Source organism: Amycolatopsis nivea, assembly GCF_004522235.1.
GTDB lineage: Bacteria > Actinomycetota > Actinomycetes > Mycobacteriales > Pseudonocardiaceae > Amycolatopsis > Amycolatopsis nivea.
The window spans coordinates 57,111-281,896 of the sequence record NZ_SDLT01000002.1; the positions used below are offsets into that span (position 1 = coordinate 57,111).

Genomic DNA, 224,786 nt, shown 5'->3' on the forward strand with positions numbered 1-224,786 from the left:
GTAGCCGCCGAGCGAATGGCCCACCAGAACCGCGCGGCCGCCGACCTCGTCGATGGCCTCGGCGACCGCGTCGACCGCACCGTCGAGAGTGAACCTCTCCCCGCGCCGCGTGCCGTGCCCAGGCAGGTCCGGCGCGGCGACTCGACCGCGGGCCAGGCGTTTCTGCTGCTGCCAGCACGCCCCGGACAACCGGATGCCGTGCACGAAAACCACCGGGAGCACGTCGCTCATGTCTCCGCCTTCCACCCAGGAATGCAACGGACCGTTGCATGGCACCGGTCTACCAAATGCAACGCACCGTTGCAAACCTGGCTAGGATTGAGCCATGGATCGGACCGCCACCCGCCCGCGCAAGGCGGACGCCATCTTCTCCGCGACCCTCGCGCTGCTGGCCGAACGCGGTTACGACGCACTGACGATCGAAGCGGTCGCCGCGCGGGCCGGGGTGCACAAAACGACGATCTACCGCACGTGGGCGACCAAGGACGAGGTCCTCGCGGACGCACTCGTGCAGGCCCCGGAACTCGCCTTCGCGATTCCCGACACCGGTTCCCTGCGCGGCGATCTCCTCGAACTGGCGAAGCAGATCCACCGCCTGCTGTCCGATCCGGCGAACCGGCGCGTCATCACGGCCGTCGTCTCCGCGCTGCCGGACCGGCCCGCCACCGCCGAGGCCGCCGGACGGTTCTTCGCCGACCGCCTCGGCCGCGAGCAGGCCGTCTTCGACCGGGCGCACGACCGAGGCGAACTCGCCGACGCCGCGGATTCGGAGATGATCATGGATCTGCTGGGCGGAAACCTCTGGTTCCACACCCTGATCCGCGCGAAATCCGCCGACGCCGCCTATCTCGAGCGACTTGTCGACACCGTGCTCACCGGGGTGTCGTGAGCGGTCAGTACGGCCGGTCCCCGACGATCGCGACGCGCTCGGCGATCCGGACGTGCGGGTGGTAGTCGTTGACCGCGTAGTGCTGGGTCGCGCGGTTGTCCCAGAACGCCACCGAATCCGGCTGCCAGCGGAACCGCACCTGGAACTCCGGCGTGTGCGCCTGGAGGAACAGATACCGCAGCAGCCGGTCGCTTTCGGCGCGGTCGAGGCCGGTGATGTGCGTGGTGAACGCCTGGTTCACGAACAACGTCCGCCGTCCGGTCTCCGGATGGGTCCGCACCACCGGGTGCTCGACCGGCGGGTACGCGTCCTGCCACTGGGCCAGCAGGTCCGGGTCGGTGAACCGGTCGAAACCGGGGACGAAATCGTGCACCGCGGTGAGGCCGTCGATCCGCTCGCGGACGTCGGCGGGCAGGTTGTCGTAGGCGGCGGCCATGTCGGCCCACATCGTGTCGCCGCCGATCGGCGGGACCTCGACCAGCCGCAACACCGAACCGAGCGCCGGATTCGGCCGCCAGGTGACGTCGGTGTGCCAGATGTTTTCGTACCCAGGCATCCCGGCGGTGCGGGTGAACCGCACGACCTGATCGGAATCTCCGCGGGCGATGAACGGGTTGGTCTCCAGTTCGCCCCAGTTCGCGGCGAACGCGCGCTGCTGCTGCGACGTGATGCGCTGGTCGCGGAAGAACAGCACCTTCCACTCCAGCAACGCGCGGTTCAGCTCGGCACGCAACCGCGGCGACACGGGTGCGCCGAGGTCCACTCCGGAGATTTCCGCGCCGATCACCCGTCCGAGCGGACGCAGGGCGAAAAGCTCGTAGGGACGTTCTTCGACACCGTCCGGAAGGCGGCGCAGCACGCGCGGCCCTTCGAGGATCCCGTCGTCCGGGGTGACGGACGAGCGCAGGCGGGCAGGCAGGTCTACAGACATGGGGGTACTCCCGGAAGAATAGGTGAATTCGGCTACAGCAGCGGAAAATCGCCTACGCGGGAGGAGAGCCGAGACGACCGCGACGCCTCAGGAGAGCGGCCACGCCCTCGCCGTCCGACCGCGCCGGGGCACGGCCGGCTTGCGGCACTACCCGGTTCTCTGGCATGACTCCAATTCTGGCCGGGTTCGGTTGCGTGGGTCAAGGATCTCCACGATGTGGAATCGTCGCACGCCCGGCCGAGTGACCCGGGCGGCCTCGATGGGGTTAGATCTCTGGAGAGGGTGACGGGCCGCGGTTCGCGCTCTCCCGGAAGCGGAGGTCCCGATGGCAGGTTCGACGAGCGAGCGGCTCAACGCCGCCGCGGACGCGCTCGATCGAGCGGCTGCCGACGCGGACCGTGCCGCGGGCCGGTTCGCCGAAGCCCGTCTCGAATCGACGCCGTGGGGCATTTCCGCGCCCGCGCGGGAAATCGCCGCCCGGTGGGAGGCCGCGCTCGCCGCGCGGGACGTCGACGCGCGCATGCTCGGCGACGCGACGTCCGACCTCGCCGGCCAGCTGCGGATGGCCGCCCGCGGCCACCACCACCGCCCGACGATCGCGACGGCGCTGCTGAGTTGATGCCGTTCCTCCACCCGGCACTGGAAAACGCGGCCGCCGGACTGGCTTCCTTGAGTGCCGCGGCCGCCGCGATCGGCGCACCGGACCCGGTCGCCGCGCTGCGCCAGATCGACTGTTCCCCGCAGACGATCCGCGAATCCGCGCGCACGCTGTCGGGCGGCCGCGACGTGCTGGTGATGGCCCGGCTGGAGTTCGAACGCGGGGCGCACAGCGCGGAACGCAAATGGGGCGGCGAACCGGCCGCGCAGTTCCGGGGCAGCGCCGACGAACTGGACGCGCACTACCGGCAGGCCGCCGAAGCCGCCGCGCGGACAGCGTCGGTCGGCCTGGATCTGGCGGATTTGCTTGACCGGCTGGCAGATCAGACGGCGGCGCGGGTCATGCTGATCGCCGAAGGAGTGACCCCAGCGGCCGTCGCGCTGCTGGCGGGCGACCGATCCGCGGAGCCAGCGGTGCGGGAGGCATGCGGGACCATCGCGGAAGCGGTCGCGCGCGGCGTCGCAACCATAGGAGAGGCAACGACTTTCCTCGACGCGTTCGGCACACCGGTGTTGCAGGAAGAGAATTAACGGGTCGCAGTCACGAATCCGCCGCGCGTGTGGTGCAGCGGCTCGCGTCCATAGTGGACGGAAAGTTCCGCGACCGTAACGGTTTCCGGCCGCCAGCCGTGCTCGGCGAGCCACTTCGGAGCGTCCCCCGCGAGACCGCCGCGCCAAAGCGCCGTCACCTCGCTGCCGAATTGACGCGCCCGTTCCAGCAGCCCGTCCTGATCACCGTCCGGCCGATGTTCGAACGAAACCCGGCTGCCCGGCGCGGACAACTCGGTGACCGCCGTGAGCATCCGCTCCGCCTCGTCCCGGCTGAGGTAGACGAGCAGCCCCTCAGCGAGCCAGACGGTCGGCTGATCCGGGTCGAATCCGTTGTTTTTCAAGGCAGTGACCCAGTCGCCGCGCAGATCCACCGGAACCGTCGTGCGCTCGCACCGAGGCCGCGCACCTTTTTCGGACAGTACGGTTTCCTTGAACGCGAGCACGTCCGGCAGATCGACCTCGAACACGCGCGCCCCGTCAGGCCAGTCGAGCCGGAACGCGCGAGCGTCGAGACCAGCCGCGAGAAGCACCGTCTGGGTCCCGCCGGAAACGAAGTCATCGAAGAACCTGGTGCGGATCGCGACCTGGTGCGCGAAGACCATCCCCAGCTCGTGGTGACGTTCCCGGCCCTCGAAGATCGCGCGGCCGGCGTGGAAGAACGCGCCCGCGTACGGATCATCGAACAGCCGGTCCGGCCGCCCGCTCTCCAACGCCCGAAGCCCAGCAACCCCAACCGCGGTCTTGCCGACCGGCGGAAGCTCCTCGCTCATGCGTCCACGCTACTTCGCCATCGCCGCTTTGACGGCCGCGACCAGCTCCCGCACCTTCTTCCGGTCGGAGGAGCTGTAGTAGAACGTGCACAGATCGGCCTTGTCGCCGCCGGAAGCCGGGTTCTCGATCACCGCCGTCGACGCGCCGGTCACCTTGAACTTGAGACACCCCGGGCTGAACGCGCCGGGTTCGGTGTTGCTGACCCCGCTGATCCGGCTGACGGTGAAGCTGTGCTTCTTGTCCGCGCCGAACAGGCCGTCTTTGATCGCGGCCTTGATCGTCACCTGCTTGCCGCTGAACGTGAGCGAACGACGCCGGGCATAGATGTACAAAGCGCCACCTCCGGTACGGGGACCAGCTACCGGAGGGTCAAACGAACGAACCCCGGCCGGAGTGCCCGGTCGGGGTTCGTTCGTGAAGAGCGGTGGCGGTGGGATTTGAACCCACGGACGGGATTAACCGTCACACGATTTCGAGTCGTGCTCCTTCGGCCGCTCGGACACGCCACCGCCGAGAACAATACCGGACCCTCTTCGCGGCTTGCGGCGGGGTCTACTCGGCCCCCAGCCGCCGGTCCGCGAAGTACGCCTCGAGCAGGGCGGCGCAGTCGCTTTCGAGCACTCCGCCGTGAACTTCCGGCCGGTGGTTGAGGCGGCGGTCGCGCACGACGTCCCACAGCGACGACACCGCGCCCGTCTTGGGCTCCCAAGCCCCGAACACCAACCGCTCGACGCGGGCGAGCACGAGCGCGCCGGCGCACATCGTGCAGGGCTCCAGCGTGACCGCGAGCGTGCAGCCCTCCAGCCGCCAGCCGTCGCCGAACTCGCGGGCCGCCGCGCGCAGCGCGAGGATCTCCGCGTGCGCGGTGGGGTCAGCCAGCTCGACCCGCGCGTTGCGAGCCGCGGCCAGGGGGCGCCCGTCGGGGTCGAAGACGACCGCGCCGATGGGCACGTCGGCACCGGGGGCGCGAGCCGCGTCCAGCGCGGCCCGCACGGCTTCGGTGTCGTCCGGCCGTCTCAGAGCTGGTCCAGCAGTTTCGAGAACTCGGCCTCGAACCCGCACCGCTGGGCGATCATCTGGAGCTGTTCGTCCGGGTAGAGGTCGACCTCCCCGACGATCACCTCCAGCTCGCCGCCGGGCAGGCCGAGGTCGGCCAGGATCTCGAGGTCGCCCTCGGGCCAGACGGCGTCGTCGTCCTCGTCGGGCGGGTCGACGCGCAGGACGTCGAGGACGTCCGCCGCGATGTCGTAGTCGAGCGCCGCGGCGGCGTCCGACAGCAGCAGCGACGGACCCCTCGGGCTCGGCCGGACGATCACGAAGAACTCGTCGTCGACGGCCAGCAGGCCGAACGCCGCCCCGGTCGACCGGAGCTTGCCCAGCTCGGTGATCGCCGCATCCAGTTCTGTGAGCGCCGAGGAATCGAGCGCACTGCACCGCCACCGACCGTCTTCACGGACCACAGCTATCGCGAAGCCCGTGACCGGCTCTTGCACCGCCATGCGCACACCGTATTCCGCCTCGCTGGCGAACGCACGCACGGTGCGCCCGAAGCGTGCGAGGTGCCACTATCGAGCCATGACCGGACCCACCGACCTCCCCACCCTGCCCGGCAACCGGCACGCCGGGCTGCTCGACGCCGCGCGGCAGCTCCAGGACCGCACTGTCGAGCTTCGCCGCGCCGTGCACCGGCATCCCGAACAGGGCTTGCAGCTGCCACGCACCCAGGCGGCGATCCGCACCGCACTGGCCGACCTGCCGATCGAACTCACCGACGGCCGCTCCACGACGTCGCTCACCGGCGTCCTGCGCGGCGCCCGTCCCGGCCCGGCCGTGCTGCTGCGGGCGGACATGGACGCGCTGCCGCTCACCGAGGACACCGGCCTGGAGTTCTCGTCCGAGATCGACGGTTCGATGCACGCCTGCGGCCACGACACGCACGTCGCGATGCTCGCCTCCGCGGCACGGCTGCTGTCTGAGCGGGTCGACGACCTGGCCGGCTCGGTCGTGTTCATGTTCCAGCCCGGCGAGGAAGGCCTCCACGGCGCGCGGCACATGATCCACGAGGGAGTGCTGGACGCGGCGGGCACGCGCGTCACGCGAGCCTTCGGCCTGCACACGATCGCCAACAGCCCGAGCGGCGTCCTGCAGGTCCGCGGCGGGCCGATGATGGCGTCGGCCGACACGTTCAGCGTCGAGGTCAACGGCCGCGGCGGCCACGGTTCCGCCCCGCACGACGCGATCGACCCCGTCCCCGCCGCGGCGGCGATGGTCAGCGCGATCCAGACGATGGTCACGCGCCGGATCAGCGTCTTCGACCCGGCGGTGGTCTCGGTGACCCGCATCCAGGCCGGGACGACGACGAACATCATCCCCGAGACGGCGGTGCTCGAGGGGACCATTCGCACCCTGTCGGAGTCGACGCGGTCCTTCATCCGCGAGGAACTGCCGAAGGTGTGCGAGGCGGTCGGAGCGGCCCACGGCTGCCGCGTGTCGGCCGGCGTTGACCCGGGCTACCCGACGACGGTCAACGACCCGGCAGTGGCGGCCGAGGTGTTGTCGCTGGGTGCGGAGGTGCTGGGCGAGGACAACGTCGAGGAGCTGACCACGCCGATCATGGGCGCGGAAGACTTCTCGTATGTCCTGCAACGGATTCCGGGCGCGTTCGCGTTCATCGGCGCCCGCGAGCCGGGAGCGGACCCGGCGACCACCGAGGACAACCACTCGAACCGGGTGAAGTTCCACGAACCGGCGATGGCCGCCGGGGTGGCCATGTACACGGCGTTCGCCTTGGACGCTCTGCGCTGAGGGTTTCGGCACGCCCCTTTCGCTGGGGCGTGCCGACTCAGGCTGCTTGCGCGAGGAAGACGAACTCGCGTTCTGTCGGGGCTTGCCGGAACGTGTACGTGATGCGAAATGAGGCGAGCGGCAGCCGCACGTCAGTGACCTCGACTCGTTGCTCCGCCGACCCGACTCCCGCACCTCGCGGGTGCGCAGCGGCACGTTCCAGGTCCCCACGCGAGGTAATCCGGTCGTCGGCCAGCGGTACCTAGTTTTGCCAGGCCAGGCCGCCCTTCAGCACCGATCTAGGACGCATATCCCAAAGATCAGGACGATCGTCCTGGCCACCTCGTGTTACCCTCCGACTGTCGAGACATCATATATCAGATCGGATCTGCTCGTGGCGTTCGAGAAACAGCGACAGCGGCTCGCCGGCGTGGTGGCGATCCCGGTGACTCCCTTCACCGCGGCCGGGGACGTGGACGCCGAGACGTACGAGCGGCTAGTCGAACGGCTCGTGCTGAGCGGCATCGAGGTCGTCACGCCGAACGGCAACACCGGCGAGTTCTACGCACTCGAAGAGCAAGAAACGCGACAGTGTCTCGAAGTCACCACGAAGGCCGCGCGCGAGGCGAGCGTCCTCGCAGGCGTCGGCCATGACGTGCGTACAGCCGTGAAGGCCGCGAAGCACGCGCGCGCATCCGGAGCGGACATGGTGATGATCCATCAGCCCGTGCACCCGTACGTATCGCGCGCGGGCTGGATCGACTACCACCGCGCTATCGCGAACGAAGTGCCCGAACTCGGGGTTGTCCTGTACGTGCGCAACCCCGCCATCGAGGGTGCGGACCTGGCACAGCTCGCCGACGTCGCGCCGAACGTAATCGGCGTGAAGTACGCGGTGCCGGATCCGGTGCGCTTCCGCACCGTCGCGCGCGACGCGGGGTACGAGCGCTTCGTGTGGATCGCCGGTCTCGCCGAACTGTCCGCCCCTGGGTACTTCGCAGTCGGCGCGACGGGCTTCACCTCCGGCTTGGTGAACGTCGCGCCGCAGATCTCGCTCGACCTGTTCCGCCGTCTCCGCAACCACGACTTCGACGGCGCGATGGAAATCTGGGACCGCATCCGCCCGTTCGAGGAGATGCGCGCCGCGCACGGGAACGCCAACAACGTCAGCGTGGTCAAGGACGCCCTTTCGCAACTCAGCCTGTGCCGCCCCGACGTACGACCGCCGAGCAGGCTGCTGACCGCCGGGGAACGGGACCAGCTGTTCGGGATCCTGTCCGCGTGGGGGCTTTCGTAACGCCTCAGGCGAGCGCGGGCGGGAGGTCGAAAGTCGGGAAGACTTCCGGACCGAAGGTGGTCACCTCCGCGACACGGCCGCCGTCGAGCCGCAGCGTCACCAGGCCGAAGGCCCGGAACTCGCCGACTGTGCGCGCGTACGTGGCGAGCGCGGGCAGACCGTTCGCACGGGTCTCGACAACACGGAATTCCGCAGCGTCGCCACCATGCAACGCCGGTGCCCAGCCCGCGAGCACGGTGTCCCGCCCCGCGTACCAAGTCGGTTCCGGCCCCATGTGCCCGCCAGCGCCGGGAGCGTGACTGCAACGCACGTCTTCGCGCAGCAGTTCAGCGAAGGCCGCTTCGTCGTGCTCTACGAGCGCTTTGACGTACTTCGCGACAACAGCGCGTTCCTCATCGCTCCCGGACGCAGACGCCCACTCCGTACGTCGCGTAGACAGGTGCTCCTGCAACTCGGCCCGCGCGCGCAGCACATTGCTGTTCACCGACGCAGGCGTCGTACCGAGCGCTGAAGCCGTCTCACGCGCGGACCAGCCGAGTACGTCGCGAAGCACCAACGCAGCACGCTGTCGCGGCGAAAGATGCTGAATGGCGGCGAGGAACGCCAACTCCACCGTCTCAAGCGCGACGACGACAGTGTCCGGCTGAAGCGCACTGTCGGGCGCAGGCTGCAGCCAGGGAACCGCGACGTCGGGACGCGGCGCGAGGTCGGAGTCGTGCGCAACTGGCAGATCGAGCATCGGCAGCTCGCGCGGGTGCGCTTCGAGGTGATCGAGACACGCGTTGGTCGCGATCCGGTACAGCCACGCCCGCAGGCTCGCGCGGCCCGCGTACGTCGAACGGCCGCGCCACGCGCGCAGCAGAGTCTCCTGGACCAGGTCTTCCGCCTCGTCGAACGAGCCCAGCATCCGGTAGCAGTGCACCCGCAGCTCGTGCCGGTACGCCTCGGTCTCGCTCGCGAAGTCCGTCATCTGTTCAACCATGTCCGATAAGACGGCGGATCCCCGGATAACTCAGCAAAGCCCAGCTCAACCGGGGTGTGGCGGAAGTTACTCGTGCGTTAAGAACCCGTCAGCACGGCCGCCCGGACCGTCAGGGGCCCGTTTCCGGGACGTTCCGGTCCGGGCTCGGCGCAGTGTGCTGGCGATGTTCGCCGCGATCGACATCGACCGGAGGTAACCGTGACGCTCAGCGAGCTGCTCCCGAGTCTCGGCTGCGAGGCCGCCGACCATCTGGAACCGGGGCTCTGGCCGCAAGGCACGAAGCTCGGCGAAGGCGGTGAACTGCTCTTCGCCGGCGCGCCGGTCAGCCACCTCGCCGCGCGCTTCGGTACGCCCGCCTACCTCCTCGACGAGGAACAGGTGCGCGAAACAGCCCGCGCGTACCGCCGTGCGCTGCCGGAGGCCGACGTCGCCTTCGCGAGCAAGGCGCTCTGTACGCGAGCAGTGTTGCGTTGGGTCGCCGAAGAAGGACTGTCGCTCGACACGTGCTCCGCTGGAGAGATCGCCGTCGCACGCGCTGTCGGTTTTCCCGCGGAGCGCATTCTGTTGCACGGCAACGCGAAGACCCCGGAAGACTTGAAAGCCGCGCTGCAGTACGGCGTCGGTCGCATCGTCCTCGACTCTCTCGACGAAGTCGAACAGCTCGGCGCGCTCGCCCATGGCGCACAGCGCGTCCTTATCCGCGTCACGCCCGGCGTCAGCGGCGACACGCACGCCGCGATCACGACCGGCACCGAAGGGCAGAAGTTCGGCTTCTCGCTACGCCCCGACGTACGCGACAACGTCGACCGCGCTGTCGCAGCAGTGCTTTCACAGCCAAGCCTGCAACTAACCGGACTGCACTGCCACATCGGCTCGCAAGTGTCCCGTGTAGACCGTTACGAGGAAGCCGCGCGACGGATGGTCGAAGTACTCGTCCGTATCCGCGACCAGTACGGAATCACGTTGCGCGACTTGGATCTCGGCGGCGGCCACGCAGTGCCGTACGCCGACCGCGAAGCGTCCTTCGACCTCGACGGGTACGCACGCCGCCTCCGCGTCGCACTGAGCTACGAATGCTCGTCACACGACTTTCCCTTGCCACGCCTGACAATCGAGCCCGGCCGCGCGATCGTCGGACCGGCCGGAATCACCGTCTACCGCGTGTGCGCCGTGAAGCGCGGCGCGCGCACCTTCGTCGCTGTCGACGGCGGCATGAGCGACAACCCGCGCCCTGCGCTGTACGGCGCGCGCTACACCGCACGTCTCGTCGGCCGTCGCACGAAGGCCGCGCGTACGCCGATGACAGTGGTCGGACGACACTGCGAGTCCGGCGACGTACTGGCGGACGTCTGTCTGCCCGACGACATCCACGTCGGCGATCTGTTGGCCGTGCCGTGCACCGGCGCGTATCACCACTCGCTGGCGTCGAACTACAACCTCGTCGGCCGCCCACCGCTCGTCGGCGTCCGCGACGGGCACGCGACGCTCCTCGTACGCCGCGAAACCGAAGAAGACCTGCTTCGCCGCTGCTAGCTTTCGATGGTCTGACCGCCACGAGCAACGGCGCCGCGCGTCAGACGCCGCCCGGCGAAGAAGTCACGGCAGGCGCGTTGCACGGCGAACATCAACGGAAAGCCCACGAGGATCGCCACGACACCGATCACCGCGACGCCGCCGATGCCGAACACAGTGGTCTCTCCGGCGTCAGGCTTCGCGTACGCGATCGCCGCGAGCACCAGTACCGCCAGGAAGAACACGCCGCCTACGAAGGGCAGTAAGCCGCGAAGCAGGAAATTGCGCACGCTCGACCACAGCGTCCGGCGAAACACCCACACGCACGCGAGCGCCGTCACCGTGAACTCGATCGCGATCGTGAGCCCGACCGCGTCGACCGAATCCGCGAGCACGTTCCGGCTCCACAACGCCAGCAGCACGTACAAGGCGAGCGACACCAGCCCGAACGCCCAGGTGGTCACCGACGGCGTCTGGTACTTCGGATGCACGCGGCCGAACACCTTGGGCAGCGCGCCGTGGCTGGCCATCGACAGCGTGGTGCGCGCGGCGGGCATGATCGTCGCCTGGCTCGTGGCCGCGCCGCTGGTCAGCACCGACACGATCAGCAGCACCCCCATGACCTTGCCGAACCCGGACGTCCCGAACACCGCGCCGCCCAGGCCGGCGAGCACGTCCTCGGCGTTCGCCTCGTTGGCCAGCCCGATCCCGTGCTCGCCGACGCCCGCGAAAGCCAGCGCAGCGACGGTCACCAGCAGGTAGTTGAGCACCAGCAGCACTGTCGACAGAATCGCCGCCCGGCCCGGCGCGTGCCGCGGATCAGCCGATTCCTCGTTCACCGAAAGCGAACTCTCCCAGCCCCAGTAGATGAAGACCGCGAGCAGCACCGCCGACACCGCCGTCCCGACGCTCACTCCGCTCGGCCACAGCCAGTCCCACCGCGGCGTGGTCGCTTGCGGGCCCGCAGTGCCGCTGTAGACGCGCGTGAGCGCTACGACGGAAAAGATCACCAGGACGGCGAGTTCGATGCCGAGGAGGATCCATTGCGCCCGCGCGGACACCTCGATGCCGCGGTAGCAGAGCCAGCAGAGCGCGAGCAGCCACGCACACCCGATAGCGGTCGTCACCGCACGGTTGTTCGCGAAGTCGTCTAGACCAAACAGCAGCAGCGTGTACCGGCCGGTCAGCGCGGATTGACTGGACATCACCAGCAACTGCTCCACCAGGACGACCCAGCCGGTCATCCAGCCCACGCGGCTGCCGAACGCGCGAGTGGCCCAGGTGAAGTTGGTGCCGCAATCGGGTTCGGCCGCATTCAGTTCCCGGAAGGCAAAAGCGACGAACAGCACCGGCACGAACGACAGGAGCACGAACGCGGCGGCTTTGAACCCCGTTCCGGCGAGCACGATGAACCCGAGCGTCGCGGCGATCGAGTAGGCCGGGGCGGTCGAAGACATCCCGATCACCGTCGAGGACACCATGCCCAGCGCGTTCGAACGGAGCCCCTTGGCCGGCACCACAGGCGCGGCGACGGCTTCGGTCATTGGAATATTCCTCCTCAAGATCGGCGGTTCGCGACCGTACCCGCTGTTTGCCGGAGCCAGAACGGGGCCCGCATGTCCGCCATCTGGAGAAGAAAACGGGAAAGGGTCTCCTGCTCTCCGGCTCCTGCCGATACGCTGCGCGTCTGACGAATCACATGCCGAAACACAGGGAGGGACGGCATGGGTGACGAAAACCGTACGAAAATCGAGGAACCGCGTGCTCCGAGAGCGCTAGACGGGACCGACCGGACGCTCATCACGCTGTTACAGGAAGACGGCAGGGCGTCCTTCACCGCACTGGCCAAGGCGGTGGGTCTTTCGGAGGGCGCGGTGCGGCAGCGAGTACAACGGCTGCTGCGAGAGGAAATGGTGCAGATAGTCGCCGTGACCTCACCAGAACACGTCGACCTGACCCGAAGGGCGATGGTCGGCATCACGGTGGACGGAGACGCCCGCGAAGTGGCCCAGCAACTGGCCAAGGTCGCCGACGTACACCAGGTGGCCCTCTGCTCAGGCCGCTTCGACCTGCTGGCAGAACTGCTCTGCCGCGACGACGACCACCTCCTGTCCGTACTCGGCGACGAGGTGCGGCCCATCGCGGGCGTCGTCTCGACGGAGCTGTTCGTGTACCTGAAGCTCGCGAAACAGGACTATTCGTGGGGACGGCTCACCGCCTGATCCACGGTTTCGCGACTGGGTGCTGGCTGGGTCCGCGGCTGGGTGCTGGCTAGGTTCATGGGCTGGCGTGCTCAGGCTGAGTTCTCGGTGGGGTTCTCGGTCTGAGGTGCCGCTCACGCCTCCGGCGCGGCGGCGACTGGACCAGGCACCTGACTGGGCCCTTGAGCTGGGCCTTTGGCCTTGACTCGCGGGTTGGCGCACCCGGACCGGGTTCCTCGGGCGATGCCCTTGGGCTCCTTGGAGCCCTTGGGTCAGCGCGGTCGCCCCGGTACTCGAGCCACGCCTTTGCCCCGTCGGACCGGTTCAGGCTGACCCCTGGACTGGACCGGCTGCCCCTTGGACTGGACCACCTCGGTTCCGCGGCACGCTCTCCGTGTCCCGGCCCCGTTTGGCCGATTCCGAGACTGACCATGGCGGAACGTCCAGGCGTTGGGCACCGGCTCCGGAGTCCCGGTGCCAGCATCAGCGCTGGCCCCGGTTTCGGAATCCCGGCACGAACGCCAGTCCCGGCAACGAGCTCCACCCGAGCCATCCGCCCTGGCACCCGGCTACGGCCGAAACGCCAGTCCAGCACGGCTCCACTGCTGGCCCAGCAACGGCGCTGGCCAGCACGGGCTTCCCCCGTTCCAGCAACGACGCTGCCCAACGGGCGAAGCGGGCCTAACCAGTTCCGGCAACGCAGCCGGTCCCGACAACAGTCCGGCTCGACCACCGGTTCCAGCACCCGCGCTGATCCCGGCAACGAACTCCAACCACGCCACCAGCACCTGGCAACGAGTTCCGAACCACCGATCAGCACGCCGAACCCGCCAACGGGCACAAGCCACCGGCATCCGTGCCAACCAGGCAACGGAACTCCAACCCCAGCACCGCCGCTGGTCCAGGAGTCCCAGCCCAGGCAACGGCCCAGCGCTGCCGCTGACCCGCCCACCGACGTTCCCTGCCCCAGTCCCCGGCAAGGGAACGCTCGCCCGCGGCAAGCCTCGTCCCGCTCACCGGCACACCACGACCCTCGGCGAAATTCCCGGATCCAGCACCCACCCTGAACGAATTCCGACCGTTCCGATACTACTTCAAGATGACTATTACCCCGTTCCCCGATTAGACCGACTGGCCGAAGCCGTCAGTTTCGCCAATACCCCCGAACGGCCGCACTGGCAGAATGTGCCCACCGCGCAATCGGAATAACGTGTCGGGGATTCCCGATCGACACACCGCCAGCAAGCCGGTCGCGGATCCAATCCCCGGCCCGCACCCTCCGCAATTGCCGAGCAGCCAATCGGCACCGCTTATCAGCCCAGCAGAAATTCCCGCGGCGCCAGCGCCCGGTCGACCACGCGGGCCTCGCCGATCTCGCCGTAGAAGCTGCGCTCCACCTTGCCCCGGTACGACGACGCGCCGACCAGCCAGCTGCCGCCCGGGTTGGCCAGGCCGATCGCCGGAGTCTTGGGGTTGCGCAGCAGCGGGCAGCCGTCGACGTAGAGCGTGCTGCGCCGTCCGTCGTTGACGACCGCGACGTGCCACCACTTCGCCAACGGCAGTTCGTGGCCCCAGTTAGTCGAAATCCCGTTCTGGTTCAACGGGAACACCGCCCACTGCAGTTCCGCACCGTCCGAGACACTGAACGTCGCGGCCGATTCGTTGGGGTCGTCGCCGGACTTCCCGGCCGCGCCGCCGTTGCCGAGGCGCGCGAAGATGCCGCACCAGCCGTGGGTGCCGTCGCGGAAGTCTTCGGGCAGCCGGATGAACGCTTCGACGGTGTAGCCGCGCTGGAAGGTCAGGTTGTTCATCGGCGCGCTGTCGACGGTCTGGAGGTACGCGCCGCGGCCAGGGTTGCGCGCGCCGTCGAAGCGAAGGCTCGCCCGCGACGGTTGGCGGGGCGAGAAATCCGCCGAGTAAGTCAACGCGCCAGGCCCGCTGCCTGGCACGGTCGCGCGGCGCAGGTCGTTGCCGCGGCCGGTGAGGTCCTTGATCAGCGCGTTGTCCGGAACCGGAGCCCCCGCGCGGCCGCCCTCGAACCGCCAGTACGCAACTGTCCCCGGCACGAGCTGAGGCTTCACTGGACGGGCCGGCGGCACCGGAACGGGCGCGAAACCGGCGAACCGCTTGTCGAAGTCGATGTCGATGCTGAAGTAGTCGACGTCGGTGCTGCGTTCGGCCTCGATGCGCTCGAGTTCGGTGAGGTCGCGCCGGCCGTCGAGCCACGGCGAGAAGGTGCGGACGTCGATCACGCCGCGGGCGACGTCGAACTGGTACAGGCGGATCATGCCGCTGCCGCCGTAGTAGCGGTCCTGGTAGTTCGTGAGGTGCAGGTGCACGTCGTGGCCGGCGGCGTTGCGCTTCACCAGACGACTCGGCGGCCAGTAGTGACCGTTGAGGGTCAGGAAGATCTGATCGCTTTCGTTGACGAACTCGTCCCAGACCTGCTTGCCGAAGTCCGACAGGAACGCCTTGCCCTGCTCGTCGGAGTTGACGAGTTCGTGGATCGTCAGGATCGCAGGCATCTTCGGATGCTGCGCGAGAACCTGCTTAGCCCACGCGAACCCGCCCGCCGACGGACGCCAGTCCATCGCGAGCACCAGCCATTCCCGGCCGGCGGCCCGGAACACGTGGTAGGTGTTGTAGCCGTCCTTCGAAGAACCGCGGAACGTCGGCGAATTCCGCTGCCGCTGCGGCCCGAACGCGTCGATGTAGGGCGTCCGCCCGCGCTGGTCGTCGGTGGAGCCGTCGATGTCGTGGTTGCCCGCGAGCGTGCTGTACGGGAACCGGAACCGGTCGAGCACCTGGAACGACCTGCTGATGCCATCGAACTCCCGGGCCTGCCCGTTCTGCGTGAGGTCGCCGAGGTGCGCGAGGAAGACAACGTTGTCGTCGTGTCCGTGACGCAGCAGGTACGACAACGAGGCGTCCACCGGCGTCGAGTCGCCCCGGTCCTCGTCGAACAGGTACTGGGTGTCCGGCATGACCGCGATAGTGAACCGCGAGCTGTCACCGTCCGGCCGCCGAGCGACGCCGGGATCAGCCGCGGCGATCCCGTTCAGACCAGGAAGCGCGGACACCGCCGCACCAGCGCCGAGGATTCCGGCACCGCGCAGGAAGTTCCGCCGTGAAGAGTCAGTCACGAGCGGGAAGCTACGGGCCGGTCCCGACCGCTACGGCAACAATTGCCGACGGCTCGATGAACAGCTCCATGTCCCCGGCGTTTCTGTCCTGCGCAGGACAAACGGAAGGCTGCGCTGGTTCCGCTCAGTGACCGTCGCGTCGCCTTTGGTCGCCGACGAGCATGCCCGGCACCGCGAACCACAGCAGCCCGAACAGCAAGATCGCCATCCCGCCGACGAGCCCCATCGCAACCGGTCCGAAAGAGACCTTCGCGATCAGCGCGACAGTCACCGTGATCGCCGCGGCAAGACACCCGAACCCAACAAGCACGACCCGGTTGCCGACCCGCAGGATCTGCTCACGCCGCCCAGTCCGGAACAGCATCCGGTGCCACGCCGCAGGCGCGATCAGCAACGCCGTCGCCGCGACGGTGAGCAGCACCGCGAGCAGATGCAGCGTCTTCTCGAACCCGCTGGCATCGTGAAACCGGCCCGTGAAGACCACCGACAGCAGGAACCCGAACAGGATCTGCACGCCCGCCTGCGCGACCCGCAGCTCCTGCAGCAGCTCGCCTACGTTCCGCTGCAACATCTGGTTCCGCGTCTCGCCGGTGTGCTCGACGTCGTCACCGACGTCCGCCGATCCCTCGACGTCCACTGGCCCGGTGGTCTGCACCGGACCGGTCGCCTTCGCCAGCCCTCCGGGTTGCGCCGACTCACGGGGCTGCGGCGATCCGGCGACCTGCGCCGATTCACCAGCCCGAGCTCGCCCGCTCGATTGCACCGGTCCGCCGCTCCCCGCCAGCCCGCCGCCGGTCAGTCCGCCGCCGTCCGATCCACTGCCAGCCAGTCCACCGTCGCCTGATCCGCCGCCAGTTGACCCGCCGCTGCCAGCCTGCCCGCTGGCGTCCGCCGGTCGACCGCTTTCCGACGCCCCACTGGTCTCGGCCGGTCCGCTGGCACCCGCCGACTCGTGGTCGTCCGGGCGACGGCCGTCAAACCCCATGGCGCTGTTCGGGTCGTCAGGCATGTCAGGCTCCACCGGTGCTCGCCAAAGCACCGCCGGGCAAGTCCGACGCTGCCACGCTGCCAAGTACCCACCGCGTCAAGGCCCGAAAACTCACCACGCCAGCCGGACGACCTTCACGTCCGCCGCAACGACCTCCCAACTCCACCGGCTCGCTAGCCGCTCTCGTACACGGAGCGGTCCTCGAACCGACCCAGCGCGCCTCAGAGCCTCTCCGCGACGAGCATCAAACCAGGCTTGACCTCACTGCGGTGCATCCAGACAGCACTCCGCACCCGGCCTGACCTGCACCTCGTCCGGTCCGGACAGAGTCTGAATCCGGCTGATCCCGACGCTGTCCCACCCGGCAACCCCACGCACCTCACGCACCTCACGCCCGAGGAAAGCCGTCCCGAGATCCGGGCGACCTCCACACGTTCGAGTGGAGAACATGGCACGGCACGCACCGACTGGTTAGAGAAGTTTCATGCGTTTCGTCCCTAAACTCCTTTCCGCGGCCCTCGCCGCCGGTCTCTCCGTCACAAGCCTCTCGGCCACCTCCGCCGCAGCCACTCCAGCGACGGACTCTCCTCTGCACTTCACTGCTGCCCACGGCACATTCGCGGCGTACGTACCGGGCAGCCATGCCGTCACCTACCGTCCGGATCTCGTGCCCGTCGGTGCCAAGGCGCACGTCTCCGCCCTGTCCGCCGGCCGCGTCGGCACCACCACCGTGCTGGTGATCAGCGGCCTCCTGCCGCAGCACGAATACGGTGCACACGCGCACGTCAACTCCTGCGGCGCCACCGGTGACGCCGCGGGCGGACACTTCCAGCACGTGCCGGACCCGGTGAAGCCTTCGGTGGATCCGGCCTACGCCAACCCGCGCAACGAGATCTGGCTCGACTTCACCACCAACCGCTCAGGCATCGGTCATGCAACCTCCGTTGTGGACTGGACATTCGACGGACGACGGGCGAAGTCCGTGGTGATCCACGAAACCCACACCCACACCAACCCCGGGCACGCCGGCACCGCGGGTGGACGGCTGGCCTGCCTCGACGTCGGCTTCTAAAACAGGAGCTGCCCTCAGAACCCCCAGGACTTCTCCGGAACGATCCGGATCCGCACGGAGTAGTCGGCGTCGAAGGCAGCTGGATCGGCGAACCCGATGCCGGCGTAATGCCGCTGGTACTTCGCCAGGTAGCCAGGTGCTTCGGAGGCCTTGGCCTCGTCGACCTGCGCACGTCCGTTGACGACGATGATGCTCCCGCCGTGTTCGTCGCTGTTCAGGTGAAAACTCACCTCCGGATTGGCGGCGAGATGCCGGAGTTTGGCCGTGCCCGGCCGACTGAAGACCACGATGTCCTCGCCGTCGAGCACGAACCAAACCGGCCGCGGCGCGGGGCGTCCGCTGGGAGTCACCGTGGTGAGCCAGGCGACGGATTCGCCCGCGCGTTCAATGAGTTTCGGGTCGTGGGTGTAGGTCATGGTCGGATACCTCCTCGGTAGGTTTCCCAGGTAACCACGAGCCACCGACAGTTCTGCCCCGCCGACCTTCGCGAGCCGTCTCAAGCCGCTTCCCGACACGGCTCAGTTTTGTTGCCGCACAAGGAAAACCCCCGATCCGAGGTCAATCTCGTTTCCCCGGATCGGGGGACTTCTCGCAAGTTCAGCGCGACGCGACAACCCGCGCGTACCGGGCACCCGCCACAAGCAGGATCACACCGGCACCGAGGAACGCGCCCACGCGAGCCAACCCGTCCAGAGTGGCAAGGTCGAACAACACGAGCTTCGCGACGGCAGCGGCCACCAGCACCAGTCCGGTGATCCGCAACGCGACCACCTTGATCCCGCGCAGGAGAAGGACGAACGCCACCACCGTCCAGGAAACCGTGACGAGCGTGTGGCCAACCAGGAATCCACCACGACCAGGGGCTACGAGCATGGACGCGGTGAGCACCAGCCCAGCAGCGCCGTAGAGCGCGCACAATCCGGCAGGCAGCCAAGGCGCGAGACTGGCCGACTTCACCACGTTGAGCTGAATTGCCGCCCACGGCAACGCAATCGCGGCAGCGAGCAGAAGGACAGCCGAGACCAGCGCGGTCAGGAGAAGATCTCGCGGATGCCAATTCGGGAGGATCAGCAGCGCCGGTGTCACGTCCGACCCGAGCGTGAACAGTCCGCCGATCACCGCGAAGACGAGAGAACCGCCTAGCGCGAAACGGTTTCGAGTGAACTTCGCCGCGAACGCGAGCGCAACTGCCTCGCCAAGCAGGACAGCTCCGCCATCGAACTGCGTGACGGTCGCCTGCATCGCGGCGACAAGACCAGCGATCCCTGCGACAGTACCGGAATTCCCTCGAACGATGATCCAGGTCGCGATGAGCACGACCGCCGTTCCGCCCGCGAGAAGCACAGATTCCGGCCGGTGCAGCATCAGCGCGGCGACCAGGATCGGCAGCGGGGAAACAGCCAGGACGGACAGCGAGTAAGGCTCATTGTCATTGCGCCGCAACGAAACCAGTGCTGCCGCCGCGCTGACCACGCCAGCGGCGATAACTGCCCACACCGGCAACGTGCGCAGTCCGGTACCGATCAACGCCGTTGTCAAGGGAGGAATGGCCGCAGTAAACGAAAGGGGCCACCATGACCGTCGAAGCTGGACAGGGACGGTCGCGATCTGGATCATAAGAAGGAACGTCACGAGTTCATCGGTGAAGCCCCGGGTGATCAGGGGCGCACACACTCCGCATCCTCCCACCACGGCAATCGCCAGGAGAGAGGAATCCCATTTGACCGCAAGCACAAGTCCGCCCACCGCGATCGCCAAGCCGACCGCGAGTCCGGCGGGAACCGGCAGGAAATCGTACAAGGAGGTGGCAGCGACAGTGTCGAGATAGAGCGTCGCGATCCCAGTGGCGACAAGGGCGAATGCTCCCGTGCGCGCCGCCGGCTTGCGGTGCAGGCAAGCACCCGCGCCGACCAGGATCCCACCGAACGCAGCGCCGACCACCACCCGCGGCAACGGAGCGAGCCAGCCGCGCTGGATGGCCAAGATCAGCAGCAGAACGACCCCGAGCAACGTCACGGCACCGCCGACCCACGCCAGAAGGCGCGAACCCGCGCCTTCGCGGCCGAGTCGCTCACGAAGCGTCGGAGGCGGGATGTAGGGCGGCTGTCCGTATGGCAGCTGGCCATACGGCGGCTGTTGGGCGGTTGCCTGCGGATGTCCTTGGGCGGACTGGTCGGCGGTGGGCTGTCCGTGGCCCGGGTGGGCGGCGGGGTGTCCGGCTCCGGCATCGCCAGCGGCGGGTTGCCCGGTCCCCGGGTGCGGCGGCGACGGGTGGGTCGCGCCGGACATCGGCTGGGCGGAATACGGGGCTGCGTAAGGGTTGTACGGGTAGTAGCCCGGGCGCGGGTAGTACGGCACCCCGTGCGCGGCCGAGTAGGCCGGGTACGTGTACTGGCCCTGCGCAGCTTGGTAGCCCGGGGCGGGCGAGTGGCCGGGAGCAGCCGGATTGCTGTGGCCAGACGCGGGAGGTTGGCCAGGTCCGGCGGGATGGCCCGACACGGCAGCATCGCCAGGTTCGGCAAACGGGCTCGACTCGGCAGGGCGACCTGACGCGGACGGCTCGCCCGGCGCAGCAGTCTGGCCCGGCGCAGCAGTCTGGCCCGGCGAGGCAGTCTGGTCCGACGCGGCGGCGGCCTGATCCGGTGTGGCGGCGGTCTGGTCCGGCTCAGTAGCGGTTTGGCGCGGCCCGGCGGGTTGCCCCGGCGCAGTGGCGGCCTGATCAGGCGCAGTGGCGGTCTGGTCCGGCGCGGCGGAAGAGACTGCCTTGTCGGCATGGCCCGGCGCGGCCGCCTGGTCAGAGCCGACGGCTGCTGCGGCCGCGTGGTCGGAGCCGACGGCTGGCATGGCCGGAGAGTCGGAGCTGACCGGCTGAGTACCGCCAGGCGGGTAGTCCGCCGTTGACGCCTCCTCGGTCCGCGCTGTCGGCTCGGCGTGGCCGCCCGGTTGGCCCGTCGTCGGCTGGGAGTCCGCGGGCGCGTCCAGAGCGGGCGCCTCGTCGGGCTCGTCGGTGGCCGGCTCGGGCTGGGAGCGTACCGCGCGGAGTTCCGCGCCTACGTGGGTCAAGCGGCGGCCGAGGTCGTCCAGTTCGCCGGCCAGGCGGTGGAGCGTTGCAGCTTCCGTGGTCATACCGGACAGCCTGGGCGAAACGGCACGATGATCGGATCCGTAGCACTACTCAAAGGCTGGACACGAGATGGTCTCGCGGCCACCGACCTGCCCGGATGCGTGTGCCGTACGTCACGGGCGACAATGGAAGAGTGACTGCCACGTTGAGCGCGCCCACGTTGAAGATCGGCCCCTACCAGGTCGATCCTCCCGTCGTGCTCGCTCCGATGGCGGGGATCACCAACGTGGCGTTCCGGCAGCTCTGCCAGGAGTACGGCGCTGGCATCTACGTGTGCGAGATGATCACCGCCCGCGCGGTCGTCGAGCGGCACCCCGGCACGATGCACATGATGACCTTCGGCGAGAACGAAAAGCCGAGGTCCATGCAGCTGTACGGGGTCGACCCGAAGACGATGGCCGAAGCGGTTCGGATCATCGTCGGCGAGGGGCTCGCGGACCACGTGGATTCGAACTTCGGCTGCCCGGTCGCGAAGGTGACGCGGAAGGGCGGCGGCGCGGCGTTGCCGTTCAAGCGGCGACTGTTCGCGGACATCGTGCGCGAGTCGGCGAAGGCGGCGGCTGAGGGCGGCGTTCCGTTCACCGTGAAGTTCCGCGTCGGCATCGACGACGACCATCAAACCTTCCTCGACGCCGGGCGCATCGCCGAGGCCGAGGGCGCGGCTGCCGTCAGCTTGCACGCGCGCACGGCCGCGCAGCGCTACTCCGGTCAGGCCGACTGGTCGAAGATCGCGGCGCTGAAAGAGGCGGTCACCAGCATCCCGGTGCTGGGCAACGGCGACATCTTCAGCGCGGACGACGCACTCCGCATGGTCGCCGAGACCGGCTGCGACGGGGTGGTCGTCGGGCGCGGCTGCCTAGGCCGGCCGTGGCTGTTCGGCGAGCTGGAAGCTGCCTTCCAAGGTCGGGAGATTCCGGAGGGGCCGAACCTCGGAGAAGTCGCGCGCGTCCTGCGGCGGCACACAGAGCTGCTGATCGAGCACGACGGTCCGGACAAGGCCATGCGCGACATCCGCAAGCACATGGCCTGGTACCTGATGGGCTTCCCGGTCGGCTCCGAACTCCGCCGCGGCTTCGCGATGGTGACGAGCCTGAACCAGCTCGACGACCTGATCGCGCAGCTGGACCACGACGCCCCGTTCCCGAGCGCCGCGACCGGACCGCGCGGGCGGCAGGGCTCGCCGGGCAAGGTGACGCTCCCGCACGGCTGGCTCGACGACCCGGACGACGATTGCGTCCCCGAGGCCGAAGACATGCACTCCGGCGGCTGATCACAGCCTGGCCAGAACGACGCTGAGCTTTGCCGACATCTACCCGACGAGCGCTTGGGGCTCGACCACGGGTGTGCGCGCTCAGCGCGGAGTACTTCGTGCACGCAAACGGCAGCCAGCCGAGCCGAAAACCCACAGCTGGCCTGCATAGATAGCAACTGTCCCCAGGTTATCCACAACCCACTGTGGACAACCTGGGGACAACTTGGGTACAGCCGACTCAGGCGTCGATCTCCTGCGGCGCACCGCCGACAGTGATCTTGCGCGGCTGAGCCTTCTCGGCGACCGGAATGCGCAGCGTCAGCACGCCGTCGACGTAGTCCGCGGCGATGCGGGTGGTGTCGAGCGTGTCGCCGAGGAACAGCTGGCGCGAGAACTTGCCGCGCGGCCGCTCGGACACCTGGACCTGCGCGTCCTCGACCGCGACCGGCGTGCGCTCGGCGCGGACGGTGAGCACGTTGCGCTCGACGCTCACGTCGATGGAGTCGCGGGCGATCCCCGGGAGGTCGAACTGGATGACGTACTCGTCGCCGGCGCGGTAGGCGTCCATCGGGACGGAGCGCGGCGCGGTGCCCTGACCGCCGAAGAACTGCTGGGTCAGACGGTCGAACTGGGCGAACGGGTCGGTGCGGATCAGCATTGTCGAATCCCCTTTCGGACAACTGCGGCCAGCTGCTGGGGCGCTGACCAAGCCTTGCAAAGTTGCCAACGTGCGACTCAACTTATTTGTTCCCGTGTAGCTCACATCACAGAGCTGGCGCGAGACCGGCCAAAACTGTCGGTGCCGGTCCGTAGAGTGCGTCTCGTGATCGACCAGCTGACCATCCCGACCGACGCGGGATCCTTCGACGCCATCGCCGCCGGCCCTGAAGACGGCCGCCCGGTACTGCTGCTGCACGGCTTTCCCCAGGCCGCCGTGGAGTGGGAGCACCAGGTGGCGACACTCGGCGTGCTCGGCTACCGCGCGATCGCGCCGGATCAGCGCGGGTATTCGCCGGACGTGCGACCCGAACGCCCGGAGGAATACGGCATCACGACGCTGGTGTCCGATGTCGTCGCCATGGCCGACACGCTCGGCTGGGGCAAGTTCGACCTGGTCGGCCACGACTGGGGCGGCGCGGTCGCTTGGTGGACGGCCGACGAGCACCCAGAGCGCCTGCGCAGCGTCACCGTGGTGTCCACGCCACACCCGGGCGCGCTCGCCGAGGCGATGCGGACGGACGAGGACCAGCACCTGCGGTCGGCCTACATGACGGAATGGCGCCAGACGCCCGCGACCGAGCGCCGCATGCTGGCCGACAACGCCAAGGCGCTGCGCGACATCTTCGACCGGCGCATCCCGCCGAGCAAGATCGACGAGTACGTGCAGCGACTGTCCGAGCCAGGCGCGCTCACCGCGGCGCTGAACTGGTATCGAGCGGGCCGTCCAGGCGGGAAGATCGGCAAGGTCTCGGTGCCGGCGATGTACGTGTGGTCCACAGAGGACGTCGCCTTCGGTTCCACTGCCGCGCTCGACACGGCGAATTGGTGCACCGGGCCGTACCGGTTCGAGATGCTGGAGGAGGTGTCGCACTGGGTAGCGGAGGAAGCGCCGGAGGCATTGACCTCGCTGATCGTCGAGCATCTCGGCAGCCGGTGACACCGGGTTTCGCCTGCGTCGCCGTTCGGTTGGGTGTCCGATGGGCGGGAGATTCGAGCGGTCCGTGAAGGCCTGACACTCGAATCGGGCGAAACGGCCACCCGGCTCGCGGTATCGGCCGGTTCGTGCGTGGTGTTCAGTATCCGGAGTGGACACCAGCACTGAAGCCGAAACCGAACGCGTCGTCTTCGTGACCGAGGACGGCGTGCCGACCGGGGAGACCGGGCCGAAGCTCGCCAGTCACCACGCGGAGACGCGGCTGCACCTTGCGTTCTCCTGCTACGTCCTGCGCCGTTCGGACAACGCACTGCTGATCACCCAGCGAGCGCTGCACAAGAAGGTGTGGCCTGGCGTGTGGACCAACAGCGTGTGCGGTCACCCGGCTCCCGCCGAAGCGCTGGAGAGCGCCGTCCGCCGGCGGGCTTCGTACGAGCTCGGACTCACCGAACTCGACGACCTCGAGTGCGTGCTGCCCACGTACCGCTACCGCACGCCGCCCTTCCAGGGGATCGTGGAGAACGAGTTCTGTCCGGTGTTCGCCGCCTGGACGGACGTCGATCCGCGGCCGAATCCGGAAGAAGTGGGCGGTTGGCGGTGGATTTCCTGGCCCGATTACACACAGTGGATAGCGGATCCGACGACTGACGCGAGTTACTGGGCACGTGATCAATTCGCGCAGCTCAAGGACAAAAAGCCCTTCTCCGCACTCTGAGCGAAGAACTGCGCTGCGTGACATCAGCGGAAGTCCGTCGTCCACTTGAGCGAAATTCACCTTCGAACGTACCGATGACTCAAGCCACCGCTCCTTTACGACGAAAACGATGGAGTGGCGGAGGTCAGAGTGTCGGCGGACGACGAGCTCGGAACGGGGGAGACCGCGCCCGACTTGCTCACGTTGCACGAGTCCATCGCGGACCTGTTCGCGACGCGCGGCGACTGGCGGCGGGCCTACCGGCACCTGCGCTCCGCGCTCGACATCGCGCGGGCGGGCAGCCTGCGCGATCCGCTCACCTCGAGCTACAACCGCCGGTACCTCGACCAGCGGCTGCCTGAACTGCCCGCGGCGGTGGCCGTCGCCCTGGTCGACCTCGACCGGTTCAAGTCCGTGAACGATACGTACGGTCACCTTCTCGGCGACCGCGTCCTCTGCCGGGTCGCCGATCTCCTGCAAGAGGGACTGCCCGCCGATGCGTTCTGCGCACGGTACGGGGGCGAGGAATTCGCGCTTGTCCTGCCGGGAATCGATCACCGGGGCGCCGTCCGGGTCGCCGACGCCGCACGCCGTCGGGTCGCCCGTCACCCCTGGTCAGAACTCCGGCCAGGCCTGCGGGTTACGATCAGCGTCGGCCTCGCACACGGCACCGAATCCGGGCCGCGTCAGCTCCATCGAGCCGACAATCTCCTTTACGCCGCGAAGCGGGCCGGACGCAACAAGGTCGCTTTCCACGACCGCGAGACGGCGCAGGTAATTACGCACTCTGAGTAACGCACGTCTGCGATTACTCCATTCACTGAACCCGATCTTCACCTGTTCGTCCGCTTCAGTGCGCCTTAGGGCGACGCATGGTGAAGAAATTCGCGGGAGGGTGTCGTCACGAACGGCGGGTATCCGTACGATAACGAAAAGCTCCCCCGGTACGACGAGTCCTGGGAGACCCGGCGAAGCCGCCGGGTGTTCAAAGGTAAGCCGCCCCAGCCTGGCGCCTGACGTGCGAGAGGAGACCGAGTGCCCGACGAGCGCAACACCCCCGGCACCGGTCGCCATTCCGACACCACGGCTCGCCCCCGCGGCGGACGCCGCCGTTCGATGGACACTCACGGCGGCATCAGCGTGTCCGACGTGGTCGCGCGGCACACCGGCGAACGACCCGCCTTCACCGAGGACCCCGGAACACGGCATGCGGAGCCGGTAAGTCGGCTCGCGGAACCGGGCACCCGCCGTGCAGAGCCCGGCCGTCGCCGAGCGGATGCCGAGCGCCCTGAGCCGGGACGTCGCCGAGCGGAGCCGGACGCCGGTTTTCCGGGGACGAACGGCCGCGCTGGGTTGCCCGCCGAGCCGGGTCGACGGCGGGCGAATGGGCACGCCAATGGGGTCGGCAGCAGGCACGCTGGGCCGGGAGACGACTCGGATCTGGGTGGCCTGGCGAATGGGCAGGTCAACGGGGCTGGCGGGCGGCACGGCGACCCCGCGGACGGCGACGCTGCGTCAGCCGGTGGACTAGCGAACGGGCATGTCAACGGGGGCGGCAACCGCCACGGTGAGGCGGCCGGCGGAGAAACCGGCTCGATCGGCAGACGGGCCAAGCGGCACAGCGAGCCCGCGGACGACGCGCCAGTTGACGGACGCGCGAACGGGCACGTCAACGGAATCGGTGGGCGGCACGGTGAGCCTGCCGACGACGTCGCATCAGCTGGTGGATGGGTCAACGGGGTCGGCAATCGGCATAGCGAACCGGCGGATGGCGACGTCGCATCAACTGGCGGGCGGAGGAACGGGCACGCCAACGGAGCAGGCAGTCGGCACGGCGAACCGGCGGACGGCGACATCCCATCAACTGGCGGGCGGAGGAACGGGCACGCCAACGGAGCAGGCAGTCGGCACGGCGAACCGGCGGACGGCGACATCCCATCAACTGGCGGGCGGAGGAACGGGCACGCCAACGGAGCAGGACCTGCGGACGGCGACATCCCATCAACTGGCGGGCGGGCGAACGGGCACGCCAACGGAGCAGGACCTGCGGACGGCGACATCCCATCAACTGGCGGGCGGGCGAACGGGCACGCCAACGGAGCAGGACCTGCGGACGGCGACATCCCATCAACTGGCGGATGGGCGAACGAACACGCCAGCGAAGTCGGCAGCAGACACGGCGAGCCTGTCGGGAACGACGTCGATTCGGTCGGCAGGCGCGCGAACGGGCGCGGCAGCCGTCGTGGCGGGGCGGCAGAAGACGATGCCGGATCGGCTGGCGGAAATGGGCGGGTCAACGGTCTCGGCGGTGTCGGCAATCGGCACAGCCGAGAGGTAGCTGACGGTCCCGAGCGCAGCGGAGTTGGCGGACCGGCAGATGACGTACCCGCGCTGGGGAGCCCGAACGGGGGCGGTGACCGGCGCAGTGGCGACGCTGGTCTTTCTGGCGGACGTCGAGGCGGTTCGGACGTCGACAGCGGTGCCGGGCCTGCGCGAGTGGGTGGGCGGGCGCTTTTTGGCGGAGCGGTGCCGGACGGCGTCGGCGACCCGGATGGTTCTGGCAGGCGGCGGGAGCAGGTCGAGTCGGAGGAAGGGCTTGGCGAAAGCGGCTACCCGGCACCGGGTGGTCGGCGGGTTCGGCCAGTCGACGGCCGCGGGGAGACGCGGCATGCCGCGCCGGATTCTGAGCTTGGTGATTCTCGGACTGGTCGTCGCGGTGGCCAGGAGGCCGAGGACGTAGCTGGCCGTCGCGGGGGGCCCGGCGGGTCTCCGGCGATGGGGGCTGGTGGGCCTGAAGCTTCGGCGGTGGAATCGCACGGTTGGGCGGGCGAACCGCGGGTGCGTCGTGCGGTCGAGTTTGGGCAGGGGCCGGTAGGCGGGCAGCCTGGGAGTGCCGAGGGTGTCTCTCCGGAGCTGGAGGCGCGGCCGCGGCGTCGGCGGGCGGATGGGCTTCCGCCTCGGCCTCGGCAAGGGGGCGGGGTTCCGGTTTCGCCGGAGCCGCCTGGGCCTCGGCGTCCGCACGGTGCGGAGAGCGCTCCTGGGCGGGCTGAAGCGGACGGGCTGCGCGGGCCGGACTCGCCTGGGCTGGAATTGGACGGGCCTGATTCCGCTGGGCCTGCAGCGCAGCGGAGGTCCGTCGAGCAAGGGCGGCGGATAACTGATTCGGCGGCGCTTCCGATCGAACCCGACGGGCAGCGAGCGCCGGGGCAGGACTCTGGCGGGCATCGGGTGCCTGGGCCGGAATCGGGCGGGCCGCGAAGGCCTGGTCCGCCGAGGCGACGGGCGGCTGGGCCTGAAGCCGCCGGACTGCCGATGGCTGGGCCTGAGGCGGCGCTGCCGATCGAGCCTGACGGGCCGCGCGCGACTGGGCAGGATTCCGGTGGGCACCGCGTGCCGGGGCCGAACACGCCTCGTCGACGGGTGGCGGGTCCTGGACCGGCTGGGCGGCGACCCGACCTCGACGGAGTGCCTGGCGGGGCGGAACCCGAGGACGAACTTGAGCGGACGCAGCTAAGTCCGGCGCTTGAGCCGGATCGGGTGCGGGGCAAGCAGGCTGAGCCTGGGCGCAACGGACAGGCTCCGCGGCGTGGGCGAGGTGGCGCGCCCGACGGGCCGGGGTTGGTTGCGGCTCAGGGGCTTGAGCAGACCCAGCTCAGCCCTGCGCTGGACGGTGACGACGCCGGTTCCGGACGTTCGCGTCGGCCGGAACGTCCGCGGCGCGGGCCTGCGCCGGATGGTGGCCGGAGCGCGGCACAGGGGCCCGAACGAACACAGCTCGGCCCGGTGCCGGATGGTGGCCGAAGCGCGGCACAAGGTCTTGAGCGGACTCAGCTCAGCCCCGCGCTGGACGGCGGCCGCGGTGCAACGCTGGACGGCCGCCGGAACGCGGCTCAGGGGCCCGAACAGACCCCGATCGGCCCCGGGCCGGATGGCATCCGGAACGCAGCGCAGGGTCTTGAGCGGACTCAGCTCAGCCCCGCGCTGGACGGTGCCCGCGGTGCAGCGCAAGGCCCGGAACGAACCCAGCTCACCCCCGCCCGCGACGGCTGGGGCGCAGCAACACAAGGCCCTCAGCAAGAGGGCGTCCGAAACAGAACCCAAGACCCCGAACGAACCCAACTCAGCCCAGCCCTCGACGGTGACCTGGACAGCGACCGCCCGCAGCGCGGCCGCCCCCGTCGCCGACCCGTGCCGAATGGTCGGCCGCAGGGTGGTCCGGAGGTCGAGCGGACCCAGCTCAGCCCAGCCGTAGACGGAAAGCAGCCGCTCGCGGCGGATCGGACGCAGTTCACTCCGGTAAAGGGGATCGGGCTCGGCACCGTAGCGGCCGAGGGCGCCGAGCAGACGCAGCTCAGTCCGGCGGCGAAACCCGCCGTTGATCCGGAGCGTACTCAGCTGAGCCAGGCCGTCGAGGGGCCGAATGGCAAGCGGCCTCGGCGGACCCTGGCTCGGCCGGCCGCGGCGGTTCGGGCCGAGATGGATCCGCTCACCATGACCGACGAGATGGAGGCGATCGACGAGGCGACTCAGTACCGTCGCAAGATCGATCACAGTCTCGCTCGGTTCTCCGCCGCGCATGATGACGCTGCCGCTGAAGAAGCGAAGCGTCGGGAGCGGCGGGAGCGGCTCACTACCCGGTCGATGGCTTTGTTCGAGCAGACTCGGACTGCGTTGCAGCGGGTGGTATTGCTCGACAAGGAAGAGGAAGAAGAGCAGCCTGCTGAAAAGCCGGAGCAAACTCGGCTTCAGGAGAAGAAGCAGCGGCATACCGCGCGCAACGTCCGGATCGGGCGGATTGCGTTGATCGTGGTTGTCGCGCTCATCTTCATCGGCACAGGCGTCGCGTGGGGTGCGGTTACCTGGTTTGACGCCAAATTCGCTCAGGTGTCCGCGCTGGACGAAAACTCCTCAGACATCCAGAACGCCGACGCGCAGGCCAACGACGAGAACTTCCTCATGGTCGGCTCCGATTCCCGCGACGGCGCATCGTCTGAAGAAAATGTCGGGGACGCGTCCAATATCCCGGGCGCGCGGTCGGACACGGTGATGGTGGCGCACGTTCCCGCGGACCGGAAGCGGGTCGTGGTCGTTTCGTTCCCGCGAGACCTGGAAATCGACCGGCCGGATTGCAACCGGTGGGATCCGGCGAAATCGCAGACTACCGACGAGGTCGTGCGCGAGCAGAAGATCGCCAAGCTCAACACTGCCTACGCGGTCGGCGGCCCGCAATGCATGACGAAGGTGATCCAGAAAATCACCGGGCTGCGGATCAACCACTTCGTCGGCATCGATTTCAACGGGTTCAAGGAAATGGTCGACGCGGTGCACGGGGTGACCGTGCACAACGAGAAACCGATCGTCGACACCACGCTCGGCAAGGTGCTGCTCGAAACCGGCGACGTGACCATTACCGGCGACCAGGCGCTGAGTTACGTGCGTGCCCGGCACGTCGTCGGCGACCCGACGTCCGACTATGGCCGGATCAAGCGGCAGCAGGCGTTCATCGGGGCGCTGCTGAAGAAGGTCATGTCTTCGGATGTCGTGCTGGATCCCGGGAAACTGTCCGGATTCATCACCGCGTTCGCGCACGCCACGTTCGGTGACAACCTCGGCGTGCAGCAGATGATGACGCTCGCGCAATCGATGCGCGGGCTCGATCCGGCCAACATCAACTTCCTGACCGTGCCGACCGTCGGCCTGCCGAACAAGCGCGGCAACGAAGTTCTGGTGCAGGAAAAGACCAAGAGCCTCTTCGACGCGTTGCGCGACAACACCCCGCTGCCGGGCAACCAGCCCGCCGGAACAGCGGCCAGCGCGCCGCCCGCGAACGCCGGTTCCGGCAAAACCGCCAACACCGGCTGAGCACTCCGGATTCGTTAGACGGGGTTCATACGCGGTTCACCCAGCGATGCGGTATTCGGACAGTCCACGTCGTAGGGTGTGGTCATGCGTGAGGCCTACCATGTCGAACTCGATCAGCTCGCCGAAAACCTGGCCGCGATGTCGGTCCAGGTTGCCGACGCCATGGAGCGGGCCACCAAAGCACTGCTGGAGGTCGACCTCGGCCTCGCCGAGCAGGTGATCAGCGACGACGCGAAGGTCGACGACGCGCGCGCCGAATGCGAGGAGCAGGCGTACGCGCTGCTGGCGCTGCAGGCCCCGGTCGCGACCGATCTGCGCACCGTGCTCGCCGCCATCCACGCGGCGGAAAGCCTGGAGCGCATGGGAGATCTCGCCCTGCACGTCGCCAAGGCCGCCCGCCGCCGCCACCCGGATCCGGTGCTGCCGGAGGCGGTCAAGCCCTACTTCGCCGAGATGGGCCGGGCCGCGGTGAAGCTCGCCCGCCAGGTCGAGGCGATCATCAAGACCAAGGACGTGTCCGCGGCCAAGGACCTCGAGGCCGAGGACGACCAGGTCGACGACCTGCACCGGCACCTGTTCACCGTGCTGATGGACCGCGAATGGCCGCACGGCGTCGCCTCCGCGGTCGACGTCACGCTGCTCGGCCGCTTCTACGAGCGCTACGCCGACCACGCGGTGTCCGTCGCCAAGCGGATGATTTTCGTGGTCACCGGCCGGATGCCCGGCTACGGCACCGACGACGAAGACCTGACCATCTGAGACAGCACAACGAAACCGCCGCCCGGCCGTACAAGCGGGGCGGCGGTTTTTTAGTGCGCGGAAAACAAAACGGCCGCCCTGGCCGGAAAACCAGGGCGGCCGTCCACAGTGGAATCAGCCGAAGCGGCCCGAGATGTAGTCCTCGGTGGCCTTCTCGTCCGGGTTGGAGAAGATCTTCTCCGTGTCGTTCAGCTCGATCAGCCGGCCGGGCTGGCCGACACCGGCCAGGTTGAAGAACGCGGTCTGGTCCGAAACCCGCGCCGCCTGCTGCATGTTGTGCGTCACGATGACGATCGTGTAGTCCTTCTTCAGTTCGCCGATCAGATCCTCGATCGCGAGCGTCGAGATCGGGTCCAGCGCCGAACAGGGCTCGTCCATCAGCAGCACGTCCGGCTGCACCGCGATCGCCCGCGCGATGCAGAGCCGCTGCTGCTGACCGCCGGAAAGGCCGCCGCCCGGCTTGTTCAGCCGGTCCTTGACCTCGTTCCACAGGTTCGCGCCGCGCAGCGCGCGCTCGGCGACCTCGTCGAGCTGCTTGCGGCTCTTCACCCCGCCGAGGCGGAGCCCGGCCACCACATTGTCCTTAATGGACATCGTGGGGAACGGGTTCGGCCGCTGGAACACCATGCCGATGGTGCGGCGCACCTGCACCGGGTCCACCGCCGACGCGTAGATGTCCTCCCCGTCCAGCAGCACCTGGCCGTCGACGCGCGCGCCGGGAATGACCTCGTGCATCCGGTTCAGCGTGCGCAGCACGGTCGACTTGCCGCAACCCGACGGTCCGATGAACGCGGTCACGTTCCGCGGCGGGACGTTCAGCGTGACGCTGTCCACCGCGTGGAACTTGCCGTAGTAGATGTCCAGGTCTTTGACGTCGATTCGCTTGGCCATGACTCACTTCTTCTTCGGGGCGACGATGCGGGAAAGGACCGTGGCGAGCAGGTTGATCACGGCGATGATGAGCACCAGGGTGAGCGCGGCTCCCCAGATCCGGTCGAAGCCGACGCTGCCGGGGTCCATCGAGTTGGTGGCGCGTTCGTTGTTCATCACCAACGGAAGCGACGCCTGCTCCCCGCTGAAGATGTTCCAGTTGACGTAGGACGTGTACCCGACGAGCACCAGCAGCGGCGCGGTTTCGCCCATCACGCGGGCGAGCGCCATCATGATGCCGCCGAGAATGCCCGACAGCGCGGTCGGAAGCACGATCTTCATGATCGTCTTCCACTTCGGAACGCCCAGCGCGTAAGAGGCTTCGCGCAGGTCGTCCGGCACGATCCGCAGCATTTCCTCCGCGGAGCGCACCACCACCGGGATCATCAGCAGCACCAAGGCGAGCGACACCGCGAACCCGCTGCGCGGCAGGCCGAGCGTGGTGACCCACAGCGCGTAAATGAACAGCGCGGCCACAATGGACGGAACACCGGAGAGGATGTCCACCATGAACGTGGTGGCCTTGGCCAGCTTGCCGCGGCCGTACTCGACGAGGTAAATCGCGACCAGCAGGCCGATCGGCACCGAGATGACCGCGCACACCAGACCCTGCAGCAGGGTGCCGATGATCGCGTGCAGCACGCCGCCGCCGACCTCGTCGCCGAGCACCGAACCGAAGTCCTGGCCCCACCAGTTGGTGTACGGGATCCGCTTGATCCCGTTGGCGATCACCGTGTACAGCACCCACACCAGCGGGATCACGGCGATCAGGAACGACAGCCACACCAGCACGGTGGCCACGCCGTTCTTGACCTTGCGGACCGCGCTCACCTGCTGGAAAGCCGGTGTCGTCGCGGGTCGTTCGAGGGTGGTCGACACGGTCACTCCCCCTTCTTGCCGACGATCGAGCGGGCGGCGAAGTTGACCAGGAACGTCAGCACGAACAGCACCAGGCCGGCCGCGATGTAGGCGCCGGCCGAGGTCGGGTTGTTGAACTCGCTGTAGTTCTGGGCGATCTTCGACGCGAACGTCGCGCCGCCGTCGAAGAGGCTCCAGTCGAAGTTGCGCCCCTGCGGGATCAGCAGAATCACCGCCAGCGCAATGGTTTCACCGAGCGCGCGGCCGAGACCGAGCATCGACGCGCCGACGAAACCGGCCTTGCCGAACGGCAGCACCGTGGTGCGGATGACCTCCCAGCGCGTGGCCCCGAGCGCGAGCGCGCCCTCGACCTGCGCGGTCGGCGTGCGCTCGAAAACCTCGCGGGTCAGCGACGTGATGATCGGCAGGATCATCACCGCCAGCACGATTCCGGCGGTGAAAATGGTGCCGCGCACGTTCGGCGCGATGTTGCCCGGCGCGAAAATCGGAATCCACGAGAAGGTGCTGTTGACCCACTCGGAAAACGGTTCGATCGCGGGCGCGAACACGAGAATGCCCCACAGGCCGAAAATGATCGACGGCACCGCGGCGAGCAGATCCACGACGTAGGCGAACGGCCGGGCCAGCTTCGCGGGCGCGTACTGGGTGAGGAACAGCGCGATGCCCAGCGAGATCGGCATCGCGATGATCAGCGCCACCAGCGAGGTCGCCACGGTGACCTCGGCGAGGTCGGCGATGCCGAACGCCATGTTCGCCGGGTCGTTCGTCGACCACCCGTGGTTGAACAGGAAGTTGACCTTGTCCGCCTTCAGCGCCGGAATCGCCTGGACGACCAGGAAAATCCCGATCAAGGCGATCAGGGCGACGACGAAGATCCCGGCCCCGGTGGTCAGGTTCTGGAAGATGCGGTCACCGGCTCGCACCTTCGTCGGCTTCTTCCGCGCGGGCGGCGCTTCCGGCGCCGGCGCGGGTGGCTTGTCCGAAATCGGATCCTCCGGGAACGCTCGGGCGGACGACGAACGCCCACCGGGGTCGCCGGTGGGCGTTCGCGTCGAGGATTGGTCGCTCATCGACAGTCTCTAGTCAGCCTTCATACCAGCTAGGTAGTCGCTCAGGAAATTTCCTTGACGGCCTTCAGCACCTTGTCCTGGAGGCTCTGCGGGATCGGCACGTAGCCCTTCGCCGACAGCGGCTGCTGGCCCTCGGTGGCGGCCACCGTCAGGAACGCCTTGACGGCCTTCGCGACGTCCGGGTTCGAGTACTTGGAGCACACGATCTCGTACGTGGTCAGCAGCAGCGGGTAGGCGCCCGGCACGTTGCTGGAGTAGATGCCGTTGAGGTCCATCGCCAGGTCGTTGGTGCCCGGGTGGTAGAACTTCGCGGCGTCCAGCGACTTGGCCACGTTCTGCGCGTTCAGCTCGACGCCGCCGGAGCCGCTGTCGATCTTGGCCGGGGTGACGCCGTCCTTGGCGAACGCGCTCTCCACGTAGGTGATCGAGCCGTCGGCGCCCTTGACGGTGCTCGCGACACCGTTCGAGCCCTGCGCACCGTTGCCGACGCCGCCGTTGAACTTCTTGCCCGCACCCTGGGTCCAGACGTCCTTGGCAGCCGCGCCGAGGTACTTCTGGAAGTTGTCGGTGGTGCCCGACTCCTCCGAGCGGGAGACGACCTGGATCGGCTTGTCCGGCAGGTTCAGGCTCTCGTTGCCCTTGACCGCCTTGATGGCCGGGTCGTTCCAGTTCTTGATGCCGCCGTTGAAGATCTTGGCGATGACCTGCGGGGTCAGCGTCAGGTTGTCCACGCCGGACAGGTGGTAGCCGACCGCGATCGGGCCGACGACCAGCGGGATGTTCAGCGCGGGCGAACCGCAGCGCTTGGTGGCGGCCTCGAGGTCGGCGTCCTTGATCGGCGAGTCCGAACCGCCGAAGTCGACCTGGTTGGCGTTGAACTGCTTGACGCCCGCGCCGGAGCCGGTGCCGTTGTAGTTCACCTTCTGGCCGTTGCACTTCTTGTTGTAGGCCTGGTTGAACACCTCGATGGCGTTCTTCTGGGCCGTCGAGCCCTCAGCGGAAAGCGGGCTCTTGCCCCCGCAGTCGACCTGGGCGGTTCCGGTGGCGGCGGGAGCGGCGGAGTTCGAGCCCGAGCCGCTGCTCGACGCCGAGGGGTCGGAGCCACAAGCGGCGAGGACGAGCGCGGCGCTCGCCACGATGCCGACGGCACCCAGGGGCCGCATGATCTTCACTGCATTTCCTCCACTCGGAGATGTGCCTTTTTGAATCCGGTCGGGATTGGCGGCGAGTGAGCCGCACCGGAACCGGACACTAGGCAGCCTCGGTGGACGGGCGTCCTTGGTTGCATGAACGGCAGGTGAACAAGTCACCGTTTGTGAGCAGGACTACTACCCCGAACGGGTGCCGTGGCCTGCTCGTGACCTGCCAGTACGCAGAAAGTAACACGGGTCACCGGTCGGGTCGACCGTGATCACTCACCGTACTGAACGTCGGTCTCGAAACGCTGGAACCCCAGCTTGTTGTACACAGCCAATGCCGCGGCGTTGTCGCCCTCGACGTAGAGGATCACCCTCGGTAGTCCCCGAGAGCGCAGGTAGCGGAGTCCGGCCAAGGTCAGCGCCTTGCCGAGCCCACTACCCTGAGTAGCAGGATCGACGCCGACCACGTAGACCTCCCCGACCGGGCCTCCGTCGAACCGGCCGGGAACCGGGTCGTGCACCTTCGTCCAGTGGAAGCCGGCGACCTCGCCGTTCTCGTTCTCCGCGAGGAAGAAGCCCGCCGGGTCGAACCAGGCCTGGAGTTCCTCGGCGCGCACCTCGGCGGCGGTCAGCGCGCCCTGTTCCGGGTGCCAGTCGAACGCGCGCGCGTTGACCGCGACCATCGCGTCCTCGTCCTGCCCGGGAACGAAGGTGCGCAGCCGGAAACCGTTGCGCAGCACCGGTTCCGGCCAATCCGCATCGGCAACGTCGACGTGCAGGATCAACAGTTCGCGCTGCCTGCCGAGGCCGAGTTTCGCCGCGATCGCCGCCGCACCGGGGTGATCGCCGTGTGCCCACACGCGCAAACCCTTGTCGGCGCGCTCGACTACCGCCTGCGCGAGCGCGGTGCCGACGCCACGACGCCGGAAATCCGGGTGCACGAAAAGCTCCGCGACCTGATGGCCGTGGGAATCGCCTTCGGTGTCAAGGTGGACGTATCCCGCGGGCGCGCCGTCGAAGCGGGCGAGAAGATGCAGTCCGCCTTCGAATTCGCGCGGCAACGGTCCGGCCGGGTCGACCTCGGGGCGTCCGTCAGTCGCTTTGACCGCGAGCAGCACTTCGCGCACCGCGTCGTCGGGATCGGTCGTCCAGTCGCCAAGGTCGATAGCCACAAACCGACCTTACCGGCGAATGTCAGCGGGAGGTCAGCTCCGAAGCGTCGGCCGGAACGGCGACAACCGGCTTCGCACCCTTCGCCGGTCGCTCGAACTTGTAGCCGACGTTTCGCACGGTGCCGATCATCTGCTCGTGCTCGGGACCGAGCTTCGCGCGAAGCCGCCGTACGTGGACATCGACCGTGCGCGTGCCGCCGAAGAAGTCGTAACCCCACACTTCCTGCAGCAGCTGCGCGCGAGTGAACACGCGACCAGCGTGCTGGGCGAGGTACTTGAGGAGCTCGAACTCCTTGTACGTCAGCTCAAGCGTGCGACGGCGCAGCTTCGCCGTGTACGTCGCTTCGTCGATGACAAGGTCGCCTACGCGCAGTTCGGCGTCTGCCTGCAGGCCGATGCCGTCGCGAGTGGTAGCCAGCCGCAGCCGTGCATCGACCTCCGCGGGACCAGCGGTGGGCAGCAGGATGTCGTCCGTGCGCCATTCGGCGTTGACCGCGACCAGACCGCCTTCGCCGACCACCGCGATGACCGGCGTGCCCGATTCGTCCTCCGCGCCCTTCAACAGACGACACAGGCTCTTCGCGGACGCGAGGTCGCTGCGCGCGTCGAGAAGGATGACGTCCCGGTGACCCGCGTCGAGAAGGGCCGTCACTTCCGGCTCGCGTACGCGTACGGTGTGCGGCAGCAGGTCCAGCGCAGGTAGTACGGAGGTAGCGTCGAGTTCCCCCGTCAGCACCAGCAGGTCCAAGCTCATGATCCGCACCGCCTTCAGATTCGTCGCCTCGAACGTGGCGTCGGTCGGTGCTAAGTGAGAATAGCGGGTGAACACCCCGGCACCTAGCTCGTGCTGGATCGATCACACCTGGTCTAACGGCCGGAGCGTGACCCGCACCACGACGAAATCCACCCGAACAGGAGAACCGAGGCGATGGCGAGCAGGCCCGTGACCCGGGACGACCGACCGGCCCCTAACCCCGGCGGCGGCCGCCGCGGCAGGCGCGTGCGGCGGTGGCTCATCGTGCTGGGAGTGCTGGTGCTCCTGCTGGTCGGTGCGGATTTCGGAGCGGCGGCCTACGCCGAGCACACGATCTCGCAGAAGGCCCGCGCACAGCTCGGGCTGAGCGACGATCCGTCGGTCACCATCCACGGCTTCCCGTTCACCGTGCAGGCGCTCTCCGGTGACTACAGTCACATCACCGTTTCCGCGGACGGCGTGCCGGTCGGCAGCGAACTGCGCGACCTGCGCGTGAGCGCCGAACTCGAGGACGTCATCGCGCCGCTGTCGGACCTCACGTCCGGCAACACCAAGGCGGTGAAGATCGGCAAGCTCACCGGTGCGGTGACGATCAAGGCGTCCGACCTCGCCCGGGTCTCGCCGCTGAACAAGATCCAGAACCTGAAGATCGAGCAGTCGACCCAGGCGTACGTGAAGTACGGCGACACCGAGCAGGGCAAGCAGCCGGACCCGACGCCGACCAACGCCGACGGCGAACCGGCCGACGGCACCAGCGCGGGCGTGCGGATCTCCGGCGACGTGCAGGTGGCCGGGCAGAAGGTGGAGATCTTCTGCTTCGCGCTCATCCAGCTCAAGGAGAAGACGATCTCGATCGTGCCTTACCGGTTGCAGTTCGGGAATGACCAGAGCACCACGATCGTTCCGGAAGCTGTGCAGAAAGCTCTGCTGCCGAACTTCCGGGCCAGCATTTCGACGACCCGGCTGCCGCTGTCGGTCACCCCGACCGCGGTCCGCGTGGACAGCGGTTCGGTGACCATCAAGGGCGAAGCGCACGACGTGAACTTCGCCGACCTGTCCACCAACCACGGAGGCTGATCCCGGTGACCGGAGTGTGGGTGCTGCTGGCGACGCTGGTCGTCGCGACGGCCGCTGGCCTGGTCCTGCGCGCCCGCAACGGCCGGATCCGCGCGGCCAAACCGGCGGCGCAGACCCGGACGCTCCCCGCTCCGGTCTCCGAGGCCCTTGATCCGCAATCCGCCGTCACCCTGGTGCAGATCTCCACCACGTTCTGCACCCCGTGCCGGCACACGCGGGCGATTCTCTCGTCGCTCGCGGAGAAGACCGACGGCCTGCACCACGTCGACCTGGACGTCACCGAACGTCCCGAGGTCGCGCAGGCATTGTCGGTGCTCAGCACGCCGACCACGCTCGCGCTGGACCCGGAAGGCCGGGAACTGCTGCGCGTGGGCGGCGTGCCCAAGGGCCCGGAGCTGCTGGAAGCGCTCCGCCCGCACCTCGCCGCCGCTACGCGCTGACCTCCGCCTGGCTGCCGCGCCGCGCCCCCGCATCGCTGAATCGCCCCCAATGTGGCATTGGGTGCTCCATCCATGCCCCCGCCGCCGCCCTCAACGGAGACGCTGCGCGCCGCTGGCTCATTCAACGCACCCAATGTGGCGTTCGGTGCGTCCCACGCACCCAAAGTGGCGTTCGGCCCGTCCAGCGCAACCAATGCGGCGTTCGGTGCGTCCAGCGCACCCAATGCGGCGTTCGGTGCATCTGACGCACCCAATGCCACATTGGGGAAGCGCCCGGCCCCGCGGTCCGCGGCGGTTGATTCTCAGGATCCGGACCTCGTCCCAAGGAATGAACATGGTTCCGGGAGCGAGCGAGCCTGGGTACCCTCCCCCTGTGGACGAGCTGCCCATCACCCTCCTGACGCAGCGCCGCGCGGTCGATTTCTGCCGCGTGCGCAGCAGCTTGTGTCTGCCGTTTTCCGGTCGGCGCTGAAGCACGTCTCGCGCCGTCTCGCAGCTCTGCCCGTCTTCGCCGCGTGCGCTCGCACGCCCTTCCCCTCGCACTGAGCAGGAGGAACCCATGTCCGCCGGACCGGCCGTAGACCCGCGAGGTCCCAGGTTCGCCGCGATCGTGACCACGGTGGTGCTCGCCGTCGTGCTGGTCACGCAGTGGTGGCCGTTGCTCGCACTGCAGACCGTGGTCTTCGCGATCGGTGCGTTCGTCGGGCTCAAGCCCGCGCCGTACTCGGTGCTGTACCGGCTCGCGATCGCGCCGCGGCTCGGGCCGCCGACCGAACGCGAGGACGCCGCCCCGCTGCGGTTCGCGCAGGCGATCGGGTTCGTGTTCGCGCTCGTCGGCACGATCGGCTTCGCGGCCGGAGTGACGCCGCTCGGCGTCGTCGCGACCGCGTTCGCGCTCTTTGCCGCGTTCCTCAACGCGGCGTTCAACTACTGCCTCGGGTGCCAGATGTACCTGCTGATCAAGCGTTTCAGCCCCGCGCGGGCGTCCTCGTAAACCCCAACCAAGAAAGAGAGCCAGCTTCCATGAGCCGAGAAGACGTCCTGGTCACCACCCAGTGGGCCGAGGAAAACCTGGACACCCCGGGCGTGGTGTTCGCCGAGGTCGACGAGGACACGACCGCCTACGACAACGGGCACATCCGCGGCGCGGTGAAGCTCGACTGGCGCAACGACCTCCAGGACGGCGTCCGCCGCGACTTCGTCGACAAGGAGGGCTTCGAGAAGCTCCTGTCGGAGAAGGGCATCTCGAACGACGACCGCGTGATCCTCTACGGCGGCAACAACAACTGGTTCGCGGCCTACGCGTACTGGTACTTCAAGCTCTACGGCCACGAGAACGTGCAGCTGCTCGACGGCGGCCGCAAGAAGTGGGAGCTCGACGGCCGCGAGCTGAACTCCGACGAGGTCAAGCGCGAGGCCACCAACTACAAGGCCAAGGAGCAGGACCTGTCGCTGCGCGCGTTCCGCGACGAGGTCGTCCAGTCGATCGGCTCGAAGAACTACATCGACGTGCGCTCGCCGGACGAGTTCTCCGGCAAGCTGCTCGCCCCGGCGCACCTGCCGCAGGAGCAGTCGCAGGTGCCGGGTCACATCCCGGGCGCGCTGAACGTGCCGTGGGCGAAGGTCGCCAACGAGGACGGCACCTTCAAGTCCGAGCAGGAGATCAAGGACCTCTACGCCGAGGCGGGCTACGACGAGGGCAAGCCGACCATCGCGTACTGCCGCATCGGCGAGCGTTCGTCGATCGCCTGGTTCGCCCTGCACGAGCTGCTCGGCCAGGAAGACGTGAAGAACTACGACGGTTCGTGGACGGAATACGGGTCGCTGGTCGGCGTTCCGGTCGAGTTGGGAGCTAAGTGATGGCAGACGGCTGCAGCGCACCGGCACAGGTCGCGACCCCGGCGGACTTCGACACCAACGGCCAGGTTGTCCTGGCGGGCAAGGTCACCGGCACCGAGGGACCGGTCGGCGGCGCGTTCGTCCGGCTGCTCGACGGCGGCGGCGACTTCGCCGGCGAGGTCGTGTCCTCGGCGGACGGCGACTTCCGGTTTTACGCGGCCGAGGGTTCCTGGACGGTGCGCGCACTGCACCGCACGGGCAACGGCGAGGCCAACGTCACCGCGGAAGGCCCTGGCCTGCACCAGCTGGCCATTTCGGTTGCCTGACAACGCTTTTCCGCAGGAGGGCCCCTCGGTTTCCGAGGGGCCCTTCCTCGTGTCCGGGACGCTTGACCTCAAGTCGGCTTGAGGACCCAAGCTCGCGAGTGTGTCCGAAACGAAAACCATTACGCGGAGCCCGCTGCTGGCCGCCGCCGTGTTCCTCGGCAGCTTCATGGCGTTGCTCGACGCGAGCGTCGTGAGTGTCGCGCTGCCGACCATTCAGCGCGAACTGCACGCTGAATTCACTGACCTGCAATGGATTGTGGACGGGTACACCGTCGCGCTCGCCGCGTTGATGCTCACCGGCGGCACGCTCGGCGACCGGTACGGCCGCAAGCGGATCTACCTCGGCGGACTGGCCGTGTTCACGCTCGCTTCGCTGGGCTGCGGCCTCGCCCCGACGCTCACGCTTCTCATCGCCGCGCGCGTCGTGCAAGGCGCAGCGGCCGCGGCGGTCATCCCGGGCGGCATCGCGCTCCTGGCGCACGCGTATCCAGAGCCGCGCGAACGGGCCCGGATGCTGGGGGCGTGGGGCGGAGTGGCCGGATGCGCGCTGGTCATCGGCCCGCTTATCGGCGGACCGATCACCGACGCGCTCGGTTGGCCCACGATCTTCCTGATCAACCTGCCGATCGGGATCGTCGCAGTGCTCGCCGGTCGCCGGGGTCTCGACGAATCGTCCGATCCGGCGCACGGCGCGCTGGATCTGCTCGGACAACTGCTGGGCGCGTTGTGGATCGGGGCGTTCACCTACGCCGTGATCGCGTCCGACGCGGTGGTCGCCATGGTCGGCGCGCTGGGCCTGGTCGCGTTCATCGTCGTGGAGCTGCGCGCCCCGCATCCGATGCTGCCGATCCGGCTGTTCGGCAAATTCCGGTTCGCCGCTTCGATCTTCACCTCGTTCGTCCTCGGTTTTGCCTGCTACCCGCTGCCGGTGCTGATCGCTGTGTACCTGCAGCAGGCGTGGGGCAGCACCGCCTCGACGACAGGGGTGCAGATGCTGCCGTACGTCGTCGCCAACGCTGTTCTCGCGTTCTTCTCCGGACGGTTCGCCGGCCGGTTCACCGCGGAACGCGTGCTGCCGATCGGTCTCGCCATCACCGCGGCGGGAAGTTTCGCCTTCCTGCTGGCTGCCCCGACGAGTCCGTATTGGCTGCTCAGCGTGCCGCTGACGCTGTCCGGCGTCGGGCTCGGCCTGAGCATCACCCCGACGAACGTCGTCGGTCTCGCCGGGCTTCCGGTGCAGCGCACGGGCACCGCGGCCGGCACGGTGAACGCCGCGCGACAGGTCGGGATGGCGCTCGGCGTGGCCGCGCTCGGGGCGCTTCTCGATCACGGGAGCACGCTCACGACCGGGCTGCGGACCGCGATGGCGGTGGCTGGCTCGGCGCTGCTGGCGGTGACCGTCCTCACCGCCGCGACCCTGCGCAGCGCTAGATGAGCCGGGGCGGACTATTGTCCTCGCTGTGGAGACCTTGTTTACGACCCTGTTGATCATCGCGGGCATCGCCACCGTGTGGTTCGCGGTCTACGTCGTCTACCGGCTGTACGCCGACCAGCGCTGATCAGCATGACGAGTGGCGACGAAGCCATCGCAGCAGCCGAGGAGCGGGCCGCCAGCACGCGCGACCGCAACCTGCCGTTGTGGGACGACCTGCCGATCCCGAACGACACGGCGAACCTGCGCGAGGGCCCGAACCTGAACGACGCGTGCCTCGCTCTGCTGCCGCTCGTCGGCGTCTGGCGCGGCGAGGGCGAGATCGACTACCCGACGATCGACGGGCCGATCAAGTTCGCCCAGCAGCTGACCGTCTCCCACGACGGCCGCCCGTTCCTGTTCCACGAGGCGCGCTCGTGGCTGCTGAACGAGGACGGCAGCGTGCTGCGGCCCGCCGCCCGCGAAACCGGGTTCTGGCGGCCGCAGGAGGACGACACCATCGAGCTGCTGCTCACGCACAGCTCCGGCATCGTCGAGCTGTACTACGGCAAGCCGCGCAGCCAGACGTCCTGGGAGCTCGGCACCGACGCGGTCATCCGCACCGCGACGGCCAAGGAGGTCACCGGTGCGCAGCGGCTGTACGGCCTGGTGAACGGCGACCTCGGGTACGTCGAGGAGCGCGCGATGGTCGGCCAGGAAATGCAGCCGCACGCCTCCGCGCTGCTGCGCCGCGTGGTGGGCTGAGGCTCCGGGAGACGCCGTGCGCTGGCGGCGGTACGGCGAACACGCCGCCCTGCTCGACTGCGCCTCGCTCGAGGAGATGAGCGCGGCCCGGGCGACCCTCACCGAAGCCGCGCTCGACGGCGTCGAGGAGATCGTGCCCGGGGCCCGCACCCTGCTCGTGGTCGCGTCCACGGGGGCGCTGGAAGCCGCGCGTTCCTTGCTGGCTTCGGCCGATCTGGACCATCCGCCTGCCGGGGACGGCCGCGAAGTCGTTTTGGACGTGCAGTACTCCGGCGAGGACCTCGCGCTGGTCGCTGAGGACGCAGGGCTCAGCGTGGACGAGGCCATCGCTCTCCACACCAGCGCGGTCTACACGGTCGCGTTCACGGGTTTCGCGCCCGGTTTCGGTTATCTCGCCGGGCTTCCCGCTGAACTCCAGCAGCCGCGGCTCAGCTCGCCGCGCACCCGCGTCCCCGCTGGCTCGGTGGCTATCGCCGACGAGTACACCGGCGTCTATCCCCGGGAATCCCCTGGTGGCTGGCGGTTGATCGGGCACACCGAGGCGACGCTTTTCGATCCTTCCGCCGAGCAACCGGCGCTGTTCACGCCCGGTCTCCGGGTGCGGTTCCGGAGCGTGTGATGCGCGCGCTGGAGATCGTCTCGCCCGGTTCGCTGGCTTTGGTGCAAGACCTCGGCCGTCCTGGTTACGCACATCTGGGCGTCCCACCGTCGGGTGCTCTTGACGTCGCCGCGCTACGGCTCGGCAACCGACTGGTCGGCAATCCCGAGGACGCCGCCGGGATCGAAACCCTGCTGGGCGGGTTCACCGTCCGGGCGACCGCTTCGTGCACCGCCGCAGTGACCGGACCGCCGGTCGAGGTGTCCGTGGACGGACGGGAAACCGGCTCGCACACGCCGATTCCGTTGCGGCCAGGCCAAGAACTGACGATCGGCCGACCTGCTACCGGTCTGCGCTGCTACCTGACGGTGTCCGGCGGCATCGCGGTGGCGCCGGTGTTGGGAAGCCGGTCGACTGATGTCCTATCTGGACTCGGCCCGTCGCCGCTGGAAGCTGGCACTACGGTCCCGCTCGGCCCTGTCACCGGTGTCCCGTCCGGTGCGGACGTGGTCGCCGCCTCGCCCGCGCCGCCCGACTTGACGGTGCGAGTTTTGCTTGGCCCGCGCGACGACTGGTTCGCCGACGCGGCGAGCGCACTCAACGCACAGTGGACGGTTACTGAGGAATCCAACCGAGTGGGGGTCCGCCTGGACGGGCCGCCGCTACGTCGAGTGTCCACTTCGGAGTTGCCGAGCGAGGGCGTGCTGACCGGCGCGATTCAGGTCCCGCCGAACGGATTGCCGCTGGTCTTCCTCGCCGATCACCCGACCACGGGCGGTTATCCGGTGATCGCGGTCGTGAGACGGGAGTCACTCGGAGCACTCGCTCAAGCACGCCCCGGAACCTCGGTGCGGTTCCAAGCGTCCTTGTGAGCGTGGAACGGGTAACGATCACCGGCGGCGCGGGTTTCCTGGAGCTGAACACCGGAGGACGGGCGGAGCTGCCGCAGTCGCTGCGCATCGCGCTCGCGACCGGTCAGGTGCGCCTCCCGCTGGCGGAAACCCTCCGCGAACTGCTGGCGTTGCTTGTCGACGGCCAGTACCGGGTCAGCGGCCCGCAACGCTTCGAGGCGGTGGATCTGATCCCGGCAAGCGACTGGCCGGCCGACGACGATGCCCGGGTCACGTACTACCGCACGGCAATCCGCTCGGGACACCGGCCGGTGGCGGTGGTTTTGTCCGGTACGCGGCCATTGCTGGTGGACGGGCACCACAAGATCAGCGCATATCGAGCGGAGGGGGTCACACCGTCGGTGGTGCTGATCAGCGGGTCGTGAATGGCTGCGCCGGTTAGCACCGGCACAGCCGCTCACCAGGCTCTCAGTACTCGCTCTCGTAAGCCGCCACCAGCTCCCCGTGCAACCCCGTCGAATCCGGCAATACCGTCCCGTTCAGGGTGTGCACCCGGGTCACCTTCCGCACCGACGACGTGAGGAACACGCCGTCCCCTCGCAGCAAGTCCTCCACCGACAGCGGCTCCACCTTCACCGACCAGCCCGCCTTCTCCGCGCCGCGGAACAATGCGTACTGCGTCGTTCCTGGCAGGATGCCAACAGTGGACGGCGGGGTGTAGAGCGTCCGCTCCTTCGCCAGGACGACCGTCGACGTCGGGCCTTCGAGCACCGAATCATCGGTAGCGGTGAAGATCACATCTTGGGCTCCGCGACGGGTCGCCTCGCGCAGGGCGGCCATGTTCATCGCGTAGGAAACCGTTTTCGCGCCGAGCAAAAGCCACGGGGCGCGCTCGGCTAGTTCGGGGCCGAAACCGCGTTCCAGGGTCACCACCGAAACGCCTTCGGTGCGCGCCCGCAGGACCTTCTCCTCGACCTCCAGGCCCATCGCGAACGCTGTCGGCTTGCCTTCCGGATCGCCGTCGACACCCCGCGTGTACACGAGTTTCAGTGCGATCTCCGGGCCGCCCTGCCACGCGTCGACGACTGCCTGCGCGGCTCGGGCGAAGCCCTCGAGGTCCGGGGCAGGCAGGTCCAGCATCGCCGCGGAACGGGCGAGCCGGTCGAGGTGCGGACGCATTTCCCGCGGCTTTTTCACTGCCACGAGGATCGTTTCGAACACCCCGTCTCCGCGCAGCAGGCCGAGGTCGTCCACCCGGAGGTGAGCGGCTTCGGGGTCGGCCAGTGAACCGTCGAGGAAGGCGAGAACGCGCATCCCCTCAAGGTACTCACTTACGCTTAGGGTTATGCCGTACAGCTCGCCGCTGCTCGAAATCCCCCGCGCGGTCGCCGCGCCCGAGGGCCACCCGGAAGCCGGAGTTCCGTGGCACTGGGGCGATCCGTTCGCCGAGCAGCGCACCGCCGCCCGAGGAGTGGTCGTCATCGACCGCTCGCACCGAGAAATCCTCGCCGTCACCGGCGAGGAACGCTTGTCCTGGCTGCATTTGGTGATCTCGCAACACGTCACCGAACTCGCCGCGAACACCGGCACCGAAGCGCTCGTCCTCGACAGCCAGGGCCACGTCGACACCCATTTCGTGCTCGCGCACGCCGGCGAGACGGTGTACCTCGACAGCGACCCCGGCCCGCTCGTCACGAGCGCGTTGCCCAAGGGCGGCAAGCAAACCCTGCGCGAGTACCTCGAAGCGATGAAGTTCTGGTCCAAGGTCGAGATTCGCGACGTGACCGAAGAACTCGCCGTTCTTTCCGTGCTCGGCCCGGAGACCGACAGCGTGCTCGGCGTCGAGCTCGGCACTGAGCCGTATTCGGTGGCCGCGTTGCCCGAAGGCGGTTTCGCCCGCCGGATGCCGTGGCCGACGCGAGCGGGCGCGGATCTCGTGGTGCCGCGCGCTCAGCTCACTCAATGGTGGCAACGGCTCACCGACGCGGGCGCGCGTCCGGCTGGCTCGTGGACGTTCGACGCGCTGCGCGTGGAATCGCGGCATCCGCGGCTCGGCGTCGACACCGACGAGCGGACGATCCCGCACGAGGTCGGCTGGATCGGCTCGGCCGCGCACGTCGCGAAGGGCTGCTATCGCGGCCAGGAAACCGTCTCGAAGGTGCACAACGTCGGCCGCCCGCCGCGGTATCTCGCGCTGCTGCACCTCGACGGTTCGCCGGAGATCACGCCGGAGACCGGCGACCCGGTGAAGCTCGGCGAGCGCGTCGTCGGCCGGATCGGCACGGTCGCGCAGCACCACGAACTCGGGCCGATCGCGCTGGCGCTGGTCAAACGCTCGGTGCCGGGCGGGGCGGAGCTGCTGGCAGGCGACGAGGACCGAGTGGTCCAGGCCACTGTCGATCCGGACTCGGTGCCGGGCGAGCACGCGGCGCCCGGACGGGAAGCAGCGCAGAGACTGCGGGGCTGAAGTGAACTCGACGGTAGCGTCGTCGCCGAATGTGGAGCAGGATGTGCCCGTGATCGAAGTGCGTCCCGGCGGGCGGCGACGGATCGACCGCGTCCTCGGCCCGGGATATCTCACCGGATTAGGCGACTTGCCGCTCCCGGTGCTGCGCGAGCGGCGCGACGAGGCCGCGCAGGAAGAGACAGACCTGTCCTACCTGCGCCGGCTCCTGCACGCCCGCATCGACATCGTGCGCGCCGAACAGGAGCGTCGCTCGTCCGGCGGGGAAAGCATCGTCGACCGGCTCGCGTCCATCCTCGCCGACAACGCGCTCGGCCCGGCCGCCGGTTCCGGCAGGCACCAGCAGCTCGAACCGTCCCGCGCGGGCGAGCACCGCAGGCACGCGGAGGCGCTGATCGGCGACACCGGGCTCACCGACGTCGGCTCGCTGTCGGACGACAAGCTCGCCGCCGCGCTGGACACGTACGCGGCCGAGGAAGCCTCCGTGTCCTCCTTCCGCCGCCAGGTCCAGGGCGTGATGGACACGCTCAACGCCGAGATCGCCGGGCGCTACAGCAGCGGAGCGGCCACTGTGGACCAGTTGCTGGACAGCGAACTGGGGCGCGTCGAGGAATGACCGGCCAGCCGATTCTCGTCGAGGTCGTCCGGAACGGTTTCGTCGAGAGCGTTCACCACGGATGTCTCGTCGTCACCGCGCCCGACGGCACCGTCCGGTTCTCCGCGGGCGACGTGACCAGCCCGTTCTTCCCCCGGTCGGCGAACAAGCCACTGCAGGGCGTCGGGATGCTCCGCGCCGGTCTCGGCTACGACGGCGCGGACCTGGCGCTGGGCTGCGCCTCGCATTCCGGCGAAACCGGACATGTCGAGCGCGTCGCCGCGATGCTGTCCGGCGCCGGGCTCGATCCGGCGGCGCTGGCCTGCCCGGCCGAGCTGCCGATCGGCGAGGACGCCCGGCGCGCGGCCGACGAGCCGCGGAAGATCACCATGAACTGCTCCGGCAAGCACGCCGCGATGCTCGCCACCTGCGTCGCGAACGGCTGGCCGACCGAGGGCTACCAGCTGCCGGACCATCCGTTGCAGGTCCAGCTCGCGAAGACGGTCGAGGAGCTGACCGGCGAAGCCATCGCCGCGGTCGGCGTCGACGGCTGCAGCGCGCCGCTGTTCGCGTTCTCGCCGACCGGCCTCGCGCGGTCGTTCGGCCGGCTCGCGCAGGCCGAACCGGGTACCGACGAACGCCGAGTCGCGGACGCGATGCGTGCGCACCCGTGGCTGGTCGCGGGCACCGGGCGGGAGGACACCCGGCTGATGCAGGCCGTGCCTGGGCTGCTGTCGAAGAGCGGCGCGGAAGGTGTCCTGGCGTTCACGCTGGGCGACGGCACCGCGTGCGCGATCAAGATCGCGGACGGCAACAAGCGGGCGTTGGCGCCGCTGGCCATGGCCGTGCTCGCGCGCCTGGGCATCGAGACTCCGGACGAGCTGTCCGATCTGGCTCACCCGCCGGTGCTCGGCGGCGGCACACCTCAGGGCGAGCTGCGGGTCAGTTGGAGTGTTCCTTAGCCGCGAGGTCGCCCCAGAACTCGCGCAGCTGCGAAAACAGCTCGGCCAGCTCCTCGACGTTCCCGGTGCGCAGCGCGTCGAGGATGTCGTGGACCTCCTCCGCGGTGGAGTCGGCGTCGAGCAGCGAGTCGGCGAACAGTTGCACGAGACCGCCGTAGTCCAGTTCGACGACCGAGTCCGGGTCGAAGCTCTCCAGCCACTGCCGGGTCTGCGACAGCACCCGGCCGGGGCCGGAGTCGCCGAAGGTCGTCTCGATCAGCTCGCCCGCCTCGGACGCCCGGCGGAGCGCGGCGGACATCGGGGTGCGCCAGGACGCCTCCCGCACCGGGTCGTCCGGGCCGCTGCCGAGCACGAGCTTGCGTTCGTCCGGATCGACCAGCGAGAACCAGGGCAGCGGGACGGTCCAGGTGGTGGTGAGGGTGTGCGCGGCGGTGGCGGTGAGGTCGGTCATCGCGGCCTTGGTCTGCGCGCGGGCCTTGTCCGCGGTGACGCAGCCCGCGTCGAGGACCGCGATCCGCAACGCGGGCTCGGCGTCGGCGAGGAAGGTGCTCAACGCCGCGGCGGAGCGGGCGCGCAGTTCGAGCGGGCACGCGAACGGGCCCTCGGCGGTGTGGCCGGCGGGGACGTCGGCCGGGTCGAGCACGAGCACGTCGGTGACGAGGCTCGGCGCGGGCCGTCCGTCGCGCAGCTGCGCGGGCAGCAGCCGAACCGGCGCGGCCGCCTGTGACTTGAGCCACATCCGCTGTTCGCGTTCGCCGATCCCGATCCGGCTGAGCCCGCCTGCGGAAACGGCCTCGACCAGCTGTTGCGCGGGGGGATCGCCCAGCGCGCGCAGAGGTTCGTACACCCGCAGATAGGCCACGAAGGGTCGGAGCACCCGAGCATCGTGGCACGCCGACCAGCACCGATCGGCATCGACGTGCCGGTAACCGGCGTCCGGCGGACACTGTCGCGACGAGCACACCGTGCCACGTCGCATCCAACCCCCGGGACACGGTACGGTGTCAGCAGGAAAGAACTGTCGAGACGATGCGGGGCCGCCGATTCCCCCGGCCGCCCCGCCCCTGTGCGAGGGGGTCGAGCCATGGGGCGCGGCCGGGCTAAGGCCAAGCAGACGAAGGTGGCGCGCGAGCTCAAATACAGCTCCCACGAAACCGACTTCGATGCTTTGCAGCGCGAGCTGTCGAGTAGTTCCTCGGACAACCACGAGGACGACAAGCGGTACGAGGACCCGTACGACGACGGGTACGACGAGTACCGCCGTTGACGCAGGCACACGACACGCGAGGGCGGAATCGGACCAAGGTCCGAGACGCCCTCGTGCGTTGTGTGCTGCCCGTTTTCTCGGCACGCCGATGAGGTGAAGGAGTGGGACGGGTGAGCGACATCGCACGAGTAGGTGTGGTCGGGGCCGGGCTCATGGGCTCCGGCATCGCCGAGGTGCACGCCAGGTCCGGGTTGGACGTGCTGGTCACCGAGGTGAACCAGCCGGCCCTCGACGCGGGCAAGGCGCGCATCGAGAAGTCGCTGCAGCGCGGCGTCCGCAACGGCAAGCTGGCCGCCGAGGACGCCGAGGCGGCGCTCGGGCGGCTGCGCTTCACCACGGACATCGCCGAGTTCGCCGACCGCGATCTCGTCGTCGAGGCCATCCTGGAACAGGAGCAGGCCAAGGTCGACGTGTTCCGGGCACTGGACAAGATCGTCAAGCGCGAGGACGCGGTGTTCGCGTCCAACACGTCGTCGATCCCGATCATGAAGCTCGGCATGGCCACCGGCCGTCCGCAGCAGGTCGTCGGCATCCACTTCTTCAACCCGGTGCCGGTGCTGCCGCTGGTCGAACTGGTCCCGTCGCTGCTGACCAGTGAGGAGACCGCTCGCCGGGCCGAGGAGCACGCCACCGGCGCGCTGGGCAAGACGGTGATCCGGTCGCAGGACCGGGCCGGGTTCATCGTGAACTCGCTGCTCGTGCCGTATCTGCTGTCGGCGATCCGGATGATCGAATCGGGCTTCGCCTCGGCCGAGGACATCGACCGCGGCATGGAGCTGGGCACGGCGCACCCGATGGGTCCGCTGCGGCTGTCCGACCTGATCGGCCTCGACACCATCAAGGCCATTGCGGACTCGATGTACGCGGAGTTCAAGGAGCCGCTGTACTCGTCGCCGCCGCTGCTGCTGCGCATGGTCGACGCCGGGCTGCTCGGCAAGAAAACCGGCCGCGGGTTCTACTCGTACTCCTGACTTTAGTTGCGGGCCTGATCACCTTTTCCCCGCTGTGCGCGGCCGGGCGGATCGCTTGACTGTGCGGCATGACTTCGACGTTCGTCTTCGCCGCCGGTGCCAACGGCGTGTCCGCCGCGCCGCCGGAACTCGTGCTGCGCGGGTATCGCGGGGTGGGGGTGCCGCAGCCCGAACAGCAGTTCCGGCTGTCGTACCAGGCACCGCAGGATCTCGGCGCGTTCGCCACCGAACCGTCGGCGCTGGTCGGCCTGACCGTGGCCGACCAGGTCGCGACCACTGTGGACGTCGTCCGCCGGGCCGCGAAGCTGGGTCCGGTCGTGCTGGTCGGGTCGAGCATCGGTGGTGCGCTGGTCACGCTCGTCGCCGAAGAGGTTCCGGAGCTGGTGTCGGCGCTGGTCTACGACGCCGCGTTCTGCTGCGTCGAACTGCCGACGCCGGAGGAATACCTGGCCACGCCTGAAGCCGCGACGTCGCAGATCGGGGCGATGCTCGGGTTCATCGCAGCCGACCCGGCGGTGATCGGCGCGATGCGCTTCAACTGGCGGTCTTCCGCGGCGGAGGCATTGACGGCGGCGAAGGCAGCGCTCTGCGCGGACGCCACCGACGGTGAGTTCTACGCCCTGCTCAACGCGATGGCTCCGGACGACATCATCGGCCGCGGCGCCACCGACTCGCGCGGCACGCCGGAGCGGTGGGGGCGCGTTCCGCGGCTTTACGTCCGGCACCTCCAAGACCACCTGGTGCCGCTCGCCCTCCAGGACCGGATGATCACCGAGGCCGACGCGCGCACTCCCGGCAATCAGTTCGAGGTCCACGACATCGACACCTCGCACTTCCCGAACGCGGCCGGGATGGCTCAGCTCGTCGAGGTCCTGGACAAGGTCGGCCAGCGGCTCAGCTGAACGCCGCTCGTCGTGCGGCCCGGCGCAGCACGGTCAGGATCGCCGGGCCCAGCACGAGGATCGCGACCAGGTTCGTGAGCGCGCGGCCGGTGTCCCAGCCCAACGTGGACGTCAGCACGGTGAACACCAGGAACCGGTGCAGGTTCTCGCCGAGCGGTCCGCCCGGGACGAAGTCCAGCGCGGTGTGGCTCGCCAGGAACGGCCAGGTGAACAGGCTCATCGCGAGGCCGTAGAAGTACGCGGCGACCACTCCGTAGAGCGCCAGCAGCGCGATCTCCCACCGGCCCTTCACCCGGCGCGGCAGCAGCCCCGCACCCAGCCCGACCAGCGACGACGCCAGCATCTGGAACGGCAGCCACGGCCCGACGCCGCCGGTGAGCAGCGCGGACGCGAACAGCGACGTCGAACCGAGGACGAATCCGAAGCCCGGCCCGAAGACTCGCCCGGCCAGCACGAGCAGGAAGAAGACCAGCTCGATTCCGCCGGTGCCCGCGCCGAGCGGACGCAGCGCGGCGTTCACCGCGGACAGCACGCCGAGCAGCGCGAGCGCCTTCGCGTCGAGTCCGCCGCTGGACAGTTCCGCCAGCACGATCAGGATCAGCACTGGCAGCGTCACGAGGAAGACGAACGGCGCGTCGGTCACGTGCGCGGAGGTGCCGACGGTGCTGCGGGCCAGCAGCGGCCAGCAGAACATCGCCAGTCCGACCACGACGGCCGCCGTCAGCACCAGCGCCGTGCGGTGCCGGATGCGGACGGCTGGGCCCAGGAAATCGGTCACGCCAGCGCCTTCGCCACCGCGTCCACGGTCAGCCACGGCTCCGGCGCGAGGATCTTCGCCACCTGTGGAGCGAAGGCGGGCGAGGCCACGACGACGTCCGCGGTAGGGCCGTCGGCGACCACTTCGCCCTCGGCGAGGACAACGACGCGGTGCGCGGCGGAGGCGACGAACTCGACGTCGTGGGTGGCCAGCAGCACCGCGTGCCCCTCGGCGGCCAGGTCGGCGAGGATGGTCGCGAAGTGGCGTTTCGCCGGGTAGTCCAGGCCGCGGGTCGGCTCGTCCAGCAGCACGACCGGCGGGGCGGCGGCGAGCTGGACGGCCAGGACCAGGGCGAGTCGCTGCCCCTCGGAGAGGTCGCGCGGGTTGGTGTCGTCTTCGATGCCCGGAACGAGACGGTCGAGGAGCTTCCGGGCGGTGCCCGCGGTGACCTCCGATTCGACGTCAGCCTGGCGGCATTCCGCTTCGACCGAATCGAGATACAACAGGTCAGACGGGGTTTGCGGGACCAGCCCGACGCGTGTGCGGGCGGCCCGCGACCGCAGCGTCTTCGGGTCCGCGCCGAGGACGTCGACCGTGCCGTCGGAGCGGGGTCCGCTGCCCTGCAACGCCCACAGCAGCGAGGACTTGCCGGAGCCGTTCCGGCCCATCAGCGCGACGACCTCGCCGCGGTCCAGCCGCAGGTCAACGCCCCGCACCGCGTTCACGTTGCCGTACCGAACCCGCACGCCCCGCGCGGTGAGGATCGCTTCGCCAGAGCTTTGTGCCGCCGCAGCAGGGCGACGCTCGGCCAGGCGTTCCCTCAGCGGGCGGGCGAGCCGTCGGGCGTCGCGGACCGAAAGCGGCAGCGGCGACCAGCCCGCGAGCCGGCCCAGTTCGACGATCGGCGGCGCGACATCGGTCTCGGCGAACACCTCCGCGGGCTGACCGGACACGACGGTGCCGTCGCCGGGCAGGTAGAGCAGACGGTCGGCGTACTGCGCGACGCGTTCCATCCGGTGCTCGGCGACGACGACCGTCGTGCCCAGGTCGTGCACCAGACGCGTGATCGCGGCCAGGACTTCCTCGGCCGCGGTCGGGTCGAGCGCTGACGTCGGTTCGTCCAGCACCAGCACGCTCGGATGCGCCGTGAGCACCGCGCCGATCGCGACGCGTTGTTGCTGCCCGCCGGAGAGCGTCCGAAGTGGACGGTCGCGGAGTTCGGCGATGCCCAGCAGATCAAGGGTTTCCTCGACGCGTTTGCGCATCACGTCCGGCGCGACGGCGAGCTGCTCCATCGCGTACGCGAGTTCTTCCTCGACGGTGTCGGTGACGAAGCCGGCCAGCGGATCCTGTCCGACCACGCCGACGACCGACGCCAGTTCGCGCGGCGGATGCGTCGCGGTGTCGAGCCCGCCGACCTTGACCCGGCCGGCCAGCGTGCCGCCGGTGAAATGCGGGACCAAGCCGTTGATCGCACCGAGCAAGGTCGACTTGCCGACCCCGGTACGGCCGGCGACGAGGCAGAGTTCGCCCTCCTCGATCGTGAGGTCGACGTCCCGGAGCACCGGCCGGTCCGCCCCGTCGTACGTGACGCTGACGTGCGAAAACTCGATCATCGGGCGACCTCCGACACCAGCGCCGGACGCGGCGCGAACCAAGCGGGCAGCACACTGATCAGCACCGCGACGGCCGGCAGCAGCGGCAGCTCCGGCCAGGTCAGCGGGCTGGCCGGGGTGGTGAGCGAAACCGGGTCGGCGAGCAGCACGAGCACCGCGGTCGCGACGCCGCACAGCGCGACCAGCGTTTCCGGCAGCCGCCACGGATCGGGCCGGTAGGTCGTGCGGCGGATCTGCCGTCCGCCGAGGACGAATCCGGCGGCGGCCAGCACCAGCCCGGCGATGAGCATCGGCACGCCAAGCCACGACGCGGACCCGTCGAGCACGCCGTAAACCCCGACCGCGACGCCGACCAAACCGGCCAGCACGCAGGTCGCGATCAGCATCCGGACGCGCGGGGAGAGGTAGCCGCGCCGCCCGTAGCCGCGGGAATCCATGGCCGCCGCGAGTTGCAGCGACCGGTCCATGGCGTCGGCGAGCACCGGCACGAAAATCCCCTTCACGAACCGGAAGCCACGCGTCTTCCCGGAGCGCAGCCGCCGCGCCCGACGCACCCGCTGCACGCTCTCGACCAGCTGCGGGGCCACCGACAGCGCGACGGTCACCGCCGTCCCCACCTCATACAGCGCCCCGGGTACCGCCTTGAGCAGGCGTTTCGGGTTCGCCAGCGCGTTCGCGGCTCCGACGCAGAGCACGATCGTCGCCAGCCGGAGCCCGTCGTAAAGCCCGCCGAGCAGCTCCTCGGCCGAGGTGGGGCCGAGGAGCTGAATGCCGGCCGCGGCGCTCGGCAACGGGATGGTCGGCAGCGTGAACAGGATGTGGCCGCCGTCCTCGCCGCCGATCAGGATCCGGAACAGCACGCGCGATGCCAGGATCACCGCGGCGATCCAGGCGTACATCCGGAACGCCAGCGCCCACGGCGCGTCGCCGCGGCGGAGCACCACGACGAACCCGGCCACCGCGATCACCAGAGCGAGCAGCACCGGGTTCGTGGTCCGGCTCGCGGCGACGGCGAGCGCGAGCGCCCACACCCACCACGCGCCGGGATGGAGCGCTCGCGGACTACTGCCCAGCACGCCTGCGGCGCACCGCGACGACCGTCCCGGCGGCCACGAGCAGCACGACGACCACGATGCCGATCACCAGTCCCCACGGGAACCCGCTGTCCGAAGTGGACGCCGGAGCCTGCGCGGGCGCATTGGACTTGCGCACCGGTTCGGTGCGCGGCGGCGGATACTCGGTGTAGGACTTGCCGATCGCGAACGACCAGCCCTCGAATGCTCCGGCGGGCGGCTTCCAGCTCTGCGCGCCGACCTGCGCCGACTGCCATTTGCCGCCGTTGGTAGCGGTCCAGAAGCTCCACGACGCCTTCTCCGGCGGCATGCCGGTGCAGGTCTGATCCGCGGGCTTGCTCTCGATCTTGCACATCACGGCCAGGCCGTACTTGCCCGCGCCGGTGAGTTCGAAGCCGGCGTTTTGCAGTGCGGTGACGCCGTTTTCCTGCTTGCCCGGCGCGCACCGGATGAGGGTTTCCCCGCCAAGCCCCTGGAAATCGACGATCACCGTGACGCCGTTGTCGTCCTGGCAGTAGCCGTCGGTGCCCTTGCCGGGTGTGGTGGCCGAGGCGGAAGAAGCACCGCCGAGACCGGTAGCGACGAGAAGAGCGCAGCCGGCGAGGACTCGCCCCCAGTGCCGCGCGTGCACGAACCGCATGTCAGATGTACCTCGCATCGATCGGACCACGACGGGCGATCCGGCTCGCGGTCCCTCGCGGGGCCGCTCACGGTTGCGGGCCAGCGCCGGATTCTCACCGGCTTCCCCCGTTCGTGGCGAAGAACTTGTCGACGTTAACGCACCGCAGGCCGCGCTGGAAGCGACCGCGGACACACCTACACTTCCGGGCGTGGGACAGGACCAGCTGCGCGTCGGCCTCGTAGGAACCGGACCGTGGGCCACCACGGTGCACGCCCCCGGGCTCGCGGACCATCCGGGGACCGTGCTCAGTGCTGTGTGGAGCCGAAGGCCGGAGGCCGCCACCGCGCTGGCGCAGGCCTACGACGCCGTGCCCACCAGCGATCTGGACGAGCTGTTCGAGCAGGTCGACGCGCTCGCGTTCGCCGTGCCGCCGACCGTGCAGGCCGAACTGGCGACCCGGGCCGCGGAGGCGGGCAAGCACCTGATCCTGGAGAAACCGATCGCCCCCGACCTGGCCACGGCGCAGCGTCTCGCGGACGCCGTGACGTCCGCTGGCGTCGCTTCGCTGGTGATGCTAACGCTGCGGTTCGCCCAGCAAACGCGCGATTGGCTGGACGGCGTCACCGCCGCCGGCGGCTGGCGAGGCGGCAGCGTGCGCTGGCTGTCCGGTGCACTGCTCAGCGGCAAGTACGCGACCTCGGCCTGGCGACAGGATCCGGCTGGCGGCGCGCTCGCCGACATCGGCCCGCACGCGTTCGACCTGCTCGATGCCGCCCTCGGCCCGATCACCAACGTCCTTGCCGCCCACCGCGGTCCCGAAGACCTGTGGCAGCTGCTGCTCGAACACGAGGGCGGCATCACGAGCACCGCGACGCTCAGCCTCCGCCTGCCGGTCCAGCCGACGGTGGTCGAGTATTCGGTTTTCGGCGAACACGGCCTCCGCACGCTGGGCCGCACCGGCACGGCGAACGACGCGTACACCGCGCTGCTCGACGATTTCGCCGCGATGGTGTCCTGCGGAACGACCACGCATCCCTGCGATGTCCGCCGAGGCGTGCACCTGGCCCGGATCGTGGACCAGGCCCGCGCCGCGCTGAACCGTTAATTCGCTTGCCGGGTCTGAGACGATGAACGGGAAGTTCGTTTCGGACGAAGGAATGCCTATGTGCTCCGCCACGGCCCGCACCGGCCGCCTGGCCTGAGCTGTTCGGCCTGCGCGCCCGGCGTGGGGTTGCCAGTTGTTGTGCTGCCCGCGCATTCCTTCTTCGCGAAAGGCTTCCACCAGAGATGTCCGCCCTTCAGGCATACGTCCGCGCGACCGCACCGATCGGCCGCGAAACCGAGCGAATCGGCCCGTTCCTGGCGACTTTCGCCAAGGACAGCTCTCATCCGATGGCGAACTACGCCATCCCCGACGACGGCGCGAACCCTTCGTCCGCCGAGATCGCTCTCCTGATTTCCGCTTACCGGCAACGAAATCTCCTGCCCCGGCTGGAGTTCTTCACCGACGCCGCTCCCAACGCCGAGACAGCGCTCGTCGCCGCCGGATTCACGCTGGAACGACGCGTGCCGGTGATGACCTGCGCCACCGAAGATCTCGTCGATTGCGTTGCGCCAGAACACATTCAGCTGCGCGAACCGTCGTCCGACGACGAATTCCGCCGCCTGCGGTCCGTGCAGAACGTCGCCTTCGGCGAGTCGCCCGACGTGTCGGACGCCGATGTCGAACGCAACCGCGACTACCTGACCGTCCTGGCCGAACACGGCGAAACCATTGTGGGCGGCGGAATCGCGTTGGACATCGTCTCCGGCGCAACGGAAATCGTCGGCATCGCCGTAGCCGCAGAACACCGAGGCCAAGGCATCGCGGCGGCGATCACCGCGCACCTCACCCGCTTAACCCACGAACGCGGTGCGCGGACAGCATTCCTCACGCCGGGCGATGTGGGGATCGGGACGGTGTACCGGCGCGCTGGGTACCAGGTCGCCGGTGAGTGCGTGCACCTGTCGCTGAGCTAGTCGTCGTACCGCCCGCCGCGGCCGCGTTTTACGTCGCTGCGGCGTTTCTTCGCAGCCAGGCGGCGTTCCTTCGAGCCTCGCGACGGCTTGGTGGGACGTCGTTTGGCCGGCGGCGGCGCGGATGCCTTCGCCAGCACCTCGGCGAGCCGCTCCCGGGCCGCGTCGCGGTTCATCAGCTGGGAGCGGTATTCGCTGGCCGCGATGGTGAGCACTCCGCCGACCAGGCGCGTGCCGAGGCGGGCGGTGATGCGTTCCTTCAGCGCGGGCGGGATCACGGCGGAGCCCGCGACGTCGAACGACAGCTCGACGCGCGAGTCCGTCGTGTTCACGCCTTGTCCGCCCGGTCCCGAGGATCGGGAGAAGCGCTCTCGCAGTTCGGCACCCGGGATCACGAACCGGGCGCCGACGCGTACGTCCTCCGCCATGTCCTCAGTGTCTCAAGACGAGGCAAGCGGCTTTCAGAACCGCGGGTGGTCGCCGGACAGCACCGCGCGCGGGCCGTCCGGGTCTTCGGCGGGCTGGATGTCGCCGAGGATCCACGCGGGCACGTGCCGCGCGGTGAGCACCGCCAGCGCCCGGTCGACGTCCTCGGCGGACACGATCGCGACCATGCCGACGCCCATGTTGAACGTCTTCTCCAGCTCCGCGCGCTCGACCTTGCCGCGCTGCCCGATCAGCGCGAACACCGGAGCGGGCGTCCACGTGCCGCGTTCGAGCTTGGCAACGAGGCCGCGCGGCATCACGCGCGCGAGGTTGGCCTCGAGACCGCCGCCGGTGATGTGCGCGAACGTGCGCACCTCGGTCTCGGCGACCAGCGCGAGGCAGTCCTTCGCGTAGATCTTGGTGGGCTCGAGCAGCTCCTCGCCGAGCGTGCGGCCGAACTCCTCGACGTGCCCGTCCAGCGGCATCCGCGCGATGTCCAGCAGCACGTGCCGGGCCAGCGAGTAGCCGTTGGAGTGCAGGCCGGACGAGCCCATCGCGATGACGACGTCGCCAGGGCGGACCTTCTCCGGCGACAGCAGCGCGGACGCCTCGACCGCGCCGACGCCGGTGGCCGACAGGTCGTAGTCGTGCTCGCCCATCAGCCCGGGGTGCTCGGCCGTCTCGCCGCCGAGCAGCGCGCAGCCCGCCTGGACACAGCCCTCGGCGATGCCGCCGACCAGCGCCGCGATCTTCTCCGGCACGACCTTGCCGACCGCGATGTAGTCCTGGAGGAACAGCGGCTCGGCCCCGGTGACGACCAGGTCGTCGACGACCATCGCGACCAGGTCGATGCCGACCGTGTCGTGCTTGTCGAGCGCCTGCGCGACCGCGATCTTGGTGCCGACGCCGTCGGTCGACGACGCGAGGATCGGCTCTTTCCACTTGTCGAGCTTGAGCGAGAAGAGCCCGGCGAAACCGCCGACCCCGCCGCGCACCTCGGGCCTCGTCGCCCGCTCAGCGTGTGGCTTGAGCAGCTCGACGGCCTGGTCACCGGCGTCGATGCTGACCCCGGCGGCTGCGTACGTGGCGCTCGTGGACTCGCTCACGGAAGCGGACTCCCTACTGGACATGCTTGGTTCACGGACGCCGGACGGCGTCTTCGGCACCGTACCCGGCGGCGCTGACGGGAGTCGCCGCGCCACCGGCGGCGTCCATGCTCTCGAGCAGGTGCTTGCCGATGAGCGCGTCCTCGGGCAGCGGAATCGGGTACTCGCCGGAGAAGCAGGCCGTGCACAGCCGCGACTTCGGCTGCTCCGACGCCGCGACCAGGCCGTCCAGCGAAATGTAGCCGAGCGAATCGGCTCCGATCGAACGGCGGATGCCGTCGAGGTCGACGCCGTTGGCGACGAGTTCGGCCCGCGACGCGAAGTCGATGCCGTAGAAGCACGGCCACCGCACCGGCGGCGACGCGATCCGCACGTGCACCTCGAGCGCGCCCGCCTCGCGCAGCATCCGCACGAGCGCGCGCTGAGTGTTGCCGCGGACGATCGAGTCGTCCACCACGACCAGGCGCTTGCCGCGGATGACGTCGCGCAGCGGGTTCAGCTTCAGCCGGATGCCAAGCTGCCGGATGGTCTGCGACGGCTGGATGAAGGTGCGCCCGACGTAGGCGTTCTTGACCAGACCGGTGCCGTACGGCAGGCCGGAGCCCTGCGCGTACCCGATCGCGGCCGGGGTGCCGGACTCCGGCACCGGCATCACGAGGTCGGCGTCGACCGGATGCTCGGCGGCCAGCTTGCGGCCGATCTCGACGCGCGTGGCGTGCACGCTGCGGCCGGCGATCGACGTGTCCGGACGGGCGAGGTAGACGTACTCGAAGACGCAGCCCTTGGGCTCCGGGTTCGCGAACCGCGACGAACGCAGCCCCTCGGCGTCGATGGCGATCAGCTCGCCCGGCTCGACCTCGCGCACGAACGACGCGCCGCAGATGTCGAGCGCGGCGGTCTCGCTCGCCACGACCCAGCCGCGCTCCAGCCGACCGAGCACCAGCGGGTGCACGCCGTGCGGGTCGCGGGCCGCGTACAGGGTGTTCTCGTCGGCGAAGACCAGGCAGAACGCGCCCTTGAGGGTCGGCAGCAGGTCCAGCGCGGCGGCCTCGATGCCCTTGTCCGCGGCGTTCGCGGCGAGCAGCCCGCAGACGAGGTCGGAGTCGCTGGAGGACCCGGTGAGCCCGGCGTGCGGCTTCAGCCCCGCGGCGACCGTGCGATCGCGCAGTTCGGCGGTGTTGACCAGGTTGCCGTTGTGCGCGAAGGACAGGCCGCTGCCGGTGTCGGTGGTGCGGAAGATCGGCTGGGCGTTCTCCCAGATCGTGGCCCCGGTCGTGGAGTACCGGCAGTGCCCGACGGCGATGTGTCCCTGCAGGGACTGCAGGACCTGCTCGTCGAAGACCTGGCTGACGAGCCCGAGGTCCTTGAAGACGACGATCTGCGAGCCGTCCGAGACGGAGATGCCCGCTGCCTCCTGCCCGCGGTGCTGCAGGGCGTAGAGACCGTAGTAGGTGAGCTTGGCGACTTCTTCCCCGGGAGCCCAGACGCCGAAGACGCCGCACTCCTCACGGGGTTCCGGTTCGGGTTGATCTTCGGGTCGATCAGTACTGGCGGAGGGGTCGGAAACCACCGGGAAGCTCCCAGGAAGACGTGGGCGGGCCGAGTCCAAGTGTAAGGGGTGGATGAGGTGGGGGGCCGGTCCACGGCGTGGTTCTGCCCACTACGGGGGAGGATTTCCGGAGCGGTGCTCTCAGTTCAGGCCAGTGGTCTTGGACTGGAGTGGGCGCTTCGCCCCTTCTCGACTCCGGCTCTCGAGCTCTGCCAGGTGCGCCAGCGCCGGAAGCGCCGCCGCCAGGGCCTCGACCTCGTCGTCGGCGAGTTCGTCGATCAACCGCGCGTACGCGTCGACGCCCGCCTGACGGCGCGTTTGGACGTACGCCTCGCCAGCCTTGGTCAGCGACACCAGCGTGACCCGCTTGTCGGACGCGTCGCGCCTCCGCTCGACCAGCCCGGACTCCTCCATCGCGCGGACCAGGACGGTCATCGCGGGCTGGGTGACGCCCTCGGCCACGGCCAGATCGGTGATCCGTCGCGGGCCGCACCGGTGCAGGGTGGCCAGGGTGGCGGCGGACGTGACGCTGAGGTCGCGCGGAAGGCGTCTCGCGGCCCTGGTGGCCAGCTCGTAGAGGGCCGACCCGATCGCAGCGCCGCGAGTCGCGTCTTGACGGCTCATGCGGGAAGCATAGACTATTTATATTAATCCTTTATGCATCCCCGCCGGCCGGACGCGTCCGGCCGAACACAGGAGGTTTCCGTGGCCAAGGGCTACTGGGTCAGCGTCTACCGCGTCATTTCCGACCCGGAGAGGCTGGCCGCTTACAACAAGCTGGCCGCCGCCGCGGTCCAGGCCGCGGGCGGTCGGGTCCTCTCCCGCGGCGGCAGCCGAGTCGTCGTCCACGAGTCCGGAATCCCGGAGCGCGTCGTGCTGATCGAGTTCGACAGCTTCGAAGAAGCCGTGGCGGCCTATGAGAGCGAGGCGTACCGGGAAGCGCTGGCAACCCTCGGCGACGCCGTCGAGCGCGACTTCCGGATCATCGAAGGCGTCTGACCGACCAGCACGGGCCAGAAATGAGCCAGGCCCCGCACGAAGTGGATTGGGCCACTTCGTACGGGGCCTGAAATCAGGGGCACCGATGGGGACAGCGCGGAGGGTGGATCAGCGGGCGGCCAGCCACTTCGAGCGGCCGCCTCGGCCCGGGACCCAGCAGCCGTTCGCGGAGGCTGCCGCGGCGGGGGCCGGCTGGCGCTCGGGGAGGGCCAGTACTTCGCCCAGCACCTGGCTTGCTTCGCCGCGCGAGCGCCACAGGGTGGACGCCGGGGCGAAGATGTTCTGCTCGCTGCCAGGGAGGCGCGTGGCCTCGACGTCGTCTTCGGCGTTCAGCCGGACGACGTCCACCACGTTGTCGTGCACTCGCACTCCGACCACGGCCTGCACTTCGCCCGCTCCGTCCGTCGGGTGGACGAACTGGTAACCGCGGGCGATGAGTCGCTGCAGGCCCTGCTCGATGTCGAAGGCGGAGCCCACGACGGCGGCCTCAGCCGAGGACATCGTCGAATTCGCCGTCCTTCGCGCCGGCGAGGAAGGCGGCCATCTCCGCGCGCGTGTAGACGAGCGCCGGGCCCTCCGGGAAACGGGAGTTCCGCATCGCGATCTCGCCCGAGGTCAGCGGGGCTACTTCGACGCAGTTGCCCACCGCACCGCTGTAGCTCGCCTTGCGCCACTGGGCGCCGGTCAGACGGTCGGCCGGAATACCGTTCTCGAACCGCTCAGCCATGATGCCACCTTCCGGGAAGGACGATGAAAAGCTCAGGAATCTGCATGTGCATCTGCCTGTGACTTCGACGCTAGCACGCGCGCATGCAGCGGTAAATGCACGTGCAGAATTTTCTGCAAATTTCTCACTGCGTGACGACACGGTTCAGTAGAAGTTCCCAGACAGGTGATTCGAGCACTACCCGAACGGGCTAATTATTACCCCGGGTCACGATATTGGCGGCCTGATAACGCACCGCGTTCGTGACTCGCCGCCGCCGGGTGCAGCGGGTGAATACGGAACACTTACCGTGACGGCCGGAGCAGCGATAGGAAGCGTGCGACCGGGTCAGTGGAAGGCAGTTTCCGGACTTATGCACGCTCGGTGAGGAGAATGGGGCGGGGGCGTTCTCTATTCGACTACCCCTGCCTCGGATGGGCGGGACGAATTCTCGGCAGAGAGAATTTCGCCGAGGCGATCCCCCGGCGCGAGGAAGAGCGGAGAGCTTAGATCTCGGCCTTGCGCTTGGCGATGCGGGCCCGGCTGCGTTCCGGGGTCTCCGCGTCGACGGCCAGCAGGTCCAGCGCGCGGCCGTACTTCTCGATCTCGTCGCGCTTGTCGAGGTAGTGCGCGCCGGTCAGGTACTCGACGTAGACGATGTTCGGCAGTTCCGCCTCGGCGAAGCGCAGCAGCGAGAACGCGTGCTCGGCTGACAAACCGCTTCGGCAGTACGGCAGGATCTGCACCGACACGTGCGGCAGCGTGGTGACCTCGAGCAGGTACTCCAGCTGCTGCCGGAACACCTTCGGTCCGCCGATCGGCCGGTACAGCACCGATTCGTCGAGCACCGCCCAGATGCGCGGCGCGTCCGGGCGGGCCAGCATCTTCTGCCGCCGCATGCACAGGGCCACCAGCTGGTCGACGCGTTCGTCGGCCATTTCCGGACGGCCGTGGCTGAAGATCGCTCGCGCGTAGGGCTCGATCTGCAGCAGGCCCGACACGAACAGCGGCTCCCAGATCTGGATCCGGGACGCCGCTTCCTCAAGGCCGACGAGATCGGTGAACCAGCCGGGCACCGTCTCCCCGAACTTGCGCCACCAGCCCGCTTCGTTCGACTGCTTGACCATGTCGAGGAACGCTTTGCGCTCCTCCTCGTCGGAGACGCCGTACATGGTGAGCAGGTCGGCGACGTCGCGTTCCTTGAAGCCGACGCGGCCGAGTTCCAGCCGGGAGATCTTGGATTCCGAACCGCGGATGTTGTAGCCCGCCTGCTGGCGCGTGATCCCGGCTTCCTCGCGCAACCGGCGAAGCTGCGAGCCGAGGATCATCCGGCGCGCTGTCGGGCCGAGGCTCTGCTCGCCGGCGGACACGCCTACCGCGTTCATGACCAGGGCCCTTCCATCGCCGCTCGTTCGTCACGGGAATCGAAATCCGACTACCCAAAGTACACGCAAGGCACTGCCCCGGACAGCGTGGCACAGGCCTCGGCTCAGGGGATTCTACGGAGTGTGTGCCTCAGAAGACACTCCGGAGAGAACAATTGCCGCGGAAAATCAGATTCGCACGACCGGGAGCCAGTGCGCGAGGTCCGCGCGGCTGCCCGAGGCGGACACCCGGGCGGCGCCGAGCGCGTCGTCCCAGTCCAGGAGGCCGGTGGCCAGTTCGAGCCACGTCCGCGGGTCGGTCTCGACGACGTTGGGCGGCGTGCCGCGGGTGTGCCTCGGGCCCTCGATGCACTGCACCGCGGCGTATGGCGGCACCCGGACCTCGACCGTGTGCCCCGGCGCGTCCTGCGCGAGCGTCCGCAGGGTCGCGCGCACCGCGGCGGCGAGCTCGGCGCGGGCCGGATCCGGTCCGGAACCACGCAACCAGTCCGAAACGGCCAGCACCGCCGCTCGTAACTGAGCGGGATCGACCGAACGCGAAGAGGCCATGCGACAACAGTAGAGTGGCCGCGGACGGACTTTCAGGCACCCGGCACCGAGGGACGGCGATGGCGCAGCGGGACGAGGCAGATCGGATGGTTTCCCGGACCCCGGCGGGCAAACGCGCGCGCCGGAACGCGTACCCCCGCCGCGGGCCGCAGGGAAAACCCGAGATCACTCCCGAGATGCGGGCCAACGCGCGGACGAACCCGAACAGCTGGCTGTATGTCATCGACGAGGCCTTCGACGCCCGCGGTCCGGTGCCGTCGTGGGCGGTCGTCGGCGCGTATCCGGTGAACGGGACGGGCGAGGTCGTCGAGGACTTCCACCCCAACGACCGGTACCGGCCCTCGCCGAAGGCGCTCGGTTTTCCCGAGCCGCGCAACGAACTCGAGCGGCTGCTGCAAATGGTCCGGACCGAACACCGGCCCGCCGAGGACCTGCCGCGCGTCATCCTCGATTCGACGCTGCTGGTCTACGCCCTGTCCCCGGTGCAGCGCACGGTGATCGGCTTCCACAACGCCGACGGACGGGTCATGGTCCCGGCGTACACGTCGAAGTCGCTGGTGCCGCGCGAATGGCCGCACGCCCGCGCGGTGCTCGGCCGCGACATCGTCGGGCTGCTCGCCGGACATCCGCTCGCGGTCAACCCGCACGACCTGATCACCGCCGTCGTGCCGGCCGAGCACCTGATGAAGGCGCTGGCCGAAGAACGGCGCTGACCTGGGCAGACCACACTGCCGAGTGATCATGATTCGCCGAAACCCGCTCGCCCGGGCATCGTGACGCAGTAGGAGTACACGCGTCCGGTGAGGAGCCCTGGGTGAAGCGTCATCTGCTGCTGCGCTGGAGCGCGGTTCTCTTCGCCGGGATCACCGGCACGTCCCTGTGCGAAACGGCGCAGGCGGCGCCGAGCTACGCCGGGGCCGCGGACAACTACGCCGGTTCGCAAATCGCGAAGCACGAAGGCGTTCTGGGAGCGCCGAACATCTCGTACACGACACAGGACCAGTACCTCGGCCACGACGTCAGCGGACACCAGGGCCCGGTCGACTGGCCCGCCGCGGCGGGAGCGGGCGCGAAGTTCGTGTACGTGAAAGCGACCGAGGGCACCGGGTTCGTCAGCGGGCAGTTCGCCCAGCAGTACAACGGTTCCTACCAAGCCGGGATCGTCCGCGGCGCCTACCACTTCGCGCGCCCGGACGTGTCCGACGGCGCCGCGCAGGCCAACTACTTCCTCGCGCACGGCGGCGGCTGGTCGGCCGACGGCAAGACGCTGCCCGGCGCACTCGACATGGAATACAACCCCTACGGCGAAACGTGTTACGGCAAGGACGCGAACGGGATGGTCGCGTGGGTCCGCGCGTTCTCCGACACCTATCGCGCCCGCACCGGACGGCTGCCGACGATCTATACGTCGACCAGCTGGTGGAAACGCTGCACCGGAAACAACCCTTCTTTCGGAGGGAATCCGCTCTGGATCGCGCGCTACAACTCCTTCATCGGCGAACTCCCCGCGGGCTGGGGACAGCACGCCATCTGGCAGTTCTCGAACAGCGGCGCCCTGCCCGGCGACCAGAACTGGCTCAACGGAACCCAGTCAGCCCTGCGCAATCTGGCATTCGGGTGAACGTTCGTGACGCGGTCACGAATTAGTCATCACCGCTCGATGAAAATCACCCACTCGCCCATTCATCTTCACGGAACTTGATGACAAACGACGATTCGTCCTCAAGAATCTCCCCCGTGGCGGCTACCTGCACATAGCCGCCCTCCGCGAGGGTATCTGTGAAGGGATCGACGATGTCCACTTCCCGAAGAGGGCGGCGCGGCGCGCTGCTTTCCGCTCTGACCGTCCCGGTTGTCGCGCTCCTGCTCGGCGCTTCGACCGAGGCGACGGCCGCCCCGGCGGCTTCCCCGCTTTCGGCGCGGGAGATCAACTCCGTCAACGCCGACATCCAGGCGAACAACCACACCATGGGGTCGCAGATCCGGCGCGTCGAGGGGGATCACTCCACTCCCGAGACGAAAGCCGCCGCACAGCAACCGCAACCCGCCGCCGCTCTGCCGAACCAGGTGGCGGCCACCGTCGCGGGCATGGACGTCGCCAGCTATCAGGGCAACGTCAACTGGGCCAACTGGTGGGGCCAGGGCAAGCGATTCGTCTGGACCAAGGCGACCGAGAGCACGAGCTACACGAACCCGTACTTCGCCCAGCAGTACAACGGTTCCTACAACCAGGGCTTCATCCGCGGCGCCTACCACTTCGCCACCCCGAACACCTCGAGCGGCGCGGCGCAGGCGACCTACTTCGTCGCGCACGGCGGCGGCTGGTCAGGGGACGGCAAGACGCTGCCCGGCGCGCTGGACATGGAGTACAACCCCTACGGCGCGACCTGTTACGGGCTGAGCAAGGCGTCGATGACGGCGTGGATCAAGGACTTCCACGACACCTATCACGCGAAAACGGGCCGCTGGCCGGTGATCTACACGTCGACGAACTGGTGGAACCAGTGCGTCAGCGGCGATTTCTCCAGCACCGCGCCGCTGTGGGTCGCGCGGTACGCGTCCTCGGCCGGAACGCTTCCGTACAACTGGGGCTACTACACCGTGTGGCAATACACCTCGAGCCCGCTGGACCAGGACACGTTCAACGGCGCCTACGACCGGCTGCAGGCACTCGCCAACGGCTGACCTGAGGGCGCGCACGGACGCGGCTCCCGGTTCTCCCCTCCTCCTGCCGGGCGGGGCGGCCGGGAGCCGCTTTTGTGCGAGCTTTGCCCGCCTTGCACAATGCAGACCTGGGGCGGAGACGGAACCGCCTGGGCCGGCGGGGCGTCAGACCGCGGCGCGAGTCGGTGCAGCAGGAAGGCGGAACCGGACATGACTTACCCACCGCAGCCCGGACAGGGCGGGGACCCCTACGGCCAGGGCTGGCAGCAGCCCGGCTCGGGCGGGGTGCCGCAGCAGCCGGGGTGGGACCCCAACCAGGCCCAGCAGCCGGGCGGATACCCGAACCCCCAGCAGCAGCAGCCCGCCTGGGATCCGAACGCCCAGCAGCAGCAGGGTTGGGACCCGAACGCTCAGCAGCAGTACCCGGGGTACCAGCAGCAGCCGTACGGCGGCACCCAGCAGTTCCCGCAGCAGGGCTGGGACCAGGGGCAATACCCGGGCGGACCGGGCGGCGAGCCGCCGAAGAACAACAAGACCGGCCTGTGGATCGGCATCGCCGTCGCGGTCGTCGTGGTGGTCGCGCTCGGCATCACCGGGTTCGTCGCGCCGGGGTTCTTCCTCAGCAAGGACGACAAGGGCACCACGCAGGCGCAGCCGCCCGCCCCGGCCCCGTCGCAGTCGTCGGAGGCTCCGCTGCCGAGCGACTCGTCGTCGCCGTCCACGGATTCGAGCGACGACCCCGATTCGGGCGGCGCGTCGGGCGAGGCGAAGCAGGTCATCGACGACTTCCTCGCGAAGCTCAACGCCAAGGACGCGGCGGGCGCGACCGCGATGGCCTGCCAGGGCACCGAGAGCATGTCGAAGCGCAGCATCGACGAGACCACCAGCGGCGACCCGCAGCTCACGCTGAGCAAGGTCACCCCGGGCAGCGCCACGACGAGCGCCCGGATCACGGGCAAGCTGTCGGGCAAGGACGCCAGCGGCACGATGGTCATCATGAACCGCAGCGGCGGCTACTGCGTGGGGCTGTACCTGATCCTCGCGTTCTGACCCGGTGCGCTCGCCGCTGCTGTGGACGTTGATCGCGTCCGTGGCACTGCTGTGCGGGGTCGGCGGCTGGTTGCTCGCCGACCCCGCGACAAGCCGTAGTGAAGCGTTGAAAACGGCCGGTCTCGCCGGTGGCGCGGTCGTGGCGCTGTACGCATTGTGGCTCAACGATCGCCGCCGCCGCGTCGAGGAGGCGCGGCAGGTGATCGAGCAGCAGCGGCACGACGTCGACCGCGAGCGGATCTCCGACGAGCGGTTCGCCAAGTCGGTCGAATTGCTGGGCCACGAGGCCGATCAGGTGCGGGTCGGCGCGTTGCACGCGCTGGCCGGGCTGGCGCGGACGCGGCCGGAGTATCGGCAGACCGTGCTGGACGTGCTGTGTTCTTATCTGCGGCGGCCGTTCATGCACGGCCGTTACGAGGGCGCGGAAGGCACCGCCGAAGAGGAACGCGAGCTGCAGGTGCGGCTCACCGCGCAACGGCTGATCCGGGATCTGCTGCCACCGTCCGATGTGGACGGACCGGGTCCGGACCTCGATCTGACCGGCGCGGTGCTGGAGTATTTCGACCTTTCCCGCCGTCGAATCGGCGGCCTGCTGTTGCGGCACGCTTCGCTGTACAGCAGCACGAACCTCAGCGGCTCTGTCTTCACCGGGCAGGCTTATTTCACCGCCGCAGGTACGGGCCCTGGCCGCCTGGTGGGCGTTTTCCGTTGCCGCAACGCGACTTTTCTCGACCGGGCCTGGTTCTCCGGTACCGAATTCTCGGAACGGGCCAATTTCTCGCACACCACGTTCGCCGGTCCGACCACCTTCAAGGGCGCGACCTTCGCGAAGGAAGTCCTTTTCGACGGGACAGCGTTCTCCGGTCCGGTGGAGGCAGCGCTGCCGGACGGCTGGAAGCTGGATCCGCAGAATGGCGGCTATGTCGCGGTGCCGATCTGAGTAGCATCAAGAAACCGTGGACGTCTACGAAGCGGTGCGTTCCCGGCGGTCGGTCCGCGGCTTCCTCGGCAAGCCAGTACCCGGCGAAGTCCTGACCCGAGTCCTCGCCACGGCCTTGCGCGCCCCTTCTGGGGAAATCTGCAGCCGTGGCGGGTTTACGTCTTGACCGGCGCGAAGCTGGCCGAGCTGAAATACCTGGTCGGGCAGCGCATCGCGGACGGCGACACCGGCGATCCGCCCCAGGTGCTGCCCTATCCGCAAGTGTTGCCCGAGCAGTACGCGCGGCGGATCGAGGAGCTGGGCGCGCTGCGCTACGGCGCGGTCGGGGTCGCGCGGGAGGATTACGCGGGCCGGGAGCGGGTCCGGGTCCGGAATTGGGACTGCTTCGGTGCTCCGGTCGCGCTTTTCTGCTACTTGAACGAGCAGATGCTTCCGCCGCAATGGCTGGACGCGGGGATGTTCCTGCAGACCGTGATGCTGCTGCTGCGCAAGGAAGGGCTCGACAGCTGCGCGCAGATCGCGTGGGGCCGGTACCACCGGAGCGTCACGGAGATCGCGGAGCCGCCGCCCGGATATGTCCTCGGCTGCGGCATGTCGATCGGGTACGCGGATCCCGATGAGCCCCGGCCGGCGATTCCCCGGGCAGAGCTGGCGGAGGTGGTCACCTTCCGCTCGTGAGTGCCGGCGCCGGTCCGCGCCGGCACTCACGAGGGCTCAGTCGAACAGCGCCGGCAGGGTCTTCTCCCAGGTCTCGCGCAGTTCCTCAAGGGAGAACTCGGTGACGCCCTGGATCTCCAGCGTCCCGGAATCCGGGTCGACGACGCCGGTCTTGCGCCACGGCAGACCGCGCGCGGTGCACATTTCGGTGAACCGCAGCTCTTCCGTGCGCGGGACCGCCACCAGCACGCGACCGGACGACTCGGAGAACAGCTGCACGAACGGGTCCTGGTCGCGGTCGAGGAACACCCGGGCCCCGCACTGTCCAATGAGGACAGTCTCGGTGAGCGCCTGTGCCAGACCGCCGTCGGCGAGGTCGTGCGCGGCGGAGATCATGCCGTCGCGCGAACCGGCGACCAGGACGTCGGCCAGCAGCTTCTCGCGGGCCAGGTCCACGCGGGGCGGGACGCCGCCGAGGTGCCCGTGCAGTTCGCGGGCCCAGGCCGAACCGTCCAGCTCGTCGTGGGTGTCGCCGAGCAGCAGCAGCGTCTCGCCTGCTTCCGCGCCGATGCCGGTGGGGATGCGGCGGGTGACGTCGTCGATCACGCCGAGCACCGCGATCACCGGGGTCGGCAGGATCGCCGTGTCGCCGGTCTGGTTGAAGAAGCTGACGTTGCCGCCGGTGACCGGGATGCCCAGCTCGACGCACGCGTCGGCGAGACCGTGCACGGCCTGCTCGAACTGCCACATCACGCCCGGGTCGGTCGGGGCGCCGAAGTTGAGGCAGTCGGACACCGCGACCGGGGTCGCGCCGCCGGTGGCGACGTTCCGGTACGCCTCGGCCAGCGCGAGCTGCGCGCCGCGGTACGGGTCGAGGTAGACGAACTTCGCGTTGCAGTCGGTGGCCACCGAGACGCCGCGGTTGCTCTCCTCGTCGATCCGGATCATGCCGGAGTCGGACGGCTGGGACAGCACCGAATTGCCGCGCACGTAGCGGTCGTACTGCGCGGTCACCCATTCCTTCGACGCCTGGTTCGGCGACGCGATGAGCTTCAGGAAGTCCGCGCGCAGTTCCTCGGGCGTCGACGGACGCGGGAGCTTCGCGGAGGTGTCGGCGATGAGGCCGTCCTGGAACGCCGGGCGCTCGATCGGGCGGTCGTACACCGGGCCCTGGTGCGCGACGGTGTGCGCGGGCACGTCGACCACGATCTCGTCGTTCCAGGTGATGACGAGGTGCTCGCCGTCGGTGACCTCGCCGATGTCGGTGGCGATGACGTCCCACTTGGCGCAGACCGCCATGAACGCCTCGACGTTCTCCGGCGCGACGACCGCGCACATGCGCTCCTGCGATTCGCTGGAGAGCACCTCGGCGGGCGTCATCCCGGTGGCGCGCAACGGAACCCGGTCGAGGTAGATGTGCATGCCGCCGTCACCGGCCGCGGCCAGCTCGGACGTCGCGCACGACAGCCCGGCCCCGCCGAGGTCCTGGATGCCGACGACCAGCTTCTCGCGGAACAGGTCGAGACAGCACTCGATGAGCACCTTCTCGGTGAACGGGTCGCCAACCTGCACGCTGGGCAGCTTCCGCCGGCCGGACGCGGATTCGTCGCCGGAGAAGGTGTCGCTGGCGAGCACGGACACGCCGCCGATGCCGTCGAGACCGGTGCGCGCGCCGAACAGGATGATCTTGTTGCCCGAACCGGAGGCGAACGCCAGGTGCAGGTCCTCGGTGCGCATCGCCCCGACGCACAGCGCGTTGACCAGCGGGTTCCCCGCGTAGGAGGGGTCGAAGACCAGCTCGCCGCCGATGTTCGGCAGGCCGAGGCAGTTGCCGTAGCCGCCGACGCCCGCGACCACGCCGGGGAGCACGCGCTTGGTGTCCGGCGCGTCGGCCGGGCCGAAGCGCAGCGCGTCCTGCACCGCGAGCGGCCGCGCGCCCATCGCCATGATGTCGCGCACGATGCCGCCGACGCCGGTGGCCGCGCCCTGGTACGGCTCCACATAGGACGGATGGTTGTGGCTTTCCACCTTGAAGGTGACCGCCCAGCCGTCGCCGATGTCGACCACGCCCGCGTTCTCGCCGATGCCGGCCAGCATCTTGGCCTTCATCTCGTCGGTGGCGGTTTCGCCGAAGTAGCGCAGATGCTTCTTCGAGGACTTGTAGGAGCAGTGCTCGCTCCACATCACCGAGTACATCGCGAGCTCGGCGTCGGTGGGCCGGCGGCCGAGGATTTCCCGGATCCGCGCGTACTCGTCTTCGGCGAGGCCGAGTTCGACGTACGGCTGGCTCGTTTCCGGGGTCGCCGCGGCCACTGCGGTGGTGTCAACTGTGCTGGTCACGGTATCCGTGTCAGGGTTCGCCACGGCCTTAAGACTACGTGTCGGCCGGGTCACACCCACAGCCGCCCGGCCTGCTCGCGCGGGGCATAAATGAGTCGCGCCGGAGCCTCCCGGCGGCTTAGCGTCAATGATCGTGCTTTCCGCCACGTACCGCTTCCCCGACATCCGGCTCCCGGAACGTCCGACGCCGGTCCGGTATCTGCTGGCGGTCCTGCGCGCACGGCCGGGGCTCGTCCTCGCCGCGATCGTCACCGGGGCCGGCTGGTCGCTGCCGAGCGCCCTGCTGCCGCTGGTGATCGGCCGGGGCGTCGGGGCGATCGCCGACGGCGACTCGTCCGCGCTGTGGCGCTGGGCGCTGCTCGCGGGCGTGCTCGGCGTGACGCAGGCGCTGCTCGGCACCGGGCTGCACTTCGCGTCGTACGGCATGTGGATCCACGGGGCGGGCTCCACCCAGCGCCTGGTCACCGACCACACGACCCGGCTCGGCGCGTCCCTGCGCGACGCCACCACCACCGGCAACGTCGTCGCGGTCACGTCGTCGGACATGAACTGGGTCGGCAACGCGTTCGAGGTCATCGGCCGCACGTTCGGTTCGATCGTGGCGTTCGTGGTCATCGGGATCGCGATGCTCGGCACCTCGCCGGTGCTGGGCACGGTCGCGCTGGTCGGCGTCCCGCTCGCGGTGCTCGGCATCGGTCCGCTGCTCGCGCCGCTGCAGAAGCGGAAAACCGCGCAGCGGGAGAACCTGAGCGAGGTGAACGCACTCGGCGCGGACATCGTGTCCGGGCTGCGGATCCTGCGCGGTGTTGGCGGCGAACGGCGATTCCTCGCCCGGTTCCGCGACGCGAGCCAGCTGGTGCGGCGCTCCGGCGTCGAGGTCGGGCGCAGCGAATCCTGGCTGGCGGGCGCGGAGGTCTTGCTGCCGGGGCTGGTCACGGTGGCGATCACCTGGCTGGGCGCACGGCTCGCGCTCGACGGCACGATCAGCGTCGGCGAACTGGTGGCGTTCTACGGCCTTTCGGCGTTCCTGGTGGTGCCGGTCGCCACGGCGACCGAACAGGTCAGCTCGCTCAGCTCGGGTCTGGTCGCGGCGCGCAAGGTGTGCGGGTTGCTGGCCCTGCGGCCGAAGCTCGCCGAGCCGGTGTCGCCGCTGCCGCTGCCGGACGGTCCGCTGGAGCTGGTGGACACCGCCAGCGGCATCCGGATCGCGCCGGGCAAGCTGACCGTCGTCGATCTTGGTGCCGAGGCGGAGGCGATCGCCGCGCGGATGAGCCGGTTCGCCGACGCGGACGAGGGCGAACAGGTGCTGGTCGGCGGAGTGCCCGCGGATCGCGTCGCGCTCGCCGAACTGCGCAGGCGCGTGGTGTACGCGCACAACCAGGACCTGTGGTTTTCCGGGGTGCTGCGCGATCAGCTGACTCCGGAGCACCCGCGCGGGGTCGACATCTTCGCGGCGCTGCACGCGGCGGACGCCGAGGACATCATCGAGGCCTTGCCGCGCGGCGTCGACGAGCTGATCGGCGAACGCGGCCGCGAGGTGTCCGGCGGGCAACGACAGCGGCTGAGCCTGGCCCGCGCGCTGGCGATCGACCCCGACGTGCTGCTGCTCGACGAGCCGACGTCGGCGGTCGACGCGCACACCGAAGCCCGGATCACCCAGCGCGCCAAGGAATTGCGGACCGGCAGGACCACGGTGGTGTTCAGCCAGAGTCCACTGTGGAGGAACGTGGCCGACGAGGTCGTGCACGGAAAGGCAGTGACGGTATGACGACGCGGCTCCCGCTGGCGTCGAAACGCGAAGTGCGGCGCTGGGCGAAACGCGTAGCGGTCGAGCACCGGCGCGAGTTTTCCGTGATGCTCGGGCTGTTCTGCCTGGCCACCGTGGTCGGGCTGGCCGGGCCGCAACTGCTCGGCAGGCTCGTGGACGGCGTGGTCGAGCACGGCACGACGCTGCGGGTCGACCTGCTGGCCGTGGCGTTCGTGGCGGTGCTCGTGCTGCAGGCGTGGGCGAGGAAGGCGGCGCGGCTGCGCGGCCGGATGTTCGGCGAACGGGTGCTCGCGCAGACCCGCGAACGGTTCGTCACGAACGCGCTCGGCCTGCCGCTGAGCACCGTCGAGGCGGCCGGCACCGGCGACCTGCTCAGCCGGGCGACCAGCGACATCAACCGGCTGGACGTCGCGGTGCGGTTCGCCGCGCCGGAAATCCTGATCGCCGCGGTGACGGTGCTGTTCACCACCATCGCGATGATCGTGACGTCGCCGCTGCTCGCGCTGGCCCTGCTGGTGGCGATTCCGATCCTGGTGCCGGTGAACATCTGGTACCAGCGGAAGATCCCGAGCGCGTTCGCGTGGATGCTCGACCGCTGGGGCGACCTGCAGTCGACCACCCACGAGACCGTGGAGGGCGCGCGGACCTCGGAGGCGCTCAGCCTCACCGAACGGCGGGTCCGCGCCGGGTACCACGCACTCGACCAGGCGACGCTCGGCGAACGCCGGATGCGGGCGCTGCAGATGCGCTGGCTGCCGTCGCTCGAGATCAGCTACGTGCTGCCGATCGCGGCGCTCCTGCTGCTGGGCTTGTTCGCCTACAGCCAGGGCTGGGCCGGGCTCGGCACGATCACGACGATGCTGGCGTACGCGCAGGCGATGACCGCGCCGCTCAGCGAGGCGCTGTTCTGGCTGGAGGACTTGCAGGTCGCGATAGCCGCGACGCGCCGGATCATCGGCGTGCAGCCGGCCGAATCGGCGGACAAGATCACCGACGTGCCGCGCGGACGCGACATCGAGGTGCGCGACGTCCGGTTCGGCTACACCTCAGACCGCGAGGTGCTGCACGGCATCAGCCTGAGCGTGCCGCGAGGGGAACGGCTGGCGATCGTCGGACCGTCCGGTGCGGGCAAGTCGACGCTGGGCAGGCTGCTGGCCGGGATCTCGGCCCCGACGGCGGGTTCGATCCGGGTCGGCGGCACCGAGGTGTCGACGCTCGCGGACGACGTGCTGCGCGGCGAGGTGCTGCTGCTGACGCAGGAACACCACACGTTTTCCGGGACGCTGCGGGAAAACCTGGCCCTGCCTGCCCGGCGCGGCGGCGGGGACTGGACCGACGAGGAACTGCTGGACGCGCTCGCGTCCGCCGGCGCCGCGGAGTGGGCGGCCGGACTGCCGGACGGGCTGGACACCAAGCTCGGCTCGGGCGCGTACGCGGTTCCGGCCGGTCTCGCGCAGCAACTGGCGCTGGCCAGGGTCGTCCTGGCCGACCCGCACACGCTGGTGCTGGACGAGGCGACGTCGCTGCTGGACACCGGTTCGGCGCGCGAGCTGGAACGGTCGCTGAACGCGGTGCTCGAAGGCCGCACGGTGATCGCGATCGCGCACCGGCTGCACACGGCCACGGCGGCGGACCGGGTCGCGGTGGTCGAGGGCGGCACCATCACCGAACTCGGCCCGCACCAGGACCTGATCGCGGCGGGCGGCCCGTACTCGCGACTGGTCGCGGCGGCGAGCTGAAGGGCGATTCCCGGTCGACAAATCCGAAGCGGTGAAAACCGTGGCGGAACTTTGGGGGAATCAGATTTCCCCAAATACACTACCCGCATCTAAGGGGGGAGCGGGTAGTGACTGACAAAAAGGGTGGCCGGTGGGCCGTCCTCGGAATCTCGGCATTTCTGGCAGCTGTGGTGATCGCGGCGATCGCGGTACCGCTCGCGCTCAACAGCGGCACGGTGTCCGGTCACGCGATCGCGGTGTCCCAGCCAGGTCCGTGGCAGCTGGGATCGGACCGGGTCCCGCCGTACGACAACGGCATCGATTCCTGGGTCGTGGGCGACGATCTGGTGCTGGTGAACGACACCTATGCGGTCGCGTACGCACGGAGCGACGGAAAGGAACGTTGGCGGATCCCCTCCCCCGCCGGCCATTTCTGCGGGGCGAGCACCTCTGTCGTCGACAATCACATCGCCGTCGGTTATGGGGATCTCTGTTCGAGCGCGGCTGTACTGGATGTCAACGCGGGAAAGCTGCTGTGGCAGCGAGCGATGCCCATCACCTCGTCGGGGAGCCCGTCGCAGGCGAAACTCGACGAGCACGCAGTGCTGGAGATCGTCGGCGGTTCGGTCGTGGTCGTGCACTACCAGCAACTGCTCGGGCTGGACGCGGCCACCGGCGCCGTCCGCTGGTCCGAGGTCACGCCACCGACCGACGAGAAGGTGTACTCGAACTGCATCCCGTCGGACGGGCTGCCGCGGAGCGCGGACTTCGTGCTGCTGTCCCACTGCAGCGCCAAGGACGCCGGCGACAGCTTGTACGTCGCCGTTGCCGTCGATCCCGCGACCGGGAAAACCAAGCAGCACAACGAGTTCGTGAAGAGCAAGTCCTACCTCACGATGGCGTGGGTGAGCGCGTCGCCGCTGGTCGCCTACGTCAGCGACGCATCGAAAGGGATGTACGCAACTCTCGACGACTCGCTCGAACCGGTTTCCACCATCGATGCCGGAGACGCGTTGAACGGCTTCATGGGCGACGACGGATTCGGCTACAGCCTGAGCGGGGCCTCCAATGGCACGTCACATCGACGTTCGCGAGCACTCGTCACGGGCACCACGATGATCGCGCTGACCAGCCCGCAGAAGCCCAACCGCCTCGCCGCGTTCGACCTCCGCACCGGCGCCAAACGCTGGGAAGTCCCGGCACCCGGCGGCGGCATTGTCGCGGCGCCGCTCGCGGTGGACAACGGGCAGGTGATCGCCGCGGTCTCCGCCGGCCAGGACGGTCCTGAGCAGCACATCGTCAAGTTCTCCCTGGACACCGGAGCTGTGACACCCGTGCGCACGGTCTCGCTCACGGGTCCCGGCAATCGCAGCTTGGCACCGTGGTTCTGCCGCTTGTTCTGGGCAGACGGGGTCGTTTACGGAGTCCGCGCGATCTACACCGCACAGTCCACGGCACTGGTCTTCCGGCTCGGCTGAGCACGGCCGTCCCGGCCCGAGCCCCGAGACCGGAATGTCCGCCGGGCGTCCGGCGTTGGCCTCAAGCGGATCCTGATCTTCCTAGCCTGGGGGTGACGCCGGATGGCGGTCATGACGGTGGACGAACGAGAGAAGTTCCTCGCGGAGCAGCGAGTGGGCGTGCTGTCGATCGGCCGGGAAGGCGCGGCCCCGCTCGCCGTGCCGGTTTGGTACGACTACGAGCCCGGCGGCGAACTGCTGATCTGGATGGACCGCGGATCGGCGAAGGACCGGGCGATCGAGGCGGCGGGCAAGCTGAGCCTCACGGTGCAGCAGGAAACCCAGCCGTACAAGTACGTGACGGTGTCCGGTCCGGTCGTGGACCGGTCCTCGGCTCCGACGGAGGAGCAGGCGCTCGCCATCGCCTCGCGGTACGCGCCCGAGGCCGAGGCGCGGAAGTTCGTCGAGGGCTCGCTGACGGAGAACTCGGTGCTGGTGCGGGTGCGCACCGAGCGCTGGCTCTCCAGCGACCACAGCAAGTAACGCGAAAGGGGCCCCGGGAAGTTTTCCCGGGGCCCCTTTCGCGGTGCTTGGCTCAGGCCTTCACGAGCGCGTCGACCGCGCTGTAGAACATGCCGAGACCGTCGTCGGACGGACCGGTGAGCGCGTCGATCGCGTGCTCCGGGTGCGGCATGAGACCGACCACGCGGCCGTTCTCGCTGGTGACGCCCGCGATGTCGTTGCGGGAGCCGTTCGGGTTGCCGCCGACGTAGCGGAACGCGACCCGGCCCTCCGCCTCCAGCATGTCCACAGTGGACTGGTCGGCGACGTAGCAGCCGTCGTTGTTCTTGAGCGGGATCAGGATCTCCGCGCCCGCCTCGTAGCGCGTGGTCCACGCGGTGGCGTTGTTGTCCACGCGAAGCCACTGGTCGCGGCACACGAAGTGCAGGCCGACGTTGCGGATCATCGCCCCGGGAAGCAGACCGGCCTCGCACAGGATCTGGAAGCCGTTGCAGATGCCGAGCACCGGCATGCCCTTGTGCGCGGCGTCGATGACCGAGGACATCACCGGCGCGTAGCGGGCGATCACGCCGGCGCGCAGGTAGTCGCCGTAGGAGAAGCCGCCGGGGACGACGACCGCGTCGACGCCCTTGAGGTCGTCGTCGGCGTGCCAGAGCGAAACCGCCTCGGCGTCGGCGTAGCGGACCGCGCGGGCGGCGTCGCCGTCGTCGAGCGTGCCGGGGAAGGTGATGACGCCGATGCGGGCGCTCACGCCTCCACCCGCCGGATGGTCCACTGCTCGATCACCGGGTTGGCGAGGAAGCCCTCGGCCATCTTGGCCAGCGTCTCGTCATCGACGTCGTCGTCGACCTCGAGTTCGAAGTGCCGCCCCTGGCGCACGTCGGCGACCCCGGAGAAGCCGAGCCGCGGCAGCGCGCGCGCCACCGCCTGGCCCTGCGGGTCGAGGATCTCGGGTTTGGGCATGACGTCGACAACGACTCGAGCCACGGCTGGCTGCTCCTTATTTCTGCAGGTCGTGGGTGCACGGGAAGCGTACTTCACCAGCCTGCTCGGCAGACAGACCGGTATCGAGGGGGAGACGTGAACCACCCGCCGCAAGGCCCGTATCCGCAGCAGGGCCCTTATCCGCCGCGCGGACCGCAGCAGGGGCCGCCGCCTGGGCAGTTTCAGCAGCTGGGTGACGCCGGGCTTCTTCAAGGAGAAGCTGGACACGACGTCGCAGGGAACGCCGGAGCAGCTGGCCCAGTCGGTCGCCAACTCGATCACCGAGCAGACCGGGCTGAATGAGCTGTGGTGCAGGATCCGGTCGAAGCGGTCCTACACCGCCGAGCAGACCTTCCGGAGCGCGAAGGGCGACGCGAAGATCAGCAACGCGGTGCATCTGACCGGCCAGCAGGAGCGCGCGGCGACGATCACCGCCGGCGACCTCACCTACGGGATCGCGATCATCCCCAGCGACAAAGGCTGGTGTGTGCGCGACACCAAATCGGGTGGCGAACCGGCTCCGCTGGCCAGCCTGTCGACGGATCCGAAGCCGCGGCCCCCGGTGAAGAACGGCACGGACGCCGCGACCAGGTTCATCGACGCGGTCAACGCGCGAGACATCCCGGCGGCGCTGTCGGTCATGTGCCAGGACACCACTCGCAACGGCACCCAGCAGTGGATCTACGGCGAAACCAAGCTCACCCCGCGCAAGACGGACGTGCTGACCTCCGCGGGCCGGACCATCGTGCACCTCGACACCAAGGTGGACGACGTGACCGGAGAGGGCCGGGTGGAGACCGACGACGATGCGGCGGACGGCGTGTGCGTCACCGTCTTCGATGCCACTTCTGACTGATCGGTTTTCCGGCGACTTGCGCGTAGCGTGACCTGCGCCATGATGTGTCGTTGACAGGGTGTCAACACCACCGGGAGGCAGCGTGCCAGAGCAGGACTCCTTCGACTACGTGATCGTCGGCGCGGGCAGCGCGGGCTGCGTGCTGGCGAACCGGCTGAGCGAGGACCCGTCCGCGCGGGTGCTGCTGCTCGAGGCCGGCGGCGAGGACACCGCGGACGAGGTCCGGATCCCGGCGGCGTTCGCGTCGCTGTTCAAGACGAAGTGGGACTGGAACTACGAGACCGTCGAGCAGAAGCACACCGGCAAGAAGGAGTACTGGCCGCGCGGCCGGATGCTCGGCGGCTGCTCGTCGATCAACGCGATGATCTACATCCGCGGCAACCGCGCCGACTACGACGGCTGGCGCGATGCGCACGGAGCCACCGGCTGGGGCTGGGACGACGTGCTGCCGTACTTCAAGCGCGCCGAGGGCAACCAGCGCCTCGGCGGGCCGCTGCACGGCACGGACGGCCCGCTGCACGTCGAGGACCGGCGGTTCACCCACGAGCTGTCGCACGCGTGGGTGGACAGCGCGGTCGCGTGGGGGCTCAAGCACACCGACGACTTCAACGGCGAGTCGCAGGAGGGGGCCGGGCTCTACCAGGTCACCTGCAAGCGCGGCCGCCGCTGGTCCACCGCGGACGCTTACCTGCGGCCCGCGTTGTCGCGGCCGAATCTGACCGTGCGGACGAACGCGCAGGTCACGCGGGTGGTTTTCGAGGGCACCCGAGCGGTCGGGGTGTCCTATCTCGACAAGGGCGTGCCGACGACGGTCCGGGCGGACGCCGAGGTGCTGCTGTCCGGCGGGGCGATCAACTCGCCGCAGTTGCTGATGCTGTCCGGCGTCGGTCCGGCCGAACATCTGCGCGAACTGGGCATCGACGTGGTCGCCGCGCTGCCCGGCGTCGGCGACAACCTGCACGACCACCCGGCGGTCGGCGTGATCTGGTCGACGAAGGGCACGACCGACATCGCGGACTCCGCGACGCCCGCCGGACTGGTGCGCTACCAGCTGACCAAACGCGGCCCGCTCGCGTCGAACATCGGCGAGGCGGGCGCGTTCTACTCGACCCGCGACGGGCTGGCCGCGCCGGACATGCAGATCCACGTGGCCCCGACGTTGTTCTACGACAACGGAATGCGCGAGCCCACGTGTCCGGGCTTCACGTCGGCGGCCACGCTGGTCGACGTCGCGAGCCGCGGGCGGCTGCGGCTGAAGTCGGCGAATCCGATGTGGAAGCCGGAAATCGACCCGGCTTACTACGCGGAGTCGATCGATCTGGAGTCGGTGAAGTCCGCTTTGCGGTCGCTGATCGAGATCGGACGGTCGGGTCCGCTGGCGAAGTTCCTGGACCGGCCGTTCCTGCCGGCGACGCATGAGCTGTCGGACGAGGCGTTGACCGAGCACGTCCGGCAGAACACGCAGACGCTGTACCACCCGGTCGGCACGTGCGCGATGGGCAGCGGCGAGCACGCGGTGGTCGACCCGGATCTGAAGGTGCGCGGGGTTACGGGGCTGCGGGTGGTGGACGCTTCGGTGATGCCCGTGGTGCCGCGCGGAAACACGAACGCACCGACGATCATGGTGGCGGAAAAGGCGGCTGATCTGATTCGGGCTCGATGACCGCTCTGTCAACCTGGCGGGATCTGCTTGCCGCCTGGGCGATTCCGGATACCGTGCACCCTCCGGAATCGCCGTGGGTCCTGCCGCGCGAGGTGTTCCTGCGGCGAGCCGATCAGCAGATCGCGGCACCGATCGGGGCGACCTATCAACTGGCCGCCGAAGCGTTGCAGGAACCAGGCACGGTGCTCGACATCGGCGCGGCGGCCGGGGCGGCGAGCCTGTCCCTGGTCGGCCGGTCGAACGTCACCGCGGTGACGGCGTTGGACACCGACGACGAGTTGCTCGCGGCGTTCGCCGAGCGGGCCGCGGGCGTGGAGCATCGGCTGTTGTCCGGCCGGTGGCCCGATCTTGCCGACGAAGCCGGCGTGGCGGACGTTGTCGTGTGCGGGAACGTGGTTTACAACGTCCCCGACCTGGCTCCGTTCGTCGCGGCGCTCACCGCGGCGGCGCGGCGGCGGGTGGTGGTCGAGACGGCCGCGCGGCATCCGTTGACTGAGCTTAATCCGCTGTGGCACCGGTTTCACGGCATCGAGCGACCGGCTGGACCGACTGCTGGGGACTGTCTCGCGGCGCTCGCGGAAGTGGGGATCGAGCCGGAAGTCGTGGAATGGCGGCGGCCGCCGGAGCCGGAGTACGCGGAGTTCGCGTCCACAGTGGACGTCGTACGGCGGCGGTTGTGCCTGCCTGCCGACGCGGCCGGCGAGGTCGAGCGGGCCTTGCTGGAGATGGGGATCGATCCGGAGATGCCACCAGATCTCGGGTCGTCCGGCCGGGATCTGGTGACGCTGGTTTGGCCCGGTTCCGCCTAACGGACCCGTTCGAGTTCGGGGACCCGGGCGAACTGCACCGCGAACAGTTGCCAGGCAAGGAAACCCAAGCCGAGAAGGACATAGGCGTCGCCGACGAGGTGCTGCCACGGTTCCCACGCGAGTTCCCGCATCCCGCTGGAGGGCACAAAAGTGTGCGGCGCGGCGATGAAAACCGACGCGCCCGCGGCCAACGCGGCGGCGGCGCGAAGCGTGCGGACGCGCGCGGCGAGGATGAGCGTCGCGGGCACCACCCAAACCCAGTGGTGCGACCAGGAAATCGGGGACAGGACGAGCACCGCGGCCGCGTTGACGACGAAGCCGAGCGAACTGTCGACGCGCCGCATGACAAGTACGGCGGCGACCAGGACGAACGCGGACAACGCCAGCCACAGCAGGTCGTGGGCCGGCGGCAGCAGGGCGAGGCGGTTGAGGGCGCCTTGGATGGTCTGGTTGGTCGCGTAGGGCGAGCCGCTGAAGCCGTCGGCACCGGTGAGGCCGCCGCCGAAGAAGTACTCGGCGGACGCGCGCGGGGCGATCAGGAAGCCGAGCAAGGTCGCTCCGGCACCGGTGAGCAGGGCGTTGCGGACGGCGCGGAAATCCTTGGCGAGCAGGAAGAAAAGGAGGAAACCAGCGGGCGTCACCTTGATCGCGGCGGCCAGGCCGACGAGGATTCCGCGCGGCCAGCGAGGGTTGGGCGCCAGGCAATCCACGGCGACCAGTGCCATCAGGACGAGGTTGATCTGTCCAAAGCCGATGGTGGAGCGCACGGGCTCGAAGGCAAGCGCCGCAACGGTGAGCGCGGACGCGGCGACGGCCGTGGACTGGCGATTCCAGTTGCGCCACAGGTGGCGGACCGTGGTGTACAAGACCACCCAGAGCGACGCGGCGGAGAGGACGTCGAGCAGAACCGACGCGATCGAGAGCGGCGGGAGCGCCAGGGCCGAGAAGAGCATCGCGGCGAACGGCGGGTAGATGAACGGCAGCATCGACCCGGCTGTGGTGGTCGGGAGCGGGCCGTAAAGGTCGCCGCCTTGGACGGCCGCGTCCGCACCGAAGCGGTAGACCTGCAGGTCAACCGGGTTGAAGCTGCTGATGACGGCCGCGATGCCCGCGACGACGGCTACCGCGCCGAGTGCGGACAACCAGGCGAGGATCCGCCCGGACTTTCCTTGAAACCACATACGGGCGGCGATTGTAGCTGCCTGCTCGACGGGCGGGTGGGCTGTTCCGGATGACTGTTTTCCCGGAATTGTCGGACCCCGTCGTTACAGTCGGGCCCATGAGCACTTCCCTCTACTACACCGCGAGCCGGGCGACCGCGCTCACCGCTTCCGAGACCGCCGCTGTCGAACGCGTCGTCACCACACGCCAGTCGTCTTTTCCTTACCCAGACGAGGAATCTCTCTTCCTGTACTCGGAAGTCGAGCCGGACGCGATCGTGGCTGGGTCCACCAAGATGCCGCTCGATCTCGACCGGGTCATGCCGATCCTCGAACACGTGCTGGGCTCAGTGACCGAGTTGCGCCGCACCCTTCCGGACGCGCAGTGGCACGTACACCTCGACGATTTCGACATCCCGTGGGACGAGAGCGAGGGGTACTTCCTGCCCGCGTAAGCGTCTAGCCGACTCGCCGCAGCGCTTCGCGGGTGAGGTCGGCCAGGGTCGGATAGCCGTCCACAGCCATGATCAAGTCAGCTTCAGCGAGCAAGGTACGCAGCACATGGACAACGCCGTCCTCACCAGCCAACGACAACCCCCAGGCGTACGGGCGGCCGACGCCTACCGCCGTCGCGCCCAAGGCCAGCGCCTTGACCACGTCGGCTCCGGAGCGCACGCCGGAGTCGAACAGCACCGGTGTGCCGCCGGAGGCATCGACCACTTCGGCAAGGCAGTCCAACGCGGGGAGACCGCCGTTGGCCTGCCGTCCGCCGTGGTTGGAGCAGTAGATCCCGTCGACCCCGCCGTCGATGGCGCGGCGGGCGTCGTCGGGATGCTGGATGCCTTTCACCAGCAGCGGAAGCTTGGTCAGCGAGCGCAGCCAGGGCAGGTCCTCCCAGGTCAACGGGTTACCGAACAGCTGGGCCCACAGTCCGACGGCGGCCGCCGGGTCGTCCTCCGGAGCCTTGCCGAGCCGTTTCCGGAACACCGGGTCGGTGAAGTAGTTGGCCAGGCAATGCCCGCGCAGCTGCGGGAAGTTCGCCGTCGACAGGTCGCGCGGCCGCCAGCCGGTCACCCAGGTGTCGAGCGTGACCACGATGCCGCGGAAGCCCGCCGCCTCGGCGCGTTGCACGAGCGAGGCGGCGACGTCACGGTCAGTCGGCGTGTACAGCTGGAAGAAGCCCGGAGTGTCGCCCAGTTCCGGGACGAGCGTTTCCATCGGGTCGACGCTCAGTGTCGAAGCGACCATCGGCACGCCCGTTCGGGCGCTGGCCCGCGCGGTCGCGAGGTCGCCGTGGCCGTCCTGCGCGCACAGGCCGATCACCCCGACCGGCGCGAGGAACAGTGGCGACGGCAGCTTCATCCCGTACAGGTCCACCGACAGGTCGCGTTCCTTCGCGCCCACGAACATCCGCGGGACCAGGCCCCAGCGCTCGAATGCCTCGACGTTCCCGCGCTGGGTCCGCTCGTCGCCGGCCCCACCGGCCACATAGGACAGTACGGACGGCGGAAGCGCCTGAGCCGCACGCGTTTCCAGTTCCGCGTACGACATCGGCAGGTCCGGAACGCGGCCGGACAATCCGGCGAAGTAGATCTCGTGCTGGAAATCGCCGAAGCCGGGCAACAGTGCTCCTTAACGCTTGCCGTGCAGGACGGTCACCAGCTTGGCGACCAGCGCGTCGGTGGATTCCTTGCGGGAGAAGGACGTGAGCGTGAGCGGCGCGGTGAACCGCTGCCGGGCCACTGCCTTCGGGCGGGCGAACTCGCGCAGCCCTTCCGGGCCGTGGATCCGGCCGAACCCGGAGTCGCCGACGCCGCCGAAGGGCAGCGACGCGATCCCGGCGAACGACAGCGGCGCGTTCACCGCGGTCATCCCCGCACGCAGCCGCGACGCCAGCTCGGCGCCGCGCGCCCGCGAGAACACCGTGGAACCGAGGCCGTACTTGGTCGCGTTGGCCTTCTCCACCGCTTCGTCCATGTCGCGGACCCTGGCGATGGTGACCGTCGGGCCGAACGTCTCCTCGCGCACCGCCTCGGAGTCCTCCGGGACGTCGACCAGCACGGTCGGCTGCACGTAGCGGTCGCCGACGCTCTCCACGCCGCCGACCAGCGCCTTCCCGCCGCGCTTCAGCGCGTCCTCGATGTGCCCGCGGATCACCGACAGCTGCGAGGGCATGGTGATCGGGCCGTACTGCGCGTCCTCGTCCGAGCCGGCGCGCACGTTCTTCGCCTTCTCCACCACCTTGGCGACGAACTCGTCGGCCACGCGTTCGTGCACGTAGACGCGCTCGACGCCGATGCAGGTCTGGCCGGAGTTGGAGAACGCGCCCCAGACGGTGGCATCAGCCGCCGCTTCGAGGTCCGCGTCCGTGTCCACCAGCAGCGCGTCCTTGCCGCCCGCCTCGATCACCACCGGGGTCAGCGTGTTCGCGGCCCCGGCCATGATCTTCTTCCCGGTGGCCGCGGAACCGGTGAACGCGATCTTGTCCACGCCGGAGCCGACCAGCGCGGCCCCGGTCTCGCCGAAGCCGGTGATCAGCTGCAGCACCGGCTGCTCGGGCACGATCTCGGCGAACGCGTCCACCAGCCATTTCCCGACGCCAGGGGTGTACTCGCTCGGCTTGAAAACCACCGCGTTGCCCGCGGCCAGCGCGTACGCGATGGAGCCGAGCGGGGTGAACACCGGGTAGTTCCAGGGCCCGATCACGCCGACGACGCCGAGCGGGAGGTACTCGACGGTCGCGGCCTGGTTGGCCATCAGGAGGCCGGACGAGCGGCGGTGCTTGCCGAGCACCTTGCGGGCGTTCTTCGCCGCCCACGCGATGTGCTCGATCGCCAGCACGCTCTCGAGCTGGGCGTCCGCGATCGGCTTGCCGGTCTCGTCGCGCACGACCTGGCACAGCTGCGGCAGGCGCCGGGTGAGCACGCCCTTCCAGCGCTGCAGCCGCTCCGCGCGCCCGGCGAAGCCGAGGCCGTCCCACCAGCGCGCGGCCGCCCTCGCCCGCTCGACGGCGGCGCTGACCTCGTCGGCCGTGTGCACCGGGTAGGTGCCGACGACCTCGTCGGTGGCCGGGCTGAGCGAATCGAACGTCTCGCCGACGGGCGTCGGCTTCGGCTGGACCGCGGTCATCGGCGTCTCCCCGTCTCGGTGAACCCCCAGGCTACGAGGTTGCTGACACTCTGCCAACAGTTGCCCGGGCTTCCCGCCAGCATGGCATCCCGGAACTGGCGCGGAAAGTCCTCCGACCGGGAGTCCTCGCTGGACGCCCTCGCGGACCAGGCCACGAGCGTAGGGTTGAACCGACCGATCTTGGTAAGGAGAAAACCTGATGCGGATCGTCCATTTCGGACATTCCTGCGTACTGCTCGAGACCGCCGCGGAGCGGATTCTGCTCGATCCTGGCACGTTCTCCACCGGCTTCGAGAACGAGCGCGAACTGTCCGCGGTGCTGATCACCCACCAGCACTTCGACCACCTCGACGTCGAACGGCTGCCCGGCCTGCTCAAGGCGAACCCGGGCGCGAAGCTGATCGTCGACCCGGGCTCGGCCGAAGCCATCGAGAAGCTGCACCTGGAGTTCGAGGTCGCCAAGCCCGGCGACGCGTTCGAGATCGGCGGCACCTCGGTGTCGGTCACCGGCGGCGAGCACGCGGTGATCCACGCCGACATCCCGGTGATCCCGAACATCGGCTACCTGGTCGACCACGGCGCGTTCTACCACCCGGGCGACTCGCTCTTCGTGCCCGAGCAGAAGGTCGACGTGCTCGGCCTGCCCACCGGGGCCCCGTGGCTGAAGGCCGGCGAAGCCGTGGACTTCCTGCGCGCGGTCGCGCCGCGCCGTTCGGTGCCGATCCACGAGGCGGTGCTGGCCAACGCGGCGGCGAACATGCACTACGGGCTGTTCCAGAACCTCGCCCCGGAAGGTACCGAGGTGAAGGCGCTGGAACGAGGCGTCGCGACGGAGGTCTAGGGCTACGCGGGCGCGGTGTGGCGCAAGGAGCCGTAGGTGGTCCCGAAGGCCCGATTTTCGAGGGCCACGTCCACCGCGTCCAGCAACGCCTGCCGCAAGCCGGGGCGGCTGAGGTCAGCGGCGTCAATGCCAAGCCGCACGAGCCCGCCTCGGCGCGCGGCCCGCGCGGAGGCGAGTACGAGCGCGAAGCAGCGGACAGTCTCCGTACGGTGCGACTGACTCGTGAAGTCCTGCACCCGCGCGCGCCGGATTTCGCCGGTCACCAGGTCCCGTACGGCGTTCTGGTCAGCGCACAGCGTGAAGCCGTGCTCCCGCAATGCCTGCACAGTGCCAGCCGACGCCAGCCAACGCGGCGGCGCGAAGCCGTCAACAGTCACGCCGGTCGCGTCGAGGGCGGCCTTCGCAGCGATGAGCCGAAGCCGCGCTTCGTGCGCGGGAAGCACGGCGAACTCGGCCTTACGCCCCAGGTGCACGGCGCGATGCGTCGGCGGGATGCGGTGGTCGTAGCCGTTGAGCAACACCGAGTCACCCGCTGCGGCGCGCGTACGGACCCAGGCTGTCACGGGCCCGTCCTCGGTGCGCGCGACATGCAGGATCGACAGCGGAACATGCCGACGTTCGAGTTCGGCCGCCAGATGCGCACAACGGTGCAGCGTGCGCGTGGTGACCCCGGACAGCGAGACCAGCAGGCGAGCATCCACGCCACCATTGCGCCGCAGCCGTGTGGCGACCGCCTGACCGCTCCGTGAACTACGAGTGAGACTTACGCGGCGGACAGTCACCGCTGGGTTTATGCAGCCTTGCGGCAGTGCCAGATGAGCATCGACGGCACGTCCTTCGCCGCCGCGGCCAACGCGTCCGGCACCAGGCCGTTCAACGACCACGGCCAGAGATCCCACGGCCCACCACCAGGGACGTGGCGCGGTTCGGTTAGTGCGGGCGTCGGCTCCGCACAGCTCACCGGCGCGAGACCGGCCGCGAAGAATGCACGCAAGTAATCACCGACGCGATGATGACTCGTCAGCACCCGAGCCGGGTCGCCGTCGGCCGTACGCACGGACGGGATCGATCCGCGCTGGACCTGCTCGGGATGTACGTCGGATAGGACGAGATGCCCACCCGGGGCGAGGACACGAGCGAACTCCGCGATCACTGGTGCCAGGTCCGGTACGTGCGACAGCGCGAGGCCGCAGAGCACGACGTCCTGCGAACCGTCATCGACCGGAAGTTCATGCAGGTCAGCAACGAAAGTCGAGTCGGCCTTGGCATGGCTGAGCATCTCCGGAGAACCGTCGACGGCGACCACGTGGTGACCGCGTTCGACCAACAGCCGGGTGAGCCGCCCAGTGCCGCAGGCAGCATCAAGCGCCCGACCCGGCGGGATGGCGTCAAGGACCGCCGCGACGTGGGGCTCGTCAGCGAACGCAGCGTTTTCGCCGGAGTCATACGCGGCCGCCCAGCGAGCGTAACCATCTCTAGGCGCGAGCTGGGTTACCTCGACGCCGTGGGCCAGGTCCTCGTCAGCCAGCAGCGCGCGAATCTCGGCCAGCCGCGCTTCGACAAACTCGCGATCGTGCTCGCCGGTGAACGCGCGGAGCAACGCCGCTCCTTCGATCCCGATGAGGTAAGCGAGAGGATGCTCGTAACTCACGCCTGCGGACGCTAACCGGGCAAATGCCGCAGTGCCACCGATTTTCGCGTTAGCCTGCACGCCATGGCCATGTGGCGACGAAGACTTGTGGTTCCAGCAACCCCCTGGAACGGCAGCGAATTACGCGCCGAACCAGGCACCCTCCCAGGAAAACCGCGGCCCGCAATCCTCCTGTCCGCAGGTTCCCTACAGGCCTCTGTCCTACCCGGGGAACTACGCGATTTCGGCCGCGGCCGCGTCGAAATCGTGGAGTCTTTAGGCCCCGGCCCACTGGCCTTCCTGTTCCGCGCTTCAGCGGCGGCACCGACATCCCTTGCCGAAGAACAGGTCCGCGACCTGCCGAAAGACGCCGTAGTACTAGCCCTCCCGAACACCCCGCCCGCCGCAGTACTGACCGGTGCCGAACGGGACAGCTTCCTCGACTGGGCTCAGCGACTCACGGATTGACCGGTTTGGCCGCCTCCACGAGCCGCCGCACCGCGACCGCGACCCGCCCTCGCAGGTCGGGATCGATGAGGGATCCGTTCTCGACAGCTTGGCGGGGAATCGGAATCCGAGCACAAGCGTCGTCGACGATGCGAGTGCCCGCGTAGGTGAGGGTTTTGCGGAGAGAGTCATGCGCGTCCGCACCCCCAGTCGGCGCGGCGACCGAGGATGCGTTGATCCACGCGACGGGTTTGCCGTACATCTCCCCGCCGCCGATCGTCCAGTCGAGCAAATTCTTGAAGGAACCCGGCAGGCCACCGGCGTATTCCGGGGTGCAAAACAGGACACCGTCCGCCGCCCCGATCGCCTCCCGCAACGCGACAACCTCGCCAGGCAACGGATCCCGGTCAAAATCCGGATTGAAATGCGGCAGCCCAGCGAGCCCACCGTACACAGTGGACGCCGCAAACCCAGCCGCGGTAGCGATGACAGCCGCATTGACCGAACCGGCCCGCAGGCTGCCGCTGATGAGCAGAAGCACAAGCCCAGTGTGCCAGGGCGTGGGTGCTCGCGGGGCTGGCTTTTTGGAACGTGCCTGACTTTCATCCACTGCTACCGCGCGAACGCAATCACCACCCTGCTGCCTGGGCCCGCCTCCAGGGCGCGCCGAGCTTGGCGGTGAACGATTGATGGCGAATCGGGCCACCCTCGTGGAGCGCTAGCTCCGGAGTGGGCTGGAGCCGACGAATCTGCTTCGCACTGGCAGGGCTCGACGAGAGTCAGCCGAATGGGGCCTCCGCGCCGACCTGGAACTGGCTACGACCAGCCGGGGTCGGACTGGGCCGCTCGCAGGCAACCCGCCGACCTGTAACCGCAGCAGCCAGCCCGCACCGAACTGGCAACCCGCGGCAGAGCCCGCCCAGCACAGGCTCCGCGCCCGCCTCAAACGCGCCGCAAACCAACCTGCACCGGCAACCCGCCGAATGCCAGCCCGGCTCAGGCCCCGCCGCCCGCAAACGCGCGGCCAACCAACCCGCGCCAAAACCGGCGGACCGCCGAGAGCCAGCGCAGCTCAGGCTCCGCCCCATCTCCCAACCGGCAGCAATCGGCCTGGGCCGGGAAGCGGCTCGCCGAGGTCAGCAGCCAGCTGTCGCGTGGCCGGGCGTCCTCACTCCCACACCACCCCTCCTCGTTGTCCCTGTGCCAACCCGGCCGCCGCGGCTGCGGATCGGGTTGCCGGGTCCAGTGGGTTCGGGCCGATCGCCGCGACCGAGGCCTCGTCTGGTTCCAAGACCGCTACCTTCGCGCCTGCTGAGCGCAGGTCCGCCAGTACCTGGTCGAACGGCCGCTCCGTCGGGAACGGCTCCGCCGCGCCCATCGGGACGACCACTGTCACCTGGGCGAAACCTGTTGCATAGTCGGCATTCGAGGCAGAGCGGACGCCACCGTCGACGTACCAGCCGCCGTTGATCGGTACTGCTGGCCAGATTCCGGGCACTGCGCAGCTTGCCGCCACCGCGGCGACCAGCGAGACGCGGGACGAGCTGTCGAACACCGCGGGCTCACCGGTTTCCGCCTCCACCGCAACGATTTTCACCGCGCGCTCGGGCCACTCGTGGGACGGCAGGCGGGATTCGATCACCGCGCGGCGTCGCGGTTCCTGGACGGTTTCTGCGGCCAGCGCATACTTTCCCATCGCCCGGCGGGTTTCCGCCGCGGTGCCGCCGTCGGCCAGCACCGCGGCGAATTCCTCGCCGAACTTTTCCGGGTCGAACTCGGCCGCGATCTCCGCCGCTTGCAAGGCCGGATCGGTTTGCCGCGCGTACAACTGCGGCAGCGGCAATCCGCTGCCCAGCTGTGCCGCCACCGCCGCGCCTGCTGACGTGCCGATCAGCACGTCGGCATCGGTTACGTCCTGGCCCGCTTCCGCCAGCCCGGTCAGCAATCCGGTCGCCCACGCGATCCCGGCGACGCCACCGCCGCCCAACACCAAAGCTCGGCTCATGCCACTCCTTTCACCGGCACCCACTCTGCCCTACGGCACCGACAATTTCCGCAGCGCCGACTCCAGCAGGGCGTCCGTCTCGGGTTTCGGCAGGGCCAGCTCCAGCAGCGTTTCCGCCACCTCGCGGTATTTCGCCACCCGCGCCGGACTCGAGCTGCTGGCGCTTTCCCGCAGCAACCGCTCGTGGACGATCGAGGGCAGGTCCGCGAAATCGAAAATCGTGAACGCCCTGCCCAGATCGGGACGGCGGTCCGCCGGGACCACTCGCACCTCGGCCTTGCCTTCCGCCAACTGCTCGCGCAGATGCCACAGCTGCTCCGCCATCGCGTCCGCGTCGCCGATCCTCTTGTGCAGCGCCCTTTCCCCCAGCACCAGCACACACCGCGCGCCCGAATCGAGCACCGCGCGCCGCGACAGTCTCTCGGCTACGCGCGCGTCCACTTCGTCCGCGACAACGCCCGCAGTGCTCGACAACAGCGCTCGTGCGTACCCGCTCGTCTGCAACAGCGGCGGCACCACTTCCGGCTCCCAGCCGAACACTGCCTCCGCCGTGCGTTCCCACTCCAGGTACGGCTCTTCTCCGCCGCCGTCTATCCAGTCCTGCTCTCGCGCTCCTCGCGCCATCTCCACTATTCGCCTGCGATCCGGCCCGATCACCCTGCAGTGCGCCAGTACCGCTCCGATGTCCTCCGGCTTCGGCAGCCGCAGTCCTCTTTCCCAGTTCGTCACGAAACCAGGCGTCATCCCCAGCAACCGGGCCAACTCTCTTACACCCAGTCTTCTTCTCTCCCGCGCCGCGCGTAACTCCAGGCCCAATGCCCTCGCGCGCGGTGTTGCGTACGGTGTGGTCATGGTTGCAGTGTGTCAGGGGGTGCCGACAGTTTTCGGGGTTCTCTCCCTGGGCCCTCTGCTGCTTCCTCGGCCTACAGCCAGTCCTCCAGCGACAACCCCGTCAGCCTCTCGTACGCCTCCACGTACCTTCCCCTCGTCGCCTCCACCACTTCACTCGGCAACGGCGGCGGCTGTACGTTCGACGCCCTCTCCCAACCCGACTCCGGCCCCGTCAGCCAATTGCGCACGTACTGCTTGTCGAACGACGGCTGCACCCTTCCCGGCTCGTACCCCTCCGCCGGCCAGTACCGCGACGAATCCGGCGTCAGCACTTCGTCCGCCAGCACCAGCGCGCCCGTCTCGTCCACTCCGAACTCGAACTTCGTGTCCGCCAGCAGGATTCCGCGCTTCGCCGCCACTTCCGCGCCACGGCGGTACACGGCGAGCGTCGCTTCGCGTAGCTCCTCCGCGCGCTTCGCGCCGATAGTCGCGACCACTGCGTCGAACGAAACGTTCTCGTCGTGCTCGCCGAACGCCGCCTTCGTCGCGGGCGTGAAGATCGGCGACGGCAGCTTCGATGCCTCCACGAGCCCTTCAGGCAGCTCTACGCCGCACACTGCGCCCGTACGCTGATAGTCCGAGTAGCCGGACCCCGTGAGGTACCCGCGCGCGACAGCTTCGACCGGAAGCATGTCGAGACGGCGTACGAGCAGCGCGCGCCCGCGTACCTCGGCGGGGATGCGCGGGTCGTCGTACGCGACAAGGTGGTTCGGGATCAGGTCCGACAGCTGCTCGAACCAGAACACGCTCATCGCCGTGAGCACGCGGCCCTTGTCGGGGATGGGCGTGTCCAGGATGAAGTCGTAAGCGGAGATGCGGTCCGAGGTGACCAGCAGCAGGTGGTCGTCCCCGACCGCGTACAGGTCCCGGACTTTTCCGGCGGCGATCTTCGGGTAATCGGCGAGCGTCGTCACTGCTGCACCCTAACCCGAGCACCGCTACAGCGAGGATGATGCAGGTCATGGCCTACCGCTGGATTTCGTTCACCTCCGACTACGGGCTGCACGACGGCTTCGTGGCCGCCTGCCACGGGGTCATCGCGGGCATCGCGCCCGACGTACGCGTTCTCGACGTGACGCACCTCGTCCCGCCGCAGCAGGTGCGCTCAGGCGCGGCAGTGCTCGCGCAGACCGTGCCGTCGCTGCCTAAGGCCGTACACCTCGCTGTCGTCGACCCAGGCGTCGGCACTGAGCGCCGCGGCATCGTGGTGGTCGCGACGCACGGCATCCTCGTCGGCCCGGACAACGGTCTGCTTCTACCTGCCGCAGAGGCGCTAGGCGGCGTGTACGCGGCGTACGTGATCGACGTGCGCACGCCGACGTCCGCGACCTTTCACGGCCGAGACATCTTCGCCCCTGTCGCGGCGAAGCTCGCTCTCGGTGCACACCCGGGTTCTTTCGGGCCCGCCATCCGCGACGTGGTGCGCCTGCCAGAGCCGCTGATCGCGGCGTTTCCGGGCAAGCTCGTGTCGGACGTGCTGACCGTCGACCACTTCGGCAACGTCCAGCTCGCCGCCGCCCCCGCCGACCTCGAACTAACCGGCTTGACCGGTGAGGTGACCGTGCACAGCGAGCACGTCGCGGTGTCCGCCACGATCGGCCGGACCTTCGCCGACGTGCCGCGCGGCGCGAACCTCGTCTACACCGACTCGGCGGGCAAGCTGGCCGTCGCGGTCAACGGCGGTTCGGCGGCTTCGGTGCTGCGGATCGGGCCGACCGAGGAATGCACCATCACCGCGTCGCCGACCGCCAGCTGACCGGGCCGGGTCACCGCCGCCTTCATGCCGAAGAGGACGCCGCCGTGCGGGTCGCGGTGGTACGCCGCCAGCGAGCGGATCGGCTCCGGACCGGAGCGCTTGCCGGTTTCCTGATCGACCATCGGCACCGCGCAGCGCACGCACAGTTTCGCGTAGGCGAACTCGGCCCCGCCGGCTTCCATCCGGCGCACCGAATCCTCAGCGTGCGGTTCCGCCCAGCCGCGGATCACGAGGTTGGGCCGGAACCGGTCCATCGGCACCGGTTCGCCGCCGCGCTCGGCGATCCGTTCGTTCAGGTGGTCCAAAGAGGACTCGGAGATCACGAGGATCGCGTGCCCGTCGGCGAACCGCGCGGTGCCGGGAGTCTCACCGCTCGTGACGCGGTCATGCTCCGGGGTGACGCCGAGCAGCACGGACGGCTGACACACCACGGTGGAGATCCACTCCGCGGCGTCGGCACCCTGGTGGACGCCCTCGCCGGTCCAGTTGAAGGTGGACGCGGGGTGCCGTCGGCCGTCCTTCTGGACCTCGATGGTCAGGTCTTCGACGCCGGGCGCGGACAGGGCGAGGCGGGCGCCGCCGTCCAGGAGGCGCGGCCGGATGGCGGCCATGACGGGGAAGCGGCGCTGGCTGCGGAAGTCGCCGTCGGCCGCGGTGACGATGAACTCGCGGTCGTGCGCGAGACCGGCCGGGGTCACGTCGGCGGACTGGACGGTCGTGCCGGCACAGCCTTTGACCGGGTAATACGTGAGCCGCGAGATCGTCCCCATGGGGTTCACGGTACCTGGTGGTCAGGAGGGGATTGGGGCGCACGATCCCGCACGGACCGCCGCCGCGCCGGTACGCGGATGTCGGCTGGCACCCTGCTCCGCGACGAAACCGGACGCGTCCTGCTCGTCGAGCCCGCTGCTGGTTCTCGACTACGCGCCGGACGACGGCCGGATGCCGGAAGGGCTCGCGTTCATCTTCGACGGCGGGCGGATCTCCACCTCGGAAGCCGCCCGGCTGACCCTCACCGATCCGGAGATCCGGGCCGTCCATCTGCTGCCGATCGACCAGGCAGTGCAGCGAGTGGCACCGTCGCTGGCCCGGCGGCTCCAGGACTCCCGGGAAGCCACGCGGACCAGCGACAGCGTCTGCGAGGACGGCCGTCCCGTCACAAAACCTGCGACAAGAACTGCTGCAACCGAGGACTAGCCGGTGCCTCGAACATCTGCTGCGGCGTCCCCTGCTCCACGATCCGCCCAGCGTCCATGAACGCGACCTCGTCGGCCACGCTGCGGGCGAAGCCCATCTCGTGCGTCACCACGATCAACGTGAGGCCCCGCGAAGCCAGCCCAGCCATCAGGTCCAGGACGCCCTTCACCAACTCCGGGTCCAGCGCACTCGTGGCCTCGTCGAAGAGCATCACTTCCGGTTCCATCGCCAGCGCACGGGCGATCGCCACCCGCTGTTGCTGGCCTCCGGACAACGCGGCCGGGCGGTACAGGGCTTTGTCCGCGAGTCCGACTTCCGCCAGTCGCGCCCGGGCGACCTCCACGGCGTCCTCTTTGGACAGACCGCGCACGCTGCGCAGGGGGAGCACGATGTTGTCCAGCACCGAACGATGTCCGAACAGGTTGAAGTGCTGGAACACCATCCCGACCCGCTGGCGCAGCGCGTCCGGATCCGAGGAGATGACGCTTTCCCCGTCCAGCAGCAGGTCGCCGCTGTCCGGCTCCTGCAAGCGGTTCACGCAGCGCAGCAGAGTCGACTTACCAGAACCGGACGGGCCGATGACGCATGTGGTGCTGCCGCTCGGCACCTTCAGGTTCACCCCGCGCAGGACCTCCAGCGTCCCGAATCGGACGTGGATGTCCTTCAGTTCCACTGAGGACGAACGAATCGCTGTACTCATATCGTCCCGCCCGCGAGCATCTCGTTGTTCTCCGCGGTCACCTTTCGACCGGTCTGCAGCCGCTTGTCGATGTAGTTCACCAGGTGCGTCAACGGAACCGTGATCACCAGGTAGACCACGCCCGCCGCGACCAGGGGCGACAGGTTGCCGGTGTTGGCCGCGAGGTCCTGGCCAATCCTGAACAGTTCCCGTTGCGAGGTAAGGAAACCGAGGAAGTACACCAGGGTCGAGTCCTTCACCAGCGCGATGAACTGGTTCACCAGTGCGGGCAGCACTCGCCGCACGCCCTGCGGGATCACCACCAGCAGCATCGCCTTGGTGTAGCTCATGCCGAGCGCGCGGCTCGCCTCCAGCTGTCCCTTGTCGACGCTCTGGATGCCCGCCCGAAAGATCTCGCCGATGTACGCGGCGGCGATCAGGCTCAGCGCGGCGATGCCCAGCGGGTACGGGTTATTGCCCACCAGGCCGCGAGCGAGCAGGCCGACGCCCTGACCGATCACGAGGATCGTCAGGATCGCGGGCAGGCCACGGAAAATGTCCGTGTACACCCGCGCGGGCCAGCGCAGCCAGCGTTTGGTGGACAGGCCCATCACCGCGAGCACCATGCCGAGCAGGGTCCCGATAATAGCCGCCGCCACCGACAGGATCAGGGTGTTCAGCAGGCCGGTCTTGAGCAGGTCCGGGAAAACTTCCCAGATGTACTGCCAGTTGAGGAAAGTGTCGAAAAACTGATCCATCAGGCTACTTCATCTTGAAATCCGCGGGAACCGGAATGCTCGGCTCGAACTGCTGGTGCACCTTCGCCCAGGTGCCGTCCGCGACGGCCTTCTTGATGCCGTCGTTCAGCTTGCCCAGCAGCTCGGTGTTGCCCTTCCGCACCGCGTATCCGTGCGGGATGCTGGTCGTGATCGCCTTCGTGACCTTCAGCTCGGGGTTCTTGCTCGCGTAATCCTCCGCGGACACCTGGTCGAACACCGCGCCGTCGATCGCCGCCGACTTCAGTGCGCTCAGCGCCGCCGCGTCGTTCGGGAACCGGACCGCCTCTGCCTTCGGCGCGTTCGCGGCGAGCCAGGTGTCCGACACCGTGCCCTGCACCACGCCGATCCGCTTGCCGGTCAACGAGTTCTCGTCGGAGATGCCCGCCGTTGCTTTCGCCTCGATGCCGAGCGACTGGTAGTTGTACGGATCGCTGAACGCCACCGTCTTCTTGCGCTCGTCGGTCTGCGCGATCGCCGAACTGCCGATGTCGAACCGGCCGTTCGCGACGCTGCCGAGCAGTGCCGAGAAATCGGTCGCTACGAATTCCAGCTTCAGGCCTTCTTTCGCGGCGATATCCTTCAGCAGCTCGTTGTCGAAGCCGGTGAATTGGCCGTTCTCCTGGTAGGCGTTGGGCCGGGAATCGCTCAGCGTGCCGACTCGCAGGGTCTCGCCCGCGTCGCCACCGCACGCGGTGAGACCGGCGACCAGTGCCGCCGCGAAGGCGGTGACGATCAGTTTCTTCATGCCACCAGTGTGCCCGGGCATCAGGAGTTCGCCACCGGGAGGCCGGGGCCGCCCTTCTCCAGCTCCTTCGCGACCGGAGCCTGCTTGAAGAACTGCGCGTGCAGCCGGGCCGCGGTGCCGTCGGCGATCGCCTTGGCGAGACCGTCGTTGATCTTCTTCAGCAGCTCCGGGTTCGACTTGGCGACCGCGAAGGCGGACGGGGTGTCCTTGTCCGCGACGGTGTAGCCGAATTCGAGCGGAATCGCCGGGTTCTGGTCGAGGTACTTCTGGCCGATGTCCTTCGGCACGACCCAGCCGTCGAGACCGCCGGTCTTCAGCTGCGCGAAACCGGCGTTGTAGTCCGGGAACCGGACAACCTGCGCACCGGCGAGCTTGCCCGCGAACTCGTCCTGCACCGAACCCTGCACGACGCCGACCCGCTTGCCCGCGAACGAGTTCGCGGCGGGCAGCGCGGCGCCCTTCTTGCTGACGACGGTGGTGTAGCTGGTGTCGTAGCCGTTGCTGAACGCCACGGTCTTCTTGCGCGCGGCGGTCGCGGAGATCGTCGAGCTGCCGATGTCGAGCTGGCCGCCGGCGACCTTGGCGAGCAGGCCGGAGAACTCGGTGCCGACGAACTCGACCTGGAAGCCCTCGCGCTTGGCGATGTCCCGCAGCAGTTCGTTGTCGTACCCGGTGAACTGGCCGTTTTCGAGGTAGATGCTGGGCGGGGCGTCGGTGAGGGTGCCGACGCGCAGGGTTTCCCCGGAAGCGTCCGAGGATCCGCACGCCGTGAGGCCCGCGGTGGCGGCGACTACGACGGCGAGCGTGCTGAGGATCTTTCTCATGACTTCTTCCTGAATATCCGGCGTGCGCAGACAAGAAGCGCCAGGCCGCGGGGTGGCGGCCTGGCGCTTCCGGGTTCGGCACGAAGACTAAAAGCTTCGCCCGATCGAGTAATGCCGTCTCAGCACGTGGACGACGTGCGCGCACTCACAGAATCGGCTGCGGCGCGTACGCCGCGGCCTCCGGGAACCGCTTGAGCACGTCCTCGACGCGCGCCGCGACTTCCTCGACCTGACGCGGGGCCACGCCGGTGAACGAGATCCGGTCGGCGAGGAGTTCGTCCAGGTCAGCGCGGTCGAGCGGGAGGCGTTCGTCGGCCGCGAGCCGGTCGAGGAGGTCGTTCTCCGCCCCGCGTTCGCGCATCGCGAGGGCGACCCCGACGGCGTTCTCCTTGATGGCCTCGTGAGCCGTCTCACGCCCGACGCCCCGGCGCACCGACGCCATGAGCACCTTCGTGGTCGCGAGGAACGGGAGATAGCGATCAAGCTCACGCTCGAGCACGGCCGGGAACGCGCCGAACTCGCCGAGCACGGTGAGGAAGGTTTCGAGCAGGCCGTCGAGCGCGAAGAACGCGTCCGGCAGCGCGACGCGGCGCACCACGGAATCCGAGACGTCGCCCTCGTTCCACTGGTCGCCTGCCAGTTCGCCGATCATCGACAAGTACCCGCGCAGCACCACCGCGAGCCCGTTCACGCGCTCGCACGAGCGGGTGTTCATCTTGTGCGGCATGGCCGACGACCCGACCTGGCCCGGCTTGAAGCCCTCGGTGACCAGCTCGTGCCCGGCCATCAGCCGGATCGTCTTGGCGAGGCTGGACGGCGCGGCGGCGAGCTGGACCACAGTGGAAAGCACGTCGAAGTCGAGCGAACGCGGGTACACCTGGCCGACGCTGACGAACCGGTTGCCGAAGCCGAGGTGCTCGGCGATCCGGGATTCCAGCTGGTCCAAAGTGGACTCGTCGCCGAGCAGGTCGAGCATGTCCTGCGCGGTGCCGACCGGGCCCTTGATGCCGCGCAGCGGGTAGCGCTCGATCAGGTTGTCCAGCCGGGAGAACGCGACGAGCAGCTCGTCAGCGGCGGTCGCGAAGCGCTTGCCGAGGGTGGTCGCCTGCGCGGCGACGTTGTGCGAGCGGCCGGCCATCACCAGGTCGGAGTGCTCGACCGCCAGCGCGGCCAGCCGCGACAGCACCGCGGCGACGCGGCCGCGGACCAGTTCCAGCGACCGCAGCTGCTGCAGCTGCTCGACGTTCTCGGTGAGGTCGCGCGAGGTCATGCCCTTGTGCACGTGCTCGTGCCCGGCGAGGGCGTTGAACTCCTCGATCCGGGCCTTCACGTCATGCCGGGTGACGCGTTCGCGCGCGGCGATCGAGTCGAGGTCGACCTGCTCGACCACGCGCTCGTAGTCGTCGAGGACGCCGTCGGGCACCTCGACGCCCAGTTCGGCCTGGGCCCGCAGCACGGCGAGCCACAGCCGCCGCTCGAGCACGACCTTGCGTTCGGGCGACCAGAGCGCCACCAGCTCAGGCGAGGCGTAGCGGGCGGCGAGCACGTTCGGAATGCGGGGCTTGTCCGTCACGCGGCCACGATACCTGCGCAGGTCAGCGGGGCGGTCACCACTCCGTGAAGCTGCCGTCGGGCAGCCGCCACACCGGGGACCGCCAGGCGTGTCCGGTCTCGTCGGCGCGGCGGACGGCGGCCTCATCCACCTCGATGCCGAGCCCGGAGGCGTGGCGCAACCGTCGACGCGGGTCTTGCACCGGCATCGCCAACCCGGCCTGCTCGTCACCGCTCGCGTATCGCGGAGGTCTCAGCCACCACGCCGACCGGCCGGTGTCGGCGACTTCCTGAACGCGCACGCGATCGGAAGCGACACCGCCGACACCTCACCACTCCGTGAAGCTGCCGTCGGGCAGCCGCCACACCGGCGACCGCCAGGCGTGTCCGGTCTCGTCGGCGCGGCGGACCGCCTCCTCGTCCACCTCGATGCCGAGCCCGGGCGCGGTCGGGCGTGCGGCGTAGCCGTCGACGAAGCGGAACAGCGCGTCGTCGGCGAGATAGGCGACCGGCTCGCGGCCGTCGTGGTAGTGCATGCCGAGGCTTTGCTCCTGGATGAGGAAGTTCGGCGTCGCGAACGCGACCTGCATCGCGGCGGCCAGCGAGATCGGGCCGAGCGGGCAGTGCGGGGCCAGGTTCGCGCCGTACACCTCGGCGAGCGCGGCGATCCGGCGCAGCTCCGAGATGCCGCCCGCGTGCGACGGGTCCGGCTGCACCACGGCGACGCCCGCGTCCAGCACCGGCTTGAACTCCCAGCGCGAGAACAGCCGTTCCCCGAGCGCGATCGGCACCGTCGAGGCCTCGACCACCGACGCCACCACGTCAGCGGGCAGTTCCGGCAGCACCGGCTCCTCGACGAACATCGGCTGTACTTCTTCGAGCATCTTCACCAGCCGGCGCGCCATCGCGGGCGAGACGCGGCCGTGGAAGTCGATCGCTAGGTCCCGGTCGGGTCCGAGCGCTTCCCTGGCCTCCCTGGCGCGGGCCAGTGCCGCCTGAGCCTCGGCGGGCGTGGCGATCGGCGAGAGAGGTCCGGCGACGTTCATCTTCACCGCGGTGAAACCCCGCTCGACCTGCGCGGACACCGCGTCGAAGATCCCCGCCGGACGGTCGCCGCCGACCCACGAATACACCCGCACGCGGTCGCGCACCGGACCGCCGAGCAGCTCGTGCACCGGCGCGTTCCGGGCCTTGCCCGCGATGTCCCACAGCGCCTGGTCGAACCCGGCGAGCGCGCTGGAGAGCACTGGACCGCCCCGGTAGAAGCCGCCTCGGCGCAGCACCTGCCAGTGGTCCTCGATGCGCAGCGGATCCTTCCCGACGAGCAGCTCGGCCAGCTCGTGCACGGCAGCGCGAACAGTCCCGGCGCGACCTTCGACGACCGGTTCGCCCCAGCCCGCGATGCCCTCGTCGGTGCTGATCTTGAGGAACAACCAGCGCGGCGCGACGAGGAACGTTTCGATCCCGGTGATCTGCACCTTGTCTCCTAAGCAGAGTCTTTCGCGGCCGACCAGCCGCCGTCGACGGTCAGGTCCGCCCCCGTCACGAACGAAGCCGCGGGCGAGAGCAGGAACGCGATCACCGCGGCGACTTCGGCCGGGTCGCCCAGCCGTCCGGCCGGTGTCGCGCGGGTGCTGCGTTCGCGGTCTTCCGCGCTGATCCGGTCCCAGGCCTCGGTCTCGACCGGACCGGGAAGCACCGAATTCACCCGGACCTCCGGCGCGTACTCCACGGCCAATTGCCGCGCCAGAGACACCAATGCGCCTTTGCTGGCCGCGTACGCCGGATGTCCGGGAAGCCCGAATCGGGCGTGTACCGAGGAAACCAGCACCACCGAGCCGCTCCGAGAGCGCAGCGAGGGCAGGCAGGTCCGGACGGCCAGGTACGACGCGGTGAGGTTCACGTCGAGCTGCCGTTGCCATTGCGCACGGCCGGTTTCGTGCAGTGGACCCAAAGTCGGCAGGTACGCGTTGCTGACCACGGCGTCGACTTCGCCCGCAAGATCAAGAACTCGTTGCCACGTCTCGTCATCCGTCACGTCGCCTTGCACGCCGCCGGGCACGGGAGCGAGGTCGACGCCGATCACCCGGTAGCCGTCGGCTTCGAGCTGACGGGCGGTCGCGGCTCCGATTCCGGACGCCGCGCCGGTCACCACGGCAGTGCGCATGGTTCGCAAGCATGCCGGGGCGCTCGAGCCACAGTCAAGAATAATTAGTAATTTATAATTTGCCTGCTAGGCTGGCCGCCATGGGATACCGGTGGGAGATCACGCGCGAAGCGGTGCGTCAGGGCGTCGTCGGAATCGTGCGGACGGCGGACGCCGCCTCGGCCGTCGCCGCCGCGCGGACAGTGCTCGACGCCGGGTTGAAGTCGGTCGAAGTCCCGCTCACCAACGCGGGCGCGCTCGTCGCGATCGAGGAGCTGAGCGCCGCGTATCCGGACGCCACGATCGGAGCCGGCACGGTGCTCGACGAATCGTCCGCGACGGCCGCGATCCGGGCAGGGGCCCAGTTTCTAGTGTCCCCGTCGCTGCACACCGAGGTCTTGCGTACCGCTCATCGGTACGGCGTCGCGGCGCTGCCCGGCACCGGTTCGGTCACCGAAATCGTGCGCGCGATGGAGGAAGGTGCTGATGCCGTAAAGGTTTTCCCCGCGTCCGCGCTCGGCCCGCAGTGGATCAAGGACGTGCGCGCCGCGCTTCCGCAAGCCCCGCTCGTGCCGACGGGTGGAATCGCTCCCGAGGACGTGCCACGCTGGCTCGACGCGGGCGCCGTCGCCTGCGGGATCGGGTCGGCGCTGACCCGTGGATCCGCTGAGGACATCCGGGCCCGAGTGGCCGCATTGGTGAGGGAGAGCTCGTGAGCGACGTCGTACTCGTCGGCTGCCGTACCGCCGAAACCGGCGGGAACGGCACGGGAATCGCGGTTTTCCGGCGCTCCGGCGACGAACTGACCGCGGATTCGACGTTGCCGATGGTGTCGCCGACCTGGCTGACCCAGCATCCCGCGCTGCCGATGGTGTACGCGACCAACGAGACGAGCTACGGCGAGATCACCTCCGTTTCGGTCGCCGACGGCCTGGTCGCGCTCGACGTCGTCGAATCCGGCGGGGCCAGCCCGTGCCATCTCGCGGTGACGCCGGACGGCCGGTTTCTGTTGTGCGCCAACTACGGCGGCGGCAGCCTCGCGGTGTTCGCCCTGCGCGAGGACGGCCGGATCGACGGACGCACGGACCTGGTGCAGCACACCGGAAGCGGGCTGCGCGCCGACCGGCAGGAAGGTCCGCACGTCCACATGGCCGTGTCGTCGGCGGACAGTTCGGTGGTGAGCGGCGTCGATCTGGGCACCGACGAAATCCGCAGCTACACGTTGTCTCCCGAAGGAAAACTGACTCCGCTGGCCGTCTCGTCGCTCCCTCCGGGCACGGGACCGCGACAGCTCGTGCGCGGCGAGGACGGAATCGCTTACGTGGCCGGTGAATTGTCCGGCGAGCTGATCACGATGCGCGAGACTTCGCCGGGAGCGTTCGAGTTCGTCGCGGCGACCCCGGCGACGGCGGCCGGCGGCGAATCCCTGGTGGCGCACCTGGAAGTGCTCGACTCCGGGATCTACCTGTCGAATCGCGGACCGGAATGCATCACGTCGTTCGCCGGGACCCCGCTGCGCGCGACGGCCGATCAGCCGTGCGGTTCGTTCCCATGGAACTTCGCGGTAGCGGACGGAACCTGCTACACCGCCGCCTTCAAGGACGATGTCGTTTCCGTTTTCCCGTTGAAGGAATTGGGAAACGCGAACGTCCGGAAGTATCCGACCGGTTCCCCGACGTGCGTACTCCCGCTCCGGTGACCGACCAACGCCCTCGCGGCCTGCACGGACAGACCGTGGAAACGCTCGCCGCGCGCATTCTGTCCGGCGAATGGCCCGAGGGCATGGTGCTGGACCTTCCCGCGCTGCGCGAGGAGCTCGACATCAGCCTCACCGCACTGCGGGAAGCGTTGAAGGTATTGACAGCAAAGGGAATGATCGGCGCGCGGCAGAAGCACGGCACTTACGTGCAACCGCGCGAGAGTTGGCAACTGCTCGACGCCGACGTCATGCGCTGGCAAACTACCGCACGCGGAAACGCTGGCCTGCTGGACGAATTGGCCGAGGTCCGCGCCGTGGTCGAGCCCGCGGCGGCGCGGATGGCTGCCGAACGCGCGACCGCCGAAGACGTTGCCGCGCTTGAATCCGCCCTCGACGCGATGGTCGAAGCACCGGATCCGGAAGCGAGCGTCGAGGCGGATCTCGCGTTCCACCGCAGCCTGTTGACCGCCGCGCACAACAACTTCCTGCTCCAGATCGAACGCGTCATCGCGATCGGCTTGGCGGAGCGGGACAAACTCGTCCACAGCGCCGGTCCCACCGACGATCCGGTACCGAGTCACCGCCGGGTGCTCGACGCCATCGCCGCGCACGACCCGGTCGGCGCGGAGACCGCGATGCTGGAGCTGCTGGTGAAATCCGCCGCCGACGCGAAGCGGTCGGGTCAGGAAGTGAACGCGCGGCGGTAGGCCGTCGGCGTGGTCCCGAGGGTCCGCCGGAAATGCAGCCGCAGGTTGGCCGGAGTGCCGAGACCGCAGTCCCGCGCGACCCGGTCCACCGAATAGTCCGTGGTTTCCAGCAGTTCCCGCGCTTTGCCGAGCCGGGCGTTGAGCAGCCACTGCAACGGCGTGGTCCCGGTTTCCTCGGCGAACCTGCGCAGGAACGTCCGCTGCGACATCTCCGCGTGCCGGGCCAGCAGACGGATGCTGAGCGATTCGTCCAGCCGCTGCAACGCCCATTCGCGCGTGGCGGACAGCGAAGCGTCGCCAGCGTCCGCGAGCGGCGCGGGCACGTACTGCGCCTGCCCGCCTTCGCGATGCGGAGCGGCGACGAGACCGCGCGCGATCCGATTGGCGACCGCGGCACCCAAGTCGCGGCGCACGATGTGCAGACACAGATCGATGCCACAGCACACGCCCGCCGAGGTGAGCACGTCGCCCTCGTCGACGTAAAGCACATCCCGGTCGACCTGGACCGAAGGGTACGCCCGCTCAAATTCGTCGATATATTCCCAATGCGTCGTGGCGTGCAGGCCGTCCAGCACTCCCGCGGCGGCCAATGCGAACGCACCCGTGCAGATGGACACCACCCGCCGTCCCCGATCGCGCGCCTCGGCCAGCAGCTCGACCGCCGCTTCCGGCGTGTCGCGGACCGGGTCGTACCCCGGCACGATCACCGTGTCCGCCGCGCGCAGTTCCTCGATCCCGCCTTCCGCGGCCAGCTCGAACCCGGCGCTGGTCGCGACCGTCGGACCGAGCGCGCACAGCGACATCTCGTAGTGCGTTTGCGGCCGGACCTGGAACACCTGCGCCGGAATCGCCAGGTCCAGGGGGAGGACCCCGTCGAGCGCCAGCACCGCGACCCGATGCACCGTCATGGCAAGATTCTATCGAAGTACGGCAAACTTGCCACTCGCCAGGTCAGAGCGGTGCGGGCCAGCCTTGAAGGCATGACCGAACTCCTTTCGGACCCGGTGGTCGCGCTGCCCGCGACTCCGCTGGCGGACGCCGTCCTCGAGGTCGTCCGCCCGATGGAATCGCAGTCAGTGTTCAACCACAGCGTCCGCTCCTACCTGTTCGCGCGGCTGGTCGCCGACCGGCTGGCCGTGTCCGGCTATGCCGACGACCTGCTGTTCGCCGCATGCGTGATGCACGACATCGGCGTCGCTCCGGACGGTCCGCACGTGGAGCGCTTCGAGGTCGAAGGTGCCGACCGAGCGGCTGGTTTCCTGGCAAAGCAAGGGATTTCCACCGCGGACGCCGACGAGGTCTGGCAAGCCATCGCCTTGCACACCACCGCGGGCATCGCGGAACGCCGTGGTCCGCTGTGCGTGCTCGTCCGCGCCGGGGTCTCCGTCGACTTCGGCGGCCCGGTCGGCGCCGAGTACCTCTCGGCCGTCACCGACGAGGAGGGCGTGGCGATCCACGCCGCTTACCCGCGGCTCGAGATGGTCCGCTCGCTCACCGACGCGATCGTCGCGCAGGCCGCGAAGAATCCGAAGAACGCGCCAGTCCCGTCCGTCCCCGCTGATTTCTTGCGGGAACGCGAGGCCGATGGCGAAACCCGGCTGGAACGCGCCTCGCATACGTCGCGCTGGGGCATCTGAGAAAGGGATCCACCATGTACGCCGTCAAAATCCCCGAGGACTCCGAGGTTTTCGGCCCGTCCGGGGCCTCAGCCTTCACCCGCTTCGGCTACTCAGCCGCCGTCCGCGCGGGCAACCATCTCTTCATCGCGGGGACAATCGGTCGCCGCCCGGACGGAGAGATCGCGGAAACCATCGAGGAACAGACCGAGATCGCGGTCCGCCGGATCGAGGAAATCCTTCGCCTGGAAGGACTCGACCTCTCCGCGCTGGTCGACATCACGAGCTACCACGTGGACATCCACCAGCACCTGCCCGGTTTCCTGGAAGCCAAGAAGCGCCTCGTGACCGCCGAGCCCTACCCGGCGTGGTCGATGATCGGCGTCAGCGGACTCGCCAGCCCGGGACTGCTGATCGAAATCCGCGCCACGGCGGCCTATCCGGAGTAACTGTCCTCAGTGGACAGTCTCAGCGAGCGCGGTCCGGAGCATCCGCCCGGCCGCGGCGCGCGGAGCCGGGTCGACCGCGATCAGCGCGTTGACCACGGTCCCGTCGACCAGCGCGACCAGCCGGTCCAGTTCGTCCTTGGCCACCGGCGTCCCGGAGCGGGCCAAGATCTCCGTCAGCAGTTCGTTGAGCTGCTGGGACAGCGTCCGCATCAACGGGCGCAGATACGGCCGCCGCCCGGTCGCGACCAGGCGTTCGTAGCGCAGCAGGACCGCCTCGGCATCGGCTTCCGGATCGCCGCTCTGCGGGCCGAGCAGCATGTCCAGCACGAGTTCCACGGTCGCCTGCACGCCCCGGTTCCGGGTCGTCAGGTCCTCGAGCTGCCGTCGCCCGTTCGCCAGCTCGGTCTGCCCGTGGTGCTCTACCGCGGCGGTGACGAGCTCTTCCAGCGAGTCGAAGTAGTACGTCGTGGACGCCAGCGGCAGGCCCGCCCGCTCGGCGACCGCGCGGTGCCGGACCGCGTCGAAACCACCCTCGACCAGCAGCTCAGCGGCGGCTTCGACGAGCGCGGCCCGTCGTCGCTCGCCCTTGGGAGTGGTGGCTGCTGCCGTCATGTCCGGTTATTCTGCCAGCCGCTCCGGCGACCGCCGATCAGAACCGGGCGGCCAGCGAAGCAGCGAAGCGCGCGAGGTCGGTTGCGTACGGTGCCGGATGCCCGGAAGTCCCCGGCACGCTGACCAGCACGAGAGTTCCGCCGCTGCCGGTTTGCTGACGCACGGTGACGGCTCCGGCGGGTTGCGTGGGCACGTTCACCGCGGTGCCGCGAGCGAACACCGCCGCGCCGATCATCCCGTCCGGAAGCGGGAACCCGGCGCCGCGCGACGACGTCGTACAAACGCTGCCTGGGGAAGCCTGCGCGGCATTCAAGTGGCCTGGGAGCTCGCCAGCGAGGGCAGTGGCGAGCTCCCAGTCCACCCGTCCGCACCCGGAGGTGCCTTCGACCCGAGGGTCGGTCCTCCCGGTTTCGCCGGCTCCCTGCCGAGACGGCTGACCCGGGAAGTCATCCCCATTGCTGAAAGGACGCGCCGCCGACCCGCCGGGTTGCACCGGCGCGGCGACGGAATTCGCGGCGGAATCGGACTTCTCGCTCGAAATACCCACAATTCCCCAGGCGCCGAACCCGGCGGCCACGACCACGGCCGCCGCGCCGACGGTGATCCGGTTGCGCCGGCGCAGCGTCTCGCGCTTCGAACGGCGCACCACGTCGTCCACCGAGAACGTCGGAGGCGGCACCTCGCCGGTACCGGCGGAGAACAACGTCTCGGCTTCCCGCTCATCCATTGGTCTCCACCTCCCGTTCCAGCACCTGGCGCAGATTCGCCAGCCCGCGCGCCGTCTGGCTCTTCACGTTGCCTTCGCTGCAGCCCAGCGCCGTGGCCGCGGCCCCGACGTCCAGTCCGTCGAAGAACCGCAGCACCAGCACCGCCCGTTGCTTCGGCGGCACTTCCTTCAGCGCCGCGAGCAGGTCCTCGCGAGTCGCGACGCGTTCGGCCAGCCCGGGACTGTCGTCGACAGGTTCGGGCAGCACCTCGGTCTGCCGCTCCCGCCGCCACGGACGGCGGGATTCGTCGATGACCGCGCGCACGAGCGTCTTGCGCACGTACGCGTCGGTCGCCGCGCGGTCTCTGATCTTCTTCCACCTCCGGTGCAACGCGACGAACGCCGTCTGCGCGAGGTCGTCGGCTTTGTGCCAATCCCCGCACATCAAATAGGCAGTCCGGCGCACGGCGTCCCTCCTCGCGGCGAAGTACTCCGCGAACTCCTGTTCGTCGCGCTGGTCCACGCGCTTTGCAGCTCCGCTCTGGCCATGTCCGGTGAAGGGACGGATCCGGGGGCGTCCACGGTTGCACGTCCGGCCGGAAACGTTCCACCCCCCGCCGCATTGATGCCGCGCCCACCTGTGTGATGTGATCGGACTGTGACCATGACTGGGCAGCTGATCGACTTCCGTTCCGACACCGTCACCCGCCCGGACGCGATCATGCGCGCGGCCATGGCCGAGGCCGAGGTCGACGACAACGTCATCGGCACCGACCCGACCATCGCCGAACTCGAACGCCGGGCCGCGCAGACGCTCGGGATGCCCGCGGCGCTGTGGACGCCGAGCGGGACGATGGCGAACCTCATCGCGCTGAGCGTTCACCTGCGACGAGGCGACCGATTCCTCGCCACCCGCGGCGCGCACGTGCTCGTCAACGAACTCGGCTCGGCCGCCTGGCTGGCCGGCGGCATGCCGGACATCCTCGAACACGACGCGGGCCCCGGCCGGTGCCTGCCGGAAACGCTCGAAGCGGCGATCGGCAACCCCGGCCCGTACTTCACGCTCCGCACCACGCTGTTGTGCCTGGAGAACACGCACAACGCGGCCGGCGGCGCGGTCACTCCGCCCGACGAGCACGCGCAACTGCTGTCGGTCGCGAAGCAGGCCGGGCTCACCGTGCACCTCGACGGCGCGCGGATCTGGCACGCGGCGGTCGCGTTGCAGGTGCCGCCCGCCGCCCTGACGGTCGGCGTGGACTCGGTGTCGGCGTGCTTCAGCAAGGGCCTCGGCGCGCCGGTCGGCTCGGTCGTCGCGGGCAGCGTCGAGTTCGTCGAGCAGGCCCGCCGGATGCGGCAGATGCTCGGCGGCGGCGTGCGTCAGGGCGGGGTGCTCGCCGCGGCGTGCCTGGTCGCGCTGGACCGCGTCGACGAGCTGGCCGAGACGCACGAGTTCGCGAAACGGCTGGCCGACGGCCTCTCCGAACACGGCTGGGACGTGCCGGCGCCGGACACCAATATCGTTCTGGCCGGGGTGCCGGACGTGCCGACCGCGCTGAACTGGCTCGGCTCGCTCGGCATCCAGGCCCTGCCCATGGCGGGCAAGGTCCGGTTCGTGACGCACCGCGACCTTTCGTCCGCCGACATCGACGAAGCACTGCGCCGGATCAAAGCCGGTGCCTGAACCCTGGGGGACTCGGGTGACCAACTGGATCGTGTTCGACTACGGCGAGGTGCTCAGCCTCCGCACCGCCGCGGTGCCGAAGCTGGCCGCCGCGATGGGCGTCTCGCTCGAGACGTTCGAGCCGGTGTACTGGAGCGTGCGCGATCCGTACGACCGCGGCTGCCCTGACCTGGAGTACTGGACGTCGATCGGCGACCAGGTGGGCGCGAAGGTGGACGACGCGCTGTCGGCCGAGCTGACCGCGCTCGACGTGGCGGGCTGGGGACAGCTCGCGCCGGGATCGCTCGACCTGCTGCAGTCGCTGTCCGACGCCGGCGCCTCGCTCGCGCTGCTCTCGAACGCGCCGTCGGCGTTCGGCGTCTGGGTGCGCGAGCAGGAGTGGTCGAAGCTGTTCAAGCACACGCTGTTCTCCGGCGACGTGAAGGTCGCCAAGCCGGACGCCGAGATTTTCCAGCTGCTGCTGGACAAACTGGGTGCCAAACCGGACGAGTGCCTGTTCTTCGACGACCGCCAGGTCAACATCGACGGCGCGCGTGCGGTCGGAATCCGCGCACACCTGTGGGACGGCGCCGAGGCCGCCCGCGCCGCACTGGCCTGAACGGCGAACGGCTCCCGCACCTTCTCGGCGCGGGAGCCGTCTCGTCCGCCCAGTATGGTTCGGCGCCGGTCAGCGGCTGATGCGCTTCGACTGCTTCTTCCCGGTGATCGCCCCGTAGGCCGCGGTACCCAGGAACAGCACCCCGCCGATGATGCCGATCCACAGCACGGCCTTGAACAGGAAGCCGATCACGGACCCGATCACCATGAAGGCGATCCAAGCCACGACGAGCGCTCCGACGATCTTCCAGAACATGGCTCCTCCGATGCCGTTTCCGCGCCACGTCGGCCCGGTGCCCTCCAGCGTGCCATCCGTGCGACGGAAACTCTCTACGCTGGGCCAACGTTCAGGGACATCTCCGGGTTCCCCTGACCGGATTCACCCCAGCCAGCCGCCGAGCCGGCGCAGCCCCTCGGTCACGTCCTCGGTCGCGCCCGCGAAGGAAAACCGCACGTAGCGGCCGCCGTCGACCGGGTCGAAGTCGATTCCCGGGGTGATCGCGAGGCCGGTGTCGGCGAGCAAGCGCTGGCACCAGCTCAGGCTGTCGGTGGTGTGGTCGGAGACGTCGGCGTAGGCGTAGAACGCGCCGTCAGCCGGGACGAGCTTGTCGAGACCGATCTCGCGCAGCCCGGCGAACAGCAGGTCGCGGTTGCGCCGGTAGTGCTCGACGTGTGCGTCCGCTTCGGCGTACGACTCTCGCGTGAACGCCGCGACGGCCGCGTACTGCGAAACCGCGGGCGGGCAGATGGTGAAGTTGCCGGTGAGGACGTCGACCGCGCGGTGCAGGCGCTGCGGCACCAGCATCCAGCCGAGCCGCCAGCCGGTCATCGCGAAATACTTCGAGAACGAGCCGAGGACCAGCGCTTCCCGGCCGTACTGCCAGGCGCAATCGAGCTGCTTGCCGTACGAGATGCCGTGGTAGATCTCGTCGCTGATCAACTGCACGCCGTGCGAGGCGCACCAGCCGGAGATCGCGGCAAGCTCGCCCGGCGGCAGCACGGTCCCGGTGGGATTGCTGGGACTCGCGACGATGAGCCCGTCGATCGGCCCGAGCCGATCGAGCTGCTCGACGGTCGGCTGGAAATTCGTCTCGGCCGTGGTGGCGAACTCGACGACCTCGCAGCCGAGGACGTTCAGCAGATTCCGGTACGCCGGGTAGCCAGGACGGGCCATCGCGACCCGCGCGCCGGGATCGAACGCGCTGAGGAACGACAGCAGGAACCCGCCGGACGAACCGGTGGTCATGACGACGTCGGAGGCGGACACGTCGATGTCGTAGGTGCGCCGGTAATGCCCGGCGACGGCTTCGCGCAGCTCAGGAATGCCGAGCTGTTCGGTGTAGCCGAGGGTGTGCTTGCCGAGCGCTTCCTGTGCCGCCCGCAGCACCGCCGCCGGAGCGGGCACGGACGGCTGCCCGGCAGCCAGCGAAATCAGGTCGCCGTGGCTGCGCTGCCGGGCCTGCGCCGCGGACAGCACGTCCATCACGTGGAAAGGAGGCACGCCTGCCCGCAACGCGGGCCCGCCGAAAGCACCGATGTCGACCATGCGGCCAGGCTAACCGGCGGAACCGCGTGCGGGGTGTGGCCGTGCGGGTGCGCCGTCAGTAACCGCGGTACGCGCCGCCGTGCGCCATCGCCTGGATGCCCGGCACGTTGCCGATCGAGCCGTACCGGTCGATCGAGTACCGCACGCCGGCGATGATGTTGTCGACCGGGTTGTAGATGTTGTCGTGCCCCGGCAGCTTGTGCGCGTTGAACGTCGAGTCGATGCACTGCATCAGCCCCTTGGACGGATGCCCGGCCGCGGCATTCGAATCCCAGTTATTTATAGCATTCGGATTGCCGCCGGACTCGTGCTGGATGATCGCCCAGATGTTCTTGATGTCCGCGTCGGTCACGTTCACGCCCGCGGCCTGCAGTGCCTTGATCGCTTCCTGGATCCACTGCTGAACGTTGCCGGGCGGAGGCGAGGACGGCGGACCGCCGCTCGGGCCGAGACCGCCGCCGCTGGCACCACCGCCACCGCCGCCGTGGTGACCGCCCCCGCCGCCACCGCCACCGCCGTGTCCGGTGTGCAGACCGCCGGTGCTCTGTGGGACGGTGCCGTCCGAGTTGGGGAGCGGGACCTTCGAGTAGCCACCCTCGATCTGGGTCTTCATCAGGTCTTGGGACTTCTTGACCATGTCGTCGGCCTGCTTCAGCAGCGGGTCGATGGTCTGCTCGGCCGCAGTCGCGTCCTTCTGGTTCGCCTCGTTCGCGTCGGAGATGATCTTCGCCGACGTCGGGCTGGGCGGCGGGCCCTTCTTGTCCGACTTGTCGTTGGCGTACGCCGCCTCGGCAGCCTGCGCCTTCTGCGCCTTGTCCGACTCTTCCTTGATGCGTTTGTCGATGTTCGACTTGGCGGTGTTGAAGGCCTCGGTGACCTTGCTCTTGATCCCGCCGAGGTCGCTCGACAGCTGGGTGAGGTCCTTGCCGACCTCGTCAAGATGCCCCTGCACCTTGTCGCCCGCTTTGGTGATCTGCGTGACGTACTCGACGAAAGAGTCCGCAGCCGGACCTTCCCACACCCCGCCTGCCAACGACTTCGTGGAATTGTTCAGCGCGGCACTGTGGTCGCCCGCCTGCTTCGCGGCGTCGCTGAACTGCTGCCCGGCTTTGCTGATCGCGTCCGGGTTGATCTTGTCGACCTTCTGTGCTTTTTCGACCACGCCGTTCCAGTTCGGCGGGTAGTCGATCAGCGCCATGCTCTTGCCCCCTCGTGCCTGCTCAGCGGTCTTCGTGGACGGTCAGGTCGGTCTTGTGGACCTGATCGGTCTCCTGGATCAGCCCCGCGGCCTTCTTGATGATGAAGCTGGTCGCCTCCATCAGCTTCCCGGCCGCGTCGAACTCGCTGTGCACGCCCTGTTTGAACGTGCCGACCGCGCCGTGCACGTCCTTGGAGCCGCCCATCGTGCCGAACGGGCTTTCCGGCTCGTCGTCAACGCCGGTGAGGTGCTTCTTGGACTTTTCGAACTCGTCCTTCAGCTTCTCCACGTTCCTGGCGGCAATGGCCATGGAATCCGGGTCGTAGACAGGCACCGTTCGTCATCCCCTTCGCGACACTCGCTTCCCGACCAGTTCGGACGCTCCGCTCACCAGGTCGGTTCCCCTGTTTACTCTAAGACTTCGGACGCGTGCCGTGTGCAGTTCTCCCGGACTTCCACCCGCGTCTCGACCACGAGGGGCCCCAACCGGGGAATGGAGGGTATTCAGTGCAGCCGTTGCCACCCGGCGAACCCCGACAATTCGGGCGCTACCGTCTGATCGCTTCGCTGGGCGAAGGGGGAATGGGCCGGGTGCTGCTCGGGGTGTCCAGGGAAGGGCGGCTCGTCGCGGTCAAGCAGGTGCATCCGGCATTCGCACACGATCCGGGATTCCGCTCCCGGTTCAAGCGCGAGGTGGAAACCTCACGGATGGTGTCCGGCGCGTACACCGCTGCCGTGATGGACGCCGATCCCGTTGCTCCGCTGCCATGGCTCGCCTCGGTCTTCGTCGCGGGCCCCTCCCTCAAGGAAGCGGTGGACGCCGCTGGCCCGCTCCCGCTGAGCGCGGTGCACTACCTCGCGACCGGTCTCGCGTCGGCGCTCGCCGAGATCCACCGGGTCGGCCTGATCCACCGGGACCTCAAGCCCAGCAACGTCCTCCTCGCCGCGGATGGTCCGCGGGTCATCGACTTCGGCATCGCCAGGGCCGCCGAAGGCGACACCGACATCACCCACACGGGGTCAATCATCGGCTCGCCCGGGTTCATGTCGCCGGAGCAGGCGAACGGTCTTCCTCTGACGCCTGCCAGCGACGTGTTCTCATTCGGCGCCCTGGTGACGATGGCCGCAACTGGGCGGGCACCGTTCGCCGGAGCGTCCACTCCGCAGACTCTCTACAACGTGGTCCACAGCGCTCCCGACCTCACCAACCTGCACCCGGACCTGCGGCGGCTCGTCGAACCGTGCCTAGCCAAGGACCCAAAGGCACGGCCGAACACGGCACAGATCCTGGACTTCCTCGGCTCGGTCCAGCTCACCGCGACGCCTTGGCCGCCCGCGGTGCACACGATGATCGAGCGGCAGCAGGCCGAGGTGAGGACTGCGCTCGCGTTGCCGGTACCAAAGGAGCCGCGGAAGCGTCCTAAGTGGCTGATCCCAACTGTCGCGGCAGCGACGGCAGTGGTTCTCGCGGCGGTGGCGACCACCGTGGTTCTGACGAAACGCGAAGACAACCCCACCGCGACCGCTGCATCCAATACCAGCGTGCCGCCGCCGGATCCGCTGAGCGCAGCCGCACTGCGCCGGGTCGATCCATGCACGCTCCTCGGGCCCAATTCGCTGCCGAAGAGCGGGAAGCTGCTCACGACGACGGACCCGGATCCGCAATACGATCGGTGCGGTTTCTACTTCGACAGGTCGGCGGAGATTTCCGGGAGTTCGTTCGTGTCGCTCCAACTCAGCGTTCTCCTGCCCGGCAAGAAAGGGCAACCGACCAAGGTCGGCGCACTGGACGCGATCCAAAGCCAGGAATCGAACAGTTGTTCACTGGCGGTCAGCAATCCGGCGATACCCGACTACGGCATAGAAGTATCGGCGACCCGAACCGCGCAAACAAGTTGCGGTATCGCGCAGGAGGCGATGAACGTGCTGCTCGCCAAGCTGCGCGACAATCCGGCGCCGTATCCTAATGTCGCTAAGACCCTTCGGGAAGCCGATTTGTGCGCGCCCGCGTTGAAGAAACCGCTGCAAGACGCTACCTCGGAAACACTGCGTAGCGAAGGACACGGGTTACACGAGTGCAACTGGCAGGGCCGCAATAACTACCTGCTGGGAAAAATGCACGTGACGGTGCCGGACGAGAACGCCACCAAAGTCGGGGACTCGTATCTTACCGTCAAGCAGGAGGGCGATTCGTGTGTCCTGGCGTGGACGTTCCCGCAGCACGAGCCTGGATGGTGGGACCGGCTCAACGTGTTCGCGGGAACGACTACCACCTCATCCGGTGCGAAGAACTGCGATTCCGCACGACGAGTGCTCGATGTGGTAGTCAACGCAATCAAACCCCGCGGCTGACTCAAATCGCGGCTTGCAACTCCCGCACCCGCTCCGCCAGCACCGCGTTGTCCGCCGGGCTCACTGTCGCCCAGGTGTGCCCGTCCGAATCGTCGGTGAGCTGGAACAGATACCGCCCCGAATCGGTGTCGTAGAACGCCGCCACGTGCGGCGAGCGGCGCACCGTGCCGTCCCGCAGGACCCGTTCCGCGCAGAACTGGCCGCGGGCCGCCTGTCCCATCAGCATGCCCGCCAGTTCCTGCGCTTCCCACAACGCCACGCCCCGGTCTTCCAAGGCCGTGACCAGCGCTTTCGGATCACCCGCGGCAGCCGCGTCGGCGGCGACGAGCGTGCTGTGCGGTACCGAGACCGACTGGCCGACGCCTGGGTCGAGCGATCCGGCCACCGTCACCGCGGCGTCGGCCAGCGCGCTGGCGTCGGCGGGGATCAGCCACACCTCGTCCCGGTCGACCACCGCGAGCACGGCTTGGCTGCCCCGGCTCACCGCGCGCCCGCGGATCTCGCGGTCCGCCCACACCCAGACGTCCAGAGCTTCCCGCGGACGCGCCAGCAAATGCAGTTGGTCGAGCACTGTCCCGGAAGGACGGCGGCCGCGCGCCAGCCGTCGCTGCGCGAGCGAATCCCAGACGGACTCGATCAGTTCGGCCCGTTCGGTGTGCGTGCGCCCGGGCGACGGAACCGCGAGCGCGGCCGGACGCCCACCCAGGTCCAGCGATTCCCACAGCACATCGAATTCGAGGGCGGTCAGTACCAGGTTCACGGCCGGCGCACGTCTCCCGTGCCGTCGCCGAGGACGTCGCGCGTCACCATCCGGCCGTCGGCGAACAGGTCCTTGTCGTCGACGCCGAAGCGGCGCACGTGCTCGTCGTCGCTTTCCTGCGGCGCGGCTTCGGAGAGGTACTTGGCGTCGCCGCCGCCCGATTTCGGCGCGATCTGCTCGGCTTTCCGCAGTGCGACGGCTTCTTCCTCGGGAAGCTCGTCCACCGGCAACGGCCGGACCGGGCCCTTCGGCTGACCGTCTTGCCCGCGGCCTTGCCGTTCGCGGTCGCTGGAAAGCGCGCCACCGGCCACTCCCGCGCCCAAAGCAGCGGCGCCTGCCCCGATTTCTCCGGCAGACGCGCCACCCGCACGCGGGGCCGGGGCGTTGCCGGGGGTTTCGGCGACGGGCGGCACCGGTGCCTGCGGGACACTGCCGACCAGACGACCTCGTTGCAGCGCTTGGTTTTCCTGCCCACTGCCGGGATAGCTGCCGCCCGCGGCACCGCCGAGGTTTCCGCCCTGGCCACCGACCGCTGAACGACCGGATCCGCTTGCGCCGCCAAGGCTTTCGGAACTGCCCACGGTTCCGCGGCTAACCGGACCGCTCTCGGATCCGCTGCTCGTCCCACGCGGACCAGTCGGCAGGAATGTGCCGGACTGCCCGGGCCCGCCCGGAACCCGTGTCGCGCCTGAACCACCCGAAGTGCTTGGCGCGCTGGGGATTCCCGGCCCGTTGGCCGAACCGACCGAGCGCGGCGGATTGCCGTGCGGCGCCGGTCCCTTCTCCCAGCCCGCAGGAGGCGGCGAGGACGGCGGCACGTAGCTGGCCGCGACCACCGGCGCGACCGGCCGAGGAGCCGGTGCCTGCGAAGCCGTGCCGTACGCGGGCGTCGGCGGATCCACGACCGGCGGGGCCGGAGGCGGCGGCGGGGGAACGTACTGCGATTTCACCGACGCCGCGGCGGGCTGCACCTGACCGTCCGGCGTCACCTCGACCGCCGCGGCCGCGCGGTCAACCGGGCTCGGACCGCTGCCAGGCTGGACCATCGCGAGCGACTGCGGCTGGCTCAACGGTTCGGTGGACAGCAGGTTTTCGCCGCTCTGCTGGGCGTAGGCGTTCAACGCCTCGACCGCCTGGCCGCGCGCGTTGTCCGCCGCCTGCACCTGAGCCGCGTGATCGGTCTCGAACCCGAGGAAGCTCGCCACCGAATCGACGAGCGTGAGGCTCTCCGCGCCTTTGCGCACCGCGGCCGGGTCGGGCAGCTTGTACTTGGTGCGGTTGAACGCTTCCCCTTGCGCGAAAAGCATTTCCGCGGTGTGCGTGACCTTCTGCATCGCGTCCTGCGAGAAGCCAGCCTGGTCCGACAGGACCTGCCCGGCCTGTCCGCCCGCCTGGCTCTGCCACTCGACGCCGAGCTTCGCCAGCTGGTCGCGCAGCGTGTGGTCGGTGCTCGCGAGCGCGGTCGCGATTTCCCGCAGCGCCTCGACCGCGGTGGCGATGCTGGCGATGCCGTCGCCGGTGCCGAACTTCTCGATCTCGTCGGCGATGGCGGTGTCGGTCCACCCGTCGAAACGGTGGTCGCGGATCCTGCCCGCGAGTTCGGAGATCTCCACGCGCCCTCCCTAGGTCCGGTTCTTCAGGCCCTGCACGGCCAGGCCGGCGGCCTGGGTGGCGATGTCGCACAACTGCGGCTGGCTGAACGCGCCCGCGGTGACCGCGAACTCCTGTGCCGCCATGGTCTGGCCCGCGGCGACGCCGACGAGCACCTCGCAGTCGGCGGGGGTGCCCGCCGCGCGGTAGTTCGTGATCGCCGGATAGCCCTCGACGCTGGTGGCCGCGGTGGTCATGCTGTTCTTGCGCCGCGATCCGGTGAGCCACTCCTGCACGTCCGCGTTGACGATCCGCAGGTGCAGCGCGTGGAACGGCTCGGTCTTGTCCGAATCGAACACGCAGGTGGGCCCGTCCTTCGGGTCGGCGGCCTTGCGCGGCACGCTCGTGACCTTCAGCAGGTCGAGCTGCGCCTGCCCCAGCAGGTCGCACGGATCGGTACCGGCGATCGGCAAGTCCGACGGCCGCGGCGGCAATGCGGCCGCTTTCGTCTGCTGCGCCAGGGAACTCATCGCGGGCTGTACGGGGTACGCGGTGCCTTGCTCGCCTGACGAGCAGCCCGCGACCCCGAGCACCGCGACGACGGCGAGGAGCGGCTTAGTGGATGCCGTGCGCACCGCGGTCCCCGAACGCCGCAGCCTTGTCCGCGTCGCTGGCCTCGTACGTCTTCGCTGCTTCGCGCAGCTGTCCGACAAGCTTGTGCAGGTTGGCGACGTACGCGCGCACCTGCGCGGCGTACGACTGATCACCTTCGGCGACGACGGTGTTCCACGCGGCCATCGCGTTGACGCTCACCGTGTCCGACGAAGGAGTGTCGACGCGCAGCTCGCCCAGCCGCGTGAGGAGCTTGTCTTCGAGCGCGCTGACCTGCTCGTCGACCACTCGCGCGACCTCGAGCAGCTTCGCCGGCTCGACCACGATGTCCGCCACGCCCGGCGCTGCCGGAACCGACGAAGCCAGGTCGGTGAGCGGTGTGCTTCCCGGCATGCGCTAACCCCTCCCGTGATACGGACAGTGACCGTACGGACCCGTTTCGAGGCTACCAACCGGCGCGTGAACCCGAGGCGAACTTCGTGGAGAAGCTGCTTAGACGGGAGCGCTTACTTCCCCGTTGGCCGCGCGCAGTGCGATATCGGTGCGATGGTGCGAGCCAGCGAGGTGTACGCGCTCGACAGTCTCGTACGCGTGCTTACGCGCCGCCTTAAGCGTCTTACCAGTGCCGACGACGGACAGCACGCGTCCGCCAGCCGAGATCACCGCACCGTCGTCGCGACGCCGCGTACCCGCGTGAAGCACGCCTTCGATCTCTCCGCCGGTGATGACGTCACCAGTGCGCGGCTTGCCCGGGTACCCGTCGGCGGCGATCACGACGGTGACCGCGGCCCCGCCCGACCACTCCAGCGGCGGCAGCTCAGCCAGCTTCCCGGTGGCCGTCGCGTTCAGCACGGTCGCCAGCGACGTACGCAGCAGCGCCAGCACGACCTGCGTCTCGGGGTCGCCGAAGCGGCAGTTGAACTCGATCACCTGCGGGCCTTCCGAGGTGAGCGCGAGACCGGCGTAGAGCAGGCCGGAGAAGGGGCTGCCCCGGTCGGCGAGCTCGTCCACCACCGGCTGCACAACCCGCGCGACGACGTCGTCCACCAGGTCGGCCGGTGCCCACGGCAGCGGCGCGTACGCACCCATGCCGCCGGTGTTCGGGCCGGTGTCGCCGTCGCCGACGCGCTTGAAGTCCTGCGCGGGCAGCATCGGCACCACGGTGCGGCCGTCGACGAAGCAGAACAGCGAGGCCTCCGGGCCGTCCAAAAAGGACTCCAGGAGGACCGGGTGGCCGCCGTCGAGCAGCATCAGCGCGTGCTTGCGCGCGACCTCGACGTCCTGGGTCACAACCACGCCCTTGCCGGCGGCGAGACCGTCGTCCTTCACGACCCAGGTGGGCCCGAAGCGTTGAAGCGCGGCGTCGAGGCGCGCGGGAGTGTCGACGACCTCACTGCGGGCTGTCGGCACCTTCGCGGCCGCCATGACGTCCTTCGCGAACGCCTTCGACCCCTCGATGCGCGCAGCCGCGGCAGACGGTCCGAAGCAGGCGATGCCAGCGTCGCGCACCGCGTCGGCGACGCCCGCGACGAGCGGCACCTCCGGCCCGATCACGACGAGATCGGCCTTCCATTCCTTGGCCAGGGCAGCGACGGCCTCCGGCTCGGCGAGCTCGACCCCGAGCTGCTCCGCGACCGCAGTCGTGCCGGCATTGCCGGGGGCGCAAGCGAGCGCCGTGACCGCGGGGTCGCCTGCCACCGCGAGGACGAGTGCATGCTCCCGGGCGCCGGAGCCGATTACCAGTACGCGCACGCCGGACAGCGTAACGGTGCGTGTCGCGCCGCGGCAGCGCGCCGTCCGCGACCCCGGCCCGGACCAGATGGACGACTGGTCCGGTGCCGGTCGCCCGGGTGTCCGGATTCGCCCGCCATCCACCGTTTACCCGGTTGTCAACCGCCCGTCCGGCTGGTGCCGCGCGCCCGACGCTTGCGGCGGTGAGGGTGACGCGGTAGTCGTGGCGAGCTGCGGATCGCCCGGTAGAGAAAGGTCCCCCCATGAAGCGCAAACGCCTCGGCGTGCTCGCCCTGTCCGGTCTGGCCCTGCTTGGCGTCGCGGGTCTCGCGATCGGCCCGGCCTCCGCGAGCGAGGAGACGGCCGCGGGTGCGGCCGCGCACGGTCCCCGGCACGATGGCCCGGTGATCGTCGGACACCGGGGCGCGCCCGGCTACCGCCCGGAGCACACGCTCGCGTCGTACGAACTCGCCTACCGGATGGGCGTGGACTACGTCGACGTCGACCTGGTGCCGACCAAGGACGGCCAGCTCGTCGCCCGGCACGAGCCGGAGATCGGCGGCACCACCGACGTCGCGGCCCACCCGGAGTTCGCCTCGCGCAAGACCACGAAGGTCATCGACGGAACAAAGATGACCGGCTGGTTCACCGAGGACTTCACCCTCGCCGAGCTGAAGACGCTCTACGCGAAGGAGCGGATCCCGCAGAACCGGCCGAACAACCAGCTTTACGACGGCCGCTACCGGATCGCCACCTACCAGGAGGTGCTCGACCTGACCCGGCGGCTCGGCCGCGAGCTGCACCGGACGCTGGGCACCTACCCGGAGGTCAAGCACTCGACGTACTTCAGCTCGATCGGCAACCCGACCGAACCGAAGCTGGTGTCGATCCTCAACCGCAACGGCCTGAACCGGCCGAACGCGCCGGTGATCATCCAGTCGTTCGAGGTGTCGAACCTCCAGGAGCTGCACAAGCAGGTGCGGGTGCCGCTGCTGCAGCTGACCGAGGCGAAGGGCGCTCCCGCCGACTTCGTCGCGAAGGGCGACAAGCGCACGTACGCCGACCTGATCACGCCCGCCGGCCTGCGCGAGATCGCGAAGTACGCGAAGTACCTCGGCCCGGAGAAGGGCCAGATCATCCCGCGCGACGCGCAGGACAACCTCGGCAAGCCGACCACCCTGATCGCCGACGCGCACCGCGCCGGTCTTGAGGTGCAGCCCTACACCTTCCGCAACGAAAACCCGTTCCTTCCGGCGAACCTGCGCTCCTCGGCGAGCCCGAGCGCGTTCGGCAACGTGTTCGCGGAGGAAGCGGCGTTCCTGAAGGCCGGGGTCGACGGATTCTTCGCCGACCAGCCGGATACCGCGCTGGAATCGGTGCGGGACTTCGCCGGTCGCTGAGTTTTTCTTCGTTTCTCCCAGCCCGCCGGGACGTTCGCGTCTCCGGCGGGCTTTTTCGCGCCGCTCAATCATCGCGACGGTGGAGTGCGCGGCGAAGCGCAAGAGAGATTTTTCGCTGCAACCGCCGCAGGATCACGATCGTCTCCTCGTCCGAGAAGCCGGTGGTTATCGACCAGTCCATGCCGGAGCCGAACACGTCGCTGGCGAAGACAATTTCGGTAGCCACCACTATCCGCCGCCAGTCCCCAGCGCTGAGCGGATCGCCAGCGATGAGTGCTGCCCGTAGACGGCGCCCGTCCTCGTGCACATCAGCCACGCTCTGGAAGCCCATCGCCACTGCGAGCGCCTCAGTGCAATGCGCTGGCCCGCCCCACTCAGCCAGTCCGCAACGCAGCACTTCGCGTTCTTCGTCGGCCAGCTCGATCGCGACCAGCTCTTCGGCATTCACTCGCTGATCATGGCCTGCGCGCTCGGTCACCCATAAAAGACCGGTTCGAGTGATGCGCTTTCGAACATCCGTTCGAGATACTGGATTCATGTTGATCACTCAGACCCGAACCGCCCTGCGCCGTTCGGAGGAGCTTCCGCCCAGCGACCAGCGAAACCTTGACACCCGTGAACGGAGAGGGCTAACTTCTGCGCACTCTCAATGGTCTGTCCGCATACCTTTCAGGTGGGTGCCCGATGGATGTCTCCGACCAGCAGACCGGACAACCCGACGAAGACAGCGCTCGCCTGCACGCGCTCGGCTACGCGCAGGAACTCAAACGCACGATGTCGGCGTTCTCGAACTTCGCCGTGTCGTTCACGATCATCTCGATCCTGTCCGGCTGCCTCACGCTGTACGGCTTCGGCATGAAAACCGGCGGCCCGGCGGCGATGATCTGGGGCTGGCCGCTGGTCGGACTGTTCGTGGTGCTGGTAGGGCTTGGCATGGCGGAGGTGTGCTCGAGCTACCCGACCGCGGGAGGACTGTATTACTGGGCCGCGAAACTGGCGACCCGCAACGGCCCGGCGTGGTCGTGGTTCACCGGCTGGTTCAACCTGATCGGACAGATCGCGGTCACCGCGGGCATCGACTTCGGAGCCGCGCTTTTCCTCAACGCGTTCCTCGATCTGCAGTGGGGTTTCAGCGCGACGCCGGGCCACACGATTCTGTTGCTGGCCATCATTCTTGTCGTGCACGGGGTGCTGAACACCTTCGGCGTGCGAGTGGTGGCGGTGCTGAACAGCGTCAGCGTGTGGTGGCATCTCGTTGGCGTGCTGGTGATCGTGGGCGTGCTCGTGTTCGTGCCGGCGAAGCATCAGGAAGCGTCGTTCGTCTTCGGCAGCTTCGTGAACCAAACCGGCTGGGGTTCCGCGCCGTACGTGTTCTTGCTCGGTTTGCTGCTGGCGCAGTACACCTTGACCGGCTACGACGCCTCGGCACACATGACGGAGGAAACCAAGAACGCCGCGAAAGCGGGCCCGCGCGGAATCATCAACTCGATCCTCGTGTCACTGGTCGCGGGCTGGATCCTGCTGATCGGCCTGACGTTCGCGATCCAGGACTACGACGGAGCCGTCAACTCGGCGACCGGCGTCCCGCCAGCCCAGATCTTCATCGACGCGACCGGCGCGGTGACCGGCAAATTCCTGCTCCTGATCTGCATCGGCGCCCAACTGTTCTGCGGCATGGCCTCCGTGACCGCGAACTCCCGCATGATCTACGCCTTCGCCCGCGACGGCGCGATCCCGGGCTCGAAGATCTGGCACAACATCAACAAACGAACCCAGACCCCAACCAACGCAGTATGGCTAGCAGCGGGCGGAGCGTTGGTGCTAGCACTGCCGTACCTGTGGAGCGCGACGGCTTACGCAGCAGTCACCTCGATCGCGACGGTGGGCCTGTACGTCGCCTACGTGATCCCGGTCTTCCTCCGCGTCCGCCGCGGCGACAGCTTCGAGAAGGGCCCATGGAACCTGGGCCGCTGGGGCAAACCCATCGGCATCGTCGCGACGGTGTGGGTCGTGGTGATTTTCGTGCTCTTCATGCTGCCCCAAGCAAGCCCGATCACGGTCGACACGTTCAACTACACGCCGATCGCCTTCCTGGTAGTCCTGGGCGGAGCAGCCCTGTGGTGGGTGTTGTCGGCACGGAAGTGGTTCACCGGCCCGAAGGTACAAGGTTCGGCGGAGGAATTGGCCGCGGTGGAAAAGGAACTGAAGGAACTCGGCTAATCCAGAGGGCTCTCGCGACGGACGACCGCTCTCCACCCGATGCCGTCCCGTCCGACGCGGCTCGCTTCGACGACGCTCCGTTCGGCAGGACTCCCTTCGGCGGCGCCTCCTCCGGCAGGGCTCTGTTCGGCGGTGCTCTGTTCGGCGGTGCTCTGTTCGGCATGGCTCCGTTCGGCATGGCTCCGTTCGGCGGCGCGCCCTTCGGCAGCGCTCCGTTCGGCGGGGCACCCTTCGGCAGCGCTCCCTTCGACGATGCTCTGTTCGGCAAGGCTCCCTTCGGCGACGCTCCCATCGGCACGACTCCCTTCGGAGGCGCTCCCATCGGCAGGGTTCCGTTCGGCGATGCTCTGTTCGGCGGTGCTCCACGTTCGTCCGGCACCGCTCCGCTCGACAACACTCCGAGGTCGGCTGCGCAGTCGTCCGGTGCCGCGCCACCCAACAGCGCTTGGTCCTGCATCTCTCCATTCAGCAGCGGTGCGTTCGGCGGCGGTGCGTTCGCCAATGCCCCACCGTCGTCCGGCACCACTCCACCCGACGGAGCTGGTCCCGCATCGCTGCACCGCCGAGCACCTGACCGGAGTCCGCGAGCAGAACCAGCCGTTCGCCGAACCATCGCGCACCGACCACGAGCCCGTCCTGCGGCGAGGTGAACCGACCGCCACCGCGTCGCAGCCTCCGTCAGCCCGGCTTCCTCGGTGCCGCACGTCCACCATTCGCGCGGTGCCATCAGGCGACCTCGCCCGCCGCTGCCCGACCTCTGCATCGCCTACCGACCGACGAGCCCGGCCACCTGCCTCCGCGGCAACGCTAGGCGGCCATTGCGAGCCCACGACCCTTCCGGAGGCACCCCGCTGCCCAACCATCGCCGTCCCCCAACCACCGCGGCCACCCGCTGACTGACCCGTGGGCACCGCCCTCCAAACAGCAAGCCCGGCACCCGCCACCGATCCACGTCCGCCGCCAACACCCGCCGACCACCGACGCACCGGAAAGCGCCATGCCCATCCCACTCACCAACGCTCCACGCGGCCCACCAAACAAGCCGCCCACCACCCACCCATCCGCCGCACCCCGAAGGGAGTCCGACACGAACCCACGCCATCCGCGCCTCGCCTGATCCATGAGTCAAGATGCGAAGCATGGAGACCTTGACGCTGGTCGGCGTGCTCGCCGGGTCGCTGGGGCTGACCGCGGTCGCTCGGCGGTTCAACCTGTCCGCGCCGCTGCTCATCGTGGTGGTCGGGCTGGGGATCGCGTTGATTCCCGGCGTTCCGCGGGTCGAGCTGGAGCCCGAGCTGATCCTGACCGTCGTGTTGCCGCCGTTGCTGTACTCGACGTCGCTGGAGAGTTCGATCTCCCACTTTCGTGCGAACTTGCGGCCGATCATCACGCTCGGCGTGCTGCTCGTGGTGGCCACCGCGTTCGTGATCGCGTTCGTCGTGCACCTGCTGCTGCCTGATTTGCCGTGGGCGTCGGCGCTGGTGCTCGGGGCGGTCGTGTCTCCGCCGGATGCCGTGACCGCCGTCGCGATCGGGCGGCGGCTGGGGTTGCCGCGCGGGGTGATGACGGTGCTCACCGGCGAGAGTCTGGTCAACGACGCGGCCGCGCTCACGCTGTACAAGGTCGCGCTCGCGGCGGTGGTCGGGACGGCCGGGTCGCTCGGGCACGGGTTCGCGGTCTTCGCCGTCGCGACGGTGGTCGGCATTCTGGTCGGGCTGGTCGCGGGCGGGGTCGTCGAGGTGATCCGCACGAGGCTGGACGATCCGCTGCTCGAATCGGCGTTCGGGATCGTGGTGCCGTTCGCGGCGTACGTCACCGCGGAACACCTGCATCCGTTCGGGGCCGAGTTCAGCGGGTCCGGGGTGCTGGCGGTCGTCACGGCCGGGTTGTTCCTCGGGCATCGGTCGCTGCGGGCGTCGCCGGCGACGCGGGTGCAGGACCGGTCTGTCTGGGCGTCGATCGACGTCATGCTCGAGGCGCTGGTGTTCGCGTTGATGGCGCTGCAACTGCCGTTCGTGCTTGACGGGGCGCAGCATGCTGCGCGGGACAACGGGACGCTCGCGTTGTCGGCGATCGTCGTGCTGCTCGCCACGATGTTCGTTCGGATTCCGGCTGTCTTCCTGTCCAGCTATCTGCCGCGGTCGCTGCAACTGCTCAGACGCACTCGGCACGATCCGCCCGCTTGGCGGTCGCTCGCGGTGATCTCCTGGACCGGCATGCGTGGCGTCGTCACCATCGCCGCCGCGTCTGGGGTGCCTGCGGATACGCCTGGGCGCGCGGAGATCCAGCTGTTCGCGTTCGCCGTCGCGGTCGGGACTGTGCTGATCCAGGGGCTCACGCTGCCGCCACTGATTCGGCTGCTCAAAGTTCAGGACCCGGACGAGGACGCGCGCGACCAGGCCGAGGAGCTGGCCGCGCGCAAGGTCGCGCAGAAAGCCGCGCACGAGCGGTTGCGCGAGCTTGCTCGCGACCAACTGTCCACTTTAGACATTGAGCCGGAGAAGATGAAGCGGCTCGAGCAACGGCTGGAACGCGTGGTGGACACCCGTTATCGGTTCGCGCAGGCCGCGATCACGCTGTCCGGCGAGGAGCGTCGTGACAGTCCGCAGGCGCAGTTCGCCAAGGCACGACGGGAACTCCTCATCACCCAGCGGGCGGCGATGATCGAGGAGAACCGCGCTGGCCGCCTTGACGACGACGTTCTGCAGAAGGTCCTGCGCGAACTCGACCTGGAGGAAATGTCCGTAACGACAACCCTCACGAACCGGATGAGTTGAGCTCGCCCGTCAGGCGCCAAGTCCGCCGTCGGTCTTCGTCGGTGTGCAGGGCGGTCTGGGTGAGCAGCACGTCGGTCGCGCCTGCGTCGAAGTAGCGCTGCACGCCGGCGGCGACGGTCTCCTCGTCGCCGATCAGCACCAACTCCGCCGCGTTTTCGACGCCGCCCTCCTTCAGGATGCGCTGGTACGACGGGATCGAGCCGTAGAACCCGAGTTGCTGTGCCGCGATTTCGCGCACCGCGTCGACGTCGCTGGTCACCACGGCCGGGACAGCCGCGATCACCCGCTTGCCCGGGCCGATCCCGGGCACGATCAGGTTCGCGATAGCCCGCGGGCTGGCCAAGTACGGCAGCGTGCCGTCGGCCAGTTCCCCGGTGACGCGCAACGCCTGCGGGCCCATCGCGGCGACGAGAACCGACACCGGGGTGGCTGACGCCGGCTCCGGCAGGTGCGCCTCCACCGTCGAGCCGGTGAAGTCGACCTGTTCTCCGGCGAACAGCGCCCGCAAGACGGTCAGGTATTCGCGCAGGTGCCGCACCGGCGGCGGATACGGCGTGCCGTAGACGGGTTCGAGGAAGTTCTTCGCGCCAAGGCCGATGCCGAGCGTGAACCGCCCGCCGGACGCCTCGCTCGCGGTGCGTGCGGCGGCCGCCAAGACCAGCGGGTGCCGCGGATAAATCGGCACGACGGAGGTGCCGATCTCGACTCGCGACGTCACCTGGCCCGCCAGCGCGGCCACCGCCAGCGCGTCGGGACCCCAGGGCAATTGGGCGAACCAGATCGACGCCGCGCCCGCCTCCTCCGCCTCCCGCGCCTGGTCCAGCACTTCGGTCACGGTGATGTTTTCCCGCGGAAGTGCGGGCAAAGTCAGTCCGACGCTCATGCCTTCAAATTATTCAGGCGCACCACCGGTTTCTCACCAGCCGGAACAACCGCGCGGCTTTGTGCCAGCCGGATTCTCAGCCGACGAGAGCCCCTGTCCGTCGACCGGGCCGACCCGCACCCTGGACGCCCGACGACTCCAGGAGGACCGATGTCACTGACCGACGTCATCGACGGCACCCGCCAGGCCGTGCAGACGGACCGGCACAACGCGGCGGTGTCGTTCAGCGTCGACCACGCGCTGGCCGCGAACACCGCGACCGTGGTGGACGTCCGGGTGCGCGACCACGCGTTCACCGTCGACGAACCGCCCGCGCTCGGCGGCACCGACCAGGCGGCGAACCCGGTCGAGTACGCGCTGGCCGCGCTCGGGTCCTGCCAGGTGATCACGTACCAGTTCTGGGCCGCGCGCCTCGGCATTCCGCTCGACGCGGTGCGCGTCAAAGTGGACGGCGACCTCGACCTGCACGGCTTCTTCGGCTTCGACGAATCGACTCGTCCTGGCTTCAGCGACGTGCGGGTATCCGTGGAACTCGACGGCCCGGCCGGACCCGAAGCCTACGAACGACTCCGTCGCGCGGTGGACGAGCACTGCCCGGTACTCGACCTCTTCCGCAATCAAACCCCAGTCACCACAACGGTTAGCTAAGCAAAACGGCCAGGCCGGTACGAAACCAGCCTGGCCGCTCCAACCGAAAGATCAGGCGAACTCGTGCCGCACGATCGTCTGCTCCCGCCCGGGGCCGACGCCGATCGCCGAGACCCGCGCGCCCGACAGTTCCTCGATCCGCTCGACGTAAGCCCGCGCGTTGGCGGGCAGCTCGTCGTACGTGCGGCAGTTCGAGATGTCCTCGAACCAGCCCGGCAGCTCTTCGTAGATCGGGACCGCGTGGTGCACGTCGGTCTGGGTCATCGGCATGTCCGAGGTGCGGAAGCCGTCCACCTCGTAGCCGACGCACACCGGGACCTTCTCCAGGCCGGACAGCACGTCCAGCTTGGTCAGGAAGTAGTCGGTGATGCCGTTGACCCGCACCGCGTAGCGGGCGATCACCGCGTCGAACCAGCCGGTGCGCCGGGAGCGGCCGGTGGTGACGCCGAACTCGCCGCCCTGCTTGCGCAGGTACTCGCCGGACTCGTCGTCCAGTTCGGTCGGGAACGGGCCGGAGCCGACGCGCGTCGTGTACGCCTTCAGGATGCCCAGCACGGTCGTGATGCGGCCCGGGCCGATGCCCGAACCCGCGCTCGCGCCGCCGGACGTCGGGTTCGACGACGTGACGAACGGGTACGTGCCGTGGTCCACGTCGAGCAGCGTGCCCTGCGAGCCCTCCAGCAGCACCGTCTCGCCGCGCTCCAGGGCCTGGTTCAGCTGCAGCCGCGTGTCGGCGATGCGGTGCGCGAACTTCTCGCCCGCCGCGAGGACCTCGTCGGCGACCTGGTCGGCGTCGAGCGCCTTGCGGTTGTAGACCTTGACCAGCACCTGGTTCTTGAACTCCAGTGCCGCCTCGACCTTCTGGCGGAAGATCTTCTCGTCGAGCAGGTCCTGCACGCGGACGCCGACACGGGCGATCTTGTCCTGGTAGCACGGGCCGATGCCGCGGCCGGTGGTGCCGATCTTGCGGCTGCCGAGGTAGCGCTCGGTGACTTTGTCGATCGCCACGTGGTACGGCATGATCAAGTGCGCGTCGGCCGAGATCAGCAGCTTGCTGGTGTCGACGTCGCGCTCCTCGAGACCCGCCAGCTCGTCCAGCAGGACGCCGGGGTCGATGACCACGCCGTTGCCGATGACGTTCGTCACGCCCGGCGTCAGGATCCCCGACGGGATGAGGTGCAGCGCGAAGTTCTCGCCGTTCGGCAGCACGACCGTGTGGCCCGCGTTGTTGCCGCCCTGGTAGCGGACGACCCACTGGACGCGGTCGCCGAGCAGGTCGGTGGCCTTGCCCTTGCCCTCGTCCCCCCACTGGGCACCGATCAGCACGATGGCCGGCATGTGACACTCCAGGTGTTCGGCAATAGGAATAGTGACCCCGGACGGGGACACGGGTGGCGCTGGTAAATGCCGGTGCATGACTTTAACGGAGGACGCCGGAGTGCGCGGAATAGTGGTGGCCTGCGGCGCCGCGGCGGATCTCCCCGCGCGGCTCGGCGACGTCCCGCTGGTGCACGCCGGGCACCGTCCCGGCAAGGCGGAAATCGACCCCTTGCTGGGGGAACACGACCGGCTCGTCGTGCTGGGCTCCGACGCCGACCTCGCCGCCGTGGTGGTGCGTCTCATGCGCCGCGAAGTCCTCCCGGGCGTGTCCGTCGGTTTCGTGGCCACGGAGTCCGGCTCTCGCGTCGCCGCGCACTGGCGGCTGCCCGCGGACCCGGACGAGGCGTTCGCGCTCGCCTGGAAGGGTGAGGACGCCGAAACCTCCCTCGTGCGCGACGACACCGGCGGCGTGCTCCTCGGGCACGCGACCTTGCGCGATGTCAAGGGCCAGGCGTATTGCGACGAACAGGTGGCTTTCGACGGTTCGGTTTCCGGCATCGAGGTCGCACCGGACGACTCAGGGGTGACCGCCCGAATCACCCGCGGCAAGCTCGTCAAACGGTCCTCGACATTCCGCGGCCGCGCCTTCCAGCTCGGCTGCCTGCCGACGTCTTCGCTGGTCATCGACGGTGTACCGCAGGAGCGCGAGGTCACCCGGCGGACCTGGTACCGGCACACAGTCGATCTTCGGGCGGTCCGCGGCTGACCCGCCCGCGCCGGACCGGGTTCAAGCGAACTGGGACGCTCGGTGACTTTCCGTTTACAGAAGGTCGGTTAGCCGTCACCTGACGGTGTTGCGCACGCCACTTTCGTGGTCAAAGGTGAATCAGTCCCGCATCTGACCAGGAAGGCAGCAATATGCCGACCACACGTACAGTTCGCAACTCCTTGACCGTCCTGGCCGGCGTCGCGCTGCTCGGCTCGGTCACGGTCGGCGTCGCCGACGCCACCCCGCCGGGCATCCCGTCGGCGGACACCGCGAAGAGCCAGCTCGCCGGTCTCACGGTGAAACCGGACGGCTCGCAGGACGGCTACAGCCGCGACAAGTTCCCGCACTGGATCGACCAGGGCAACAGCTGCAACACGCGCGAGATGGTGCTCAAGCGCGACGGCACGAACGTCCAGGTCGGCTCCGACTGCTACCCGACGTCCGGGAAATGGACCTCGCCGTACGACGGGGCGACCTGGAGCTCTCCGTCCGATGTGGACATCGACCACGTGGTGCCGCTCGCCGACGCGTGGCGCACCGGCGCCTCGTCCTGGACCCAGGATCAGCGCCAGGCCTACGCCAACGACCTGTCCGACCCGCAGCTGATCGCGGTGACCGACAACGTGAACCAGGAAAAGGGCGACAAGTCGCCGGACCAGTGGAAGCCGCCGTCCACCGGCTACTGGTGCACCTACGCCAAGATGTGGGTGACGGTCAAGTACAAGTTCAAGCTCACCGTGAATTCGGCGGAGAAGTCTGCGCTGACGGACATGCTGGGCCGCTGCTGACTCGATCGGCCCTACCGCGGGCACCGCTGCCGTCCTATGGTCCGAACCTATGCGGAAGATCACGGCGGCGGTGCTGGCGGTGTTCCTGGTGCTCTGCGGAGCAGCCCCGGCGACGGCGGCGACCGGACGCAGAGTCGTTGTGTACTACCAAACAACGCACCAAAACGGGTCGTACATCTCCCCGCTGGGGCTCACCGACCACGACACCGGCGTCACTGACGTGATCGTCGGAGCCGTGCACCTCAACGACGGCGGAACCATGACGCTCAACGACGATCCGCCGTCGGACGCCAAGTTCACGCAGATGTGGGCCGATCTCGCCACGATGCAAAGCAAAGGCGTGCACGCACTCGCCTTCGTCGGCGGCGCGGCGAAGGGCAGCTTCCAGCGCCTGGAGCAGGACTTCGACACCTACTATCCGTTGCTGCGCAACCTGATCCGCGACCATTCGCTGTCCGGCATCGATCTCGACGTCGAAGAACAGATGTCGAACGACGCACTGAACCGGGTGATCGACGCGCTGCGGAACGACTTCGGCCCGGACTTCCTGATCACGCTCGCGCCGGTCGCGACCGAATTGAGCGGCGGTGGCGGCCTTTCCGGCCTCGACTACGACCGGCTTTATCGCGAGCGCGGCGACCAGATCTCCTGGTTCAACACCCAGTTCTACTGCGGCTGGGGTTCGCTGGCGGACACCTCGGGCTACGACCAGATCATCAGTCACGGCGTCGTCCCGGCGAGCAAGGTGGTCGCCGGAACGGTCACGAATCCCGCCAACTGCAACGGTTACGTCGACATGCCGACGCTGAAGAACACCGTCGGCAGCCTCGTCCAGAAGTACGCGGACTTCGGCGGCATCGACGGCTGGGAGTACTTCAACTCGCTGCCCGGCGACACCGCCGCACCGTGGGAATGGGCGCAGCAGATCGCGCCGACGGTCAAGGGTTAGCCAGCCGCAGGATTTCCCTTGCCAACGCGTCGTTCTGCCGGAACGAGATCGCGTTCGTGCGCGGCCGAGTGAAGGCTCCCGCCGAACGGACGCTCGTGTGCGGACCCACCGCGAACCGTCGCGGATGCACCCCTCCGTCCACAGTGACCAGTCGGAAGTCGTTGAGTGTCGTGGCGATCCGTCCGGACGGCAAGGTCGCACCGTCGACATCCGGCACGGTTTCCTCGACCAGCGCGCCGGTGTCCCGAAGGTTGCGCAACAGCGGATCGGACACTCGCGGCACGCTCGCGTCCGGCAGGCGCGCTTCAATCAACGTGCGTGCGGTGACAGTGTCCGGATGGCTGACGCTCGACGCGACGAACATTCCGGCCGTCTCCTCGGCGGCAATCGAGATGTCCGCACCGAGGAACGACACGACGCCAGCGTCGTCGAGGGCGAGCAGCTCTTCGAGCCGACGCGGCGGCGGACCGCTTGCGTAGTAAGAGAAGAAGCCGTGGAACCAGCCGTCCATATCGGACACTTGGGAAGCGGCCGTCAGCCGTCCGGTCGCGAGCAGCGTGGGCAATTGGCTGACCACTGACAGCAGGGCCAGGAACGCGCCGAGGTCCGCACTGTGGTGCACATCGGCCCGGCGCGCGAGGTCGGACTCGATGTATTTCCGCACCGCTTTCCCGAATTCCTCGCCGGAATCGAACCGTCGGCCCGCGAACGGACGGTCCAACCGCTCCAGGTCGAGCCGGTCTTCCAACGCGGGCACCGCGTCCGCGATCAGGGTGTCCATTTCGGACGACAACCACGGCAGGTCGGCGAATTTGTCCGCGAACACCGCGAAATCCGTGCGCACGCGATCCGGATGCCCGGTGAACAGCTCGGTGTAATACGCCCAGGCGAGTTCTTTCGCGATGAGCGGCCACACGTCCGCGCGGAAGTCGAGCGGACCGGTCAACCCGTCGATGGCTCGCTTGTCGAAGAACCTGGGCAGCTGCAACGGTTTCCCGCGCAACCGGTAGCCGGTCTTCGCGTGATACGGCACCCCGCGCCGGGAACCGACGTGCAACACCGGCTCGGCACCGCTCGGGTGGTAGCGCAGGCCGCCGCACGGCAGTTCCTCGAATCGGCCGCCGCGCCCCTCCGTGAGCAACAGCATCAGGTCCACGAACGCGAGGCCAAAACCGCGTACTAGCACCGGTTCTCCGGCAGGCACCGCGGAGTAGTCGACGTCCGCGGTGTAGCCAGCGGGGTAGTAGGACAGTTCGTGCTGCTCGGCGAACGCCTCCAGCTCGCGTTCGCGAGAGTCGGGCACCGCGTCGAGGTGGCCGACAGTCAGCACCACGGCGTCGGCGGACACGGTCGTGCCATCGGAAAGCCGTACGGTCTCGTCGTCGTCAATGCTCTCCGCCGTGGCGAGATGCTCGACCACCGTGATGCCGGGCGGCAATTCGGCCACCACCTTGCGGTAGAACCACTCCAGGTACCGGCTCTGCAGCCGCCGGGTCGGGAAATCCGTGGAGGCGAGGGTTTCGAACTCGGCGCGGACGTCGTCCGGCACCGGGTAGTCGAGGGTCCCCGCGCGCACCTGCCGCACCCACTCGATCAGCGACGGACCCGGCCGCACCGGACCGTCGATCCGGACGGAGTCGTCGGTGAACACGGTGACGTCCTCGGGCATCGAGTTCATCCGCAGCAGCGGCGACTGCTCGTACCGCCACACCCGGCCGGGGCCGGGCGGGAACGGGTCGATGAGGTGGACTTCGATCCGCCGGTCGCCGAGCAGGCCGGCTGCACTCGCGGACAGCCGTTCGAGGACGCCGACCCCGCGAGGTCCGGCGCCCACGATGGCGAGCGTGAACGTCGGGAGAGCCGTCACTCGGGCGAAGCTACGCGGCTGGGGGCCTCCGCGGCGGCCGTTCCACACTGCGGACGGACCACCCGAAAGGATGTGTCACAAACCACAAAGATCGAAGCGTCCCCGGCGGAGAGTGCGGAGCGCTATCGTCTGGACACGTGGCGAACTGACCGTGACCTGTCGGATACCGGCGAAAGAACCTAGAGAATCACCAACAGTCACGAGACACTGAGCTTGACAACTCACTTCGTGTGACCGGCCCGTGACCAGGAGGATCTAGGGTCACCCGTTGGTCACTAGTGCGGCACAGTCCGCACACAGCAGCGGGGAGAACACGCATGACGACAGCACCACACCGGGTCACGTTCCGCGAGGTGTTCGGAGTCGCCGAGTTCCGCGCGATGTGGTTCGGCGAACTGCTGTCGATCGCCGGTGACCAGCTGGCCAGGGTCGCGTTGTCCGTCCTCGTCTACGCCAACACCGGTTCGGCGACGCTGACCGGCCTCACCTACGCGCTGACGTTCTTCCCGTCGCTGCTGGGCGGCATCTTCCTCACCGGATTCGCCGACCGCTTCCCGCGCCGGGCGGTCATGGTCACCGTCGACCTCACGCGCGCGGTGCTGATTCTGTGCGTAGCCATTCCCGGACTGCCGTTCTGGGCACTATGCGTGCTCGTCGGCTGTGTTTCGCTGCTGAATCCGCCGTTCAAGGCGTCTCAGCTGGCGTTGCTCCCGCAGGTGCTCGAAGGCGACCGGTTCGTGGTCGGCATGGGCATCCGGAGCATGACCGTCCAATCCGCGCAGCTGCTCGGTTTCGCCGGCGGCGGCGCGCTGCTGCTCGCGATGGACGCCCGCCTCGCCCTGGTGCTCGACGCGGGCACCTTCGTGCTCTCCGCGCTCTTCCTCCGCTTCGGACTGAAGGCCCGCCCGGCCGCGGCCAGCGGCGAAAAGCGCAAGCCGTTCTTCTCCTCGCTGAGCGCGGGCGGTCGCGTCGCCTTCGCGACCACGGCGTTGCGTTCCTTGATGGTCTTCACCTGGCTCGCCGGGCTGATGCCGGTGTACGAGGGCATCGCCGCGCCGTACGTCGCTTCGTCGGGCGGCGGGTCCGAGATGATCGGTTTCCTGCTTGCCGCCGACCCGGTGGGCAGCGTGATCTTCACGTTCATCTACACGCGCTGGGTGCCCGCGGCGATCCGGCCGAAGCTGATCGGCCCGATGACCGCGCTCGCCGCGATCCCGCTGCTGCTCTGCTTCCTGCAGCCGGGTCCGATCGTGTCGGTGGTCCTGTTCGTGATCTCCGGCGGCTTCGGCACGATCGCGCTGCTGCAGGCGACGGCGTCGCTGACGGTCGCGGTCCCGGACGAGAGCCGGGCGCAGACGATGGGGCTGTCGAACACCGGATTGACCACGACGATGGGCGTGACTCCGCTGATCGGCGGGGTCATCGCGGACCACGTGAGCGCCCAGACGACGGTCGGGATCTTCGGATTGGCCGGCCTGCTGATCACGATTCCGCTCGCCATCGCGTGGCAGCGCACCTTTTCCAGGCAGGCCGAAGACGGGTCAGCGAAGGAAGCCACACGCGCCGAACATGCCTGAATACCCCGACATGCCCCGCGCGTGAGGCTCTGACCTGCGCGACCTTGCGGTGCTGCTACGCGGTCACTGTTCCTTGCTGCGCATCGCTGGTCACCCTTCATCCGGCGTGTTCGGGAAAAATGTACACACCTAAGGCCCTTGTGGACAGGCGGCAAACGGTCTGAAACTGTGAGTAAGGCGAGTGTCACTGGAGATCCGCGCAAGACCCGGGGGGAAGAATGGTCACATTGGGGGAATTTTCAGGTCTGGGGCTGCGCGATGCGGTTTCCCGGTGGTCGCTCTGGTCCCGGCCGCGGCAGTGGGTCGCGGTCACGCTGACGAGCATGGCCGTCACGGTGGTGCTCACCGTGGTCAGCGCGCTGGTGTTTCCGGTCAGCCTGAGCCAGATCGGCATCCTCGGCATGCTCGCCGGACTCGCGATCGCGCAGACCGAGGTCACGCGCCAGATCGAGCGGCAGCGCCGGATGCTGAGCCAGGGCCCGCATATCACGGTGACCTCGGTGTGGCTGCTTCCGGCGGCGCTGCTGGTGCCGCCGCAGCTGGTGGCCGCGCTGGGCGTGATCATCTACGTCTACCTGGCGTTCCGCAGCTGGAACGGCACACGCCCCGGTGAGGCGCACCGCGTCGCGGCCAACGCGACCACGATGATCCTGTCCGGCTTCGGCGCCGCGCTGGCCGGACACCTCGCGGACGGCCACAGCGTCACCACGGTGGTGGCGGGCGCGCTCGGATACTTCCTGGTCAACACCGCGCTGACCGGCCTTGGCCTGTTCCTGACCGACCCGGCGAAGGCGACAGCCGAATCGTGCCTCGGCACGATGGACGACAACCTGCTGGAACTGGCGACCCTGTGCGTCGGCGGACTGCTCGTGATGGTGCTGAGCCACGAACCGCTGCTGTCGGTGCTGGTGATCCTGCCGCTGTACGTGCTGCAGCGCTCGATGCTGATCAAGCGGCTCGAGGAGCTCGCGACCACGGACCAGAAGACCCAGCTGCTCAACGCCACCACCTGGCAGGACGGCGCGCAGCGCGAGATTTCCCGTGCCGAGCGCGAGAACGGCAGCTTCGGCGCGCTGATGATCGACCTCGACCACTTCAAGCGGATCAACGACACGTTCGGCCACCTCGCGGGCGATGACGTGCTCAAAGCCGTTGCCGCCGTGGTGAAACAGGAGACGCGGGCACACGACCTCGTCGGCCGGTTCGGCGGCGAGGAGTTCGTGGCGCTGCTGCCGTCGACGTCGAAGGAAGACGCGATCGTGACGGCGGAACGGATCCGGCAGCGGATCAGCGAACTGGTGATCCCGACGCAGACGAACGAAGGCGAGTCGGTCTCGATCGAGAACCGGACCGCGTCGATCGGGGTAGCCGCGTTCCCGCTGGACGGGACGAGCATCGAGGAAGTGATGGCCGCGGCGGACGCGGCGGTGTATGCGGCGAAGAACAGCGGCCGCAACCGGGTCGTCGGCTCGGTAACCCCGACCCGGGAACTCGCGGCAGTCGCCTGACGACCTCGGACCCGGCCGGCACCCTCCCCCGGCCGGCCGGGTCCATCCTTCGTCAGCTCCGGAATTTCCGATATGGAATCTGTGCCGCTCACCGAGATCCGCCCGGCCCGCGACGACGAACTCGCCGCCGTCGCCGCGTTGCGCTGGCGGTGGGTCGCCGACCAGAGCGGTCCGCTGCCGCGGGATCAGGACGATTTCGTCCGCGAGTTCGCCGCCTGGGCCCGTGCGCACGCCGAAACGCATCGCTGTCTGGTCGCGGTGCGGGACGAGCACGTGCTCGGCATGGCGTTCCTCGCGCTGACCCCCAGAGTGCCGACACCCCAAGACTTTTCGCGGATCTGCGGCGACGTGCAATGCGTCTACGTCGTGCCGGAAGCACGCGACAGCGGCGTCGGCGGGCTCCTGATCGAGGCGACGCTGCGGCTGGCCGCGGAATTCGGACTGGAGCGGGTGACCGTGCATTCCTCGGATCGCGCGATCGCGGCCTACCTGCGGCACGGGTTTTCGGTGTCGAAGAACCTGCTGCAAGCCGAACTGCGGATCGCGGTCGACGTTCCGGCTAACCGAGCATATTCCTAGGCCCCTCCGCCTTTTGCCGCTGCGCGATCTCCCTGAACTCCTGCGCGGTGCGTTGCACGAACGCCGCCGACGCGCGGGAGTCCAGGGAGATTTCGCGGACCCGGTCCGCGACCTCGCAGTACGTCTCGGTCCCCTCGTCGAGGAGGAAGGCACCCGCGTGCTGGTGCTCGAAATAGACGATCGGGTCGCCGACCTCCACGTGGTACACGCAAAACCGGCCGGCCAGACCCGGATGCCCGCCGATGCCCGCGGGCACGACGCGGACCGACAGCTTCGCCGACGTCGCCATGAGGTCGGCGAGGAAACGCAGCTGCCGGGCCATCGTCGCGGGTCCGCCGACCGGATTGCGCAATGCTGCCTCGCCCAGCAACACCTCACACCGGATCGCGCCGGGACCGACCACGAGCGGACGGCGCATCATCCGGATCTCCGCCTGGCGTTCCGCGTCCTGCACCGGCAGTCCGTCGGCGAGGAACAGCGCCCGCGCGTAATCCGGGATCTGCAGCAGTCCCGGCACGAGCATCGGCTGCCATTCGACGACCGACGTCGCGGCGCGTTCGCAGGCGAGCAGCCCGCCGAGGTGGTCCGGGTCGGACTGCTTGCCGCGGGCGACCCAGCCCGGTTCGGCGGTGCCGCGCGCCAGTTGCAGGATCCGTTGTTTCTCCGCACCCACGACGCCGAGCGCGCCGAGGATGCCCGCGACGTCCTCGAGCGCGGGAACCCGTTGTCCCAGCTCCCAGTTCGACACCAACGCGGGGTTGGTGCCGACTCGCCGGGCGAGTTCGCGCAGTCCGAAACGGGCGTCGATCCGGGCCTCGCGCAGCGCGGTGCCGAGGGTGCGGATCCGGGGGGTGAGCATGGCCGTGCCTCGCATGGCCGCCTTTGTAGGTGTCACCAAATGCGAACACCTCTAGCTGTCACCCGAAGGTGGGCAGCCGGCCCGGTCGCGCCCGGGTTTTTCGCCGGGGCGCGACCGGCGCGGGGTCACTTCAGGCCGGTCACTTCAGGCCGGTCGCCTCGGCCGCGGCCGGGTCGGAGTCGGCGAGGAAGGTCTTGCAGCGCTCGTACTCCTCGGACTCGCCGATCCGGCCCGCGGCGGTGCCGAGCACCGCGAGCGCGCGCAGGAAACCCTGGTTCGGCCGGTGCGCCCACGGCACCGGGCCGAAGCCCTTCCAGCCGGCGCGGCGGAGCTGGTCGAGGCCGCGGTGGTAGCCGGTGCGGGCGTAGGCGTAGGCGGCGACGGTCTCGCCGTCGGCGAGCGCGCGTTCGGCGAGCGTGGCCCAGGCCTCGCTGTAGTCGGGGTGCTCGGCGGCCACGGAGGACGGGTCCGTCCCGGAGTCGAGCGCGGCCTGCGCTTCGGTGTGCTCGGGCAGCAGCGTGGGCTCGGGGCCCAGCAGGTTGTGCGTCATGCCGCCATTGTGCCCACGATGCTCCCGGCTCAGAGGAACAGGCTGGTCAGCACGCCTCCGCCGGCCAGAACGAGTGCTGCGATCAGCACGGCGGCGACAGCTCGTTTCGGCATCATGGGCCGACACCCTGCCGTGCCGGGCGGCGCGAGGGCAAATCCGCCACCCGTAGGGGTGAACCCCGGTTTTTGCCCCTTCTCCCGCCGCGTCCCCTTGCGGCAGGGAATGATGGCGCCTATGACGAAGGCGGTTGAAGACGTCGCCGGCCCCGCGGTCCCGCGCGGACCAGTGGGCAAGACCAGGCTTTTCTTCGCGACGCACTGGCACCGCGGCGCACCCGGAGCACCGACGCCGGCGTGGGTGCTGCGGTTCTGTTACGGCATGTGGCTGACTGCGTTCGCGTTCAAGCTCGTCGGGTCGTCGTGGGACATGTCGTGGCACTTCAAGTGGCTGCGCGACGACCTCGCCCCGCCGCACCTGATCAACACCGTCGGCACGGTGATCATCGTCGTGCTGGTGGCGATCCACAGCTACACGGGCCTCGGCTGCGACCGGCGCTCGCTGCGGCTCATGCAGGCCGGGCTGATCGTGTTCCTGGTCGCCGCGCCGCTCGACGTGATCAACCACCGCGTGAACGGCCTCGACCTGACCGCGTGGAGCCCGTCGCACATGATGCTGTACCTCGGCACCGGCATCATGCAGGCAGGCGTGCTGCTCGGCTGGCTGCGGCTGGCCCCGCCGGGCCGCTTCCGCACCGGGGTGCTGCTCGCGCTGTGGGCGTTCTTCCTGGAGAACACCTTCTTCCCGAACGGGCAGCAGGAGTACGGCATCCTCGGCCTGCGTGCCTGGGAACGCGGCACGCCCGAGGCGGAGCCGACGCTGCTTTCCTTCGCCGCCAACCAGATCGGCCACCCGGTCGACCGGGCCGCGGTAGTGCACTTCACGATGCCGATCCCGGAGTGGGTGTACCCGCTGTGGGGCATCGGGGTTTCGGCGCTGATCCTGGTGCTCGCCCGCAAGACCGTCGGAAAGCGCTGGGCCGGGCTGACCGTGGCCGGCGCGTACGTCGCGTACCGGTGCGTGATGTGGCCGCTGCTGCTGGCACTGGGCTTCCCGGTGTCGACGGTGCCGTTCTATCTGCTGGCCGTCGGGCTCGCGGTGGACCTGGCCTTCCTCCTGCCGCGACCAGCGGTGGCGGGCGCGGTTTTGGTGACTGCGCTCGGGTATGGCGCGTTTTGGGTGCAGTCGCAGATGCGGCCTTGGCTGCTCGGGGAGCAGCACACGGAGTCCGCGCCGCCGGTGGCGTACTGGACGGCGCTGGTCGCGGTGGCGGCGGTGTTCGCGTTGTGGGCTGGGGCCGGTCCGGCGAAGGAGTGGTGGGCTTCGCGGCGTGCGGTCGCGGCGTAACGCGGGGGCTCCGTGGCACTCAGCGCGCATGCCCGCAGGCAGGTCCAGCGGCAAGCCACGCACCTGATCGCGGAGCGGTTCCGGGATCCCTTGCGGCGCAACGCGTTGACCGGGTTGCTGGAGCGGACCGCCGAAGGCTGGCACCTCGCGGTGCGCACCGGCGATCCGGGGACCGCCGACGCCTTCCTGATCGGCCGCGCCGGGGTGTTTGCAGTTGTTGTCACCGATCCGCCGCCGGACGAAGCGACGATGCGAGAGGTGGCGCGGGACGCGGAAGAGCGGTTCGCCGGGCTGCCCGGTCCAGGCGGACAGCGCATCGCCCGGAGCGCGGTGACCCTGGTCGCGATCGTCGGCGCGCAGTCTCCGCGGGGACCGCGCGACGCCGGGCCGTTCTGGGTGCTGCCCGCGGCCAAACTGGACCAGCTTTTCCGCCGTGACACGGTGCATCTGACCGTTCGGCAAGCCGCCAAGATCGCCGACGGGCTCGCCGCGCGGTTGCGTGGCTACGAGTGGCTCACGGTCTCGGCGCCGGAGAAGGAAGCCGGGTCGTTCGAGTTGCTCTCGGCGGAGAGTGTCGCGGACGATCAGCTGATCGCGGCGGTGGAGCGGCCGTTCGAAACGTGGATGACGTTCCTGCATCCCGACCAGGCCGCGCTGGCGGCGCGGAACTACTCCGGCCCGGCGCGGATCAGCGGTCCGGCCGGGACCGGGAAGACGGTGGTCGCGCTGCACCGGATGCGGCATGTCGGCCGCCGAAGCACCGGTCCGCTGCTGTTCACGACCTTCGTGCGCACGCTCCCGCCGGTCAACGAGACGACGTTCCGGCGGCTGGCCCCGGAGCTGGCGGACCGGGCGCAGTTCATCAGCCTGCACGCGTGGGCACGGGAGTTCCTCAAGCGCCGCGGGATCGAGCTGAACACCCATTCGCGGCTGACCAAGGACGCTTTCGGACGCGCTTGGAAGGAGCACCGCGAACCCCTGGAGCGGCTGGGGCCGAACTACGACTACTGGGAGACCGAGGTCCAGCGCATCATCAAGGGCCAGGGCATCCGGACGCTGGAGAGGTACCAGTCCATTCACCGGGCCCGGCGCGGGCTTCGGCTCGATCGTGGCCAGCGCGAGAAGGTCTGGCAGCTGTACACGACGTACGAGGAGAATCTGGCCGCGAACGGGTTGCACGACTTCCACGACCTGCTCTCCCGGGCGAGCACCGAACTCGAACGGCAGCCGCTCGAAGAGCCGTATGCGTCCGTGGTGGTCGACGAAGCGCAGGACATGACGCTGACCGGCCTCCGGCTGCTGCGCACGATCGCGGGCGACGGACCGAACCAGCTGCTGCTCGTCGGCGACGGACAGCAGCAGGTCTATCCCGGTGGCTGGCGATTGTCCGACGCGGGGATCCCGATCCAGGGCCGCGGCGAGGTGCTCAAGGTCAACTACCGCAACCGCGCGAGCATTCTCGACTTCGCCCGGCGGATCAACGCGGTCGACGACCTGGACGGTGCGGCGGGCGTTGCGCTGCGGGACGCGGATTCAGTCAACGAGGGCGGCGTCGTGCAGTCGTGGACCGGAACCCCTGCCGAACTGCCGGATGCGCTGGCTGCGGCGGTCCGTGCGCTGGAAATTCCGCTCGGCGAAACGGCGCTGATCACCTTCAGCAACGCGGATGCCGATCAGTGCCGACGGTTCCTGGAATCCGCTGGCGTGCCGACGCGTGCGCTCGAACGCTATGTCGGAGCGGCGGAGGATCGGCTGCACGTCGGGACTGTGCACCGGGCGAAGGGGCTCGACTTCCGCGCGGTGCTGGTCGTCCAACTGCCGCGTCCTGCACCGGAAGACCCTGCTGAGCAAGAGGAACAGCGTGAGCTGCTCAGCAGGCAACGGCTGGTCGCGGCTACCCGGGCACGGGACTTTCTGTGGTGGGGCGTCGTTCAGTCCTAACTGGACAGAAGGCGCCGGTAATAGTCGGTGGCCGGTTTGATGCCGTGGTTTGGGTCGGCGTTGTACAGGCCGTCTGGACCTTTCGGGCCGAAGCTGTACGGCTGGTACAGCGTCGCGCAGGAGGGTTCGGCCTTCGCAAGTTGTTGCCAGCGTTGCCATTCCGCGTCGTAGCGGGCGAGGTGGTAGCGCATCGTGGCTTTGTCGTGTGCGCCGGCGTAACCGCGCAGCATGACTTCCCAGCCGTGGTGCACGACGCGATGCCAGGATTGGCCGTAGCGCGCGGACACTCGCAGGTACGTCCGGTCGGCGTGATTGCGCAGCGGGAGCGTGCCGGACAGCGCGACGATTTCGTCGCACATCCGGGCCGCCTCGGCTTTTTCGGCGAGCACCGGTTCGACCCGGCCAGCGGCGACGATCGCGGCGTAATCGCTGGTCAGATCCTTGTCGGAGCCGCCGAGGAACTGGTCGCGGGTCCACATCAGTCTGGTCATCGGGTGCACCACGCTGTAGTGCCCGCGCAGTACGGCGGCCGCAGACAGCAACGCGAGCCGACGGAAGCGGCGGACTTGGTCGCCGTGCAGGCCGAGGCGCGTCGTCGCGTATTCGGTGAACGCGCCTTCCTCGCCGAGGCCGGTGTCGCGGGTCCAACGGGCGATCACCCAGGTGTTGAGGTCGCACCACAGTTCGTTCTGCAGATACGGTCCGCGCCAGCCGCCGCCTCGGGACCAGGTCCAGATTCCGGCGATGATCGGATTTTCGGCCACCTCGGCGAGTCCGATCGGACCGGTGCGCGGCTGGGTGCGGAATTCCTCGAAACCGTTGACCACGCCGTCGATCACGTAATTCGGGAACGCGCCTTTGCCCTCGTACTCGCGTTGGCATTCCACTTCGATGATCTGGCGGTGTTTGCCGACGCCGATGGTGCGGTTGAACGGAATGGTCCGCCAGAAGTCCTTCGCCGTGTGCTTGATCGAGAAGACCAGGTTTTCGTGCGTTTCGACCTGGTCGGTGACCTGCCGGTAGAAATCGGGGTCGCTGGTCAGCTTGTCGCTGCCGGTCGACCAGGTGCGGTAGAAGACCCGCTTGCCAGCGCGTGCACACAACTCGTCGCGGAGGATGCCGAGCAGGGTGAGGTGGCTCGTGGCACCGTCGGTGATCGGGTTGTTTCCGGTGTGGAACGGCACGTTCTGCACGTACGTCTCGCCGGTGCGCACGACAATTCCGTCCAGGCCGGGGAAACGCGCGCAGATCTCGCGCAGCATCAGCCGGTGGATCTGCTGAGTGAGCGGGCGGTCGAAACTGATTCTGCCTTGACTGTCGAGGATTTGGTCGCCATACAGTTCGACCAGACGTTTCGGCAGTACGATGATGTCGGTGAAGAAATACGCCGCGATGCCCGCCGCGTGCGCTCGCGCGATGTGTGCGTCGATCTTCTTCGCGGTGGCCTCGACCCAGGCGCGACCCGGTGAGCCAGCGGGGAAAATGCGATCGTCGAACGTCTCGAAGGTGATCGCGGTTTGCGGCGGGGTGAACTCGTTGATCACCTGACCGTCGTAGCCGTAGCTCTTCAATGTCGCGGGATCGTTGAAGCGACTGGAAAACAGCGGTTCGCCCGGGTTGTTCTGGACCATGTCGAGCAGGAACGGAAGCCGTCGCCCCGGCCTCGGATCGGCGAACGCGGTCCCCGCGGTGGCAGCGAGAGCCGCAAGGGCGACCCCGCCGCGCAACGCCGTCCGCCGACTGGTTTCCCACGCTGCACCCATTGCGGCCACCCTCAATAGATCTGATGTATTCACCTGACCATAAGAACGGCATTCGACCACGTCAATCGGCCAACCGTCGCGTTCATGCTTGTGAACAGCTGTCTCGACCAGACAGGATGCTTGCCGGTCGTTCGCCGAGCTGGTACCCCTGAAAGGCCAAGACATCTGATGACCGCCGCCGCTGACGGGAGTGGATGCGTTCATGGACCAGGCAGGAATCAGCCGCCGCAGCGTGCTCGCCGCCGCGGGTTTGCTCGGACTCACCGCGACACCGGCGCAAGCCACCCCCGCGGCCACGCCTTGGTACCCGTCGGCAAAATTCGGCATCTTCATCCACTGGGGCGCTTATTCAGCCGCGGCCTGGGGCGACGCCAGACACGCCGCCGAGTGGTACCTGTACGCCATGAACGTCACGGATCCCGCGCGTGGCACCGGAACTCGTGACCACCACCTGAAAACCTACGGCGCGGATTTCGCGTACGACCAGTTCATCCCGCGCTTCACCGCCCGCCGCTACAACCCGCACTCCTGGGTACGCCTGTTCGAACAAGCCGGAGCCCGGTATTTCGTGCTGACTTCCAAGCACCACGACGGTTTCCAGTTGTTCCGCAACACCGCGTCCGACCGCAATTCCGTCCGCCTGGGCCCCGGCCGCGACCTGGTCGGCGAACTCTTCTCGGCCGCCGCGCACACCCGACTCAAACGAGGCCTCTACTACTCACTGGGCGAGTTCTACAGCCCCGCGCTCGGCACCGCCCCCAGAAACCCTTACACCGGCGCGGAAACCCCCTACACCGGATACCGTCCAGTCGCCGACTACGTGACCCAATACGAGCACGTACACCTGAAAACCCTGATCGACCACTACGATCCGGATATCCTGTGGGCAGACGGCCAGGGCTACCACGAATTCGGCGGCGGCCCGATCTTCCGGCCGAAGACGTGGGACTGGCGCAGCGACGAAATCCTGTCCTACTACTACCGCAACGCCGCCGATCGCCGTTGGCCGAAGAGCGTACTGGCGAACGACCGTTTCGAAGCTTCGCACGCGGATTTCGCGACCGTCGAGGGCGACAACAAGAAGTACGTCCTGCGCCCGGATCCGTGGGAAGCCTGCCTGAACATCGGAAAGTCGTGGGGTTACAACGAAAACGAGGACCCGACGAAGATCAAATCCTCGGTACAGTTGCTGCGGCTGCTCGCCGAAGTGGTCAGCAAGAACGGAAACCTGCTGCTCAACATCGGCCCCCGCGAGGACGGCACGATCGCGGATTGGATGAGCTCGCGCCTGCTGGACATGGGCCACTGGCTGCGAATCAACGGCCGCGCGATCTACGGTTCCACGCCGTGGACCCGAGCCATGGACGGCGACCTCTGCTACACCCGGACGCACGGCGCGTTCAACCTGATCCCACTCCATTGGCCAGACGGCCGGCTCCTCGTGCCAGGGGATGTGCCGATCGGCCCCCGGTCGCGAATCCGCTTGCTGGGCGGGCATTCCCGGCCACTGCCGTGGACCCGCACGACGGACGGGATCGCGATCGAGTTGCCCAGGCACCGGACGGATGACTTCACGGAGGAGTTCCCGGCGGTGCTTTCGGTGACGGATTGGTAGGTGCGCAGCCGAAGCGGCATCCGGTCGTCCGCCCGAGGTGCCGCGTTCTGCGGCCTACCAGTAGCGCGTTTTGTCGGTTAGAAGTTCCGCGTTTTGTCGGTTAGACTGCCTCTGTGATGAGCCTCGTACAGCGCAACGCAGCTCCCAGGGTGACCGAGCTGCTTTCGTCCTTCCGTGTCGTGCTGCTCGGCGGGGCGCGGCAGACGGGGAAGACCACGCTGGTGCGAGACCTGCTCGACCTGCCAGGCCATGCGTGGTTCAGCTTTGACGACGAGGCCGTTCTGGCTCGGGCATCAGACGATCCGGTCGGGTTCGTCGAGGCCTTGCCGCGACCAGCAGCCGTCGACGAGTTCCAGAGAGCGGGACGAGGGTTCCTTCTCGCGGTGAAGCAGGCAGCCGACCAAGATCGCACCCGCGGGCAGTTGCTGCTGACCGGGTCGACCAACTATCTCGCTGATCGAGGCCTGTCGGAGACGCTGGCCGGCCGAGCCGGACGGCTGGTGCTGTGGCCGCTGTCGATGGGCGAGCGGCTCGGCGTCCGAGAGGCCTTTCTGGACTTGCTGTTCGAGCCGGCCAGCTGGCCGGAAAGAACCGAAACCCTGCCCCGCGCGGATCTGATCCGGACGCTGCTGGAAGGCGGTTATCCCGAGATCGTCACCGAGGGTTTGTCGGGACGGCAACGTCGGAACTGGTTCGAAGCCTACGTTCACGACGTCGTTTCACGGGAGGCGCTCCGCCCCGTCGCCGAGGTCCGGCTGGAGGCGGAGCTGCGCAGGCTGCTGCGCCTTCTGGCAGCTCGAACAGGCCAGGAACTCGTCGTCTCGGGCATCGCCAGCGACGCCGAAGTCGGCCGAGAAACCGCGTCGAATTACGTCGCGCTGCTCGAAGCCCTCCACTTGGTGACGTTGCTGCCCGCGTGGTCTACCAACATCACGAACCGGGCGAAGCGACGTCCCAAGATCGTGGTCACGGACACGGGGCTCGCGGCCGACCTCTGCGGGCTTGGCGAGCAAACCTTCAGCCCGACCGCGGACGGCACAGCGGCAGGGTCGCTGTTCGAAACCTTCGTCATTACCGAGGTCCTCAAGCAGGCGACGTGGAGCGAGCGAAGCGTCGACCTATCCTACTTCCGCGACCGTGACGGAGCCGAGGTGGACCTGATCGTGGAGGACCGGCGGACCGGAGAACTGGCCGGCCTGGAAATCAAGCTGACCAGCACGCCGACAGCTCGGCACGCCAAACACCTGATGATGCTGCGGGACAAGCTGGGCAGCCGCTTCATCACCGGGCTGGTCGTTCACACCGGTTCCCAGACTTTGCCGTTGGGCGACCGCATCTGGGCTGTCCCCGTCTCCGCGCTCTGGCGATCGGACAGTTGAAGCTTGCCGCCGCGACAGGATTCTCGGTATCGAGGCTGAGAACGACGGGGCCGCCGCAAATACTGAACGGCCCCAACTGTTCACCAGCCGCGTTCGCGCCACTCCGGAAGCTTCGGGCGCTCAGCCCCCAACGTGGAATCCCCGCCGTGTCCCGGATAGAACCACGTCTCGTCCGGCAACTCCCCGAAGATCTTCTCCTCCACATCCTTCAGCAGCGACGCGAAGCGAGCCGGATCCTTCTCCGTGTTCCCGATCCCGCCGGGGAACAGCGAATCGCCGGTAAAGAGATGCGGAATCCCCTCCGGATCACGGTAAACGAGCGCGATACTCCCCGGCGAGTGACCGACCAGATGCCGAGCCGTCAACTCGACCTCGCCAACCCGGATGGTGTCGCCATCGTCCACCGGAACGTCGATGCGGGCCTTGATCCCATCGATGTCGTCGCGCCCGGCGTAGGTGCGGGCACCGGTTGCCTCGGCGACCTCCGCCAGTGCGATCCAGTGGTCCCAGTGCTGGTGCGTCGTCACGATGGAGGCGAGACCGCCATCGCCGGCCAGGGCGAGCAGTGTCTGCGGGTCGGCGGCCGCGTCGATCAGCAGTTGTTCGCCGGTGGCTCGGCAGCGCAGCAGGTACGCGTTGTTGTCGATCGTGCCGACTGAGACTTTCGAGATGGTCAGACCGCTGGTCTCCCGCACGTCGGCGGGGCCGCCGGTGGTCACCACTCCGGTGTAGGTCATGGAGCTCCTCCCTCGTTGCGACTCCAGAACCAAGCAGAAAGGCCGCCCCGACAGCAAGTCGAGACGGCCTCCCGCCAGGAAATCCGTCAGCCCAGCTTCTTGCCAGCCGAGCCAAGCGCCTGCGTAGCCTCGACCACCCGGGTCGCCATGCCCGCTTCGGCGGCCTTCAGGTAGCTGCGCGGGTCGTACACCTTCTTGTTGCCGACCTCGCCGTCGATCTTCAGCACGCCGTCGTAGTTCTTGAAGAAGTGGTCCGCGATCGGGCGGGTGAACGCGTACTGCGTGTCGGTGTCCACGTTCATCTTCACCACGCCGTAGGACACCGCCTCGCGGATTTCCTCCGGGAGCGAGCCCGAGCCGCCGTGGAAGACCAGTTCGAACGGCTTCGAGCCGGCGTCGAGGCCGAGCTTCTTCGCCGCTGCTTCCTGGCCGCCCTTGAGCACGTCCGGGCGGAGCTTCACGTTGCCCGGCTTGTACACGCCGTGCACGTTGCCGAACGTCGCGGCCAGCAGGTAGCGGCCCTTTTCGCCCGCGCCCAGCGCGTCGATCGTCTTCAGGAAGTCGCCCTCGGCGGTGTACAGCTTCTCGTTGATCTCCGCCTCGACGCCGTCTTCCTCGCCGCCGACGACGCCGATCTCGACCTCGAGGATGATGTTCGCCGCCGCGGCCTTGGCGAGCAGTTCCTGCGCGATCTGCAGGTTCTCGTCCAGGTCGATGGCCGAACCGTCCCACATGTGGGACTGGAACAGCGGCAGGCCGCCCGCCCGGACGCGTTCGGCGGAGATTTCGATCAGCGGGCGGACGAAGCCGTCCAGCTTGTCCTTGGGGCAGTGGTCGGTGTGCAGCGCGACGTTGACGTCGTACTTCGCCGCCACCACCTGAGCGAACTCGGCCAGCGCGGTCGCGCCGACAACCATGTCCTTCACCTTCTGCCCGGACGCGAACTCCGCGCCGCCGGTGGAGAACTGGATGATCCCGTCGCTCTCCGCCTCGGCGAACCCGCGGATCGCGGCGTTCACGGTTTCCGACGAGGTCACGTTGATGGCCGGGAAGGCGAATTCGTCCTTCTTCGCCCGGTCGAGCATCTCCGCGTACACCTCGGGGGTGGCGATGGGCATCGGTTCCTCCTCGAGACGACTGGCTTCTACAGCGGCATCGTACGAGGTGGACCGGCCGGGGCGACCGGTCCTACCTCACACGAGACGAAACCGACTGGAGCGATTCAGAGCAGCTCCGCCGCGATTGCCCGGTAGGCAGGGAACGGATCGTCGTCCAGCGACTGCACGCTGACGTGCTCAGCCCCCGCGTCGAGGTGCGCCTGCAGGCCCTTGGCCAGCGCTTTTCCGTCGCCGTGGACGGCCAGCGCGTCGATCAGCCGGTCGCTGCCCTTCCCCGCGATGTCCTCCTCGGAGAAGCCGTGCTTGAGCAGGTTCGCGGTGTAGTTGGACAGGCCGAGATAGAACTGCACCGTCTTGCGGCCGGTCTCGCGCGCCCGCTCCGGATCGGTGTCGAAGACGACCTTCTGCTCGGGGGCGAGCACGGCTCCAGCACCGAGGAGCTCCCGCGCCGCCCGGGTGTGCTCCGGGGTGGTCAGGTACGGATGCGCGGCCGCGGTGCGGTCGCGGGCGAGTTCGAGCACCTTCGGGCCGAGTGCGGCCAGCGCGCGCGACTGCGTGGGCACCCCGGCCGCGTCGAGCGCGTCGAGGTAGTCGACCAGCGCCGCGTACGGCTTCTTGTACTCCTGCGTGTGCTCGCGGTGGCCCGCGCCGACGCCGAGCAGGAACCGTCCCGGGTGCTTGCCCTCGATGCGATGGAACGCCCGCGCGATGTCCTCGGGCGCGTCGGCCCAGATGTTGACGATCCCGGTGGCGATCTTGATCCCCTCGGTCGCGGCCAGCAGTTCGTCGACGATCGCCAGGTCGCCGCCGGGAGACCCGCCGAGCCAGATCGTGCCGTAGCCCAGTTTCTCCACCTCGGCGGCGAACGCGCTGTCCACCGCGGTCGACATCCGCCACACACCTAGCTTGCCCAGTTCGATAGCCATGTCCCGCCCAACGCGCGAGAACCCGGTTTTCCTCCCGTCCCGGCCGGATTAGGTTCGAAAGCATGACGAAGCTCGGCACCACGGAATTGGACATCCACGGCCTCAACCTCGGCTGCAACGTCTTCGGCAACACCGCGGACGAACCCACGTCATTCGCTGTTCTCGACGCGTACACCGCGGCCGGCGGCAACTTCCTCGACACCGCCAACATCTACGGCGGCGGGGGCGGTTCCGAAACGATCATCGGCAACTGGCTCGCCAAGCGCGGCCGCCGCGACGACATCGTCATCGCCACCAAGGTCGGCGGGGGAGACCAGCGGCCCGGCCTCTCCGCGAAGAACATCGCCGCGGCGGTCGACGAATCGTTGCAGCGCCTCCGAACCGACCACATCGACCTGTACTACGCGCACATCGACGACCTCGACACCCCGCAGGAAGAAACCCTCGGCGCGTTCGACCAGCTCGTCCGCGACGGCAAGGTCCGCTACATCGCGGCCTCCAACTACGAGCCGGACCGGCTCGCCTCCGCATTGTCCATTTCGGACCGGAACGGGCTCGCCCGATACGTTGCCCTGCAACCGCATTACAACCTGGTCGAGCGCGACTACGAACGAGAACTGGCCCCGCTCGTCGCCAAGGAGAACCTGGCGACGCTGCCGTATTTCGGACTAGCCAAGGGATTCCTCACCGGAAAGTACCGTTCGAAGGACGAACCGGGCGACTCGCCGCGTGCCCCGCGGGCGCTGGCCTACCTCGACGCCCGGGGCGAACGGGTGCTCGCCGCGCTGGACGAGGTGGCCGCCGCGCACCAGACCTCGGTCGCCAGCGTCTCGCTCGCGTGGCTCCGCCAGCAGCCGACCGTCGCCGCGCCGATCGCCAGCGCGCGGACCCCGGAGCAGCTCGTTGACCTGCTCGCTTCGGTCGAGCTGACCCTGACCGACGCCGAACTCACCGCTTTGGGCGAAGCGTCGAACTGATACTTACCGAACAGTAGCTTACTGCGGGTAGGTTGTTGTACGGTGCCCTCCGGACAGGCAAAACCGGCTCAGGAGGGCACCGTGGCTCAGAAGCAGGTCGACGGCAAGGTCGTGCTCATCACCGGAGCCGCTCGCGGGATCGGAGCCGGCCTGGCCGAGCGGCTCGCCGCGCGCGGAGCCAAGGTCGCGCTCGTCGGGCTCGAGGCCGACGAACAGGAAGCGGTCGCCAAGCGGATCGGACCGAACGCGAAGTCCTGGGAAGCCGACGTGACCAGCTGGGACGACCTCGAGCGCGTCACCGAGGGCGTGGTCGAGCACTTCGGCGGCATCGACATCGTCATCGCCAACGCGGGCATCGCGACCGCCGGATTCGTGCGCTCGGTGGACCGCACCGCGTTCGAGCGGGTGATCGAGGTCGACCTGCTCGGCGTGTGGCGCACGTTCCGCGTCACGATGCCGCACGTGATCGAACGCCGCGGCTACCTGCTCGGTATCTCCTCGCTCGCCGCGATCACGCACGCGCCGGGCATGGCGAACTACGCCGCCGCGAAGGCGGGCGTCGAGGCGTTCTGCAACAGCCTCCGCGCGGAGGTCGCGCACCTCGGCGTGAAGGTCGGCGTCGCGCACCCCACCTGGATCCGCACCAACCTGGTCGAAAGCGCCGACGCGCACCCGGTGTTCGGCAAGCTGCGCGCCGGGATGCCGGGCCTGCTCGGCAAGACGTACCCGCTGGACGTCGCGCTCGACGACCTGGAGGCCGGGATTCTGCGCCGCGCGCGGACGATCCACGTGCCACGCTGGGTCGGCGGCCTGAAGCTGCTGCGCTCGTTCCTGCCGCCGATCGTCGAACTCGGCGCGCGGACGCGGGTGCCTGCGGCGGACCGGGCCGCGCTGAAGGACGTCGAGGAGCGCGGCGCGTTCGAAGCGTCGGTCACCGGCCACGGCGGACGCGCGGCCACCAAGCGCAGCTGAGGAGCGTCATGTCCCGTCGCGACCAGATCCGGATGAAGCCGGACGAGGTGCAGGCCTACCTGGCCGAGCAGAAGGTCATCAACGTGGCCTCGGTCGGCCCGAACGGCAGGCCGCACCTCACCGCCCTCTGGTACTACCCGCAGGAGGGCGGGGTCGCGACGTGGACTTACGGCACCTCGCAGAAGGCGAAGAACCTGCGCCGGCTGCCCGAGGCGACCGTGCTGATCGAAAGCGGCGATTCGTACGACCAGCTGCGCGGGCTTTCGTTCGAGGCGGACGTCGAGTTCGTCGAGGACACCGAGCAGGTCACGGCGATGGGGATCGCGCTGATGATGCGCTACTCCGGGGCCGAACCGGGCGCGCCGGTGCCCGACGAGCTGCGGACCTTCATCGAACGGCAGGCGCCCAAGCGGGTCGGGCTGATCCTGCGTCCGACGAAGATCGCGAGCTGGGACCACTCGAAACTCGGCGGCGTCTACTAGGGCACGAGCGCGACGAAGCTCAGCCCGGAAGTGCCTTCCGCCAGATCGAGAGCGGATTCCGGATCGTCGAGGCCCACCTTCAGGAGTTCCACGGCGGAGAGGTCCAGCGCGCCTGAGCGGACGAGGCTCCACACCGTCCGCACCGTCTCGTCGTCGCTCATCCAAGAGCCGCGCAGGGTGAGCCTGCGGTGCATGAATTCGCCGTACGGAATGGTCAACTCCTGGCGTACGCCGCCGACGAGCACCAGGGTGCCGCGTACCCGAAGGCAGTCGTAGGCGGCCATCGTCGCGTCCGCCGTCGGGGTGGCACCGAGAGCGTCGAGGGCTACGTCCACCGGGCCGATCGCCGCTGCGTCCGTCGCCCGATCGCCGGTCAGCTGGTGGGTGCGCACGCGCGGGTCGAGTTCAGCCAAGCGGTCGAGCGCCACTTTGTTGCGCCCCACCGCCGTCACCGTCGCCGCGCCTTCCGCCAGCGCCAGCAGCACTGCCGCGCCGCCCATCTGACCGGTCGCACCGATCACCGCGACGTCGCGTCCGGCCAGCGGACCCGCGGTGTGCAGGCCAGCGGCGGCAACGCAAAGCCACGGCAGAAACGCCAGCCGCGCCGGGTCCGGGTAATTCTCGGCACCGGGCAGCTTGATCATCGTTTCCTTGGCGCACAAAGCTTTCTCCGCGAAGGTGCCGTCATGCCACACCTCGTGCATGCGGTCCGCGCGCTCGTTGCGGCCGGCAGCGCCGAGGCCGACCCAGCCGACCAGGATCTCGTCGCCGTCGCCCGCGTTGAGCAGCGCTGTGTCCAGCACGATGTCGCCCGGCTCGACGTGGAAGACGTCCGGCGCGACGTCGGTCACGCGTCCGATGCACGAGGGGCCGAGGACCAGCGGGACCGGCAGGCCGCCGCGCCCGCCCGTCACCACCGCCTTCGTGTAGGCCGGGACGTGCGCGGCGAGCACCTCCACGACGACGCCACCGCCCTGGAGAGCGGGTTCCGGCAGTTCAGAGAGACGCAGGCCTTGTGCGTCGACATTCCAAGCTCGCATAGGACCCAGCCTCGCGCGCCGTTAAGCTGGTATCCAGAATCGCGTTATTCTGGTACTGGAGGTTCTAGGGTGAGCGTCGAACTGGGCACCTTCCTGCGCAGCCGCCGCGAGCGGATCGCCCCGGCCGACGCGGGCCTGCCGGTCACCGGCCGCCGCCGCACGCCCGGATTGCGCCGCGAAGAACTGGCTCTGCTGGCCGGAATCAGCGCCACCTGGCTCACCTATCTCGAACAGGGCCGCGACGTCCGTCCTTCCGACCAGGTGCTCGACGCCCTAGCCCGGGCACTGCGGCTGACCAGCGCCGAGCAGGAACACCTTCGCCGGCTCGCCGATGGCGGAGCCACTGCCGAGGACGCGCCCGAGGAAGCCGCGCCCGAGGTCGCGGGCGTCCCGGCGATGCTGGGCGACAACCCCGCGTACGTCACCGGCATCTGCTACGACCTGCTCGCGTACAACGACGCCGCCGCGGAGCTGTTCCGGAACATCGAGCCGGGCGCGAACGTCGTCCGCTGGATGTTCACCGAGCCCGCCGCGCGGGAGGTCCTGGTCGACTGGGAGCAGGAGGCGCGCAACATCCTGGCCCGGCTGCGCGCGATCGCCGGACGGCATCCCGACCACCCGCGCGTGACCCGGCTGGTGGCCGAGTTGACCGAGGCGAGCCCCGAGGTGCGCGAGTGGTGGCCGCATTACGAAATCCAGTTCAGCCACGCAGGTCAGAAGCGCTTTCGGCATCCAAGGCTCGGCGTGGTGACGGCGACGCACGCCGCGTTCCACGTGGCCGAGCGTCCGGAGCAGACGTTGGTGGTCTATCGGCTGCCGAGTGGTACTGACGAGTAGGAAGTACTTTGAAGTAACTGTTACCTGAGGTAACATCAACGCTGCCAGACCCCCAGCGCAGCGGAGGCCGACAAGATGACCGAGCGGTTCAAGGTCGTGATCGTGGGCACCGGGTTTTCCGGGCTCGGCCAGGCGATCCAGCTCGAAAAAGCGGGCATCCGGGACTACGTGATCCTGGAGAAAGCCGACGAGGTCGGCGGCACCTGGCGGGACAACTCGTACCCGGGCTGCGCGTGCGACGTGCAGTCGCACATGTACTCGTTCTCCTACGCGCAGAACCCGGACTGGAGCCGGTCGTTCTCGCCGCAGCCGGAGATCTTCGACTACCTCAAGGGCGTCGCCGACAAGTACCGGTTGCGCGACAAGATCCGGTTCGGCACCGAGATCACCGGCGCGCACTGGGACGAGGGCGAACGCCGCTGGACAGTGGAAACCAAGGGCGGCGCCGAGTTTTCCGCGCAGTTCCTCGTCGCCGGCGTCGGCGGACTGCACATCCCGCAGATCCCGAAACTGCCGGGCATCGCCAAGTTCAAGGGCCAGACCTGGCATTCGGCGCAGTGGAACCACGAGTTCGACCTGGCGGGCAAGCGGGTCGCGGTGATCGGCACCGGCGCGAGCGCGGTGCAGTTCGTGCCGAAGATCGCGCCCGAGGTCGGCGAATTGACGCTGTTCCAGCGCACGCCGCCGTGGATCATGCCGAAGCCGGACCACGCAATGCCGGGCTGGGCACGGCAGTTGTTCAAGCGCGTTCCGGGCACGCAGCGGCTGTACCGCAACGCGTTGTACTGGATGCTCGAATCCCGCGCGATCGGGTTCAACGGGCACCCGAAACTCATGCAGGCCGCCGAAATCCTCGCGCGCAGGCACATCGCGAAGGGCATCAAAAACCCCGCGCTGCGCCGGAAAGTCACGCCCGACTACACGATGGGCTGCAAACGCGTCCTGCTGTCGAATGACTACTTCCCCGCGCTGGACCGACCGAATGTCGATGTCGTCACCGACGGTGTCGCCGAGGTCCGTGCGCACAGCATCGTCGACACCGCCGGGGTCGAGCACGAGGTCGACGCGATCATCTACGGCACCGGTTTCAAGGTGACCGACGCGCTGGAGTACCTCGACATCACCGGCGTCGGCGGCCGCGATCTGGCGAAAACCTGGGCCACCGAAGGGATCCAGACGCACAAGGGGATCACCGTGTCCGGGTTCCCCAACCTGTTCTTCCTGCTCGGCCCGAACACCGCGCTCGGCCACAACTCCGTGGTGTTCATGATCGAATCGCAGTCCCGCTACGTGGTCGACGCGATCCGGCTGGCCGATTCCCGCGGCGCGGCGGCGCTCGACGTGCGGCCGTCGGTGCAGGACGAATTCCAGGAACAGATCCAGGACAAGCTCGTCAAGGGCGTGTGGACCCAGGGCGGCTGCAAGAGCTGGTACCTCGACGCGAAGGGCGTCAACCGGACCATCTGGCCCGGCTTCACCTGGCGGTACTGGCTGGAGACGCGGCGCGTCGAGCCGAGCGATTACGAGCTGAGCGGCCGGTCATGAGTGCCGACCACGAACAGATCGTGCTCCACGCGCGCGACGTGGAGTTCGACTGGTCGAAGCTGCCGATGCACTGGATTCCCGGGCAGCCGCAGGCCACGCACAGCATCAACGTGCTGCACCTGGCGCTGCCCGAGGGCGAACGCTGGTTCGTCGAGGTGTTCAAGCAGGCCGTCCCGCTGATCCGCGACGAGCGGCTCAAGGAGGACGTGCTCGGGTTCATCGGCCAGGAGGCGATGCACGCCGTCGCGCACGACGGCGCGGCCGAACACCTGGAGTCCGCCGGGGTTTCCGTGCGGCCCTACATCGCGCAGATGGAGTGGATGTTCCGGCGGCTGCTCGGCGACCGGCCGGGGTCGAGCCGGGAGTGGCTGATCGAACGGCTCGCGCTGGTCGCGGCGATCGAGCACTACACGGCGTTTCTCGGCCAGTGGATCCTCGACGCGAAGGAACTCGACGCGGCAGGCGCGGACGCGACGATGCTGGATCTCCTTCGCTGGCACGGCGCGGAGGAGGTCGAGCACCGGTCGGTGGCTTACGACCTGTTCTGCCACCTCGACGGCCGCTACGGTCGCCGAGTGCGTTCGATGCTCGTGGTGACGCCGGTGCTGGCGTGGATTTTCCTGCGCGGCACCCGGTTCCTGATGAAGAACGACCCGACGCGTCCCGGCCGCACCAGCTGGCGGGCCTACCGGCGCGCCGCCCGGCAAGGCTTCTTGCCCGGACCGCGCGAACTGCTGCACGAGATCCGGCCGTACTTCCGGAAGTCCTATCACCCCACCGAAACCGGCAACACCGACCAGGCGGTGGCGTACCTGGCGAGTTCGCCCGCGGCCAAGGCCGCCGACGCTCCGCGATGACCGCACCGCAGTTCCCGCCCCGACTCGACGGCAGCGGCAGGCGCGACCGGCTGATGTCCACTTTGGTCGCGGTCGGCGCGGCTTATCGAAAGCTGGCCGAGGTTTCCGGGCGACGGCGCCCGCCGGTGCGGGAGGTCGACCGTCGGCTGCCGTTGGTCGTCGACGCCGTGCGCGCCGAAGCCGACGGCGTGGTGAGTCTTCGGCTCGTACGACCGGACTCGACACCGTTGCCCGCGTGGCGTCCCGGCGCGCATATCGATTTCATCCTGCCTTCCGGAACAGTGCGGCAGTATTCCCTGTGCGGTTCGCCTTCGGACCTGTCGCACTACCGGATTGCCGTGCGGCACATCGGTTCCGCGTCCGCCGAGGTGCACGCGCTCACCGCCGGAACCCGCGTCACCGCGCGCGGGCCGCGCAATGCTTTTCCGTTCGTCGCCGCACCCGCGTATCACTTCGTGGCGGGCGGAATCGGGATCACGCCGATCCTGCCGATGGTGCGCCGTGCGCAGGAGATCGGCGCGGATTGGCGGCTGGTTTACACCGGCCGTTCTCGTGAATCGATGCCGTTCCTCGACGAGCTTCCCGCCGAGCGAGTGCGGGTCCGGCCGGACACGGAGTTCGGCATCCCGGCGTCCGGCGCGGAACTGCTGGAGGAAATGCCCGAGGGCGCGTCGGTGTACTGCTGCGGCCCGGTGCCGATGATCACCGGCGTCCGCGTCGACCTGGCCCGCACGGGCGCGACCGCGGTCTACTTCGAACGGTTCTCGCCGCCGCCGATCGTGGACGGCGAACCGTTCCGCGTGGTGCTGCGCCGCAGCGGCCGCACCCTCGACGTGCCTGCCGACCGCTCCACGCTCGACGTGGTGCGCGAGGTGCTGCCAGACGTGCCGTACTCGTGTCGCCAGGGCTTCTGCGGCACCTGCGAGGTGGCGGCCGAAGACGGCGGGCGCGTGCGGATCTGCGTCGACCGCGGGCCCGCCGTCCTGGAGCTTTAGTTCTGCGGCGGAACCCAGTCGCCGAGCAGCGGCTTGAACTCGCGGACGCTGCGCTCGGCCACGACGCCTTCGAGCGCGTACGGGTCGTTGTCGATCAGCTCTGCCAGCGCCGCCTCGTCCTCGGCCTGCCAGAGCACCAGCCCGCCGGAGTTGTCGGCGAGCGGACCGGCCACCGCGACGCGGCCTGCCTCGACGTGCTCTTTCAGGTAGTCCCGGTGCCGCGGCCGGACGTCGGCCAGCTTCTCCTGGACATAGCGGATTTCGACGAGGTACCAGGCCATGCGCTTACTCCTGGGGTGAGCACGACAGTGACGCCGCAGACGCTACCGGTGACAGCCGGGCGGACGCACCATGCGAGCGGTGGCAGCGGGAGGCCAACCCGATAGGCTAGGCGCGGGCGGAACCTGTGTGCACGCTGTGCCTATCGCGCACGCGTTGGGGCCTGCGGAGCGGACACGTCGAGGACAGGCGGGGATACATGCTGGAGGGGAACGCGGAACGCAGCGTCGAGGCGACCCTCGGCCACCTGCGGACCATGGACGGGCCGGTCCCGGCGCAGCCGCCGACCGCCCCGTTGAACCTGGAAGACCTCTACCGGCAGCACCGGATGCGGCTGGTCCGGCTGGCCATCCTGCTGGTCGACGAGCCGGCCACGGCCGAAGACGTCGTGCAGGAGGCGTTCACCGGCCTGCACCGCAACTGGGGCAGGCTGCGCGACGCCGCCGCGGCCGTCGGCTACCTGCGCACCGCGGTGGTCAACGGATCGCGCAGTGTGCTGCGCCGGCGCAAGACCGCCCGCGAGTACGTGCCCCCGCACGCGGTGAACGCCCGGTCCGCGGAAAGCCTCGCGATGCTCTCCAGCGAGCACCAGGCCGTGGTCAACGCCCTGTCGAAGCTTCCGCCGCGCCAGCGCGAGGTGCTCGTGCTGCGCTACTACGGCGGGCTGAGCGAAGCGGAGATTTCGGAAGCCGCGGGCATTTCGAAGGGCACCGTGAAGTCAACCGCCAGCCGGGCGCTGGAAGCGTTGCAGAAGGCAATGCAGCCGCCTCAGTGACCTGGGCGGACCAATCTCGCGCTGGTCGACCCTCCTTGGTCCAGACCAATATATGCTGGACCGCGTGAAGCACCCCGGAGACTTCGTCATCACGGGCGGCCGCGTCGTGGCCCCGGACCGCGTACTCGACGACGGCTGGCTCGCCGTGTCCGGCGGACAGATCGCCGCGGTAGGCACCGGAACGCCCCCGAGCAGCCCGGACGCCGCCACGGTCGACGTCGCCGGGGCGCTGGTCGTGCCCGGTTTCGTGGACACCCACTGCCACGGCGGCGGCGGCGCGTCGTTCTCGACGCTCGACCCGGACGAGATCCGCACCGCGGTCCGCGCGCACCGGCGGCACGGCACCACCACCATGCTCGCGAGCCTGGTCTCCGACCCGATCGACCTGCTCACCGAACAGATCGCCGCGCTGCGCGAACTCGTGCAGGAGGGCGACCTCGCGGGCATCCACCTGGAGGGCCCGTTCATCTCGCGCGCGCGCTGCGGTGCCCACGATCCGGACACTCTGCGTGAACCGGACACCGGGACCGTCGAGAAGCTGCTGCGCGCCGGGCACGGCGCCATCCGGATGGTCACGCTCGCGCCCGAGCTGCACGGCGGCGTCAAGGCGGTCCGGCAGCTCGCCGAATCCGGCGTGATCGCCGCGATCGGCCACACCGACGGGGTCGCCGACCAGCTGGTTCCGGCCATCGACGCCGGCGCGACGGTCGCCACCCACCTGTTCAACGGCATGCGCCCGCTGCACCACCGCGAGCCGGGTCCGGTCGGCGTGCTGCTCGACGACGAGCGCGTGACGGTCGAGCTGATCTGCGACCTGGTCCACCTGCACCCGACGGTCGTGCGGCTGGCCGCGCAGCACGCGGGCCGCGGCCGGACGGTGCTGATCACCGACGCCATGTCGGCCACCGACGCCGCCGACGGCCGCTACACGCTGGGCAGGCTGGAGGTCGACGTCCACGACGGCGTCGCCACCCTGGACAACGGTTCGCTCGCCGGAAGCACGCTGACCATGGACAACGCCTTCCGCAACCTGGTGAAGGGTGCGAAACTCGACGTACTGGACGCCGTCCGGGCGACGTCGGCGCGACCGGCCGAACTGCTCGGCATCGCCGACCGCACCGGCGCACTGCGCCCCGGCCTCGCCGCGGACGCCGTGATCCTGGACGACGACCTGCGCCCGTCCCGGGTACTGCACCGGGGCGAATGGGTGGCCGAGGCGGGCCGGGCTACCTTGAGTACGTGACGAGCTAGCACTTCGACAGGCGGACGGAGCGGATGAGCGAGCCGAAAGACCCGGAACGGTTACTGGCCGACGCGCTGCGTGCACAAGCCGTCTTCGCTCCGCACGTCCTGCCGAATCCAGCGGAAGACCAGGCTGCTTCGGAAGCTTCGGGCACCGGCTCGGTCCAGCCCGGCGCGTCCGGCACGGGCTCGTTCAGCGCGGCAGGCGGTCCCGGCATCTCCGGCCCCGGTACCGCCGGAACCGGTTCGTTCGGTGCCGCTCCGGCATCCGGCACCGGTTCGTTCGGCGCCTCGGCCCAGACCGGCGCGCCGTCGCAGACCGGCCCGACCACCGAACTGCCGCCCAACTACGGCCTGCTGTCCGGCGCGGGCGCCGACTCGCTCGCCCGCGAACGCGCCGCCCTCGACGCGGCCGACACCTCGCCCGGCACCACCGGCTCGATCCCGCCGGTCGGGTCCGCCGACGCGACTGTCCGGCGCCCCGCCCAGGCAGCGCAGAACGGCCCGCTGCCCGCGCACTGGGTCCTGCTGCTGGCGGTGCTGCTCGGTCTCGCCGCCGGGTCCGTCATCGGCCTGCTGACGCTGATCTGAGCCCTGCCGCGCCCTCGGTTGCCCGGACGGCCACTGCCGCGGGGCACTCCCGGGCCGAGTTCTTAACCCCGATCCCACACCGATGACCTGCGATTCCTTGCCCGATGAGGCCACCCTGAGTCACCCTGTACCGTTTTCGGTGTGATTCTCGCCCAGAACACAGTGACCACCATGTCCCTGCTGCCGTCGTGGCTGGACCCGCAGCATCTGCTGAACGGGCTGACGGCCCCCGTGATCGCCGTGCTGTGCTTGATCATCTTCATCGAGAGCAGCATCTTCCCGGTCCTTCCCGGCGACTCGCTGCTCTTCACCGCGGGCCTGTTCATCGCGAACGGCACGCTGAAGGCTCCGCTGTGGCTGGTGTGCGTGCTGGTCACGGTCGCCGCGCTGCTGGGCAACGTCGTCGGGTACTACCTCGGCTACTTCGTCGGGCCGAAGCTGTTCAGCAGGCCGGACTCGAAGTTCTTCAAGCAGGAGTACGTCGACAAGACGCACACGTTCCTGGAAAAACACGGTCCGAAGGCCGTCGTGCTGGCCCGGTTCGTGCCGTTCGTGCGGACGTTCATCACCTGGATCGCCGGCATCGGCCGGATGGACCCGAAGCGCTACTTCACGTACACGGTCATCGGCGGCATCCTGTGGGCCGCAGGCATCACCGTGCTGGGGTCGCTGCTGGGCAACATCGGCTTCATCCGGGACAACGTCGACGCGATCTTCGTCCTCATCGTGCTGGTGTCGGTGGTGCCGATCGCCATCGAGTACCTGAAGAGCCGCCGCGAGAAGAAGGCCCGCCCGGCCGACGGTTCGGCCGACGTCACGCAGCAGATCCCGCGCGTGCGCGACTGATTCCTGGTTCTACGACGAAGCGGCGTCCGGACTTTCCCGGACGCCGCTTCGCTGTTTCGGGGTTCAGTCGGTCATCGAGAACATCGAGCCCGGGTTGAAGAGGTTCTCCGGGTCGAGGGCCTGTTTGATCTGCCGGTGCACGCGGATCCCGACCGGGCCGATTTCGCGGGCGAGCCATTCGCGCTTGATCTTGCCGACGCCGTGTTCGCCGGTCACCGTGCCGCCGAGCGACAGGCCGACTTCGAGGATCTCGTCGAACGCCTGCTGGGCGCGCGCGAACTCGTCCGCGGAATCGGGCGCGTACACGATGGTCGGGTGCATGTTCCCGTCCCCGGCGTGGCCGACGACGGCGATCTTGAGCCCGACCTTCTCGCTGATCCGTTCGCAGCCGCGGATCAGCTCGGCGATCCGGGTGCGGGGCACGCTGACGTCGTCGGTGAGCCAGACGCCGTAGGTCTCCAGCGCGGTCAGCACGACGCGGCGGGCCTGCAGCAGCATCTTGCCCTCTTCGAGGTCGTCCGTGGCGTAGACCAGGTCCGCGCCGCAGTCGGTGCAGATCTGCTCGAGTAGCGCCAGTTCGCGGCGAGCCGCCTCGCCGCCCGCGTCGGACTGGCCGAGCAGCAGGGCCTGACAGTCCGAGCCCGCGCCGAGGTCGGTGTTGAGGTAGGTCTCGGACGCCTTGATCGACGCCGCGTCCATGATCTCCAGCAGCGACGGCACCAGCCCCTCGCGCACCGCCCGCGCGACCGCTTCGCCGGCCGCCTCGGTGGTGTTGAACCCGGCGACAAAAGTGGCCGGGGCCTGCGGAAGCGGCCGCAGCGAAACGGTCGCCTGGGTGATGACGCCGAGCGTGCCTTCGCTGCCGATGAACAGCTTGGTGAGGTCGTAGCCCGCGACGCCCTTGACCGTGCGGCGGCCGGTTTTCAGCAGCGATCCGTCCGCGAGCACCACCTCGAGGCCGAGCACCGAATCGGTGGTCACGCCGTATTTCACGCAGCAGAGGCCGCCGGCGTTGGTGGAGAGGTTGCCGCCGATGGTGCACCAGTCGTAGCTGGACGGGTCGGGCGGATAGAACAGGCCGTGCTTCTCGACGGCGGACCGGAAGTCGAGGTTGACGACGCCCGGCTGCACGACGGCGAGCCGGTTGCCCGCGTCGACCTCGACGATCTCGTTCAGTTTCATCAGCGAAAGCACGACACAGCCGTCGATCGCGTTGGCCGCGCCGGAAAGCCCGCTGCCCGCCCCGCGCGGCACGATGGGGACTCTCGCTTCGGCACAGGCACGGACCGTCGCCTGCACTCCCGCGGTATCCGCCGGAAGCACTACCGCCAACGGTTTTCCCGAGGGAGCGAGCGGCATCATGTCGCGCGCGTAGGCGTCGGTGACGTCAGCGTCGGTGAGCACCGCGGCCGGGCCGAGGTCGTCCCGAAGCCGCTGGAGGAGGGCGTCGTTGCTCATCTCCGCATGGTAAACCGGGATCTCCGCAGTGCGGAATATTAATTCCAGTATTAGCTGGTCCGCTGCGCGCGCAGCACGGTGTCACGGGTGTGCGCGGTGCCCGGCGGAGCGGGCTTCACCCGCGGCCGGCTCTCGTCGACGAGGACGGTCCACTCGTCCCCGAGAGCCCGCGCGATGTCGTCCGGCTGGCGGTACCCGGCGTGCTCCGGCGACAGGTCGCGCGGATCGTGACTGGCGAAGAGAAAAGTCCCGCCGGGCGCGACGGCGTCGAGCAGCTTCCGCAGCACCCCGTCGTCCTGGCGAAGCGGGAAATACTGGACGCTGACCAGGTCGAACGCCCTCGCCGGAACCGGACTCGCGGCCAGATCCGAACACACCCAAGCGATCCCGGCGTTAGCCGCGGCCGCCCGTTGCAACGCGGTGCGCGAGATGTCGAGCGCCGTCACCTGCCATCCGCGCGCGGCCAGCCACCGCGCATCAGCCCCCTCGCCGCACCCGACATCCAACGCCTGCCCCGGCGGCAACCCCTCGACCTCGGTGACGAGCACCCCGTTGGGCTCGCCGCTGAACACCTGCTCACGGCTGCGGTAGAGGTCTTCCCAGAACTGCGCGGTCTCCCCGGACGGAACCATTTTCGTTGCCACCTCCGCCGTTCACGATTCCGCTGACCGCGCTGAACGACAAGGTTCTTTGCCGGAACCGCAAATCAGCTCCGGATGTTCTCCAGGTCCGCCAGCAGACCGGGATGCGTCGGAACCCAGCCAAGTGCCTGCTGCGTGTGCGTGCTGGACGCTGGCTGATCGATCGCGAACAGCGGACCGAGCGTGCCGTACGTTTCCTCCGGGACCGATTCGACCGGAAGCCCCAGCCGCCGTCCGATCACTTCCGCGATGCCAGCGACCGCAACCCCTTCGTCGGCGACCGCGTGCCAGGCCGTTCCCGGTTCAGCCTTCTCCAACGCGAGCCGGAAAAGAACCGCCGCGTCGAGCGCGTGCACCGCCGGCCACCGCTGCGTGCCGTCGCCCGGATAACCGGAGACTCCCGTTTGCCGGGCGATGGTGGTCAACAGACCGGCGAACCCACCTTTCCCGTCGTTGTGCACCGTGCGCGGCAGCCGGATCGCGGACGTCCGGACCCCACGATCCGCGAACCCCAACACCTCGGTGACCGTGCGCCCCCTCCCGCCGACGGGCCCGTCAGTCGAAAGCGGATCGGACTCGGTCGACGCGCGCCCCGGCACATACGGCGTCCCGGAAACCGTGACCAACGGCCGATCGCTTCCGACGAGCACCTCAGCCTGTGCCTTGAGCGCCGCCGTTTCCTCGGCGACCGCGTGCGCGAGGGCTTCGGCGCTGTTGAACGCATTGGCGAAGGCGAGGTGAATCACCCCGTCCGCTTTGGCCGCAGCCTCGCGAATGACGTCCAGATCAGCCAGCGCACCCCGCACCGGCTCAGCACCCGCCTTCTCAGCCGCCGCGGCAGAGTCGTCGGACCGAGCGAGCGCGACGACGGAATGCCCGCTGCCCAGCAGTTCGGCGACGACCGCGGAGCCGACCAACCCGGTCGCTCCGGTGACGAACACGCGCATGGATTTCTCCCTCAGAGTGATGGGACTCTTGTCCCGTCAGACGCTACCAGAGTGACGGGACAAAGGTCTCGTCACATAGGATGGCGTCATGGCCCGATGGGAACCCGGAGCACGCGAACGGCTGGTCGTAGCGGCCGTCGACCTGTTCGCCGAACAGGGCTACGACGCCACGACGGTCGCGCAGATCGCTGAGCGCGCCGGTGTCACGAAGAGCACGTTCTTCCGGCATTTCCCGGACAAACGGGAGTTGTTGGTGGCCGGACAGGAAACGCTGAGCAAGCTGCTCGCGGAGGGAATCGCCGACGCCCCCGCCGACGCCAGCCCCCTGGAAGCAGTAGCGGAAGGCCTGCGCCGCGCCGCGACGGCCATGGGCCCGATGAACCGGGAACTCGCCCCTCGGTTGAAGGCCGCGGTCGCGGCCAGTACGGAACTCCAGGAACGAGACGCGCTTAAGAGCGTCGGCCTAGCCGCGGCGATGACTGCCGCTCTGACCGCCCGAGGCCTACCCGAGGCGACTGCCGCGCTCGCTAGTGAGTTGGGGGTGCTGGCTTTTAAGCGGGGGTATTTCACGTGGTCGGAGAGCGATCGCGGGGATGCTGATCCGGCGGAGTTTTTGGTGGCGGCGTTGGAGGAGCTGCGGGCGGCGAGCGCTTCACTGGGGTGACGGCACGCTTCCGGCGGCTCTTGCCTGGGAGCCCGGACGCCGAATCGGTGGAGTTTTGGTGGCAGCGCTGGAAGAAGCTTCGACGAGTGCTTCGCTGGGCTGCACGGACGGTGCCTGCCCACTCCCGCACGCATTGGCACCGGACGGGTCCGCGCCGGAGAGGCGACGTCGAACGCGGCCATCCCGAGGACTCGGAGAGCGACCGCAGGGACGGACGCCGACCCAGCGGAGCATCCGGAAGAGCCTTGCACAGCAAGCACTTCACTGGCCCGAACGAGTAGTGCCAGGCATCCGCCCGCTCCGGAGGCCCTAGCGCCTCTTCGGCCGGGGCGGTGCCCGCGTCGGCGGACAGCCGTCCGGTCTGAAGCATTTCCCTTACCCGGCAACCGGAACTGCGCTGCCCGTCAAGCAGGCGAGTTGGATTCGCCTGCCTGACGGGGACCGAATCATGCGCACATCGCTGGCTCCTCCGGCTTGGAGTCCTGCGGGCGGTTTCGCCGACGGCCCAACAGGAAGTACGCCTGCAGTGCCGTGTACACGAGGATCGCGGCGCCCACCCACGCACTCGTGTGCAGTGCCGTCACGAAGGACTCGCGGGCGGTGGTCAGCAGCTCCGCGCCCTCGGTGGCGGGCAGGGAGTGTGCGGTGGCTACCGCGCCGCCGAGGGTGTCGTGGGCTGCGGCGGGGGCGGTGGCGGGCAGGCCGGACTGGTAGACCGCCGTGGCGAGGCTGCCCAGCAGGGCGGTGCCGAGGGCGCCGCCCAGTTCGTAGCCGGTTTCCGAGATCGCCGATGCGGCGCCGGCGCGGTTGACCGGGGCGGCGGAGATCACGAGGTCGTTCGTCAGGGTTTCCGACAGGGCCACCCCGCCGCCGACCAGGACGAACGCCACTACTACCGCGGCCAGTCCGGCGTCGGCTCCGATGGTGGTCAGGACCAGGAAGCCGGCCGCGCCGAGGAGCAGGCCCAGGCTGACCAGGACCGGCACCCGGACTCGGCGGGCGAGCCAGGCGGCTGCCAGGGCGCCGACGACGCCGGCGACCGTGGCGGGCAGCATCCACAGTGCCGCGGTCAGTGGCTTCAGGCCGAGCACCAGCTGCAGGTACTGCGGCAGCAGGAACAGCAGCCCGACCAGGGCGAACACGCCCAGCAGGTTCGTGATCACCGATCCGGCGAACTTGCGGTTGGCGAACAGGCCGAGGTCCAGCATCGGCTGGTCAAGCTGTCGCTGCCGGCGCACGAACGCCGCGCCCAGCGCGAGTCCGAGCACCATCGCGGCACCGGCCGACCAGCTGACCCCTTCCGTCGCGGCGATCTTCACGCCGTAGACGACCGGCAGCATCGTGCCGAGCGACAGCAGCGCCGACCACGGGTCGAAGCGGCCCGGGTTCGGATCGCGGAACTCCGGCAGCAGCAACGGGCCCGCGACGAGCAGCAGCACCATCACCGGCACGTTGATCAGGAAGACCGAACCCCACCAGAAGTGCTCGAGCAGCCAGCCGCCGACGACCGGGCCGACCGCCATCCCGCCGGAGAACGCCGCGCTCCAGATCGCGACCGCGGTGCGCCGCGTGCGGTCCTCGGTGAAGATGCTGCGGATCAGCGACAGCGTGGACGGCATCAGCGTCGCGCCGCCGACGCCCAGCAGCGCCCGCGCGACGATCAGCATCAGCGGCGACGTGGCGAACGCCGCCAGCACCGAGGCCGCACCGAACGCCGCACCGCCGATGAGCAGCAGCCGCCGCCTGCCGATCCGGTCGCCCAGCGTGCCCATGAAAACCAGCAGTCCGGCCAGGACGAACGAGTAGACGTCGACGATCCACAGCTGCTCCGCACCCGTGGGCGCGAGATCCTCGCTGAGATAGGGCAGGGCGAACCCCAGGACTGTCGTGTCCACGCTGATCAACAGGACCGGCAGCACCAGAACCGCCAAAGCCCACCACTGGCCTCCGCGCCGCACCATGGCGCACTCTTCCTTCCTTGTACCGTCCAGACGGTACAGTTTCGTTCCTGAGGTAGAAGGTAAACCGTCTGGACGGTATAGTCAAGGTGATGGCTAAACCTTCAGCACGAGAACGCATCCTCGGTTCGTACGAGGTCATCCTCGCCGACCGCGGCCCGGCCGAGATCACGCTCGACGCCGTCGCGGCGCACGCCGGGGTGTCCAAGGGCGGGCTGCTCTACCACTTCGGTTCGAAGGACGCCCTGCGCGACGGCCTGCTCGAACGCCTCGAGCGGCTCACCGACGAGGACCTCGAACGCGCACGGAGCGCCCCGGAAGGCGTGGTGCGGCACTACCTGCGCTCGTCGATCACCGACGTCACGCGCGACCTGGCGCTGCACCGCACGACGATGGCCGCGCTCCGCCTGGTCCTCAACGACCCGATCGCGGCGGAGGTGTCGCGGCGCTGCACCGAGCGCACCCGCGAGCTGATGCTGGAGCACGTCGAGGACCCGGTGACGGCGGAGCTGGTGATGCTGGTCGGCGAGGGCCTCTACATGCGCGCGGCGCTGGGCGAAGAGGTGACCGACAGCCTGCTGGAGCAGATCGAGGACATCGCGGACCGGATCGAGGCCGGGGCGCCGGTCCAGGCGGGACGGCGGAAGGGCTGAGCCGCGGGGATCGCCAGGCACCCGACGCCCCCTGACTTCAAGTCCGCGAGGAGAACTCCCTCAGGCGTCACTCACGGACGACCACCTCAGCGAGCCAGCCCGTAAACCCGCTCGATCTCCACCGTCAGCACCAGCCGCCGGTCCGCCACCATCGCCGCTCGGTACTCATCCCAGTCCGGATGCTCGCCCGCCACCTTGCGGTACAGCGCGATCAACGCCTCCACCGCCTCGTCGTCCGGAGCCGACGCGACCGCGGACAGCACCGCCCGCCCCTCCGCCACCGCGTATGACCAGCCGTTCGACGACGCCACGTGGTAGCTCACCCGCGGATCCCGGCGCATGTTCTTCGTCTTCGCGCGCGTGTCCGTGATCGACACCTGCAACTGGCGGGCGTCGCGGTCGAAGTAATGCGACACCGTCGACAGCTGCGGACGGCCGTCTCGTTTCAGGGTCGCCAGGACGCCTTGCTTGCCCGCTGCGATGAGGTCGTAGAGCGCTGTGTCGTCAGTCATACCTCTATGAAACTCCGGCGAGAAGGATCTGTTCCCGCCCGAAACCCCTAGTGACCAGCGGCGTCCGCATACCGGGAGAAACCGGACGATACCCCTCCGGTTGAAATCTGCTTGCATGCGGCAACTAAAGTGTCTTGTGACACAACCATGGGCCGGCCGCTTGCGAAATACGCCGTACGGGCACACTCTTGCTTAAGGCAACTAGTTGCAGTCGCCAACCAATGGTTTGCTCCACCCCAAGGAAGACCCACATGGCACCTCAGAACTCCGCCGTCAGGCCAGAGGCCGACCTCGACCTTGCCGACCAGCTCGGGCACGAGCTGGTCCGGTTCATGCGCTTGATCACCAAGGCGAAGTCCCAGGTCGCCAAACACGGGCCGGACGGGATCGAGAGGGCCGCGTACGCGATCCTCTTCTGCCTCGTCCACGAAGGCCCGCAACGCACCAGCAAGCTGGCCGAGTTCCTGCACTCCGAGATCTCCACGATCAGCAGGCAGTCCAGCTCGCTCGTGCAGCACGGACTCGTCGAACGGCAGGCCGACCCCGAGGACGGCCGCGCCTGCTTGCTCGCCCCGACCGCCGAAGGCCTCCGCGTCTTCGACGAAAACCGCAAGCACCGCGCCCGGTGGCTCGCCGACGTACTCGGCGATTGGAGCCAGGAGGAGCGCGAGACGCTCAACGAGCTTCTCGCGCGGCTCAACACAGGTATCGAAAAGAACAATCCGTCGCTGTCCGACACCGCGGCGACGGCACAGGCCAAGGGGGCCTCGAACGCATGACGTCCACTGTTGAAAAACAACCTCAGTCGCGAGGGGGAGCGCCCGCTGAAGACAGCGACGGCGGTCTGCGGCTGACCCACCGCCAAATCGTCACGATCATCAGCGGCCTGATGTGCGGCATGTTCCTCGCCGCGCTCGACCAGACGATCGTGGGCACCTCGATCGTCCGGATCGCCAACGACCTGCACGGCTTCGACCTGCAGGCGTGGGCGACCACGGCGTACCTGATCACGTCGACGATCGCGACGCCGATCTACGGCAAGCTTTCCGACATCTACGGCCGCAAGCCGTTCTACCTCGCCGCGATCGCGATCTTCGTCGCCGGTTCGGCCGCCGCGTCGTTCTCGACCTCGATGTACGAACTGGCCGCGTTCCGCGCGGTGCAGGGTCTCGGCGCCGGCGGTCTGATGTCGCTGGCCATGACGATCATCGGCGACGTGGTCCCGCCGCGGGAACGCGCTCGCTACCAGGGCTACTTCCTCGCCGTGTTCGGCACTTCCACCGTGCTCGGCCCGGTGCTCGGCGGCTTCTTCGCCGGCTTCGACACCCTCGGCGGCCTGCACGGCTGGCGCTGGGTCTTCCTGATCAACGTGCCGATCGGCATCATCGCGCTGTTCGTCGTCGCGAAGGTGCTGAACGTCCCGCACAACCGCCACGACCACAAGATCGACTGGTGGGGCGCGCTGACCATGGTCATCGCCGTGGTGCCGTTCCTGATCGTCGCCGAACAGGGCCAGAAGTGGGGCTGGGGCGACCAGAAGTCGATCTGGATGTACATCATCGGCGGCGTCGGCATCGTGTTGTTCATCGTCGTCGAGAAGCTGATGAAGGACGCCGCGCTGATCCCGTTGCGGCTGTTCAAGAACTCGACCTTCACCGTGGCCATCATCGGCGGCGTGATCGTCGGCGTGGCGATGTTCGGCGCGATCACGATGATCCCGCAGTACCTGCAGGTCGTGCAGGGCTACACGCCGACCGAATCGGGTCTGCTGATGCTGCCGCTGATGGTCGGCATCATGTCCAGCTCGATCATCTCCGGCAAGATCACCTCGAAGACCGGGCGCTACAAGATCTTCCCGGTCGTCGGCACGATCCTGATCGCGGCGGGCGCGTTCTTCTTCGCCATGGTCAAGTACGACACCCCGATCTGGCACCCGCTGGTCGCCGCGCTGATCATCGGCCTCGGCCTCGGCCAGTGCATGCAGACGCTGATCATCGCGGTGCAGAACGCGGGCCCGCGCAAGGACATGGGCGTGTCGACCGCGTCGGCGACGTTCTTCCGGCAGATCGGCGGTACCGCGGGGGTCGCGGTGTTCCTGACGATTCTGTTCAACGTGCTGCCGGGCAACATCACCAAGGCGTTCGGCGGCCACCTGCCTCCGGGCGGGGGCGCCAACCTCGGCGACCTGTCGAGCAACACGAGCGTCATCCAGACGCTGCCGGAAGCGGTGCGCACGCCGATCCTGATCGGCTTCACCGAGTCCATCACCACGGTGTTCTGGGTCGCCGGCGGCGTCGCGCTGCTGGCCACGCTGGTGCTGCTGTTCATGAAGGAGATCCCGCTGGCGGGCATGAACCCGGCGGCGGCCGCGGTCGAAGGCGGCGAAGCGCTGCTGGAAGACCTCGACGAACCGGTCCCGGCCCAGGAAGAGACCGCTGAGCTGAAGACGGCGGGTTCGCTGTTCGAGGAGGCCCCGAAGGAGCCGGTGCTCGTCGGAGCCGGCGGCAGGCACGCCCTGACCAACGGCCACGGCGACGCGCAGGCGGTGGCTGACGCCCGTCCGATGCCGATCACCAACTCGGTGGCCGACGCGGAATTCGGCACGGCCACCGGCTCGGGCGGCGTCCCGGTCACCGGCCACGTGCGCCGCCAGGACGGCAGCCACGTGAGCGCGGCCGCGCTGACCCTGATCGACCAGCAGGGCCGTCAGGTGGCGCGGGCGACCGGCAACGGCGACGGCAGCTACTCGATCCCGACCCAGGGTCCGGGAACGTACGTGCTGATCGTGTCCGCTCCCGGGCACCAGCCGCAGGCCTCCAGCGTGGTGGTCGGCGGGCACCCGGCGAACCTGGACGTCACGCTCACCGGTTCCGGCGAGCTGACCGGCGTGGTCCGTTCGATCGGCACCGCGACCCCGCTGGCGAACGCGACGGTCACGCTGACCGACTCGCGCGGCGAGGTCAACGGCGCGTTCATCACCGCCGAGGACGGCGTCTACACCTTCAGCGGCGTCGGCGCCGGGCAGTACACGCTGGTCGCGAGCGGCCCGCACTACCGCCCGGTCGCGGTCACGCTGACGGTGCCGGACAGCGGCGTGCTGCGCCACGACGTCGAACTCGCCGGCGCGGTGCTGCTCCAGGGCGTCGCGCGCACCGAGGGCGACCGGATCGTGCCGGACGCGCGGATCACCGTGCTCGACGCGAACGGCAACGTCGCGGCGGTGGCCCGCACCGACAGCGAGGGCCGCTACGTGGTCAGCGACCTGCCGATCGGCTCCTACACGGTCGTGGCGAGCGGATACCCGCCCGCCACCAGCCAGGTGACGCTGGACGACGGCGAGGCCCAGCACGACGTGCGGCTGAGCTACGACCAGGCGCTCGACGAGCTGGTCGACCGGTCATGAGCGGGGGCCTGCGCGCACAGCTGCGCTCGAACGGCGGATGGCCGGTCGAGAACGCGGTGCTCACGGTCACCGACTTGAACGGGCGCCAGGTCGCGCGGCAGGTCACGGACGCGAAGGGGGCGGTGGTCACCGACCCGCTGCCCCCTGGCGTCTACACCGCCGTGATCACCGCGCCGGGGTACACGCCGCTGGCCCGTACCGTGCAGATCGGCTCCGACGGGGCCGGGCTGCTCGGCGACATCGCGCTCGTGCCGGTTTCCGGCGCGGTCGAGCTGCCGCCGGAGGGTCCGTGGACGATCGACCCGATGCACTCGTCGGTGGTCGCCACCGCGCGGCACATGGGCATCGCGAGCATCAAGGTGCGGTTCCCGGACGTGGCGGGGCGGATCGAGGTCGCCCGGCCGGTCGAGCGGTCGAGCGTGCGCGCCGAGATCAAGGCGGGCAGCATCGAAAGCGGCATAAAGATGCGGGACGACCACCTGCGTTCGGCCGAATTCCTCGACGTCGACGCGTATCCGCTCATCACGTTCGAAAGCACCGGGCTTTCCCAGCTCGGCACGGACAACTGGGCGCTGCGCGGCGTGCTGACGCTGCACGGCGAACGCCGCGACGTCACGCTCGACCTGCGCTACACCGGGCACGGCCCGGACCCGTGGGGCGGCGTGCGTGCCGCGTTCCACGCCGAAACGCAATTGCACCGCAACGATTTCGCGATCAACTACAGCGCGATGGTGCGGGCGGGCGTGGCCGCGATCGGCACGACCGTCAAGGTGGAGCTGGACATCGAGGCGGTGCAGGGCGAGTCCCTGCCGCAGTTCTAGAGAAAACCGCGACAGGCCGCCCGGGAACTGTCCCGGGCGGCCTGTTCGTTGTCCTGGGCGAAAAGGGTGAACAGTCTGGTTACCCCAGGAATACCCAAAGTCACCGAATGCGGAGGATTCGATGGTTGCGTACTGCGGCCGGTCCCAGCCACGTAGGCTCTTCGCGTGAACCTCGACGCCGCCCAGCCCGCGCACGCCGCGGGAATCGGCCTGAGCTGGCTGGACACCGCCGGCCCGGTGCTCGTCTGGGTCATCGTGCTGTCGTTCGTGCTCATCGAATGCGCGCTCATCATCGGGCTGTTCCTTCCCGGCGATTCGCTGCTGTTCGGCGCGGGCGTGGTGCTCGCCCAGCACGGCTCGGACCTCAACGCGTGGCTGCTGTCCGCGGCCGCGTTGCTCACCGCCGTGGTCGGCAACCAGATCGGCTACTACATCGGCCGCGGCGCGGGCACCACGCTGATCGCCCGGCGCGGCGGGCGGATGCTCAACCGGCACAACCTCGAACGCGCGCAAGCTTTCCTGGACCGCAAGGGTTTCTTCGCGATCGTCGCGGCACGGTGGATCCCGTGGATCCGCACGCTGGCCCCGCTCATCGCGGGCGCCGCGCGGATGGATTCGCGGCGGTTCCTGCTCGCCACCACCGTCGGCGGCCTGCTGTGGGTGCCGACGCTGGTGCTGCTCGGCTACTACGGCGCGGGTCTGCTCGACGCCATCCCGTGGGTCAAGACCGCGGCGCTGTGGGTGAGCATCGCGTTCTTCGTGTTCGGCACCGCGTACGGCGTGCTGCGCTACCGCCAGGAAATGCGGCGTCCGGTCGACGAACCCGACGACGCGCACGCCTGAGTTTTCAGGCCGGGTCGGACCAGACTTCCAGCTGGATGCCGTCCGGATCGCGGAACACGATCACCGCGGAACCCGCGAAGGTCTGCGATTCCGTCGCGGGCAGGTAGGAAACGCCGTATTCGCGGAGGCGGTCCTCCCACTCGGCGACCTCGGCCCGGGACGACACCGAGAACGCGACGTGGTCCAGACCAGTGCGTCTTTCGTCGAACGCGGGCCGTTCGGTGTCCGGATGCTGGACAAGCACCACGGAGAATCCGTCTCCTGCCGAACGCAGAACTACTTTGCGCACCCCGGTTTCCGGGTCTTCGCGCCGATGGCTTTCCTCGAGGTCGAGCACCCGGACGTACCAGGGAACACTTCGGTCCACATCGGTCACGGTGAGCGCCAGATGGTGCACAGACGTGAGCTTGGGCATGACTTTCGCGGCCGTCCTTTCAACCCCTCGTTCCAGACTCGCACACCGGGACAACCGCTACGGGCGAGTTCACCGAGTTCCGGGGTCAATCGTGATCTGCCCGTCGCCGGGCGTCTCACTGTCCGAGATGGATCAGCGTCCGCCGCCGACCTCGAGCACCGCGCCGACGGTGAAGGACGCCTCCGGGGACAGCAACCACAGCACGGCCGCGGCGATCTCTTCCGGCTGGCCGGCGCGCCCGAGCGGGATGACCGAACTGAGCCGTTCGACCCGGTCCGGCATTCCCGCGGCGGCGTGCAATCCGGTCTCGACCAGGCCGGGGGACACGACGTTGACCCGGATTCCCTCGTCGGCGACCTCCCGCGCGAGGCCGAGGGTGAGCGTGTTGACCGCCGCTTTGGACGCCGCGTAGTGCACCCATTCGCCCGCCGACCCGTTCCGCGACGCCGTGGACGAGACGTTCACGATCGCTCCGCCGGACCCGCCGTAGCGCGTCGACAGCCGTCGCACCGCCTCGCGGCAGCACAGGAAAACCCCGGTGACGTTGATGTCCAGCACCCGGCGGACGGTCTCGACGCTCTGCTCGTCCAGCCTGCCGGGCGTGTTGCCGGTGACGCCCGCGTTGTTCACCAAGCCGACGAGCGGGCCCAGCTCGGCCGCCGCCGAAAAAAGGTCGCTGACCTGCTGTTCGTCGGACACATCGGCGCGGTGCGCAAGCGCTTGCGCACCATGGGACCGCACCCGTTCGGCGACCTCCTCGGCCGGAGCCGGGTCGCCGGAGAAGTTCACCACCACGTCGTAACCGCGGGTCGCGGCCAGTTCGCAGATCGCCGCGCCGATGCCCCGGCTGCCGCCGGTGACGACCAAAACCCCCACGGGTCACTCCTTACGAACGAGGCTTGAGCGGCTCGACGAACTGGGCGTCGAGCCACCGCATCTGCGCCATCCACATCCACCACGTCGCGTCGTCCGGACAGTGCTGCCCGTCGACCGCTTCGCCCCTCAGCCACGCTCCCAGCAGCGCGGTGATGGCCGTGCACACGTCGAGCAGCGCGCGTCCCCACCACCATTGGTGCATCGGGGTGTGCAGCTCGAGGACACCGCCGTGCTCCGGCAGCACTGACAACGCCCAGTCCAGCCGGGTCCGGACCTCGCTGAGCACCTCCGGTTCGAGCTGCGGTTCGCTGGTGGTCTCGCGCATCCGCTCGACCAGCAGCGCCAGCCTCGGATCCGGCCCCTGACCAGCGGGTTCGGACAGTCGGCGGTCGACCAGCGTCCGCAGCCCGTTCAGGTGCGTGCGCACGAGCGGGACATACGGCGGGTACAGCACGGCGATCCGGGCTTCGCCTGCCCGGTCCCAGGTGACCGCGCCGGCGTAGGGATCCGTCGTCGCCGGATCGTCGAACATCACCCTGCTCAGAGGGCGAAATTCGTCAGCGGCAGGTTCTCGAGCACCAGGTCGGCGCGGTCGCGGGTGTTCGCGATCAGGTCCGCGTTGCGCTGGTCGGAGCCGAGCGCGCGCTGCCGGGCCTCGACCAGCGAACGGCCGTAGCGCCGGTGCCGGGACACCAGCCGCTCGATCCGCTCCGGCTCGTCCGGCGCGAGGAACCACGCCTCGGTGAGGTACTGCCGCACGCCGCTCCACGGGTCGTCCGGAAGCAGCAGGTAGTTGCCCTCGGTGATGACCAGCTGCACCTCGGGCGCGACCGGGACGGCGCCGGCGATCGGCTCCTCGATCTCGCGGCGGAACTCCGGCGCGTACACCGTCTCGCGGCCCTCGGCGAGCCGGCGGATCAGGTGCACGTAGCCGGCCGCGTCGAAGGTGTCCGGCGCGCCCTTGCGGTCGGTGCGGCCGAGCCGCTGCAGTTCGACCTGGGCCAGGTGGAAGCCGTCCATCCCGACGACCGCGGCCCGCGAGCCGAGCGCGTTGGCGATCGCCCAGGCCAGCGTGGTTTTTCCGGAGGCGGGCGCGCCGATGATGCCGAGCACGTGCCGTTCCCGCGGTTTGGCCAGCTTCTCGGCCCGCGCCAGCAGATCCTCGAACGCCGTCATCGCACTCCCTCTTCTCTGCTCTTCGCCAGTTCCCCGACCGGCCCCGTCCACGAACGCGGACCGACATGCCGGACCCGTTCCGCTGCCACCGCGTTCGCGTATCCGATCCAGTCGGCGACCGCGCCTTCCCGCGTCGCGACCGCGTACGCGAGCGCACCGTGCCACACGTCTCCGGCCCCCAGGGTGTCCCGCGCTTCGACGAGCGGCACGGGGACCTGCCCAGAGTCTTCCGTAGTGCTCCAGGCGACCGGCTCCGGGCCCGCCGTCGTGATCGTCACTGACACTCCGCGTTCGGCCAAACTCGGTGCGGGAGCACGGAACCGCGCGGAACAGGCTGCCACGTGAACCAATGGCAGCAACTGGTCCAGTACCGGTTTCCAGCTGCCCGCGTCGAGGACGACCGGCACTTCGCGGGCGCGGGCTTCCTCGGCGACAGCAAGCGCTAGCTCGGGATGATGCCCATCAACGAGGACCGCGTCCACGCGCTCGAAAATCTGGGTGAGGTCAGGCAGTTCCAGTGGCTCGTCGGAGGCGGCGTTGCGGGAGACGACGGTGCGTTCGCCGTCGCCGTCCCGCACCACGACCGCGCTGACCGGCGGCGCCTGCGCACGTTCCGGAGCGAGGTCGACCAGATCGACGCCGCAGGCTTCGAGGTCAGCCCGGGCGAGCGCGGCCAGCGGGTGCGCACCGAGAGCCGTCACAAGAGTCGCTTCGGCCCCGAGCGCCGCGACGGTCACCGCGGCGTTCGTCGCCGGCCCACCGGCCGCGACATCCACCTGCAGCGACTGCACTTTCTCGCTCGGCTCCGGAAATTCCGCGACCCGCTGTACGACATCGACGGTGCACAACCCCGCCAGCAGCACTCGCACGTCAGGTCAACCCGGCGTGCGTGGTGGACGCGACCTCGACGACCTCGCCGTTGTCGTCGAGCTTCAACGCACCGGTGAGCAGGCCGACCACCTGGTTCATGCTGTGCGTCTTCGGCGTCACCACGGCGACGCGCTTGCCGAGCCGGTGCACGTGGATGCGGTCGGCGATTTCGAAGACGTGCGGCATGTTGTGGCTGATCAGCACCACCGGCAGGCCGCGGTCGCGGATCCGGCCGATCAGCTCCAGCACCTTCGCGGATTCCGCGACGCCCAGCGCGGCAGTCGGCTCGTCCATGATCACTGCTTTGGTGCCGAAGGCCGCCGCGCGCGCGACCGCGACACCTTGCCGCTGCCCGCCGGACAGCGTTTCCACCAGCTGGGTAATGGATTTGACCTTGATGCCGAGGTCGTCCAGGATCCGCTGCGCCTCGGTGCGCATGGTCGCGCTGTCGAGCTTGCGCAACCCGATGCCGAACGGTCCCTTCAGCCGCTTTTCCCGGCCGAGGAACATATTCGACGCGATGTCCAGCGCCGGCGCGACGGCCAGATCCTGGTACACCGTCTCGATTCCGTAGTGCCTCGCGTCCAATGGGGACTTGAAGTGGACCGTCTTGCCGTCCACTTTGATCTCGCCGGCGTCCGGCACCACCGCACCGGACAACGCCTTGATGAGACTGGATTTCCCGGCCCCGTTGTCGCCGACGACGGCGAGCACTTCGCCGGGGTAGAGGTCGAAATCGGCGCCGTCGATGGCGGTGACCCGGCCGTAGCGTTTCACCAGGCCGCGCGCGGAAAGGGTCGGCTGCTGCTCGTTCGAGGAAGTCATGACTGCTGCTGCCTCCGTGCGATCCGGTCCACGACCACCGCGGCGATCAGCAACGCGCCGGTCGCCAGGTCCTGGTAGTTGCCGTCCACGCCCATCTGCGTCAGCCCAGAACGCAGCACGGCGACGACCAGCGCGCCGAACAGCGTGCCCAGCACCGAACCACGTCCGCCGAACAGGCTCGTGCCGCCCAGCACCACCGCGGTGATCGAGTCGAGGTTGCCGAGCTGGAACTGGTTCGGGTCGGCGTTCGGCGTGCGGCCGAGCGCCTGCCACGCGGCGATGCCGAAGCACAGCCCGGCGACGAGGTAGACCGACAGCACGGTGCGGTTGACCTTGATCCCGGACAGCCGCGCGGATTCCGGCGCGTTGCCGACGGCGTAAACGTGCTTGCCCCACGCGGTTTTCGTGAGCGCGTACCAGACGGCGAGGAACATGAGCAGCGCGAGCGTCATGCCGTAGGTGATCGGGATGCCGCCGAAGAGGTACCGCTTCGTGCCGAGCCAGGTGAGCAGTCCGTCGGACACCGGAACCGCCTGGCCGCCCGCGATCAGCTTCGCGACCGCGGTCAGGCCGGTGAACGTGCCGAGCGTGATGATGAAGGCGGGCAGCTTGATCCGCGTCGCCAGCGTGCCGATGAACAGGCCGACCACGACGGTCAGCGCGACTCCGGCAAGCAGCGCGAAGAAAACGTTCGTGACCGCGGCCAGTTTCGCCATCACCAGCGTCGCCACGACCATCGACGACGCGTTGGATAGGTCGATGCCCGCGATCAGGATGATCAGCGTCTGGCCGAGCGCGAGCGTGCCGACCACCAGCGACTGCTGGACCACAGTGGACAGATTGTCCAGGTCGAAAAAGGTGTCCGTGGCGAAGGAAAACACCAGGACCGCCACGACCAGCGCCAGCGCGGGACCGACCGCGGGGGCGCGGAGGAAGAACTCGCCGAGCGTCTCGCGCTCGCGGTTGTTGACCGTCGCGGTCGTCATTTCCCGCCTCCCCAGCAGTTCTGCAGACCCCAGGCGGTGTCCTTGCTCGGCACCCCGGGCATCGGGTGGTCGGTGATCGCGGTCGAGCCGGTGTTAACGAACCCGCTCGGCTTCTTGCCGGTCTTCGCGTACTCGACCGCCGCGAGCACGCCCTGTTCGGCCATCTTCCGCGGGAACTGCATCACGGTGACGGCGAACTGGCCGTTCTTGACGTTCTGCACGCCCTCGCAGCCGCCGTCGATCGAACCGACGGTGAGCTGGTTGGTGAGGCCGCGTGCTTTGAGAGCCGCGTACGCGCCGCGGCCCATCGGCTCGTTCATCGTGTACACCGCGTTGAGGTCGGTGGTGCGCTGGAGGAGGTTCTCCATGCCCTGCTGGGCGAGGCTCTGGTCGCCGTTGGCGTTGGTGTGGCCCTTGATCTCCGGCGCGCCGTCCTTGAGCCCGATGCCCTTGAGGAACCCGCCGTGCCGCTGGGTGTCGACCGAACTGCCCGCGGTGCCGTCGACCATCAGGAGCTTCGGGTCCGCGCCTTTCAGCGCCGCCTTGACGTACGCGCCCTGCTGCTCGCCCGCCGCGAAGTTGTCGGTGGCGAAGGTGGCGTCGACCGCGTCCGGCGGTTCGGTGGCGGTGTCGAGGGCGATCACGAGGATGCCGGCGTCGCGGGCGTCCTTGATGGCCTTGAGCACGCCGGTGGACGAGCTCGGCGTGATCAGGATGGTGTTCACGCCCTGCTGCATCAGGTTCTCGATGGCGCGCACCTGACCGTCGTTGTCGCCGTCGAACTGCCCGGCGAGCGCGCTGAAGTCAGCGCCGTTGGCCTTGGCCGCGGCGGCCGCGGCGCTGCGCAGTTCGACGAAGTACGGGTTGGTGTCGGTCTTCGTGACGAGGCCGACCTTGGCCTTGCCGCTGCCGCCGGTTTTGGAGCTGCCGCCCCAGTGGCGTTCGACGGTGCACCCGGCGGTGGAGACCGCGACAGCGGCCGCCAAGGCGAGTGCGGTGAGACTCCGGTGTCTCATGGAGATGCCCTCCGAATCGAGGTGCGAGCTTGCCGATGGACGGGAAGGTAGACAGACTCATGCCATGACGCAAGCGTTTGCGCAAACGCTTGCCAACGCTCCTGGTTTCGCTCTCTCGATGAAGGACAGACATGCCGCGACCCCGCTCCGCCCGCCCGACCCAGCGCGACATCGCCGAAATGGCGGGCGTGTCGATCACGACGGTCTCGCACGTCGTCAACGGCACGCGGGCGGTGGCCGAGGAGACGAAAGCCGCGGTGCTGCGGGCGATCGAGACCACCGGGTACACCGGCGACGCCATCGCGCGCTCGCTGGTCACCGGGGGCACGCGGTCGATCGGGATGGCGATCTCGCTGGTCGCGAACCCGTACTTCGCGGCGCTGATGCACGCGATCGAGCGGGAGGCGTCGGCAAACGGATACACCGTGCTGCTTGCGGACACGCACGACACCGCGGGCACCGAACGGGACGTGGTGCGCGCGCTGCGGTCGCGCCGGGTCGACGGGCTGCTGATCACGCCCGCGCCCGGCGACGGGTCGGTGCTGGGCGAGCTGGTGTCGCTGGACGTGCCGACCGTGCTGATGGACCGGCTCACCACCCGGACCGACATCGACCAGGTCGGCGCGGAGAACATCCAGGCGACGTCGGCGCTGACCGCGCATCTGGCGTCGCTGGGCCACCGCCGGATCGGGATGATCTCCGGCGCGCCCGGGCTGACGACGAGCGACGAACGCGTGCTGGGCTACCGGCTCGGCCTCGGCCGGTCAGGATTGAGCTGGTCGCCTGACCTGGTGGCGTGCGGACAGTCCTCCCGCGACGGCGGCGGCTTGGCGTTGAGCACGCTGCTGGCGCTGCCGGATCCGCCGACCGCGCTGGTAGTGGCGAACGACAGCATGATGGTCGGCGTCCTGCACGAGGCGCGGCGACGGGGTTTGCGGATCGGCCAGGACCTGCCGGTGGTGGTGTACGACGACGTCGAATGGGCCGACCTCGTGGACCCGCCGCTGACGACGATGGCCCAGCCGATCGACGAAATCGGCCGCCGGGCGGTGCAATTGCTGCTCGCTCGACTGGCGGATCCCGGCCGACCGGCCGAGACTGTGCGGTTGCCGCCGACCTTGCGGCACCGGGCTTCGTGCGGGTGCGCGTCGTGACTGCCCCGCGTAACCAGGCACGCGGCCGTTCACTCACCTCAGTGATTCTCGGGACCCGATCGTCTCGGACCCTCTCTGGTGCGGCCCGACAGTGGCTACTGTTGGGTAGGTATCGACGACGAGGGCCATGAAAAATGACCGTTCTGGCGCCGGAGGTCCCCCACTGGGACCTGCCGGTCACCCATCGGTTCGGGGTGGCATTGGGGAGGCACGCCAGCCCGTACCACGACCAGCTGCTGCGTGCCATCCGCGGCGCTGCCGCGCGGGCGGGTTGCGACCTGCTGCTGGCCGACACCAGCGACTGTCCGCGCGCGGAAGCCGAAGTGCTGCGCGCGCTGCAGGCGGACCGGATCGATGGCGTCCTTCTGGTGCCCGCGCCCGGTGACGAGGCGGTCGTGAACGGTCTCGTGCGGACTGGCGTGCCGACGGTCCTGGTCGACCGGATCGCCGGCCGCAACGACGTCGACCAGGTCGGTTCGGAGAACTTCCAGGCCATGTCCGCGCTGGTCGAACACCTGGCCGCGCGACGGCACCGACGGATCGCGTTGATCACCGGCACCGAAGGCACCACCGTCAGCGAAGAACGCGCCCTCGGTTACCGCCTTGGCCTAGGCCGCGCCGGGCTGCGCTACAACCCGGAATTGGTGGCGTCCGGCCAGTCCACCGCAGGCGGCGCGGCCCGAGCTGCCGCGAAACTCCTGGACGGCTGGCCCTCGCCCACTGCCTTGGTGGTCGCTGGTGAAGCGATGCTGATCGGCGTGCAGTGGGAAGCACACCGCCGCGGCATCCGGATCGGATCGGAACTGGCGGTCGTCGGATACGGCGACATGGACTGGGCACGCACGGTTTCCCCCGGCGTGACGACGATGGCACAACCCATCTCGGAAATCGGCCGCCGGGCAGTGCAGTTGCTGCTGGCACGCTGCCGCGAGCCGGAGCGCCGACCGGAGTCCGTCCGCCTCGCGCCACGGTTCCTGCACCGCGCTTCGTGCGGCTGCTGAGTTTCACAGGGTTGCCGCGGCCTCCAGCAGCATCCACCCTCCAATTTGGACAGACAGATCCCGCTCCGCCTTGCCCGGCGGGTTCGGGGCTGGCTTGTCCCAGTACGCGCTGAACAACGGTCCGGTTTTCTCTTGTGCCGCACCGTTCCAGCATGCTTCCGCTGATTTTTGGACCAGCCTTTTCGCTGCTTCGGCTTCCGGCCTGGGCAGTTTGTTGGCCTTGTTGGCCGCGAGCGCGAGGTAACGGGCGGCGATCGCCGAGAAGAGCCCGCCGTCGCCTCCGTCTGATCCCGGGAGAATCCCTTGTGGTGCCAGGTGTTTCTCCACCGCACGGATCGTGCGTGCCGCGTCTTCCCAGCGGGACTGCTCCAGGCATGCGCCGAGGTAAACCCCTTGGCAGTACGAGAAAATATGCTTGACCACTTCGCCGGTGTCCGCCCGGATCCCGTCCCAGACCAAGCCGGTCTCCGGGTCTACGAGGGTGTCGGTGAGCCATTGCGTCATGGCACCGGCGCGTTCTTGATCACCCGTCCGAGCGTGAAAGATAGCGGCAGGCCCGTTCGCGGGGGTATTCTTGAAGGAGTCGCCGCGCCGCCACCAAATTCCCCCGCCAAGGTCTTCTGTCCAGCCTTCGTGCAGCCGTTTGCTGATCGCCTCGATCGGTTCGTCCACTGTGGATAGTTGGAGTTGACGCACTCGCTGCAGCGCGAGCCCTAGCCAGGCTATGTCGTCGTAGTAGTCGTTGACCCAGGAACCGAAATTGCGCCGATGCACCGTCGCGATGAAGCGGTCGATCAGCCACGCGCGTTCGCCGGTGGGCTGACGGAGCTGCGCGTCGACGAGACTGTCGAGGAGATGGGCCTGCCACCAGTAGTTCCAGTGCCAGTGCAACCGCTGGCTCATGGTGGGCGGCCATCCACTGCGACCGAGGACGGTGCCGGGGAGGGCCCACAGGCGGCGGAGGTGGCGGGCGCAGACCGCCTGTTCGGCTGAGGCGGCGCGTTCTAGTGCTGCGGCGCGCTCGGCTGAGACGGGATGCTCGGCTGCTGCAGGGCTCGCGGCTGCAACGGGACGCTCGACCGCTGCAGGGCTCGCGTCCGCTGCGGGACGCTCGGCTGCGACGGCAGGCTCGGGTGCAGTGGGATGCTCGCTCACTGCGGTGCTCTCGGCAGCCGCAGGGCGCCCGACTGCGGCGGGGTGCTCGGCTGTTGCAGTGCGCTCGGCCGCTGCAGGGGGCTCGGCTGCCGTCGCGCGCGCAGCTGCAGCGGCGCGCTCGGTCGCTGCGAGGCTCTCGGCCGGTGCGGGGTCCCCCGCGGCGGAGTGCCCGGCCGCTGCGGCACGCTCGTCTGTTGCAGGGCAATCGGCTGCCGCGGGTTGCTCGCTCGCTGCGGCACGCTCGGCGGGTGCACCCTCAGCCACCTCCGCCGCGGTGCGCTCGGCCGGGTCGATTGCGTCATTGGCTTGGCCGACTGTGCGCTCGGCCGGTGCCGCACGCTCAGCGGGATTCGCCGCACCCGCAGCCGCATTCGTCGTGCGACTGGCAGAGTCGTCCGAGGGCGATGCGGCAGGGCCGGGCGCATCGCCGCGTGCAGCGGGATTGGCGGGGTCGGACGAGTCGGCGGTCATGACTTGATTCTGCCTGCGCTGCGGAGAACTTGCCTCTCTACGCGCCCTCCCGAACCGCGCGATCGGCGCTAGGCCTGGGTTCTCGTGAGCGGCCCCGGTTCTAACCGGCGCAGCCGCTCACGAAGCACCCCATCGGTGGCAAAGCGGCGAAGTCACCAAGCTTTGGAGAGGTCCGCATGCTGTCGGATCCACGCGTGCATCACGATTCCGGCCGCAACTCCCGCATTGATAGACCTTGTGGTGCCGAACTGGGCGATGGAGACCACTTTCGCGGAGTCCGTCTGTGCGGCTTCGGACAGACCAGGGCCTTCCTGACCGAACAGCAGCAGGCACTTCCGCGGCAGTTCGGCGGTTTCCACCGGCTCAGCGCCGGGCGTGTTGTCCACCGCTACCACCGTCAAACCCTCCGCGGTGGCGAATTCCAGCAACGTCGCGACGTTCTCGTGGTGGCGGAGGTGCTGGTAGCGGTCCGTCACCATCGCGCCTCGGCGGTTCCAGCGGCGGCGGCCCACTATGTGCACTTCCGCGGCGGCGAAGGCGTTCGCGGTGCGGACGACAGTGCCGATGTTGTGGTCGTGCTGGAAGTTCTCGATCGCGACGTGGAACGGGTGCCGTCGGGTGTCCACATCGGACACGATTGCTTCGCGGCGCCAGTAGCGGTAGGCGTCGACCACGTTGCGGCGGTCGCCGTTGGCCAGGAGTTCGGGGTCGTAGCGCGGGTCGTCCGGCCAGGTGCCTGGCCAGGGGCCTACGCCTACCTCCTCGCGGTTCACCCACTCGGTGGGGCCCGCTTCGGGTTGTTCCGTCGTCACGAAGGACGATTCTCGCTCAGCCGAGGCTGACGCCGTGCGCCGGACTGTCGTCGTGGCGGTGGCGCCACCTCAGGTAGGCGCCCAGGTACGAGATCACCAGTACCGCCAGGGCCACCACGACCACCACCGGCAGCAGCGAGCGCGGGATCACCGTGCCGTAGAGGTAATACGCGTTGAACCCGCCGGGCAGGTCGCCGAGACCCTGCTGATGCCGGAAGAAATCCTCCAGCGCGGTGAGCGGGCACGGAATCGGCGTGACATTGACCAGCACGCCCCACACCGCGAAGAAAATGTGCACGAAAACGACCTTCGGCCACCGCCACGCGAGGAAGCCGCCGAAGCCGATGAAGAGCAGGGCGAGGATGTGCACCGCCACGGTGACATCGGCCAGAACATGCGCGACCGTCGTGTCCACCTTCGCCCCCTTCCCAGTGCACCTACCAGCGACGTTACTCCGATTACCCGTCCAGGGAGCGGGAAATAGGGGGACCTGATGTGATGTTCGACCCACCGGAGCAACGAGTTCACCCGGCAGGTAACGGAGGGATCACTCCGGGTAGGAGACGGGGCGGAACACCCGGCACGAAGGGACCCGACGCGCCGTAAATGACTTCGTTCCGTGCACGCGAATCGACGGAGAAAACGGGGAAAAGCGGGGTGACGAACGCGGAAGAAGGACCTCAGGCCGGCGAGCCGGTGCCGCCGAAACCCGGCCATAGGGTGACCCCATTGAGCTTGAGGTCGTCGGGCAGCTGGCCATCGCGGCGCCCGTTCGCCGTCGCCCAGACGACCTCGGAGTCGGGGTAGAGAGTCACCACGAAGCCCACGTCAGCGGGGTGCGCGTACTCGATCGAGAGCACGTCGTCGACGCTGAGCACGACTTCGTCGCCATAGGGTTCGACGTTCCAGGTCCGGGGCTTGTCGTCGTTGTTGGTCACCTGGATCCGGATCATCCGCGCCCTCCCGTGGCTCGAAGCCGACGATACGCGGAAAAGGGCGTTCAGCCAGCGAACGCTGCTCCGTCGATGTCCGTCACGACGAGGCGGATGCTTGCGTCCGCCCACTCGGTCCCGTCGAGCACCTTGCGCACCTGGGCTTCGGCGGCTGACAGCAAGGGCGGCAGCGGCAACCGCAGCGCGACCACCCGGATCTCCACCGATTCCGCGGTCAGATCCACTGACCCGCCAGCGGGATCGGTCGGCAGCCAGCTGATTTCCGCGGCCACGCTCGTCGCGGGGCGGAGGCCGTCGACGGCCGACAGGGCGTCGGCGAGTCTTCCGGTCAGCGAACGCGGATCGGTCACTTCCGCCCCACTTCGATGTCCAAAATGGACACTCGAACGGCGTCCACGGAGCGGCCGGTCTGCGCGAGGACTTCCCGGAACACCGCGCGCTGCACCGCGCGGCCCACCGCGGCGGCCTGGTCCGCACCCGAGATGACCACGTCGACCTCGACCGTCAGGCTGTCCTCGTGGGCGCGGACCCGGACGCCGTCCGCGGGAGCCGGTTCCAGGCCCTTCCAGCGTTGCCGGGCTTCGCGGGCCCACGCGGTCGCCAACCCGCGCAGGCCGGGTTCCAGGCGCACGACTCCGGCGGTTTCGGCGGCCGCGCGGGCGGCAACGCTCGCGATCACCGGGGCGGCGATCACGTATTCGGCGGTCATTCCCCGTCCTCGTACACGTCTTCCACCAGCAGATCCAGGCTGACCAACGAAATACCCACCCGCGAGGTCGCGGCAGCGGACACCAGTTCTCGTACGCGGGCCAACGTGTCAGCGCCGCTGGTGTTCCCCAGGCGCGCCGCGAGGGTGAGTTCGACCTCGACCTGAGCCGCGCCGGACGAATCAACACCGACCTTTCGCACCCGCACCCGGCGGGCGCGGACGTCGCCGGCGGAATCGGCCGCATAGCGGAGCACGACCGCGACGGCTTGTTCGCTCACTTCGACCGAACCCGGTTCGGCGGCGGCGAGATCCAGCATCTGGCCGCGGCGCACTTCGGCGCGGACGGCCGACATGATCCGGCCGAACAGGTCCGGCGGGGTCGGGTCGGGCTCGTCGATCAGTTCCTGCGTCGCCGAGCGCAGGGCCAGCAGGCTTTCCCGCGCGGTGCGGCAGTGGACACACTCCGCCTGGTGGTCGTCGGACTCGTCCAGGTTCTCCCAGAGCGTTTCCAGTTCCCGGCCGCACGGCAGTTCGTAGTCCTGGTTCACCTCCACGGCTTCATCACCTCCGCCAGCTGCGCACGGGCCCGGGCGATGCGCCCCCGGACCGCGGTGGGGTTCGCGCCGACGATCTCGCTGATCTCGTCGTACGACCGGCCGTGCACTTCACGCAACAGCCAGCACGCCCGTTGCTGCGGGGTGAGCGTCTGAAGCGCCTCGTCGAGTGCCGCGAGCTGGCCGCTGACCTGCACCGCGTGCTCCGGCTGCGTGTCGCGGCGCGGCGATTCGGCCAGGTCGAGGTCGACGTCGGCCTGCGGGCGGCGCGCCCGGATCACGTTGAGACAGCGGTTGGTCGTTCCGCGGTACAGCCAGCCGACGAACGCGTTGTCGTCGTTCAGCTGCGCCAGCTTCCGCCACGCGCCGAGGAACGCTTCCTGCACTACGTCCTCGGCGTCGCCGCGGTGATGCAGCATTTTCAGGGCGAGCCGGAACATCGGGCCCTGATAACGCTGCACGAGCTGTTCGTACGCGCGCACGTCGCCGTCTCGCGCACGGCCGACGAGGGTGGCGTCGTCGAGCGGGACACTGGTCGTGGTCACGGCACCCCCTTCCGTCAGGGGGACACCGCGTGGCGGGCATTCGTCACGCACGCATTGTGGGTGACTGTGCTCACTTCCGCTCGGTTGACTCCTCAGCTGAGCCCGAGGTCGTCCTTGCTCAGCAAGTACCGGTACTCGAGCCCGGCCTTCTCGATGGCTTCGCGCGCGCCGGTGTCGCGGTCGACGACCGTCGCGACGCCGACCACGGTGGCCCCGCCTTCGCGCAGCGCCTCGACCGCGGTGAGCACGCTGCCGCCGGTGGTGGAGGTGTCCTCGACGGCCAGCACCCGCTGCCCGCGCACCTCCACGCCCTCGATCCGGCGCTGCATCCCGTGTTCCTTGATCGCCTTGCGGACGACGAACGCGTCGAGCACCACGCCCTCGGCTGCGGCGGAGTGCAGCATCGCCAGCGCCACCGGGTCCGCGCCGAGGGTGAGCCCGCCGGTCGCGACGTAGTCCCAGTCAGCGGTGAGCTGCCGCAGCAGCTTGCCGATGAGCGGGGCGGCCGCGTGCTGCAGCGTCGCCCGCCGGAGGTCGACGTAGTAATCGGCTTCCTTGCCCGAGGCCAAGGTGACCTTGCCGTGCACGACGGCCAGTTCGCTGACCAGCCTGGCCAGTTCGAGTTTCGCAGTTTGATCCAACCCGGGGTACGCCACGGCCGAGAGTCTTACACACGGCACCGACAACTTCCGCGCGTCACTCCCCGGTCGCGACGGCCGTCACCGGACGCGTCCGCGTCGCCACCCAAGCGGGCAGGACCGCGGCGACCAAGGCGAGCACGATCGCGGTCGCGACGATCACCAGGTAGATGGAGATCGGCCCGTCCGGCAGCACCCGTCCGGTCGCGACGAGGCAGAACGGCACGATCGCGCCCGCCGAGACGACGGTGCCCAGCAGGATGCCGATCGCGGCGATCAGACCGCCTTCGCTCGCGGCCATCCGCAGCACCTGGCCGCGGGTGAAACCGCCGAGGCGCTGCAGCCCGAACTCCCGCCGACGCCGCGAGGTGGCCATGACCAGGGTGTTCACCACGGAGATCACCGTGTAGCCGACGATCATGCCGACCAGCAGGTAGTTCACCCACGCGCCGGTCTCGTCGTTCTTGGCGTTCGCGGCGGCCAGCGTGCTCCGGTCGCCGACGGACACCGGGAGACCGGCGGTCGCGGCGGTCAGGCTGCGCGTCAGCCGGGCCTGGTCGACGCCGGGTTCGGCGCGGACGAGCACCTGCCGGGGGAGACCCGCGGCAGTGTGCGCGGCGAGCAGGTCGGCGGGCAGGAGAAGCTGTTCGGCACCGTCTCGCTGCTGCACGATCGCGACGATGCGAAGGGTCCGGTCGGTCCCGTCGCCGAGACGGAGCGTGACGGAATCGCCGACGGACCGGGAGACTTCGGCGGCGTCGGGCAACGCGATCGTGTCGCCTTTGAGGTCGGCGAGATTGCCTTGCACGACCGTGGCCGCGTTGATCGTCGCGTCGGTGAGGCCGAGCGCCGGGTAGCCCTTCTTGGTCTGGTTCTCGTCGAACGGCGCGGTGATGAACGCGCGACTGCTGACGTACGACGAGACCGCCGCGACGCCGTCCGCGTGCCGGACACGGTCGAGAGCCTCCGGAGAAATTCCAGTGGGGCCCGCGACGACCGCGTCGGCGCGGAGGTCTTCGGCGAAGGCTTGCGCGGAAGCGGCGGTGGTCGTGGTCTGCAGGTAGATGTTGGCGGTCGCGATGCCGACCGCGAGCATGATCGGCGTGACCGCGCCGGCCACCCGGGTGGCCGCGTTGCGCGTGTTGGTGATCGCCAGCCAGCCGGTGACGCCGCTGATCAACCGCATCGGGCCCTGCAACAGGATCGCGGTCAGCTTCGTGACGCCCGGGCTGATCATCGCGACGCCGATCGCCCACAGCATCACCGCCGGACCCGCCGTGCTCGCCGCGATGGGTCCCGTCATCACCGCGAGCGTGACGATGCCCAGCGCGGTCCCGCCGCCGAAGCACAGCAGCGCGACGATCAGCCGCACCGGAGTCAGCCAGCTGCGCGGCACGGAGGCCTCGGCGAGCGCCTCGGTCGGCCGGATGCGACCGACCCGGAATCCGGCGACCAGCGCGGAAATCCCGACGGCGAGCATCGTCGCGCCCGCCGCGATGATCATCGGGATCCAGCCCTGGTGGAACTGCACCTCGGGCGGGATGAACCCACCCGAAGTGAACTGTTCGAACAGCCATCGGCCGAACACCGGACCCAGCGCGGCCGCGACTCCGGTCGCGAGCACGCCGATGACCAGCGCTTCGCCGAGAACCATGCGCCGCAACTGCCGTGGTGTCGTGCCGATCGCGCGCAGCAGAGCCAATTCCCGCTGCCGCTGGCGCACCGACAGCATCAACGTGCTGGCGATGACGAACACCGCGACCGAAATCGACAGTCCGCCCGCGACACCGGCCAACGGAATCAGCCGTGCGCCGCTCGTTTGCGCCTCCGGGAATTCAGCGAGGCCGCGCTCATCTCCAGTCAGCACGGACACCCCCGACCCGAGGTGCAACGCGGCCGGATTGTCAGTGACGACGCCGAAGTAGTCGACCTTGCCGGGGTGGCCGGAGAGCTGATCGGCCACGTCGTCGGCGAAGAACACGTCGGATCCCTCAACCGTCCGAGCGACGCGGTAGTGATTGATCTTCCCTTGCACCGCAAGGTCAACCGTCGCGCCAGCCGACACCCCGCTGACGGCGGGCAGCACCACTTCACCGTCTCGCGGCGCGGGTCCGGGCAGCCGAGCGGACTCCCAACCGTGCGCGACGAGAGGCTGTTTACCCAGCGATACCGGGAAATTCACCTCACCGACCACAGTGGACACGCCAGGTGTCGCGCGGATCGTCTCCGCCAGCGATCGGTCCAACCGGACCCGCTCGGACAGCGCGACCGACTGCGTCTTGGGCTTGTCGGAATGCTTCTGCAGCTCGAAATCCTTTTGTCCGGCAACAACTGCCGTCGCCCAAGCCAGCCGGTGCGGCGGCGCGGCGGACCGGATCCCGGTCTCCATCAGACCGGCGCAGGCGGACACGATCACCGCGCCGAGGAACGCGGCCACGAACGCGGCGATGAACCCGCCGGTGCGGAAACGCAAGGTGCGCAAGGCAAGACTGAACATCAGAAGCCGCCCACCGGCGTCCGGTCGGCCCAGGCGCCGAGGTGCGTCATGCGTTCGGCGACCGCCGTCGCGGTCGGCCGGTGCAGCTCGCCGGCGACGCGGCCGTCCGCGAGGAAGACGACGCGATCCGCGTAGGAGGCCGCGACCGGGTCGTGTGTCACCATCACGACGGTCAGCCCGCCGCGCACCGATTCCGAGAGCAGGCCGAGGATTTCACTGGCGGTACGGGTGTCCAGCGCGCCGGTCGGCTCGTCGGCGAACAGCACGGCCGGGCGGCTGACCAGCGCGCGAGCGATCGCCACCCGCTGCTGTTGACCACCGGACAACTGACCCGGCAGGTGCTTGCGCCGGTCGCCCAGCCCGACGTGCCCGAGCATCTCGGCGACGCGGCGGCGGTCCGGACGACGACCGGCCAGCCGTAGCGGCAGCACGACGTTCTGCTCGACGGTCAGCGCGGGCAGCAGGTTGAACGCCTGGAAGACGAATCCGACCTTGTCCCGGCGCAGCTTCGTGAGCCGCGTTTCGGAGAGCTTGCCCAGTTCCTGGTCGTCGAGCAGGACCGAACCGCTCGTCGGCCGGTCGAGTCCGGCCGCGCAGTGCAGGAACGTGCTCTTGCCCGAGCCCGACGGGCCCATCACCGCGGTGAACCCCCCGCGCGAGAAGGACAGGCTCACCCCGTCCAGTGCCGTGACCCGGCCGTATTCCTTGCGGACGGATTCAAGCCGCACCGCTTCCCCAGTCGCCATGGGGAAAACGCTATGGCCTGCCGGGGGAAAACACCCTGGGGCGCACACGCCGGGACGGGGTAGGGCTGTCCCTACCGCTAGGTGCGGCGGCGGTTGCCGAACCCGCCGGCGAGCTTGCGCAGCACCGGACGCGGCAGCAGTCCGCCGATCCCGACCAGGGCCTTGTACTGCAGGCTCGGCACCGAGATCACCTTGCCGCGGCGCAGGTCAGCGAGGGCTTCGTCGACGACCTGGGCCACGTCGAGCCAGAACGCCTTCGGCCCCTCCCGCCGCAGCCCGGCGCGCTCGTGGAACTCGGTGTGGGTGAAACCGGGGCACAGCGCCATCATCCGCACGCCCTTCGGCAGCGACATCGCGATGCCCTCGGTGAACGACGTGACCCAGTTCTTGCTGGCGGTATACGTCGAACCGCGACCGGAGAAGAAGCCCGCGACACTGCTGACGTTGATGATGTCGCCGCGGCCGCGCTCGACCATGCCCGGCAGCGCCGCCCGGGTCAGCTGCAGCACGGCGGTCACGTTGACGTCGAGCTGACGCTGCAGGTCCTCGGCCGGGATCTCCCAGAACTCGCCGCTCAGCCCGAACCCCGCGTTGTTGACCAGCAGGTCGACCGGCCGGGTTCCGAGCAGCTCAGCGACCCGGCCGCGACCGTCCACTTCGGACAGATCGGCGGACAGCACGGTCACCTCGACGCCGTGCTCCGCGCGCAGCTTCTCGGCCAGCGCGGTCAGCCGCTCCTCGTCCCTGGCGACGAGGACGAGGTCGTGCTTCTCGGCGGCGAGCCGGCGCGCGAATTCCGCGCCGATGCCCGCGGTGGCTCCCGTGATCACAGAACTGGTGGTCATGTGGGTGAAGCTACCCGTTTTTCAGCTGCGTTTGCGCTGGTGGCGCAGTATGGTCCGGCGCATGGGCAAGCACACCAAGCGGACGCCCGGATATCTGCCCCGGATGGCCGCCGGTGCGGCACCCCTCGCTCTGTTGCTCGCCGGCCCGGCTGCGGCGCTGGCGGACACCCCGCGCGGGGGACTGCCGCTCGACCTGCACCAGCACGGTTCCTCCACCGACCTCCAGTTCACCCGCGACGAGGCGCTCACGACGCGCGATCTGCCCGCGTCCGCCGCGTCGAACCTGCACCAGGCGCTCGCTCCGGACGCCGCCGGCCAGTCCCAGACGCACGACCTGCGTCTCGGCGAGGCAGGCCGCGCGTTCACCGGCAACGACCTCGGCGCGCACCACACGCAGCCGTTCGACGGTGCGCACGTAGCCGGTCTGGACCAGTCCATGCGGCACGGCGTCCGGCTGCCCCAGGGCGTCGAAGCGCTCTCCAGCAGCAAGACCGGCGCCGAATCCGGTCTGGCCGGCCGATTCTCCGGCGACCTGATGAGCGGCAGCCGCGTCGAACGCACCTCCGCGGACGCCGTCGACCTCGGCCCGGCGGGCTCGGTGGTCGCGAACTCCGACGAAAGCGTGCTCGGCCAGTTCACCGGCAAGCTCGACGTCGCGCGGCTGGAGTCCACCGAGCGGCACAGCGTGTCCGGCGACCTCGGCCCGGTGCACACGCTGGCCGCGACGAGCCAGTCGACCGCCGAGCGCACCGAGCGGTTCCACGGCGAACTGTCGGCCGCGGACATCGCGGCGGCGCGGGCGAGCACCGCTTCTACCGTGGGTGTCCCGGTTACCCGGAGCCAGCACGTGGGCGCCGAGGTGCTCGGAAATCCGGTCATCGACAACGGATGGACAGTTTCCGGGCCGCCGTTCACTTTCTCGCCCGGCTGAGTTCACCACCAGGCCGGGTCCGCTTTCGGCAACCGAGTCCGGACCGTTTCCGGATCGTGAAACGACCCTCGGCCGAAGCCGTCGTGAGCTGCGGGACGTCACCCGTTCGCCGTAACGAAGGCCGCGCTTCCTTTACCCACCGTGGCGGTTCGGCGCGCGAATCCGGGCTCGACCAGGTGGCGCCGCCACCTGGAGAGTCCCCAGCGGGAGGCCCGCATCCGCTTGGATAGCCTGCGGGGCGTGGTCGACCTCGAATCCGCTGCCGCCGAATCGGCGTCTCCGACAGCTGCCGGCAAGAGCAAAGCCGGGCGTCGGGCGCGGCTGCTCGCTGCGGTTTTCGGAATCGCCGGCGCGATTCTCGCGATCGCGATCCCGTTCCTGCCCGTCACGCTCGAGCAAACCACCCTCGACTGGCCGACCGCCCAGGGCGGCACCAGGGCGGTGTCCGCCCCGCTGACCGCGCAGGCGCCGATCTCGCTTGACGCGAAGGTCTCGTGCGCGACCGCACGGGCGCTCGACGCGCGCACCGACGGCAACGCCGTGCTGTTCAGCACCAACCCGCCGAACTCCAGCATCGGCACCGTCACCGGGATGGCCCTGCAGGTCGGCGACGGTCAGCTCACGCTTTCCTCACAGGGCCAGCAGCTCGGCGCGGCCCCGATCGGCGAGGGCGACTGCACGATCACCGTGCATTCCGACCCGAAGCACACGACCGCGTCCGTCGGCGGCGCCCACCTGGCGGACGTCAGCGACGACCACCGGCCGCAGCTCACCGGCTTCTTCTCCGACCTCAACAACCAGGACGACACGCACGGCCTTTCGGTTTCCGCGCAGGTCGACAACCGCTGGGCCAGCACGGCGACCGGCATCAAGCTGGCCGCCATCGTGCTGTCGGTGCTCTGCTTCATCGGCGCGGTGCTCGCGCTGTACCGCCTCGACCGGCTCTCCGGCCGGCGCGCGCCCCGGCTGGCCAAGCGCGGCTGGTGGAAGCTGAAATTCCTCGACATAGCCGTCCTCGGCACGCTCGGCGTCTGGTGGCTGATCGGCGCGATGACCGCCGACGACGGCTACTTCACGACCATGGCGCGCGTCCGCGGCGACGCCGGGTACATCGGCGAGTACTACCGGTGGTTCGCCGCGCCGGACGCGCCGATGGCGTGGTTCGTCGACATCTACGCGGCCATGACCAAGGTCAGTTCGCTGACGCCGTGGATGCGGCTGCCGTCGCTGTTGATGGGCGTCGCCTGCTGGATGCTGATCAGCCGGGGCGTGCTGCCCCGGCTCGGCAGGCAGGTGCGGATCAGCAGCGCGGCCGGCTGGGCGGCGGGCGCGGTCTTCCTCGCGTTCTGGCTGCCCTACGACAACGGCCTGCGCCCGGAAAACCTGGTCGCGCTGCTGTCGCTGATCACCATCTGCGCGGTCGAACGCGCGGTGGCGACCCGGCGGCTCGGCCCGGCGGCGGTCGGGCTGACCGTCGCGGCGCTGTGCGTTTCGGTGAACCCGCACGGGCTGATGGCCGTGTTGCCGTTCGTGGTCGGGCTGAAACCGCTGGCGAAGATCGTGCTCCGGCACGCCCGCCAGTTCGGCTGGGTTCCGGTGCTCGCGCCGGTCGCCGCCGCCGGACTGGTGATCCTCGCACTCATCTTCTGCGACCAGACGCTGAGCGGCGCGCTCGAATCGGTGCGGCTGCGGTCTTCGCTCGGGCCGACCGGGGCCTGGTACAACGAGCTGGACCGCTACACGATGCTGTTCAGCAACGGCCCGGACGGTTCGATGACGCGCCGGTTCCCGGTGTTGTTGATCTTCCTCTGCCTTGCGACCTGCGCGGTCGTGCTGCTGCGGCGCGGCAACATCCGCGGTGCCGCGCTCGGCCCGAGCCGCAGGCTGCTCGGCATCAGCGCACTGTCCTTTGTGGTCCTCGCGCTCGCCCCGACCAAGCACTCGCACCACTTCGGCATGCTGGTCGCGGTCGGCGGTCCGCTCGCCGCGCTCACCGCGTTGTCGACGAGCACGACCGTGCTGCTGTCGCGCCGCAACCGCGCGGCGTTCTTCGCCGGGCTGATGGTGATCGTCGCGCTGGCTTCGACCGGGCCGAACGCCTGGTGGTACGTCTCGGCGTGGGGCGTGCCGTGGTTCGACCTCCCGCCGCAGGTGTTCGGCATCAAGCTGAGCACGATGGCGCTCGTGGCGGCCGCGGTCGCGCTGGCGATCGCGGCGATCGAGCACATGAAGCACAACGAGCACGAACCGTTCGTGCCGCCCGCGCCGGTGCCGCGGTCCGACCTGGAAAACCGCGGCCGGGCGCTGCGGCTCGGGCTCGCGCCGCTGTCGACGGTGTGCGCGATTCTCGTGCTGTTCGAGATCGGCAGCATCGCCAAGGGCATCCAGAAGCGCTGGGACACCTACAACATGGGTGCCGACAACATCCGCCAGCTGGCCGGGAAGAGCTGCGGGCTGTCCGACTACATCAAGGTCGAGCGCGATCCGAAGGCCGGCATTCTCGAAGCCGCGCCGCAGCAGCCGCAGAACGCCGCGCCCGGCTGGCAGGTGCCCGCAGGCGCCGACCGCGGGACCACGCCGCAGGAATGGCTGACCAGCACCCAGAAGGGCTTCGTCACCAACGGCGGGCTGCCCACGGACGACAAGTGGAAGCCGCCGCACGGCTTCGGCAAGGACGCCGCGCCGATCTGGGGCAGCTACCACGAGTCCGGCGACGGCGCGGGCGACCTGCGCACCCAGTGGTACTCGATCCCGGAACGCGCGCGCGACGGCTCGGTGCCGATCGTGGTCGCGCTCGCGGGCAAGACCGAGGACCCGAACGGGCTGACCGCCGAATTCGGCAAGAACACCCCCGCCGGGTTCGAGGTGCTCAGCCGCGAGAAGCTCGACGCGAAGAAGAAGGACACCGACTGGCGGGACGCGCGGGTCAGCGTGCCCGACGGCGCCGACCAGGTGCGGATCGTGGCGAAGGGCCGCGGGCTCGGCAGCGAAGGCTGGGTCGCGTTCAGCGCGCCGCGGGCGCCGAAGATCGCGAAGATGACCGACGTGGTCGGGAAGGACCCGGTGTTCCTGGAGTGGGCCGCCGCCGCACAGCACCCGTGCCTGCGCCCGTCCTCGATCCACAACGGGATCGCCGAGATGCCGAAGTACCGGATCAGCGCGGGCGACGACCTGCGCACGGTCGGCCGGTACTGGTCTTCGCCCGCGGGCGGCGGGCCGTTCGTGTGGATGAACGCGAGCGTCCAGATGGAGGCGTTGCCGACGTATCTGGAAGGCGACGTCGACCGTGACTGGGGGACGTTGTACGAGGTGACGCCCGACGTCGCGAACGCGCTCCCGGCTTCGGCAGCGCTGCATCAGCAGTCGGTGACGCATTCCGGACTGTGGTCGCCTGGACCGCTGGCCAAACCCGCCAACCCGACCGGCGAGACGTAAACCGGCTGTGTCGCGAAGGGCCCGTTGAGTCGATCAAGGGGCCCTTCGCGCTTTTCAGCAGCGATACCGGGTGAACTGCTCGTTCATGATCAGAAACGCGCCGAGCCCGTGGAAGTCGTTCGTCAGTCGCTTCCGCGCGAAGTAGAACTTCAGGTCCCCGACGTTCGTCCCTTCGCAGATGTCGGCGATATTCGTCAGTCCGTCCGACCCGATCGACACCTTCTGCAGCACTCCCGCGTAGCCGCGCTGCGCGACCGAGGCGTAGCACGCGGGCAGATATCCGCGCTCGACGCCCCGGGAGACGGTGAACGCGTACATCGAGGACGCGGACGTCTCCAGCCAGTTCCCGTCGTCCCCGCCGTGGTCGACGACCTGGTACCACCGGCCGGTCCGCGGGTCCTGGAACCGGCGGTATCCGTCGGCGAGGAACTGGACGATCCCGACCAGCTCCGGCCTGCGGGGATGGTCGGCGGGCAGCACCTCGAGGATGTCGATCGCGGCCATCCCGAACCAGCCGATCGCGCGGGCCCAGTGGAAGCTGGAGTGCTTGCCGGGCCCGGTCGCCCACGGCTGGGTGCCGCTTTCGTCGTAGGCGTGGTAGATCAGGCCCTTCGCGGGTTCCTTGAGGTGTCCGAAGTAGACGGACAGATTCTTGGCGGACTCCTCGTAGCAGTACGTCGGGTCGTGGAAAACCTTGCCGTACAACGCTAGGAACGGTTGCGCCATGTACACGCCGTCGCCCCACAGCTGGTGCTGACGGCTGACCGCGTGCCACATCCCGCCGTCGCTCGTGCGCGGATAGGTCTCGAAGCGTTTGCGCAGCTGATCGGCGGCCTTGCGGTACTTGGCGTTGCCGGTTTCGTTGTACAGCAACGGAAGCATCTGGCAGGCACGCATCGAGTCGAGGCTGCTGAAGCTGTTGGAGATGCCGTCGTCGGTGATGAACCGGTCGTACCAGGCGACGAGGTAGTCGAGGTACTTGCGCTCCTTGGTGCGCCGGTAGAAGAGGTACTGGCCGTAGAAGTAGAGGCCGAGCGGATAGCTCCAGCCGCCGATGGACGCCGGGGTGTAGCGCTTCATGGTGGAGTCGATGACGGCGCGGGACCAGTCGCGCGCGCCCGCGGCCGCCGCGACCCCGGGCAGCGCGAGCGAGCCGAGTGCCGCCGCGGCCCCGGTCAGTACCGATCTTCTCGAGAGGGACATGCGGGTGTCCTTCCTGCTGTCGGCGGCGGCGGGAAAGGCTGTCGAACGACCTCTACCCGGCGCGGGAGCGGTCCGGCAAGGTTCCTGTCCGGGATGTCCGGCGCGATCGCTGGATAGGCCCAGCGGGGCGTCCGGTCAGCGGGAACCGGTCCGCAATGGACACCTGACCCGGGCGATTAGCCGATTTGTCGACGCGACCTGGCGGGTTCCGGCCAAACGGGGCGCGCCGACACGGTGCGGCCGTCCCGGTAGGAGGGCTCGGCAGCGATACCCTGACCGGCGTGGGTATCTCGGCGTGGATCTGGTTCGTCATCGCCGCCGTCGCGCTGGTGGCGGGGCTTGGCCTGCTCTTCGCGGACCGGGCCAGGGAGGGCTCGCGCAACCGTGAGCGGCAGCGCTGGGCCCAGTTGCGCGGCTGGCAGTTCGTGGAAGAGGACGAACGGCTGCCCCGGCAGTGGTCGGGAGGCGCGATCGGCTACTTCGGAGCCGACGCGGCGGTGAACGTCGTCGCGGGCTCCACCTTCACCTCCGACGGCCGCCGTCCGGTGTTCATCTTCGACATCGAATCGCAAGGCCAGGTGCCCGCGGTGGTCGTCGCCGTGCGCTGCAACAAGACGCACCGGGTGCCGGTCGAGATGTGGCTGTCGAGCGTGCCGTTCCAGCGCGAGAACATGCCGGAGATGCTCGGCCCGATCGGCCAGCGCTACGCCTTCGCGGACGACTCCGAGGGGGCGCGCCAGGTCATCACCCAGGACCTGGTGGACGCGGCCGACCAGCTGGGCGGTGACGTCGGCGTGGCGTGGCTGGAGAACGAGTGGGTGCTGGCGAGCGTCGTGCCCGGTGCTGGGCCGTCGCGGCTTGAGCGGCTGCTGCGGGATCTGGGCGAGATCGCGGACATCGTGGACCCGTTCGACGAGGACTACGACTCGAACCGCACGTGGACGCCGTCTGCGGGGACTCCGGCTGCGCCGCCGACCAGCGCTCCTTCTCCGGCGGACACGCAGGCGACGCGGCCGGTCGATACCCGCGCAGTGGAGACGTCGGCGCCGTCGCCGGCGGACACCCGGATGACGGAGCGGCAGCCGTCTCCGCCCGCGCCGCGGACTCCGCCTCCGGGTGGGGGCGCGACTCCGACGGCTCCCGCGCGTCCGGTGGAACCTGGGCACGGCGAGGACGCCTGAGGGTTTGGTTTTGGAACCGCCCGGCCGCGCTACTGCGGCCGGGCGGTTTCGCGTTCCGGGCTGGCAACTTGTGCCGAGGCCTGCGACGAAGGGTTCGTGAGGGGAGCCGTCAAGCGGCGGCCCGCGTCGCGCTTACCTCCAAACGTCGTGAAGGGCTCCTTGAGGGAATCTAAGTCCCTCAAGGAGCCCTTCACGGACCAAACATCAGACCCGCGACACCGTCAGCGTGTCACCGGTTTCCAGTTCCGGCAGGTCCACCCGCACGGTGTCCCCGTCCCGGACTTCGCCGGCGAGCAGCTGCTTGGCCAGCTGGTCCCCGATCGCCGACTGCACCAGGCGGCGCAGCGGGCGGGCGCCGTAGATCGGGTCGAAGCCGTTCAGTGCCAGCCATTCCCGGGCGCCGTCGGTCACCTCGAGGTGCAGGCGGCGCTGGGCGAGCCGCTTGGCGAGCCGGGCGACCTGGATGTCCACAATGGACGTCAGTTGCTCGGTGCCGAGCGCGTGGAACACCACGATGTCGTCCAGCCGGTTCAGGAACTCCGGCTTGAACTGCCGCTGCACGACCTCCATCACCGCGTCGCGGCGCTGGCGTTCGTCGAGCGCCGGGTCCGCGATCGCTTGCGAGCCGAGGTTCGACGTCAGGATCAGGATGGTGTTCCGGAAGTCCACCGTCCGTCCCTGGCCATCGGTGAGCCTGCCGTCGTCGAGGACCTGCAGGAGCACGTCGAACACGTCCGGGTGCGCCTTTTCGACCTCGTCCAGCAGCACCACCGTGTACGGGCGGCGCCGGACGGCTTCGGTCAGCTGGCCGCCCTGGTCGTAGCCGACGTAACCCGGGGGAGCACCGACCAGGCGGGCCACCGAGTGCTTCTCGGAGTACTCGCTCATGTCGATGCGCTGCATCGCGCGCTCGTCGTCGAACAGGAACTCCGCCAGCGCCTTCGCCAGTTCGGTCTTGCCGACGCCGGTCGGGCCGAGGAACAGGAACGAGCCGGTCGGCCGGTCCGGGTCGGCAACGCCGGCCCGTGCGCGCCGCACGGCGTCCGCGACGACCTGGACCGCCTGGTCCTGGCCGATGACGCGGCGATTCAGCTCCTCCTCCATCCGGAGCAGCTTGCCCGTCTCGCCTTCCAGCAGCCGTCCGGCGGGGATGCCGGTCCACGCGCTGACCACGTCCGCGACGTCGTCCGCGCCCACCTCTTCCTTCAGCATGACGTTCTGCTTGCTGGCCTCGTTCGCGGCCATCGCGGCCTCGAACTCCTTCTCCAGCACCGGAATCCGGCCGTACCGCAGCTCGGCGGCCTTGCCGAGGTCGCCGTCGCGTTCGGCGCGTTCCGATTCGCCGCGCAGTTGCTCCAGTTGCTCCTTCAGCTCACGGACGGTCTCGATCGAGCCCTTCTCGTTCTGCCAACGGGCGGTCAGCGCGGTGAGTTCCTCGCGCTTCTCGGCCAGTTCGGCGCGCAGCGCGGTGAGCCGTTCGAGAGAGGCGGCGTCGTCCTCTTTGGACAGTGCCATCTCTTCGATCTCCATGCGCCGCACGGCCCGTTCGACCTCGTCGATCTCCACCGGACGCGAGTCGATCTCCATGCGGATCTTCGAGGCGGCCTCGTCGACCAGGTCGATCGCCTTGTCCGGCAGGAACCGCGCGGTGATGTAGCGGTCCGACAGCGTCGCGGCGGCGACCAGCGCGGCGTCCGTGATCCGGACCCCGTGGTGCACCTCGTAACGCTCCTTCAGCCCGCGCAGGATCGCGATGGTGTCCTCCGGCGACGGCTCGCCGACCAGCACCTGCTGGAAACGGCGCTCCAGCGCCGGGTCCTTCTCGATGTGCTGGCGGTACTCGTCGAGCGTGGTCGCGCCGACCATCCGCAGCTCGCCGCGGGCGAGCATCGGCTTGATCATGTTGCCCGCGTCCATCGCACCCTCGCCGGTCGCACCCGCACCGACGATGGTGTGCAGCTCGTCGATGAACGTGATGACCTCGCCCGCGGAGTCGGTGATCTCCTTGAGGACAGCCTTCAACCGCTCCTCGAACTCGCCGCGGAACTTGGCTCCGGCCACCATCGACCCGAGGTCGAGTGCGACGACTCGCTTGCCGCGCAACGATTCCGGCACGTCGCCCGCGACGATCCGCTGGGCGAGGCCCTCGACGATCGCCGTCTTGCCGACGCCCGGTTCGCCGATCAGCACCGGGTTGTTCTTGGTGCGCCGGGAAAGCACCTGCACGACACGGCGGATCTCGGTGTCGCGGCCGATGACCGGGTCGAGTTCACCGGAACGGGCCCGCTCGGTCAGGTCGACGCCGTACTTCTCCAGCGCCTTGAACGTGCTTTCGGGATCCGCGCTGGTGATCCGGGCCGACCCGCGCACCTTCGCGAACGCCTCGCGCAGCGCGTCCGGCGTGGCGCCGTGCCGCTTGAGCAGGTCCGCGACCTGGGCTCCTTCGGTGGCGAGGCCGACGAGCAGGTGCTCGGTCGACACGTACTCGTCACCGAGTTCGGTGGCGAGCTTCTGCGCCTGCGAGAGCGACTTGACCGCGGGCGCGTCGAACTGCGGCGTCGACACGGTCGCGCCGGTCGCCGACGGCAGTCCGTTGATGATCGGCTCGAGCTCCTTGTGCACCGTCTCCGGGTCCGCCCCGACCGCGGTCAGCAGCGGTGCGGTGGTCCCGTCACCCTGCGCCAGCAGGGCGCCCAGCAAATGGGCGGCCGACACGTGCGGGTTGCCGGCCACGGTGGCCGCCTGCGCCGCGGACGAGATCGCCTGCTGGGTCTTCGTGGTCGGGTTGAAAGCGTCCATCCCTCACCTCATGCGTTTGTGGAAATACCTGGTGACAGGCCCGACCAAGGCCCGTCGACAGGTATAACGTCAGCAAAGTTGAGTCTGTTCCGCTCAACTCTGAATTGGTGCCACCGCGGCCGCGGGCAGCCTCGGTCCCAGCCTGCCGAGCCCGAGCGCGGCAAGGCAAGCGCAACCCCCGACCAGCACCCAGGGTAACCAAGCCGCCACGGAAAACAACGACACGATCGCTGGAGCGAGCACCTGAGCCACAGTGAACGCGTATTGGAACGCGGCGAGGTAACGGCCCTTCGCTTCGGGTGGTGCGGCGGCCTCGGCGAGCGCGCCGGAGCGCGGGCCGAACACCAGGTCGCCGGCGGCGAACACGAGCGTGGCGGCCAGCAGGTACGGCACCTGCCAGCTTCGCGGAACCAGCAGCACGCCGACGCTCGTCAGGCACCACGCGGCGAACAGCGCTGACCCGGCGCGCATCGCGCTGATCCGGCTGAGGCCCCGGGTGAGCCGCAGCGCGACCGTGCCACCGGCGCTGGTCAGCACGGTCAGCAGGAAGAGGATCGCGCCGGGCAGCCAGGTCGGCGCGTGCAATCGGTCGAGCACGAACACCGGGGTGCCGATGAGGAAGAAGTCGAGCGACAGCCCGAACAGCCCGCTCAGCAGGATCAGAGTCAGGTACGGGCGGTTGCGCCACACCCCGCTGCGCACGCGCGCCGCGGGCGCGAACCGGCGGCCGGGCGGGATGAACACCGCGACGAGGCCCGCCGCCGCGAGGAAAGTCAGCACGTCCACGAAGAGTGCGATGGGGTAACCGCTGTCGCCGAACCAGGTGAGCAGCGCCGACGACATCAGCCCGCCGAGCCCGAACCCGCCCGCGCGCACCATTCCGACCTCGGCGAACGGCCGGTCCTTCGGCACGTCCCCGGCGACCGCGGCGACGAGCGCGAACAGGCAGCTGAAGAACAATTGTTGCCCGGCACCAAGAAGGATGGCGGCGACCACAACTCCGCCGATGTCGTGCGCGAACAAATACGCGCTGATTCCGGCGGCCTGCAACAGTTGCGAGGCAAGAACTCCGGCTCTCGGCCCAGCGCGATCCACCAGCCGCCCGGCCAGCGGCGGCATGAGAAGCCCCGCCGTGGTGCCCAAAGTGACCGCGGTGCCCGCTTCGACGAGCGGGATTCCGATCACCCGCGTCACGTAAAGCAATGCGAGCGGAAGGAAAAGTCCGGAACCGAAGTTGTCGATCCCCATTGCCAGCAACATCGCGACCCTGCTTCGCGTCACATATTCGACGCTACCTCCGGGAGAGGGGGACGAGGCAGGGCCGGGAGGGCGCATCGCTTGGCGGCAAATGCCACTCCCAGTAGAAAGCTCGTGAGTGTCTACCGCGGCGAGAACCGCGACAAACACTCACGAGCTCCTTTAGTCGACGCTGAGTGTTCCTTGGTGCCTAACGAACTCTCGTTCAACAGCCTCGCTCAGTTCGACATCGTGCTGTGCCGCCGCACCGTCGCCGACCGTCATCGTCTCGGCGTGCGGCGTGTATCCGTGTGCGGACACAGTGAGCGTGTAGGCGCCCGGTTCGATTCCCGTGAAGCGGTACGCGCCGTCGCCGCCCGCGATGTGCGTTGCGGTGACAATGCCCAGGCGGTCCGTAAGAGTCAGCACCGCGCCTGCGACCGCGGCGTGGCGACCGGCTGCGCGTACGCGACCTGAGATGGCGCCCTGGCTGTCCAACAGCAAGTCGTGCCAACGCGCGTTGCCGTTAAGCCGCACGGTCGACACCGCGGGCCGCGTCGAACCAGCTGTCGCGAGAAGGACGTGCTCGCCCACAGTGTCCGCCGACAACTCGTACGCGCCCGTACGTCCCGTACGCCCGACGTCGACCTGACGCCCGGTCATGTCGGTGAGCGTGAGCACGACACCGGACACTGGACGACCGCCCGCGTCGAGAACCCGGCCGCGCAGCACGGAGGTCATCTCGACCGGAGCTTCGACCACCGAGACGGCCTCGACCGAAACCGCCGCCGCGTCCGCGTCGAGCGTCCGGCGCAGCGGCACCTCCTTGATGAACAGCACCGCGAGGAAGGTGACCACGGCGATGCAGCCCGCGACGAAGAACACCGTGCCGGTCGCGTCGCCGAAGGCCCCGCGCACCACCGGCTGCAGCGCCGGCGGGAGCGACGAGATGGCGAACGTGCCGCCACCGCCGGACACTGCGCCGCCCGAGTGAATACCCATCTGCGACAGGGAGTTCGCGATGTTCGTGGCCACCCGGGCGGCGAGCACCGCACCGAGCGCGGACACGCCCGCCGCGCCGCCGAGCGACCGGAAGAACGTGACGACCGAGGACGACGAACCGATGTCCTTCATCGCGACCGTGTTTTGGACTACCAAAACCAGGTTCTGCATCAGGAAGCCCAGTCCGAGGCCGACCAGCGCGAGGTAAACGCCCATCAGCGTCAGGTTCGTCGCGTGGTCCACCGTCGAGAGCAGGAACAGCCCGGCCAGCAGCGAAACCCCGCCCGCGACCATGAACGGCTTGGTGCGCCCGGTGCGGGAAATGACCTGCCCCGCGCCGGTGGAGGCGACGGCAAGCCCCAGCACCATCGGCAGCGTCATCAGGCCGGCGTGCGTCGGCGAGAAACCGCGCGCGATTTGGTAGTACTGGCCGAGGAACACCGAACCGCCGAACATCGCGGTGCCGACCGCCAGCGAGGCGAGCACGGACAGCGTGAAGGTGCGGTTGCGGAAGAGCCGCAGCGGAACCACCGGCTCCGCGACCCGGGATTCGACGAGAACCGCCAGCGCCAGCGCGACGATCGCACCGCCGACGTACGCGGCGCTCGACCACGAAACCCAGCCGAAGCTGCCGCCCGCCAGCGAAACCCAGATCAGCAGCAGCGCGACGCCGCCGACCAGCAGGGTCGCGCCCAGCCAGTCGATCCGCACCTTGCGCTTGAGCACCGGCAGCTTCAGCGTCCGGCCGAGCACGATGAACGCGACGACGGCCAGCGGCACGCACACCCAGAAGCACCAGCGCCAGCCGAGCGGCGAGTCGACGATCAGCCCGCCGATCAACGGGCCGGACACGGTCGCGACGGCGAACACCGCGCCGGTGTAACCGGTGTAGCGGCCGCGGTCGCGCGGCGCGATCATCGCCGCGATGACGACCTGGATCAGCGCCTGCAGCCCGCCGAGCCCGATGCCCTGCAGCGCGCGGTAGGTGATGAGTTCGGGCATCGACTGCGCGATGCCGCCCAGCGCCGATCCGACGGTGAAAACGACGATCGCGATTTGGTACAGCAGTTTCTTGCTGAACAGGTCGGAGAGTTTGCCCCAGATCGGGGTGGTCGCGGTCGACGTCAACAGCGTCGCGGTGACGACCCAGGTGTACTCGCTCTGCGAACCGTGCAGGTCGGCGAGGATCGTCGGCAGCGCGTTGGACACGATGGTCGACGACAGCAACGCCACGAGCAGGGCCAGCAAAAGGCCGGTGAAGGCCTTGAGGATTTCCCGGTGCGTCATCGGCTGCCCGGATGCGGTGGTTTCCACTTTTCGCTACTTCACTTTCCCGACTGCGGCGCGCCGGCGCAGTACCCGGACGGGCCGAGCGTCGCGCGCAGACCTTCGTTCAATTCGGCGAGCTGCGACGTGAGGCCGGAGATCCGGTCCTCGTCCCAGCCGCCCAGTGCCGTCTCGAAGAACTCGAGGTACTGCTTGCGCCAGAGTTCGAGCCGGGCGAGACCGGCCTCGGACACGCTGATCAGCGACGCGCGGCCGTCCTCGGGGGCGGGGCGGCGCTCGATCAGCCCGGCGGCCTGCAACTGGGCGATCTGCCTGCTGATCACCGACAGGTCGACGAGCCTGCGCTTCGCGACCTCGGACGGACGGGCCTCGCCGTGCTTGGCGAGGTCGGACAGCAGCATCGCCGAGGCCGGGTGCAGCCCTGGCTCGTTCTGCCACGCCTGCATGATCCACAGGTGCTGGAGCTGGGCGGACGCCTTCAGTTCCCGCAGCAGTTCGAGCCGCACGTCGTCAGCTGGGCTCATCGTTCCTCCCGGGCCTGTGCCCACTTGCTTGTATTCTACAAGTTTAGCTGCCGAAGGTTGCGTAGGACAACTATCTAATCGGTGAGCTGCCCCACGTCCTGACTGGCCGGTAACCCGACCGGAGCAACGATGCGGGCTTTCCGCCTCAGTGCGGCTACTCTGCGGACCAGACGCCCCGCGATGCCGACGCGGCGAGCACGTCGTGGACAACGAGGAGCAGGAGTGGCGAATTCCCCCGCGCGGCGGCGCGAGCCGAATCCGACAACCTCGGCCGCCCTGCTCTCGTGACCCTTCCCTCCCAACCCCCCGGCCTCCGGTCCCGACCCATGAACGACGACAGCCCGATGACAGCCGATTCGATCAGCCCGCTCCCGCGGACCTCAGCCGCGCCCCGGCAGGCGCCCGCCGCCGTCGTCGCGATGGTGCAGCTCATCCGCGACACCTGGGCCAAATCGGAGCCGTACGCGCCGGAGATCTCGCAGTTCTTCTACGGGATGCTGTTCACCCTCGCGCCCGCCACGCGCGATTTCTTCCCGATCAACATGGAAGTGCAGGGCGGGCGCATCATCCGCGCGCTGGCCCGCGTCGTGCAGATGGTGGACCGGCCGGACGACCTGCTGCCGTTCCTGCGCCAGCTCGGCCGCGACCACCGCAAGTTCGGCGTCGCCCCCAAGCATTACGAGGCCGTCGGGACCGCGCTGCTGGCCGCGTTGAAAAACCACCTCGGCCCGGACTGGACGCCGGAGGTCGAGCGCGCGTGGGCGGAGGCGTTCACCATCGTCGCGCGCGCGATGCAGGAGGCCGCGGCGGCGGACGAGAACCCGGCGTCGTGGTCGGCGACCGTGGTCGAGCACCGGCGGCTCACCTGGGATCTCGCGCTGGTGCGGGTGATCCCGGACCAGCCGGTGCCGTATTCGCCGGGTCAGTACATGAGCGTCGAGGTGCCGCAGCGGCCGCGGTTGTGGCGGTACCTGTCGCCGGCGAACGCGCCGCGCGAGGACGGCGGCATCGAATTCCACGTGCGCGCGGTCGACGGCGGCTGGGTGTCGCGGGCGATCGTGAGCCACACGCAGGCGGGCGACGTCTGGCGGCTCGGTCCGCCGCTGGGCCGGATGACCGTCAACCGCGAACAGTCGCGCGGGGTGCTGATGGTCGCGGGGGGCACCGGGGTCGCGCCGCTGCGCGCGATTCTCGACCATCTCGCGCTGTGGGGCGAGAACCCGAAGACCCGGCTGTTCTACGGCGGCCCGACCCGCGAAGACCTCTACGACCTGGAAGAACTGCGCGCGCTCGCCGCGACCAACCCGTGGCTCACCATCACCCCGGTCGTCGAACGCGGCGACCATCTGCCCGGGTGCGAACACGGCACGCTCGCCGAGGCGGTCACGCGGTACGGCGCGTGGCCGGACCACGACATCCTGGTGTCCGGTTCGCCGGCGATGATCCGCGCGACGGTGTCGCGGATGCTGGTCGCGGGCAGCGCGCTGGACCAGATCCAGTACGACCCGTTCACGGCGGACTGAGGCGATGGACATCCGGATTCCGGTGGCCGACGGGGAAATCGACGGCTATCTGGCGGTGCCGTCCGGCGAGGGTCCGTTCCCGGCGGTCGTGCTGATCCACGACATTTTCGGGCTCAACCAGGACGCGCGCGAGATCACCGACCGGTACGCCGCCGCGGGATATCTCGCGCTGAGCCCCGATCTGTACTCGCGCGGCGGCATGATCCGGTGCGTCAAGCGGACTTTCCAGGAGATGCTCGCCCGCGAGGGCCGGGCGTTCGCGGACATCGAGGCGGCGCGGGCGCTCGTCGCCGGACGGGACGACGCGACCGGCAAGGTCGGCGTCGTCGGGTTCTGCATGGGCGGCGGGTTCGCGTTGGTGGCTGCCTCGCGGGAGTTCGACGCTTCCGCTCCGTACTACGGCGCACTGCCGAAAGATCTGTCTATTTTGGACGGTGCCTGTCCGATCGTCGGCAGCTTCGGCGGCAAGGACCTCTCGCTGCGCGGTGCCGCGGCCAAGCTCGACGCCGCGCTCACCGAACGCGGAATCCCGCACGATGTCAAGGAATATCCGGACGCCGGGCACGGTTTCGCGAACCACTACCGGCCCGCACCGCTGGCCGCGGTCGCCCGGGTCGCCGGAATGGGCTACCACGAGCCCTCGGATTCCGACGCCTGGCGACGCGTGATGGCGTTCTTCGGCGAGCACCTGAAGTAGTCAGCCCAGCGTGCTCACGTAGCCGAGCGCGCCGACCGCGACCGCGCCGAGGCAGGCGAGGCCGAACGTGCGTCGGTCCGGGCGTTCGGCTTGTTTCAGCAGTTGGACGCCGGGAGGCACCAGCGCAACGCACAGCCCGGCCGCGGCGACGATCGACCACGGCGTCGTTCCTTTGAGGACACCGAGCGGCATGAGCATCGCCGCGGCGAGTGCTACTGCGCGCACCCGCCCGAGCACTCCGGCGCGATAGGCGGCGAAAGCCAGCAGCGGCCAGCCGAACATGATCGTGAACGACAAGAAGCTGAACAGGTGCAGGTCGCCGTAGGCGTCCGCGACGAACGCGGTCGCGTAATCCGCTCCGCGGTGCCGCGCGAGATCCGTTGCGGCCTGGTCGAATCCGCCACGGAAGACCCGCTCCGCCAGACCGATCAGCACCAGAGCACCGGACCACGCCGCCCAGCGCGGCTTCCGCATCGCGATCTGCCGGACCACTGTGGACACTGCGAAGAGCAGAACCACCTGACCGGCCACGAAACAGGTCGCAGCCGCGGTCATCTGGGCTGGATGCTGCACCGAAGCGGCTAGCTGGTGCGGGAAGAAGAACGGATACGGCAGGCGCAGCAGCACGCCGGCGAGCACGAGCACCGGGCCGAGGACGAGCGCCGCTCCGCCGAGGCGAGGGCCGGGAAAGGTCGACATGCCGCTCACCGTGCCCGGCCGGGAGCCCCGCGCACATCGGTCCGGGGCGGACAGTTCCCCACCGCGGAACCAGCCCAGGGGATGACCCGCCACAGCACGATGTGCGCGCCCTCCGTACTGGCTAACGTGGGGTTGCCCATCCGACCGAAAGCAGGCCGACCCTGAAGCGGCACGTAACCTTCGCAGCGAAGTCATTCGGCCGTGGCGGCGGCCGGATCAGCAACGATCGGCAGACTATGTCCCCTCTGCGAGTGAGCGACGTCGCGCTGGCGGCCGGCCTGCTCGTCGTGGACGTGGGGCTTGCCGGAAACCTGCTGATCGGCGAGGAGCCCTGGCGGCTGCCCGTGTCCGCGGTGATCGCGACGCTCATCGCCGCCGCGGTCCTGCTGCGGCGGCGGGCTCCGGTTCCGCTGTTGATCGGCACCGTGGTCGTTTCCGCGGCTGCCGGGGCTTTCGAGCTGCTGTGGGATCCGTTCGTCGGTGCGGCCGCCGTGCTGTACCTCGTACGTCCGCCGCGGACTTTGCCAGCCGCGGGCGGGGTCGCGGCGATGTCGGCGGCTACCGCGGTCGTGGGGCAGTGGTGGTACGCGTTCGGGGTCCCGCTGGCGTTGCTCACCTGGGGGCTTGCCGAAGCGGTGCGGTCCCGGCGCGCGCAAACGGCGCGGCAGGAACGGCAACGCGAACACCGGATCCTGGTCGACGAACGCGTCCGGATCGCACGCGAACTGCACGACGTCGTCACCCACGGGATGGGCTTGATCGCGGTGAAGGCCGGGGTCGCCAACCACGTCGCGGACAGCCGCCCGGAGGAAGCGCGCGACGCGTTGCGGGTGATCGAGCAGACCAGCCGCGCGGCGCTCGGCGAGATGCGGCGGTTGCTGCAGGTGCTGCGCGACGAGACCGACGAAACCCCGGCCGATCCGCTCGCCGCGTTGCCGCAGCTCGCCGAACGCGCGCGGCAAGCCGGGGTCGACGTCGAGTTGTCCGTCCTCGGTACCGCGGAGGTGCCGGAACCGGTCGCGCTGGCCGCGTACCGGATCGTGCAGGAAGCGGTGACGAACGTCGTGAAGCATGCCGCGCCGGCCCGGTGCCGGGTGGTCGTGGCGGTCGCCGCGGAGGAGATCCGGATCCAGGTCACCGACGACGGCACGGCCCCGATCGGCGAACTGCGGCTCGGGCACGGACTGACCGGCATGCGCGAACGCGTCGCCCTCTACTGCGGTGAACTGGCCGCCGGCCCCGGCCCGGACGGCGGGTTCCGCGTCGCCGCCACGCTGCGGTGCGCCGATGAATGACCAAATCCGGGTCGTCGTCGCGGACGACCAAGCCTTGCTGCGCGGCAGTTTCCGGCTGCTGCTCGACAGCGAACCGGACTTCACCGTAATCGGCGAAGCCGCGACCGGGGCCGAGGCTGTCGAGCTGGCGGTGACGGAAGAGCCCGACGTGGTGCTGATGGACGTCCGGATGCCGGTGATGGACGGCATCGAAGCGACCCGGCTGATCGGCGAGCTGCGACTCGGGCACGGACTGACCGGCATGCGCGAACGCGTCGCCGCCACGCTGCGGTGCGCCGATGAGTGACCAGATCCGGGTCGTCGTCGCCGACGACCAAGCCTTGCTGCGCGGCAGTTTCCGGCTGCTGCTCGACAGCGAGCCGGACTTCACCGTGATCGGCGAGGCCGCGACCGGGGCCGAGGCCGTCGAGCTGGCGGTGACAGAAGAACCCGACGTCGTGCTGATGGACGTCCGGATGCCGGTGATGGACGGCATCGAAGCGACCCGGCTGATCGGCGAGCGCGCGCCGGACGTGCGGGTGCTGGTGTTGACCATGTTNGCGCGCCGGACGTGCGGGTGCTGGTGTTGACCATGTTCGACCTGGACGAGCACGTCTTCGCCGCACTCCGCGCCGGAGCGACCGGCTTCCTGCTCAAGGACACCCGGCCGGCCGACTTGTGCGCGGCGGTGCGCGTGGTGGCCGCCGGGGACGCGTTGCTCGGCCCGTCCATCACCCGGCGGCTGGTGGCGCAGTTCGCGCGGATCCCGGACGCCCCGCCGCGCGCGGACGTCGCTGCCTTGGCCCCGCGGGAACGCGAGGTGCTGACGCTGGTGGCAAGCGGACTGTCCAATGTGGAGATTACGGAGCGGATGCAGCTGTCGATGGCGACGGTGAAGACCTACGTCGGACGGCTGCTGGCGAAACTCGATGCCCGGGACCGCGCGCAGCTGGTGATCGTGGCGTACGAATCCGGGTTGGTGCGCGCCCGGAACTAGCGCCACACCGCCTCGGCGCGGTCGCTGGCCTCCGGGGTGAAGTAGTCGCCGGTCTCCAGGTCTTCCAGCAACGTCGCGTGGTTCGGTGTCCAGCCCAGCAACTCCTGGGTGTGCGCGCTGGAGGCGGGCACGTCGAGCGAGAAGAACCTTGCCAGGAACGGGTTGCCGAGGTGTTCGACGGCTTCTTCGAGAGTCAAGGACGTCGTGGGGATGTCCAGCAACTGCGCGATCTTCTCCGCGACGCTCTTGATCTCGACGGTTTCCCCGACCCCGTGCAACATGCTCCCGGCAGGCGCTTTCTCCAGCGCCAGCCGGAAAAGCACCGCCGCGTCCTCGCGATGGACGGCGGGCCAGCGGTTCGTGCCATCGCCGATGTACGCCGAAACGCCTGCTCGACGCGCACCCGCGATGAGCGCCGGGATGAAGCCGTGGTCGCGCGGTCCGTGCACAGTCGGCGCGAGCCGCACGACACTGGCCCGGACGCCACGGTCGGCGAATCCGAGACACGTTTGCTCGCCGGGGATGCGGAAGTAGGCGACCGAGTTCGGATCGGCCGGGTCGAGTTCGGTGCTGATCTGGTCGGCCTTCAGCACCAGCGTGCCCGACGTGCTGACGAACGGTTTGCCGGTGCCGACCAGGGCCTGGCCCAACGCGTCGATCGCCTCGCAGTCGCGGCGGATGAGGTCGTCGGGATCGGCGTAGCTGCCGCCCTGGGCCATGTGCAGCACGCCGTCGGCGGCTTCGGCACCCCGGCGCAGGCTGTCGAGGTCGTCGAGCGACCCCCGGTGCGGTGTCGCGCCGAGCGATTCCAGCCGCGCGGCGGAGGCGTCCGAACGAGCCAGCCCGGTGACCGAGTGTCCGGCCCGGACCAGCTCGGCGACGACGGCGGGACCGGTCTGGCCCGAGCCGCCCGTGACGAAGACATGCATGAAAGGCTCCTTAGTGTCAGTCACTGACTCTACGCGTAGCGACAGTGACTGACGCAATGTGGCGTCAGTCACTGCCGTAAAAGCCGGGTAGGCTCGGGGCGTGCCACGGAGCGGAGCAGAAGCGCGCAGCCGCCTCAAACAGGCGGCGCTGGAGCTGTACCGGGAAAACGGGTTCGACAAGACGACCACCGCGGAGATCGCCGCCCGGGCAGGCGTCACCGAGCGCACGTTCTTCCGGCACTTCCCAGACAAACGCGAGGTCCTCTTCGACGGCGAAGCCGACCTGCGCGAGGACCTCACCCAGTCGGTCGCCAATGCCCCAGAAGGCCTTGCGCCGCTGGAAATCCTGCTGCGCGCCTTCACGAAGGCCGGGCAGATCATGGAGCGCAACCTGCCGTTCGCCGAACCGCGCCGCGATTTGATCGCCGCGACGCCGACGCTGCGCGAACGCAATCTCGCCAAGGCGGCGACCATCGCAGAAGCACTCGCGGAAGCCTTGCGGCAGCGCGGAGTCGAAGACCGGCTGGCGCGGCTGGCGGCACATGCCGGATGGGCGACGTTCCATCACGCCACGCAGGCGTGGATCAGCGATCCCTCACGGAGTCTCGACGACTATCTGGCGGAGGCGTTCGCTGACCTGCACACGCTCGCGGAAGTCCACTCAGGACAGTAAAACGGCCCTCCCGCACCAGGCGGGAGGGCCGTGAAGAAATGCTCAGCGGCGCTTGGGTTTCCAGACCACCAGCGAGGTGGTTTGCCGCAGCGGCACCAAATCCTTGCGATAGGACGCGTGCACCGCGGCGGCGGCTTGTTCGGCGGCCGCGTACGCGGCGGCGAGTTCTTCGGTCAGCTCGTGCACCCGGGACTGCAGCGCGTCGACCTGGTTCTCCAGTTCGATGATGCGCTTGATCCCGGACAGGTTGACCCCGTCCTCCTGCGAGAGGCGCTGGACCTCGCGCAGCAGGGCGATGTCGCGCAGCGAGTAACGCCGTCCGCCGCCCGCAGTTCGGCCCGGCGAGACCAGGCCGTGCCGGTCGTAGGAGCGCAGCGTCTGCGCGTGCAGCCCGGAAAGCTGGGCCGCCACCGAAATCACGAACACCGGGGTGTCCTCGTCCGCGCCGTGCGGGAGTCCCGGATTACCGCCGAACATCACCCTCACCTGCCTTCGAGCAACTCGGTGATCTCAGGCCGCGGATCGTGGCCCTTCATCGCCTCGGCGTAGGCCTCAAGTGCCGACCGCGCCGCGTCGTCGAGCTTCGCCGGGACCGCCGCCTCCAGGGTGACCAGCAGGTCGCCCTGCGCGCCGTCCCGCTTCTGAATGCCCTTTCCGCGCACTCGCAACACTCGTCCGCTCGCGGTACCCGCGGGCACCTTGAGCGACACCTTGCCTTCGAGCGTCGGCACCGTGACCGTGGTGCCCAGCGCGAGTTCGGTGAAGTCCACCGGCACAGTGAGCGTGAGGTTGAGGTCCTTGCGCCCGAACAGCTTGTGCGGGGCCACGTGCACGCGCACGTACAGATCGCCCGCCTGCGCGCCGCCCCGGCCGGGTTCGCCCTGGCCAGCCAGCCGGATCCGCTGGTCGTCCTTCACGCCCGGCGGGATGCGCACGGTGAGCGTGCGGGTGCGGGTGCTGACGCCCTCGCCGCCGCACTCCGGGCACGGGTCGTCGATGATCTTGCCCCGGCCGCGGCAGTCCTGGCACGGCTCGGAGAACGCGAACGCGCCCTGGCTCCGGCTGACCAGCCCGGACCCGCTGCAGGTCGGGCAGACCCGCGGCGAGGTGCCCGGCTTCGCGCCGTTGCCGCCGCAGGTGGAACAGGTGGCCGGGCTCGACAGCCGCAACGGCAGCGTCGCGCCCTTGACCGACTCGAGGAAATCGATCCGCACGTCGGTCTCGACGTCCGCGCCGCGCTGCGGCCGGTTCGCCGTGGCACCGGCGGCCCCGCCCCGGCCGCGGCCGAAAATGCCGCCCAGGATGTCGCCGAGCCCGCCGAAACCGCCCTGCTGACCCTGCGCGCCCGCCTGGTTGAACAGGTCGCTCATGTCGAACCCGCCGGCGCCGCCGCCACCGGGGAAGCCGCCGAATCCGCCCGCGCCGCCGGAGCCGAAGAGCGTGCGCGCCTCGTCATACTCCTTGCGCTTGGCCGGGTCGGACAGCACGCCGTACGCCTCGGACACGGCCTTGAACTTGTTCTCGGCCGCGGTGTTGCCCGCGTTGGCGTCCGGGTGGTTTTCCTTGGCCAGCTTGCGGTAGGCCTTCTTGATCTCGTCCGCGGTCGCGTCGGAGGAGACACCCAGCTCTTTGTAGAAGTCCTTGCCGATCCACTCCCGAGCACTCATCGGGTGTCTCCTCCTTTCGCTGCAAACCGATTGTTACTGCTGGCCGGACTCATCGACCGAACCGTCGAGCGGCAGTTCGCCGCCGACCGGCGGATCGACCGGCTGCCCCGCCGGGGCTTCGCCGGGCTCGTGGTCGGTCACGCCGACCAGAGCCGCGCGCAGCACCCGCTCGCCGAAGCGGTAGCCGCGACGCATCACCAGGGTGACCGTCGGGCCCTTCACGTCCGGGGACGTCGTGTGCTGCACGGCCTCGTGGATGCTCGGGTCGAACTCTTCGCCCTCGGCCCCGAACGCTTCCAGGCCGGACCGCTCCAGGCTGGAGACCAGCTTGTCGGCCACCGCCTTGAACGCGCCGGTGAGGTCGCCGTGCTGCTCCGCACGCTGGAGGTCGTCCAGCAGCGGCAGCAGATCGCCGACCACGGACGCCTTCGCGCTCTGCACCACGGCCTCGCGGTCGCGGTCGACCCGCTTGCGGTAGTTCGCGTACTCCGCCTGCAAACGCTGCAGGTCGGCAGTGCGCTCGGACAGTTGCTTTTCGACATCCGAGGTGGCCGAAACCGCTTCGTCCACGGAATCGCCCAGCGAGGGGCCCGCGTGCTGCGCGGGCTCCTCACCGGCCGGAGTCTCCTCCGCGGCGGGCGGGCGGACCTCGCCGGTCTGCGGGTCCACCCGTCGCCGATCCCGCACGACTACCGGTTCCTCGGGGCCAGTGCCCTCGGTCTCGGAGTGGCGGGGGGTCACTTCTTCTCGTCCTCTTCCACGATCTCGGCGTCGACCACGTCGTCCGCCTTCGACTTCGGAGCGTCGCCCGCGGCACCGGCCGCGCCCTCAGCACCCGGAGCGCCCTCGGCGCCGGCCGCGCCCGCGTTCGCGTACAGCGCGCTGCCCATCTCCTGCGAAGCGGTGTTCAGCTTCTCGATGGACTCGCGGATCTTGGCCGAGTCGGTGCCCTTGAGCGCCTCGTTCGCCTCGTCGATCGCGGTCTTGACCTTGCCCTTGAGGTCCTCGGGCAGCTTGTCGTCGTTGTCCTTGACGAACTTCTCGGTCTGGTAGACCAGCGTCTCCGCCTGGTTGCGGGTCTCCGCTTCCTCGCGGCGCTTCTTGTCTTCCTCGGCGTGCGCCTCGGCGTCCTTGACCATGCGCTCGATGTCGTCCTTCGGCAGCGCGGAGCCGCCGGTGATCGTCATCGACTGCTCCTTGTTCGTGCCGAGGTCCTTCGCGGTCACGTGCACGATGCCGTTGGCGTCGATGTCGAAGGTGACCTCGATCTGCGGCACGCCGCGCGGGGCCGGCGGGAGACCGGTCAGCTCGAACATGCCGAGCTTCTTGTTCGCCGCGGCGATTTCGCGCTCGCCCTGGAACACCTGGATCTGCACCGACGGCTGGTTGTCGTCCGCCGTCGAGAAGATCTCGGACCGCTTGGTCGGGATCGTGGTGTTGCGCTCGATCAGCTTGGTGAAGACGCCGCCCTTGGTCTCGATGCCCAGCGACAGCGGGGTCACGTCGAGCAGCAGGACGTCCTTGACCTCGCCCTTGAGCACGCCCGCCTGCAGCGCGGCACCCACGGCGACGACCTCGTCCGGGTTCACGCCCTTGTTCGGCTCGCGGCCGCCGGTCAGCTCCTTGACCAGCTCGGACACCGCCGGCATGCGGGTGGAACCGCCGACGAGGACCACGTGGTCGATGTCGCCGACCGCGATGCCCGCGTCCCGGATGACGTTGTTGAACGGCTGACGGGTGCGCTCCAGCAGGTCCGAGGTGATCTTCTGGAACTCGGCGCGCGACAGCGTCTCGTCGAGGAACAGCGGGTTCTTGTCCGCGTCCACCGTGATGTAGGGCAGGTTGATGCTGGCGGAGTTGGAGCTGGACAGCTCGATCTTCGCCTTCTCGGCCGCCTCGCGGATGCGCTGCAGCGCCATCTTGTCCTTGGTCAGGTCAATGCCGTTGGCGGCCTTGAACTTGTCGACCAGCCAGGTGACGATGCGCTCGTCCCAGTCGTCGCCGCCGAGGTGGTTGTCACCGGAGGTCGCGCGGACCTCGACGACGCCCTCGCCGATCTCCAGCAGGGACACGTCGAACGTGCCGCCGCCGAGGTCGAAGACCAGGATGGTCTGTTCCTTCTCGCCCTTGTCCAGGCCGTAGGCCAGCGCGGCCGCGGTCGGCTCGTTCACGATCCGGAGCACGTTCAGGCCCGCGATCTGGCCGGCCTCCTTGGTGGCCTGCCGCTGCGCGTCCTCGAAGTAGGCCGGGACGGTGATCACCGCGTCGGTGATCTCCTCGCCCAGGTACGCCTCCGCGTCGCGCTTGAGCTTCATCAGCACGCGCGCGCTGATCTCCTGCGGCGTGTAGGCCTTGCCGTCGATCTCGGTCTTCCAGTCGGTGCCGATGTGCCGCTTCACGGACCGGATCGTGCGGTCGACGTTCGTGACGGCCTGGTTCTTCGCCGGCTGGCCGGTGAGCACTTCGCCGTTCTTGGCGAAGGCGACGATGGACGGGGTGGTACGGGAGCCTTCCGAGTTGGCGATGACCGTCGGCTCGCCGCCCTCAAGGACGGCGACGACCGAGTTGGTCGTGCCGAGGTCGATGCCGACCGCTCGCGCCATGGTGCTTCCTCTCGTGTTCTGGACTGGGTTGCTGCTATGTTCGTGACCTGCGGTTTCGAGGCACTCTTGAGTACCTTCTTAGCAGGTTCTCGAGGTCTCGCGCACGGCCCGGTTTTCCAGACTTGAGCCGACCGCGCTCAACCTTGCTATCAGGATAACGGCGGACCCCCCGGTCTTGTTCCCGGGTTCACCCGCAGAATTCGCCCCGCGGCGGTGTGACGCCACTCACCAGGTACCTGGCCTCGGCCCGCCGCACGCACTCGGAGTTGAGCAGCCCGGTGTGGCCGTCGCCGAGGTACGTGAGCAGCGCCGAACCGTCGATGCTCGCGGCGAGCCCGCGGGCCCACGGCAACGGCGTCGCCGGGTCGTGCGCACCGCCCACGACGAGGATCGGCGGGGCTCCGCGCACCGGATGCGGCTGCGGCGGGTTCAGCGCGGGAAGCGGCCAGCCGGTGCAGCCCGCGGAGAGGTCCCAGTACTCGCTGTAGCGCCAGCTGTGCGGGGCGACCGCGCGGATCACCCCGGCTGTCGCGCGCAGGTCCGCCAATCCGGTGAACGGCGACGGGAAGTCCTGGCAGCCGATCGAGCGGTACGCGCCGTAGGTCTCGCTCGCGAACGACGCGTGCTGGGCGAGCGCGCTCGCGTCCGGGTCCGCCAGAGCGCGGCTCAGCTCGGGCCACTCGGCGGGGAGATAGAGGTATCCGTACGCGCCGGAAGCCAGTTCCTCACCGGTTGCCTTGCGGCCCAACGCTTTCGCGTACGCGCCGTGGGTGACGAGGTGGTCGTAGCGGGCGAGCGCGTTCTTTCCATGCAGCGCGCAGTCCGTCGAACGGTCGCACCACCCGGCGAACCGCCGCAAGGCGTCCTCGGTGGCAGCGGCCTCCTCGACCATCGCCTGCCGCATCGGCCGGGCATGGTCGATCGCGCCGTCGAGCACCATCGTGCGCACCCGGTCCGGATGCTTCGACGCGTAGACCGCGCCCAGTTCGGTGCCGTACGAGACGCCGAGCCAGGAGATCTTCTGCTCGCCGAGCGCGCCGCGGATCGCGTCGATGTCCTCCGCGGCGCTTTGGGTGTCGACGTGCCCGAGCATCGGGCCGGTCTTGGCGAGACAGTCCTCGCCGGCCGCACGGTTGTGCGCGACGAAGGCGTCGTACTGCTGCTTGGTGGCCGGGAAGAGACCGATCTTCGGGTCGTGCAGCTTCGCCGGGTCACAGCTGATCTTCGGGTCGCTGAACCACACGCCGCGCGGGTCGAAGCCGATGATGTCGAAGCGGTCCCGCAACGGTTTCCGCGCCGAGCCGATGACCTTGGGGTCGAGTCCGCCGAAGCGCACGAAGCCGACCCCGGACCCGCCCGGCCCGCCAGGATTGACCAGCAGCGATCCGATCCGGTGCTGCTGGTCCGCCGCGGGCAGTCGGGTGAGCGGGATGTGCGCCGTGCCGGTTTCCGGATGGGCGCGGTCGATGGGCACTTCGACCTGACTGCATTGCGCGGTCGGTTCCTGCTCGGTACTGCACGGCGTCCAGGTCAACGCCGGGGTCGGTGCGCTGACCAGCGGAAGCAGGGTCAGCACGGCGGCGGCCAGGTTCATGCCCGGCGCACCCGCGCCGTCCCGTCGTCGGCCGCGGTGCGGAGCACGACTGTCTCCGCGTTCCGGACGACCCCTTGCTGCACCGGGATTTCCACCACCGCGACCGGCGTGGTGGCCTGCGGTTCAGGCGAGTGGCCGACCGCCGCGGTGATCGCGAACGCCCCCACCGCGCCCGCCAGCACCGCGGCGAGCAGCCGCGTTTCGAGTTTGCGCATGATGTGTCTGTTCTCCCCTTCAGACGGCCTTGACGGTGACGCTGCCGCTGTCCGTGTTCAGCTCGAGCGTCTTCGCGTCCGGACCTGAGTTCTGCGGAATGTCGATGCTGCGGTGGCCGCTCTCGCTGTTGCCGGTGACCTGGTAGGACCCGGTGCGCGGCACGGACACCTCGACGCGGCCGGAGTCGGCCTGCGCCTTGACGTTGTTGGGCTGGGTCAGCGTGAGCTCGATCCGCCCGCTGCCCGCCGAGACGTCGACCGGCCCGCGCAGGCCGTCGCCCTCGATCCGGCCGGACTGGCTGTGCACCCGCACCTCGCCGACGTTGTGCAGTTCCGTCGAACCGCTGTCCAGCTGGAGCTTGACCAGCCCCGGAACGTCCTGCATCCGTGCCTGCCCGGAATCGGCGGTGACGTCGACGCTGCCGACGCCCGCGAAGTCCAGCGTGCCGGAGTCGGTGTTGCCCGTGACCGGAATGCCGGGCGGGACGATCAGCTCCATGTCGGCGGTGCAGTTGCGGCCGCAGTCGACGATGACGAGCTGGTCGCCCTCGACGCGGTAAGCGTCGCCGGGCGCGCCGCTGAAGTGGTAGCGAAGGGTCTGGTGCACGCGAGCCGCGCCGGGAGCCGTGCGGATGCGGACGTCGCCGGAGCCGTTCTCCAGCTTCACCACGCGGATCTCCTGCGTCAGCGTCGCGTCCCGCGAAACCGTGGAACCGAACCCCCACCCGCCGAATCCGATCGCCACCCCAACGCCGATCACCGCGATGCCGGCCACTGCCAGAAGCGGGCGTGCCATGTCAGTTCCCCTCAGTACCACTCTCGGCTGTCTGGAGAGACGTTAGAAGGTGCGGGCCCCCGGGGACATCCGGTAAACCCCCCGAAACATCCCTGAGGCGGCGACCGGAGGGCCAGGGTCCTAACCTGGCGGCCGGAGAGCCCCGTTGATCAGGAGGAACCCATGCCCCAGCCGCCCAATCCGTACGACTACCTGCCGTCGGTTCCCTCGTTCACGCTGCGCAGCACGGACATCGCCGACGGCGAGACCCTGGCCCAGCCGCACCTGTCGGGCATCTTCGGCGCCGGCGGCGAGGACCGCTCGCCGCAGCTGGCGTGGGAAGGCTTCCCGGAGGGCACCCGCAGCTTCGCGGTGACGGTGTACGACCCGGACGCCCCGACTGCCAGCGGGTTCTGGCACTGGGCCGTGTTCAACATCCCGGCTTCGGTGACTTCGCTGGAGGCTGGCGCGGGCGACTCCGCTGGGTCGGGGCTGCCCGATTCGGCGGTCACGCTTAAGGGTGACGGCGGGGTTCGGCAGTACCTGGGCGCCGCGCCGCCTCCCGGACACGGGCCGCACCGGTACTTCTTCGTGGTGCACGCGCTGGACGTGGAGACGTTGGAGGTGCCGGAGGACGCTACGCCCGCGTTCCTCGGGTTCAACATGTTCGGGCACACGCTCGGGCGGGCCACGTTGGTGCCGGTTTACGAGAACAAGGGCTGAGTTCGTCCGTGGAAGAGCCGACGGTGGAGGTTGCGGACGGCGTGGTCTTTCCGCAACCTCTGCCCGACACCGCGGGCGGAGTGGTCCTCGGCGCCGACGGACGCGCGTTCGTGCAGTTCCGGAGCCCGGACCGGCCGCGGTATCCGAGCACGTGGGACGTCGTGAGCGGCCACCTCGAACCGGGCGAGACGACGCTGGGAGCGCTCGCCCGCGAGGTCTTCGAGGAAACCGGCTGGCAGCTGCGCCGCGTGGTCCGGAACCTCGGCCGCCACCGCTGGCCGCTCGACGACGGCGAAGAGGTCGGCGATTTCTACCTGATAGAAGTCGAGGGCGACCTGGCCCGCCCGGTCCTGGAATGGGACAAGCACCCGCACAGCGCGTGGTTCGGCAAGGAAGACCTGGACCGGCTGCTGGTGAACTGCGCACCCGGCGACACCTTGATCCGGGACGTCGTGGCCGCCGCCCTCTCCGTCCACAATGGACCTACCGGAGCGACTCCCGGTTGACCCCCTCGCGTTCGAGGAACCGGCCCTTCGTGTGCTCCTCGAACCCGAACTGCCGGTACAACCCGTGCGCGTCCGCGGTGTGCAGCATCCAGCGGAAGCCTGCTCCCGGCCCGTGGTCGATCATCTCGCGCACGAGTTCCTTGCCCAATCCGCTTCCGCGGGCGGACTCGACCACGAACACGTCGCCGAGATACGCCGAGGTCACTCCGTCGGAGAAGGCTCGCGCGAAGCCGACCTGCCGTCCGTCCGCGCGCGAGTAGGCCCCGACGACCCGCCACGATCCGGCGATCGCCGCTTCCACCTGTTCTCGCGTCCGCCATCGGCCCCAATAGGCCTCGGTGGAAAGGAATTCCCACAGCACGTCGAGGTCGAGCCGCTCCCGCCGGTCGTCGACCTCGTATTCACCCACGACCCTCATGCCCGGCAAGCTAGCCGACCGCGTCCCGGAAATTCCACCGAATTCAAGCGGGTTTGAGCAGGTAATCCACCACCGGACGCAGCTCCTCCGCGGACGGCGGCTCGTCGTCGATCAGCCCCTGGATCAGCAGCCCGTCGATACCCGCGAGAAAGACCCGGAACGCGACCTCGTCGTCATGCCGGACCATCGACGTCAACACATCCAGCCACCGCCGCGCCGCCGGGCGCAGCTCGGGTTTGCGCGCAGCCAGCAGGTACAGCTCGTACTCCGCCATCGTGCGACCCCGCCGCGGCCCGAGCGCCTCGGCGAGCAGGCCAGCCACCTCTTCGGCACCGCGGCTGCCGCGCGACCGGGCGCGGTCGATCATCCAGTACACCTCGGTCGCCATGTCGCGCGCGCACGAGATGAGCGTCGCTACGAGCAGGTCGTCCAGCGAGGAGAAGTGATAGGTCGTGGACGTCGTCGGCACGCCCGCTTCAGCGGCGACCGTGCGGTGCGTGACCCCGGCGACGCCGTCGCGTTCGATCACTCGCAGGGTCGCCTCGATGATCTCCGTCCGGCGCTTCTCGCCGCGCGCCTTGCGGCCGTCGGTCTGGATTTTCACGATTGGCTCCCGACCTCGATGAGCACCACCCCGCCGACCACGAGCACCAGCCCGGAGATCACCGCGAGGTTGATCGGCTCCTTCAAAAACAGCACGCCGACCAGCGCGACCAGCGCCACGCCCGCCGCGGCCCAGATCGCGTAGGCCACCCCGATCGGCAGCCCGAGCTTCAGCACCCGCGACAGCGCGAAGAACGCCAGCCCGTACCCGACGACCACCAGGATCGACGGCGTCACCTTGGAAAAGCCCTCGGAGAGTTTGAGCGAAATCGTGGCGGTCACTTCTGCGGCGATGGCCAAAGCGAGGTACAAGTAAGCACCCATAGCTCAACAAAGTACCTGAACGATCGTCCCACTTGCTAGCGAGGCGTGCACCACATCGGTGGGACTTGGGACCGTCGGACCGGTTACCCATCAGTAAGAAGCGTTACCCTGCTCGGCACCGGCGCGCTCGCGCGGCGGCACCACCACACCGGACGAAAGGCACCCGACGATGGGCGCTGTACAGCTGACGCTCGGGGGGATTTCCGTCCTCCTGGGCATCGTCGCCTGGGGAATGTTCATCGCGACCATTGCCCGCTTCGTGCGGGTGATCAAGCTCGGCCAGCCGGACGCCACCCGCAACGGCCCGTTCATGGCGCGCTTGATGACCCTGGTCAAGGAGTTCGCGGCGCACACCCGCATGGCGAAGTTCCGCCAGGTCGCCCCGTGGCACTGGCTGGTCATGTGGGGCTTCCTGATCGGGTCGCTCGCGCTCTTCGAGGCCTACGGCGAGGTGTTCGTCCCGACCTGGGGCTGGCCGATCCTCGAGGACTGGTCGCTGTGGAGCCTCCTGATGGAGCTGCTCGGCGTCGGCACGGTCGTCGGCGGCGTCGCGCTCGCGATCATCCGGCAGCTGAACCACCCGCGCCGGGCCGACCGGCTGTCGCGCTTCGCCGGCTCGAACTTCAAGTGGGCCTACTTCGTCGAGGCCGTGGTGATCGTCGAGGGCATCGGCATCATCGGCGTGCGCGCGGGCAAGGCCGCGATGCACGTCCACGAGACGCCGACCTGGGCCGCCTTCGTCTCGAACCCGCTCAGCGAGCTGCTGCCCTCGAGCGCGGCGCTGGTGTCGGTGTTCGCCTTCATCAAGCTGATGAGCGCCACGGTCTGGCTGATCGTCGTGGCCCGCACGATGACTATGGGCATCGCCTGGCACCGGTTCAGCGCGTTCTTCAACATCTACTTCAAGCGCGAGGCGGACGGCGGCGTCGCGCTCGGCAAGGTCAAGCCGATGATGAGCAAGGGCAAGGTGCTCGACCTCGAAGAGGCGGACCCGGACGAGGACACCTTCGGCGTCGGCGCGATCGAGGACTTCAGCTGGAAGGGCTGGCTGGACTTCTCCACCTGCACCGAATGCGGCCGTTGCCAGTCGCAGTGCCCGGCGTGGAACACCGGCAAGCCGTTGTCGCCGAAGCTGCTCATCACGCAGCTTCGCGACCACGCCTACGCGAAGGCGCCGTACCTGCTCGCGGGCGGCAAGCGCGACATGGCCGGTGACGAGGTCGGCCTGTCCGGCGACAACATGTACGCGGGCATCGATGTCCTCGCGATCGCTGAGTCGCAGAAGGCGCTCGTCGGCGACGACGGCGGCGTCATCGACCCGGACGTCCTGTGGTCCTGCACCTCCTGCGGTGCGTGCGTCGAGCAGTGCCCGGTCGACATCGAGCACGTCGACCACATCGTCGACATGCGCCGCTACCAGGTGATGATCGAGTCGTCGTTCCCCACGGAGCTGAACGGCATGTTCAAGAACCTGGAGAACAAGGGCAACCCGTGGGGCCAGAACGCCAAGGACCGCCTGCAGTGGACGGAAGACCTCGACTTCGAGGTCCCGGTCTTCGACGGCGACCTCGGCGACGCCGAGTACCTGTTCTGGGTCGGCTGCGCCGGTGCGTTCGAGGACCGCGCGAAGAAGACCACGCGTGCCGTCGCGGAACTGCTGCACATCGCGGGCGTCAAGTACACCGTGCTCGGCTCGGAGGAGTCCTGCACCGGTGACCCGGCTCGCCGCGCGGGCAACGAGTTCCTGTTCCAGATGCTGGCGCAGCAGAACGTCGAGGTGCTGAACTCGGTGTTCGAGGGACGGGAACGCAAGGCGCGCAAGGTGGTCGTCACCTGTGCGCACTGCTTCAACACCCTCGCCAACGAGTACCCGGAGCTGGGCGGCCAGTTCGACGTCGTGCACCACACGCAGTTGCTGAACCGCTTGGTGCGGGAGAAGCACCTGACGCCGGTCGCGCCGGTCGCCGAGGACGTCACCTACCACGACCCCTGCTACCTGGGCCGGCACAACAAGGTCTACGACGCTCCCCGCGAGCTCGTCGGCGCGTCCGGTGCGCAGCTGCGCGAAATGCCGCGGCACGGCGACCGCTCGATGTGCTGCGGCGCGGGCGGCGCGCGGATGTGGATGGAAGAGAAGATCGGCAAGCGGATCAACGTCGAGCGCGTGGACGAGGCGCTCGGCACCGCTCCGTCGAAGATCGCCACCGGCTGCCCGTTCTGCCGCGTGATGCTCACCGACGGCGTCACCTCGCGCCAGAGCGACGGCCTGGCGAGCGAAAAGGTCGAGGTCGTGGACGTCGCGCAGCTGCTGCTCACCGCGGTGAAGCGCAAGCCGGAGCCGGCGCTGGTCGCCTCGGGCGCGCCGTCGCTGGACGAATCGGACGCGGAACTGTCTGCCAAGCCGGACGTCCCGACCGACGAGAAGCCGACCGGAACACCGTTGCCCGAGGGCGACGACTGAGGTTCTCGCTGACAAACGGCCCCTGGTATCCGCGGATGTCAGGGGCCGTTTCGTTGCCGGGACGTACTGCTGGGTCGGGTTGCTGCCCGCCGTCAACGCGGGCTTCGCCGCGACGGTCGAACAGTCGGTACTGGTCGTGGGCGCGCTCGCCCTCGTCGTGGCTGCTTGCAGCAGGCGGCGTACCCCGCAGTGCCGTTAGTCTTTCCGGCGTGAGCGACGAATCGGAGGGCGGCGGCGAAAGCACTCTCACCGTGGTGCTGGCCGGTGGGGTGAACCTGGCGATCGCGGTGCTGAAGCTCGTCGCGGGCATCATCACCGGATCGGGCGCGATGCTGTCCGAGGCCGCGCATTCGGTCGCCGACACCATCACCGAGGTGCTGCTGCTCACCGCGTTGAAACGGTCCGAGCGGCCGGCGGATCGCCGCCATCCGTTCGGGTACGGCAAGGAGCGGTATTTCTGGTCGCTGCTGGCCGCGGTGTCGATCTTCGCTTCCGGTGCGGTTTTCGCGCTGTACGAAGGATTCACCACCGTTTTCGGAGAAGGCGCGGAGCAGACGAAACCGATCGTCGGCTACATCGTGCTGGCGCTGGCTTTCGCGCTCGAATCGGTGTCGTGGGCACAGGCCGTCCGCCAGGTCCGGCGCGACGCGAAGGCCGAGCAGCGGCCGTTCTTCGCTTACCTGCGGATGATCGACGACCCGGCGCCCAAGACGGTGCTCTTCGAGGACTCGGCGGCGCTGGTCGGTCTGCTACTCGCGTTCGCCGGGATCGGGCTGCACCAGCTGACCGGCTCGGACGTGTGGGACGGCATCGCGTCGATCCTCATCGGCGTGCTGCTCGCGTGCGTCGCGTACCTGCTCGGCAGCACGAACCGCGGTCTGCTGGTCGGCAGGCAGGCGGATCCGCGCCTGGTCCGCGGCATCCGGGATCATCTCGGGGCTGCGCCGGAAATCGACGCGCTGGTGGATCTGCAGACCATGCTGATGGGCACCGACCACGTCCTGGTGTGCGCCCGCGTGGACTTCGACGACGCTCTCGGCGCTGCCGATCTGGAACGCGCGTGCGTGCGGATGGCCGACGAATTGAGCGAGCGGTTCCCGGACGTCGCGGAGGTGTTCATCGAACCCGTGCCGCGGACGGATCCGAAGCTGCGCGCGACGGTGCTGGCCCGGTACGGCGTGCCGCCGCGACCGAATCAGTAGCCGAAGTCCTGCGTCCAGTACCAGCCGTCGGTCGTGACGCCGACGCCCAGCTTCTTCAACGAGCAGTTGAGGATGTTCTTGCGGTGTCCGCTGGAGTTCATCCACATCCGCATCACCTGGTCCGCGCTGGTCGCGCCCTTCGCGATGTTCTCCGCGCCCGGTTTGGGATATCCCGCGGCGGTGATGCGGTCGGCGAAGCTCTCGCCTTCCGGGGTGTCGTGGGAGAAGTAGTCACGCTGGGACATGTCGTCGCTGTGTCCCTGCGCCGCCTGGTCGAGATGGGGTTCCTCGGCCACCGGATCGCAGCCCGCCTTGTCCCGCTCGTCGTTGACCAGTGCGATGACCTGGCCCGCCAGCGTCGGCGCGCTGCGCGGCTTGGGTGCCGGCTTCGCGCTGCTGCTCGTCGGAGTGTCCTCTTTGGACTCCTCGGCCGGCGGCGGCGGGGGCGGCGCGGGAGTGGCCGAGGTCGACGGTGGCGCCGTAGTCGCGGGCGCGCTGCTGCTCGGGGTCGCCGACGTGGAAGACGCCGGCGACACCGCGAACGGTCTCAGCGCACCCGAGGACAACCCGCCGTCGCGCGTTTCCGGGACAGCGACGCTCAGTGTGTCGAGGTGCCCGGAGCGCAGCGCGAACGTCCCGCCAGCTGCTCCGAGCCCCCCGAAGAGAACACTGAGAGTCACACTTACGACCCGGACGCGCACACTAATGGAGGACACAGCCGCGGAAACTATCACGAACTGAT

228 protein-coding genes, 1 tRNA gene, 3 pseudogenes and 1 riboswitch (1 of these 233 only partly in view) are annotated in these 224,786 nt (G+C 69.0%); of the genes and pseudogenes, 106 read left to right on the forward strand and 126 right to left on the reverse strand.

The features are described from left to right. Positions 1-231, reverse strand: the 5' end (the start) of a protein-coding gene (locus tag EIZ44_RS02345) for an alpha/beta fold hydrolase (protein WP_134662094.1). The gene continues 477 nt to the left of window position 1, outside the view; the window shows 231 of its 708 coding nt (coding positions 1-231); the start codon lies at positions 229-231; its stop codon lies off the left edge, out of view. A 94-nt stretch (positions 232-325) separates the two neighbouring features. Between EIZ44_RS02345 and EIZ44_RS02350 the strand changes: the two genes are divergently transcribed. After that, entirely contained in the window at positions 326-889 is a 564-nt protein-coding gene (locus EIZ44_RS02350) for a TetR/AcrR family transcriptional regulator (RefSeq protein ID WP_134662095.1), read from the forward strand. A 4-nt stretch (positions 890-893) separates the two neighbouring features. Here EIZ44_RS02350 and EIZ44_RS02355 read toward each other — a convergent pair whose 3' ends face one another. After that, positions 894-1,820, reverse strand: coding sequence for a TauD/TfdA dioxygenase family protein (locus tag EIZ44_RS02355; RefSeq protein ID WP_134727600.1), 927 nt, complete (start codon positions 1,818-1,820; stop codon positions 894-896). Positions 1,821-2,145: 325 nt separating this feature from the next. On the opposite strand from EIZ44_RS02355, the gene EIZ44_RS02360 reads away from it, so the two are divergent. Both EIZ44_RS02360 and EIZ44_RS02365 read left to right on the forward strand, forming a co-directional pair. Beyond that, positions 2,146-2,439, forward strand: coding sequence for a hypothetical protein (locus EIZ44_RS02360; RefSeq protein WP_037808560.1), 294 nt, complete (start codon positions 2,146-2,148; stop codon positions 2,437-2,439). Next, positions 2,439-3,008 carry a hypothetical protein gene (locus EIZ44_RS02365; RefSeq protein ID WP_037808561.1) on the forward strand — a complete coding sequence of 190 codons (570 nt, stop codon included), beginning with the start codon at positions 2,439-2,441 and terminating at the stop codon, positions 3,006-3,008. The genes EIZ44_RS02360 and EIZ44_RS02365 overlap by 1 nt, the downstream gene beginning before the upstream one ends. Here EIZ44_RS02365 and EIZ44_RS02370 read toward each other — a convergent pair. The 5 genes from EIZ44_RS02370 to EIZ44_RS02390 form a co-directional block, all read right to left on the reverse strand. Continuing rightward, entirely contained in the window at positions 3,005-3,799 is a 795-nt protein-coding gene (locus tag EIZ44_RS02370; protein WP_037808562.1) for an SAM-dependent methyltransferase, read from the reverse strand. The two genes, EIZ44_RS02365 and EIZ44_RS02370, sit on opposite strands and share 4 nt — an antisense overlap. 9 nt (positions 3,800-3,808) lie before the next feature. Beyond that, positions 3,809-4,132 carry a hypothetical protein gene (locus EIZ44_RS02375; RefSeq protein WP_134727601.1) on the reverse strand — a complete coding sequence of 108 codons (324 nt, stop codon included), beginning with the start codon at positions 4,130-4,132 and terminating at the stop codon, positions 3,809-3,811. A gap of 90 nt (positions 4,133-4,222) precedes the next feature. Then, positions 4,223-4,309 (reverse strand) — tRNA-Ser (locus tag EIZ44_RS02380). A gap of 43 nt (positions 4,310-4,352) precedes the next feature. Then, complete coding sequence (locus tag EIZ44_RS02385; RefSeq protein ID WP_037808568.1) at positions 4,353-4,793, reverse strand: nucleoside deaminase; 441 nt, start codon at positions 4,791-4,793, stop codon at positions 4,353-4,355. Between the two features lie 23 nt (positions 4,794-4,816). Beyond that, positions 4,817-5,299 carry a tRNA adenosine deaminase-associated protein gene (locus tag EIZ44_RS02390; RefSeq protein WP_037354362.1) on the reverse strand — a complete coding sequence of 161 codons (483 nt, stop codon included), beginning with the start codon at positions 5,297-5,299 and terminating at the stop codon, positions 4,817-4,819. A 76-nt stretch (positions 5,300-5,375) separates the two neighbouring features. Between EIZ44_RS02390 and EIZ44_RS02395 the strand changes: the two genes are divergently transcribed. Beyond that, complete coding sequence (locus EIZ44_RS02395; RefSeq protein ID WP_134727602.1) at positions 5,376-6,605, forward strand: M20 metallopeptidase family protein; 1,230 nt, start codon at positions 5,376-5,378, stop codon at positions 6,603-6,605. Between the two features lie 373 nt (positions 6,606-6,978). Next, on the forward strand, positions 6,979-7,881 hold the full coding sequence (locus tag EIZ44_RS02400; RefSeq protein WP_037808572.1) for a dihydrodipicolinate synthase family protein: 903 nt from the start codon (positions 6,979-6,981) through the stop codon (positions 7,879-7,881). Positions 7,882-7,885: 4 nt separating this feature from the next. Here the strand turns inward: EIZ44_RS02400 and EIZ44_RS02405 are convergent, their stop codons facing one another. Continuing rightward, a complete protein-coding gene (locus EIZ44_RS02405) occupies positions 7,886-8,851 on the reverse strand; it encodes an RNA polymerase subunit sigma-70 (protein ID WP_240691206.1) in 966 nt (321 codons plus the stop codon). A gap of 210 nt (positions 8,852-9,061) precedes the next feature. Here EIZ44_RS02405 and lysA point away from each other — a divergent pair, with 210 nt between their 5' ends. Further along, positions 9,062-10,396, forward strand: a complete 1,335-nt coding sequence (gene lysA, locus EIZ44_RS02410) for a diaminopimelate decarboxylase (protein ID WP_037808576.1) — start codon at positions 9,062-9,064, stop codon at positions 10,394-10,396. On the opposite strand, the gene EIZ44_RS02415 is transcribed toward lysA, so the two are convergent. Beyond that, a complete protein-coding gene (locus tag EIZ44_RS02415) occupies positions 10,393-11,919 on the reverse strand; it encodes an APC family permease (RefSeq protein ID WP_134727604.1) in 1,527 nt (508 codons plus the stop codon). The two genes, lysA and EIZ44_RS02415, sit on opposite strands and share 4 nt — an antisense overlap. Before the next feature lie 180 nt (positions 11,920-12,099). Here EIZ44_RS02415 and EIZ44_RS02420 point away from each other — a divergent pair, with 180 nt between their 5' ends. Next, positions 12,100-12,597: an Lrp/AsnC family transcriptional regulator gene (locus tag EIZ44_RS02420; protein WP_009084674.1), complete on the forward strand. Its 498-nt coding sequence runs from the start codon at positions 12,100-12,102 to the stop codon at positions 12,595-12,597. Positions 12,598-13,889: 1,292 nt separating this feature from the next. Here the strand turns inward: EIZ44_RS02420 and EIZ44_RS02425 are convergent. Further along, positions 13,890-15,719, reverse strand: a complete 1,830-nt coding sequence (locus tag EIZ44_RS02425; protein WP_134727605.1) for a LamG-like jellyroll fold domain-containing protein — start codon at positions 15,717-15,719, stop codon at positions 13,890-13,892. A 124-nt stretch (positions 15,720-15,843) separates the two neighbouring features. After that, positions 15,844-16,290 (reverse strand): DUF6328 family protein, encoded by a 447-nt coding sequence (locus tag EIZ44_RS02430; protein ID WP_043834838.1) that lies wholly within the window; start codon positions 16,288-16,290, stop codon positions 15,844-15,846. A gap of 901 nt (positions 16,291-17,191) precedes the next feature. On the opposite strand from EIZ44_RS02430, the gene EIZ44_RS02435 reads away from it, so the two are divergent. Continuing rightward, complete coding sequence (locus tag EIZ44_RS02435; protein WP_134727606.1) at positions 17,192-17,779, forward strand: superoxide dismutase; 588 nt, start codon at positions 17,192-17,194, stop codon at positions 17,777-17,779. Between the two features lie 14 nt (positions 17,780-17,793). On the opposite strand, the gene EIZ44_RS02440 is transcribed toward EIZ44_RS02435, so the two are convergent. Continuing rightward, on the reverse strand, positions 17,794-18,195 hold the full coding sequence (locus EIZ44_RS02440; protein ID WP_037808590.1) for a TIGR03667 family PPOX class F420-dependent oxidoreductase: 402 nt from the start codon (positions 18,193-18,195) through the stop codon (positions 17,794-17,796). A gap of 181 nt (positions 18,196-18,376) precedes the next feature. Next, positions 18,377-20,905 carry a DUF2339 domain-containing protein gene (locus EIZ44_RS02445; RefSeq protein WP_240691207.1) on the reverse strand — a complete coding sequence of 843 codons (2,529 nt, stop codon included), beginning with the start codon at positions 20,903-20,905 and terminating at the stop codon, positions 18,377-18,379. Positions 20,906-21,000: 95 nt separating this feature from the next. On the opposite strand from EIZ44_RS02445, the gene dusB reads away from it, so the two are divergent. Next, the gene (dusB, locus tag EIZ44_RS02455) at positions 21,001-22,173 is read left to right on the forward strand and encodes a tRNA dihydrouridine synthase DusB (RefSeq protein ID WP_134662107.1); all 1,173 of its coding nucleotides are present in this window, start codon (positions 21,001-21,003) and stop codon (positions 22,171-22,173) included. Positions 22,174-22,393: 220 nt separating this feature from the next. On the opposite strand, the gene EIZ44_RS02460 is transcribed toward dusB, so the two are convergent. Then, positions 22,394-22,813 carry an Hsp20/alpha crystallin family protein gene (locus EIZ44_RS02460; protein ID WP_134727607.1) on the reverse strand — a complete coding sequence of 140 codons (420 nt, stop codon included), beginning with the start codon at positions 22,811-22,813 and terminating at the stop codon, positions 22,394-22,396. A gap of 165 nt (positions 22,814-22,978) precedes the next feature. On the opposite strand from EIZ44_RS02460, the gene EIZ44_RS02465 reads away from it, so the two are divergent. The 4 genes from EIZ44_RS02465 to EIZ44_RS02480 all read left to right on the forward strand — a co-directional run bounded on the left by EIZ44_RS02465 (position 22,979) and on the right by EIZ44_RS02480 (position 26,034). Further along, the gene (locus EIZ44_RS02465; RefSeq protein WP_134727608.1) at positions 22,979-23,812 is read left to right on the forward strand and encodes an alpha/beta fold hydrolase; all 834 of its coding nucleotides are present in this window, start codon (positions 22,979-22,981) and stop codon (positions 23,810-23,812) included. A gap of 148 nt (positions 23,813-23,960) precedes the next feature. Further along, complete coding sequence (gene idi / locus EIZ44_RS02470) at positions 23,961-24,524, forward strand: isopentenyl-diphosphate Delta-isomerase (RefSeq protein ID WP_134727609.1); 564 nt, start codon at positions 23,961-23,963, stop codon at positions 24,522-24,524. 114 nt (positions 24,525-24,638) lie between these two features. Continuing rightward, positions 24,639-25,298, forward strand: coding sequence for a GGDEF domain-containing protein (locus tag EIZ44_RS02475; protein ID WP_051172550.1), 660 nt, complete (start codon positions 24,639-24,641; stop codon positions 25,296-25,298). A gap of 454 nt (positions 25,299-25,752) precedes the next feature. Beyond that, positions 25,753-26,034, forward strand: coding sequence for a hypothetical protein (locus EIZ44_RS02480; RefSeq protein WP_134727610.1), 282 nt, complete (start codon positions 25,753-25,755; stop codon positions 26,032-26,034). Between the two features lie 596 nt (positions 26,035-26,630). Here EIZ44_RS02480 and EIZ44_RS02485 read toward each other — a convergent pair. Both EIZ44_RS02485 and EIZ44_RS44565 read right to left on the reverse strand, forming a co-directional pair. Further along, a complete protein-coding gene (locus EIZ44_RS02485) occupies positions 26,631-27,173 on the reverse strand; it encodes a hypothetical protein (protein ID WP_134727611.1) in 543 nt (180 codons plus the stop codon). Between the two features lie 840 nt (positions 27,174-28,013). Next, a complete protein-coding gene (locus EIZ44_RS44565) occupies positions 28,014-29,054 on the reverse strand; it encodes a hypothetical protein (protein ID WP_167753948.1) in 1,041 nt (346 codons plus the stop codon). Here EIZ44_RS44565 and EIZ44_RS02490 point away from each other — a divergent pair. Both EIZ44_RS02490 and phoU read left to right on the forward strand, forming a co-directional pair. Further along, the gene (locus tag EIZ44_RS02490; protein ID WP_240691208.1) at positions 28,995-30,365 is read left to right on the forward strand and encodes an LCP family protein; all 1,371 of its coding nucleotides are present in this window, start codon (positions 28,995-28,997) and stop codon (positions 30,363-30,365) included. The two genes, EIZ44_RS44565 and EIZ44_RS02490, sit on opposite strands and share 60 nt — an antisense overlap. A gap of 84 nt (positions 30,366-30,449) precedes the next feature. Further along, positions 30,450-31,124: a phosphate signaling complex protein PhoU gene (gene phoU, locus EIZ44_RS02495; RefSeq protein WP_037808604.1), complete on the forward strand. Its 675-nt coding sequence runs from the start codon at positions 30,450-30,452 to the stop codon at positions 31,122-31,124. Between the two features lie 114 nt (positions 31,125-31,238). Here the strand turns inward: phoU and pstB are convergent, their stop codons facing one another. The 6 genes from pstB to EIZ44_RS02525 all read right to left on the reverse strand — a co-directional run bounded on the left by pstB (position 31,239) and on the right by EIZ44_RS02525 (position 37,068). After that, positions 31,239-32,015 carry a phosphate ABC transporter ATP-binding protein PstB gene (pstB, locus tag EIZ44_RS02500; protein ID WP_009084706.1) on the reverse strand — a complete coding sequence of 259 codons (777 nt, stop codon included), beginning with the start codon at positions 32,013-32,015 and terminating at the stop codon, positions 31,239-31,241. A 3-nt stretch (positions 32,016-32,018) separates the two neighbouring features. Next, complete coding sequence (gene pstA / locus EIZ44_RS02505) at positions 32,019-32,933, reverse strand: phosphate ABC transporter permease PstA (protein ID WP_037808607.1); 915 nt, start codon at positions 32,931-32,933, stop codon at positions 32,019-32,021. 2 nt (positions 32,934-32,935) lie between these two features. After that, positions 32,936-33,856 (reverse strand): phosphate ABC transporter permease subunit PstC, encoded by a 921-nt coding sequence (pstC, locus tag EIZ44_RS02510; protein WP_037808608.1) that lies wholly within the window; start codon positions 33,854-33,856, stop codon positions 32,936-32,938. A 188-nt stretch (positions 33,857-34,044) separates the two neighbouring features. Further along, entirely contained in the window at positions 34,045-35,175 is a 1,131-nt protein-coding gene (pstS, locus tag EIZ44_RS02515) for a phosphate ABC transporter substrate-binding protein PstS (RefSeq protein ID WP_037808611.1), read from the reverse strand. Between the two features lie 239 nt (positions 35,176-35,414). Then, the gene (mshD, locus tag EIZ44_RS02520) at positions 35,415-36,314 is read right to left on the reverse strand and encodes a mycothiol synthase (RefSeq protein ID WP_134727612.1); all 900 of its coding nucleotides are present in this window, start codon (positions 36,312-36,314) and stop codon (positions 35,415-35,417) included. Positions 36,315-36,336: 22 nt separating this feature from the next. Further along, positions 36,337-37,068 carry a winged helix-turn-helix transcriptional regulator gene (locus tag EIZ44_RS02525; protein ID WP_037809366.1) on the reverse strand — a complete coding sequence of 244 codons (732 nt, stop codon included), beginning with the start codon at positions 37,066-37,068 and terminating at the stop codon, positions 36,337-36,339. Between the two features lie 174 nt (positions 37,069-37,242). Between EIZ44_RS02525 and EIZ44_RS02530 the strand changes: the two genes are divergently transcribed. The 10 genes from EIZ44_RS02530 (at position 37,243) to EIZ44_RS02575 (ending at position 44,800) form a co-directional block, all read left to right on the forward strand. Beyond that, positions 37,243-38,145: an LmeA family phospholipid-binding protein gene (locus EIZ44_RS02530; RefSeq protein ID WP_158714415.1), complete on the forward strand. Its 903-nt coding sequence runs from the start codon at positions 37,243-37,245 to the stop codon at positions 38,143-38,145. A gap of 5 nt (positions 38,146-38,150) precedes the next feature. Then, complete coding sequence (locus tag EIZ44_RS02535) at positions 38,151-38,585, forward strand: TlpA family protein disulfide reductase (RefSeq protein WP_134727613.1); 435 nt, start codon at positions 38,151-38,153, stop codon at positions 38,583-38,585. A 559-nt stretch (positions 38,586-39,144) separates the two neighbouring features. Beyond that, positions 39,145-39,579, forward strand: a complete 435-nt coding sequence (locus tag EIZ44_RS02540; RefSeq protein WP_134727614.1) for a DUF4395 domain-containing protein — start codon at positions 39,145-39,147, stop codon at positions 39,577-39,579. 29 nt (positions 39,580-39,608) lie between these two features. Beyond that, entirely contained in the window at positions 39,609-40,445 is an 837-nt protein-coding gene (locus tag EIZ44_RS02545) for a sulfurtransferase (RefSeq protein WP_134727615.1), read from the forward strand. Continuing rightward, entirely contained in the window at positions 40,445-40,750 is a 306-nt protein-coding gene (locus EIZ44_RS02550; protein ID WP_037808620.1) for a DUF1416 domain-containing protein, read from the forward strand. Before EIZ44_RS02545 ends, EIZ44_RS02550 begins: the two co-directional genes overlap by 1 nt. 100 nt (positions 40,751-40,850) lie before the next feature. Continuing rightward, entirely contained in the window at positions 40,851-42,185 is a 1,335-nt protein-coding gene (locus EIZ44_RS02555) for an MFS transporter (protein WP_134727616.1), read from the forward strand. 129 nt (positions 42,186-42,314) lie between these two features. After that, positions 42,315-42,926, forward strand: coding sequence for a heme-binding beta-barrel domain-containing protein (locus tag EIZ44_RS02560; RefSeq protein ID WP_037808622.1), 612 nt, complete (start codon positions 42,315-42,317; stop codon positions 42,924-42,926). A 16-nt stretch (positions 42,927-42,942) separates the two neighbouring features. Further along, positions 42,943-43,545, forward strand: coding sequence for a 5-oxoprolinase subunit B family protein (locus EIZ44_RS02565; protein WP_134662114.1), 603 nt, complete (start codon positions 42,943-42,945; stop codon positions 43,543-43,545). After that, positions 43,545-44,396, forward strand: coding sequence for a 5-oxoprolinase subunit C family protein (locus EIZ44_RS02570; protein WP_134727617.1), 852 nt, complete (start codon positions 43,545-43,547; stop codon positions 44,394-44,396). The genes EIZ44_RS02565 and EIZ44_RS02570 overlap by 1 nt, the downstream gene beginning before the upstream one ends. A gap of 2 nt (positions 44,397-44,398) precedes the next feature. Continuing rightward, positions 44,399-44,800 (forward strand): hypothetical protein, encoded by a 402-nt coding sequence (locus tag EIZ44_RS02575; RefSeq protein WP_134662116.1) that lies wholly within the window; start codon positions 44,399-44,401, stop codon positions 44,798-44,800. A gap of 43 nt (positions 44,801-44,843) precedes the next feature. Here the strand turns inward: EIZ44_RS02575 and EIZ44_RS02580 are convergent, their stop codons facing one another. After that, positions 44,844-45,689: an aminodeoxychorismate lyase gene (locus tag EIZ44_RS02580; protein ID WP_134727618.1), complete on the reverse strand. Its 846-nt coding sequence runs from the start codon at positions 45,687-45,689 to the stop codon at positions 44,844-44,846. A gap of 31 nt (positions 45,690-45,720) precedes the next feature. On the opposite strand from EIZ44_RS02580, the gene ygfZ reads away from it, so the two are divergent. The 3 genes from ygfZ to EIZ44_RS02595 are packed head-to-tail and all read left to right on the forward strand — an operon-like array spanning position 45,721 to position 48,396. Next, positions 45,721-46,842, forward strand: a complete 1,122-nt coding sequence (ygfZ, locus tag EIZ44_RS02585) for a CAF17-like 4Fe-4S cluster assembly/insertion protein YgfZ (protein ID WP_134727619.1) — start codon at positions 45,721-45,723, stop codon at positions 46,840-46,842. Positions 46,843-46,891: 49 nt separating this feature from the next. Further along, positions 46,892-47,455, forward strand: a complete 564-nt coding sequence (locus EIZ44_RS02590) for an RsiG family protein (protein ID WP_037809370.1) — start codon at positions 46,892-46,894, stop codon at positions 47,453-47,455. Beyond that, entirely contained in the window at positions 47,452-48,396 is a 945-nt protein-coding gene (locus tag EIZ44_RS02595) for an asparaginase (RefSeq protein WP_134727620.1), read from the forward strand. The genes EIZ44_RS02590 and EIZ44_RS02595 overlap by 4 nt, the downstream gene beginning before the upstream one ends. Here EIZ44_RS02595 and EIZ44_RS02600 read toward each other — a convergent pair. Then, complete coding sequence (locus EIZ44_RS02600; RefSeq protein ID WP_134727621.1) at positions 48,377-49,273, reverse strand: DUF8083 family protein; 897 nt, start codon at positions 49,271-49,273, stop codon at positions 48,377-48,379. The genes EIZ44_RS02595 and EIZ44_RS02600 overlap by 20 nt on opposite strands. A gap of 207 nt (positions 49,274-49,480) precedes the next feature. On the opposite strand from EIZ44_RS02600, the gene EIZ44_RS02605 reads away from it, so the two are divergent. From EIZ44_RS02605 to EIZ44_RS02615, 3 genes are all read left to right on the forward strand, one after another. Next, positions 49,481-49,663 carry a DUF3073 domain-containing protein gene (locus EIZ44_RS02605; protein ID WP_037716129.1) on the forward strand — a complete coding sequence of 61 codons (183 nt, stop codon included), beginning with the start codon at positions 49,481-49,483 and terminating at the stop codon, positions 49,661-49,663. Positions 49,664-49,773: 110 nt separating this feature from the next. Continuing rightward, the gene (locus EIZ44_RS02610; RefSeq protein WP_134727622.1) at positions 49,774-50,634 is read left to right on the forward strand and encodes a 3-hydroxybutyryl-CoA dehydrogenase; all 861 of its coding nucleotides are present in this window, start codon (positions 49,774-49,776) and stop codon (positions 50,632-50,634) included. Positions 50,635-50,702: 68 nt separating this feature from the next. Then, a complete protein-coding gene (locus tag EIZ44_RS02615) occupies positions 50,703-51,536 on the forward strand; it encodes an alpha/beta fold hydrolase (protein WP_134727623.1) in 834 nt (277 codons plus the stop codon). Here EIZ44_RS02615 and EIZ44_RS02620 read toward each other — a convergent pair. Genes EIZ44_RS02620 through EIZ44_RS02635 form a run of 4 tightly spaced genes read right to left on the reverse strand, consistent with a single transcriptional unit; the run spans position 51,529 to position 55,622 of the window. Then, positions 51,529-52,314 (reverse strand): ECF transporter S component, encoded by a 786-nt coding sequence (locus tag EIZ44_RS02620; RefSeq protein ID WP_134727624.1) that lies wholly within the window; start codon positions 52,312-52,314, stop codon positions 51,529-51,531. The two genes, EIZ44_RS02615 and EIZ44_RS02620, sit on opposite strands and share 8 nt — an antisense overlap. After that, positions 52,311-53,909, reverse strand: a complete 1,599-nt coding sequence (locus EIZ44_RS02625; protein ID WP_134727625.1) for an ABC transporter ATP-binding protein — start codon at positions 53,907-53,909, stop codon at positions 52,311-52,313. The genes EIZ44_RS02620 and EIZ44_RS02625 overlap by 4 nt, the downstream gene beginning before the upstream one ends. After that, entirely contained in the window at positions 53,906-54,985 is a 1,080-nt protein-coding gene (locus EIZ44_RS02630) for a CbiQ family ECF transporter T component (protein ID WP_134727626.1), read from the reverse strand. Before EIZ44_RS02630 ends, EIZ44_RS02625 begins: the two co-directional genes overlap by 4 nt. Next, positions 54,972-55,622 carry an SCO2322-related protein gene (locus tag EIZ44_RS02635; RefSeq protein WP_134727627.1) on the reverse strand — a complete coding sequence of 217 codons (651 nt, stop codon included), beginning with the start codon at positions 55,620-55,622 and terminating at the stop codon, positions 54,972-54,974. Before EIZ44_RS02635 ends, EIZ44_RS02630 begins: the two co-directional genes overlap by 14 nt. 13 nt (positions 55,623-55,635) lie before the next feature. Further along, a riboswitch (cobalamin riboswitch) is annotated at positions 55,636-55,784 on the reverse strand. A gap of 28 nt (positions 55,785-55,812) precedes the next feature. Between EIZ44_RS02635 and EIZ44_RS02640 the strand changes: the two genes are divergently transcribed. Both EIZ44_RS02640 and EIZ44_RS02645 read left to right on the forward strand, forming a co-directional pair. Next, positions 55,813-56,709, forward strand: a complete 897-nt coding sequence (locus EIZ44_RS02640) for a Gfo/Idh/MocA family protein (RefSeq protein WP_134662125.1) — start codon at positions 55,813-55,815, stop codon at positions 56,707-56,709. Positions 56,710-56,891: 182 nt separating this feature from the next. Then, positions 56,892-57,623 (forward strand): GNAT family N-acetyltransferase, encoded by a 732-nt coding sequence (locus EIZ44_RS02645; protein ID WP_134662126.1) that lies wholly within the window; start codon positions 56,892-56,894, stop codon positions 57,621-57,623. On the opposite strand, the gene arfB is transcribed toward EIZ44_RS02645, so the two are convergent. The 4 genes from arfB to EIZ44_RS02665 all read right to left on the reverse strand — a co-directional run bounded on the left by arfB (position 57,620) and on the right by EIZ44_RS02665 (position 61,325). Next, a complete protein-coding gene (gene arfB, locus EIZ44_RS02650) occupies positions 57,620-58,048 on the reverse strand; it encodes an alternative ribosome rescue aminoacyl-tRNA hydrolase ArfB (protein ID WP_037808657.1) in 429 nt (142 codons plus the stop codon). The genes EIZ44_RS02645 and arfB overlap by 4 nt on opposite strands. A 33-nt stretch (positions 58,049-58,081) precedes the next feature. Beyond that, the gene (gene purM, locus EIZ44_RS02655) at positions 58,082-59,152 is read right to left on the reverse strand and encodes a phosphoribosylformylglycinamidine cyclo-ligase (RefSeq protein WP_037808659.1); all 1,071 of its coding nucleotides are present in this window, start codon (positions 59,150-59,152) and stop codon (positions 58,082-58,084) included. Between the two features lie 31 nt (positions 59,153-59,183). Then, entirely contained in the window at positions 59,184-60,722 is a 1,539-nt protein-coding gene (gene purF, locus EIZ44_RS02660) for an amidophosphoribosyltransferase (RefSeq protein WP_037808661.1), read from the reverse strand. Positions 60,723-60,842: 120 nt separating this feature from the next. After that, a complete protein-coding gene (locus EIZ44_RS02665) occupies positions 60,843-61,325 on the reverse strand; it encodes a MarR family winged helix-turn-helix transcriptional regulator (RefSeq protein ID WP_134727628.1) in 483 nt (160 codons plus the stop codon). An 81-nt stretch (positions 61,326-61,406) separates the two neighbouring features. Between EIZ44_RS02665 and EIZ44_RS02670 the strand changes: the two genes are divergently transcribed. Further along, the gene (locus EIZ44_RS02670) at positions 61,407-61,700 is read left to right on the forward strand and encodes a DUF1330 domain-containing protein (RefSeq protein WP_134662128.1); all 294 of its coding nucleotides are present in this window, start codon (positions 61,407-61,409) and stop codon (positions 61,698-61,700) included. 108 nt (positions 61,701-61,808) lie between these two features. On the opposite strand, the gene EIZ44_RS02675 is transcribed toward EIZ44_RS02670, so the two are convergent. From EIZ44_RS02675 to EIZ44_RS02690, 4 genes are all read right to left on the reverse strand, one after another. Further along, complete coding sequence (locus tag EIZ44_RS02675) at positions 61,809-62,201, reverse strand: hypothetical protein (RefSeq protein ID WP_037808664.1); 393 nt, start codon at positions 62,199-62,201, stop codon at positions 61,809-61,811. Next, positions 62,188-62,427: a DUF397 domain-containing protein gene (locus tag EIZ44_RS02680; protein ID WP_020664000.1), complete on the reverse strand. Its 240-nt coding sequence runs from the start codon at positions 62,425-62,427 to the stop codon at positions 62,188-62,190. The genes EIZ44_RS02675 and EIZ44_RS02680 overlap by 14 nt, the downstream gene beginning before the upstream one ends. A 485-nt stretch (positions 62,428-62,912) precedes the next feature. Further along, positions 62,913-63,791 (reverse strand): helix-turn-helix domain-containing protein, encoded by an 879-nt coding sequence (locus tag EIZ44_RS02685; protein WP_134727629.1) that lies wholly within the window; start codon positions 63,789-63,791, stop codon positions 62,913-62,915. Between the two features lie 168 nt (positions 63,792-63,959). Then, positions 63,960-64,340: a sterol carrier family protein gene (locus tag EIZ44_RS02690; RefSeq protein ID WP_106961382.1), complete on the reverse strand. Its 381-nt coding sequence runs from the start codon at positions 64,338-64,340 to the stop codon at positions 63,960-63,962. A gap of 59 nt (positions 64,341-64,399) precedes the next feature. On the opposite strand from EIZ44_RS02690, the gene EIZ44_RS02695 reads away from it, so the two are divergent. Further along, on the forward strand, positions 64,400-65,053 hold the full coding sequence (locus tag EIZ44_RS02695; protein ID WP_037808668.1) for a type VII secretion system-associated protein: 654 nt from the start codon (positions 64,400-64,402) through the stop codon (positions 65,051-65,053). A 119-nt stretch (positions 65,054-65,172) separates the two neighbouring features. Beyond that, on the forward strand, positions 65,173-65,961 hold the full coding sequence (locus tag EIZ44_RS02700) for a lysozyme (RefSeq protein WP_240014529.1): 789 nt from the start codon (positions 65,173-65,175) through the stop codon (positions 65,959-65,961). 46 nt (positions 65,962-66,007) lie between these two features. Here the strand turns inward: EIZ44_RS02700 and EIZ44_RS45860 are convergent, their stop codons facing one another. After that, on the reverse strand, positions 66,008-66,142 hold the full coding sequence (locus tag EIZ44_RS45860; RefSeq protein ID WP_255443103.1) for a hypothetical protein: 135 nt from the start codon (positions 66,140-66,142) through the stop codon (positions 66,008-66,010). Between EIZ44_RS45860 and EIZ44_RS02705 the strand changes: the two genes are divergently transcribed. From EIZ44_RS02705 to EIZ44_RS02720, 4 genes and pseudogenes are all read left to right on the forward strand, one after another. Next, positions 66,135-67,025 (forward strand): lysozyme, encoded by an 891-nt coding sequence (locus EIZ44_RS02705; RefSeq protein ID WP_134727630.1) that lies wholly within the window; start codon positions 66,135-66,137, stop codon positions 67,023-67,025. The genes EIZ44_RS45860 and EIZ44_RS02705 overlap by 8 nt on opposite strands. A 189-nt stretch (positions 67,026-67,214) precedes the next feature. Beyond that, on the forward strand, positions 67,215-68,054 hold the full coding sequence (locus EIZ44_RS02710) for a hypothetical protein (protein WP_134727631.1): 840 nt from the start codon (positions 67,215-67,217) through the stop codon (positions 68,052-68,054). A 4-nt stretch (positions 68,055-68,058) separates the two neighbouring features. Next, on the forward strand, positions 68,059-68,994 hold the full coding sequence (locus EIZ44_RS02715; protein WP_134727632.1) for a pentapeptide repeat-containing protein: 936 nt from the start codon (positions 68,059-68,061) through the stop codon (positions 68,992-68,994). Between the two features lie 34 nt (positions 68,995-69,028). Beyond that, positions 69,029-69,672 (forward strand): annotated as a pseudogene (locus EIZ44_RS02720) (nitroreductase). A gap of 36 nt (positions 69,673-69,708) precedes the next feature. Here EIZ44_RS02720 and purL read toward each other — a convergent pair. Then, positions 69,709-72,015: a phosphoribosylformylglycinamidine synthase subunit PurL gene (gene purL / locus EIZ44_RS02725; protein WP_043834676.1), complete on the reverse strand. Its 2,307-nt coding sequence runs from the start codon at positions 72,013-72,015 to the stop codon at positions 69,709-69,711. Between the two features lie 109 nt (positions 72,016-72,124). Here purL and EIZ44_RS02730 point away from each other — a divergent pair, with 109 nt between their 5' ends. From EIZ44_RS02730 to EIZ44_RS02745, 4 genes are all read left to right on the forward strand, one after another. Beyond that, positions 72,125-73,759: an ABC transporter ATP-binding protein gene (locus EIZ44_RS02730; RefSeq protein WP_167753951.1), complete on the forward strand. Its 1,635-nt coding sequence runs from the start codon at positions 72,125-72,127 to the stop codon at positions 73,757-73,759. After that, positions 73,756-75,498 (forward strand): ABC transporter ATP-binding protein, encoded by a 1,743-nt coding sequence (locus EIZ44_RS02735; protein ID WP_134727633.1) that lies wholly within the window; start codon positions 73,756-73,758, stop codon positions 75,496-75,498. Before EIZ44_RS02730 ends, EIZ44_RS02735 begins: the two co-directional genes overlap by 4 nt. A 107-nt stretch (positions 75,499-75,605) precedes the next feature. Continuing rightward, on the forward strand, positions 75,606-76,955 hold the full coding sequence (locus EIZ44_RS02740; RefSeq protein ID WP_134727634.1) for an outer membrane protein assembly factor BamB family protein: 1,350 nt from the start codon (positions 75,606-75,608) through the stop codon (positions 76,953-76,955). 102 nt (positions 76,956-77,057) lie between these two features. After that, positions 77,058-77,477 carry a pyridoxamine 5'-phosphate oxidase family protein gene (locus EIZ44_RS02745; RefSeq protein ID WP_037808689.1) on the forward strand — a complete coding sequence of 140 codons (420 nt, stop codon included), beginning with the start codon at positions 77,058-77,060 and terminating at the stop codon, positions 77,475-77,477. Between the two features lie 52 nt (positions 77,478-77,529). On the opposite strand, the gene purQ is transcribed toward EIZ44_RS02745, so the two are convergent. Then, entirely contained in the window at positions 77,530-78,207 is a 678-nt protein-coding gene (purQ, locus tag EIZ44_RS02750; protein ID WP_037808690.1) for a phosphoribosylformylglycinamidine synthase subunit PurQ, read from the reverse strand. Then, positions 78,204-78,443 (reverse strand): phosphoribosylformylglycinamidine synthase subunit PurS, encoded by a 240-nt coding sequence (purS, locus tag EIZ44_RS02755; protein ID WP_037808692.1) that lies wholly within the window; start codon positions 78,441-78,443, stop codon positions 78,204-78,206. Before purS ends, purQ begins: the two co-directional genes overlap by 4 nt. Positions 78,444-78,633: 190 nt before the next feature. Here purS and EIZ44_RS44570 point away from each other — a divergent pair, with 190 nt between their 5' ends. From EIZ44_RS44570 to EIZ44_RS02770, 3 genes are all read left to right on the forward strand, one after another. Beyond that, a complete protein-coding gene (locus EIZ44_RS44570) occupies positions 78,634-79,296 on the forward strand; it encodes a hypothetical protein (protein ID WP_051728637.1) in 663 nt (220 codons plus the stop codon). A gap of 82 nt (positions 79,297-79,378) precedes the next feature. Next, entirely contained in the window at positions 79,379-80,959 is a 1,581-nt protein-coding gene (locus tag EIZ44_RS02765) for a GMC family oxidoreductase (RefSeq protein ID WP_134727635.1), read from the forward strand. Next, the gene (locus tag EIZ44_RS02770; protein ID WP_134727636.1) at positions 80,956-81,768 is read left to right on the forward strand and encodes a methyltransferase domain-containing protein; all 813 of its coding nucleotides are present in this window, start codon (positions 80,956-80,958) and stop codon (positions 81,766-81,768) included. Before EIZ44_RS02765 ends, EIZ44_RS02770 begins: the two co-directional genes overlap by 4 nt. On the opposite strand, the gene EIZ44_RS02775 is transcribed toward EIZ44_RS02770, so the two are convergent. Further along, on the reverse strand, positions 81,765-82,949 hold the full coding sequence (locus tag EIZ44_RS02775) for a glycosyltransferase 87 family protein (protein WP_134727637.1): 1,185 nt from the start codon (positions 82,947-82,949) through the stop codon (positions 81,765-81,767). The genes EIZ44_RS02770 and EIZ44_RS02775 overlap by 4 nt on opposite strands. Before the next feature lie 98 nt (positions 82,950-83,047). Between EIZ44_RS02775 and EIZ44_RS02780 the strand changes: the two genes are divergently transcribed. Further along, positions 83,048-83,383 carry a hypothetical protein gene (locus EIZ44_RS02780; RefSeq protein WP_134662139.1) on the forward strand — a complete coding sequence of 112 codons (336 nt, stop codon included), beginning with the start codon at positions 83,048-83,050 and terminating at the stop codon, positions 83,381-83,383. A 4-nt stretch (positions 83,384-83,387) separates the two neighbouring features. Here the strand turns inward: EIZ44_RS02780 and EIZ44_RS02785 are convergent, their stop codons facing one another. Both EIZ44_RS02785 and EIZ44_RS02790 read right to left on the reverse strand, forming a co-directional pair. Beyond that, positions 83,388-84,551: a lactate 2-monooxygenase gene (locus tag EIZ44_RS02785; protein ID WP_134727638.1), complete on the reverse strand. Its 1,164-nt coding sequence runs from the start codon at positions 84,549-84,551 to the stop codon at positions 83,388-83,390. 9 nt (positions 84,552-84,560) lie between these two features. Next, positions 84,561-86,057 (reverse strand): aldehyde dehydrogenase family protein, encoded by a 1,497-nt coding sequence (locus EIZ44_RS02790; RefSeq protein ID WP_134727639.1) that lies wholly within the window; start codon positions 86,055-86,057, stop codon positions 84,561-84,563. 199 nt (positions 86,058-86,256) lie between these two features. Between EIZ44_RS02790 and EIZ44_RS02795 the strand changes: the two genes are divergently transcribed. Further along, positions 86,257-86,898 carry an MBL fold metallo-hydrolase gene (locus EIZ44_RS02795; RefSeq protein ID WP_043834695.1) on the forward strand — a complete coding sequence of 214 codons (642 nt, stop codon included), beginning with the start codon at positions 86,257-86,259 and terminating at the stop codon, positions 86,896-86,898. 2 nt (positions 86,899-86,900) lie between these two features. Here EIZ44_RS02795 and EIZ44_RS02800 read toward each other — a convergent pair whose 3' ends face one another. Continuing rightward, positions 86,901-87,599 (reverse strand): DUF2334 domain-containing protein, encoded by a 699-nt coding sequence (locus tag EIZ44_RS02800; protein ID WP_205673027.1) that lies wholly within the window; start codon positions 87,597-87,599, stop codon positions 86,901-86,903. A gap of 89 nt (positions 87,600-87,688) precedes the next feature. Then, positions 87,689-88,549 (reverse strand): class I SAM-dependent methyltransferase, encoded by an 861-nt coding sequence (locus EIZ44_RS02805; RefSeq protein WP_134727640.1) that lies wholly within the window; start codon positions 88,547-88,549, stop codon positions 87,689-87,691. Between the two features lie 246 nt (positions 88,550-88,795). Between EIZ44_RS02805 and EIZ44_RS02810 the strand changes: the two genes are divergently transcribed. Next, complete coding sequence (locus tag EIZ44_RS02810) at positions 88,796-88,996, forward strand: hypothetical protein (protein WP_134662143.1); 201 nt, start codon at positions 88,796-88,798, stop codon at positions 88,994-88,996. Here EIZ44_RS02810 and EIZ44_RS02815 read toward each other — a convergent pair. The 4 genes from EIZ44_RS02815 to EIZ44_RS02830 all read right to left on the reverse strand — a co-directional run bounded on the left by EIZ44_RS02815 (position 88,986) and on the right by EIZ44_RS02830 (position 92,785). Beyond that, positions 88,986-89,516 carry an NADPH-dependent FMN reductase gene (locus tag EIZ44_RS02815; RefSeq protein WP_078870270.1) on the reverse strand — a complete coding sequence of 177 codons (531 nt, stop codon included), beginning with the start codon at positions 89,514-89,516 and terminating at the stop codon, positions 88,986-88,988. The two genes, EIZ44_RS02810 and EIZ44_RS02815, sit on opposite strands and share 11 nt — an antisense overlap. Before the next feature lie 627 nt (positions 89,517-90,143). Next, positions 90,144-90,980, reverse strand: a complete 837-nt coding sequence (locus EIZ44_RS02820) for a patatin-like phospholipase family protein (protein ID WP_037808715.1) — start codon at positions 90,978-90,980, stop codon at positions 90,144-90,146. Positions 90,981-91,010: 30 nt separating this feature from the next. Next, positions 91,011-91,832: a helix-turn-helix domain-containing protein gene (locus tag EIZ44_RS02825; protein WP_037808716.1), complete on the reverse strand. Its 822-nt coding sequence runs from the start codon at positions 91,830-91,832 to the stop codon at positions 91,011-91,013. 71 nt (positions 91,833-91,903) lie between these two features. Continuing rightward, entirely contained in the window at positions 91,904-92,785 is an 882-nt protein-coding gene (locus tag EIZ44_RS02830; protein WP_037808718.1) for a phosphoribosylaminoimidazolesuccinocarboxamide synthase, read from the reverse strand. A 47-nt stretch (positions 92,786-92,832) separates the two neighbouring features. On the opposite strand from EIZ44_RS02830, the gene EIZ44_RS02835 reads away from it, so the two are divergent. After that, the gene (locus EIZ44_RS02835) at positions 92,833-93,627 is read left to right on the forward strand and encodes an SAM hydrolase/SAM-dependent halogenase family protein (RefSeq protein ID WP_078870271.1); all 795 of its coding nucleotides are present in this window, start codon (positions 92,833-92,835) and stop codon (positions 93,625-93,627) included. Here EIZ44_RS02835 and EIZ44_RS02840 read toward each other — a convergent pair. Beyond that, positions 93,510-94,397 carry an MOSC domain-containing protein gene (locus EIZ44_RS02840; RefSeq protein WP_167753952.1) on the reverse strand — a complete coding sequence of 296 codons (888 nt, stop codon included), beginning with the start codon at positions 94,395-94,397 and terminating at the stop codon, positions 93,510-93,512. The two genes, EIZ44_RS02835 and EIZ44_RS02840, sit on opposite strands and share 118 nt — an antisense overlap. Between EIZ44_RS02840 and EIZ44_RS02845 the strand changes: the two genes are divergently transcribed. Then, entirely contained in the window at positions 94,396-94,824 is a 429-nt protein-coding gene (locus tag EIZ44_RS02845) for an NUDIX hydrolase (protein ID WP_240691209.1), read from the forward strand. The genes EIZ44_RS02840 and EIZ44_RS02845 overlap by 2 nt on opposite strands. Here EIZ44_RS02845 and EIZ44_RS02850 read toward each other — a convergent pair. The 8 genes from EIZ44_RS02850 to EIZ44_RS02885 all read right to left on the reverse strand — a co-directional run bounded on the left by EIZ44_RS02850 (position 94,784) and on the right by EIZ44_RS02885 (position 101,569). After that, complete coding sequence (locus EIZ44_RS02850; protein ID WP_134727642.1) at positions 94,784-95,524, reverse strand: amino acid ABC transporter ATP-binding protein; 741 nt, start codon at positions 95,522-95,524, stop codon at positions 94,784-94,786. The two genes, EIZ44_RS02845 and EIZ44_RS02850, sit on opposite strands and share 41 nt — an antisense overlap. Further along, positions 95,521-96,261, reverse strand: a complete 741-nt coding sequence (locus tag EIZ44_RS02855) for an amino acid ABC transporter permease (RefSeq protein ID WP_134727643.1) — start codon at positions 96,259-96,261, stop codon at positions 95,521-95,523. The genes EIZ44_RS02850 and EIZ44_RS02855 overlap by 4 nt, the downstream gene beginning before the upstream one ends. Before the next feature lie 4 nt (positions 96,262-96,265). Next, the gene (locus EIZ44_RS02860; protein WP_134727644.1) at positions 96,266-97,027 is read right to left on the reverse strand and encodes an ABC transporter substrate-binding protein; all 762 of its coding nucleotides are present in this window, start codon (positions 97,025-97,027) and stop codon (positions 96,266-96,268) included. Between the two features lie 20 nt (positions 97,028-97,047). Continuing rightward, positions 97,048-97,851: a substrate-binding periplasmic protein gene (locus EIZ44_RS02865; protein ID WP_043834705.1), complete on the reverse strand. Its 804-nt coding sequence runs from the start codon at positions 97,849-97,851 to the stop codon at positions 97,048-97,050. A 145-nt stretch (positions 97,852-97,996) separates the two neighbouring features. Continuing rightward, positions 97,997-99,424 carry an adenylosuccinate lyase gene (purB, locus tag EIZ44_RS02870; RefSeq protein WP_134727645.1) on the reverse strand — a complete coding sequence of 476 codons (1,428 nt, stop codon included), beginning with the start codon at positions 99,422-99,424 and terminating at the stop codon, positions 97,997-97,999. 34 nt (positions 99,425-99,458) lie between these two features. Continuing rightward, positions 99,459-99,704 (reverse strand): hypothetical protein, encoded by a 246-nt coding sequence (locus tag EIZ44_RS45345; protein WP_134727646.1) that lies wholly within the window; start codon positions 99,702-99,704, stop codon positions 99,459-99,461. Positions 99,705-99,731: 27 nt separating this feature from the next. Further along, a complete protein-coding gene (gene dgoD / locus EIZ44_RS02880) occupies positions 99,732-100,880 on the reverse strand; it encodes a galactonate dehydratase (protein ID WP_134727647.1) in 1,149 nt (382 codons plus the stop codon). An 8-nt stretch (positions 100,881-100,888) separates the two neighbouring features. Further along, entirely contained in the window at positions 100,889-101,569 is a 681-nt protein-coding gene (locus tag EIZ44_RS02885) for an SDR family NAD(P)-dependent oxidoreductase (protein WP_043834711.1), read from the reverse strand. Positions 101,570-101,649: 80 nt separating this feature from the next. Between EIZ44_RS02885 and EIZ44_RS02890 the strand changes: the two genes are divergently transcribed. From EIZ44_RS02890 to EIZ44_RS02900, 3 genes are read left to right on the forward strand one after another with little or no spacing between them, the layout of a single operon-like run. After that, positions 101,650-102,264: a bifunctional 4-hydroxy-2-oxoglutarate aldolase/2-dehydro-3-deoxy-phosphogluconate aldolase gene (locus tag EIZ44_RS02890; RefSeq protein WP_043834713.1), complete on the forward strand. Its 615-nt coding sequence runs from the start codon at positions 101,650-101,652 to the stop codon at positions 102,262-102,264. After that, the gene (locus EIZ44_RS02895; protein WP_134727648.1) at positions 102,261-103,247 is read left to right on the forward strand and encodes a lactonase family protein; all 987 of its coding nucleotides are present in this window, start codon (positions 102,261-102,263) and stop codon (positions 103,245-103,247) included. The genes EIZ44_RS02890 and EIZ44_RS02895 overlap by 4 nt, the downstream gene beginning before the upstream one ends. Then, the gene (locus tag EIZ44_RS02900) at positions 103,244-103,954 is read left to right on the forward strand and encodes a FadR/GntR family transcriptional regulator (protein ID WP_134727649.1); all 711 of its coding nucleotides are present in this window, start codon (positions 103,244-103,246) and stop codon (positions 103,952-103,954) included. Before EIZ44_RS02895 ends, EIZ44_RS02900 begins: the two co-directional genes overlap by 4 nt. Here EIZ44_RS02900 and EIZ44_RS02905 read toward each other — a convergent pair. Continuing rightward, positions 103,930-104,862, reverse strand: a complete 933-nt coding sequence (locus EIZ44_RS02905) for a GlxA family transcriptional regulator (protein WP_134727650.1) — start codon at positions 104,860-104,862, stop codon at positions 103,930-103,932. The genes EIZ44_RS02900 and EIZ44_RS02905 overlap by 25 nt on opposite strands. A 72-nt stretch (positions 104,863-104,934) precedes the next feature. Here EIZ44_RS02905 and EIZ44_RS02910 point away from each other — a divergent pair, with 72 nt between their 5' ends. Together EIZ44_RS02910 and EIZ44_RS02915 are read left to right on the forward strand one after the other, a co-directional pair. Next, entirely contained in the window at positions 104,935-105,591 is a 657-nt protein-coding gene (locus EIZ44_RS02910; RefSeq protein WP_205673028.1) for an HD domain-containing protein, read from the forward strand. A gap of 14 nt (positions 105,592-105,605) precedes the next feature. Beyond that, positions 105,606-106,019 carry a RidA family protein gene (locus EIZ44_RS02915; RefSeq protein ID WP_134727652.1) on the forward strand — a complete coding sequence of 138 codons (414 nt, stop codon included), beginning with the start codon at positions 105,606-105,608 and terminating at the stop codon, positions 106,017-106,019. A 6-nt stretch (positions 106,020-106,025) separates the two neighbouring features. Here the strand turns inward: EIZ44_RS02915 and EIZ44_RS02920 are convergent, their stop codons facing one another. The 3 genes from EIZ44_RS02920 to EIZ44_RS02930 are packed head-to-tail and all read right to left on the reverse strand — an operon-like array spanning position 106,026 to position 107,860. Further along, entirely contained in the window at positions 106,026-106,631 is a 606-nt protein-coding gene (locus tag EIZ44_RS02920) for a TetR/AcrR family transcriptional regulator (RefSeq protein WP_134727653.1), read from the reverse strand. A 37-nt stretch (positions 106,632-106,668) separates the two neighbouring features. Then, entirely contained in the window at positions 106,669-107,358 is a 690-nt protein-coding gene (locus EIZ44_RS02925; protein ID WP_134727654.1) for a hypothetical protein, read from the reverse strand. After that, positions 107,351-107,860: a SigE family RNA polymerase sigma factor gene (locus EIZ44_RS02930; RefSeq protein ID WP_037808752.1), complete on the reverse strand. Its 510-nt coding sequence runs from the start codon at positions 107,858-107,860 to the stop codon at positions 107,351-107,353. The genes EIZ44_RS02925 and EIZ44_RS02930 overlap by 8 nt, the downstream gene beginning before the upstream one ends. Positions 107,861-108,001: 141 nt before the next feature. On the opposite strand from EIZ44_RS02930, the gene EIZ44_RS02935 reads away from it, so the two are divergent. Continuing rightward, positions 108,002-109,018, forward strand: coding sequence for a threonine aldolase family protein (locus tag EIZ44_RS02935; protein WP_167753953.1), 1,017 nt, complete (start codon positions 108,002-108,004; stop codon positions 109,016-109,018). A gap of 16 nt (positions 109,019-109,034) precedes the next feature. Further along, the gene (locus tag EIZ44_RS02940) at positions 109,035-109,616 is read left to right on the forward strand and encodes an HAD family hydrolase (RefSeq protein ID WP_043834729.1); all 582 of its coding nucleotides are present in this window, start codon (positions 109,035-109,037) and stop codon (positions 109,614-109,616) included. Between the two features lie 69 nt (positions 109,617-109,685). On the opposite strand, the gene EIZ44_RS02945 is transcribed toward EIZ44_RS02940, so the two are convergent. The 4 genes from EIZ44_RS02945 to EIZ44_RS02960 all read right to left on the reverse strand — a co-directional run bounded on the left by EIZ44_RS02945 (position 109,686) and on the right by EIZ44_RS02960 (position 112,693). Further along, positions 109,686-109,871, reverse strand: coding sequence for a hypothetical protein (locus tag EIZ44_RS02945; protein WP_043834731.1), 186 nt, complete (start codon positions 109,869-109,871; stop codon positions 109,686-109,688). 123 nt (positions 109,872-109,994) lie between these two features. After that, positions 109,995-111,161 (reverse strand): pyridoxal phosphate-dependent aminotransferase, encoded by a 1,167-nt coding sequence (locus EIZ44_RS02950; RefSeq protein ID WP_134727657.1) that lies wholly within the window; start codon positions 111,159-111,161, stop codon positions 109,995-109,997. A gap of 55 nt (positions 111,162-111,216) precedes the next feature. Then, positions 111,217-112,359, reverse strand: coding sequence for a transglycosylase SLT domain-containing protein (locus EIZ44_RS02955; protein WP_134727658.1), 1,143 nt, complete (start codon positions 112,357-112,359; stop codon positions 111,217-111,219). A gap of 22 nt (positions 112,360-112,381) precedes the next feature. Continuing rightward, positions 112,382-112,693, reverse strand: a complete 312-nt coding sequence (locus EIZ44_RS02960; RefSeq protein WP_037808762.1) for a hypothetical protein — start codon at positions 112,691-112,693, stop codon at positions 112,382-112,384. 173 nt (positions 112,694-112,866) lie between these two features. On the opposite strand from EIZ44_RS02960, the gene EIZ44_RS02965 reads away from it, so the two are divergent. Next, on the forward strand, positions 112,867-114,711 hold the full coding sequence (locus EIZ44_RS02965) for a serine/threonine-protein kinase (protein ID WP_134727659.1): 1,845 nt from the start codon (positions 112,867-112,869) through the stop codon (positions 114,709-114,711). A 1-nt stretch (position 114,712) separates the two neighbouring features. Here the strand turns inward: EIZ44_RS02965 and EIZ44_RS02970 are convergent, their stop codons facing one another. From EIZ44_RS02970 to purD, 5 genes are all read right to left on the reverse strand, one after another. Further along, complete coding sequence (locus EIZ44_RS02970; protein ID WP_037808765.1) at positions 114,713-115,471, reverse strand: ESX secretion-associated protein EspG; 759 nt, start codon at positions 115,469-115,471, stop codon at positions 114,713-114,715. Beyond that, positions 115,468-117,084 (reverse strand): PPE domain-containing protein, encoded by a 1,617-nt coding sequence (locus EIZ44_RS02975; protein ID WP_134727660.1) that lies wholly within the window; start codon positions 117,082-117,084, stop codon positions 115,468-115,470. Before EIZ44_RS02975 ends, EIZ44_RS02970 begins: the two co-directional genes overlap by 4 nt. A gap of 9 nt (positions 117,085-117,093) precedes the next feature. Then, positions 117,094-117,696, reverse strand: coding sequence for a DUF3558 domain-containing protein (locus EIZ44_RS02980; protein WP_051172556.1), 603 nt, complete (start codon positions 117,694-117,696; stop codon positions 117,094-117,096). After that, the gene (locus tag EIZ44_RS02985) at positions 117,677-118,066 is read right to left on the reverse strand and encodes a PE domain-containing protein (RefSeq protein WP_037354127.1); all 390 of its coding nucleotides are present in this window, start codon (positions 118,064-118,066) and stop codon (positions 117,677-117,679) included. Before EIZ44_RS02985 ends, EIZ44_RS02980 begins: the two co-directional genes overlap by 20 nt. 99 nt (positions 118,067-118,165) lie before the next feature. Further along, entirely contained in the window at positions 118,166-119,425 is a 1,260-nt protein-coding gene (gene purD / locus EIZ44_RS02990) for a phosphoribosylamine--glycine ligase (protein ID WP_037808770.1), read from the reverse strand. Between the two features lie 242 nt (positions 119,426-119,667). Between purD and EIZ44_RS02995 the strand changes: the two genes are divergently transcribed. After that, positions 119,668-120,804: a glycerophosphodiester phosphodiesterase gene (locus EIZ44_RS02995; protein ID WP_134727661.1), complete on the forward strand. Its 1,137-nt coding sequence runs from the start codon at positions 119,668-119,670 to the stop codon at positions 120,802-120,804. Between the two features lie 64 nt (positions 120,805-120,868). On the opposite strand, the gene EIZ44_RS03000 is transcribed toward EIZ44_RS02995, so the two are convergent. Then, the gene (locus EIZ44_RS03000; RefSeq protein ID WP_240691210.1) at positions 120,869-121,252 is read right to left on the reverse strand and encodes a hypothetical protein; all 384 of its coding nucleotides are present in this window, start codon (positions 121,250-121,252) and stop codon (positions 120,869-120,871) included. Positions 121,253-121,488: 236 nt separating this feature from the next. Here EIZ44_RS03000 and EIZ44_RS03005 point away from each other — a divergent pair, with 236 nt between their 5' ends. Then, positions 121,489-123,024 (forward strand): amino acid permease, encoded by a 1,536-nt coding sequence (locus tag EIZ44_RS03005; RefSeq protein ID WP_037808775.1) that lies wholly within the window; start codon positions 121,489-121,491, stop codon positions 123,022-123,024. A 1,139-nt stretch (positions 123,025-124,163) separates the two neighbouring features. Then, a complete protein-coding gene (locus EIZ44_RS03010; protein ID WP_043834743.1) occupies positions 124,164-125,801 on the forward strand; it encodes a Na+/H+ antiporter in 1,638 nt (545 codons plus the stop codon). Here the strand turns inward: EIZ44_RS03010 and EIZ44_RS03015 are convergent. Further along, on the reverse strand, positions 125,782-126,684 hold the full coding sequence (locus tag EIZ44_RS03015; protein ID WP_043834744.1) for a TIGR03564 family F420-dependent LLM class oxidoreductase: 903 nt from the start codon (positions 126,682-126,684) through the stop codon (positions 125,782-125,784). The genes EIZ44_RS03010 and EIZ44_RS03015 overlap by 20 nt on opposite strands. Before the next feature lie 150 nt (positions 126,685-126,834). On the opposite strand from EIZ44_RS03015, the gene EIZ44_RS03020 reads away from it, so the two are divergent. Next, on the forward strand, positions 126,835-127,332 hold the full coding sequence (locus EIZ44_RS03020; protein ID WP_037808780.1) for an OsmC family protein: 498 nt from the start codon (positions 126,835-126,837) through the stop codon (positions 127,330-127,332). A gap of 51 nt (positions 127,333-127,383) precedes the next feature. Here EIZ44_RS03020 and EIZ44_RS03025 read toward each other — a convergent pair whose 3' ends face one another. Then, positions 127,384-128,670: an adenylosuccinate synthase gene (locus EIZ44_RS03025; RefSeq protein ID WP_037808782.1), complete on the reverse strand. Its 1,287-nt coding sequence runs from the start codon at positions 128,668-128,670 to the stop codon at positions 127,384-127,386. Between the two features lie 76 nt (positions 128,671-128,746). Here EIZ44_RS03025 and EIZ44_RS03030 point away from each other — a divergent pair, with 76 nt between their 5' ends. The 3 genes from EIZ44_RS03030 (at position 128,747) to EIZ44_RS03040 (ending at position 131,158) form a co-directional block, all read left to right on the forward strand. Beyond that, on the forward strand, positions 128,747-129,418 hold the full coding sequence (locus EIZ44_RS03030) for a hypothetical protein (RefSeq protein ID WP_240691211.1): 672 nt from the start codon (positions 128,747-128,749) through the stop codon (positions 129,416-129,418). A gap of 152 nt (positions 129,419-129,570) precedes the next feature. Then, positions 129,571-130,209 carry an HNH endonuclease family protein gene (locus EIZ44_RS03035; protein ID WP_043834747.1) on the forward strand — a complete coding sequence of 213 codons (639 nt, stop codon included), beginning with the start codon at positions 129,571-129,573 and terminating at the stop codon, positions 130,207-130,209. Between the two features lie 49 nt (positions 130,210-130,258). Further along, positions 130,259-131,158 (forward strand): glycosyl hydrolase family 18 protein, encoded by a 900-nt coding sequence (locus EIZ44_RS03040; protein WP_134727662.1) that lies wholly within the window; start codon positions 130,259-130,261, stop codon positions 131,156-131,158. Here EIZ44_RS03040 and EIZ44_RS03045 read toward each other — a convergent pair. Then, complete coding sequence (locus tag EIZ44_RS03045) at positions 131,148-133,025, reverse strand: FAD/NAD(P)-binding protein (protein WP_134727663.1); 1,878 nt, start codon at positions 133,023-133,025, stop codon at positions 131,148-131,150. The genes EIZ44_RS03040 and EIZ44_RS03045 overlap by 11 nt on opposite strands. A 317-nt stretch (positions 133,026-133,342) precedes the next feature. On the opposite strand from EIZ44_RS03045, the gene EIZ44_RS03050 reads away from it, so the two are divergent. The 3 genes from EIZ44_RS03050 (at position 133,343) to EIZ44_RS03060 (ending at position 136,689) form a co-directional block, all read left to right on the forward strand. Next, positions 133,343-134,602, forward strand: coding sequence for an MFS transporter (locus tag EIZ44_RS03050; protein WP_037808792.1), 1,260 nt, complete (start codon positions 133,343-133,345; stop codon positions 134,600-134,602). Positions 134,603-134,925: 323 nt separating this feature from the next. Continuing rightward, positions 134,926-136,110: a GGDEF domain-containing protein gene (locus EIZ44_RS03055; protein WP_051728675.1), complete on the forward strand. Its 1,185-nt coding sequence runs from the start codon at positions 134,926-134,928 to the stop codon at positions 136,108-136,110. Between the two features lie 72 nt (positions 136,111-136,182). Continuing rightward, complete coding sequence (locus EIZ44_RS03060) at positions 136,183-136,689, forward strand: GNAT family N-acetyltransferase (protein ID WP_134727664.1); 507 nt, start codon at positions 136,183-136,185, stop codon at positions 136,687-136,689. Here EIZ44_RS03060 and EIZ44_RS03065 read toward each other — a convergent pair. Both EIZ44_RS03065 and EIZ44_RS03070 read right to left on the reverse strand, forming a co-directional pair. Beyond that, positions 136,670-137,563 (reverse strand): helix-turn-helix domain-containing protein, encoded by an 894-nt coding sequence (locus tag EIZ44_RS03065; RefSeq protein WP_167753954.1) that lies wholly within the window; start codon positions 137,561-137,563, stop codon positions 136,670-136,672. The two genes, EIZ44_RS03060 and EIZ44_RS03065, sit on opposite strands and share 20 nt — an antisense overlap. A gap of 124 nt (positions 137,564-137,687) precedes the next feature. Then, positions 137,688-138,098 (reverse strand): DUF3151 domain-containing protein, encoded by a 411-nt coding sequence (locus EIZ44_RS03070; RefSeq protein ID WP_037808797.1) that lies wholly within the window; start codon positions 138,096-138,098, stop codon positions 137,688-137,690. 234 nt (positions 138,099-138,332) lie between these two features. On the opposite strand from EIZ44_RS03070, the gene EIZ44_RS03075 reads away from it, so the two are divergent. Then, on the forward strand, positions 138,333-139,502 hold the full coding sequence (locus EIZ44_RS03075; RefSeq protein WP_205673029.1) for a hypothetical protein: 1,170 nt from the start codon (positions 138,333-138,335) through the stop codon (positions 139,500-139,502). Between the two features lie 12 nt (positions 139,503-139,514). Then, a complete protein-coding gene (locus EIZ44_RS03080) occupies positions 139,515-141,443 on the forward strand; it encodes a UvrD-helicase domain-containing protein (RefSeq protein WP_134727667.1) in 1,929 nt (642 codons plus the stop codon). Here the strand turns inward: EIZ44_RS03080 and EIZ44_RS03085 are convergent. After that, positions 141,440-143,206 (reverse strand): hypothetical protein, encoded by a 1,767-nt coding sequence (locus EIZ44_RS03085; protein ID WP_205673030.1) that lies wholly within the window; start codon positions 143,204-143,206, stop codon positions 141,440-141,442. The two genes, EIZ44_RS03080 and EIZ44_RS03085, sit on opposite strands and share 4 nt — an antisense overlap. 202 nt (positions 143,207-143,408) lie before the next feature. On the opposite strand from EIZ44_RS03085, the gene EIZ44_RS03090 reads away from it, so the two are divergent. Continuing rightward, positions 143,409-144,821, forward strand: a complete 1,413-nt coding sequence (locus tag EIZ44_RS03090; protein ID WP_051728640.1) for an alpha-L-fucosidase — start codon at positions 143,409-143,411, stop codon at positions 144,819-144,821. 179 nt (positions 144,822-145,000) lie between these two features. Next, the gene (locus EIZ44_RS03095; RefSeq protein ID WP_167753955.1) at positions 145,001-146,200 is read left to right on the forward strand and encodes an ATP-binding protein; all 1,200 of its coding nucleotides are present in this window, start codon (positions 145,001-145,003) and stop codon (positions 146,198-146,200) included. Positions 146,201-146,280: 80 nt separating this feature from the next. Here the strand turns inward: EIZ44_RS03095 and EIZ44_RS03100 are convergent, their stop codons facing one another. The 3 genes from EIZ44_RS03100 to EIZ44_RS03110 all read right to left on the reverse strand — a co-directional run bounded on the left by EIZ44_RS03100 (position 146,281) and on the right by EIZ44_RS03110 (position 148,981). Continuing rightward, entirely contained in the window at positions 146,281-146,937 is a 657-nt protein-coding gene (locus tag EIZ44_RS03100) for an MBL fold metallo-hydrolase (RefSeq protein ID WP_134727669.1), read from the reverse strand. Positions 146,938-147,023: 86 nt separating this feature from the next. Beyond that, positions 147,024-148,055: a class II fructose-bisphosphate aldolase gene (gene fbaA, locus EIZ44_RS03105; protein WP_037808805.1), complete on the reverse strand. Its 1,032-nt coding sequence runs from the start codon at positions 148,053-148,055 to the stop codon at positions 147,024-147,026. A gap of 104 nt (positions 148,056-148,159) precedes the next feature. Then, positions 148,160-148,981 carry an LLM class F420-dependent oxidoreductase gene (locus EIZ44_RS03110; protein WP_043834768.1) on the reverse strand — a complete coding sequence of 274 codons (822 nt, stop codon included), beginning with the start codon at positions 148,979-148,981 and terminating at the stop codon, positions 148,160-148,162. A gap of 62 nt (positions 148,982-149,043) precedes the next feature. Between EIZ44_RS03110 and EIZ44_RS03115 the strand changes: the two genes are divergently transcribed. The 3 genes from EIZ44_RS03115 (at position 149,044) to EIZ44_RS03125 (ending at position 151,412) form a co-directional block, all read left to right on the forward strand. Further along, on the forward strand, positions 149,044-149,958 hold the full coding sequence (locus EIZ44_RS03115) for an aldo/keto reductase (RefSeq protein WP_134727670.1): 915 nt from the start codon (positions 149,044-149,046) through the stop codon (positions 149,956-149,958). An 81-nt stretch (positions 149,959-150,039) separates the two neighbouring features. Beyond that, complete coding sequence (locus EIZ44_RS03120) at positions 150,040-150,930, forward strand: SDR family oxidoreductase (RefSeq protein WP_134727671.1); 891 nt, start codon at positions 150,040-150,042, stop codon at positions 150,928-150,930. Positions 150,931-150,938: 8 nt separating this feature from the next. Beyond that, positions 150,939-151,412, forward strand: a complete 474-nt coding sequence (locus EIZ44_RS03125; RefSeq protein ID WP_134727672.1) for a pyridoxamine 5'-phosphate oxidase family protein — start codon at positions 150,939-150,941, stop codon at positions 151,410-151,412. Here the strand turns inward: EIZ44_RS03125 and EIZ44_RS03130 are convergent. Further along, on the reverse strand, positions 151,409-152,452 hold the full coding sequence (locus EIZ44_RS03130) for a zinc-binding dehydrogenase (RefSeq protein WP_134727673.1): 1,044 nt from the start codon (positions 152,450-152,452) through the stop codon (positions 151,409-151,411). The genes EIZ44_RS03125 and EIZ44_RS03130 overlap by 4 nt on opposite strands. A gap of 69 nt (positions 152,453-152,521) precedes the next feature. Between EIZ44_RS03130 and EIZ44_RS03135 the strand changes: the two genes are divergently transcribed. From EIZ44_RS03135 to EIZ44_RS03150, 4 genes are all read left to right on the forward strand, one after another. Beyond that, complete coding sequence (locus tag EIZ44_RS03135; protein WP_167753956.1) at positions 152,522-153,289, forward strand: helix-turn-helix transcriptional regulator; 768 nt, start codon at positions 152,522-152,524, stop codon at positions 153,287-153,289. A gap of 75 nt (positions 153,290-153,364) precedes the next feature. Beyond that, positions 153,365-154,834: a flavin-containing monooxygenase gene (locus EIZ44_RS03140; RefSeq protein ID WP_134727675.1), complete on the forward strand. Its 1,470-nt coding sequence runs from the start codon at positions 153,365-153,367 to the stop codon at positions 154,832-154,834. Further along, positions 154,831-155,691, forward strand: coding sequence for a metal-dependent hydrolase (locus EIZ44_RS03145; protein WP_134727676.1), 861 nt, complete (start codon positions 154,831-154,833; stop codon positions 155,689-155,691). The genes EIZ44_RS03140 and EIZ44_RS03145 overlap by 4 nt, the downstream gene beginning before the upstream one ends. Further along, the gene (locus tag EIZ44_RS03150) at positions 155,688-156,686 is read left to right on the forward strand and encodes a PDR/VanB family oxidoreductase (protein ID WP_134727677.1); all 999 of its coding nucleotides are present in this window, start codon (positions 155,688-155,690) and stop codon (positions 156,684-156,686) included. The genes EIZ44_RS03145 and EIZ44_RS03150 overlap by 4 nt, the downstream gene beginning before the upstream one ends. Here the strand turns inward: EIZ44_RS03150 and EIZ44_RS03155 are convergent. Further along, complete coding sequence (locus EIZ44_RS03155) at positions 156,683-156,967, reverse strand: YciI family protein (RefSeq protein ID WP_037808820.1); 285 nt, start codon at positions 156,965-156,967, stop codon at positions 156,683-156,685. The two genes, EIZ44_RS03150 and EIZ44_RS03155, sit on opposite strands and share 4 nt — an antisense overlap. 197 nt (positions 156,968-157,164) lie before the next feature. Between EIZ44_RS03155 and EIZ44_RS03160 the strand changes: the two genes are divergently transcribed. From EIZ44_RS03160 to EIZ44_RS03175, 4 genes are all read left to right on the forward strand, one after another. Beyond that, positions 157,165-157,740, forward strand: coding sequence for a SigE family RNA polymerase sigma factor (locus EIZ44_RS03160; RefSeq protein WP_051172562.1), 576 nt, complete (start codon positions 157,165-157,167; stop codon positions 157,738-157,740). A gap of 52 nt (positions 157,741-157,792) precedes the next feature. Beyond that, positions 157,793-158,983 (forward strand): N-acetylglucosamine-6-phosphate deacetylase, encoded by a 1,191-nt coding sequence (nagA, locus tag EIZ44_RS03165; RefSeq protein ID WP_043834785.1) that lies wholly within the window; start codon positions 157,793-157,795, stop codon positions 158,981-158,983. A 32-nt stretch (positions 158,984-159,015) separates the two neighbouring features. Then, positions 159,016-159,573, forward strand: a complete 558-nt coding sequence (locus EIZ44_RS03170) for a hypothetical protein (protein ID WP_134727678.1) — start codon at positions 159,016-159,018, stop codon at positions 159,571-159,573. 141 nt (positions 159,574-159,714) lie between these two features. Continuing rightward, positions 159,715-160,419, forward strand: coding sequence for a DedA family protein (locus tag EIZ44_RS03175; RefSeq protein ID WP_037808826.1), 705 nt, complete (start codon positions 159,715-159,717; stop codon positions 160,417-160,419). A gap of 63 nt (positions 160,420-160,482) precedes the next feature. Here EIZ44_RS03175 and EIZ44_RS03180 read toward each other — a convergent pair whose 3' ends face one another. The 3 genes from EIZ44_RS03180 to EIZ44_RS03190 all read right to left on the reverse strand — a co-directional run bounded on the left by EIZ44_RS03180 (position 160,483) and on the right by EIZ44_RS03190 (position 163,465). Next, on the reverse strand, positions 160,483-161,877 hold the full coding sequence (locus EIZ44_RS03180) for an FAD-binding oxidoreductase (RefSeq protein ID WP_134727679.1): 1,395 nt from the start codon (positions 161,875-161,877) through the stop codon (positions 160,483-160,485). 50 nt (positions 161,878-161,927) lie between these two features. Beyond that, positions 161,928-162,509, reverse strand: a complete 582-nt coding sequence (locus tag EIZ44_RS03185; RefSeq protein ID WP_134727680.1) for a class I SAM-dependent methyltransferase — start codon at positions 162,507-162,509, stop codon at positions 161,928-161,930. Between the two features lie 74 nt (positions 162,510-162,583). After that, complete coding sequence (locus tag EIZ44_RS03190) at positions 162,584-163,465, reverse strand: SDR family oxidoreductase (protein WP_134664361.1); 882 nt, start codon at positions 163,463-163,465, stop codon at positions 162,584-162,586. Positions 163,466-163,553: 88 nt separating this feature from the next. Here EIZ44_RS03190 and EIZ44_RS03195 point away from each other — a divergent pair, with 88 nt between their 5' ends. Then, positions 163,554-164,129 carry a TetR/AcrR family transcriptional regulator gene (locus EIZ44_RS03195; RefSeq protein WP_134727681.1) on the forward strand — a complete coding sequence of 192 codons (576 nt, stop codon included), beginning with the start codon at positions 163,554-163,556 and terminating at the stop codon, positions 164,127-164,129. Positions 164,130-164,575: 446 nt separating this feature from the next. Here EIZ44_RS03195 and EIZ44_RS03200 read toward each other — a convergent pair whose 3' ends face one another. After that, positions 164,576-166,090 carry an MFS transporter gene (locus tag EIZ44_RS03200; protein WP_134727682.1) on the reverse strand — a complete coding sequence of 505 codons (1,515 nt, stop codon included), beginning with the start codon at positions 166,088-166,090 and terminating at the stop codon, positions 164,576-164,578. A gap of 89 nt (positions 166,091-166,179) precedes the next feature. Here EIZ44_RS03200 and EIZ44_RS03205 point away from each other — a divergent pair, with 89 nt between their 5' ends. After that, positions 166,180-166,740, forward strand: a complete 561-nt coding sequence (locus EIZ44_RS03205) for a TetR/AcrR family transcriptional regulator (RefSeq protein WP_134727683.1) — start codon at positions 166,180-166,182, stop codon at positions 166,738-166,740. Positions 166,741-166,826: 86 nt separating this feature from the next. Here the strand turns inward: EIZ44_RS03205 and EIZ44_RS03210 are convergent, their stop codons facing one another. Next, entirely contained in the window at positions 166,827-167,252 is a 426-nt protein-coding gene (locus EIZ44_RS03210) for a PPOX class F420-dependent oxidoreductase (protein ID WP_134727684.1), read from the reverse strand. A 251-nt stretch (positions 167,253-167,503) separates the two neighbouring features. On the opposite strand from EIZ44_RS03210, the gene EIZ44_RS03215 reads away from it, so the two are divergent. The 4 genes from EIZ44_RS03215 to EIZ44_RS03230 all read left to right on the forward strand — a co-directional run bounded on the left by EIZ44_RS03215 (position 167,504) and on the right by EIZ44_RS03230 (position 172,319). Continuing rightward, the gene (locus EIZ44_RS03215; RefSeq protein WP_037808841.1) at positions 167,504-168,031 is read left to right on the forward strand and encodes a MarR family winged helix-turn-helix transcriptional regulator; all 528 of its coding nucleotides are present in this window, start codon (positions 167,504-167,506) and stop codon (positions 168,029-168,031) included. After that, positions 168,028-170,655: an MFS transporter gene (locus EIZ44_RS03220; RefSeq protein ID WP_205673031.1), complete on the forward strand. Its 2,628-nt coding sequence runs from the start codon at positions 168,028-168,030 to the stop codon at positions 170,653-170,655. The genes EIZ44_RS03215 and EIZ44_RS03220 overlap by 4 nt, the downstream gene beginning before the upstream one ends. After that, a complete protein-coding gene (locus EIZ44_RS03225; protein WP_037808843.1) occupies positions 170,652-171,476 on the forward strand; it encodes a YceI family protein in 825 nt (274 codons plus the stop codon). Before EIZ44_RS03220 ends, EIZ44_RS03225 begins: the two co-directional genes overlap by 4 nt. A gap of 165 nt (positions 171,477-171,641) precedes the next feature. Then, positions 171,642-172,319 (forward strand): DedA family protein, encoded by a 678-nt coding sequence (locus tag EIZ44_RS03230; protein ID WP_037808846.1) that lies wholly within the window; start codon positions 171,642-171,644, stop codon positions 172,317-172,319. A gap of 4 nt (positions 172,320-172,323) precedes the next feature. Here EIZ44_RS03230 and EIZ44_RS03235 read toward each other — a convergent pair whose 3' ends face one another. The 8 genes from EIZ44_RS03235 to EIZ44_RS03270 form a co-directional block, all read right to left on the reverse strand. Further along, positions 172,324-172,734 (reverse strand): VOC family protein, encoded by a 411-nt coding sequence (locus tag EIZ44_RS03235; RefSeq protein WP_043834805.1) that lies wholly within the window; start codon positions 172,732-172,734, stop codon positions 172,324-172,326. Positions 172,735-172,866: 132 nt separating this feature from the next. After that, positions 172,867-173,610 carry an SDR family oxidoreductase gene (locus EIZ44_RS03240; RefSeq protein ID WP_134727685.1) on the reverse strand — a complete coding sequence of 248 codons (744 nt, stop codon included), beginning with the start codon at positions 173,608-173,610 and terminating at the stop codon, positions 172,867-172,869. Positions 173,611-173,620: 10 nt separating this feature from the next. Next, positions 173,621-174,142, reverse strand: coding sequence for a hypothetical protein (locus EIZ44_RS03245; RefSeq protein ID WP_037808850.1), 522 nt, complete (start codon positions 174,140-174,142; stop codon positions 173,621-173,623). 8 nt (positions 174,143-174,150) lie between these two features. Continuing rightward, the gene (locus EIZ44_RS03250; protein WP_009084950.1) at positions 174,151-174,786 is read right to left on the reverse strand and encodes a nucleoside/nucleotide kinase family protein; all 636 of its coding nucleotides are present in this window, start codon (positions 174,784-174,786) and stop codon (positions 174,151-174,153) included. Beyond that, positions 174,783-175,649 (reverse strand): PfkB family carbohydrate kinase, encoded by an 867-nt coding sequence (locus EIZ44_RS03255; RefSeq protein WP_134727762.1) that lies wholly within the window; start codon positions 175,647-175,649, stop codon positions 174,783-174,785. The genes EIZ44_RS03250 and EIZ44_RS03255 overlap by 4 nt, the downstream gene beginning before the upstream one ends. A 7-nt stretch (positions 175,650-175,656) precedes the next feature. Continuing rightward, the gene (locus EIZ44_RS03260) at positions 175,657-176,481 is read right to left on the reverse strand and encodes an ATP-binding cassette domain-containing protein (RefSeq protein ID WP_037808853.1); all 825 of its coding nucleotides are present in this window, start codon (positions 176,479-176,481) and stop codon (positions 175,657-175,659) included. Beyond that, complete coding sequence (locus EIZ44_RS03265; protein WP_009084957.1) at positions 176,478-177,467, reverse strand: ABC transporter permease; 990 nt, start codon at positions 177,465-177,467, stop codon at positions 176,478-176,480. Before EIZ44_RS03265 ends, EIZ44_RS03260 begins: the two co-directional genes overlap by 4 nt. Further along, the gene (locus EIZ44_RS03270) at positions 177,464-178,483 is read right to left on the reverse strand and encodes a substrate-binding domain-containing protein (protein WP_037808854.1); all 1,020 of its coding nucleotides are present in this window, start codon (positions 178,481-178,483) and stop codon (positions 177,464-177,466) included. The genes EIZ44_RS03265 and EIZ44_RS03270 overlap by 4 nt, the downstream gene beginning before the upstream one ends. A 131-nt stretch (positions 178,484-178,614) precedes the next feature. Here EIZ44_RS03270 and EIZ44_RS03275 point away from each other — a divergent pair, with 131 nt between their 5' ends. Both EIZ44_RS03275 and EIZ44_RS03280 read left to right on the forward strand, forming a co-directional pair. After that, the gene (locus EIZ44_RS03275) at positions 178,615-179,637 is read left to right on the forward strand and encodes a LacI family DNA-binding transcriptional regulator (RefSeq protein WP_037808855.1); all 1,023 of its coding nucleotides are present in this window, start codon (positions 178,615-178,617) and stop codon (positions 179,635-179,637) included. Positions 179,638-179,771: 134 nt separating this feature from the next. Next, on the forward strand, positions 179,772-180,638 hold the full coding sequence (locus EIZ44_RS03280) for a LacI family DNA-binding transcriptional regulator (RefSeq protein WP_037808857.1): 867 nt from the start codon (positions 179,772-179,774) through the stop codon (positions 180,636-180,638). Positions 180,639-180,641: 3 nt separating this feature from the next. Here EIZ44_RS03280 and EIZ44_RS45350 read toward each other — a convergent pair whose 3' ends face one another. The 12 genes from EIZ44_RS45350 to EIZ44_RS03340 all read right to left on the reverse strand — a co-directional run bounded on the left by EIZ44_RS45350 (position 180,642) and on the right by EIZ44_RS03340 (position 190,563). Next, on the reverse strand, positions 180,642-181,541 hold the full coding sequence (locus EIZ44_RS45350) for a glycoside hydrolase family 76 protein (RefSeq protein WP_240691212.1): 900 nt from the start codon (positions 181,539-181,541) through the stop codon (positions 180,642-180,644). An 875-nt stretch (positions 181,542-182,416) separates the two neighbouring features. Beyond that, positions 182,417-183,076, reverse strand: coding sequence for a TrmH family RNA methyltransferase (locus tag EIZ44_RS03290; RefSeq protein WP_037808860.1), 660 nt, complete (start codon positions 183,074-183,076; stop codon positions 182,417-182,419). 16 nt (positions 183,077-183,092) lie between these two features. Next, positions 183,093-183,491, reverse strand: coding sequence for a DUF2784 domain-containing protein (locus tag EIZ44_RS03295; RefSeq protein ID WP_037808862.1), 399 nt, complete (start codon positions 183,489-183,491; stop codon positions 183,093-183,095). 265 nt (positions 183,492-183,756) lie between these two features. Further along, positions 183,757-184,029, reverse strand: coding sequence for a hypothetical protein (locus tag EIZ44_RS03300; RefSeq protein ID WP_134727686.1), 273 nt, complete (start codon positions 184,027-184,029; stop codon positions 183,757-183,759). Positions 184,030-184,076: 47 nt separating this feature from the next. Continuing rightward, positions 184,077-184,379, reverse strand: a complete 303-nt coding sequence (locus EIZ44_RS03305) for a hypothetical protein (RefSeq protein WP_134727687.1) — start codon at positions 184,377-184,379, stop codon at positions 184,077-184,079. Further along, the gene (locus EIZ44_RS03310) at positions 184,376-184,738 is read right to left on the reverse strand and encodes an Asp23/Gls24 family envelope stress response protein (protein WP_037808867.1); all 363 of its coding nucleotides are present in this window, start codon (positions 184,736-184,738) and stop codon (positions 184,376-184,378) included. The genes EIZ44_RS03305 and EIZ44_RS03310 overlap by 4 nt, the downstream gene beginning before the upstream one ends. Beyond that, positions 184,735-185,292 carry a hypothetical protein gene (locus EIZ44_RS03315; protein WP_043831552.1) on the reverse strand — a complete coding sequence of 186 codons (558 nt, stop codon included), beginning with the start codon at positions 185,290-185,292 and terminating at the stop codon, positions 184,735-184,737. The genes EIZ44_RS03310 and EIZ44_RS03315 overlap by 4 nt, the downstream gene beginning before the upstream one ends. Continuing rightward, entirely contained in the window at positions 185,283-185,837 is a 555-nt protein-coding gene (locus EIZ44_RS03320) for an RNA polymerase sigma factor (protein WP_037808869.1), read from the reverse strand. The genes EIZ44_RS03315 and EIZ44_RS03320 overlap by 10 nt, the downstream gene beginning before the upstream one ends. Positions 185,838-185,929: 92 nt before the next feature. Beyond that, positions 185,930-186,493, reverse strand: a complete 564-nt coding sequence (gene pyrE, locus EIZ44_RS03325) for an orotate phosphoribosyltransferase (RefSeq protein WP_037808870.1) — start codon at positions 186,491-186,493, stop codon at positions 185,930-185,932. Between the two features lie 40 nt (positions 186,494-186,533). Then, complete coding sequence (locus EIZ44_RS03330; RefSeq protein ID WP_439098579.1) at positions 186,534-188,957, reverse strand: ABC transporter permease; 2,424 nt, start codon at positions 188,955-188,957, stop codon at positions 186,534-186,536. A 14-nt stretch (positions 188,958-188,971) separates the two neighbouring features. Next, on the reverse strand, positions 188,972-189,718 hold the full coding sequence (locus EIZ44_RS03335) for an ABC transporter ATP-binding protein (protein ID WP_043831556.1): 747 nt from the start codon (positions 189,716-189,718) through the stop codon (positions 188,972-188,974). Between the two features lie 77 nt (positions 189,719-189,795). Next, positions 189,796-190,563 carry an SDR family NAD(P)-dependent oxidoreductase gene (locus tag EIZ44_RS03340; RefSeq protein WP_134727689.1) on the reverse strand — a complete coding sequence of 256 codons (768 nt, stop codon included), beginning with the start codon at positions 190,561-190,563 and terminating at the stop codon, positions 189,796-189,798. A gap of 61 nt (positions 190,564-190,624) precedes the next feature. Between EIZ44_RS03340 and EIZ44_RS03345 the strand changes: the two genes are divergently transcribed. Both EIZ44_RS03345 and EIZ44_RS03350 read left to right on the forward strand, forming a co-directional pair. Next, positions 190,625-191,494, forward strand: coding sequence for a hypothetical protein (locus tag EIZ44_RS03345; protein WP_134727690.1), 870 nt, complete (start codon positions 190,625-190,627; stop codon positions 191,492-191,494). 240 nt (positions 191,495-191,734) lie between these two features. After that, entirely contained in the window at positions 191,735-194,929 is a 3,195-nt protein-coding gene (locus tag EIZ44_RS03350; RefSeq protein WP_205670008.1) for an arabinosyltransferase domain-containing protein, read from the forward strand. Positions 194,930-194,983: 54 nt separating this feature from the next. On the opposite strand, the gene EIZ44_RS03355 is transcribed toward EIZ44_RS03350, so the two are convergent. Further along, on the reverse strand, positions 194,984-196,132 hold the full coding sequence (locus EIZ44_RS03355) for a glycoside hydrolase family 88/105 protein (protein ID WP_134727691.1): 1,149 nt from the start codon (positions 196,130-196,132) through the stop codon (positions 194,984-194,986). Positions 196,133-196,413: 281 nt separating this feature from the next. On the opposite strand from EIZ44_RS03355, the gene EIZ44_RS03360 reads away from it, so the two are divergent. Then, complete coding sequence (locus EIZ44_RS03360; RefSeq protein WP_134727692.1) at positions 196,414-197,313, forward strand: TtfA family protein; 900 nt, start codon at positions 196,414-196,416, stop codon at positions 197,311-197,313. Between the two features lie 204 nt (positions 197,314-197,517). On the opposite strand, the gene clpB is transcribed toward EIZ44_RS03360, so the two are convergent. From clpB to EIZ44_RS03380, 4 genes are all read right to left on the reverse strand, one after another. After that, positions 197,518-200,112 (reverse strand): ATP-dependent chaperone ClpB, encoded by a 2,595-nt coding sequence (clpB, locus tag EIZ44_RS03365; RefSeq protein ID WP_037808889.1) that lies wholly within the window; start codon positions 200,110-200,112, stop codon positions 197,518-197,520. 93 nt (positions 200,113-200,205) lie between these two features. Beyond that, positions 200,206-201,393, reverse strand: a complete 1,188-nt coding sequence (locus EIZ44_RS03370) for an MFS transporter (protein WP_037808891.1) — start codon at positions 201,391-201,393, stop codon at positions 200,206-200,208. A 138-nt stretch (positions 201,394-201,531) separates the two neighbouring features. Further along, positions 201,532-203,637, reverse strand: coding sequence for an MFS transporter (locus EIZ44_RS03375; RefSeq protein ID WP_134727764.1), 2,106 nt, complete (start codon positions 203,635-203,637; stop codon positions 201,532-201,534). A gap of 38 nt (positions 203,638-203,675) precedes the next feature. Further along, positions 203,676-204,161 (reverse strand): MarR family winged helix-turn-helix transcriptional regulator, encoded by a 486-nt coding sequence (locus EIZ44_RS03380; RefSeq protein ID WP_037808892.1) that lies wholly within the window; start codon positions 204,159-204,161, stop codon positions 203,676-203,678. 344 nt (positions 204,162-204,505) lie between these two features. Here EIZ44_RS03380 and EIZ44_RS03385 point away from each other — a divergent pair, with 344 nt between their 5' ends. Beyond that, the gene (locus EIZ44_RS03385) at positions 204,506-205,684 is read left to right on the forward strand and encodes a globin domain-containing protein (RefSeq protein WP_199817392.1); all 1,179 of its coding nucleotides are present in this window, start codon (positions 204,506-204,508) and stop codon (positions 205,682-205,684) included. A gap of 4 nt (positions 205,685-205,688) precedes the next feature. Continuing rightward, the gene (locus tag EIZ44_RS03390; RefSeq protein WP_134727693.1) at positions 205,689-206,381 is read left to right on the forward strand and encodes a dienelactone hydrolase family protein; all 693 of its coding nucleotides are present in this window, start codon (positions 205,689-205,691) and stop codon (positions 206,379-206,381) included. Here EIZ44_RS03390 and EIZ44_RS03395 read toward each other — a convergent pair whose 3' ends face one another. Then, entirely contained in the window at positions 206,382-207,080 is a 699-nt protein-coding gene (locus tag EIZ44_RS03395) for a hypothetical protein (RefSeq protein WP_134727694.1), read from the reverse strand. It abuts the gene before it with no gap. Positions 207,081-207,331: 251 nt separating this feature from the next. On the opposite strand from EIZ44_RS03395, the gene EIZ44_RS03400 reads away from it, so the two are divergent. The 3 genes and pseudogenes from EIZ44_RS03400 to EIZ44_RS03410 all read left to right on the forward strand — a co-directional run bounded on the left by EIZ44_RS03400 (position 207,332) and on the right by EIZ44_RS03410 (position 209,351). Further along, entirely contained in the window at positions 207,332-208,375 is a 1,044-nt protein-coding gene (locus EIZ44_RS03400; RefSeq protein WP_205673033.1) for a sensor histidine kinase, read from the forward strand. After that, a pseudogene (locus tag EIZ44_RS03405) lies at positions 208,368-208,583 on the forward strand (response regulator transcription factor); the annotation flags it as partial. The gene EIZ44_RS03400 and the pseudogene EIZ44_RS03405, both read left to right, overlap by 8 nt. A 70-nt stretch (positions 208,584-208,653) precedes the next feature. Continuing rightward, positions 208,654-209,351: pseudogene (locus EIZ44_RS03410) on the forward strand (response regulator). On the opposite strand, the gene EIZ44_RS03415 reads toward EIZ44_RS03410, so the two are convergent. Then, positions 209,348-210,280: an SDR family oxidoreductase gene (locus tag EIZ44_RS03415; RefSeq protein ID WP_134727697.1), complete on the reverse strand. Its 933-nt coding sequence runs from the start codon at positions 210,278-210,280 to the stop codon at positions 209,348-209,350. The pseudogene EIZ44_RS03410 and the gene EIZ44_RS03415 sit on opposite strands and share 4 nt — an antisense overlap. A gap of 100 nt (positions 210,281-210,380) precedes the next feature. Here EIZ44_RS03415 and EIZ44_RS03420 point away from each other — a divergent pair, with 100 nt between their 5' ends. Next, entirely contained in the window at positions 210,381-210,953 is a 573-nt protein-coding gene (locus tag EIZ44_RS03420) for a TetR family transcriptional regulator (protein ID WP_134727698.1), read from the forward strand. Between the two features lie 42 nt (positions 210,954-210,995). Here EIZ44_RS03420 and EIZ44_RS03425 read toward each other — a convergent pair whose 3' ends face one another. The 7 genes from EIZ44_RS03425 to EIZ44_RS03455 form a co-directional block, all read right to left on the reverse strand. Then, the gene (locus EIZ44_RS03425) at positions 210,996-211,430 is read right to left on the reverse strand and encodes a heat shock protein transcriptional repressor HspR (protein ID WP_037808901.1); all 435 of its coding nucleotides are present in this window, start codon (positions 211,428-211,430) and stop codon (positions 210,996-210,998) included. A 5-nt stretch (positions 211,431-211,435) separates the two neighbouring features. Continuing rightward, the gene (dnaJ, locus tag EIZ44_RS03430; protein ID WP_037808903.1) at positions 211,436-212,620 is read right to left on the reverse strand and encodes a molecular chaperone DnaJ; all 1,185 of its coding nucleotides are present in this window, start codon (positions 212,618-212,620) and stop codon (positions 211,436-211,438) included. A gap of 33 nt (positions 212,621-212,653) precedes the next feature. Further along, positions 212,654-213,361, reverse strand: coding sequence for a nucleotide exchange factor GrpE (grpE, locus tag EIZ44_RS03435; protein WP_037808905.1), 708 nt, complete (start codon positions 213,359-213,361; stop codon positions 212,654-212,656). Next, positions 213,358-215,223 (reverse strand): molecular chaperone DnaK, encoded by a 1,866-nt coding sequence (dnaK, locus tag EIZ44_RS03440; protein WP_037808908.1) that lies wholly within the window; start codon positions 215,221-215,223, stop codon positions 213,358-213,360. The genes grpE and dnaK overlap by 4 nt, the downstream gene beginning before the upstream one ends. Before the next feature lie 187 nt (positions 215,224-215,410). After that, positions 215,411-216,817, reverse strand: a complete 1,407-nt coding sequence (locus EIZ44_RS03445) for an alpha/beta hydrolase (RefSeq protein WP_134727699.1) — start codon at positions 216,815-216,817, stop codon at positions 215,411-215,413. After that, positions 216,814-217,032 (reverse strand): hypothetical protein, encoded by a 219-nt coding sequence (locus EIZ44_RS03450; RefSeq protein WP_037808913.1) that lies wholly within the window; start codon positions 217,030-217,032, stop codon positions 216,814-216,816. Before EIZ44_RS03450 ends, EIZ44_RS03445 begins: the two co-directional genes overlap by 4 nt. A gap of 19 nt (positions 217,033-217,051) precedes the next feature. Further along, a complete protein-coding gene (locus EIZ44_RS03455) occupies positions 217,052-217,828 on the reverse strand; it encodes a DUF4097 family beta strand repeat-containing protein (RefSeq protein ID WP_134727700.1) in 777 nt (258 codons plus the stop codon). Positions 217,829-217,990: 162 nt separating this feature from the next. Between EIZ44_RS03455 and EIZ44_RS03460 the strand changes: the two genes are divergently transcribed. Together EIZ44_RS03460 and EIZ44_RS03465 are read left to right on the forward strand one after the other, a co-directional pair. Next, the gene (locus EIZ44_RS03460; protein ID WP_134727701.1) at positions 217,991-218,530 is read left to right on the forward strand and encodes a YbhB/YbcL family Raf kinase inhibitor-like protein; all 540 of its coding nucleotides are present in this window, start codon (positions 217,991-217,993) and stop codon (positions 218,528-218,530) included. Positions 218,531-218,553: 23 nt separating this feature from the next. Continuing rightward, positions 218,554-219,036, forward strand: a complete 483-nt coding sequence (locus EIZ44_RS03465; RefSeq protein ID WP_205673034.1) for an NUDIX hydrolase — start codon at positions 218,554-218,556, stop codon at positions 219,034-219,036. On the opposite strand, the gene EIZ44_RS03470 is transcribed toward EIZ44_RS03465, so the two are convergent. From EIZ44_RS03470 to EIZ44_RS03480, 3 genes are read right to left on the reverse strand one after another with little or no spacing between them, the layout of a single operon-like run. Next, entirely contained in the window at positions 219,014-219,454 is a 441-nt protein-coding gene (locus EIZ44_RS03470) for a GNAT family N-acetyltransferase (RefSeq protein WP_134664299.1), read from the reverse strand. The two genes, EIZ44_RS03465 and EIZ44_RS03470, sit on opposite strands and share 23 nt — an antisense overlap. A 43-nt stretch (positions 219,455-219,497) precedes the next feature. Next, positions 219,498-220,058, reverse strand: a complete 561-nt coding sequence (locus EIZ44_RS03475; RefSeq protein ID WP_009085017.1) for a TetR/AcrR family transcriptional regulator — start codon at positions 220,056-220,058, stop codon at positions 219,498-219,500. Further along, the gene (locus tag EIZ44_RS03480; protein WP_037808919.1) at positions 220,055-220,381 is read right to left on the reverse strand and encodes a DMT family transporter; all 327 of its coding nucleotides are present in this window, start codon (positions 220,379-220,381) and stop codon (positions 220,055-220,057) included. Before EIZ44_RS03480 ends, EIZ44_RS03475 begins: the two co-directional genes overlap by 4 nt. A gap of 169 nt (positions 220,382-220,550) precedes the next feature. Between EIZ44_RS03480 and EIZ44_RS03485 the strand changes: the two genes are divergently transcribed. Further along, entirely contained in the window at positions 220,551-222,842 is a 2,292-nt protein-coding gene (locus tag EIZ44_RS03485; protein ID WP_134727703.1) for a (Fe-S)-binding protein, read from the forward strand. A 209-nt stretch (positions 222,843-223,051) separates the two neighbouring features. Then, a complete protein-coding gene (locus tag EIZ44_RS03490) occupies positions 223,052-224,044 on the forward strand; it encodes a cation diffusion facilitator family transporter (RefSeq protein WP_134727704.1) in 993 nt (330 codons plus the stop codon). Here the strand turns inward: EIZ44_RS03490 and EIZ44_RS03495 are convergent. After that, positions 224,038-224,724, reverse strand: coding sequence for a CAP domain-containing protein (locus tag EIZ44_RS03495; protein ID WP_205673035.1), 687 nt, complete (start codon positions 224,722-224,724; stop codon positions 224,038-224,040). The genes EIZ44_RS03490 and EIZ44_RS03495 overlap by 7 nt on opposite strands. Positions 224,725-224,786: the final 62 nt, after the last annotated feature.

Coding starts and splice junctions, on each gene's coding strand:
- dnaJ (WP_037808903.1), bottom strand. CDS start 212,620: ATGAGTGCTCGGGAGTGGATCGGCAAGGACTTCTACAAAGAGCTGGGT.
- EIZ44_RS02770 (WP_134727636.1), top strand. CDS start 80,956: ATGACCGCTCTGTCAACCTGGCGGGATCTGCTTGCCGCCTGGGCGATT.
- EIZ44_RS02705 (WP_134727630.1), top strand. CDS start 66,135: ATGTCCACTTCCCGAAGAGGGCGGCGCGGCGCGCTGCTTTCCGCTCTG.
- EIZ44_RS03015 (WP_043834744.1), bottom strand. CDS start 126,684: ATGAGCGTCGGACTGACTTTGCCCGCACTTCCGCGGGAAAACATCACC.
- EIZ44_RS02905 (WP_134727650.1), bottom strand. CDS start 104,862: ATGACGGTGCATCGGGTCGCGGTGCTGGCGCTCGACGGGGTCCTCCCC.
- EIZ44_RS03355 (WP_134727691.1), bottom strand. CDS start 196,132: ATGTCCCTCTCGAGAAGATCGGTACTGACCGGGGCCGCGGCGGCACTC.
- EIZ44_RS02545 (WP_134727615.1), top strand. CDS start 39,609: ATGAGCCGAGAAGACGTCCTGGTCACCACCCAGTGGGCCGAGGAAAAC.
- phoU (WP_037808604.1), top strand. CDS start 30,450: ATGCGTGAGGCCTACCATGTCGAACTCGATCAGCTCGCCGAAAACCTG.
- EIZ44_RS03395 (WP_134727694.1), bottom strand. CDS start 207,080: ATGTCGACCTTTCCCGGCCCTCGCCTCGGCGGAGCGGCGCTCGTCCTC.
- ygfZ (WP_134727619.1), top strand. CDS start 45,721: ATGCCGTACAGCTCGCCGCTGCTCGAAATCCCCCGCGCGGTCGCCGCG.
- EIZ44_RS02950 (WP_134727657.1), bottom strand. CDS start 111,161: ATGGTCGACATCGGTGCTTTCGGCGGGCCCGCGTTGCGGGCAGGCGTG.
- EIZ44_RS02890 (WP_043834713.1), top strand. CDS start 101,650: ATGGGATACCGGTGGGAGATCACGCGCGAAGCGGTGCGTCAGGGCGTC.
- EIZ44_RS03250 (WP_009084950.1), bottom strand. CDS start 174,786: ATGACGGCGTTCGAGGATCTGCTGGCGCGGGCCGAGAAGCTGGCCAAA.
- EIZ44_RS02530 (WP_158714415.1), top strand. CDS start 37,243: ATGGCGAGCAGGCCCGTGACCCGGGACGACCGACCGGCCCCTAACCCC.
- dnaK (WP_037808908.1), bottom strand. CDS start 215,223: ATGGCGCGAGCGGTCGGCATCGACCTCGGCACGACCAACTCGGTCGTC.
- EIZ44_RS02560 (WP_037808622.1), top strand. CDS start 42,315: ATGACGAGTGGCGACGAAGCCATCGCAGCAGCCGAGGAGCGGGCCGCC.
- EIZ44_RS03340 (WP_134727689.1), bottom strand. CDS start 190,563: ATGACCACCAGTTCTGTGATCACGGGAGCCACCGCGGGCATCGGCGCG.
- EIZ44_RS02690 (WP_106961382.1), bottom strand. CDS start 64,340: ATGGCCTCTTCGCGTTCGGTCGATCCCGCTCAGTTACGAGCGGCGGTG.
- EIZ44_RS02350 (WP_134662095.1), top strand. CDS start 326: ATGGATCGGACCGCCACCCGCCCGCGCAAGGCGGACGCCATCTTCTCC.
- EIZ44_RS03035 (WP_043834747.1), top strand. CDS start 129,571: ATGCCGACCACACGTACAGTTCGCAACTCCTTGACCGTCCTGGCCGGC.
- EIZ44_RS02845 (WP_240691209.1), top strand. CDS start 94,396: ATGGGGTTCACGGTACCTGGTGGTCAGGAGGGGATTGGGGCGCACGAT.
- EIZ44_RS02445 (WP_240691207.1), bottom strand. CDS start 20,905: ATGACCACGGAAGCTGCAACGCTCCACCGCCTGGCCGGCGAACTGGAC.
- EIZ44_RS02860 (WP_134727644.1), bottom strand. CDS start 97,027: ATGAAGAAACTGATCGTCACCGCCTTCGCGGCGGCACTGGTCGCCGGT.
- nagA (WP_043834785.1), top strand. CDS start 157,793: ATGCTGGACCGCGTGAAGCACCCCGGAGACTTCGTCATCACGGGCGGC.
- EIZ44_RS02745 (WP_037808689.1), top strand. CDS start 77,058: ATGGCGGTCATGACGGTGGACGAACGAGAGAAGTTCCTCGCGGAGCAG.
- EIZ44_RS03195 (WP_134727681.1), top strand. CDS start 163,554: ATGGCCCGATGGGAACCCGGAGCACGCGAACGGCTGGTCGTAGCGGCC.
- EIZ44_RS02925 (WP_134727654.1), bottom strand. CDS start 107,358: ATGGATGAGCGGGAAGCCGAGACGTTGTTCTCCGCCGGTACCGGCGAG.
- EIZ44_RS02430 (WP_043834838.1), bottom strand. CDS start 16,290: ATGTTGCAGCGGAACGTAGGCGAGCTGCTGCAGGAGCTGCGGGTCGCG.
- EIZ44_RS02910 (WP_205673028.1), top strand. CDS start 104,935: ATGACCGAACTCCTTTCGGACCCGGTGGTCGCGCTGCCCGCGACTCCG.
- EIZ44_RS02420 (WP_009084674.1), top strand. CDS start 12,100: ATGGGTGACGAAAACCGTACGAAAATCGAGGAACCGCGTGCTCCGAGA.
- EIZ44_RS03205 (WP_134727683.1), top strand. CDS start 166,180: ATGGCTAAACCTTCAGCACGAGAACGCATCCTCGGTTCGTACGAGGTC.
- EIZ44_RS02525 (WP_037809366.1), bottom strand. CDS start 37,068: ATGAGCTTGGACCTGCTGGTGCTGACGGGGGAACTCGACGCTACCTCC.
- EIZ44_RS03415 (WP_134727697.1), bottom strand. CDS start 210,280: ATGCATGTCTTCGTCACGGGCGGCTCGGGCCAGACCGGTCCCGCCGTC.
- EIZ44_RS02370 (WP_037808562.1), bottom strand. CDS start 3,799: ATGAGCGAGGAGCTTCCGCCGGTCGGCAAGACCGCGGTTGGGGTTGCT.
- EIZ44_RS02780 (WP_134662139.1), top strand. CDS start 83,048: ATGAGCACTTCCCTCTACTACACCGCGAGCCGGGCGACCGCGCTCACC.
- EIZ44_RS03170 (WP_134727678.1), top strand. CDS start 159,016: ATGAGCGAGCCGAAAGACCCGGAACGGTTACTGGCCGACGCGCTGCGT.
- EIZ44_RS02570 (WP_134727617.1), top strand. CDS start 43,545: ATGCGCGCGCTGGAGATCGTCTCGCCCGGTTCGCTGGCTTTGGTGCAA.
- EIZ44_RS03185 (WP_134727680.1), bottom strand. CDS start 162,509: ATGGTTCCGTCCGGGGAGACCGCGCAGTTCTGGGAAGACCTCTACCGC.
- EIZ44_RS03065 (WP_167753954.1), bottom strand. CDS start 137,563: ATGCGAGGCACGGCCATGCTCACCCCCCGGATCCGCACCCTCGGCACC.
- EIZ44_RS02645 (WP_134662126.1), top strand. CDS start 56,892: ATGTCCGCCCTTCAGGCATACGTCCGCGCGACCGCACCGATCGGCCGC.
- pstB (WP_009084706.1), bottom strand. CDS start 32,015: ATGGCCAAGCGAATCGACGTCAAAGACCTGGACATCTACTACGGCAAG.
- EIZ44_RS02735 (WP_134727633.1), top strand. CDS start 73,756: ATGACGACGCGGCTCCCGCTGGCGTCGAAACGCGAAGTGCGGCGCTGG.
- EIZ44_RS02405 (WP_240691206.1), bottom strand. CDS start 8,851: ATGACGGACTTCGCGAGCGAGACCGAGGCGTACCGGCACGAGCTGCGG.
- EIZ44_RS03235 (WP_043834805.1), bottom strand. CDS start 172,734: ATGCCCAAGCTCACGTCTGTGCACCATCTGGCGCTCACCGTGACCGAT.
- EIZ44_RS03140 (WP_134727675.1), top strand. CDS start 153,365: ATGACCGAGCGGTTCAAGGTCGTGATCGTGGGCACCGGGTTTTCCGGG.
- EIZ44_RS03455 (WP_134727700.1), bottom strand. CDS start 217,828: ATGGCACGCCCGCTTCTGGCAGTGGCCGGCATCGCGGTGATCGGCGTT.
- EIZ44_RS03070 (WP_037808797.1), bottom strand. CDS start 138,098: ATGACGCACAACCTGCTGGGCCCCGAGCCCACGCTGCTGCCCGAGCAC.
- EIZ44_RS03025 (WP_037808782.1), bottom strand. CDS start 128,670: ATGCCGGCCATCGTGCTGATCGGTGCCCAGTGGGGGGACGAGGGCAAG.
- EIZ44_RS02995 (WP_134727661.1), top strand. CDS start 119,668: ATGAAGCGCAAACGCCTCGGCGTGCTCGCCCTGTCCGGTCTGGCCCTG.
- EIZ44_RS02915 (WP_134727652.1), top strand. CDS start 105,606: ATGTACGCCGTCAAAATCCCCGAGGACTCCGAGGTTTTCGGCCCGTCC.
- clpB (WP_037808889.1), bottom strand. CDS start 200,112: ATGGACGCTTTCAACCCGACCACGAAGACCCAGCAGGCGATCTCGTCC.
- EIZ44_RS02360 (WP_037808560.1), top strand. CDS start 2,146: ATGGCAGGTTCGACGAGCGAGCGGCTCAACGCCGCCGCGGACGCGCTC.
- EIZ44_RS03275 (WP_037808855.1), top strand. CDS start 178,615: ATGCCGCGACCCCGCTCCGCCCGCCCGACCCAGCGCGACATCGCCGAA.
- EIZ44_RS03115 (WP_134727670.1), top strand. CDS start 149,044: ATGACGAAGCTCGGCACCACGGAATTGGACATCCACGGCCTCAACCTC.
- EIZ44_RS02775 (WP_134727637.1), bottom strand. CDS start 82,949: ATGTGGTTTCAAGGAAAGTCCGGGCGGATCCTCGCCTGGTTGTCCGCA.
- EIZ44_RS03460 (WP_134727701.1), top strand. CDS start 217,991: ATGCCCCAGCCGCCCAATCCGTACGACTACCTGCCGTCGGTTCCCTCG.
- EIZ44_RS03085 (WP_205673030.1), bottom strand. CDS start 143,206: ATGGGTGCAGCGTGGGAAACCAGTCGGCGGACGGCGTTGCGCGGCGGG.
- EIZ44_RS03130 (WP_134727673.1), bottom strand. CDS start 152,452: ATGCGAGCTTGGAATGTCGACGCACAAGGCCTGCGTCTCTCTGAACTG.
- EIZ44_RS03190 (WP_134664361.1), bottom strand. CDS start 163,465: ATGCGCGTGTTCGTCACCGGAGCGACCGGGTTGGTCGGCTCCGCGGTC.
- EIZ44_RS03160 (WP_051172562.1), top strand. CDS start 157,165: ATGCTGGAGGGGAACGCGGAACGCAGCGTCGAGGCGACCCTCGGCCAC.
- EIZ44_RS03215 (WP_037808841.1), top strand. CDS start 167,504: ATGGCACCTCAGAACTCCGCCGTCAGGCCAGAGGCCGACCTCGACCTT.
- EIZ44_RS02820 (WP_037808715.1), bottom strand. CDS start 90,980: ATGAGCCGAGCTTTGGTGTTGGGCGGCGGTGGCGTCGCCGGGATCGCG.
- EIZ44_RS03270 (WP_037808854.1), bottom strand. CDS start 178,483: ATGAGACACCGGAGTCTCACCGCACTCGCCTTGGCGGCCGCTGTCGCG.
- EIZ44_RS02605 (WP_037716129.1), top strand. CDS start 49,481: ATGGGGCGCGGCCGGGCTAAGGCCAAGCAGACGAAGGTGGCGCGCGAG.
- arfB (WP_037808657.1), bottom strand. CDS start 58,048: ATGGCGGAGGACGTACGCGTCGGCGCCCGGTTCGTGATCCCGGGTGCC.
- EIZ44_RS03375 (WP_134727764.1), bottom strand. CDS start 203,637: ATGACGCACCGGGAAATCCTCAAGGCCTTCACCGGCCTTTTGCTGGCC.
- EIZ44_RS02850 (WP_134727642.1), bottom strand. CDS start 95,524: ATGAGTACAGCGATTCGTTCGTCCTCAGTGGAACTGAAGGACATCCAC.
- EIZ44_RS03310 (WP_037808867.1), bottom strand. CDS start 184,738: ATGACCGCCGAATACGTGATCGCCGCCCCGGTGATCGCGAGCGTTGCC.
- EIZ44_RS03125 (WP_134727672.1), top strand. CDS start 150,939: ATGTCCCGTCGCGACCAGATCCGGATGAAGCCGGACGAGGTGCAGGCC.
- EIZ44_RS03300 (WP_134727686.1), bottom strand. CDS start 184,029: ATGATCCGGATCCAGGTGACCAACAACGACGACAAGCCCCGGACCTGG.
- EIZ44_RS02710 (WP_134727631.1), top strand. CDS start 67,215: ATGACTTACCCACCGCAGCCCGGACAGGGCGGGGACCCCTACGGCCAG.
- EIZ44_RS02595 (WP_134727620.1), top strand. CDS start 47,452: ATGACCGGCCAGCCGATTCTCGTCGAGGTCGTCCGGAACGGTTTCGTC.
- EIZ44_RS03425 (WP_037808901.1), bottom strand. CDS start 211,430: ATGTTCGGCGGTAATCCGGGACTCCCGCACGGCGCGGACGAGGACACC.
- EIZ44_RS02550 (WP_037808620.1), top strand. CDS start 40,445: ATGGCAGACGGCTGCAGCGCACCGGCACAGGTCGCGACCCCGGCGGAC.
- EIZ44_RS02435 (WP_134727606.1), top strand. CDS start 17,192: ATGCGTTTCGTCCCTAAACTCCTTTCCGCGGCCCTCGCCGCCGGTCTC.
- EIZ44_RS03180 (WP_134727679.1), bottom strand. CDS start 161,877: ATGAGCAACGACGCCCTCCTCCAGCGGCTTCGGGACGACCTCGGCCCG.
- EIZ44_RS03110 (WP_043834768.1), bottom strand. CDS start 148,981: ATGGCTATCGAACTGGGCAAGCTAGGTGTGTGGCGGATGTCGACCGCG.
- EIZ44_RS03335 (WP_043831556.1), bottom strand. CDS start 189,718: ATGGCGACTGGGGAAGCGGTGCGGCTTGAATCCGTCCGCAAGGAATAC.
- EIZ44_RS03385 (WP_199817392.1), top strand. CDS start 204,506: ATGACAGCCGATTCGATCAGCCCGCTCCCGCGGACCTCAGCCGCGCCC.
- EIZ44_RS03150 (WP_134727677.1), top strand. CDS start 155,688: ATGACCGCACCGCAGTTCCCGCCCCGACTCGACGGCAGCGGCAGGCGC.
- EIZ44_RS45350 (WP_240691212.1), bottom strand. CDS start 181,541: ATGAGCCAGCGGTTGCACTGGCACTGGAACTACTGGTGGCAGGCCCAT.
- EIZ44_RS02680 (WP_020664000.1), bottom strand. CDS start 62,427: ATGGCTGAGCGGTTCGAGAACGGTATTCCGGCCGACCGTCTGACCGGC.
- EIZ44_RS03055 (WP_051728675.1), top strand. CDS start 134,926: ATGGCCGTCACGGTGGTGCTCACCGTGGTCAGCGCGCTGGTGTTTCCG.
- dusB (WP_134662107.1), top strand. CDS start 21,001: ATGCGTGTGCCGTACGTCACGGGCGACAATGGAAGAGTGACTGCCACG.
- EIZ44_RS02490 (WP_240691208.1), top strand. CDS start 28,995: ATGACCGACGAGATGGAGGCGATCGACGAGGCGACTCAGTACCGTCGC.
- EIZ44_RS02485 (WP_134727611.1), bottom strand. CDS start 27,173: ATGCCGCGTCTCCCCGCGGCCGTCGACTGGCCGAACCCGCCGACCACC.
- EIZ44_RS02855 (WP_134727643.1), bottom strand. CDS start 96,261: ATGGATCAGTTTTTCGACACTTTCCTCAACTGGCAGTACATCTGGGAA.
- fbaA (WP_037808805.1), bottom strand. CDS start 148,055: ATGCCCATCGCCACCCCCGAGGTGTACGCGGAGATGCTCGACCGGGCG.
- EIZ44_RS02685 (WP_134727629.1), bottom strand. CDS start 63,791: ATGAACGCGGTAGGCGTGTCCGCCGGCGAGCAGAGCCTCGGCCCGACA.
- EIZ44_RS03010 (WP_043834743.1), top strand. CDS start 124,164: ATGGAGACCTTGACGCTGGTCGGCGTGCTCGCCGGGTCGCTGGGGCTG.
- EIZ44_RS03090 (WP_051728640.1), top strand. CDS start 143,409: ATGGACCAGGCAGGAATCAGCCGCCGCAGCGTGCTCGCCGCCGCGGGT.
- EIZ44_RS02840 (WP_167753952.1), bottom strand. CDS start 94,397: ATGGGGACGATCTCGCGGCTCACGTATTACCCGGTCAAAGGCTGTGCC.
- EIZ44_RS02390 (WP_037354362.1), bottom strand. CDS start 5,299: ATGGCGGTGCAAGAGCCGGTCACGGGCTTCGCGATAGCTGTGGTCCGT.
- EIZ44_RS02440 (WP_037808590.1), bottom strand. CDS start 18,195: ATGACCTACACCCACGACCCGAAACTCATTGAACGCGCGGGCGAATCC.
- EIZ44_RS03145 (WP_134727676.1), top strand. CDS start 154,831: ATGAGTGCCGACCACGAACAGATCGTGCTCCACGCGCGCGACGTGGAG.
- EIZ44_RS02355 (WP_134727600.1), bottom strand. CDS start 1,820: ATGTCTGTAGACCTGCCTGCCCGCCTGCGCTCGTCCGTCACCCCGGAC.
- EIZ44_RS03075 (WP_205673029.1), top strand. CDS start 138,333: ATGACGAAGGCGGTTGAAGACGTCGCCGGCCCCGCGGTCCCGCGCGGA.
- EIZ44_RS02460 (WP_134727607.1), bottom strand. CDS start 22,813: ATGCTGATCCGCACCGACCCGTTCGCCCAGTTCGACCGTCTGACCCAG.
- EIZ44_RS03030 (WP_240691211.1), top strand. CDS start 128,747: ATGACTTTAACGGAGGACGCCGGAGTGCGCGGAATAGTGGTGGCCTGC.
- EIZ44_RS02665 (WP_134727628.1), bottom strand. CDS start 61,325: ATGAGCCGTCAAGACGCGACTCGCGGCGCTGCGATCGGGTCGGCCCTC.
- EIZ44_RS03280 (WP_037808857.1), top strand. CDS start 179,772: ATGACCGTTCTGGCGCCGGAGGTCCCCCACTGGGACCTGCCGGTCACC.
- EIZ44_RS03245 (WP_037808850.1), bottom strand. CDS start 174,142: ATGTTCGACGATCCGGCGACGACGGATCCCTACGCCGGCGCGGTCACC.
- EIZ44_RS03390 (WP_134727693.1), top strand. CDS start 205,689: ATGGACATCCGGATTCCGGTGGCCGACGGGGAAATCGACGGCTATCTG.
- EIZ44_RS03265 (WP_009084957.1), bottom strand. CDS start 177,467: ATGACGACCGCGACGGTCAACAACCGCGAGCGCGAGACGCTCGGCGAG.
- EIZ44_RS03260 (WP_037808853.1), bottom strand. CDS start 176,481: ATGACTTCCTCGAACGAGCAGCAGCCGACCCTTTCCGCGCGCGGCCTG.
- EIZ44_RS02625 (WP_134727625.1), bottom strand. CDS start 53,909: ATGATCGAGTTTTCGCACGTCAGCGTCACGTACGACGGGGCGGACCGG.
- EIZ44_RS02695 (WP_037808668.1), top strand. CDS start 64,400: ATGGCGCAGCGGGACGAGGCAGATCGGATGGTTTCCCGGACCCCGGCG.
- EIZ44_RS02415 (WP_134727604.1), bottom strand. CDS start 11,919: ATGACCGAAGCCGTCGCCGCGCCTGTGGTGCCGGCCAAGGGGCTCCGT.
- EIZ44_RS03220 (WP_205673031.1), top strand. CDS start 168,028: ATGACGTCCACTGTTGAAAAACAACCTCAGTCGCGAGGGGGAGCGCCC.
- EIZ44_RS02825 (WP_037808716.1), bottom strand. CDS start 91,832: ATGACCACACCGTACGCAACACCGCGCGCGAGGGCATTGGGCCTGGAG.
- EIZ44_RS02865 (WP_043834705.1), bottom strand. CDS start 97,851: ATGAGAAAGATCCTCAGCACGCTCGCCGTCGTAGTCGCCGCCACCGCG.
- EIZ44_RS02615 (WP_134727623.1), top strand. CDS start 50,703: ATGACTTCGACGTTCGTCTTCGCCGCCGGTGCCAACGGCGTGTCCGCC.
- EIZ44_RS03210 (WP_134727684.1), bottom strand. CDS start 167,252: ATGACTGACGACACAGCGCTCTACGACCTCATCGCAGCGGGCAAGCAA.
- EIZ44_RS03470 (WP_134664299.1), bottom strand. CDS start 219,454: ATGAGGGTCGTGGGTGAATACGAGGTCGACGACCGGCGGGAGCGGCTC.
- EIZ44_RS03380 (WP_037808892.1), bottom strand. CDS start 204,161: ATGAGCCCAGCTGACGACGTGCGGCTCGAACTGCTGCGGGAACTGAAG.
- EIZ44_RS03200 (WP_134727682.1), bottom strand. CDS start 166,090: ATGGTGCGGCGCGGAGGCCAGTGGTGGGCTTTGGCGGTTCTGGTGCTG.
- EIZ44_RS03050 (WP_037808792.1), top strand. CDS start 133,343: ATGACGACAGCACCACACCGGGTCACGTTCCGCGAGGTGTTCGGAGTC.
- EIZ44_RS02675 (WP_037808664.1), bottom strand. CDS start 62,201: ATGTCCTCGGCTGAGGCCGCCGTCGTGGGCTCCGCCTTCGACATCGAG.
- EIZ44_RS02540 (WP_134727614.1), top strand. CDS start 39,145: ATGTCCGCCGGACCGGCCGTAGACCCGCGAGGTCCCAGGTTCGCCGCG.
- EIZ44_RS02920 (WP_134727653.1), bottom strand. CDS start 106,631: ATGACGGCAGCAGCCACCACTCCCAAGGGCGAGCGACGACGGGCCGCG.
- EIZ44_RS02580 (WP_134727618.1), bottom strand. CDS start 45,689: ATGCGCGTTCTCGCCTTCCTCGACGGTTCACTGGCCGACCCCGAAGCC.
- EIZ44_RS03100 (WP_134727669.1), bottom strand. CDS start 146,937: ATGACCTACACCGGAGTGGTGACCACCGGCGGCCCCGCCGACGTGCGG.
- EIZ44_RS03480 (WP_037808919.1), bottom strand. CDS start 220,381: ATGGGTGCTTACTTGTACCTCGCTTTGGCCATCGCCGCAGAAGTGACC.
- EIZ44_RS02945 (WP_043834731.1), bottom strand. CDS start 109,871: ATGTTCTGGAAGATCGTCGGAGCGCTCGTCGTGGCTTGGATCGCCTTC.
- EIZ44_RS03060 (WP_134727664.1), top strand. CDS start 136,183: ATGGAATCTGTGCCGCTCACCGAGATCCGCCCGGCCCGCGACGACGAA.
- EIZ44_RS02985 (WP_037354127.1), bottom strand. CDS start 118,066: ATGCCGGGAAGCACACCGCTCACCGACCTGGCTTCGTCGGTTCCGGCA.
- EIZ44_RS03005 (WP_037808775.1), top strand. CDS start 121,489: ATGGATGTCTCCGACCAGCAGACCGGACAACCCGACGAAGACAGCGCT.
- EIZ44_RS03155 (WP_037808820.1), bottom strand. CDS start 156,967: ATGGCCTGGTACCTCGTCGAAATCCGCTATGTCCAGGAGAAGCTGGCC.
- EIZ44_RS02365 (WP_037808561.1), top strand. CDS start 2,439: ATGCCGTTCCTCCACCCGGCACTGGAAAACGCGGCCGCCGGACTGGCT.
- EIZ44_RS03345 (WP_134727690.1), top strand. CDS start 190,625: ATGGGCAAGCACACCAAGCGGACGCCCGGATATCTGCCCCGGATGGCC.
- EIZ44_RS03225 (WP_037808843.1), top strand. CDS start 170,652: ATGAGCGGGGGCCTGCGCGCACAGCTGCGCTCGAACGGCGGATGGCCG.
- EIZ44_RS03485 (WP_134727703.1), top strand. CDS start 220,551: ATGGGCGCTGTACAGCTGACGCTCGGGGGGATTTCCGTCCTCCTGGGC.
- EIZ44_RS03020 (WP_037808780.1), top strand. CDS start 126,835: ATGTCACTGACCGACGTCATCGACGGCACCCGCCAGGCCGTGCAGACG.
- EIZ44_RS02935 (WP_167753953.1), top strand. CDS start 108,002: ATGACTGGGCAGCTGATCGACTTCCGTTCCGACACCGTCACCCGCCCG.
- EIZ44_RS02395 (WP_134727602.1), top strand. CDS start 5,376: ATGACCGGACCCACCGACCTCCCCACCCTGCCCGGCAACCGGCACGCC.
- EIZ44_RS02955 (WP_134727658.1), bottom strand. CDS start 112,359: ATGGCGCTGATCGACTACCCGCCGAACTGGAACGGCGTGGTCGAAAAA.
- EIZ44_RS02790 (WP_134727639.1), bottom strand. CDS start 86,057: ATGACCGCGGTCCAGCCGAAGCCGACGCCCGTCGGCGAGACGTTCGAT.
- EIZ44_RS02835 (WP_078870271.1), top strand. CDS start 92,833: ATGGCCTACCGCTGGATTTCGTTCACCTCCGACTACGGGCTGCACGAC.
- EIZ44_RS03450 (WP_037808913.1), bottom strand. CDS start 217,032: ATGCGCAAACTCGAAACGCGGCTGCTCGCCGCGGTGCTGGCGGGCGCG.
- EIZ44_RS02885 (WP_043834711.1), bottom strand. CDS start 101,569: ATGCGCACTGCCGTGGTGACCGGCGCGGCGTCCGGAATCGGAGCCGCG.
- EIZ44_RS03040 (WP_134727662.1), top strand. CDS start 130,259: ATGCGGAAGATCACGGCGGCGGTGCTGGCGGTGTTCCTGGTGCTCTGC.
- EIZ44_RS03445 (WP_134727699.1), bottom strand. CDS start 216,817: ATGAACCTGGCCGCCGCCGTGCTGACCCTGCTTCCGCTGGTCAGCGCA.
- EIZ44_RS02795 (WP_043834695.1), top strand. CDS start 86,257: ATGCGGATCGTCCATTTCGGACATTCCTGCGTACTGCTCGAGACCGCC.
- EIZ44_RS02635 (WP_134727627.1), bottom strand. CDS start 55,622: ATGCGGTTCGTGCACGCGCGGCACTGGGGGCGAGTCCTCGCCGGCTGC.